Raw genomic sequence first — 205368 nt, 5'->3', positions numbered from 1 at the left:
TACCCAAAACCCCAGCCGCTAACCCGGTTGGGGTTTTTTTATGGGCGAATTTATTGATTAACGACTCTTCTTTGGCCGCTGAATTTGGTAGAGTGCTGCAAGGAATTCCACGAGCCCACGCCCTATGATCGACTACGCCATCAAACCGCTTGCCCCGGGCGCCCATCAGTTTCAGGTTGACGTCACGATCCAGAGTCCCGATCCGGCCGGCCAACTGGTATCGCTGCCCGCCTGGATACCCGGCAGTTACATGATCCGGGACTTTGCCAAAAACATTGTGTCGCTCGGTGCCCGCAGTGGAGAGACGCCCCTGGAACTGGTGAAGTTGGATAAGCAGACCTGGCGGCTGCCAGTCTGTAGCGGTCCGGTGAAGATCAGTTATCAAGTCTATGCCTGGGACTTGTCGGTGCGCGGCGCCCATCTGGATACCACCCATGGTTTCTTCAATGGGACCAGTGTGTTCCTCAGGGTGCATGGCCAGGAGGAGCAGGCGTGCCTGGTGGATATCGCACCGCCGGACGGGGAGGCCTATGCGGACTGGCGCCTGGCCACCACCCTGACCTCCTGCGGTGCGCCACGCCTGGCGTTCGGGCTGTACGGGGCGGGCAACTACGACGAACTCATCGACCACCCGGTGGAGATGGGGCGCTTCAGCCACGCCGCGTTCGAGGTGGCCGGCGTGCCGCACGAGATCGTAATCAGCGGCAAACACTACGCCGACATGGAGCGCATCTGCGCCGACCTGCAGCGGATCTGCACCCAGCATGTGCAACTCTTCGGCGAATTGCCGGAGATGGAGCGTTACCTGTTCCTGGTGATGGCGGTGGGTGAGGGTTATGGCGGCCTGGAGCACCGCAGTTCCACCGCGCTGATCTGCAAGCGCGATGACTTGCCGCAGAAGCGGGTACCCGAGATGAGCGACGGCTATCGCCAGTTTCTCGGGCTCTGCAGCCACGAATATTTTCATCTGTGGAATGTGAAGCGCATCCGCCCGTTAAAACTGATGCGGGCGGATCTGACGCAGGAGGCCTACACCACACTGCTCTGGTTCTTCGAGGGGGTGACCTCCTATTATGATGACCTGGCGCTGGTAAGGTCTGGCTGTATCGACCCGCGCGCCTATCTGGAGTTGCTGGCGAAGACCATCACCCGCGTCTACCGCTCGGGCGGTCGCCGCAAACAGTCGGTCGCGGATTCCAGTTTCGACGCCTGGACCAAGTTTTACAAACAGGATGAAAATGCCCCCAATGCGATCGTCAGCTATTACACCAAAGGGGCCCTGATCGCCCTGCTCCTGGACCAGATCATCCGGCGCGACACGGCCGGCCGGCAATCCCTGGATGACATCATGCGGGTGCTCTGGCAGCGCTATGGGCGACGCGACATCGGGCTGGGCGAGGACGAGGTGGAGCGTGTGACAGCGGAGCTGACCGGCCTGGACCTGAAGGGGTTCTTCGACCGCGCCGTGCGCGGTTGTGAGGAGCTCGAGCTGGCGCCCGCGCTGGATCGGGTGGGTATCGGATTCAGCCTGCGGCCGGCGCGCGGAGCGGCGGATCAGGGTGGCGTGAAGGAGCCCGCGCAGGAGAAGGAGCCGGCCGCCCCGCGCCTGGTGCTGGGCGTGGCGACCAGGAGCGAAGGCCGGGATGTGGTGATAGCCAATGTCTTCGACCAGGGCGCTGCGCAGCTCGCCGGGATATCGGCGGGTGACGTCTTGATCGCGATCGATGGCCTGCGCGTGACGGAAGCCAATATGGATAACCTGATGGCCCGGGCGATCAATGGCACACCGCTGGAGGTCCACGTTTTCCGTCGCGATGAATTGATGCGCTTTGAGGTGACCCCATTACCCGCCGTCGCCGATACCTGTGAGCTCTGGATCAGGGAGCCGGTGGACAAGCCGACCGTTGATTGTCGGCAGGCCTGGTTGTCCGCCGTGCAGGCGTCGGCCTAACAAGTATTGGCGTCGGAGTGAGATGATGAGCAGTCGGCAACAGTTATTACAGCTCCTGGTGGATGGCCGGTGGCATTCGGGGGAGGACCTGGCCCGGCGGCTGGGCCTGAGTCGGACCGCCGTATGGAAACAGCTCGGCCTGTTGCGTGACCAGCTGGGCCTGAATATCCATTCGGTGCGTGGCCGCGGTTACCGGTTGCCGGAGAAACTGGAGCTGCTGGAAGCCGGGCGCATCCGCGATGCCTTGGCGGAATCGACCCATGACTGGATAGGCCACATAGAGATACACGACAACATCGCCTCCACCAACAGCCACCTGATGGAACAGGCCGCCGGCCAGTTGCAGAGCGGCCATGTCTGCCTGGCGGAACGGCAGAGTGACGGCCGCGGCAGACGCGGGCGCCACTGGGTCTCCCCGTTTGGCCGCAACATCTACCTGTCGCTGTTCTGGGAATACGGGCTGGCCCCGGCGGCATTGTCCGGCCTCAGTCTGGTGGCGGGGCTGGCCGTGATACGGGCATTGCGCCAACTCGGGATCGGTGAAATCGGCCTGAAGTGGCCGAATGACATACTCTACGGTAACCGGAAGCTGGCGGGCCTGCTGCTGGAGGTGGTCGGCGAGCAGACCGGCCCCAGCCGCGTCGTGCTGGGCCTGGGTATGAATGTAAGGCTTAGCGAGGCCGAAGGGGAGTCGATCGATCAGCCCTGGGTGAGCCTGTCGCAGCTGCCCGGCGGCGCGGCACTCTCGCGCAACCGGATAGTCGCCGCGCTGCTGGATAACCTGGTCGCCGTATTGTCGCAGTTCGAAGCGCAGGGCCTGGCGGCGATGATTCCGGAGTGGCGTCAGTATGACCTGTATCACGGCCAGCGGGTGATCCTGCAGCTGGGCGCACGGCAGATCGAGGGGATCCACCGGGGGGTGGAGCCGAGCGGGGCGCTGCTGCTGGAGACGGCGGAAGGGATACGCGCCTACCATGGGGGGGAAGTTTCGCTGCGACCGGTCTAAGGTCCAACGAACGGATGCCTGATGAAAAACACCTGCATACTCCTCATCGATATCGGTAACACCAACCTGAAATGGTCACTGCTCGAGGCGGGGCGGCTATCGCCCAGCAAGGCGGAAAAGCATCGCGGCGTCGCGCCCGATCGATTGGCGGCGGCGTGCTGGGGCGACCTCCAAGCGCCCGATGCCATCTACCTTGCCAACGTGGCCGGCGCCGACCTGGAGTCTGGCCTGACAAGCTGGATGCAGGGCGGATGGGGCCGGACCCCGCATCCGGTGCGGCCCGTGGCTCAGGCGCAGGGCGTCAGCAACGGCTATCTGGAGCCCGGCCAACTGGGCGTCGATCGCTGGCTGACCCTGCTGGCGGTACGCCAGCAGGAGGCCGGCGCGGTCTGCATTGTCGACTGCGGTACCGCAATCACCCTGGACCTGATGGACAGTCAAGGCCGTCATCATGGCGGATTGATCCTGCCGGGGCTGGAGCTGATGCGGGAATCTCTCCTGCAGCAGACGCGCATCCCCCGGGTCGACCAGGCGGTGGTGGAATCCCTGTTTGCCCGGGATACCGCCTCCGCGGTGGCCTCGGCGGCGGCCAACGCGGCCGCCGCCCTGATCGAGAGAAGCATGCGCCAGGCGGCGGAGCGTTGCGGTGAACCCGCCAGTCTGATCCTCACCGGCAGTGACGCGGGGCGTATTTCGGTGCAGTTGGATATCCCCTTCCGGATCGATCATGAGCTGGTGATGAAGGGGCTGGTGGCCATCGCGGAGGCGGCAGGGTAAGTGCGATGAGATGGCTGTTCATGCTACTGCTGTCAGCGAACATGGTCATCCTGGGTTGGGGCGTACAACGCAATCCGCAGGCCACGGTGGCCCGGCCGTTGGCGAAAAAACCGGCCATCGGTAACCTGCGGTTGCTCTCGGAAGTGCCCCCATCCGAGGCGGATGCAAAGCCCGCCATGCCGGCGGTCGACGCCGAGGAGTCGGTGGCGGAGTTCGCGGCCCCCACGCCTCCGGAACTAGAGGTCCCGCCGCGGGAGGAGCAATCCCAGCTGCGGCCGGTCGAGCGGCCAGCGGTCGACCAGGAACTGCCGCCGCCCAGTACGGATTTCCAGGACAACGTCCCGGAGGTCGCCGACAGCGAGCCCGCGGCCGAACTCCCCGACGACCAGGAACCCGCCGCGCCGGCCGCCCCCGAGCCGCCGCCTGAACCCAAACCTGTGGTGCTGGTCTGCGGCGCCTTCGGCCCCTTTGAGCGCGGCGCCGAGGCGCGGGCGCTTGCCGAGTCCCTGGCCAGCCAGGGCATGGAAACCTCGCTGCGCCGGGACTCCATGGAGAAGCCGACCGGCTACTGGGTGATGATCCCGCCGCTGCCGAACCGCCAGGCAGCAATAGAGAAGGTCGAACAGCTGCGCGCCAGCGGCATCGAGGACGTGCGCCGTTTTGTTAAGGGTGACCAGGTAAACGGCATCTCCCTGGGGGTATTCTCGACCCATAAAAACGCCCAGAACCGGCAGCGGGCGATAGCGGACAAGGGGCACAGAACCAGCGTGGTGCCGCGGCTGGTCACGGTTCCCGCCCACTGGGTGGATTACCGCGCGGACCAGGCCAGGGTGGCCAAAACCGTGGCCAGGATAAGGGAAAGCCGGGACGCGGTAATAAATGAACAATACCCCTGTCCGCGCGTTGTCACATCCGGTGGGATCTTCTAGAATAGGCCCTCCAAATTTTGGCTGGCGTAGCTCAGTTGGTAGAGCAGCTGATTTGTAATCAGCAGGTCGCGGGTTCGACTCCTGTCGCCAGCTCCATATCCCTTATCCTTCCCGAATAGGCAGATAGTACATTTCAAACAATGGCTTAACGCTGTGATCTGATGCCATCCACATTTTCCATTTTATCGCCGTGGTTTTGGCGAGCGGTACGGTGTTGAAATATCTTTAAAAAAGACGCAGGAAACTTTACCACTAGGCCGGGGTTTCAGGTTAAAATAACCGGCTATTTATGGCTGGGTTGCCTTGGCGCTGCTTTCTGACGGAGGCCGTGGCGGTCCATCTCGTGCTGCCACCAGCATCTGGCACGTTTATCATATTTTGTCGTCTGGTCCGCAGATCGCCCGGACCGGGGGCGCAGATGGGGAGGTCCGGTGGATGGGGGAATCGCCCCGCTATCCCGCCTCCTGGGTAATGTGTGTTGGTGGTCGCCAGATACTTACATTTAATGTCTAACTCTAGAGTACGAACATGACAGATCTAAGCCTTTACCGAAATATCGGTATCTTCGCTCACGTAGATGCTGGTAAAACGACCACCACCGAGCGCATCCTGAAGTTGACAGGAAAGATCCATAAGCTCGGTGAAGTTCACGATGGTGAATCCACCATGGACTTTATGGACCAGGAGTCTGAGCGCGGTATTACCATCCAGTCTGCCGCCACCTCCTGCTTCTGGAAGGAGCACCGGTTCAATGTCATCGACACCCCGGGACACGTGGATTTCACCATCGAGGTGTACCGCTCGCTGAAGGTTTTGGACGGTGGCGTGGGTGTGTTCTGCGGCTCCGGCGGCGTGGAGCCGCAGTCAGAGACTAACTGGCGCTATGCCAATGAGTCCGAAGTGGCCCGACTCATCTTCGTCAATAAACTGGACCGGCTGGGTGCGGATTTCTACCGTGTCGTGAAGCAGATCAAGGATGTACTGGCCGCCAACCCGCTGGTGATGGTGCTGCCAATCGGTACCGAGGATCAGCTCAAGGGCGTGGTCGATCTGCTGACCCGCAAGGCCTGGATCTGGGATGAGAGCGGCGACCCGATGAACTATGAGCTGCAGGGCGTGCCTGCCGACATGGTCGATCAGGTCGAAGAGTATCGCCAGATGCTGGTCGAGACTGCGGTGGAGCAGGATGACGACCTGATGGAGAAGTACCTGGAGGGCGAGGAGCCGTCGATTGATGATTTGAAGCGCTGTATCCGCAGGGGCACCATCAAGCTGGACTTCTTCCCGACCTACTGCGGATCCGCCTTTAAAAACAAGGGGATGCAGCTGATCCTCGACGCCATTATTGACTATCTGCCGAATCCCACCGAGGTTGAGCCTCAGCCAGAGGTTGACCTGGAAGGTAACGAGACCGGTGGCCTGGCGATTGTCGATCCCGCCAAGCCTCTGCGTGCCTTGGCCTTCAAGATCATGGATGACCGGTTTGGTGCGCTGACCTTCGTCCGTATCTATTCCGGGACGATGAACAAGGGCGACACGGTGCTCAACACCTTCACCGGCAAGACCGAGCGTATCGGCCGTATCGTCGAGATGCATGCCGACTCCCGTGAAGAGCTGAGCCGGGCCCAGGCCGGTGACATCGTCGCCGTCGTCGGCATGAAGAATGTCAAGACCGGACACACCCTGTGCGATCCGAAAAATCCCGCCACCCTGGAGCCGATGGTGTTCCCGGCCCCCGTTATCGCCATCGCCATCGCGCCGAAGGACAAGGCGGGCGTCGAGAAGATGGGTATCGCCCTGAACAAGATGGTGCAGGAGGATCCCTCCTTCTATGTCGAGACCGACGAGGACAGCGGCGAGACCATCCTCAAGGGCATGGGCGAGCTGCATCTGGACATCAAGATCGACATCCTGCGCCGTACCCATGGTGTGGATGTGACCGTCGGCAAGCCCCAGGTGGCCTACCGCGAGACCATCACCCAGCGGGTGGAAGACAGCTACACCCACAAGAAACAGTCCGGTGGTTCCGGTCAGTTCGGTAAGATCGACTACATCATCGAGCCGGGCGAACCCGGCAGCGGCTTCCAGTTCGAGTCGGTGGTGGTCGGTGGTAACGTGCCGAAAGAGTACTGGCCGGCCATCCAGAAGGGCTTTGCCACCAGTATGGACAAGGGTGTCCTGGCCGGCTTCCCCTGTCTGGACGTGAAGGTGACGCTGACGGATGGTGGTTTCCATGCGGTTGACTCCTCGGCCATCGCGTTCGAGATCGCGGCCCGCGGCGCCTATCGTCAGACCATTCCCAAGGCGGGTCCGCAGCTGATCGAGCCGATCATGAAAGTGGACGTCTACACCCCGGAAGATCACGTGGGCGATGTGATCGGCGATCTGAACCGTCGCCGTGGCATGATCAAGTCCCAGGATACGGCGGCTACCGGCATCCGTATCAAGGCCGAGGCGCCGCTGAGCGAGATGTTCGGCTATATCGGCGATCTGCGCACCATGACCTCCGGCCGTGGCCAGTTCTCGATGGAGTTCTCCCACTACCTGCCTTGTCCCAGGAACGTCGCTGAAGAGGTGATCAAGGAGACCCTGGAAAGAAAGAAATAAGCGGTACAATCAAGGCCGGGCGACGTTGGTCGCCCGGCCTTTTTTTATTCAGGGACGGAATTATGCCGCGAATGCGGGAGCGGATGTTATTTCGCGATTCCAGCCTCCCCTCTTCCCGCCCGCCCGCCCGGCGACGGCCAGTGGTTACCGGTTTCGACGCCTGTCCACTATCATCAGGCAGTAGCGGTTGCCGGAGGGCGCCCTTCAACACCCCGCCGGGTCCCGGCGTGTCCCGAATCCAGGGGATTTGAGATCCTAAAGTTTTTGCTGCCCAGGAGCGGTGGATTTTGATGCACGCTGGTTTTCGCCTATGATGCCTGGGTCAGGGGAGCTTTGGGGAAGCGCATTTTGTTCTGTACAGCCATCTTATCCGCACGCTCAGTCCGCCGGGCGGCACTGCCGGGAACTCCAGCATGAGTGACGATGCGCGCGGCAATCAAACCATACTGACGATCGATGATGAACCGGCGATCAGGGAGAGCTTCCATCTCTATCTTGAGGATTACGGCTATACGGTGCTGGAGGCGGAGAACGGCAGGATCGGCATAGCACTGTTCGAATCCCTGCATCCGGACCTGGTGCTGGTGGATCTGCGGATGCCGGAGATGGACGGTCTGCAGGTGTTGGCGCATGTGGTCAGCCACGCCCCGGACACGCCGATTATCGTGGTCTCGGGAACCGGCGCCATCGACGATGCCATTGAGGCGCTGCATCTGGGCGCCTGGGACTACATGCTGAAGCCGGTTCAGGATCTTTCGGTGCTGCTGCACGCGGTGAGAAAAAACCTGGAGCGTAGCCGGCTGACCCGGGAGAACCGGGCCTACCAGCAGCATCTGGAGGAACAGGTCAGAAAACGCACCGAACAGCTGCAGCTTGCCAATGAGGAGATGCGTGAGGCGAACCGGCTGCTGAAGCAGAGTGAGGAGAAATACCGCTCGATTTTCGAGAGCCTGACCGATGTCTATTTCCAGGTGGATCTTGACGGCTTTGTTGAAGAGATATCACCCTCCATTGCCCGCAACCTGAACTATCAGCGCGAGCAGATGCTGGGCCGCCGGCTGTGGGATCTGGTTGCCGATCCCGCGCACGGCGACATGCTGCTGGCGCGGCTTGAGCAGGCGGGTATGGTGACCGATTATGAGGTGTCGCTGGTGGACCGTGAGGGCTCGAAACGGCCCTGCGCCATCACCGCCACCCGTGAGCACTCCCCGGCCGGCAATGGGCGCATCTACGGGGTGTTCCGGGATGTGACGGAGCGCAAGCAGGCGGAGGCGAAGATCGAGCATCAGGCCTATCACGACAGCCTGACCCAGCTGCCCAACCGGAACCTGCTGCTGGATCATCTGGAGCTGGCGCTGAATCGGGCCAAACGCCATGGCTACGAAGGCGCGCTGCTGCTGATTGACCTGGATCGTTTCAAGACCATCAATGATTCACTCGGCCACAGCGTGGGCGATCAGCTGCTGTGTGAGGTTTCAGCACGATTGGCCGGGGTGCTGGGCGAAGCGGACACCGTGGCGCGCATCGGTGGCGATGAGTTTGCCGTGCTGTTGTCGGATATTGGCCGTGATACCCAGGCCACGGCGAAACGGGCGCAGGGTATTGCCGAGAAGATCCGCCAGGTGCTTTCCCATCCGCTACGCATCCGGGATCACGAACTCTACATCACCCCGAGTATCGGCATCACCCTGTTTCCGATGCAGCAGGAGGATGCGGATGCGGTGCTGCGGCATGGTGATACCGCCATGTATCAAGCCAAGGCGGCGGGGCGCAATGCCATTCGCTTTTTCCTCCCGGGAATGCAGGTGGAGGCCGACGAACGGCTGGGTCTGGAGAAGGATCTGCGGCTGGCGGTCGCCAACGACCAGCTGAAGCTCTATTTTCAGCCGCAGATCGATGCGACCGGTGCCGTGTGCGGCGCCGAGGGGTTGCTGCGTTGGGAGCATCCGCAACACGGGATGATCACGCCGGACCGATTTATTCCACTCGCCGAGGAGACCGGGCTGATCCTGCCGATCGGCGACTGGGTGTTGCGGACCGCCTGTCGGCTGATCACCCGCTGGAGCGCCAGCGAGCTGGGGGCGTCACTGCGGCATATCGCGGTCAATGTCAGCCCTTGGCAGTTCAGGCAGCCGGACTTCCCGTGGCAGGTGGCGCGCATTCTGGCCGAGACCGGCGCCGACCCCAGTTGGCTGGGGCTGGAGCTGACCGAGGGGGTGGTGATTGACAACGTGGCCGATACCGCGGAAAAGATGGCCTCCTTCAAGTCGCTGGGAGTGAGGATCTCCATCGATGATTTCGGTACCGGCTACTCCTCCCTCGCCTACCTTAAGAAGCTGCCGCTGGATATCCTGAAGATCGACCGGAGTTTTGTCGAAGAGGTGACGGAGGATGAGAGCAACGCGGCAATCGTTGAAACCATCATTGCCATTGCCGATCACCTGGGACTGGAAGTGATCGCCGAAGGTGTCGAGACCCGGGGTCAGCTGGAATTTCTCCAGCAGAAGGGGTGCGGCCGCTATCAGGGCTACTATTTCAGCAGGCCGCTGCCGGTAGAGCAGTTCGAGCGCTACCTGGCGGAGCAGATCAGTAGCAGGGAGGCCTCCGGTGTCAACTGAACCGTTCCGTATTCTCGTCATTGATGATGAGGCGTCCATCCGGGAGAGTCTCTGCGCGTTTCTCGAAGACCACGATTATGCCGTGGAGTCGGCCGAGAGCGCCGAAGAGGCGCTGGAGATGCTGCAGCGGACGCGCTTTGACCTGGCGATCGTGGATATGCGCCTGCCCGGGGAAAGTGGTGATGTGTTTATCGTCAAGGCGGCGCAGCTGCTGCGGGATCTGCGCTTCCTGATACATACCGGCTCGGTTGAGTTCCATCTGACCGAGGCGTTGAAAAAACAGGGTATTACCACCGAGCATGTCTACCTCAAGCCGCTGAATGACCTTACTGTCCTGGTGGAAGGTGTACGGAAGCTGCTGAATGAAAAGCGCTGAGCAACAGAGACACTGCGGCGCATCTCCCCGGCGCGCCTGGCCGCGTTTGACCGGAGCGATCTCCAGCGGAACCGCCCTGTCGAAGGGGATCGGTGTGGCGCGGGGACGGAACAGGGAAACGGGGCATCCCGGGAGTTATCCGAGCCACGCGCGGGTGGTGTGACCATGTACACCATTGCCGTTTTCAACCCCCAGCAGGGGGTCGGAAAAACCTCCGTCACCATCAACCTCGGACATGCCCTGGCCTTGGCCGGCCATCAGGTGATCCTGGTGGATCTGGACCCCGCCGGCGACCTGACAACGGGGCTGGGCCTGTTCCGCCAGCCCACCCAGGGGATAGACCGGGCGTTGCTTGAGGCGGCCGATCTGGAGTCGCTGGCGATCAGTACCCGGGATGAGTTGCGCCTGATCCCCGCCGGTGCCAGACTGGCGGAGCTTGAGCAGGGGGATCAGTCCGGTATGCAGCGCGGGCTGTTGCTGCAGCGGGCACTCTCCCGGGGCATGGCCGGGCAGGAATACATGCTCATTGATTGCCCGTCATCTTCCGGGCTGTTGGTGGCGAACGCGCTGCTGGGGGTCGACATGGCACTGTTGCCGGTGACGGGTGACGACAGTGGCGCCGCCGCCCTGCCGCATCTGCTGGAGACGGTCAGGCGGTTCGGCGCCGCCAGGGGGCGGGGGCTGGAATATACCCTGTTCATGAATCGCATCCCGGTACGGCGGCGTCTGACCGGGGTGGCGGCATCCAGGTTCTCCAGTCTCGCGCCGGGACATTTTTTAAAGTCGGTGATCTGCCAGTCGGATCTGATCAGCGCCGCCAGAGCTATCGGCAGGACCGTGTTTGAGTATCGTCCCAACGGTCGCGCCACCAGCGATTTTCGACAACTGGCCGCCGAGCTGCTGAAGCGCGTCGCCGCTGGCTGAAAGAGCGGTGCCGGTGGTTTCATTAGCGTGTAATATGACCACCTGAACGGTGCGGTCCAGGGTAATCCGGAGAAACGGGATGAGTATTACGGCGGTAGAGTCAGCGGACAAGCGGCAGATCCTGCTCAAGGTGGCGGGGCGGTTCGATTTCTCCAGTCATTATGAGTTCTCGACCGCCTACAAACAGTATCCGAAAGGTACCCGGCAATTCGTGGTCGACCTGGCCGATACCGAGTATATGGACAGCTCCTCCATGGGCATGCTGTTGCAGCTGAAGGAGCATGCCAGCGGTGAAACGCCGGTCTCCCTGATCAATGCCAACGATGCCGTCAGGGAGATCCTGCAGATTGCCAACTTTGACAAGTTGTTTAGCATCACCTGAATCACCGCGCTGGCCCGGGCGCCCGGGATCGTGGGGATTTGCCCGGGCGGCGCCACATTTCTTGCCCACGGCCGGTGAAACAGGCCGCTGCAGGCTAGAAACTGACCGCCAATTACCCTATCCTTGCCCTTTTTCTGTCGGGGCACTCCAGCATGGGTTTTAAATGTGGCATCGTCGGCTTGCCGAACGTGGGCAAATCGACTCTTTTCAATGCGCTGACACGCGCCACCATCGCGGCGGAAAACTACCCCTTCTGTACCATTGATCCCAATGTGGGCGTGGTCCCGGTGGCGGACCCCCGGCAGAACGAGCTGGCCAAAATCGTCAAGCCGCAGAACATCATCCCCACCACCATGCAGTTCGTCGATATCGCCGGGCTGGTGGAGGGCGCCTCACGGGGCGAGGGGCTGGGTAACAAGTTTCTCGCCAATATCCGTGAAACCGACGCCATCTGTCATGTCGTGCGCTGTTTCCATGATGACGACGTGGTCCATGTCGCGGGCAAGATCGATCCCCTGTCGGATATAGAGATCATCAACACCGAACTGGCCCTGGCCGATATGGAGTCGGTGGAGAAGGCGCTGCTCAAGGCGGCCAAGCAGGCCAGGACCGGTGACAAGCAGGTGCTGGCGCAGAAAGAGCTGCTGGAGCTGGTCAAGGCGCACCTGGATACCGGGGAGCCGGTGCGCGCCATGGATCTCAACCGCGAGCAGAAACTGGCCCTGCGCGACCTGCACCTGTTGACCGTCAAGCCGACCCTCTATATCGCCAACGTGGCCGACGACGGGTTTGTCGACAATCCGCTGTTGCAGGCGGTCGAGGCGCTGGCTGAAAGGGAAGGCGCGGGCGTGGTGGCGGTCTGCGCAGCGATCGAGGCGGAACTGGCGGAGCTGGATGACGAGGCGCGCCAGGAGTTTCTTGCCGACATGGGGCTGGAAGAGCCCGGACTGGACCGGGTGGTGCGAGCCGGTTATCGCCTGCTCGGCCTGGAGACCTACTTTACCGCCGGGGTGAAGGAGGTACGCGCCTGGACCATCCCCGTGGGGGCTACGGCACCGCAGGCGGCCGGGGTCATCCACAGCGATTTTGAACGTGGGTTTATCCGCGCCGAGGTGATCGCCTATGCGGATTTCATCGCCTGTAAAGGGGAACAGGGGGCCAAGGAGGCCGGCAAGTTGCGGCTGGAGGGCAAGGACTACGTGGTCCAGGACGGCGATGTGATCCACTTCCGCTTCAACGTCTGAGGAGGCCCGCCGGAAATATTGATATATCGTGACTACTCACCCGATCTGAAAGTGATTGGCCTGCCTTGCCGGCCTCACGCGATGGCTGGATCAAGATCGGCCAACAAGGCAGGCAAATCACCCCGGGAATAGTTACGATATATCAGGCGGATAAGCGGATTGTTCCGGGGTTTTCGCGGTCCACGGCATGTTTTGAATTGACACGCGCAGGCAGCCCCGGTATATTTCCCCGCCTTCCGGCTACGTAGCTCAGTTGGTTAGAGCGACGGACTCATAACCCGTAGGTCGGTGGTTCAATTCCACCCGTAGCCACCAGATGAAAGCCCCAAGGCAGTGCCTTGGGGCTTTTTTTTACCCGGGAAAGATCGTCCCATGCCGAGCGGCTGAAAACAGGGTGAACAGCCGATATAGCGTATTCACCACGGCGCAGGAAAGTCAGCGGGCTGGCTTGAAGCTGAATTTCTGTCCGCCGACCGTTGCCTCATACATCAGGCCGCCCTTGGGCATGGTGAAGATGGCCACCCCGTTGTCATAGTCCGCATCCGCGGATGCGCCCGCGGTCACCGCCACGGCGGATGCCTGGGCGTTGAACTCAAAGTTGCCGCTGGTGAAATCCTCCAGCGCGCGCTTGTCCTTGAAGAAGATGATCTCGGTGTAGGCCTGGCCACCCAGCTGGAAGCCGATAGTGATCTGCGAGAGGCTCGAGGTGCCGATGAAGCGCCCCTGTCGATAGACTTCACCTTCGCCGTAGGCACCCCCCAGTCCTATGCCGGCCTTGCCGACCGTGGGGAAGATGGCATAGCCGTAGGCCTTTTTGAAAAACAGTTTCATACCAGGGTCTTTGGACTTTAACCGGGTTATCGCCTCGTCCACGGCGCGGTTGCCGGTGTTGCTTTTGCTGGCGTCGGTATCCTCTCGCGGGTCCCATCCGGCATTGGCCGGAGGGGTCAAGGGCAGAAAGATGAGTGTGAGCAGGGTAAACAGCGTGGCGAAACTTCTGCGATTCATAAATCATCCTGGGTTGTTTTTTTATTCCTCTCCATTTAAGCACAGAACCGGGGTCGGCAGCTGTACGCAGCCAGCAATACGGGATTCTTCGTCTCGGAGTTGAGCAGTTATATTTCTGCGGGGTGGAAACTTTTCCCGTCATTTCCGGTCTCTATTACTGATGTCGGCAGTTTTCGGTCGGCATGAGCGAATGAAGTGTACTTTTGTTCATTTAGGACTCCCCTTCAGGCATGTAAGTCTGATTTAACGCCGCCCTCTCCCCGGGCGGTTTTTTTTGTCCAGGGATGCGCGGGATCGACGTGGCATTCCGGTGCGCACAAAAACAGTGCGTAAATCGGACATATCCGCCTCTTAACTGTGCATGCTCTGCCTGTTTTAAGTGCGCGTACAAGCTATCATATTGATATCTTTATTATTATTCTATGGGCACGAATTGTGCATGATTTGGCGGCAATCTGTCGGCTGAGGTTGATGGTTTCCGCTTTTTTATGCAATGGCACTGATCGTGGGTGCCGTTTTTTATGCTTGGGAGAATGTAATGAGAAAACCTCTATTGATCGCGTCCCTGTCGGGGCTTCTGCCCGGACTGGTTCAGGCTGAGGAGGCAGCCCTGAACAGTGCCAACACTGCATGGATACTCACAGCGACGGCCCTGGTCCTGTTTATGACGCTGCCTGGCCTGGCGCTGTTTTATGGTGGCCTGGTCAGAACCAAAAATGTGCTCTCCGTGCTGATGCAGTGCTTTGCCATAGCCGGCGCGGCGTCCATTATCTGGCTGGTGTTCGGCTACAGCCTGGCCTTTGGTGAGGGGAATGGCTGGATCGGCGATTTCAGCAAGGTGATGCTGGCGGGGGTTGGTCGTGAATCGCTGGTCGGGGATATCCCCGAGTCGCTGTTCATGCTGTTTCAGATGACCTTTGCCATTATCACCCCGGCACTGATCATCGGCGGTTACGCCGAACGGATGAAATTCTCCGCCATGCTGCTGTTCAGCTGCATCTGGCTGGTGCTGGTGTATGCCCCGATCACGCACTGGGTCTGGGGTGGTGGCTGGCTGCAGCAGTTGGGCCTGTTCGATTTCGCCGGCGGTGTGGTGGTGCATATCACGGCGGGCGTGGCGTCCCTGGTGGCGGCCGTTGTGCTGGGGCCGCGCAACGGGTTTCCCACCACCGCGATGCCGCCACACAACCTGCCCATGACCGTGACCGGTGCCGGCATGCTCTGGGTGGGCTGGTTCGGGTTCAACGGCGGCAGTGCCCTGGCGGCCAATGGGGATGCCGCCATGGCCATGTTGGCCACGCATATTTCGGCGGCGGCGGGCGCCATGACCTGGTCGGTGATCGAGTGGAAACGTTTCGGCAAGCCGAGCGTGCTGGGCGCGGTCACCGGCATGGTGGCGGGCCTGGGCACCATTACCCCGGCCTCGGGCTTTGTCGGCCCCGGCGGGGCGCTGTTGATCGGCCTGCTGGCCGGTGGCGTCTGCTTCACCGCGACTCAGTACATCAAACGGGTGCTCAAGATCGATGACTCGCTGGATGTGTTTCCGGTGCACGGCATTGGCGGCATCATGGGCACCCTGCTGGCGGGTGTCCTCTCCTCGACCGAGCTGGGTGTCTTCAGCGGTTATGGCTTCGCCGACGGCATCGACAGCATGGGGGGGCAGGTCTCGGTCCAGTTGATCGGCGTGGGGGTCGGGGTCCTGTTTACCGCTGTGGGCACCTACCTGATCATGAAGCTGGTTGGCGTGCTGACCGGTGGATTGCGTGTCACTGACGAGCAGGAGGTGGAAGGCCTGGATACCGTCAGCCATGAAGAGTCCGCTTATAACGATTGATCGGCCTGGCCCGGATCGGACTGTATCGGGGCGGTGCCACCGGCACCGCCCCGATGAACCGTCGCTCCGGGTATCTCACGCCACCCCACCGCGGGTCGCTCACTGGAAGAATCGGCGCACCACATGCTTTTCCAACTCCACCAGGAAGAACAGCAGCACGCCCGCGGCAATGATTCGCAGCCAGGACTCGATCGGCAGTGGTGCGGAGTGGAAGAACAGCTGCATCAGCGGTAGATAGGTGTACAGCATCTGGAACAGTGAGACGATGAGGATGGCCAGCAGGACATAGCGGCTACCCAGCAGACCGTCGCGGTTGAGAACCGAGGCAATGATATAGCGGGCGTTGAGCAGATAGAATATCTCCGCCACCACCAGGGTGTTCACCGCCACGGTACGCGCGGTCTCGATACTGGCGCCGGCGTTGTGCTCCCAGATAAACAGCCCGAAGGTGGCCAGCACCATCAGCACGGACACATACAGGATCCTCCAGACCATGAAGGGAGAAAGCAGCGAGTCCCGGGCGTCCCGCGGGCGGCGCTGCATGATATTGGCCTCGGCCGGCTCAAAGGCCAGGGAGAGGGCCAGGGTCACGGCGGTGATCATGTTGACCCAGAGGATCTGGGCCGCCGTCACCGGCAGCAGTTGCCCGAAGGCGATCGCGGCGAGAATGGTCAGCGCCTCGCCGCCGTTGGTCGGCAGGATGAACAGGATGGACTTCTTGATATTGTCATAGACGGTCCTGCCCTCCTCGATCGCCTTGACGATGGAGGCGAAGTTGTCATCGGCCAGCACCATTTCCGCAGATTCCTTGGCGGTTTCACTGCCCTTGATCCCCATGGCGACGCCGATGTCGGCCCGCTTCAGGGCGGGGGCGTCATTCACCCCGTCACCGGTCATGGCCACCACCAGGCCATCCTGCTGCAGCGCCTTGACCAGGCGCAGCTTCTGCTCCGGACTGGTGCGGGCAAAGATATTGCTGTCTCTGACCCGCTCCCTGAGCCGCTCCTCGTCCATCGACTCCAGTTCCGCGCCGGTGAGTGAGGTGTCGGCGTCCCTGATACCCATGCTTTTGGCGATGGCCCGGGCGGTGGTGGCGTGGTCGCCGGTGATCATCTTGACCTGGATGCCGGCCGTGTAGCAGCGCGCGATCGCCTCGATGGCCTCGCTGCGCGGCGGGTCGACTATACCCATCAGCCCCAGCAGGGTCAGGTCGCCCTCGACATCCTGGAAATTCAGCACCCGCTGCTGCGCATCGGTCGGGCGCATGGCGATGGCCAGGGTGCGCTGTCCGCGGGCGGCGATGGTCTCGGTCTGTGCGTCCCAGAACAGTGGATCGATCGGTTGCGGGCCGTCGGCGCTGTACTGGTTGGTGCAGCGGGGCAGGATGGTTTCGCTGGCCCCCTTGATGTAGATACAGCCCCGTCCGCTGTGGTCATGGTGCAGGGTGGCCATGAAGCGGTGCTCCGATTCGAACGGGATCACATCCGTGCGCGGCATCTGCTCGGCCAACTGGCTCGGGTCATAACCGCCCTTCATGCCCAGCACCACGAGGGCGCCTTCCATCGGATCACCATGCAGTTGCCAGCGCCCCTCCTTTTCCGTCATCGTGGCATCGTTACAGAGCACCACGGCACGGCAACAGGTGCTGAGCAGGGGGTGGGCGGGATCCCAGGGGGTCCCCTCCCGGTCGACAAAGCCCCCGCGTGGGTCATAGCCGCTGCCCTCCACATCGAGGGAGGCCTCGGCGAACACCAGCGACTGCACCATCATTTCGTTGCGGGTCAGGGTGCCGGTCTTGTCGGAACAGATCACATTGACCGAACCGAGGGTCTCCACCGCCGGCAGGCGCCGGATAATGGCGTTTCTGCCCGCCATTCGCTGCACCCCGATCGCCAGGGTGATGGTGATAATGGCCGGGAGACCCTCCGGAATCGCCGCTACCGCCAGCCCCACAGCGGCGAGAAACATCTCCTCCAGGGAGTTGTCATGCACCAGGATGCCGAACAGGGCGGCAAACAGGGCGATGGCCAGGATGGCCATGGAGAGCCGGCTGGCAAACTGCGACATCTGTCGGGTCAGGGGGGTGTTCAGTACCTCTACCTGCGCCAGCAGGGTGCTGATTCTGCCGATCTCGCTCTGTTCGCCGGTGGCGACCACCAGGCCGGTGCCCTGTCCGAAGGTGACCAGTGTGCCGGAGTAAGCCATGCAGCCGCGGTCCCCCAGCGGGGCATGCGGTTCCACGGGATCGGTGCTTTTTTCCGCCGCCAGCGATTCGCCGGTGAGCATCGCCTCGTCAATGTGCAGGTTGCGGAGATTGAACAGGCGCAGATCCGCCGGCACCCGGTCCCCGGACTGGATGAACACCAGGTCACCCGGGACGAGTTGCTCGGCCGGCAGGGTGAATCTTTTGCCGTCCCGGACCACCATGGCCTGGGGTGACAGCATATTGCGTACCGCCTCCAGTGCCCGTTCGGCCTTGCCTTCCTGGATGAAGCCGATAATCGCGTTGACGATCACCACACCGAATATCACCCCGGAATCGACCAAATGGCCCATGGCGGTGGTCACCGCGCCCGCCACCAGCAGGACATAGATCAATACGTTGCGGAACTGATCGAAAAAACGCGCCAGGGCGCCGCGGATAGCCGGTGGGTTGAGTCGGTTGGGGCCATGCCGGGCCAGGCGGCGTTCCACCTCCGTCGCGCTCAAGCCCTCCTCGCGAGTGGAAAGGGACTCAAAAACCGCCGCCGCCGCCATGGCGTGCCAGGCACTTGCGGGCGTGTCCGGTCGGTGCTTATTCTGATGGCGTCTGTGGTTGATAGTCATTATCGGACCTGGGGTTGTGGGGGGATGAATAGCGTTTCGACGTATGCACAGCCTAGTTGATTCCTGTTACCGCTGTCGACCGGGCGCCTTGACGCGGGTCAACGGAGTATCCTTGTCGTCGGACGCGAGGCCGCATCCTGGTTATGATTACCGGGAGTGGTTTTGGTTCTGTCGTCAGCGGGAGGTACGGGTGAGTACATTGACATTTTATGGCGCGGCGCAACGGGTGACCGGCTCCTGCTATCTGATCAGCAGCGGGCGGCAGCGGATCCTGCTGGAGTGCGGCCTGCTGCAGGGAGAGAACAACAATAAGAGAGGGGGGCGGCGGGGCGGATCGAACGGCAATGAGGCGGCCGAAGTCCACTTCCCGTTCGCCGTCGGCGACATTGATGCGGTGGTCCTCTCCCACGCCCACCTGGATCACTCGGGCATGCTGCCGCTGTTGGTGAAGCAGGGCTACGGCGGACCGATCTACATGACCCTGCAGACCGAGGCATTGCTGCCGACCATGCACAAGGATGCCGCGTTCCTGCAGCAGAAGGATAGCGAATGGGAGAACAAGCGGCGCGCCCGCGCCGGAAAGAGGGCCATCGAGCCGCTCTATGATATCGACGATGTGGAACGGGAACTGGCGCTGTGCCAGGGGATGACCTACGGCACCGTGGCGGAGATCCTGCCCGGCGTCCGGCTCTGTTTTCGCGAGGCGGGACATATCCTCGGCTCGGCCATCGTCGAGTTGTGGATCGAGGAGAAGGGGGAGACCCGCAAGCTGGTGTTTTCCGGTGACCTGGGCAACAGCCGCGCCCCGCTGATGCGCGATCCGGCCATTATTTCCGAGGCGGACCTGTTGCTGCTGGAGTCGACCTACGGTAACCGGAATCATCAGCCGCTGGAGGAGACCATGGCGGAGTTCAGTGCGGCGCTGGACGCGGCGGCGCAAAGTGGCGGTAATGTGCTGATTCCGTCGTTTGCCGTGGGCCGGACCCAGGATCTGATCTATCACCTGGGACAGCTCTATCAGTCCGGGCAACTGCGCCAGAACAACATCTTCATCGACAGCCCGATGGCCACCAGTATCAGCGAGATCTATGAGCAGAATACCCGGTTGTTCAACAAGGATGATCCCGAGTTCCGCGAGATCATGACCCATGACTGGCAGCAGTGGCTGCCGATCCTGCGTTTTACCCGCAGTGTCGAGGAGTCGATGGCGCTGAACAAGATCAGCGGCGGCGCCATTATCATCGCCGGCAGCGGCATGTGTCACGGCGGGCGCATCAGGCACCATCTGAAATACAACCTCTGGCGCAAGAATACCCACCTGATCATCGCCGGGTTCCAGGCCCGCGGCACCCTGGGCCGACTATTGGTGGATGGGGTGAAGAAGGTGAAAATCCTCGGCAGCGAGATCGCCGTCAAGGCGCAGATCCACACCCTGGGCGGCTTCTCCGCCCATGCCGGCCAGTCGCAGCTGCTGGAGTGGGCGGGACACATGCGCAAGGCCATGCCCCGGCTCTATCTGGTGCACGGCGAACCTGAAAGCATGCTGGCCCTGCAGAAGCGTTTTGTCGAGGAGTACAACTGGGACGCCTCGATCCCGACCCTGGGCGAGGTGATCCATTTCTAGGCGTCCGTCGGGCCTGACCGATCGCACCCGCTGCGCCAACCCGCGCTTCAGTTCGCGAGATACGCCAGGGGACGATGTGGGTTCAAATCTCGGCATGGGATTGATCACGCCGCCCACCGCGCCCATACTTTACTTGGTGCATTGATCGGCAAGGCCGGGTTGAGCGCCATGTTCAGGCCGACCTGGGTGTCCCTGCTGCTGGGCTTTCTGCCGGTGCTGCTGATGACTACCTTTATACCGGAGCGCTCACCCTGGTGGCCCAATCCGGTGCTGGGCCGGTAGTGCAAGGAGGTGTCCGATGCCTTATAGGCATACGCTGGCGAACAGCGTCTACGGGTTTGAATCGTTGAAGCAGTTGCTGGCGAAGGCCAGTCCCGCGCGCTCGGGCGATCAGCTCGCGGGTATCGCGGCGGATTCCGAGCAGGAGCGGGTGGCGGCGCAGATGGCGCTGGCCGAGGTGCCGCTGAAACACTTCTTGAATGAGGCGCTGGTTCCCTACGAGAGCGACGAGGTCACGCGGCTCATCATCGACGACCACGATACCCGGGCCTTCCAGCCGGTGAGCCATCTCAGCGTGGGTGATTTCCGCAACTGGCTGCTCTCCGACCAGGCCGACGAATCGGCCCTGACCGGGCTGGCCCCGGGGCTGGTGCCGGAGATGGTGGCAGCGGTCTCCAAACTGATGCGCATTCAGGATCTGATCCTGGTGGCGCGCAAGTGCCGCGTGGTCACGCGCTTTCGCAACACCATCGGCCTGGAAGGGCGGCTGGCCACCCGCCTGCAGCCGAACCACCCTACGGACGACCCGACCGGGATCGCCGCCAGCATACTGGACGGGCTGCTGTACGGCAGCGGCGATGCGGTGATCGGCATCAATCCCGCCAGCGACAGCCTCACTGCGGTGACCACGCTGATGAAGATGCTGGATGACATTATCAATAAGTACCAGATCCCTACCCAGTCCTGCCTGTTGGCCCATGTCACCACCCATCTGGAAGCGATCCGGCGCGGCGCGCCGGTGGACCTGGTGTTTCAGTCCATCGCCGGTACCGAGCAAGCCAATGCCAGTTTCGGGATCAACCTGGGCCTGCTTGCCGAGGCCCACCAGGCGGCGCTGGCGTTGGGGCGCGGTACCCTGGGCGACAACGTCATGTATTTCGAGACCGGCCAGGGCAGCGCGCTCTCCGCCGATGCCCACCACGATCTCGATCAACAGACCTGCGAGGCGCGCGCCTACGCAGTGGCGCGTAAATTCCGGCCGCTCCTGGTCAATACGGTGGTTGGGTTTATCGGCCCGGAATACCTGTTCGACGGCAAACAGATCATCCGTGCGGGATTGGAGGATCATTTTTGCGGGAAGCTGTTGGGTCTCCCCATGGGGTGCGATGTCTGCTACACCAACCATGCCGAGGCGGACCAGAACGACATGGATATCCTGCTGACCCTGTTGGGTACCGCGGGTTGTAACTTCATCATGGGTATTCCGGGCTCCGACGACGTGATGCTCAACTACCAGACCACCTCGTTCCACGACGCCCTGTACCTGCGGCGCGTGCTGGGCCTGCGCCCGGCGCCCGAGTTCGAGAGCTGGCTGCAGCAGATGGGGATCTTTGAAAACGGCGAGCTCTGCGGGTCTGAACGGGCGCTGCCGCGGCCGTTTCGCCGCGCCCTCGATCGCTTGGACTAGGAGATTCCGCCATGAGTGCCAAACCTACCCCACCGGTCATCGACAACCCGTGGCGGCAGCTGCGCCGTTTTACCGATGCGCGTATTGCCCTGGGGCGGGCCGGGGTCAGTGTGCCCACCCAACCCCACCTGGAATTTCAGCTGGCCCACGCCCAGGCCCGCGATGCGGTACACCTGCCGCTGGATGCGAAAGGTCTGGTGCGGAGACTGACTGCCGGCGGCTATCCATCGCTGCGGTTGCGCAGTTCGGCGCCGGATCGCGCGCACTATCTGCAACGGCCCGACCTGGGGCGCCGGCTCGACCGGCCCTCGCGTGCCCGGCTTGAGCAGGCATTCGCCGATGATTCCGTCACGTTTGACCTGGCCTTCGTCATCGCCGACGGGCTCTCGGCCCTGGCGGTCCATCACCATGCGGTCAGTTTTCTTGACGCCATCACCCCGATGCTGCGGCAGGAGGGCTGGTCCATTGCCCCGCTGGTGCTGGTTGAGCAGGGGCGTGTGGCGATTGGCGATGAGGTGGCCGTGGTCATGCGTGCGGAGATGGTGGCCGTGCTGATCGGTGAACGCCCGGGTCTCAGTTCCCCCGACAGTCTCGGTGTCTACTTTACTTATCATCCGCACCCCGGTTGTAGCGATGCCGAGCGCAACTGCCTCTCCAATATTCGACAGCAGGGGTTGGCCTATGCGGTGGCGGCCCACAAGCTGCATTACCTGATGAGCGCGGCGCGGCGGAGAAAACTCTCCGGGGTGAACCTCAAGGACGAGGCCGAAACGTCGGCGGAGTCACCGGTAATCGGAACCGGGACGGGCAATTTTCTTACCGAAGGCTGAACTTCATGTTGGGTAGCGTGCCGTGCCGCGACGCCTGCCGTATCACTCCGCCTGGTCGAGGATCAGCGCTGCCACCGCCGCCGCGCTGACCGGCCTACTGAACAGGAAGCCCTGTCCCTCCTGGCAGCCGGCCTGTTTGAGGAAATCGGCCTGCGCCTCGGTCTCCACCCCCTCGGCGATCACGGTCAGGCCGAGACTCCGGCCCATGGCGATGATGGCGTCCGCTATGGCCATGTCATTCCGGTCTTCGGGGATGTCGCGCACGAAGGACTGGTCGATCTTGAGTTTGTGGATGGGCAGTTGTTTCAGGTAGCTGAGGGAGGAGTAGCCGGTACCGAAGTCGTCGATGGACAGGGTCAATCCGAGATCGCGCAGCGCCTGCAACTGGGTGATGGCCGATTCCGCCTGCTGCATGATAAAGCCCTCGGTCACCTCCAGCTCCAGGTGGTGGGTGGGCAGTCCGGTCTCCTCCAGCGCCGCGACCACCTCGGCCACCAGGGTGCCGCGCTGCAGTTGCGGGCCGGCGATATTAACCGAGATGCGGCCGAAGTCGATCCCCTTGTCCAGCCACTCTCTGCCCTGGCGACAGGCGGTTCTCAACACCCAGTCGCCGATCGGGTGGATCAGGCCGGACTCTTCCGCCATGGGGATGAACTTGGCGGGTGAAATCATCCCGAGTTCCGGATGCACCCAGCGCACCAGGGCCTCCACGCCGATGATTTTGCCGCTCTGCAGCTCCTTCTGCAGCTGATAATGCAGCACCAGCTGTCCCTGTTCGATCGCCTGGCGCAGGTTGTTCTCCAGCAGTACCCGCTCGAAGGCGTTGCGGGTCAGCTCCTCGGTGTAGAACTGATAGGTATTGCGCCCCTCCTCCTTGGCCCGGTACATGGCGGCGTCGGCATTGCGCAGCAGGGTGGCGGGGTCCTTACCGTCCTGGGGGCAGATACAGATACCGAGGCTGGCGGTGATGCGGATGGCCTGATCTTCGAGCTGGAAGGATTGGGCAAACACCCCCGCCATCTTCTGTGCCGCCAGGCCGGCGTTTTCCGGTTTGCCGATATCCTCCAGCAGCAGCACGAATTCATCGCCGCCGATGCGTGCCACGGTGTCATCCTGGCGCACCGTCTGCACCAGCTTGCGGGCCACCTCCTGCAGCAGCTGATCGCCCACCGGATGGCCCAGGCTGTCGTTGATATGCTTGAAGTTGTCCAGGTCCAGGAAGACCACCGCCAACTGGGTGTTGTGGCGTTCCGCGTGTTTGATCGCCTGCTCCAGGCGCTCGTTCAGCAGCAGGCGGTTGGGCAGGTCGGTGAGGGCGTCGTGATGGCCCATGTGGTCCAGTTGGGCCTTGGAGCGTTTGATATGGGTGATATCGGAGAAGATGCCGACATAGTGGGTCAGGTTGCCCTGGCTGTCGAGCACCTGGTTGATGGTCTGCCATTTCGGGAACACTTCGCCGTTCTTGCGCCGATTCCACAGCTCGCCGCGCCAGTGTCCCGTCTCGGTCAGCGCACGCCATAGATCGCGGTAGAAGCTCTCATCGTGGTGGCCGGACCTGAACATGCGCGGGTTTTTCCCGATCACCTCCTCGCGGGAGTAGCCCTGGATCTCGCTGAAGGCACGGTTGACCTCCAGGATGTTGCCGTCGGGGTCGGTGATGATCACCCCCTCGTCGGTATTTTCGAACACACTGGCGGCGAGCCGCAGCCGCTCCTCCATCTGACGGGCGCGACTCAGGTCGTGCAGGCTCATCAAAATGCCGATGGCGCTGCCTTCGCCGTCGCGCACCAGCTTCAGGCTGATCTCCATGGGTAGGCCGCTGGGGTTGAAGAAGTCCCCCGGCTCCAGGGTGAAGACCGTCTCGGTCCGGGACTCCTGGGCGCGGCAGACCGGGCACGGCTCCTTCTCGCCCTGCGGGTGGATCAGCTCGGCGATGGGCCGGCCGACGCTCTGCTGCTGGGTCAGGCCGACCATCTCATAGAACGCCTTGTTGGCCCGTAGCAGGTGGCGTTGCATGTCCAGCAGATAGATGACGTCGTCGAACTGATCCATGGCCTGGGTCCACTCCTGGGTGGCGCGGGCGATCTTCTGTTCCACCGAAACCCGTTCGGTGATGTCGCGCACCACGCAGATCAGCTCGTCGCGGCGCATGATTCGGGTCAGACGTGCCTCATAATAGTGGGCCGCGTCTCCCCGGGTAAGGCTGTAGTCAAAAACCAGCATCTCTTCGGCGGTCTGTGCCTCCTTCAGTTTGCGAGTGAACAGTTCGCCGGTCGGTTCGGGCAACACCTCCTGCATGCGCTTGCCAAGGAATACCTCGGGGGGGAGGTAGAGATCGGATAGGGATTGCGCCCGGTAGTCCAGGATGCTGCCGTCGGCGGCCAGGTGGAAGAACAGGTCCGGTAGCGCCTGGAACACCGCCTCCAGCTCGGCCTCGCGCTCCTCTGCGCGTGCCAGATTCTCCCTGATCTCCGCCTCGGTCTGTTTTATAAGGGAAATGTCCCGGGCAATGCCGAAGATGCCCTCGATTTGGCCCCCGATCAGCAGCGGACCCTTGGTGGTGAGGTAGGGCAGGGTCCGGTCGCCGGCAATGATCGATTCATGATAGGTCTCGGTCTTGCCGGCCTCCATGATGCGCCGGTCATCCGCGCGTAACTGGTCCGCCAGGGGAGTGGGGAAGAGCGCATGGTCGTCGGCACCGATGATCGTATCCAGTGGCTTGTCCAGCAGTTCCGCCAGCGCCGGGTTGCCCACGATATAGCGTCCCTCCCGATCCTTGATGAAGATCACGTCGGTGGAGTTGTGGGTGATCGAGTTCAGCAACGTCAGGGTGCGCCGCTGCTCCGCCTGCAGTCGTTGTTCGCGCCGCGCCGCCACCGCGATCTGCCCCGCCAGGCGGTTCACCAGCAGGTAGAGCAGCAGTGAGGTGACGGCGACAAAGCCCCACCCCTTGAGGGTGCTGACGACGTTGATGGTGGCCGCGTCCGCGAACAGCCGGCTGACCAGCAGGTCGGAAAACAGGATGTAGAGTGCCGAGAGGCCGGCGTAGATCAGGACAATCCGCAATACACCCCCCGGCGGAGCAAGGGTGTCGTCGCGACTGGTGGAGGCGTTCTCCGAATTCATGCGGCACATCCCTGTGCCACACCCTGACGGGCGGCCTTCGGCCGTGAAAATTGTCTGTCCTGCCAATTTTTCATGCGGCAGTGGGCGGTGGTGGATGATGTGTCGGATTGGACATGATGGTTTGTCGACTGTTCCCCGGATGATGATCGCATTTCGGCCGTGGGCCGTTCCTCGTCAGCACGCCCCTGCGGGGCGGCCTGAAAACGGATGGTGCATCGGGTATAGCGTCACTTCGGGGAAAAGCTTGAACCTGCTTGAGGGTGATTTGCTGGTGCGGCGGGATGCGGCCAGGTCCGGTTCCGTGAACCGGCGTCGCCAGCGGAATTTCGGGCAAACAATAATCCGCCAGGAGAGGCTTTTTGCCTAAGCCCGAAGGGGTGAGGCGCAGGGACGCGCCCAACAAAAAGGCCCGCAAATGCGGGCCTTGATGTGTCTGGTCGGGGTGAGAGGATTCGAACCTCCGGCCCCTGCCTCCCGAAGGCAGTGCTCTACCAGGCTGAGCTACACCCCGAATGCTGTTTCAACTCCTGCGCCTGACGGAAAAATCGGCCAGCGCGGAGAGGGCGTCGCGGAAGGGGGACTCGGGTACGGCGTCCAGCGCCTGCTTGGCCTTGTCGGCTTCCTCCGCGGCAAGGCGCGCAGTGTACTCGATCGCATCGGTGGATTCAATGGCCGCCATGACGGTTTCGATATGTTCCCGGCCACCTTTTTCTATGATCTGCCGCAGGGCGGCCCGCTGCTCGGGGGTGCCCACCTGCATCGCCCGCAGGATCGGCAGGGTCGGCTTGCCCTCCTCCAGGTCATCGCCGATGTTCTTGCCGATCTCTTCGCTGGAGGTGCTGTAGTCGAGGGCATCGTCGATTATCTGGAAGGCGATGCCCAGGTGCAGGCCGTAAGCGGCCATCGCCTGCTCCTGCGCCGGCGTGGCGTTGCCCAGTACCGCACCGAGGCGGGCGCCGGCCTCGAACAGGGTGGCGGTTTTGCGCAGAATCACCTCGCGGTACTTCTCTTCGGTGGTGTCGGGGTCGTTGCAATTGAGCAGCTGCAGGACCTCCCCTTCGGCAATGCGGTTGGTGGCGTGGGAGAGCACCTCCATCACCCGCATCGTGTCCATCTCCACCATCATCTCGAACGAGCGGGAGTAGAGGAAGTCGCCCACCAGGACGCTGGCGGCGTTACCCCAGACCGCGTTGGCGGTATCCCGGTTGCGCCGCATGTCCGATTCGTCCACCACATCGTCGTGCAACAGGGTGGCGGTATGGATGAACTCGATCACCGCCGCCAGGTCCACGTGCCGGTCGCCCGCGTAGTCGAGCGCGCGAGCCGCCAGCAGCACGATCATCGGCCGCAGCCGTTTGCCGCCGCTGTTGACGATGTAGTGTCCCACCTGGTTGATCAGTACCACATCGGACTGCAGCCGTTGCAGGATCAGGGCGTCTACCGCCTTCATGTCTTCCGCAACCAGCTCGCGGATCGTGCTCATTTCCATGGGGTATGTTCTTAACTGCGTTGGTTTCAGGGATTTGGGAGTGAAGCATGCTAGGAGCCTGCCCGGATACTGTCAAGCGTGGGACCCGCCGGAGCCAGGATGACGTCAGCCAACTTAGGGCGGGGCGAGGACCTGCCTGCTTGCTTGCCGGGACGCCATAAACCCATCCCTGGGGGCTTGCCACGGCCATCCATGGCCGCGGACACCCGTCAAGCAAGCAGTCAGATCCTCTCTTTCAAGCATTTGCGCGTTTAGATGACGTGGGCCTGCCGCTGGAGCGGAACCGATGGTGGCGCACGCAGGTGATTTCCGGTTTTTTGTGCGCGGTGATTGACCTGCGGCGCCGCCACGGGTAGAATTCCGCCTCTTTCGTTGGCGCGTTGCATGTCTGCGCGCCGAATTAGCAGATTTTTTGCGGAGATTTGGTATGTATGCCGTAATTCAGACCGGGGGTAAGCAGTACCGGGTTTCCGAGGGCGATACCGTAAGAGTCGAAAAGCTGGGCGCTGAAGAAGGCGCTTCGCTCGACCTTGATAAGGTCCTGATGGTCGCCAACGGCGAAGATATTAAGATTGGAACACCCTATGTGGACGGTGGCAAGGTCACCGCTACGGTCAAATCCCATGGGCGGGCCAAGAAAGTGACGATCCTGAAGTTCAAGCGGCGCAAGCATCACCTGAAGCGCCAGGGACATCGTCAGTGGTACACAGAACTCGAGATTACCGGAATCAGCGCTGGCTGAGGGGCAGGGTTAGGCAATGGCACATAAAAAAGCAGGCGGTAGTACACGTAACGGCCGCGATTCTGAGTCAAAACGTCTGGGCGTGAAGGTCTTCGGCGGTCAGGCCGTCAACGCCGGCGGCATCATCATCCGCCAGCGTGGTACGGCGGTACATAACGGCGTGAATGTCGGTTGCGGCCGGGACCATACGCTGTTCGCCAAGGTTGACGGCGTGGTGAAGTTTGAGATCAAGGGCCCGAAAAATCGTCGCTATGTCAGCGTGATTCCGGCCTGATCGCGCCACCGCTTTACAACAACAAAAGGCCTCGTCTTATGACGGGGCTTTTTACGTTATGACGATCGATTTTAACAGTCACGGGCACGCCCATGAAATTTGTTGATGAAGCGACAATTCGCGTAGAAGCCGGTAAGGGGGGCAACGGTGCCGTCAGTTTCCGGCGCGAGAAATACATCCCCCGGGGTGGTCCGGACGGCGGTGACGGCGGTGACGGTGGCAGTGTCTATCTGGTGGCCGACTCCGGATTGAATACCCTGGTGGATTTCCGGCACCAGCGGCGGCATCGCGCGCAGAGCGGTCAGCAGGGGATGGGGCGGAACTGTACCGGGCGCAGCGCCGAGGACCTCTATATCAAGGTACCGGTAGGGACCCGGGTGACCGACCTGGAGACCGAGGAGCTGATCGGCGAGCTGTTGACCAATGGCCAGCAGCTGCTGGTCGCCAAGGGCGGTTTTCACGGCATCGGCAATGCCCGCTTCAAGAGCAGCACCAACCGCTCGCCACGCCAGTTCACCCCCGGCTCCATGGGTGAGGAGCGGGATGTCCTGCTGGAACTGATCCTGCTGGCGGATGTCGGCCTGCTGGGCATGCCCAACGCCGGCAAGTCGAGTCTGATCAGCAAGGTGTCAAGCGCCACCCCGAAAGTGGCGGACTACCCCTTCACCACCCTGCACCCCAATCTCGGGGTGGTCAGCCTGGGTACCGGCAACAGTTTCGTGATTGCCGACATCCCCGGGGTAATCGAGGGGGCGGCCGAGGGGGCGGGTCTGGGGCTGCAGTTTCTCAAGCACCTGAACCGTACCCGCCTGCTGCTGCACCTGGTGGACATGGCGCCGATGGATGAAGCGGTCTCGCCGGCGGAAGAGGTGCGGCTGATCGCCGCCGAGCTGGAGAAGTACAGCGATGACCTGTACGAGCGGGAGCGCTGGCTGGTGCTGAACAAGCTGGACCTGATGCCCGCCGAAGAGTTCGCGGCAAAGCGTGCGGCGGTGCTGGCCGAGCTGGAGTGGCAGGGACCGGTCTACTCGATCTCGGCGCTGAGCGGCGAGGGCACCCGCGAACTGATGCAGGCACTGATGATGCGCCTGAAGGCGTTGCGCGATCTGGAGGCGCCGGAGGCGGATGTCAGCAAGGAACCAGGGGGCTGGGATCCCCTGCAGGAGTAGTGGGCGGCCGTATGAAGATGTCCCGGGAAAAGTTTACCTCGGCCCATCGCTGGGTGGTCAAGATCGGCAGTGCCCTGTTGACGGCCGACGGCAAGGGCCTGGCGCGGGAGGCGCTCTCAGGCTGGGTGGAGCAGATGGCCAGCTGGGTGCTGGCAGGCAATGAGTTGATCCTGGTCTCGTCGGGGGCCGTGGCCGAAGGCATGAGCCGCATGGGCTGGACCACCCGCCCGACCACCCTGCACGAGCTGCAGGCCGCCGCCGCCATCGGCCAGATGGGGCTGGTGCGCGCCTATGAAACCTGTTTCCAGAAGCACGACCTGCACACCGCCCAGGTGCTGCTGACCCATGACGACCTGACCAATCGGCGCCGCTACCTGAATGCCCGCAGCACCCTGCGCACCCTGCTTTCGCTTGGTGTGGTGCCGGTGGTGAATGAAAACGACACGGTGGCCAATCAGGAGCTGCGCTTCGGCGACAACGATACCCTGGCGGCACTGGTGGCCAATCTGGTGGAGGCGGATCTGCTGGTGCTGCTGACCGATCAGCAGGGGCTCTATGACTGTGACCCGCGCACCAATCCCGATGCGCGGCTGATCAATGAGAGCCGGGTCGACGATCCGATGCTGGATCAGGTGGCCGGTGGCAGTTCCAGCCTGCTCGGACAGGGCGGGATGGTGACCAAGGTGCGCGCCGCCCGGCTGGCCGCACGCTCCGGTACCGCCACCATTATTGCCCCGGGGGGAGGCGAGGATGTGCTGACCCGGATCGCCGCCGGGGAGCCGGTCGGCACCCTGCTGTTGCCTGTGCAGGAGGCCGAGGCGGCGCGCAAGCGCTGGCTGGCCGGACACCTGCAGGTGCGTGGCCGCCTGGTGGTGGACGAGGGTGCGGTGCGGGTGCTCCGTGAATCCGGACGCAGTCTGCTGGCGGTGGGCGTGAAGCAGGTGATCGGGGAGTTTTCCCGCGGCGAGATGGTGGTCTGTGTCGATGAGCAGGGACGGGAGATTGCCCGCGGCCTGGTCAACTACAATTCGGCGGAGAGCGCGCGCATCAAGGGGTTCTCCTCCGGCCGTATCCAGGAGATCCTGGGTTACGTGGATGAGGAGGAGCTGATCCACCGCGATAACCTGGTGCTGGTCTGATTGCCCCAGTCCGGTGGTCGGTACGGGGTCAGGACGGGACGGGACGGTTCATTCCGGGACCGAAGTCGACCGGTCGGAATCGATCAACCGATCCCCCGGACATGCGCGGCTTGACTCCGGCCCGGTGTAATCCTGAGAAATGGTGCAGGGAGGCACCGTTTACGGACCTGAGGATGAATTCAGTAGGTAACTACCTACGGAGTGATTGACCTGCCTTGCCGGCCTCACGTGATGGCTTGTCTCCTCGAATCCGGCCCCTTTTTCAGCGCCTGCCCAAACTCGCTTCGCTCAAACAAGGGCAGGCGTGAATCTGACAAAGTAGAAGTAGCCACATCAGTAGAGGAATTTTACGACTCCTCTGTGCTCTCTGTGTCTCCATGGTGCAGGCAGGGGGGGCAAGTATCTGGCGGGCGAAAAAAAACCGGCTTTTGGCCGGTTTTTCGTGATGCACAGGCGCTACTGTTTACAGCGATTTGATCTGTGCATTCAGGCGGCTTTTATGACGGGCAGCCTTGTTCTTGTGGATAAGGCCGGTGTTTGCCGCACGGTCGATCACCGGTACCGCCTGTTTGTAAGCTTCGGTAGCCTTTTCCTTATCGCCAGTCGCCAACGCCTTCACTACGTTTTTCAGGTAGGTGCGCATGTTGCTGCGCCGCGACGCATTGTTCTGGCGATGCTGTTCGGCCTGACGCGCACGTTTGCGGGCTTGTGGTGAGTTGGCCAAGGTCTGTCTCCAAAAATTCAGTAAATTGAGTATCTCGCTAAAGAGCGCGGTATTCTGGAGGCTGGACTGCGGTTTGTCAACAGCCAATTCTCACTCCGCGGGCGCCGTCGGCGGGCGCGGCCCGCCCTATGGTTCTCGAACATCACCGGCGCAGGATGACGCTGAGTCTCGTGGGAGCTGGTTCCGCCGCGAAAGGGGCTATTTAATAGCGGTTCTTATTGCATTCGTAACTACTCACCTGGTCTGTAAGTGATTGGCCTGCCTTGCCGGCCTCACATGATGGCTTGTTTCCTCGAATCCGGCCCCTTTTTCAGCGCCTGCCCAAACTCGCTTCGCTCAAACAAGGGCAGGCTTGAACCTGAAAAAGAGGCCGGATTCGAGGCGCCATCAAGATCGGCCAACAAGGCAGGCCAATCACCCCGTGAGTAATTACTTGCATTCAGCATTGCCGGATTCTACCCGATACCTCTGAAAAAAGGGTATAAAAAGCCTATAATCCGCCCTTCGGCCGTCGGCGGCCCCCATTTCAGGTAGCACATAGAGGTATGTTCAGATCACTGGCCAAGGTGGGCTCCAATACCCTGCTGTCGCGGATTCTCGGTTTTGTGCGGGATTTGGTGGTGGCGCATACCTTTGGCGCGAATGCCGGAACCGACGCATTTTTTGTCGCCTTCAAGATACCCAATTTTCTGCGCCGCCTGTTTGCCGAGGGCGCCTTCGCCGTGGCCTTTGTCCCGGTACTCACCGAATATAAGGAGCGGCGCAGTTTTGCCGAGCTGCAGCGCTTTGTAGACCATGTGGCCGGCACCCTGGGGGCGGTGCTGCTGGCGGTCACCCTGGCGGGTGTGCTGGGGGCGCCGGTACTGGCGATGCTCTTTGCGCCCGGTTTTATCGGCTCGGAGGGCAAGCTGGATCTGGCCGTGGACATGTTGCGGCTCACCTTCCCCTATCTGCTGTTCATCTCGCTGACCGCCTTTGCCGGGGGTATCCTCAATGCCCACGGCCGCTTCGGCATTCCCGCCTTCACCCCGGTGCTGTTGAATATCTCGCTCATCTCCTGTGCCATCTGGCTGGCGCCGCGGATGGAGCGGCCGATCATGGCGCTGGCCTGGGGGGTGTTGCTGGCCGGCATCCTGCAGTTGCTGTTCCAGTACCCGTTTCTGCGTCAGATCCGGTTGCTGCCGCGGTTTGTCTTTGCCCCGCAGGATGAGGGGGTGCGGCGCATCGGCCGGCTGATGCTGCCGGCGCTGTTCGGGGTATCGGTGACCCAGCTGAATCTGCTGCTGGATACCCTGATTGCCTCGTTTCTGGTCTCCGGCAGTATCTCCTGGCTCTATTACTCCGACCGGCTGATGGAGTTTCCCCTGGGCATACTGGGGGTGGGGCTGGCCACGGTGATCCTGCCCAATCTGTCGAAAAAACATGCCACCGAGTCACCCGAGGGCTTCTCCCAGGTGATCGACTGGGCGTTGCGCTGGGGCCTGCTGCTGGGACTGCCGGCGGCGGTCGGACTGTTTGTGCTGGCCGGCCCGATGATCGCCACCCTGTTCCAGTCGGCGCAGTTTGATGTGACCGACGTGGCCATGTCGCGGCAGAGCCTGATGGCCTATTCCTTGGGCCTGTTGTCCTTCATCCTGATCAAGGTGCTGGCCCCCGGCTATTACTCCCGGCAGGATACCCGGACCCCGGTGCGCATCGCGGTGATCGCCATGTTCACCAATATGGTGCTGAATATTCTGCTGGTATTCCCCCTGGCCCATGCCGGTCTGGCGCTTGCCACTTCGCTCTCCGCCACGCTCAACGCGTTTCTGTTGTTGCGGGGATTGCGCCAGGCCGGTGTCTATCGTCCGGAGGCTGGCTGGCCGCTGCTGATTCTGCGGGCTGTCCTGGCCTCCACCGTCATGGGCGCATTGCTCTACTGGGGGGTGGGTGATCTCGCCTCCTGGTTGGGGATGACCACCGCGGACAAGGTGTGGCGCCTGTCGCTCTGGGGCCTGGCGGGGGTAGGCAGTTACTTCGCTGCGTTGGCCCTGCAGGGCATCGGGCCGCGGCATTTCCGTGCCCATCGCTCCTGAGCGGGCCAGGGGGCGCCGCAGGACCACGTCATCTAAACGCGCAAATGTTTGAATGAGAGGATCTGCCTGCTTGCTTGACGGGTGTCCGCGGCCATGGATGGCCGCGGCAAGCCCCCAGGGATGGGTTTATGGCGTCCCGGCAAGCAAGCAGGCAGATCCTCGCCCCGTCCGAAGTTAGATGACGTCGTCCAGGGGGGGGCACTGCGGAAACGGGGACTTGTGATAAAACTTTGCCTATAATGCAGCGCTTTGGATTCTATTGAACGGGCTAAGATGCAGGTTATCCGCGGTCTCCACAATCTGCGTGCTGAACACCGGGGCTGTGTGGCCACCATTGGTAATTTCGATGGTGTGCATCTCGGTCATCAGGCGGTGTTCCGCCATCTGCGTGAGCGGGCGGCGGCGTTCGGACTGCCGACCACGGTGGTCACCTTTGAGCCGCAGCCGATGGAGTACTTCGCCCCGGATACTGCGCCGGCGCGTCTGACCCGGGTGCGGGAAAAGCTGCAGGCCCTGAAGGATGCCGGAATCGACCGGGTGGTGTTGCTGGAATTCGGCCGGAAGCTCGCCGCCATGTCGGCCCGGCAGTTTGTCCAGGAGCTGCTGGTCGATGGACTGGATGTGCGGTTTCTCTATGTCGGAGACGATTTCCGCTTCGGCCGCGGCCGGGTGGGCGACATCGAGTTGCTGCGCCAAACGGGCGCGGCTCACGGCTTTGAAGTGGCCAACATGAATACCTTCATGGACGGCGAGGCCCGGGTCAGCAGTACCCGCATTCGCGAGGCCCTGGCCCAGGGCGATCTGGCGCTGGCCGAGCGCAACCTGGGGCGCCCCTATAGGATCTGCGGCCGGGTCGCCCATGGCGATGCCCGCGGTCGGACCATCGGTTTTCCCACCGCCAATATCGACCTGCACCGCAAGGTGAGCCCGGTCCATGGGGTGTTCGCGGTGATGGTGTACGGACTGGCCGAGGCCCCGCTGCCCGGGGTGGCCAATATCGGCAATCGGCCGACGGTGACGGGGGACTCCCGCTACCTGCTGGAGGTGCACCTGTTTGATTTTGCGCGCACCATCTATGGCGAGCATGTGCAGGTGGAGTTTCGCAAGCGGCTGCGGGATGAGCGGCGTTTCGAGTCGTTCGAGGCGCTGCGCCGGCAGATCATGCTGGATGCCGCGCAGGCGCGGTCCTTTTTCGGGATCGATAAATAAGTGAATCGGATTTGAATCAGTGGTGTAATTGCCGCAGCATCCCCGCCCCGGAGCGATGCGGCGGCGACCACCGGAAATTTGACCAGACAGATCGCACGGCTGGATTCAGCGGCGACAAGGCAATAGAGCGTGACTGACTATAAAAGTACCCTGAACCTCCCCAAGACCGGATTTCCCATGAAGGCCAACCTGGCCAATCGCGAGCCCGAGATGCTCAAGCGCTGGGAGTCGATGGGTCTGTATCACAAGATCCGCGAGGTCTTCGCCGGCCGGCCCAAGTTCATCCTGCATGACGGTCCGCCCTACGCCAACGGTGAGATCCATATCGGGCATGCTGTCAACAAGGTGCTGAAGGACATCATTGTCAAGAGCCATAGCCTGGATGGCCTCGATTCCCCCTATGTACCGGGCTGGGATTGCCACGGCCTGCCGATCGAGCTGCAGGTGGAGAAGAAGGTCGGCAAGCCGGGGGGCAAGGTGACGGCGGCCCAGTTCCGCGTCGCCTGCCGCGAGTACGCCGGCAAGCAGGTGGACCGGCAACGCACCGATTTCAAACGCCTGGGCGTGGTGGGCGACTGGGAGAATCCCTATCTGACCATGGCCTTCCGCACCGAGGCGGATATCGTGCGGGCGCTCGGGCGCATTGTCGAAAACGGTCATGTGCACAAGGGCTCCAAGCCGGTGCACTGGTGCACCGACTGCCGCTCGGCGCTGGCCGAGGCCGAAGTGGAGTACAAGGACAAGGAGTCGTTCGCCATTGATGTACGCTTCCAGGTGCTCGATCCCGAGACCCTGATGGCCGGCTGCCAGTCGGTGCCCGGCGGCCATGGCGACGGCCCGCTCTCGCTGGTGATCTGGACCACCACCCCCTGGACCCTGCCGGCCAACCAGGCGGTGGCGCTGAATCCGTCGCTCGATTACGCCGTGGTGCAGGCGAACGGCCCGCATGGCCGCGAGCGCCTGGTGGTGGCCGAGGGGATGCTCAAGGACAGCATGCTGCGCTGGGGTATCGAGGATTACAAGGTGATCGCCTACGGCCGCGGCGAGGCCTTTGAAGGATTGAAGCTGAAGCACTGTTTCTACGATCGGGTGGTGCCGGTGATTCTCGGCGAACACGTCACCCTGGATGCCGGTACCGGCGCGGTGCACACCGCGCCCGGGCACGGTCTGGACGACTTTATCGTCGGCCGCCGCTATGGCCTCGAGGTGGACAATCCGGTGGGCGGCGACGGCCGCTTTGTCGAGGGGACCCCGCTGTTTGCCGGTGAGCACGTCTTCACCGCCAATGAAAAGGTGATCGAGGTGCTGAAGGCGCGCGGCGCCCTGGTGCACGAGGAGCGGCTGGTCCACAGCTATCCCCACTGCTGGCGCCACAAGACCCCCATCATCTTCCGTGCCACCCCCCAGTGGTTCATCAGCATGGAACAGCAGGGGTTGCGCAAGACCGCGCTGGCGGAGATCGACAAGGTGACCTTCACCCCGGACTGGGGGCGTGCCCGTATCGAGGGCATGGTGGCGGGCCGGCCCGACTGGTGCATCTCGCGGCAACGCACCTGGGGCGTGCCGATCGCCCTGTTCGTGCACAAGGCCAGCGGTGAGTTGCACCCGGATACCGCGGAGCTGATCGAGGCGGTGGCGCAACGGATCGAGGTCCAGGGCATCGAGGCCTGGTTTGCCCTGGATCCGCACGAGCTGCTGGGTGAGCAGGCGCAGGATTACGACAAGGTCCAGGATACCCTGGATGTCTGGTTCGACTCCGGGGTCACCCACTTTGCCGTGCTGGAGCGGCGCGAGGAGCTGCATTATCCGGCGGACCTCTATCTGGAGGGCTCCGATCAGCACCGCGGCTGGTTCCAGTCCTCGCTGCTCACCTCGGTGGCGATCCACAACCGGGCGCCCTATGCCGGGGTGCTGACCCACGGCTTCACCGTGGATGCCAAGGGGCACAAGATGTCCAAGTCCCTGGGCAATACCGTGAGTCCCCAGGAGGTGATGAAACAGCTGGGGGCCGATGTCATCCGCCTCTGGGTGGCGGCGACCGATTACCGCGGCGAGATGACGGTGTCCGACGAGATCCTGAAGCGGACCGCCGACGCCTATCGGCGCATCCGCAACACCTCGCGCTTCCTGTTGGCCAACCTGAGCGGCTTCGATCCGGTCCGGGACCGGGTGGCGCCGGACGAGATGGTGGAGCTGGACCGCTGGGTGGTGGATCGCGCACTGCAGTTGCAGACCGAGATCATCGAGGCCTACAAGGGCTACCAGTTCCATCTGATCATCCAGAAGATCCACAACTTCTGTGGCCCGGAGATGGGTGGGTTGTACCTGGATATCATCAAGGACCGGCAGTACACCACCCGGGCTGACAGCCGCGCCCGCCGCTCCTGCCAGACCGCCATCTATCACGTGATGGAGGCGATGGTGCGCTGGCTGGCGCCGATCCTCAGCTTCACCGCCGACGAGATCTGGCAGTACATCCCCGGCGAACGCAGCGAGACAGTGTTTGTCGAGACCTGGTACGCGGGGCTGTTCCCGCTGGACCGGGACGCCAGCTTCGACCGTGAGTTCTGGGGCCGGGTGATCGCCATCCGCACCGCAATCGGCAAACAGCTGGAGCAGCTGCGCGCCGGCGGGGTGATCGGTTCCTCCCTGGACGCCGAGCTGGATCTCTACTGCGATGCGCAGGCGCGCGCCGATCTGGACAAGCTGGAGGATGAGCTGCGCTTCGTGCTGATCACCTCCTATGCCCGGGTGCACGGCCTGGAGGAGAAGCCGGCCGAGGCGGTGGCGACCGATCTCCCCGGTGTCCATATGCTGGCGCGCGCCTCCGCGCACGGCAAGTGTGACCGCTGCTGGCATCACCGCGAGGATGTGGGCAGCCATGCGGCCCATCCGACCCTCTGCGGGCGCTGTGTGGAAAACGTGGACGGCGCGGGCGAGGCCAGGCGGATTGCCTGACTCGTGGTGACCCCGTCTCGTTCAACCGACAGCATACAATAGGGATCGGCTCATGCAGCGTTGGCTCTGGTTATCGTTAGTGGTCGTGGTGTTGGACCAGGTCAGCAAGCAGCTGATCGAGTCCAGCCTGCTGGTCTATGAGACCATCCCGATCCTGCCCTTTTTCAATCTGACCCTGGCCTATAACGAGGGCGCCGCGTTCAGTTTCCTCAGCGATCAGGGGGGCTGGCAGCGCTGGTTCTTCGCCCTGGTGGCGGCCGTGGTAGTGCTGATCCTGACCGTCTGGCTGGCGCGGCTGAGGCACGAGCGGTTGCTGGCGGCCTCGCTCAGCCTGGTGGTCGGTGGGGCGCTGGGCAACCTGCTGGACCGGCTGCTGTTCGGCCACGTCATCGATTTCCTCGACTTCTTCTACCAATCCCATCATTGGCCGGCGTTCAACGTGGCGGACATCGCCATCACCCTGGGGGTGGCGCTGATGTTTGTCGATGCCTTTGTCGGGCGCAAGACCGACCCCTAGCGAGTAGGATGGGTGGAGGAGGCACGACGTAACCCATCAACAGGGGTAACTACTCACCCGGCCTGGAAGTGATTGGCCTGCCTTGCCGGCCTCACATGATGGCTTGTATCCTCGAATCCGGCCCCCTTTTCAGCGCCTGCCCAAACTCGCTTCGCTCAAACAAGGGCAGGCTTGATCTGAAAATGGGGCCGGATTCGAGGCGCCATCAAGATCGACCAGCAAGGCAGGCCAATCACGTATATATCGGGTGAGTAGTTACCTTAAAACTTCAAACTTCAAACTTTACCAACAGCCGCCGCAGCCGCGGCCAGTCGAAGGCCGGGCCCGGGTCGGTCTTGCGCCCCGGGGCAATGTCGCCGTGGCCGGTGATCCGCTGGTCGCTGATCGCCGGGTAGTGTCGCTGGATCTCGCGGATCGTCTCGGCCAGCACCCGGTACTGGGCTGCGGTATAGGGTGTATCGTCACTCCCCTCCAGCTCGATGCCGATGGAGTAGTCGTTGCAGCGCTCGCGCCCGGCGTGGCAGGAGTGGCCGGCGTGCCAGGCACGCCGCTGCAGCGGCACGTACTGCACCCGTTCGCCGTCGCGGCGGATCAGCAGGTGGGCAGAGACCCGCAACTGATGGATGTCGGCAAAGTAGGGGTGGGCATCCGGCGGCAGGTCATTGAGAAACAGCCGGTCGATCCAGGGGCCGCCGTACTCATCGGGCGGCAGGCTGATGTTGTGGATCACCAGCAGATCCACCTCGCAGGATTCCGGGCGCTCGTCCTGGTTGGGCGAGGGGCAGTGGCGCGCCGAGTCCAGCCAGCCCGACCATCCCGTCCGGCTCATTTTTTTATACCCTTCACCACCATATCGGAGAAACTCACCACCCCCAGCACCTCGCCCTGGCTGATCACCGGGGCGCGCGACAGGTGCAGGCGGTCGAACAGTCGGGCGCAGTAGCGGATATCCATGTCGGGCTCGACCGAGATCACCGGTTTGGTCATCACCTCATAGATATTGACCCGGGAGGGGGGACGATCCTTGGCCAGCACCTTACGGGCGATATCCGAGAACATGACAATGCCGTAGGCGTCGTTCTCGTCCCGCTTGTTGACCACCAGTACCTTGGTCTCGACATGATCCATCTTGCGCAATGCCGCCTCCACCGTGTCCATACCGTCCACGGTGTCCACATGCGGCTTCATCACATCCCGTACACGGATGATCTCTTTCTTGGTCACAGCTCGTCCTCCACGACGCTGGTGAGCTGGCGAATCTGGTGACTGACCCCGACCGCGTCCTCGACATCGATCTGGAAGGCGATGCCGGTGCCGGGTTTGGCATCGAACTCGCCCTCTTCGGCAATGGTTTCGAGGATGCACCGGCTCAGGTGCTCTTCCACCAGGAACAGTACCATGTCACGCTGCACCTCGAGGCTCAGGCCGAAGAAGGTCTTGCTCTTCTGCAGCCCTTCGCCGCGTGCCTGGTTGATCACGGTGGAGCCGGTGGCGCCGGCATTTCTGGCGGCATCCACCACGGTATTGGTCTTGCTGTCCTCAATGAGGGCAATGATCAGTTTGAAATGCATAGTTAATCCCTCGCTCGGGTCTCTCTTGCCCGTCGGGCAAGCCATTCACTGAGTTGTGCATAGCCCATTACGCTCATAATGGGGAAAAGGCTGGCAAAGGCGATCAGTCCGAATCCGTCCAGCATGGGATTGCGCCCGGGGATGGTGCTGGAGAGGCCCAGTCCCAGCGCCGCCACCAGCGGCACGGTCACCGTGGAGGTGGTGACGCCGCCCGAGTCATAGGCCAGGGCGATAATCGCCTTGGGGCAGTACAGGGTCTGGATCAGCACCACGATGTAGCCGGTGATGATGTAGTAGTGTAGCGGGGTGCCGGTGACAATGCGGTAGGCGCCCAGTGCGATGCCGATCGCCACGCCCAGGGCCACGGCGATGCGCAGTCCCCAGGTGCCGACCGCGCCGCCGGAGACCTGGTTGGCCTTGATCGCTACCGCGATCAGCGAGGGTTCGGCAATGGTGGTGGTGAGGCCGATGGCGAAGGCGAACAGGTAGACCCAGAGGTAGTGCTGCCAATTGTTGCCGAGCTCGTTCGCGGTCTGGCTGATGCCGAGGAACTCCGGCGCCGTGAGTTGTACCGCCATCAGTTTGCCCAGCGGGAAGAGTGCGCCCTCCAGACCCTGCAGAAACAGGGCGAGGCCGAGCAGCACCAGCAGGAAACCGGTCAGGACCTGTTTCAGATGGTGTACCTGCTTGCGCAACACAAACAGCTGAAAGCCGAACAGGATGGCGGCGATCGGCAGCACATCGGTAATGGTCGCGGTGAGGGTGCCGAAGAAATCTGACAGCCAGTTCATTACAGCAGCATGCCATAGCCCATGACGAATATCATCGGGGTGAGTGAGGCGAAGGCGATCAGGCCGAAGCCGTCGGTCATCGGGTTGCGGCCGCGGATACTGCTGGCCAGGCCGACCCCCAGCGCGGTGACCAGCGGCACGGTGATGGTGGAGGTGGTGACCCCGCCGGAATCATAGGCGATGCCGATGATCTCGGCTGGGGCAAAGGCGGTCATGATGACCACGCCGGCATAGCCGCCCATGATCAGATACTGTATCGGCCAGCCCTTGATGATGCGGATCACCCCGATCACGATGGCCAGTCCCACGGATACGGCCACGGTCAGGCGCAGGCCGTTGGCATAGTGGCGTATCGCCGTTTCGTCTGCACTGATCATGCCGCCGATCGCGGCCACCCGGGCGGCCTCATCCGCGATGGCGATCAGCGCCGGCTCGGCGACCGTGGTGCCAAATCCCAGGGCGAAGGCAAACAGGGTGAGCCAGAGTATGCTGCCCTTGGAGGCGAAATCATGGGCCATTGATTCGCCGATCGGGAACAGGCCCATTTTCAGTCCCTGCACAAACAACGTCAGGCCGACCACCACCTCTACGGTTCCCAGCAGCAGCCTTCCCAGATCGGGGATCGGTTGCCGGAAGACCAGCAGTTGGAAGCAGCCAATTACGACTACAATAGGTAGTAGATCGCGGATGCTTTCCGCCAGCGCCTTGCCGAAGTGTTGGATGAGCCTGTTCACGCCGTAACAATACACGACGGACAATTTGAAGTTAACCAGAAGTGTATTCTGTTTCGGACGGATGGGGCGGTCGGTATCGACCCGGTGAAGTGTCTGAAATGTGCGTGACTGCCGTGTTAGCTGGGACCCAGGTCACGCCTTTGCGTGGCAATTATTTGACTTTTGGCTATTTGTGACGCCTCTCACGACAGCTGAAACAAGCGGGGTCCAGACTCCATGCTGTAGAGGTACCCTTGCTCGGGTACCGCCGATTCTGAATGAGACACGCAGCGATTGGAATCCAGTTATGAATGCCGGGAAGATAATTTCATTTGAAGGTAAGCGTTCGGGGGAACAGGGGGTCGTTCTCAGGCCCGGTTACCATGGCACCATCAATGCGTGCCGGCAGTTGCTGGTAAAGTTCCTGCCGCAGCGGATGGACGCGCTGTTCGAGCGGCTGGACGATGTGCTCTATACCCAGGCGGACAAGGCCGGGATCGATCACAATCAGACCGCCTATTTTGAATCGATGCGCGTCCTGCGGCGCGAACGCGAGCAGATTCAAAGCACCTTCAACAAGGGAGTGCTGGGGCGCTTCGATCGCTTCTGGACCCATGGGCCGGCGGCCGTCTCCAGGCATACGCTGGAGGGTTCCTATAACAGCGATGAGCTGGGTCTGGTGGAGAGCGATGAACTGGAAGAGGGGCTGGCCATTACCGGCATGGTCTCCAAGGGCAACAACACCTACTACCGTGATCTCTATGCGCTGGATGAGCGGTTCAGCTACCTGCTGCATGGGGTGTCCATGGGCAAGGAGGGCAATCCGCTCGCCCCGGCCGCCTTGTGCGGCGCCTTCGAGCAGGCCATCACCACCCTGGAGGTGACGCTCGCGGTCAAGCTGGTGATCTATAAGCAGTTTGAAAAAGAGCTGATCGGGCATCTCGGTGCGTTCTATGACCAGGCCAATGCCACCCTGGCCAAGGCGGGAATCCTGCCGGGTATCAAGCCGACCATGCGGCGCAATGCACCCTACCAGACGTCGTCCACGGCGTCATCGGGGTATAGCCCGGCGGCCGACAGCGCGACCTATGCGCCGGGAGAGAATCCCGAGATGCAGGCCGAGGTGTTCGCCACCCTGCAACAGTTGCTGCTGCAGCGGCGCCCGGAATCCCTCGCGGCGCCCACCGGGAATGTGCATTATGTCGAATCGGTGAACCTGCTGTCGGCGCTGTCGGTGCTGCAGCATCAGGGCAACATCGCGGAAGCGGCCAACGCGCCGGTGATGGATGCCCGGAGCATGCGCGCCGCGCTGCTGAAGATGCCGCAGATCGGCCAGGCGGCGTCCGGCAGGATGGCGATTGGTCGGGTGGATGAAGACACCATCGATGTCATCTCCATGCTGTTCGAGTTCATCCTCGACGATCCCGGTCTGAGTGACCCCATGCGTGCCCTGTTGGCCAGGCTGCAGATCCCGATGCTCAAGGTGGCCATCCTGGACAAGAGCTTTTTCAGCCGCAAGGATCATCCGGCGCGCCGCCTGCTCAACGTCATGGCGCAGGCGGCGATCGGCTGGACCGAGGAGTCCGGACGTAGCGGTGACGGCCTGTATGCCCGGATCGAATCGGCGGTGAACCGGATCCTGGCCAAGTTCGATGATGACCTGGCGCTGTTCGATGAGCTGTATGAGCAGTTTGCCGCCTTCCTCGAGCGCGAACAACGCGGCGCCCATGTGGCCGAGGAGCGGGCCACTCAGGTGACCCAGGGCAAGGAGGCGCTGGTCGAGGCCAAGCGCCATGTGGCGGATGAGATCGGCCGCTGTCTGTCCAATTACGGCGACGTGCCCGACGTGGTGCAGAACCTGGTGCGGGATGGCTGGAATGATGTGCTGCTGCTGATCTATCTGCGCAAGGGGCGGGAGAGTGACGAGTGGTCGGATGCGGTGAACCTGATGGAGCGCCTGGTCTGGAGCGTGATGCCCAAACCCAGCCACAGTGAGCGTCAGGAGCTGTTGCGTTCCATTCCGGAACTGCTCAAGGGTTTGCGCGCCGGTCTCTCCGGGATCTCCTACAACCAACACAAGATGAATCGGGCCTTCAAGGGGCTGCAGGCGCGTCATCTGGCCTGTCTGCGCGGCGGACGCGCCCTGGATGAAACCCTTACCCAGCAGGCGGACGAAGAGGAACATATCGATGAGGTCGGTGAAGTCATGGAGGAGATCGTGCTGGAATCGGCGGATGCCCATAGTGCCCCGATAGTGAGCGAGCCCGATGCGTTCGATGCCCAGGCCACGAAGCTGGCGCTGGGTACCTGGCTGGAACTGAACGAAGAGGACGGGGCGGTGATCCGCGCCAAACTCTCCTGGCGCAGCAACATCAGTGGCAGCTGCCTGTTCGTCAATCGCCGGGGGATGAAGGTGGCGGAGGTGACACGGCAGGGGCTGGGCGCCTGGCTGCGCAGTGGTAAAGCGGTACTGCTGCCCGAGATCAGTGTGCCGCTGATGGATCGGGCGTTGAACTCATTGGTGGAGACCCTGAACAGCCCCGGATCGAAAAAGCCGGGTGGTGGGAAGGAGCCGTGAAAGTGAATACGTGAGTGGATTACTGTGCCGTTACAGCCCCCGCCCCGCGGGGGTCTTTTTTGTGTGCCCCGGCTCTGGCTGGTGGTTGAGTTCGCGGGCGGTATACAATAGGAAAATTCATTGGACTAGAGGGCACTGTAATGACCGAAAAGATGACCGACTCCGGCCTCAAATATGATGACCTGGTCGAAGGTGAGGGCGCGGTCGCCGCGGCGGGGCAGCGGGTGGTGGTGCACTACACCGGCTGGCTTACGGACGGCCGCAAGTTTGATTCCAGTCTTGACCGCAACGATCCGTTCTCGTTCGCCCTGGGCGCCGGGCAGGTGATCCGTGGGTGGGATGAGGGCGTGCAGGGGATGAAGATCGGCGGCAAGCGCAAACTGACCATACCGCCCCAATTGGGATATGGTGCACGCGGTGCCGGCGGGGTGATTCCTCCCAATGCGACCCTGGTGTTCGAGGTTGAGCTGCTGGAGATCGGCTGAATTGTCCCTGCCAAGCCCGCAAGATATCCAGGCCCAGGTGAGGCTGGCACTGGCGGAGGACCTGGGCACGGGGGACCGGACGGCGGCGCTGATCCCCGCGGATGCCCGCTCCCGGGTCAGGGTAGTCTGCCGGGAAGCGGCGGTGGTCTGTGGGGTCGCCTGGTTTGCCGAGGTGTTCCGCCAGCTGGATCCGGGGATCGTGATCGACTGGTTTTTCCGGGATGGCGAGCTGATCGACGCCGACCGGCTGGTCTGTGAATTGAACGGCAATACCCGGGCGCTGCTGAGCGGTGAGCGGACGGCGCTGAACTACCTGCAGACCCTCTCCGGCACCGCCACCCTGGCCAGGCAGTATGCGGACGCGGTGGCGGGCACCGGGGTGCGAATCCTGGATACCCGCAAGACCGTGCCGGGCCTGCGGCTGCAGCAGAAATATGCCGTCACCTGTGGCGGTTGCCATAATCACCGGATCGGCCTGTTCGATGCCGTGCTGATCAAGGAGAACCATATCAAGGCGGCCGGGTCGGTGACCGCGGCGGTGAAGCGCGCCCAGGCGCTGGCATCGGATATCGAGATCGAAGTGGAAGTGGAGTCACTGGCGGAGCTGGAGGAGGCGCTGGCGGCGGGTGCGCGGCGGATTCTGCTGGATAACTTCACCCCTGAGCTGTTGCGACGGGCGGTGAAACGGGCCGATGGCCAGGCCCGTCTCGAGGCATCGGGTGGGGTCAGCCTGGAGACGATTCGGGAAATTGCCGAGGCCGGCGTGGATGACATCTCGGTCGGCGCCCTGACCAAGGATGTGCGGGCGATCGATCTCTCGATGCGCTTTATCGATCTTTGACGGACTTCAGGCCTTCACGTCGAGCAGGGAACCTAACAGGGCGTCGGCTGTCTTGAATGCTTTGCCCGAGGCGCTGGCCTGCAGGCTGCTTTGGTGAAGTTCCACCAGGGCGCGGACCGCATCCTTGGTCGGAGTCTTGGCGGTCGGCTGGTTGGCACTGGCAATATCCGCCGCGTTGCGGCGCAACTGGCGCATGCCGCGCTGGATGCCCTGCAGGGCGGTATCCGATAGGGGGCTGATGGCCATGGCGGTTATCCGGATAAAGAGAGCTGTTCCCAGCATAGGGATCAAATCGATTCCTGCCAAGGATAAAATAGTCAATAATGTGACTATTTGCAATTAATTGACGCAATATAGGCGGCCAATTATTAATTTCGGCTATTCCCACCGCGGCACAGGGAGGTCGATCCCGGGTTTGTGCGCTTGGCGGTTACCCAAGTGTTTTATGGAAAGTTCGCCTGAGAACTTGCGGTTTTACCCTACAGGCCCACAGGGCCACTATTAATCACACAAAGGAAATTCAATGTCTGTGTCTATCAAACCAATTATCACCGCGGCGGTTCTGGCGACTGCGGCCCTTTCCGTTCAGGCCGCCGAGCTGACCAGCCTGGAACAACGGTTCAGCTATGCCTTGGGTTACCAGTTCGCGCAGCAGCTGCAACAGCAGGGGGTGAAGGTCGAGGGGGCTGCCTTTGGTGCAGCGCTGGATGATGTGCTTGGTGGCAAGACCACCCAGCTGACCCCACAGCAGATGTCCGAGGCGTTCCAGCAGACCAAGGAGGCGATGGCCAAGGCCCAGGAGCAGAAATCGATCGCCGCCAAACAGGCGGGTGAAGAGTTCCTGGCGGAGAACAGCAAGCAGGAGGGCGTGGTGGTCCTGCCCAGCGGGTTGCAGTACCAGGTGCTGCAGGCAGGCACAGGCGAGAAACCGGCGGCCGGGTCCACCGTCACGGTACACTATCGCGGCACCCTGATTTCCGGTGAGGAGTTCGACAGCTCCTACGCCCGTGGCGAGCCCGCCAGTTTCTCGCTGAACGGCGTGATCCCCGGTTTCCGCGAGGGCATCAGCCAGATGAACCAGGGCGCCAAGTGGAAACTGGTTATCCCCGCCAGCCTGGGTTATGGCGAGACCGGTGCGCCCGGCGCCATCGGCCCCAACGAGACCCTGATCTTCGAGGTGGAACTGCTCTCCTTCGAGGCACCCAACGCCCTGCCTGAGTCCCAGGAAGAGAAGAAGGGCGAATAAGGCAACCGAGCATTCCGACCCGCCCGGCATGGGCGGGTTTGGAGCGGGTTTTTACAGACCGCGCAGCTGCCGGGGGCGCAGCCGTTCGCCATGCGCCAGCGCATGGTCGATCCGGGCCAGCAGGGGTTCCCGGTCGCGGGGCAGGTTGCCGGCCAGGGCCAGGGCATTGGAGGCGTGGTTGGAGCGAAAGATGAGTGGTTGGGGTGGTTGGATACCGGCCACCAGCCGACGCTGTTCCCGCAGGATGGCTTGATCGTCCTGGGGGATAAAGGGTTCACCGAACTTCTCCAGGAAGCGCTGCCGCGCGCCGGTCTCCAGAAACAGCTGCAGGGTCGACAGGTAGCTGACCGGGGCACTGTTCAGCAGTTCGATGGTGCCCTGGATGTGCTCCGGCGAGCGGGACTCCCCGCCCAGGCCGAGGATGACCGTGGCCGAGACCTTGAGCCGGCCGCCATGAGCCTTCTCCAGGGCCGTGCGGATACTGCGCGGAGTGGCCCCCTTGGTGATCTTTTTCAGGATCACCCCCGACCCCGACTCGATACCCACGTAGAGCAGATTCAGCTTGCGTCCCCGCAACCGCTCCAGTTCGTCCTCCTGCTTGCGCAGGATGTCGCTCGGGTTGGCATAGCAGGAGACCCGGCTCAGCCGGGGAAACGCCGCGGCCAGCCGGTCCAGGATCGCCAGCAGGTGATCCGTGGGCAGGGTCAGGGCGTCGCCGTCGGCCAGAAACACCCGCTGGGCCTCCGGCCAGGCCCGGGCGGCCTGCTCGATCTCCTGGAACACCACCTCCAGCGGCCGCACGCTGAAGTGCTTCTGCTTGTACATGGAGCAGAACGAACACTGGTTGAAGTGGCACCCCAGGGTGACCTGGATGATCAGGTTGTTGCCCTCGCTGGGGGGCCTGTAGAGCGGCATGTCGTAGCTGAGCATCGCTCAAGGCTCCTGGGGTGGGAACACCAGCCGGGCGCCGCAGAACAGGTTCCGGTCGCCGGCCGCGGCGTGGTGGCGGAAACTGATGCGGCGGAGTGGTGGCTGGCTGTGCAGGCAGCCGCCGCGCAGCACGTGGTGGTCCGCGCTGAACTGCTGTGCGCCCCCCTCCGGCTCGGGGTCCGGCCGGAACTCGCTGTAGGGCTCGAAGCGGTTGGCGCACCACTCCCAGACCCGGCCAGACGTGGTCAAAACCTGGGTGCGCCTGGCCACCTCCCACTGGTACTCGTGCTGCAGCACGGCGCCGCTCAGATCGCCGCCCAGGGAGGCGGTCCAGCGCGCATACGCCTCGGCCTCGTGCCGGGAGATGCCCATTACCGGATCGCCTGGCGGCAGATCGGCCGGGCCGTTCAGGCTCACCCCGTACCACTCACCCTCGGCGTCGCGGCGCCAGTGGTGGGGGTGGTCGGCGATCTCCTGGCGCCAGCGCCAGCCGTCCCCGCTCCAATAGGTCTCGGTGGCGTAGCCCCCCGCCTCCATGAAGGCGAGCCAGGCGGCGTTGCCGACCGGCTGCCGGTCGATGCGGAAGTTGCTCAGGTTCACCACCTGGGCCGGCTGCTCGTTATCACAGGCGGCGGGGTCGCCCTTGGCGCCGATCCGGTAGTGTCCCTGGGAGACGCCCACCAGATCGGCAACCGGCAACGCGGCGTGCAGCGGTTGGGTCACCCGATAGGCCTCCGACTGCCGCAGCCGGCGTTCCACCAGTAGCTGCAGCATCTGTTCGTAAAGGCCGGCTCGGGCCTGGTTGATCAGCAGGATCAGGCGGCCGTCCGCCAGCAGCGGGTGGTCGGGTAGCCGGTCCAGGTTGGCCAGCCGCATCAGGTTCTCGTCCTGCAGCTCCAGGGCCCAGTTCAGCAGATGGTCCTTCGGCGGCAGGCGTTGCCACTGGATCTCCGGCGCCAGGGTGCCCGGGGTAAAGATCTCGGCCACCCGGTCGGTGATGTCGTGCTCATCCTGGACCCGTTGACGCAGCAGCCGGCACTCCAGAAACACGGCGCGGCCGTAAAGCCAGGCGAGGGGGGGCATCGAGTCGTGGAAACAGCGGCGACATTCGCTGTCGCTCAGGGGCTCGATCAGCTGGGTCATCATCTGTTGCAGGGCGCTGAGCTGACCGAGTGGGGGTATGGATTGCATGGGTGTTCGCCGTTACTGCTGTCGGGTGGGTTATGGTAGCCGGTTTCCGGTGTTCAGTCTGCCGCCACGGTCCGGCCCGCGGCCCACGCCCGCAATTGCGTCATCTTCTCCGCCATCACCACCGAAAGCGGGCGGGTACGCTCCAGCTCCTGCAGCAGGTGCCGGGTATCCAGCCGGCTCTCCTGCGCTTGGGCCGCATACAGGGCGGAGACGATCGCCTGTTCAATCTCCGCGCCGGTGAAACCCTCGCTGGCGCCGGTCAGCAGTTCCAGATCGAAGCCGCTGGGCGCCTGGTTGCGCCGCCGCAGGTGGATGTCGAAGATCTCGCGGCGTACCGCCTCTTGCGGCAGGTCGATAAAGAAGATCTCATCCAGCCGCCCCTTGCGGATCAGCTCGGGTGGCAGGCGCTGGATATCGTTGGCGGTGGCGACAATGAATACCTGGCGGCGGTTTTCCGCCATCCAGGTAAGCAGGGTGCCGAGAATGCGCAGCGATACCCCGTCATCGGCCTGGCCGGGTGAGACCCCCTTCTCGATCTCGTCCATCCACAGCACGCAGGGCGCCATGCTCTCGGCGACCTCCAGGGCGCTGCGCAGGTTCTTCTCGGTTTCGCCGATGTACTTGTTGTAGAGGGCACCGAAATCGATCCGCAGCAGCGGCACGCCGAAGGTGCCGGCGACCGCCTTGGCGGCCAGGCTCTTGCCGGCCCCCTGGACCCCCAGCAGCAGGATGCCCCGGGGCTGGTCCAGGCTGGCGCTGTTACCGGCAAATGAGTTGTGCCGATGGCTCAACCACTCCTTGAGGCGCGTCAGACCGGCCACCTCCGCGAAGCTGGCGGTGTCGTATTCGAAGGCGATGACGCCGTCCTGGTTGATCAGTTCGTACTTGGTCTTCATCAAGCCGGGCAGGTCGTCCTGGCTGATGGCGCCGTCGTTCTCGATGGCCGAGCGAATCAGGCGGCGGGCATCGGTGGTGGTGATGCCGGTAAGATTGGCGGCCAGGCGGTCGATGGCCTTGGCGTCAGTCTGCACCTGGCGACGGTTTTCCGACTGCCAGCGCCGCGCCTCCTCCTTGATAAGCATCTTGATCCCGGCACGGTCCGGCAGGCGCAGATTGAAGCGGGCGGTGAGGTGCCTGATCTCGGCCGGCAGGGGGATGTCGTGGCTGAGGAAGATCAGGGTCTTGGCGAGGCGTCCGTGCTCCTGCGCGATCTCCTTGATCAGGCGCACATGGATCGGGTCGTCCAGGAAGGGGTGGAAGTCCAGCAGCAGATAGTAGCCGGCCTGCGAGACCGCCTTGATATGCTTCAGCACTTCCCGTGGTTCCGCGGTAAATTGCTGGGCGCCAAAGTCCGCCTCCAGTCGCCTGAGCCCTTCGGTGACCGTCCACTGAAACATGGGGTGGTTCAGCCGCAGGCCGAGCCGGGCCAGCATCTGGCTGACCCGCACCTCCTCCAGCGACTCGATCACGATGATCGGCGTGTGCGAGGTCAGGATCAGCTCAAGGTCGTGCAGTTCTTTCATCGGTTGTCCTGTGTTGGGTGTGGCCCGCGCCACTTTATCAGCCTTTCCCGGCAACCGCAGCAGCCGGGCATGCGGTGGCGGCACTTGGGGAGATGCCGGGGGAGACACTGGGGCGCAATTGTTATTGATCAATCCCAATCGGCGCGGAATGGCTTATCATAGCGGGGCGACAAGATGTTGTGCCGGGTGGTGCAAACGAGAAATGGTGGAGCACAATTGGACCTGTCATTACCGCTGGCGTTTACCGTCGGGCTGTTCAGCGCGGTGCACTGCATCGGCATGTGTGGCGGCATCATGGGTGCGCTGAGCTACGGCTTGCCGCCCGAGCTGCGCCAGAACAGCCTGCGGTTTTTGCTTTTTCTGCTGGCCTACAACAGTGGCCGGGTGCTCAGTTACGCCGCCGCCGGGGCCTTGATCGGTCTGTTGGGTGGCACCCTGCTGGAGGCACTCGGCCCGGGGCAGGGGCACCGCTGGCTGCAGTGGATTGCCGCCCTGATTATGGTGCTGATCGGCCTGCATGTGGCCGGCTGGCTGCCGCGGCTGGCCCAGGTGGAGCGGATCGGCGCGCCCTTATGGCGGCGGCTCGAACCGCTGGGCCGGCGACTGATGCCGGTGCAATCGATACCGCAGGCGCTGGCCTATGGAGCGGTGTGGGGCTGGCTGCCCTGCGGGCTGGTGTACACCATGCTGATCTCCACCGCCACCAAGGTGGGGCCGCTGAGCGGTGCGCTCTATATGGCGGCGTTTGGCCTGGGTACACTACCGGCGGTGGTGGCGACCGGTCTGCTGGCCGGGCGGCTCTACCGCTACGCCAATAACCCCTATTTGAAGGTGGTTGTCGGGTTGGTTATCATACTGATCGGCCTGTTGACCCTATGGTTCCCGGAGTTGCTGGATGTCACGTCCTATCAGCAGCCCCAAATTGACAGCGAGTGATACGGTTATGAACAGTGTTGCAGAGAAGATGTACGGCAGCTCACCCGTATTCAGCCGGGCAGTGCATGCCGCGCGCATGGTGGCGGGTACCGATGCTACCGTGCTGATCACCGGCGAGCCGGGGTCTGGCAAGGCGTCGATGGCCCGGGAGATCCACGCGGCGAGCCGTCGCTCCCAGGGCGTCTTTCGAGTAATCGCTTGTGCCGGGATCGAGGAACATCAGTTTGGGACGGAGCTGATGGCCACCACCAGCGGTGCCACCCTGTACCTGGACGAGGTGGCGGATCTGTCGCTGGAGGCACAGGCCAAGCTGCTGCATTTTCTCGAGTCGGTTGAGGCGCGGCATAGCGGGTTCCCCATGGTGCGGGTGCTTGCCTCCACCGGCCGGGATCTGCACGCCTTGCAGCTGGCGGGGCAGTTCCGCGAGGACCTCTACTACCGGCTGCACGTGGTGCCGCTGCCGCTGCCGCCGCTGCGTGAACGGGCCGACGATATCGTGCTGCTGCTGAAACAGTTCACCGCCGATCTGGCCCGCCATCATGGTCGCAAGGCCCCGCGTTACTCGGTCACCGCGCGCCATCTGGTGAAACAGTACCGCTGGCCGGGCAACGTGCGCGAACTGCGCAATTTTTGCGAACGCATGGTGATCCTGATGCCGGGCGCCATCGTGCAGCCGGCCGACATGCCGCTGGAGATGCGGCGCGACAACTCCACGGCCGCCCGGCCGGGGCTGTTCTCCCTGCCCGAGGGCGGGGTCGACCTGTTTGCCCTGGAGGGCGATATTATCCGCCAGGCGATCTGCATGAGCGGTGGCAACCGCAGCAAGGCGGCACGCCTGCTGGGGCTGACCCGCGACACCCTGCTCTATCGCATTCAGAAACACGCCATCGAACTTTGATCGGCGTTTCTGGTGCGGCGGTGAGAAATCCGGGCTGGAGTTCCGCGTGCCCACCGTTTCCCCGGCCCGCCCGGGTAGGCACGGGGGCCTGCCCCTAGGAACGGCTTCACCCCTCAGGTGTTCAACGTCCCCGTAGGGGCAACCCCCCGTGGTTGCCCGAAACCTCCGGCTGCACCCCGACCCAGGGCAGGCACGGGGGCCTGCCCCTACGAACGGCTCGCCCGCTCGGTGTTCAACGTCCCCGTAGGGGCAACCCCCCGTGGTTGCCCGATACCTCCGGGTTGCACCCGACCCGGGCAGGCACGGGGGCCTGCCCCTACGAACGGATCGCCCGCCCGGTGTTCAACGTCCCCGTAGGGGCAACCCCCCGTGGTTGCCCGAAACCTCCGGTTGCACCCCGACCCCGGGCAGGCACGGGGGCCTGCCCCTACGCCTTCCCCTACAACCAGCGCTCGACAATGCGGATGCCGGTGTCCTCCGGCGAGTTGCGGATGGCAAAGCCCAACCGGCGCATCAGCGAGAGCATGCGGTTGTTGTCCGACAATACCTCGCCCTCGATCATGCGGATGCCCCGGGTACGGGCCGCCTCCATCAGCGCCTCCATCAATTTCGAGCCGATCCCCATGCGCCGCTTGGTGTCCAGCACCGCCAGGGCAAACTCGCAGGACTGGCTGTCGGGGTTGACGGTGTAGCGGGCCACCCCCAGTTGGGTGCGTTTGCCGTTCTCGTTGATCACCGCGATCAGCGCCATCTCCCGGTCGTAGTCGGGCTGGGTGAAGCGCGCCAGCATCTCGGGGGTCAGCTCGTCGATGGTCTGCATGAAGCGGAAATACTTCGCCTCTGGTGACATGTTGCGCACGAACTCCTGCTCCGTGTCGGCATCTTCCGGGCGGATCGGGCGGATGGTCAGCTCGGTGCCGTCGGGCAGGTGGAAGCGGTTGACCAGTTGCGAGGGGTAGGGGTGGATGGCCATGTGGGCGTAGGGGATGGGACCGGTGGACGGCCGGGCCACGCGGATGCGTACATCCGCCGCCACCACGCCATGCTCGTCCGCCAGCAGTGGGTTGATATCCATCTCCTTGATATGGGGCAGCTCGCAGACCATGTCCGAGACCCGCAGCAGCACATGCTCGACCTCCTCCGGGTCGACCGCCGACATCTGCCGGAACGGCTCCAGCAGTTTAGCGGCGCGGGTGCGGGCGATCAGCCGCTGCGCCAGCAGGCTGTTCAGCGGCGGCAGCGCCACGGCGCTGTCGCGCAGGATCTCCACCGCGGTGCCGCCGGAACCGAAGGCGATCACCGGGCCGAATACCGGGTCCCGCTTCACCCCCACCATCAGTTCCCGGGTGTTCGGGTTGGAGGACATGGGCTCCACCGTGACGCCGAGTATCTTCACCTCCGGGTGGCGCTTCTGCACCGACTCCACCAGCGACTTGAAGGCGCTGTGCACCTCCGGGGCGTTGTTGATATTCAGCCGCACCCCGCCCACATCCGATTTGTGTGTGATATCGGGGGAGTTGATCTTCAGCACCACCGGGAAGCCGACCGTCTCCGCCGCTACCAGGGCCTGGGTTGGGGTGGCGGCCTCGATGGTCTGGGTGCAGGGGATGTGGAAGGCGCGCAACACCGCCTTGGACTCCAGGTCGGAGAGCAGTTCCCGGCCCTCGGCCAGGGCCGCCTCCATGATCAGCCGCACCCCCTCCACGTCGGGGTCGCGCAGGTCCGAGAGCGGGCCCGGCGTCTGCAACAGCAGTTTCTGGTTCTGGCAGTGGCGGGAGAGGTAGGCAAACGCCTCTACCGCCCGCTCCGGGGTGATGAAGCTGGGCAGGTGGTTGGCCGACAGCCGTTCCCGGGCATTGCGGATGCGGGTCTCGCCCATCCAGCAGGCCAATACCGGCTTGCCCTTCCTCCCCTTGGCCGCCTCGATTACCGCCTGGGCCGAGTCCAGGGGATTACTCATGGGCAGCGGGGTGAACAGGGTGAGTATGCCGTCCACACCCGGGTCCTTGAGGCACGCCTTGACTGCCTCGCCATAGGCCTCCGGTCCGGCATCGCCGGTGATGTCGATGGGGTTGCCGTGGGACCAGTGGACCGGCAGGTGCTTGTCCAGTTCGACCACGGTCTCGGCGCCGAGCTGGGCGATCTCGACCCGCAGATCCTCCGCGCGGTCGGTTGCCAGGATGCCGGGACCACCACCGTTGGTGATAATGGCCAGCCGGTTGCCGTTGACCTTTTTTCCGGCGGAGAGGATCTCGGCGGCGGCGAACAGCTGGCCGAAGGTCATCGCCCGGACCACGCCGGCCCGCTCCAGCGCCGCGTCAAAGACGTCGTCGGAACCGATCATGGCCCCGGTGTGGGTGCTGGCCGCCTGCGATCCCCGGGCATGCCGGCCCACCTTGAGCACGATCACCGGCTTGGAGCGGGCCGCCGTGCGCAGCCCGCTCATGAAGGCCCGGGCATCGTGTATGCCCTCGATGTAGAGCAGGATGGCCGTGGTCTTATAATCCGAGGCGAGGTAATCCAGGACATCGCCAAAATCGATATCGCTGGCATTGCCCAGGGAGACCACGGTGGAGAAACCGAGCTGGTGGGGTTTGGCCCAGTCCAGGATGGCGGTGCAGAGGGCGCCGGACTGGGAGACCAGCGCCAGGCCGCCGGCGGGGGCGGGGGTCTCCAGGAAGGTGGCGTCCAGGCCCACGCTGGGGCGCATCAGCCCCAGGCAGTTGGGGCCGACCAGGCGCAGGTTGTAGTGTTTGGCGGTCTCCAGGATCGACTGCTCGATGCGCGCGCCGGCCGGTCCGGTCTCGCGGAAACCCGAGGTCAGCACCACGGCGGCCCGCACCCCCTGTTCCCCGCATTCGCGGATGATGCCGGGTACGGTTTTGCTGGGCGAGGCGATGACCGCCAGATCCACCGGAAGCTCGATATCGCCGATCGCCTTGAAACAGGCGCGACCCTGGACCGATTTATGTCCGGGATTGATCGGATAGAGTTCCCCCTTGAAACCGGCCTGGAGCAGATTCTTGAACACGCGGGTGCCGACACTGTCGGGTCTTTCACTGGCGCCGAATACAGCGATGCTTTCGGGTGAGAACAGGGAGTCGAGGTGGTGTGGGCCCATGGTCTTTTTGCCTGTTGCGTGGGAAAAGCATAGAGTAGCTAGGTAAAGTGTATTTTACATTTTTTGAGGGTTGAGTTTTGCCTATAGCCTACATTTCCCATCCCGATTGCCTGTTGCATGATGTTGGTCAAGATCATCCGGAGCAGCCGAGACGCCTGCGTGCGATACAGGATCTGCTGATCAGTACCGGTATGGAGCTTGCCCTGAATCAGTATGAGGCCCCGCTGGTAAAACGCGAACAGCTGGAGTTGGCCCACGACCCCGACTACATCAGCATGCTGTTCAGCGACGCGCCCCATGAGGGGATCCTGGAGCTGGATGGCGATACCTTCATGATGCCGAAAACACTGGATGCGGCGTTGCGGGCGGCCGGCGCGGTGGTGCTGGGTGTTGATCTGGTGTTGAGGAAAGAGGTGACCGCGGCGTTCTGCGCGGTGCGGCCGCCGGGCCATCACGCCGAGCGCGATCGCGCCATGGGCTTCTGCTATTTCAACAACGTCGCGGTGGGCGCGGCCTACGCGATCGCCCGGCACGGCCTGGAGCGGGTGGCGATTATCGATTTCGACGTGCATCACGGCAACGGCACCGAACACATCTTCGCCAGCGATCCGCGGGTGCTGTTCTGCTCCAGCTTCCAGCACCCGTTCTACCCCTTCACCGGGCACGAGACCGAGACCGACCATATCGTCAACATCACCCTGCCGGCCGGCTCCAACGGTCAGGAGTTCCGCAAGCAGGTGGAGGCGCACTGGCTACCGGCGCTGCACCACTTCCAGCCGCAACTGGTGATGATCTCGGCCGGCTTCGACGCCCACGTCTCGGACGACATGAGCCACCTGCGGCTGCGCGAGGCGGACTATGACTGGGTCACCACCCGGATCAAGGAGATCGCCGACCGCTATGCCGAGGGGCGCATCGTCTCGACCCTTGAGGGGGGCTATGAGCACGGCTCCCTGGCGCGCAGCGTGCTGGCGCACCTGGATGCGCTGCTGGGACATCGTTAGCCTGGCAGGCGCGGCTCATGTGCCCATCAATCATGATTGATGCGGTTCGTTTCACTCACCGCATCCTACAACAAGCATGCCGAAAGAATCGTAGGATGCCGGTGAGCTTGCGAACCGCATCATCTGCTGACTACAGCAAGGCAAGCGACAACCACGGCCAGTAGGTGATGATCAGCAGCGCCGCCAGCAGGATCAGGAACCAGGGCAGGGTGGCGAGATAGAGTTGCAGCACCGGCTTGTTGAAGCGGTAGCTGGCGATGAACAGGTTCATCCCCACCGGCGGGGTGAAGTAGCCGATCTGCATATTGGCCAGGAAGATGATGCCGAGGTGCACCGGGTCGATGCCGTAACCGATGGCGATCGGCAGCAGCAGCGGCACCATCAGCACCAGGGCGGAGAAGATATCCAGCATCGTGCCGAGGAGCAGCAGGAAGATGTTGAGCAGGATCAGGAAGGTCAGCTTGTTGCTGACCAGCTCGCGGATGGTGTCGAACAGCAGGCGCGGTATGCCGGCGTCGATCAGGTAGTTGGTGGAGGCCAACGACAGACCGAGGATCACCAGGATGCCGCCCACCAGCACCATGGACTCGCGCATCACCCGCGGCAGTTTGCCGAACGGGATCTCCCGCAGGATCAGCACCTCCACCAGCAGCACGTAGCAGGCGGTCACCGCGGCGGCCTCGGAGATGGCGAAGTAGCCGCTGTAGATACCCCCCAGCACAAGGAACGGCAGCGGCAGTTCCCAGATGGCGCCTTTCATGGCCGCCAGCGCCTCGGCGGGCGAGAAGGGGGTCAGGGGCAGGGCGCGGTTGGAGTAGATCGACCAGGCGGCCAGCAGGCTCAGCATCAGCAGGCCGGGCAGGATCCCGGCCAGGAACATGGCATCCACGGTGATGTTGTGGGCGATGCCCAGCTGCTGGGCAATCACCGCATAGAGGATCAGCGGCAGTGCCGGGGCGAACAGCAGGCCGAGACTGCCGGAGGTGGTGACCAGGCCGAGACTGAAGTTGTCCCGGTAACCGGACTGGGTCAGGGCCGGGTAGAGCAGGGCGCCGAGGGCGACGATGGTGACGCCGGAGGCCCCGGTAAAGGCGGTGAACAGGGCGCAGGCGACCAGCGAGACCAGCGCCAGGCCGCCCGGCATCCAGCCCAGCAGCGCCTGGGTCAGGCGCACCAGGCGGCGCGGGGCACCGCTCTCGCTCAGCAGGTAACCGGCGAAGGTGAACAGCGGGATCGCCAGCAGCACCGGCATCTCGGCGATGCGGTAGAACTCGATCGCCACCACCGAGAGATCGATTTCGGAGCGGTAGAAGCCGAGCATGGCGCTGGCGGCGATGATACTGAACAGCGGCGCCCCCAGCAGCGCCAGCAACAGCAGCAACAGGCCGGCCAGGATCATCCTGGATTCCTCAGTTGACCGCTTCGAGCTACATGTAAGCCATTAATATGCAAATAGTTACTCTGCAATCGTCGATCCACCCATCGGGTGAAGGCCGCTACGATCGCCAGTGCAGGCACCGCGCGGCGTCTGGCTGCGTTATAACTCGTTGCAATAGAATGACTATTACGCCTCGTTATGCCTTGCCAGACACCACGCTGCACGCACCCTGGCGGCCGTCCAACTGAGGATTCTAGGATCATCCGTCCCCCCGGCGGTAACCTGACAGGCTGCTGATCAGCAGGCGCAGAGCGATGACGGCGAAGCCGAGCGGCATGATCAGCTGAAACGGCCAGAGGGGTAGGAGGTCGAGAAAGCGGCTGCCCGCCTCATATTCAAACAGTACGAAGCGGGCCGCATGCCAGGCCAGCAGGACGCAGACCAGGGCGCTGAAGCCGTCGGTGAGGCGGCGCACGCGCCTGACGGCGCGCTCCGGCAGGTAGCGGGAGAACAGGTCGATGCGGATGTGGTGGTGGTCGCGGGTGGCGACCATGGCGCCCAGCAGGGTGAGCCAGAGCACCATCAGCCGCAGGCTCGGATCACCCCAGGCGAGGCTGTAGTCCGAGAGGTTGCGCAGCAGGATCTGCCCGGTGGCTAGCAGGATCATGGCGGTCAGCAGCAGGCTCAGCAGCAGATCCTCGAGTCGCCGCAGCAGCACCCCCGCCTGACCCAGTCCGGTCCTCAAACCTCCGCTCCCGGCGTTTGCTCGCTTGCGTGCAGGTGCAGTGCCAGCCAGATGCAGTGTGGAGCGGCGGAGGTGTCCAGCACCCGATGGGGGGTACCGGCCGGTATCAGCAGGCTGTCGCCCCGGCCGAGCCGGATGCGCTCCCCGCGCACCTCCAGGATGCCCTCCCCCTGCAACACCATGACCCACTCGTCCTCCTGCTGCAGAAACGGCTCGGAGCGAAAGTGCGGGGGGCTGATGATACGCAGGAGCCTGGCATGGGGGTTTTCGGCCAGGGTTTCAAACTGCTCTTCCTGTACGTCGTCCGGCAGCTCGGCCAGCAGGTTGCGGGTACGCACGCCTAGCCCCGGGTGTTTCTGAAATCATCCAGCAGCCGTTGCAGCTGTTGGATGAGCGGCGGATCGAGCCGGCGCTCCTCCTGCAGGTTCGCCTCCACCTTGTCGATCAGCTGCTGCCAGCTTTCCCGCGCCCCATCCAGCGGTCGATGAAACTGGATGCCCTGCTGTTGCAACGCCTCACGGGCGCCCAGATTGTCGCTTCGGTTCTGTTGGTTGATCTGTCGAAAGCGGTCTTCCATGACCTCCCGGAGGATCGCCCGGTCGCCAGTGGAGAGTTTGTTCAGCGCCTTTTCGTGGATCACCAGGGTGCCGTAGAGATAGATCAGCGGAATATCGGCGACGTGCCGGATGCGGGTGTGCCACTGCAGGGCAATGGCCCCGACTGGCGAGGCGCCGACGGTATCGATCAGGCCGGTCTGCAGCCCGGTCAGCACGTCGGTCAGGGGCAGCGGCACCGGTGAGACGCCGATACTGCGAAAGGCGCCGAGGCTGATCTGATCCCCTTCGGGGGTCCAGATCTTCTGCTGGCGCAGATGCGCGACGCTGTCCAGGGGCAGTTGCGACATCAGGTAGGCAAAGCCCCCTTCGCTGATGCCATAGCTGGCGAACCCGCGCTGCTTCAGGCCGGCGATCAACAGGGGGTCCATGCGTTCACGCACATAATCGACTTCGGCAAATGAGCGGAACAGAAATGGAAGGCTGTAGAGCTGAATGTCGGGATAGACGGCCGCCAGCCCGCCGGCGGTGAGGGCCCCGCCGTGCAGCTGTCCGATGCGGATTTTCCTGAGCACGCTGCTATCGTTGCCCATCACCCCGCCGGGGTAGAATCGCAGCTTCAGCCGCCCCGCGGTGCGCTGTTCCACCTCCGTGGCACAGGAGCGCAGTTGGTTCATCCAGTTGCTGCCGTCCGGCGCCAAGGTGGCGATCTTCAGGGTGGCGGCGTGGATCGAGGCGCTGGCGATCAGCAGTAACAGCAGTATCAGCAGTATCAGCAGGCGTTTTTGCATGGCGCATCCAGGCGTTGTTGTCGGGTTGAGAGAGTTTCAGCCAAATTCATTCTCGCATGGTAACTACTCACGGGGTGATTGGCCTGCCTTGCCGGCCTCACACGATGGCTTGTCTCCTCGAATCCGGCCCCATTTTCAGCGCCTGCCCAAACTCGCTTCGCTCAAACAAGGGCAGGCTTGAATCTGAAAAAGGGGCCGGATTCGAGGCGCCATCAAGATCGGCCAACAAGGCAGGCCAATCACCTACGAACCGGGTGAGCAGTTACCTCGCATTAAAAGTACTCATCCTGCAGCAACCGCTCCGCCTGCTGTTTTGCCAGGATGTTACTCAGCGTCAGGTCAGGCGCCTCCGCCGGGGCCGCCAGCACTTCATTCAGCAGCCGGTCATGCAACGCCTGATCAAACACCAGGCGGGCATAGCGCCGCGCATACTCCACCTTGGCCATCAGATCGCGGCCCTCGGAGTAGGCGATGGCCAGTTCGAAGTGCGCCCGGCCGATCTCCGGCTTGCCACCCAGGGCCGGTGGCAGTTGCGAGTGCATTACCCCCAGATAGAGTTGGGCACGGCCATGCTCATAAGCGGGCGCCAGGGTGATGATCCGCTCCAGCAGGTATTCCACCTTGGGCAGGTCGGCCAGGGCACCCCAGTCGTCACTGTGCGCCGCGATCCAGCCGGCCCAGCTGGTGGCGTAGACATAGAGCAGTTCCAGCTCTTCCGGTGCCACCCGATCAAGGGTGGTCGAGAACTCGGCAAAGGGGGCGCCGGCCTGTTCACATATCGCCCCATAACGGGAGCAAAACGCCAACCGGGCGTATTCGCGTGAGCGCTGGGTGAGCCGCTTGACCCGGGCCGGTTCCTTGATCAGTCCGGTGGCGAAGGCGCCATAGAGGCGGGCACCGGCCAGCAGCAGGGCCTGGTCACCCGGAGTGTCACGGATCATGCCGTCGAGCAGCAGCAGGTAGGCGGGAGCCCCGGCCCGGACGGTGTCGGGGTCATCCTGGTTCAGCATGGCGCTGGCGAGATTGTCGGCCAGCCGCTCCCTGGCCACGGAGGCACAGCCGGCCAGCAGTGACAGCATCAGCAAGACGATGAGGACCCGATACGGTGGTGCGGGCGTCCCCGTGCTGTCCGGCGTTTCCGCCAGCACTTGGTCAGCGGTGTTTCTTGTTGACCTGTTCAATATGGTGGACCCAGTTGCGGAACGCGGTGCCGAGATTGAATCCCCCGTGGCAGCGTCCCCGGAAGGTGCCGAAACAGCGGTCGGAGGGATGCGCCGCGTCTTCGCGGCGGGTCGAGCCGATATTCAACAGCAGGATGATGAAAAAGACGTCCAGCACCAGCAGCAGTATGACCGCCGGGCCATGCAGCAGGATGCTCTGTCTGGTCCAGCTGAAGATGGCGGCCTGATAATCGATGGCGACCCAGATGGTGGCGAACAGCAGGGCCACCGCGAGGAGGGAGGAGAGGTCGGCCAGCCGCTCATGCGTGCGGCCAAAGCCCTTGATTTGCGAACAGATCGTCATATCCACCCCGCCCGATAGTTATTATGGTCTGCTGAAAGTAAGGAAAAACCCAGGAAAGTGCAAGCGGGACGGGAGGTCGGTGCCGGTCGGGGTGGCGGGTTGAGTGTCCGGCTGTTACCGCGAAAGGGTTATCGCAGCTAATGCAGCTCCTGCAATTCTCTCACTGACCACGACGCGCCTACCCCCGGCAAGGCCTTACTTCGATCCCCCCATGCAGGGGGGGGACTTGGGGAAGCTGCCGCCCCGTGCCTGCCACTCCGCCGGGGTCATGGTGTGCAGCGCCAGGGCGTGCAGGCTGCCTTCGAACAGCGGTCTGACCAGGTTGTTGATGGTGCGGTGGCGTTTGACCAGGGGCAGGCCCTCGAAGCGGTCGCTGACGACGACGATCTTGAAGTGGGATTGGGCGCCCTTGGGTACGTTGTGCATATGGCTCTCATCGATCACTTCGAGATAATCCGGCTCCAGGGCCTCCACGATCAGGCTGGTCAGTTTCTCTTTCATGGCCTCTCTACTCGGTTGATATCGTTGGCTCCCGAGATAATACGCCGGATGGCGGTCACTTATTCAATGCGAATCCTGGGGGATTGGCTCCGGACGATTACCCGGCCAGAAACGCCTCGGTCAGCCGGTATTGCCGCTCGGCCTCGCCCTCCGCTTCGATGGAATCGCTGTCGATCATCAGGCAGTTCTTCGCCATGCGGGAGTGGATAGCGGCCTTCCAGGCGGCGTTGAGGTTGTCCGTGGTCAGGGCGTCGGGGGTCAGCGCGGCGGCACAGGCGGCGGCGATGAAATGTTCCGCCTGCAGGCCCCAGTCGGCGTCGTGGCCACAGGCGGTGTAGGTCTTGGTGGCGATGGATTTGGCCACCTTATAGGCATCCTTCAGCTCCTCGGTGGTGCTTTCCGGCAGCAAGGCCACCTTCAGAGCGTTCATCAGGCGCGGATTGTCCACCAGCGCGCTCACGCTCTGGGTGTAGCGTGCCCCGAGGAGGCGCTGCTGTTCTCTGGAAAGGCCATTCAGTGCGTTTTTCAGCGCCTGGTCATTGCTGATGTTCATGATGGATCTCCCTTGCCTGGGCCGTATGGCTATAAACGCCGGTGCATGACGGTCGATTGCGCCGGCTCAAGAATTGTCCAACAATCGAATCACCTCAAGGTGATGGTTTTTACCTGCCCAGGATCGGGCGGTTTCTCCCGCAAAGTCGGTGATGCCGATGGTCGCGCCACCCTCGATCAGGGCCGCGACGCTCTCCAGATGCCCCTGCTTGGCGGCCCAGATCAGGGCCGTCCAGCCTTTGGTGGACTCCTGCAGGTTCGGATTGGCCCCCTGCGCGAGCAGGGACTTGACCAACTCCGCGTGATTGTTCGACGCCGCCAGCATCAGTGCCGTATAGCCCCCCTTGTCGGCCAGGTCCAGCCCGGCGCCCGCCCTGATCAGCCGGTCCGCTGCCTGGCTGTGGCCATTGAGTGCCGCCTTCATCAGCGGGGTCCACTGGCAGCTGTCGCGGCTGTCCACCGGATCATGCGCCGCTAAGAGGGTCTCTATCCTGAGCGTATCGCCCCGCTCGGCGGCCACAATCAGCTCCGGGGTATCGGTATCCGCCGTTGCCGGTTGCTCGGCCGAGCAGCCGACCAGCAATAACATTGCCGGCAACAGCAACAGATAGACACTCCGCGGGTGTGGCGTCTTCATCAAAATCACCAAACATTATGAATATCTTATACTGCAGGGGGTGTGTGCTTGTCGACAATGATTATTCTCAATCTCTTGCCGGCCGTCATTGCAGGAGGCCCGGGGTAGGGCCGAATTCGCGGCAAAGTGTTGAGGGTGGATAAGCCGGTAGGCGCATCCACCGATGACTTACGGTGGGCGGGGACGGAGTCAGGCTGATTGGTGGATGCGCTGTCGCTTATCCACCCTACATTCGAACATTTTTTATAAGGCGAGGAGTGATGCCGGTGGATGTGCCTCTGGCTTATCCACTGTCGGAATCCTTGTCGGGCCGAAGTTGTAGTTGTAGGGTGGATAAGCCGGTAGGCGCATCCACCATGGCGCTGACGGGTTAACTGTCGGAACCCTTGTCGGGCCGGTAATAGGGGCTGGGGAAGGGGGTGATGTTGGCGTTTGCATCCAGCTCCATGATCTTGCACTGGCCGCGCTTCTCCACCTCGTCCACGCGGATGATGGCATGCATCGGCACCAGGGTGCGGCTCACGCCACTGAACTCGTTCTTCAGTTTCTCTTCCGAGGGGTCGATCACCAGGCCGCTGGCTTCGCCGAATATCAGATTGCGGATCTCGATAAAACCGAACACCTCCGCCTGCTTTACCGATTCGGCATAGAGCTGGTAGATCTTGCCCTGGTTGATGAAGGAAACTCTGAATATATGCATATTGGGGGGCGACCTACCGTTCCTCCGCCAGCTTCCGGCATGCCTTGCAGAGTCCGTACAGGGTCATGTTGTGTTCGGCCAGCCTGAATCCCGCCTTCTCGGCGATCTGGCGCTGGCGCACTTCAATGGTGTCGTCGTTGAACTCCTTCACCAGGCCGCAACGCACGCAGATGATGTGATCGTGGTGGTCGCCCTCGGCGATCTCGAATACCGCCCTCCCACCCTCGAACTGGTGACGCTTCACCAGCCCGGCCTGCTCGCACTGGGTCAGGACGCGATAGATGGTGGCGACACCGATGTCCTCATCCTGGCTCAGCAGTATTTTGTAGATATCCTCGGCGCTGGCGTGTTGCCCCTCGCCCTGACTCAGGATCTCGAGGATCTTGAGTCGTGGCAGGGTGACCTTGAGTCCGGCCTGTTTCAGCTTTGATGTGTATTCGGTCACTGGCCCTGATTCCTGGTGGGGATTACCTGTGTTGAAGTATACCACCCCGTTTCCGCATAAGGCATCCGTCACACCCTCCTCCCCGGGGTACATGATGGCATCGCATCGGTGGTATGATTTCCCTGAGACTAAGTAATGTGATTGGACTGTATGATGAAAAATTGGCAGGAGAGACAATTTTCACGGCCGCAGGCCGCCCGTCAGGGTGCGGCACAGGGATGTGCCTGGCGCATGAAAAATTGGCAGGAGAGACAATTTTCACGGCCGCAGGCCGCCCGTCAGGGTGCGGCACAGGGATGTGCCGTATGAAAGAAAGTGAAAAGTTCAAGCTGGGCGAGGGCTTGCCGCTGCAGCAGGTGCTGGATGGCCTGCCGTATAACAGTGACGGACTGATCCCGGCGATCGCCCAGCAACACGACACCGGCGAGGTGCTGATGATGGCCTGGATGAACCGCGTGTCGCTGGATGAGACCCTGGAAAAGGGGCGGGTCTGCTACTGGTCCCGCTCACGTCAGAAACTGTGGCGTAAGGGTGAATCGTCCGGTCAGGTGCAGATTCTCAAGGATATGCGTTTCGACTGCGACGGCGATACCATTTTACTGCTGGTCGATCAGACCGGTCCGGCCTGCCATACCGGACGGCGCAGCTGTTTCTATAATGCGGTACGCGGCGACCGGGTTGAGGTGGTGAGCGAACCGCTGATCGATCCGGAAACACTCTACGGAAAGTAAGCAACGGAAATTCGGACTATGTTGGAAGTTACCCCCGTCAAGGCATTCAAGGACAACTTTATCTGGATGCTACACAACCCCGGCAGCGAGACGGCGGTCGCCGTGGACCCGGGAGAGAGCGCCCCGGTGCTGGCCTGGCTGGAACAGCGCGGGTTGCGTCTGAGCGCGATCCTGATTACCCACAAGCATATCGATCACACCGGCGGGGTGATGGACCTGCAGTTCGCCTTTCCCGGGATTGCCGTGCTGGGTCCGGCGAATGAGCCCATCCGCGGCATCAAGGTGCGCGTGAAAGAGGGCGAGCACCCAGAGATTCCCGGGCTGCAGGCCGATTTCACCGTGCTGGAGGTGCCTGGCCACACCGAAGGCCATATCGCCTACTTCGGCGAGGGGCTGCTGTTCTGTGGCGATACCCTGTTCTCGGCCGGTTGCGGGGGGATATTCGGCGGCACCCATGAGCAAATGCACGCATCATTGCAACGGATCGCGGCCCTGCCGGCCGATACCCTGGTCTACTGCGCCCACGAGTACACCCTGGCCAACCTGGGGTTCGCCAAATGGGTGGAGCCGGAGAGCGAGGCTATCCTGCGGCGAGAACAGGAGGTAAAGGCGCTGCTGGCGCAGGGGGAGAACACGGTGCCCTCCATCTTGCAGACCGAGTTGGAGACCAATCCGTTCCTGCGGGTGGGCACCCCGGCGGTTCAGGCGGCGGCCGAGCGCTATGTCGGCCACGCCCTGGGCAGTGGGGCCGAGGTGTTCACCGCAATCCGCCGCTGGAAGGACCGGGAGTATGATTAAATCTCCCCTGTCGTTTATGCAACGATAGTTTCGTAGGGTGGATAAGCGACAGCGCATCCACCGCAGCAATGGTGGATGCGCCTACCGGCTTATCCACCCTACGAAAATACTTTATCAAATTGAAGTAGTGCTAGTGTGGCACAGGGGTCGGAGTCAAATTGAGTTAACCGGCCGGGTTTGACCGTAACGCCTCACCCAATTTGACTCCGACCCCGTGGGATCAATTAACTACCGAATCACTAAGAGTAATCTATGGCCGAACAAATCCTGATCAAAAACGCATCCATGGTGAACGACGGGCGGATCCTGGAAGGCGATCTGCTGATCCGCAACGGCCGGATCGAGCAGATATCTCCCGAGATCGCCGCGTCCGGGCAGACCCGGGTGCTGGATGCCGAGGGCCGCACCCTGATCCCCGGCATGATCGACGATCAGGTCCATTTCCGGGAGCCGGGGGCCACCCACAAGGGGGATATGCGCAGCGAGTCCCGGGCGGCGGTGGCCGGCGGTATCACCAGTTTCATGGATATGCCCAATACCAACCCGCAGACCACCACGCGGTCGGCACTGGAAGCGAAATACGCCCTGGCGGCCGACCGGTCGCTGGCCAACCACGCCTTCTACCTCGGCGCCACCAACGACAATCTGGAGGAGCTGGTGGCCCTGGATCCGAAACAGGCGTGCGGGATCAAGGTGTTCATGGGGGCCTCCACCGGCAACATGCTGGTGAACAGTGAATCGGCCCTGGAGGCGATCTTCCGGGATGCGCCCATTCTCATCGCCACCCACTGCGAGGATACCCCGACCATCCAGCGGCTGGAGCAGGCCTACCGGGAGAAGTACGGCGAGGATGTGCCGATCGAGTGCCATCCCAAGATCCGCAGCGCCGAGGCGTGCTACCTCTCCTCATCCATGGCGGTAGAGCTGGCCAAGAAACACGATACCCGGCTGCACGTGCTGCACCTGACCACGGCACGGGAACTGGAGCTGTTCCAGCCCGGACCGCCGGACGGCAAGCGCATCACCGCCGAGGCCTGCGTGCATCACCTCTATTTCGACGACAGGGACTACGCGCGCAAGGGGAGTTTCATCAAGTGCAACCCGGCGGTGAAGGCCAGGTCCGACCGGGACGCCCTGCGCAAGGCGCTGGTGGACGGCCGCATCGACGTGGTGGCCACCGATCATGCCCCTCACACCCTGGACGAAAAACTCGAGAGCTATTTCAAGTCACCGGCCGGTCTGCCGCTGGTGCAGTGGGCGTTGCCGATGATGTTCGAGCTCTACCACGACCGCCTGATCACGCTGGAACAGCTGGTGGAGAAGACCAGCCATGCCCCGGCGCGCCTGTTCAATGTCAGTCAGCGCGGTTACCTGCGCGAGGGCTACTGGGCGGATCTGGCGCTGGTGGAGCTGAACAACCCCACCCGGGTGGAGCGCCGCGACGTGCTCTACAAGTGCGGCTGGTCGCCGATGGAGGGGGAGCGGCTGCGCTCGCGCATTGCCACCACCTTCGTCAACGGGCAGATTGCCTATCACAACGGCCGGGTCAACGATGGGGTATTAGGACAGCGACTGGAATTCGACCGCTGAGGGGATTTGGCACCGCAAAAGCCCCCCCCGGGGCGGCTCTTCCACAGTGGTTTTTTGTGGGATGCGGTGAGTGGAACGAACCGCATCGATCATGAATGATGCGCATCGCCGCGCCCGGCGCCGCCTACGGGCTATGCCCGATGGCCCCCTTGTCCACCCCTTCGAACGCCTCCACCCGGAATGTATCTTCAGGATGTTCCCGTTTCAGTACATCGGCAATATGCTGGGCCAGATTCTCCACCGTTGAATCGCTGTCGATCAGGTAGCAGCGCTGACTCGGGAGTTCCAGCCGGAACAGCCCCTGATTGGCGGTGTAGCCGAAGCGGTAGAAGGCCTGCCCCTGCTGCTGGACGGACTCCTGCAGGTCACTGAGGGTGCCGATATAGATATCCCGCCAGCGCTCTGCCCAGGCGGACTCCAGTGCCTGGTCCCGTTCGCCATTGCGATAGATGGTGATGCGCGAGCGGTGGCCATGGGCGATGCGCTGGCAGTTGCCGGCGTGGTGTTTCAGGCCGTGGCTGTAGCGGTACCAGGCGCCCTCGATCGGTTCTGCGTAGAGCCGCAGGCGCAGCTCCTGGATATTGTCCGGCAGCCGCGGCCGCAGCTGGTCGATGATGGCCCGAATCAGGCTCTCTTCGGTGATTTTCTCGGCCGGAATGAGCGCAATGGCGCTGTTGGGGCCGCTATGCAGCAGGGTCTCCCCGGATGCCAGTTGAAAGTGGATGTCACAGCGGTGCTCCTGCTGTTGTACCCGGCAGTGCGGATAGCGGGCCGGGACCAGCAGGCGATGATCGAACTCTTCGTCTATACAGCGCTTGACCTGCTTTTTCACCTCGCCGAAGTCGAGCACCATGCCTTGATGATCGAGTGACCCGTCCAGTTCGATATCCACCAGCCAGCTCTCTCCCAGCAGGCCCGCCACGGGATCCAGATAGGAGAAGTCCATTACCGTCAGCCGGTTAACAAACAGTGTGGTAGTCATCGTGGTTCCGGTAGTCGCCGTGTCAGGGCGAGCATCTTTGCAGGCTTTGTCGGCACAGGCAAGCCCTGCAAATCCGGCGGTAGAATCCTCCGGGAGCGGCTTTGGGCCTCCATGGGCGTAGGGGCAATCCCCCGTGGTTGCCCGATGTTTCGGGGCACGCGAGAAAAGGGTAGGCACGGGGGCCTACCCCTACGGGACATTCATAACCGGTCAGGTTCCCCCGCGCCGTCAGGCGACCCGTGCTTCCTCCCACTCCGCGGTGTTTGTGGATCGGCCCGGAGCCGTGGGCTGTGGTGAAGCAACTGACTCATCGGAAGTGATCTTGAACTGCTGCACCACCTGCTGCAACTCCGTGGCGAGCTGTCCCAGATGGGCGGTAGTGTTCATGGATTGTTGGGAGAGGGTGGCGGCGCTCTTGCTCTCATGGCTGATGGCGATGATCGAGCGGTTGATCTCCTCGGATACGCTGCTCTGCTGTTCCGAGGCCACGGCGATCTGCCGGTTCATGGCGTTGATGGTCTCGATGGCGGCATTGATCGCTTCCAGGGAGGCGCGGGCGCTGTTGGCCTGCTGCACATTCTCTTCCGCCGTGGCGCAGCCGTTCTGCATCGCCTTCACCGCCTGGTGGGTGTTGTGCTGCAGGTTGCGGATCATCTCCTCGATCTCGCCGGCGGACTCCTGGGTGCGGGTGGCCAGATTGCGCACCTCGTCGGCCACCACGGCGAATCCCCGGCCCTGTTCGCCGGCCCGGGCCGCCTCGATGGCCGCGTTCAATGCCAGCAGATTGGTCTGTTCGGCGATGCCCTTGATGACATCCAGCACACTGCCGATGCCCTCACTGTTCTTCTCCACCTGGCCGATGACATGCGCCGCGTTGGTGATCTCGCGATGCAACGACTGGATCGAGCGGGCGGTCTCCTCGACCGTCTTGTGCCCGGCCGCGGCCTCCCGGGTGGCCGAGCGGGTCGCCTCCGAGGCACTGGCCGCATTGCTGGCCACTTCGCTGATGGTGGCCGACATCTCGTGGATGGCGGTCGCCACCTGCTGGGTCTCCTGCTCCTGCGCCAGCACCATGCGGCTGATGTTGCGGGTGCTCTCGGTGGTCTCGGCGACGGCGCTGATGACCTGTCCGGTGGCGCTGGCGGTGTGCTGAACCAGCGCCTGGATCTTGTCGATAAAGGTATTGAAGGCCAGTGCCAGGTGGCCGATTTCGTCCCGGGTGCGGCTCTCCAGGCGACGCGTCAGATCCCCCTCGCCATGGGCGATGTCGTCCAGCGCCTCCACCACTTCGCCAAGCGGCTTGCAGATCGCCCGGCTGATCAGCCAGGCCATGAACAGACCGATGACCAGGCCGATTCCCATCAGCAGCGAAACGGTCAGGGTGGTCTGGTTGGTCTCATCGACCAGCGTGGTGTTGGTCTCGGTAATGGCGCTGGACTGAAGCGACTCCAGGGCGTTGAGCTTATTGTCGATCTCCTGGAACAGCGGGGTCGCCTCGCTACGCACCAGCCAGGCATCGGTGCGCCACTGATCACCACCGTGGATCTGCATCATCTTGTCGATATTGGCCTGGTAGGTAACCAGTTGACTCTGGAACTGCTGCAGTGAATCGGCCTGATCCAGGGTCAGCTCATCCTCGTGTTCCGCCAGCCGGGAGAGCAGTTGTTCGGTGCGCTCCATATAGAGTTTGAGATCGTTGGTCACAGCCTCGGAACGAAACGCCAGGTAGCCGCGGATGCTGCTCATCACGTTACTCCAGGCGTAACGCAGGTCGGCGAACTGGGTCAGCAGGGCACGGCGTTCCGGGGTGGCCTCCTCTTCCTGCTCCGAGGCGATCATCTGCGAGGTGAGCTGGACCATGACGCGGCTCATGGGATTGAGGTCGGTATTGGCGAAGGCGATGCCCGGGAAGTTCTTTTCATAGCTGGTGGCGGTATCGAGCAGGCGATCCCCCAGGGTGCGGAACCGCGCCAAATCCCCGGCGAGACCCTCCACCAGCGCCATGGACTGGCTGTCGGAGGTGACGGCCCGGAGTTGTTTCAGCTGACTCACCAGTGCCTCTGACTCCTGCTGCCCCTGCAGAAAACCGTTGCGGTGGCTCTCCTCCTTGGTTGACAGGAAAAACCCCAGCGCGCTGGCGGTCTGGTGGACCCGGGCGGAAAGCTCCTTGGAGAGCAGGGCGGTCGGCTGGCGTATCTCCACCATCTCCACCACCGAATGCTTCACATTGTCCAGGCTGTTGAGGGTCTGGATGGAAATGGCGGCGATAATGACCAGCAGCACGGCAAAGCCTGCCCAGATCTTGTGACGGATTTTCATGGTATTGAACACGGGGCTACCTCCATTGGAGAATCTTGATGATCCCTCTATTCGGTCCAACTCGGGGTCGGATCTCTTTATGTGGAATAGATTAACGGCGGTATATTGGGAATCTTTAGTTCCATGGGACGAGCAGGGTTTTTTAACGTGGGGGGGGGGTATTAAGGGGAATGGAGCCACCCGCCGGAATCGAACCGGCGACCTCATCATTACGAGTGACGCGCTCTACCAACTGAGCTAGGGTGGCGTATCCTGAGCCCCTGTTCCATAACACCATGGATCTGCGAACGGAAAAGGGAACGGGAGTATAAAGAAATGTCGCTCCGGGTACAACTGCTAACTGGCTCGGTAAGTGGCTGGAATATAGGGGGTTTCGGAGAAAATCCCTGTGATCATCCGGGGCCGGGTGATTCCGCCTGCCAGTTCGGTACCCACCCTCGACCCGACTCCAACCCTTAGTTCTTGATGCTATTGCTTGGGTCGGAGATGCACAACGACCTCAATGCCGCTGATCTCGGTGTCGGCCGGCGGTTGGGCATTGAGGTTTACACTGACTGACTCCGGATCGATGTCGCAGATCTCCTGGGTCAGTGGGTTATAGAAGTGGTGGTGCGGATGAGTGCTGGAGTCGTAAAAAGCACGCTCCTGATCGACAAACAGCTCTCGAATCAATCCCTTGCGGGCAAACAGCCCCAGTGAATTGTAGACCGTGGCCTTGGAGACCGGACGCCCTGTCTGGTTAGTCAGGGTGAGCACCTGCTCGGCCGACAGGTGCTGCGGGCGCAGCAACATGGTCGAGGCGATCTTCACCCGCTGCACTGTCGGGCTGATACCGTGACTGCGCAGCAGTTGCACGATATTTTTGCGGTGTTCGCTGTTGTGTGGATCGGTTGGGTTCATGGAGTCAGATTATAATCAGATCGCTGTTTGCCCGTCCAATCGGCGTGTTTCAGTATCTTAGTGTCAATTTCAGCGATTAGTAATATCGCCAAAACATCCAGCAATAACAGACCCGCTGACCCTCGCTTTTGGCAAAGTTCAGCGGTCCATTTTACTGGGAGATATCGAGCATCCAAAATCAGTACTTACTCAGTCGATTTCTTCCTTGTACCAGAAGGTGCGGAATCTTTGTCCAAAGGTTGGTGGGGTGGGCTTTAGAACCGAGGTGCCAGTTACTATACCAAGCCGTTTTTCTCCATTCACGTCAACGAGGACGGGTACAGGGGACGGTGGCAGCCCTCCTCCCACAAATTCATCGGACCGGTCGGTAACACCGTTAACTCCATTTACGCCATCTAAATCCATAACTGGATCCCCATTGGCATAATTGACGGCATAAAATCTCGCAATTCCAAGATTACCTGCACAGGTGTTTGGATCAATAGTAGCAGTTGGTGGTTGGCTGGTATTAAAAAAAGTTGCCTCGGATGTAGTAACAGAGCCACTGACAACTTTTTCACCCTCCGATAGGGTAATGAACCATCCGAGTGAAGATGCATCAACGCTTTGCGACATATCGGTTACGTCTACCAGGTCATCGGCCGTCCGGGTCGATGCGGTGTCTTTGATCATGAAGAATCTGTCGACGATTTCGCCGCCAAGCGCGCTGGTTGCCCAGCTTTGAATGTCATAGACTTCGTTAGCATCCAATGGGTGTTCTCTGTCACCCGAGCCGATCAGAATTGCATCAAACCCATCGGCCAGGACGATGTCAGGCGGAAACAGGAATTTTCTCTTGTGTTGGCCCGCTGTGGTTGTGTTTGACAGGTCATTGGTTTCAGCGGTTGTTTTGCCGGCAAGAGAGGCCATTTTTATAATGGACCAGTTATTGGGATCAGAATTGCTCATGTCCAGGCGCCAGACATTTCCGCCAGTGTCCCCAACATAGGCTCTGTCGGCAGTGGAAGGATTACTGGCCGTATTAGTAAGCACCGAGATGTCCGAAGGAATGCTGTAAAGCATGTCCGTTACAGTCACATTATGAGTTGCGCCGGTAGGCGCTGGGCCCGCCTGCCATAACACTTCGCCATTTTCCGCCTTAACAACAAGAATGCCCCGGCCCTGGGTGGCGGTGCCGGCAGGCCAGGCGTCGTCTGCCAAAGGGGCATAGCCAGCACCAAATACCAGTACATCTGTACGTTCCGTATCGCCCGGATTTGGTGAGTTAGTTAATAAATTAATGGGTACTACATTGGGCTTTGACCACGTCTGCCCTAACTCGGCATACCCTGTATCGCAGGTACCCGCGCTATTGCAACCCTTTTGCCACAATAATACAGGGTCATCTGGATCCGTAACGTCCAGGGCATAAATATAACGACCGCCTCGGCGTAAGGAGATGAATAAGTGGACTTTTTCAGCTTCACCGCCCACCGTGTCTTTGTGGTCACCATCGCCGTTTAGATCTGTTGCAAGGACGCCAATGCTCCCGTCGAAGAAATAGGGTTTGTTGTTACTGTCGCCCGGAATGGAGGGAACATTAATGAGCGTGGTGTTATCTCTTATTCGCTTCAAACCGCCTAAAAATTCAGACGGAACGAATGACCAGAGCTCAATCCCTTTTGAATCATCGGTACCCCCTTCTACGGCACGGAAGGTACCGTCATTGCTACCATAGAAGGTTACGAAGCGTTCGGATACTACAGTGTTTACACCCGCAATTTGATTCACTCGGGAGAAATTGACGACTGCGGGTGTGGAGTGTATGACATCACCGTGTATGGAAGGGCGTACTTCGCCTGCCGTGCGTTCTGCTGGTGTTGTATTGTCTGTGCCCAAAATCCAGTTGATGATTGCGTCTCTTTCCGTGTCGTCAGCGGCACCCAGCGCAGCAGTGCTGACGTTGGTATTGTTAAACGGTTTACTATCTAGTTGGCAGGGCGCTATGCAGGACGTGAATGCCGTACGTGTGGTGCCCGCTATGTAGGTGTCGCGTTGGCGCTGCGATACGCCGCCTTTCTCAACAATAGGCCCATCCGGGCTGTCGCTCTCCGTATATTCGGAGTGATACGCCCAGTAAGTCGAGGCGTGAGTCCAGAAGCTGACGGCATCATCAACCAGGAAGCCTGTTGTTGGGCTTTGGGCCTTTTGTCCGTTTTTGTCGGCCAAGAATAGTTGGGTGTCGAAACCCAGTTGAAATAGTTTTAAATTTCCATACCAAAGCGGTTTTGCATTTTCATCAGGTCTGAAAACCCCCATATATACTTGGTTTTCATTGGTGCCCCTGACGTTGACACTAACCGGCAGTGCGCTGGATGCAAAGACGCTATTGGTTGCCTGAATATCTTTAATGATGCTGCTAATCGCACTGACCAGCCCGCTAAGTGTGTCGGTCCCGGTAAATTCACATGCACCTACACCTGCGGATCCCACCGCGAAACAGCGTCCCTTTCCCTGTGAAGCCATACTCGCCAGCAGGGTGCTGTTGTCATCGCCTTGGCCGGTAGTGGTCGGGTGGACATCGATGGTGTAAGTAACTATATCCTGCGTGGCATTCATGAAACGTGCATATTCATCCGACCAGATTGTTTGTCTGCGAGCATAAGGTGACAGGTCAATAGGGTCCGTCGCCTGTTTGCCATTCAAAATATCGAGTAAATCCGAAGCGTCATTGTTTTCTCCATTATCCGGGCCGCCATTACTTATAAAAATAATATAGTTGTTGGCGCAAATCTGGCCGGTGTTTGGGTCGATATAGTTATTGGTTTTTGTTCCCCCGACAAATGCAGCCGGGTCTGCCTTGTCTTTCGTGCCTGAATAGGGGCTGCCCCCGGTAAAATACAAGTATGCTTCATTCATGGCTGTGGCCCAACGGGCACTGTCGCCTTTATCATTATTTCGGTCAAGACTGTCTAACAACTCAATGAGGTCCATCGTGCCGTTGCTATTAGCATCGTCACTTGCCAAATCATTTGTTGTAATTGCCTTTCTGACATAGGCGCCTTTGGTATTCGTAAGAGTGTCGCCACCCTCGGCAAAAAACATTAGGCCAATGTTGACGGTGCCGTCAGTCAAACTGTCTATGACTTGCTTTAGCGCAGTAATTTCAGGTGCAAAAATGGCATCACCGTCCACACTTCTTGACCAGTTGGCAGTGTTGTCGATGACGAATAATACATTGGGCAGGGCATTTGATGATGCCCCCGGGTTCATGAAAATGTCGATATCATCCGATATGGCTGGGCTCGTCATCAGCAGCAAGGCCGAAAATGATAGAATCTTACGCAATTTTGTTTTCATTAATATCTCCATCACTGGAAAGCTCAGGGGCAACTGCCAGCTACCATTAACAGTCTGACGCCCTGATGTAAGGTTGTCCGTGCTCCGGTGACACTGTCAGTGGCGGTGGCGGAGACTTCCCACTCTGTCTTCTGTGGGGCGATGGACCAGAGTGCAGAGAAGCCAGGAGCAGGTTTTTCTCCGAGGCAAACAGGCTGGGCGACGGTGACAGACTGTCCGCTATAGGTGTCGGTGTCACTGGCCGGGGTTTCAAATGAGGCGGAACTGCTGATCATCTCCTCAATTCCCTGCTGCACTGCCTCCTCCACCCTCATCTGGGCCTGCATGTTGCCGACGATTTTTAGGTCGATCGTGGTGTCATTTATGGCGGTGACGGCTAAGAGTGTCAGTACGGTGAGCATTACCAAGCCAACCACCAATACGAAACCGCGTTCATTAGTTGGATGATTAATCACTGTCTAGGTGCCTCCCTCTCTGCGACTTCCTGTATTAATGACCCGTGTTACTGAATTAAATGCATGTCGCTTGAACTTTGCATCGCTACCACTCGGGTCATATGAAGCACCTTGTGCCTGGCCTTGGCGGTATGTCTTACTGTCGGTGTATCCGGCGGATAGTTTGAGATTGCGGGATATGAGATTTATTCCAACGGCGATTGTATTCTCCCATTGATTCTTAGCATTTGTATAATTGGTCGCGATGGGCAACACCGCCCATTCATGGGTGGAGGTGTCTTGCTCATCGAGATCGCCATCGCCGCTTGTATCTAAACCAATATCCAGCTGGAAATCTTCAATACCATCTACTAGGACAACATTCTGCATGGCGGCGTCGACTCCTGAGAGCTCGAGTCGTCGCAAAGTAGGGATGCCGTCACCAGCACCGCAATCACGGCAACTGGCTATGTAGTACGCGTGCACAATATACTTTCGGATGTTGGCCGGGGTTGTGCCGTCTTTTTTCACAAGGTCAAAGTTGGTTTCGTTTGTTGCGTCATCTGCTGCAGACTCGGCAAATTTTAGCGATGATCCTCGGGTCTGCAGGTAGGCGTTACCTGGGTCAGTATCCAGGTCGCCTCTGTCTATAGTGGCTGTTGCTGCGCGTCGGATGATGAGTATATCGGTTCCGGCTTTGCGATTAGAAAAGCAGTCCCAAGCTACAGGTAACACCTCACTATCATCAAATGCTTGGACAGGGACGGGTAGCGCATCTTCCAGATTGCTAAGGCTGGTACTACAAGGATTGGGTGCGGCAAGTGGAAGTGACGGCAATTCGTACGCCTCACCGTAGAAACCTGCATGACGTAAATCTTCATTTACTATCGTCATGGCATAGCGGCCGTTTTCTAGCTGTCGGCTGCTTTTCATAAGCTCGACAAATCCGTTATTCATCTGGCTGAATACTTGAATTATCGCAGCAGTCAGAATCAGCGCCAGAAGCATGGCGATCATCAATTCGATCAAAGATAACCCTGACTGTGAGTCTTTTGATTTATGCATATCGTGTTGTTCCAGTGTTCAGTGTCACCGTCTAGTTCAAGGTCGCAAAGCGAATCACTTGGCTAACGACACGTCGTTGTGCGTCGTTACCATACTTGTTTTGGGCGCAGGTATTGGCAGGCGCCGAGGTTTCAGAGAGACCTTGCCAAGCAACACTGATGGTGTAGACATTGTTGTTGCCTACGATACAGCCCCGAGCGCCAACCAGGCCCCCGACATTGGTTCCTGAGAGGTTTTCCGCCGCCCCCTCGAGCATGTCATCCCATTCACTTAGGTCGCGATCCGCAACAGTATGGCATCCAGAACTGGGATCACTATCCACCCCAATTTCAGCGGCCTGATCGGGATAACAATCCCTTGCTGCACGGTTGTTATTCATGCGGCTGACCATGCTGTTTACTAGGAGTAGGGCCTGGGCGCGCTGCAATGATTCCAGCTCGGCCTTTTGTGCCTTGACCTGTAGCGACGCAAGTCCCAGTAATCCTACGGCAAATAACAGAACAGTGATTAAGACTTCGAGAAGTCCGAACCCCTTGCTGGATTGTTTTCGTATGCAATTATTCATGTTGAGCAATCACCATCGATTTCGTTTTCAGCTCTTCCCGAAGAATCGAGCGTGACAGTTCGTTTTTTTACTTGTTGGCTTTTATCGGTATTGCATACCTCGAAAGTGAGGTTGGCGGCCCTTCCATTGCTGGTAAAAGTGATGGCTGCGTTCGGGCCGCTGATATCCAGGCCATCCAGGGCATTCATGATCCGGAGTGTATCGCCGCCCGACGTGATCGACCAGCCTTCTTCCCAGTTGGGCGCATTATTGGCGGTAATGGTAACGCTGGTGTTGCGTTTAATTGCCTCGCTGCGCGTATAGGCAAGGGCGGCCATTACCTCGTGGGCGCCACGCTTTGCATTCTGATTCCGAATGAAATCGGTGAAGGATGGTATCCCGATTGTTGCCAGTATCACCAGTATCACCAAGGTGATGAGAAGTTCTATTAGGGTGAATCCAACTGTACGTAATGCCATTGTTATTGCCACTTGTCTGCAGGAGTTTTTGTACCATCGCTCAAGAGGGATATATCGCCGTCACTCACTTGTCCGCCAATGGCTGTGCCAGTAATGGTGTAGGTTGGAGGGGTTGCTGCGTTATCAGCTGCTACTGTTACCGTATAATTCTCGGCGACCTCCGAGGGTACGGAGAGGCCAAGTTGTGCTAATGTTCCGTATTGTCTGGTATCCAGTATGTATTGTTCTTCCGCATTGGCAATTTCCAGCATAAATTGCTGCGTTTCAGAGCGATTTACCCGTAGGACATAATTTGTGTAGGAGGGGTAGGCTATGGCGGCTAGAATGCCAACTATAGCTACAACTATCATTAACTCAATTAGAGTGAATCCCCTGTTTCTCATAATAATCCCTAAAGGAGTGAAAATTTACTTCATCGATGCTTTTGCATCCACCGTGATGATGAATAGCAGACAAGCTTTAACTTGAATAGCGTTACTAGAACAGGCGGTATGTATTTTCGGATTTTTGGTATGAATCTGTAAGTGATATTGGATCCGAAACGCCGGTCAGCCTAATTTCTGGGGGGCGGTCGTTCAAAGGGCGTTATAATTTGCCGGCTCTTGGACAGCGAAAAGGTCACATTCTCCTCGCGCCCGCTCAGGGTCCGGGCCGAAGTGGCGCCGCGTTCCTTGAGTTTTTCGATCACCTCGTTGACCGGCAGGCCGGGGGCGGAAGCGCCGGCGGTGAGGCCGACCATCCGGATGCCGTCCAGCCGGGTGGTGTCGATGTCTTCCGCCCGGTCGATCAGGTAGGCGGGGGTGTCGGACTGCAGGCCAGTTCCCGCAGTCGGTTGGAGTTGTTGGGTGAGCCGACCACCAGCACCAGGTCGCACTGCCGGCCTGGCCAGCTCCTTGACCGCGTCCTGGCGGTTATACTGGGTGGACAAAAGGAGACAGCCGACCTAAAACGGTGAAGTGTCGGGTTTTTACGGGTGCGTGAGGAATCAGGCTGCCACCGTCAGTAAGAAACCGGCTTGCTCTCCGACTCTATTGGTCTCTGCTGCTTTTTCCTGCGCTGACCCCTACCTCCCTATATGCTTGGGCAGATCCATGCTGTCGTGGAGAACGCGCAAGACATCAATCACCAGGGGTTCATGGCTACGATATACCAGAAAGTGTCGCCCCTTGCGTCCATGGCGGGCAATATGAAGGAGGCGGATGCCGGAGGAAATATCATCACGAATCTTACTGCCGGGGAGATCCGGGCCGGCCAAGAGCGCTGCTAACGCCAGATGGATCGTTTCCGTGTAGGTATCAGCCTGTGCCGAGCCGAATTGTTCATCCGTCCAAGCCAGAATACTCGCAATATCACGATCAGCCTGTTCTGACAGGCGTAACGACCAATCCACCATTAGGTGCGCTGACGCAAATTGGCCAAATAAGAACTAATATCCTCATTGGAGCCCAGCGTGACGTACCGCCCACTGTCAATATCGTTCACACCCAATGCAACGGCATCCTTCAGTGCCTGCAACCGGATCTGATCTTCCTGATCGCGCTGCTCAAGCAGACGCAAGCCCTCTCGCAAGACTTCACTGGCGTTCTGGTAACGTCCGGAGGCCACCAGCCGTTCCAGCAGCACAGCCTGATGATCGGTCAACACAACGTTTCGGGTAGGCATCTCCACCTCCAATCTCTAATATTGGCAGTTTATGCCAATGTCCATGTGTTGAGCAAGTGAGATCACGCGAGCCCTTAGCTTGTCAAGTAGATGCAGGGTTGTAAGTCGGTAGATCGCCCCTCAGGTCGAAAGATCATGATCTCCAGGTCATCGACATGACGATAGTGCTTATCATTGGCCGTCAGCAGAGGGATACCAATCGACAATGCGGTAGAGGCTATCAACGCATCAGCCATCTGCATGCCATGACTCAATGAGTAACTCTCCACCAGATACATGGCGCGAGCAGAAATGTCGGTATCAATCGACTGGATTTTAGCCCCCCAGAAACGTATTGCCCGCCGCAATGCCAGTAATTCGCTCTTGTTTCTTACACCCTGCACCAGTTCCATGTAGGTGACCGCTGAAATCGTAAATCCATCCGCTCCATCCAGCATGTCCGCGGCATACGCATTGCCCCGGAGATTCCAGATCAGAACGTCCGTATCAACTAACATCATTCAAAGCGCCTGGGCGTTCTCAACTGCCGCGCCTGCTCGTCGACGGATAAATCATCCTTCCGGTCAGACCAGATGCCGAAGGCGGGATTATGTTCACCACGTGCCTCAGCTCCTTCCGCGACAAAAGGCACGAGCTTGGCACGAGGCTTGCCCCGATAGGTTATGATGACCTGCTCGCCCCTGTCTGTAGCTGAAATAAGTTCCCGAGTATGCAGGCGGAGATCCTTTGTGGTCGCTTCCATCGTTTAGCCCTTGGTCTTGGTTACACTAGCAAGTGTAACTTATCGGGGCGTGCAGCTACAAGGCTTGCGCCTCATTAGATATACAGATGAAGGAATAACATTCTCAACCCGCCTCTCACTCGACCAGGTGATTCAGCGGTGCCATTCGGGCATATCGATATTCGTTGTGTTGCTGGGTTAGGCAGGCCGCTGCAACGCTCGCGGCAAAGAAAACGTCACATGCTCTTCCTGCCCGCTCAGGGTCCGGACCGAGGTCGCGCCGCGTTCCTGGAGTTTCTCGATCACCTCGTTGACCAGCAGGTCGGGAGCGGAAGCGCCGGCGGTGAGGCCGACCATGCTGACGCCGTCCAGCCAGGCCGGGTCGATGTCATCGGCCCGGTCGATCAGGTAGGCGGGGGTGTCGGACTGCAGGGCCAGTTCCCGTAGCCGGTTGGAGTTGGAGCTGTTGGGTGAGCCGACCACCAGCACCAGGTCGCACTGCTTGGCCAGCTCCTTGACCGCGTCCTGGCGGTTCTGGGTGGCATAGCAGATGTCGTTCTGTTTTGGTCCCTGGATCCTCGGGAAACGCGCCTTCAGGGCCTCGATCACCTTGGCGGTGTCGTCCATGGAGAGGGTGGTCTGGGTGACGAAGGCGAGGTTGTTGGGGTTCTTGATCCGCAGCTCCGCCACGTCATCGGCGGTGACCACCAGGTAGATGCCGCCCCGGTCACCCTGGGTGCTGTACTGTCCCATGGTGCCCTCCACTTCCGGGTGACCGCGGTGGCCGATCAGGACCACCTCGTGGCCGTTGCGGCTGTGCCGGGCCACCTCGAGGTGCACCTTGGTGACCAGCGGGCAGGTGGCGTCGAACACCTGCAGCTGGCGCCGCTCCGCCTCTTCCCTGACCGCCTGGGCGACGCCGTGGGCGCTGAAGATCACGGTGCTGTCCTCGGGAATCTCGTCCAGCTCATCGACGAAGATGGCGCCGGCGCGTTTCAGGCTGTCCACCACGTAGCGGTTGTGCACCACTTCATGGCGCACGTAGATCGGGGCACCGAAAATCTGCAGGGCCCGTTCCACGATCTCGATGGCGCGGTCGACCCCGGCGCAGAAACCACGGGGATTGGCGAGCAGTATTTCCATGCGGTTGTCCGGCAGGGCCTTTACGGGTGGTTGACGCTGATGATCTCGACGGTAAAGACGATGTCGTGACCGGCCAGCGGATGGTTGAAATCGACCTTTACCTGCGCCTCGTCCAGCTCCTGGACGATACCGGCCAGTTCATCACCGGCGGGTGTGGCGAAGCTGATGACCAGTTCCGGCTCCAGTTCCATCTCCGGCGGGAAGGAGCTGCGCGGCATGAAGTAGGCCTTTGCCTCGTCGCGCGGTCCAAAGGCGTTATCCGCCTCCAGGATCAGCGACTGCTTCTCCCCCGGCTTCAGGCCGTAGAGGGTCTTTTCGAGGTTTTCCGTCAGGTCGCCGCTGCCCAGGGTGAGGGTGACCGGCTCGCCTTCGAAGGTGGTGGTGATCACGGTGCCGTCGCAGAGGGCAATGGCGAAGTGCAGGGTCACTTCGCCGCTATGGGTGATTTCCCTGGGGGTGATTTCCCGGATTTGGTCAGACAAGGTGGTGATTCCGTTTTGGTTGGCGTGTCATTGAGTGCATCGGTCGGTCAGGGTTAGGGTCAGGGTCAGTGGCGCGGCCCTAAACCCCCTTGCGCCAGTATACCTCTTCCCCGCCATTCTGCCTTGCCAGGACGCGGGCGATGACGAACAGCAGGTCCGACAGGCGGTTGAGGTACTTGAGGCTGGTGCGGTTGACCTGTTCATTGTCGTCCCGGGCGAGCTGGGTCAGGCGCCGTTCGCCACGCCGGCAGACCGCCCGGGCGTGGTGGCAGCTGGCCGCCAGCGGGTTGCCGGCGGGGAGGATGAACTCCTGCAATGGCGGGAGCTCCGCGTTCAGTCGGTCCAGGTGCTGTTCGAGATCGGTGACCGACGGGTCGCCCAATACGCTGTAACCGGGCATGGCCAGCTCACCGCCCAGGTCGAACAGGCGATGCTGGATTCCGGTCAGCAGCTGGGCAATCTCCTCCGGCGGGTTTTGGGTAATCAGGATGCCGATCAGGCAGTTCAGCTCGTCAATGGTGCCGATCGCCTCGATACGGGCACTGTCCTTGTCCACCCGGCGGCCATCGCCCAGCCCGGTGGTGCCCTTGTCGCCGGTGCGGGTGTAAATCTTGGAGAGTCTGTAGCCCATAACGCGAGTCTGCCGTGGGAAAAGGCCAGATTATAGCAAGAGAGTGGCGGGGCGTCTTTGGATCGCGGATTCGCTAAATAGGTTGTGTTCGCGACGCGCAGGATTTAAGCTATTGCCAAACCCTGAATATGGTTTATACTATAGTTCGTCCAATAACTCATAATAATGTGATAATGCGATGTTTTTAAAAGAAAACAGCAGTATCGACCATCTCCCTCTCTACGAGGTCAAGGAGTTAAGCGTGGAAGAGGCGCTCCTGGTACTGGCGGCGGAAAAGGAGACTTTGCTGCAGCGGGTGCATGAGACCGCCCTCGTCCAGCCCCGTCGAGCGCTGTGGTTCAGCGCCCCCGGACCCATGCCGGCCGCTGTATAACGCGAAAAAGCGGGAGGCCGCGCTCGGTGCGCTCAGGAGAGCAGTTCCTGGGTGACGAAGAGATAGCCGAGAACGCCGAGCAGGACCGCGATACTGGCGTATTGAAGGATGATACAGATGCCCGGAAGGCTGTTACACGCTTTACTGAAACCACACAACTTGCAATTTTTCAATCGGTATACCTCGTCAACTGCCTAGGCGCCGGGCCCCGTTTTGTGGTGGCATCAGGCTCGCCGTGGCGAAATATCCTCTCATACATTGTGGGGAGAATTACCCGCATAATAACTTATTTATCGATAAGTTATATTTATCAATCCAAGTGTCGGAGTTCATTTCACAACCTGATTAGAAAGAAAGGTCAGCCAAGTTCCGTCATTCCCGCGGAAGCGGGAATCCAGCCGCAACCCGAGGTGCCCGCAAACCCTGGATTCCCGCCTTCGCGGGAATGACGGAGGCAGCGGGAATGACGGGTGCTGATGGTCCGCTCAGACACGCGTAGCTGAAGTTCATTGATAATCAGGTTTCACAAAGCCCGAATAGCTGAGTTTGTAGGGTGGATAAGCCACAGCGCATCCACCGCAGCAATGGTGGATGCGCCTACCGGCTTATCCACCCTACAAAACTGGTTTATATGCGGCATTCTTCCCCCACGGCCGTTGCATAGTCCAATGGTGCCGGGCCTTGGAAAAACACCAACTGCAACTCCGTACTCCCCGAAAGGCTATTATCAGCGGCCTGATGGGGTAGAATTGTCCGCCAACCGCCGCTGAACAGCCGGGCGGAGCAGAACCGAATCGCAGCGAGGAGCAAAAGATGCTGATCGAAGGGCCAATGAATATCACTATTTCCGATCCGGCGGACGGTCAGGGCAAGGTGCTGGTGATCCTGTTTACCCCGGAGTTCCAGGCGCTGACCCTGGACGAGCAGGGGCGACAGTTTCGGGACTATATGCAGCTGCTGTCCCGGCATATCGAGTCGGAGGATGCCGTCGATGAGCGGAACCGGGCCGGCATGGCAATCATCTATCAGTTTGCCGACCAGCTGCTGCCCCATATCGTCAGTGGCGATCTGGCCCTGGAGGAGCGCATCGTGCTGCAGATCCGCCAGGAGTCCCAGGCGGTCGCCCTGACCGACCTGCTGGCCCCGAAACTCAACTGATTGCCATGAACAGCCCGTCACCCCAAATCGGTTTTGTCAGCCTCGGCTGCCCCAAGAATCTGGTCGACTCCGAGCGTATCCTGACCCAGCTCCGGGCCGAGGGGTACGCCATCGCCTACAACTACGAGGGGGCCGATCTGGTGGTGGTCAACACCTGCGGCTTTATCGACGCGGCGGTGGAAGAGTCGTTGGAGACTATCGGCGAGGCGCTGAGCGAGAATGGCCGGGTGATCGTCACCGGCTGTCTCGGGGTCAAGGAGGACGCGGTGCGCGCGGTACACCCGGGTGTGCTGGCGGTGACCGGTCCGCACGCCTACGAGGCGGTGATGGCGGCGGTGCATGCCCACCTGCCAGCGCCCCATGATCCCTACGTCAGCCTGGTTCCGCCCCAGGGGGTCAAGCTGACACCGCGTCACTATGCCTACCTGAAGATCTCCGAGGGCTGCAATCACCGCTGCAGCTTCTGCATCATTCCGCAGTTGCGCGGCGACCTGGTGAGCCGGCCGGTGGGGGAGGTGATCAGCGAGGCGGAGAATCTGGTCACTGCCGGGGTGCGCGAACTGCTGGTGGTGTCACAGGACACCAGCGCCTACGGGGTGGATCTCAAATACCGTAGCGATCTGGTCGGCGGCAAGGTGCTGAAGACGCGGCTGAAGGAGCTGGCGACGGCCCTGGGGGATCTGCCGGCCTGGACCCGCCTGCACTATGTCTACCCCTACCCCAGCGTGGACGACCTGATCCCGCTGATGGCGGAGGGCCTCATCCTGCCCTATCTGGATATGCCGCTGCAGCACGCCAATCGCGCTATCCTCAAGGCCATGCAACGCCCGGCGGCCAGTGAGAAGGTGCTGGAGCGAATCCACCGCTGGCGCCAGATCTGTCCCGACCTGACCCTGCGCAGCACCTTTATCGTCGGGTTCCCTGGGGAGACCGAGGCATCATTCGATGAGCTGCTGGGGTTTCTGCAGGAGGCGCGGTTGGACCGGGTCGGCTGCTTTACCTATTCCCCCGTGGAGGGTGCCACGGCCAACGCCCTGCCGGACCCGGTGCCGGAGTCGCTGAAGCAGGAGCGCCTGGAGCGGTTCATGGCGGTACAGGAGCAGATCAGCCGCGACCGTCTGGCCGAGAAGGTCGGCCGGCAGATGATCGTGCTGGTGGATGGAGTGACCGAGGAGGCGGTGATCGCCCGCAGTTCGGCGGATGCCCCGGAGATCGACGGCAATGTGCTGATCGGCGGGGGCTGGGACCTGGAGCCGGGTGACTTTGTCGAGGTGAAGATCACCGGCTCGGATGCCCACGATCTGTACGCCGAGCCGGTGCTGTAAGTCCGGAGTGGCCACCTGGAAGCGCCGGGTGGCCGAAGCCCGGCAATCAGGCGTTTTTTACCCCCAGCAGCTTGAGGATGCTGGCTAACGGGCAGAACCCGGTGAAGGCCGACTGAAACAGGTTCAACCCGACGAAGGCGGTAAACCAGTGCCAGTGGGTGTTGTGGAAGATCGGGCTCCGTTCCCAGCCGAGTGCCAGGCTGAGCAGGATGAAAAAGCCGGCGAAGGCGAGAATCATACGGTCGATGGTCATGCTATACCTCATACTGTTGGATCGAAGGGCGATCATTACCCTAAAAACTACAGTACATTAGCATATACTAATATTATGTCAATTCAGAAATGGATACGAGGTGCTTGAGCCCATCCGGAGAGCGTCATGCACGGCTGATCGAGCGGTTGCGGCAACCGGCATGCTGGCCTGACGGCGTCGGGCCAGACCGGGTGATCGAGACCCATATCTCCAGCGTGCTGCTGGTGGGTGAACACGCCTACAAGATCAAGAAGCCGCTGGATCTCGGTTTTCTCGACTTCTCCACCCTGGAGCGGCGGCGGCATTTCTGTGCGGAGGAGATCCGCCTCAACGGCCGCCTAGCGCCGGATGTCTACCTCGATGTGATCCCGATCGGCGGCTCGCCGGACGCCCCCCGACCCTTCGACGCGGGCCCGGCCATCGAGTATGCCGTGCGCATGCGCCGCTTCGACTCGGAGGGTCTGCTGTCCGAACACTTGGAACTGGTCTCGCCATCGCGGGTGGATGATCTGGCCGAGCGCCTGGCGGCGTTCCATGCCGGGATCGCGGTGGCGGACGGCTCGGCGCCATTCGGTGGTCCCGAGGTGGTGATCCTTCCCATGCGCGAGAATTTCGCCCAGATTCGTCCGCTGGTCGCTGCCCCCCGGGTATCGCCCCTGCTGGATCGGATCGCCCGCTGGACCGAGGCGCAGGCCGTGCGGCTGCAGCCGCTGTTGCGACAGCGCAAGGCCGACGGGTTTATCCGCGAGTGCCACGGGGATCTGCACCTGGGCAACATCGCCCTGGATGGCGCTGAGCTGTTGATCTTCGACGGCATCGAGTTCAATCCGGCGCTGCGCTGGATCGACGTGATCAGCGAGTTGGCGTTCCTGCTGATGGATCTGGATGAAAAGGGGCTGGACGGGTACGCGCGACGGCTGCTTAACCGCTACCTGGAGCTGAGCGGGGACTATGCCGCGCTGCCGCTGCTGCGCTTCTACCAGGTCTACCGCGCCATGGTGCGGGCCAAGGTGACGGCGATCCGCCTGGCCCAGGCGGACATCACGAGCGATGAACAGGGGCGGCTGGCAGCCTGGTTCAACAGCTACCTGCAGCTGGCTCTGCGCTACACCGCGCCCGCACACCCGGGCCTGATCATCACCCACGGGCTCTCCGGCTCCGGCAAGAGCACCCAGACCCTGGCCTGCGTCGAACAGTTCCCGGCGGTCCGGCTCCGCTCGGATCTGGAGCGCCGTCGGCTGGCGGGTATCGCGGCCGTCGGGTCGAGCGGTTCAGCGCTGGGTGGCGGGATCTACACGGCGGATCTGTCGACGCGCACCTACCAGCGGCTGCGGAAGCTGGCTGGTGTGATCATAGCGGCGGGACTGGTGGCGATAGTGGATGCCACCTTCCTGCGCCGGACGGATCGGCAACACTTCAGGCGGCAGGCCGAGGAGCTGGGCATCCCCTTTCTGATGCTCGACTTTCGGCTACCGGAGGCGCTGCTGCGCCAGCGCATTGAGCAACGCCGACAGCACGGTGGCGACCCCTCGGAGGCGACCCTTGTGGTGCTGGAACGGCAACTCGCCACGGCGGAACCCCTGACGGCGGATGAGCTGAAATCCGTGGTGGCGGTGGAGAGTGACCACTTACCCATGGATGAGATACTGGCACGGCTGAAGTGGCCTGACGCTTCGTAAAGGCACAGGCCGTCTACAGCAGTTCGGTGTCCTCGTGCCGGTAGGGCGGCGCGCAGCAGCAGAGGATCAGCAGTTCGGCCTCCCCGCTGTTGCGGATGGCGTGCGGTGTACCGGGCGGGATCAGGATGCTGTCCCCGGGCTGGACCGGGAACTCCTCCGCGCCCAGGCGCATCACCCCGCTGCCCTGGGTGATGTGGTAGATCTCTTCCGATAACCGGTGCCGGTGCAGGTGAGTGGTCACTCCGGGCGGAACGCCGGCCTCCGCCAGGCTCTGGTTTCTCGCCGCGTGATGGTCCGGGTGCAGCAGCTCGCGAATCCAGGAGCCGTCCTTCGTTTGATAGGGCGGAATACGCTGTTTTGCGCTTTTCAGCATGCCGGCACCCGGCGCGCCGCTTCCCTAATCACCTCGGGGGTGGCGCCGTCCCGGTGGGCGTTCTCACTGATGTGCCGACGCCAGGCCCGAGCCCGTGGCTGGCCCTGGAACAGCCCCAGGATATGCCGACTGATGCGGTTGACCGGCGCCCCCTCGGCATGGACCTGCTCGGCGAACGGCATCAGCCGCTCGATGATCTCATGGCGACTGGGGACCGGGTGGTCGTCGCCGTAGAGCCGGCGATCGGCCTCGGCCAAGATCCAGGGGTTCTGGTAGGCCTCGCGCCCGATCATCACCCCATCCACCTGTTGCAGTTGCGCCGCGGCCTGATCCAGGCCGGCGATGCCGCCGTTGATGATGATCTCCAGGTGGGGGAAGTCGTGCTTGATCCGGTGCACCACGTCATAGCGCAGCGGCGGGATCTCTCGATTCTCTTTCGGGCTGAGGCCGTTCAGCCACGCCTTGCGGGCGTGAATGATGAAGGTCTCGCAGCCGGCCTCGGCCACGGTGGCCACGAAGTCGACCAGCAGCTCATAGCTGTCCAGCTCATCGATGCCGATGCGGTGCTTGACCGTGACCGGCAGGGAGGTGGCGGCGCGCATCGCGGCGACCCCGTCGGCGACCACCCCGGGGGTGGCCATCAGACAGGCGCCGAAGCGGCCCGACTGCACCCGGTCGGAGGGGCAGCCGACGTTCAGGTTGACCTCGTCATAACCCCAATGTTCGGCCAGGCGGGCACAGGCCGCCAGCTCGTGCGGATCGCTGCCGCCCAGTTGCAGTGCCACCGGGTGTTCGGCGGGATCGAAATCGAGATGGCGCGGCTGGTTGCCGTGCAGCAGGGCACCGGTGGTCACCATTTCGGTATAGAGTAGGGCGTGGCGGGTGATCAGACGCAGGAAGTAGCGACAGTAACGGTCGGTCCAGTCCAGCATCGGGGCAATGCAGAGGCGGCGGTCAATCATCGGCGGTGGTCAACGGCTGGTAAAAAACCGGATTGTATCCGGTTGCGCCGGCGATACCAATCCGCGCCGGGCGGTCCCGGTGTGTGACTTTTCGCTACAGTGGGCGGGGGCTGTGCCTGGCTGATTGGTGGATGCGCTGTCGCTTATCCCCCCTACATTCGAGCATCTTGTGGCATTCGTAGGGTGGATAAGCCGGTAGGCGCATCCACCGTTGCCGCGGTATTGAAGTAGACTAGATATCCTGGGCGCCGATCCAGACCGAACCGTCTTCTTCAAATTCCTCGTTTTCGATCAGCTTACGCGCTGCCGCCTGGATGGTCAGTCGGTGTTTGGTGACGGAGCGCATGGGCTCTTCCAGTGACGCCCCGAATCGGTCGCGCAACAAATCCAGCGGAATCCGGCACAACACCCGTTTTTTGTTTACATCCGCGGCGACAGTCGCCACTTTTGTGTGTGCATTCCAACATTCAAGCTTGGGGAACGAGATCACGGTATCTCCTGTTACGGGTGTTTGATGACGGGTCAGTAGCATGTTGACTCCTGATGGCTGATGTCATGTGCTCCGTTAATTGCCGGCAGCGCATGCTGAGAATTGCCCATACCGGGGCGGAAAGACCGCGCATATAAAATCAACGCGCCCGCTCATGGCTCAAAAAAGGCTGGACCTCTTTTTTGGATTTCTTCGCGGCACGCTTCTCTTGCAGTGTCAAAGTCGGTTTTTTCTTTGCTTCCTTGTTGCTGTGTTGGCCCTTGCTCATGGTGATATCTTCCTGGTGGAGTGGCTGTGGCGCCTGATGGATGATAATGCGTGAGCCGGAGGTGTTATCGGCTTCCTTCATCCAGGCAGGAGTGCGGATTGCATGGGGCGGTGGAGCGGGTGTGCCGTTGACCTCCTTGCATCTGCGCATCGGTCATGGCGTATGGACGATACGGAATTTATTGATCAGGCGAGCGGGATGGGATCGCGATTTACGCGATCAGACTTCTCTGCAGCGGACGATGTCAGAAGGTAAATCCTTTACCCGATCATGCCGGCCGACGGACCATTATTCAAAAAAGGGACTGCCCACTTGCTTAATATAGTCCAATTCGCGTCTGATTGTGGGTTTATTTATCACACCAGCCCCGGCTTGATCATCCGGCCGAGGTCGCAGCCGGCAAAGATATGCAGGTGATAATGCGCCACCTCCTGGTGGGCATCGGCGCCGGTATTGGCCAGGATGCGGTAGCCGTCCGCCTGCAGCCCCAGGAGCTCCGTTACCTGCCGGGCGGCACGGTAGAAACCGGCCATGGCCTCGACCGGGGCGGTGCGGGAGAAGTCATCGAACGAGATGTACTCGCCCTTGGGGATCACCAGTACATGCACCGGTGCCTGGGGGGCGATGTCGTGGAAGGCCAGGGCGTATTCGTCTTCGTATACTTTGTTGCACGGGATTTCGCCGCGCAGAATCCGGGCAAAGATGTTGTTGGGATCATAGGACATGGCTGGCCTCCAGGGTCAATGCGGTGGTGCGGAGCGCCTGCTCCGCTATTTGCTGCGCAGTTTAGCCCATCGCTACCCTGGATGCGAAGGCGATGTGGGGCAGGCAGCAATTCTATGTATGGCTTTCAATAGCCGTTTAGTTATCCCAGCGCGGTGAGTAAGGAACCACGAATGGACACAGATTCACACAGACAGGAGATCAGAATCTTGAATCCGTGTTTATCTGTGTGAATCCGTGGTTCACCCGGGTCCCGCCCATTTTGAACTTGTCCGTTGTGCCTTACCTCTCTGGCGTCCACCAACGCACCGGAGGTGATTGCAATCATAGGGCGCCCCGTGGGCACCGACGGCGGGCGCTGATGTTCCGGTCCGATGGGCAATGCCGGGACGGGCGTAGGGGCAACCCCCCGTGGTTGCCCGGATCGACGGGCCGCCCATCGGCCAGGGCAGGCACAGGGGCCTGCCCCTACGACTGGCCATTCAGTATTCCGGCGGCCTACCAGCCACGTTTGGTGCGCACGGTATAGGCGCTCTGCTTGTTGCCGGTATAGACCTGGCGTTTCTGTTCATACCAGTGGGCGATCCAGCCGGGCAGTCGGCCGATGGCGAAGATGACCGTAAACATGTTGGTCGGGATGCCGATGGCGCGCAGGATGATGCCGCTGTAGAAATCCACGTTCGGATAGAGTTTGCGCTCGATGAAATAGCTGTCCTTGAGGGCGATCTCCTCCAGCTTGCGGGCGATGCTCAACAGCGGATCCTTCCGGCCCATCCGCTCCAGCAGCTTTTCGCTTACTTCACGCAGGATGGTGGCGCGCGGGTCGAAGTTTCGATAGACCCGGTGGCCAAAGCCCATCAGCCGCACCGGGCTATCCTTGTCCTTGGCCAGCGCCACATACTCCTCCGTGGTCATGTTGCCGTTATGGATCGCCTCCAGCATCTCGATCACCGCCATGTTGGCGCCGCCGTGCAGCGGTCCCCAGAGGGCGCTGACCCCGGCCGCGCAGGAGGCGAACAGGTTGGCGCCGCTGGAGCCGACCATGCGCACCGTGGAGGTGCTGCAGTTCTGTTCATGATCGGCGTGCAGGATCAGCACCATGTTCAGGGCCGCCAGCACTTCATCGTCGATGCTGTACTGCCGATAGGGCTCGGAGAACATCATGTGCAGGAAGTTGGACACATAGGGCAGCGACGGGTCGGGGTAGTTGTAGGGGAGGCCGAGCGAGCGCCGATAGGCATAGGCGGCCAGGGTGCGCACCTTGCTGATCAGCCGCGCCGCCACCCGCTCCACCTGGGTGGCGTCTTCCAGCTCCAGGAATTCGGGGTGGAAACAGGAGAGGGTGGAGATCATGGCGGAGAGCACGGCCATAGGTGGTGCCGAGCGGGGAAAGCCGGCAAAGTGGTGCTTCATGTCCTCATCCAGGTTGGCATTGTTGGTGAGGCTGGTGCTGAAGCGTTCGTATTGCGCCTTGCTGGGCAGTTCGCCAAAGATCAGCATCAGGGCGACCTCGACAAAGTTGGGGTGGTGCTCCAGTGCATCCAGGGAGATGCCGCGATAGCGGAGGATGCCCTTTTCGCCGTCGATAAAGGTCACTTCGCTCTGGCAACTGCCGGTGTTCCCCAGGCCGGGATCGAAGGTGATCAGGCCGCTCTGGTTGCGCAGGTTGCGGATATCGATGGCGTCATCGCCCTCGGTACCGTAGATCAGCGGCAGCTCGTACTCCGCCCCTTTGTAGATCAGTTTTGCAGTGTCAGACATGGGTAGCTCCCGGGGAATAGGGGTAAATCGGGTTGGCGCCGGCCGCGCTGGAACGCGCTGCCGTCATCGGCCTATGTTGAGGCCACAGCGGGCTGTCAGGAAGCGTTTCACAACAAAACTTTTTCACCGGCGCGACAAAAAAAATTTGTTTCTCAAGCGTCAGGGATTGGTTTAAATCTCTGCGCCGCGGATGCCCGCGGGGCATCATTGACCGGACAGGAGATCGCTGTTGTGAGCAGAAGGGTGCGGAAGGGGTTCGTCGATGAGTTCGATGAGCCGGGGTATCGGTCGTTTCAGCGCAATCGTGACGGCCGGAATCGTGACCGGTTGGCCGAGGAGGAACGGCCGCGCAGCCACAACCGAAACCGTACCCGACCGGCACGGCGCGGTCACGACGACGATTGATGATCACCCGGCAAGGGGGTTCCCCTGCCGGTCATCGTGCTCGCCCGGGGTTTCTTTGGGACTCTGCCGAAAACCTGCCCCCGACCGCGTTGGCCGGGCGCGGGATATGTTCCTTGCCACAGCCGCCCCGGTGCACTCTAATAAACAGCGGGGGCAGTGTTGAACCGGCTCCGGGCGGTGTGACATTCCAGGATAAAGAAAAACCATGACTGATGCCGGCGGGGCGCCCCTAGCCGCAACAGCCAAGAATCGTACTGACCGGGACCGCCTCATGCTGCAATCCATCACCACAGTGCGTTCACTTCTGGTCGGGCAGGGGATCGAGCTGCGCCGCCTCCACCAGGTTAAGATCCTGTCGCGCGATCCCACCACCATCGAGGTGGAGGAGGGCGGCTACGCCGTGCTGTTCCGCTTTGGCGTGGTGGTGCTGTTCAACGTGGCGGCCCTGGCCGAAGCCTCCTTCCTGCAACGGCTGCGCGATTTTGTGATCGAGCCCTACGACAGCCTGACGGTGGAATCCCTGGATATCGAGGTGGTGCCCGATGCCGCCGAACGGCTGGAGGAGGGGCGGCTGATCCTGCCGGAGGCCGATCTTCCGCTGCTCCAGGTGGTGGCGGACATCCTGGCCAAGAGCCTGGTGCTGGATGATTACGAGAAGCGAGCCGCCGGGGCGTTCGATCGTATCGAACCGCTGGCGGAACGCATGCAGTCCGGCGGCCGTCTGCCCCGCCAGGTGAATGAGCTGCTGCGCCACGTAGGCGAGATCCTGCAGATCCAGCACCGCATGGTGGGACGTGCCCAGGTCGGCGAGAAGCCCGATATCCTGTGGGACCATCCGGAGCTGGAGCGGATCTGGAAACGACTGGAGAACGAGTACGAGATCGGCGAGCGGCAGATCGCCCTGGAGCGCAAGCTGGACCTGATCAGCAATACCGCCGAGACCCTGCTCGGGCTGTTGCAGGACCGCCGCACCCTGCGGGTGGAGTGGTATATCGTCATCCTGATCGTGGTGGAAATCGTCCTCACCCTGTATGAGCTGTTTTTCAGGCATGCCGAATGAACCAGGCAACCCCAATCGGCGGTGTGCGGATACGCAAGGCGCTGCCCGAAGACCTGGCCGCCCTGGTGGCGCTGGAGCAGCGCTGTTTCGACAGCGACCGCATCTCGCAACGCCAGTTCCGTTACCTCCTGACCAAGGGCAACGCCTCGATCCTGGTGGCCGAAGCGAACGGCCGGTTGCAGGGCGACGTGGTGCTGCTGTACTCGCGCGCCACCTCGGTGGCCCGGCTCTACTCGATCGCGGTGATCGCCGAGGCGCGCGGCAAGGGGCTCGGGCGCAGCCTGATGAAGGCGGCGGAAAACGCCGCCTGGGAACATCACCGGGCCTATCTGCGGCTGGAGGTGCGCAAGGATAACCGGGACGCGGTGCGCCTCTACGAGTCGCTGGGTTATCGCCGCCTGGGCGAGTTCCCCGACTACTACCAGGACCACATGGATGCCTGGCGCCTGGAGAAATCGCTGGCGCCGGACCTGCATCCGGACCTGGCCCAAGTCCCCTTCTATGAACAGAGCCTGGAATTCACCTGCGGCGCCGCTTCATTGATGATGGCGATGAAGGCGTTGACCCCGCCGCTGGAATTTTCCCGCACCCTGGAGCTGCGTCTGTGGCGCGAGGCGACCACTATCTTCATGACATCGGGGCATGGCGGCTGTGGCCCCTATGGCCTGGCGCTGGCTGCGGTCAAGCGTGGTTACGGGATCGATGTCTACGTCAGCGACGAGGGTACCCATCTGGGCGACTCGGTACGCAGCGAACACAAGCGCGAGGTGATGCGCCTGGTGCAGGAGGATATGTACCAGCAGCTGCAGTCACTGGGGGTGCCGATCAACTGTACCGGGGTCACCGTGGAGACCATCGAGGAGTGTCTGGGGCGTGGCGGTATACCCCTGGTGCTGATCAGCTCCTGGCAGATCTACAAGGCGCGGGTGCCGCACTGGGTGGTGGTGACCGGCTCGGATGAAAATTTCATCTATGTGAACGACCCGTTTGTCGATCGCGAAGAGGGGGAGACCCTGATCGACTCCATACACATGCCCATCCTCAAGGACAAATTTGCCAGCATGGCCCGCTATGGGCGGGTCGGCCTGCAGGCGATGGTGGTGCTCTATCATGACTGACTTGACTTCGGAGCGGTAACGACACATGGCTGAACATCTCATCCTGGTGGAAAGGCGCAGTCACTGGAAGGAGCCGATCGAGGGCTGCCCGGTGGTGACCGCCGCGGAGTACCTGACCGACCCGCTGTGGCAGCAGAAGAAGGGGTTGCGCATTGTCAACCTGTGCCGATCCCAGCGCTATCTCGGCGAGGGCTACTACTGTTCGTTGCTGGCCGAGGCGCGTGGTCACAAGGTGATCCCCTCGGTGCGAACGCTGCGTGACCTGAGCCGCAAGTCGCTTTACTCGCTGGAGACGGAGGACCTGGACAAGCAGGTACAGCGCATCCTGGGACGCCGTCACAGGGGGGTGGAGACCACCTCCTTCAGTGTCACCATGATGTTCGGCAACTCGCCGCTGCGCGATTTCCAGGCCCTGGGGCGCGAGCTGTTCGAGCTGTTCCGTGCGCCGCTGATGCGGGTGGCGTTCGAAAAGAAGGGGGAGTGGCACATTACCGGTATCCGCGCGCTGGGCATCCAGGATCTCAGTGATGAACAGGATGAGGCGTTCGGCGAGGCGCTTACGGGCTACCTCAGCAAGCGCTGGCAGGCACCGCGCCAGCGACGCCAGGGCCGCTACGACCTGGCCATCCTGCACAATCCCCGGGAGGCGATGCCGCCATCCGACCCGAAGGCGCTGAAGAAGTTTGTCCGCGCGGCAAAAAAGTACGGCCTGGACGCGGAGCTGATCTCGCCCCGGGATTTCAGTCGTCTCAGTGAATTCGACGCCCTGTTCATCCGTGAGACCACGGCCATCGACCACCATACCTACCGCTTCGCCCGCAAGGCCGCCTCGGAGGGGCTGGTGGTGATCGACGATCCCGATTCCATCCTGCGCTGTACCAACAAGATCTATCTGGCGGAACTGTTGAAATCCAATCGCATCTCCACCCCCGAGACCGTGGTGGTGCGCGCCGGCGGTCTGGATGAACTGGAGCAGCGGCTGGACTATCCGATCGTGCTCAAGGTGCCGGACGGCTCGTTCTCCCTGGGGGTGTACAAGGTGGAGAACCGGCAGCAGCTGGAGCAGGTCGCGCGGCGCCTGTTCAAGGACTCGGACCTGCTGCTGGGCCAGGCCTACACCTACACCCCGTTCGACTGGCGGGTCGGCATCCTCAATCGCAAGCCGCTCTATGTCTGTCAGTACTTCATGTCCAAGGATCATTGGCAGATCTATGACCATGCGAGCCAGGAGAAGGAGGGGGATTTCCGCACCTTTGCGGTGAGCGAGGCGCCGAAAAAGGTGGTGGCGACCGCGCTCAAGGCGGCCAACCTGGTCGGCAACGGCCTCTACGGCGTGGATCTGAAGGAGACCAGCGAGGGGGTGGTGGTGATCGAGGTGAATGACAACCCGAGCATCGAGGCCGGGGTCGAGGACCAGGTGCTGGGTGATACCCTGTATGACGAGATCATGGCGGAGTTCCTGGCGCGTATCGAGGTGGGCAAGAGTCCGGCTACCGGTGGCCGTGGCTGATCCGTGCCGGGTATCCGCCCTGTTCTGCCCGATTACCCATCTAACTCAGTCGTGCTCATGAAGAATATAAGCCGCGAATAAACGCGAATAAACGCGAATAAACGCGAATAAACGCGAATAAACGCGAATAAACGCGAATAAACGCGAATAAACGCGAATATGGCTACAGTCTCGTGGGGTGGGTTATGGCGCGCACGGTGCAATGTAACCGGCCACCCCCATGCAAGGCGCCTCCTAACCCACCCGCCCATAGCCCTGCTAATGCCCCCGGTCCACCGGGCTCATCTTTCTTAAGAAATGCTTAAGAAATAAAGCTTACTATCAGTGTGTTAATCGGTCTCAGGGCCTGTGGTTCGATTTTGGCGGGACTCATGCTCATGCCGCTTTATCGATTGTGGGGCGGGAAGGGCGTTTGTTTTTTTTAGAATTGTCACCCATACTAACTTTGCTAAAAAGTAGTTATATCTCTCTGTCTTCTGGATTAAGAATAAAAATTCACCTAAATAAGGAATTCGCCATGAACAAACATAGGATTTTTTCACCGTCCATGCTGAAATTTTGTATCTCTGTCGTCGCTGCCGGGGGACTCCTGGTCGGGACCATGGCCACTGCCCTGGCAGACGAGGCGTCCATCGCCCGCGGCGGTCGTCTTTATGACAAGTGGTGGAACGAAAATGGGGCCGAGAAACCGGCCGACACTCATCCGGCCTATCCCGGGAAAAATTACAAGGGTGATGCCACCTGGCGCTGCAAGGAGTGCCACGGCTGGGACATGCAGGGCAAGGACGGTGCCTACAGCAAGGGGAAGCATGCGACCGGCATCAAGGGAGTGAATGGGGCTGCCGGGAAGGATCCGGCAGCTATCGCTGCCATTATTCGTGATGATACCCATCGTTATACCCCTGCCATGCTGACCGATGCCGATGTCGCGGATCTAGCGAACTTTGTTGCCAATGGGCAAATCGACATGACTCAGTATATTGAATATCCCTCGCTCAAATCCAAGGGTGACGCAGCCAAGGGCAAGGTCTACTTCGATACCATCTGCGCCGGTTGCCACGGTATTGATGGCAAGAAGGTTGCCGACGCCGACCCTATCGGCACTGTAGCCGGCAATGGCGTGGAGATGATGATGAAGGTGCTCAATGGACAGCCCAAGGAGCCGATGCCTGCGTTGCGCGCCCTCGACCACCAGATTGTGACCGATATCGTCGCTCACCTGCAGACGCTACCCCGCTGATCGATCCCGGGATCGACGTCCGCCGCGCGGATATTATGCCGTGCGGCGGGGTCCTGTTCTGCCTTGACCAAGGAGAGTTTGAATGACGTCAAATGAAAGCGGGCGATCCGGCCTGGGGCGCATATGGCGTGCGCTCTGGAAGCCCTCGAAGCGCTTCTCCATCGCAGGGTTGGCTATTTTTGGGGCTGTGTTTGGCATCCTCTTGTGGGGTGGTTTCAACTGGGGTATGGAAAAAACCAATACCCTGGAGTTCTGCATCTCTTGCCATGAAATGGAGCAGACCGTCTACCAGGAATATATCCAATCAACACATTATAAAAATCCCTCCGGTGTGCGCGCCATCTGCTCGGATTGCCATGTGCCGAAAGCGTGGGGCGCCAAGGTGTGGCGCAAGATAAAGGCGAGCGGTGAGATCTACCATAAGCTCGTGGGTACCATTGATACCCCGGAAAAATTCGAGGAGCATCGCGCCGAACTCGCCGAGCGGGTGTGGGCGAGTATGCGCGAAACCGGTTCTCGTGAGTGTCGCAACTGCCATGACTTCGACACCATGCAGATAACGGATCAGCGGCCACGGGCCCAGCAACGCCATCCCGAGGCTATTCAGGAAGGCAAAACCTGTATCGACTGCCATCGTGGGCTTACCCATCAATTACCGCCGCGTGATGATTGATCAAGCACCGTTATCGGAATCAAGGAGATTGGTATGAACAGGTGGTTCATTGTCCTGCTGGTGAGTATCACCGGAATCCTGTTTTTTGGGGTGACGACTACCGCTACCGCCCAGGCCGACGCTAATGCGGTAGTCCGGGGCGGCAGACTTTATGATAACTGGTACCGGGAGCTGCATCTGCAGCCGCCCCGGAGTCCGCATCCGCTGCTGGCGAAACGCCCTGATGCCGCCAGTGATATTGCTGAACCCTGGCGCTGCACCTCTTGCCATGGCTGGGACTACCGGGGTATCAACGGGATGCCCGGAATCGAACGCTACCAAGGTGCCGATCCCGAGGTCGTTGTCACTATACTGACCTCGGCCGGACATGCTTATGGGGATATTTTGCGTCCCGAGGAGCTGCTCGCCCTTGGCCACTTCGTCAGTGCCGGTCAGGTGGATATGGCTGCACTGATTCAATCCGGGACGGCCGATACAGCACCGGGTGTGGCCTCCCATGAAGATCGCTTCGCCACCATCTGCGCGGGTTGCCATGGGCATAGCGGCAAGCGGGTACGTGAGGTGCCACCACTGGGGGAGGTGGCGAGGGATCGGCCACGCGAGGCGTTGCACATGATCCTCAATGGCCATCCCGGGGGCAATATGCCACCACTGCGGGTACTGGGTACCACCAATGCTGCCGGCATGCTGGCCTATCTTCGGCAACTCCCCGCCCAGAATCTGGCCGCATCCATTGTTCGGGGCGGCCGCCTCTACGACAACTGGCAGCAGGAGTTGCAGGCGCTACCGCCGCCCGTCCCACACCCTGCCTACCCCACCGATGCCGGCTATGCCGAGGATGCCCCCAGAACCTGGCGCTGCAAGGAGTGCCACGGCTGGGATTACCGTGGACGGGACGGCAGTTATGGCAGTGGCCCGCATGCCACCGGGATAACGGGCATACAAGTGTATGCGGGCTCCAGGCCGGAAGTGATTATCGAACTGCTGCGAAACCCGACTCATCGTTACGGGGCAGTACTGAAGTACGGAGATCTTGTTGACCTGGCCCGTTTCATCAGCATGGGGCAGCTGGATATGGATACGATGATTGAACGCGAAACCCGGCGCGTCCAGGGTGATGCGGCGCGTGCCACGGATTACTTTGGTACGATCTGTGCCACTTGTCATGGTCGCGATGGGCGTGGAATCATGAATACTGTCCCATTGGGACGTCTTGCAAAGGAGAGTCCGTGGGAGGCTTTGCACAAAATCCGCAATGGGCACCCTAATGAACCGATGCCGGCACTGCAGGTGCTTGATGATCAGCTTCTAGTGGATATACTCGCCTATCTGCAGACGCTGCCGGAGGGCCGTTGATATCAGCCAGCCCCTTCCACCTTTTTAGATGGATGATAAAAGGCGGGATAAAACCGATGTAACTCAAGTTTCGGAGTTCATTTCACAAAGCCCGAATCGCTGAATTCGTAGGGTGGATAAGCGTCAGCGCATGCCATCCTCAGGTCCGTAAACGGTACATCCATGTACCACTCCTCACCATGAATCGGATGGCGGTGGATGCGCAAGCTTATCCACCCTACAAGTACTGCGAATTCCGAAACGTGAGTTGTAAAAGGTGACGCCCATAAGCCGGCTCCGGTCAATAGCACGATAAACAATCTGGCGTCTTGCGCCATAAGTTAATCCTCGTGCATAGGGTCGCTTAATGTGCACCCCGATTTTCTACAGTCGATGTCGCCATAAACCGAGGCGCATCAGTCACCCATCAGGTTCACGGCAGTCCCGGATGGACTTTCACAAGCAGTCGCGCCGGGCCTGGGAGAAAATGGAACAGGGGCTGCGGGATGGCAAAACCTGTATCGATTGTCACAAGGGTATCGCGCACAAAAAACCGTGCGAGGACGATTAGCACACTGCCGATGTTGGGTGCGACAGCCACCGTCATGGCCGGCGTGTGAACCCGCATGGCAGTGGCCGCGGCCGGGGTGAACGTATTGATGGGCTTAATCCTCCCAGCGGCCAAAGCCGGGAATCCTGACATCATGTTCATCATACAGCCCTTGTTTGGCGCTCTGGTGACAGCTGTCGCAGTTGCTGAACGATCCGACCTCGGGATTGTCCCGGACCATCGCCGGTTGCAGCTCGCTGTGTTCATAGGTGAAGTAGCGCATTTCGGTGATGCGCAGCGGCAGCGAGCGGTCGCCCTGGGCCGCCATGATCTTGTTCGGCAGGCCATAGTTGGCGCGGCCGGCGGCGTTGTTGAGCAGGAAGTTACGGATGGCATCGCGGTTACTCTCGGTCAACTCCGCATTCTCCCCGAAATGGTCATCCAGGCGGCCCATGATCTGTTCCCAGGAGTTGGCGGGCAGCAGGCCGGGCTGATAGGGAAAATGGCAGCCGCCGCACTCATCGGTATAGAGTTGGGTCGTCTTTGGGTCGATCCCCGGGTTGGTGTTGGTAAACCAGGAGAGCAGCGATTTATGGCGGTTATCACCATCGCTCAACGCCACGCCGGCCGTGGTCAAAAGCGGCACCGCCAGCACGCCGGCGATCAGCCAATATTTTTTTTTCATGTTGTTACCTCTCATGTTGTCTTCCCGGTGCAATCCCTACTTGCCCGGTTGTTGAATAAAAAGGATCAGGTCACCCTTTTCCTGCGCCGTGCACTCCCTGTCGAAGGTCCACTTGCAGTTACGCAGGAACCACTTCTCGATCTTTTCACTGTCCGCCAGGCGTTGTGGAGTAACCGCCGGATTCATCGGCTCGATCACCTTGCCGGTGCGGATATGTTTGCCGGGGAGTGCCAGGTTCTGTCCGTGACAATCGCTGCAGCTCCGTTCGTTGCCACCGGTATCCGGCCGGTTACTGCTGAGCCAGAGCCTTCGGCCGGCCTGTGCATCGAACGGCCCGGCTCCCAGGCTCCGGTAGTCGTTGAGTGACTGTTCCGCCGCCGCGAAGAGCTGGGTGGTAGCCGTCAGCAGTAGCAGGCCGGTAAAAGTTTTAAAGCGCATCGTTGTGTCTCCTGTGTGTATCAGCGCGGCGCCTGCTTGCGCCCATTAATCATCGAGCGGACCAGGTTCTCGCCGTGCTGCAGGCTCGCCACAAGAACCCCGGCCAGGTGCAGCAGCACCAGCAGCAGGGTGACGTTGGCGAAGAACTCGTGGACCTCCTCGGCGGCCTTGCCGATATAGGCTGGCAGGTCGTTCATCACCCCGGCCAGCGGACCGGCCGCTTGCTCGGCGCCATAGGTGACCAGGCCCGAGACGATGGTCAGGATCAGGGCGATCAGCAGGGCGAACACCATGGCGCCGCCGGCCGGATTATGGCCGAGGTAGCGCTCCGCGCGGAAGCGGATCACCTGTTTCAGGTAGGCCAGCACGCTCCCGGGTGGATGGGCGAAGTCGCTGAAGCGGGCATGGCGCGGGCCGACGACTCCCCACACCAGCCGGAACAGGATCAGGCCGATAATCGTATAGCCGGCCAGGGTGTGCAGGGCGATGAAATCGTCCTCGGTGAGGTAGGCGATCATGAAGCTGCCGGCGAGTGTCCAGTGGAAAACGCGGGTCGGCAGATCCCAGACCTTGATCTCGTTGTCGGGAAGTGATGTGTTCATCGGGTCTCTCCATCATTGAGTTGCGGGAAGCCTAACAGCGGAAGCTGAAACCAAACTTAAAACATGAGCTGAAAACGGCGGTGTTATCTTCCGTACTGCGATCCGTCAGTGAGCGGAAATCACCGGTTTCGGCGCTGTTTCTGCGCCACCTCGCGTATCAGCGCGTTCACCATCTCCTGTTCGGATATACGCCCGTCCGTGTCGCTGTCCACGCTTTCGAACGCCCAGATGTCCGGACTGGCCGAGCGTTTGCGCCGGGCCTGCGCGAACGGTTCGAACTCGTCCCTGTCCAGGTAACCGTCCCGGTTGGCGTCATAACCCGAGTAGGTCCCGCCGCCATCGGCGGCGACCGGTTGGATGGATGCCAGCGACAGCGCGATGCTGCCCGCCAGGAGGATGGATTTCAGCAGCTGGGAGTAAGGTTTCAAAATCATGGCAATGCTCCTGTCTGTGGGTCGGTCAGTCATCATGCTCACGGCTTCGGTTCTGCCAGGGTTGCCATCCGCCGTTTTCCGGCTGGCGCAATCCGCTCCTGTAGCCTCCGGATCGCCAGATCCGCTTGGCCTCGTCCTCGTCGCCGCTGCGATGGCACTCGGTGCAGTTCTCGTAGTCCCGGATACCCTCCTCGAAATGCTCCTCGCGGATCTTCGAACGGGAGTGCTCGTGACAGCCGTAGCAGGTGTATTTGGCATAGTCGTCGTTGACGTGGCAGGTGGCGCACTCGGTGTCATGGTGTCGATCGAATCGGAAATACTCTCGATGATCAAAGGTGGCCGGCCGCCAGGCGTCGTTGCTGTGGCACTGAGCACAACCGCCCTTGATCTTCCGGTGCAGGGCGTCTCCGGGGTTGCTGTGGCAACTGTCGCACCGCTCCTGCACCGATGCCCGCAGCAGTTCATGGGAGAATCGGCCGATGGGCCGGAACGGCTGCACCCCCTTGTGTTCGCTGTGGCAAGCCATGCAATCATCTTCGACCAGCTCCTGATGGAAGGCGACGTTCTTCTGCTCCTTGTCGATAGCGATCCCCCGGGTGGTCTTCAGTCCGATCTCCGCGACCTGGTGGCAGGTGATGCACCGCTGTGGGCGGCTACCAATGAAGGGGACATGACAGGCAAAGCAGTCGTTTGTAAGCTCACCGTGGGCTGCGATCGGTTTGCCCGGGCTGATCATCCATTGCGGCGCGAAGATCGCCAGCAGGACTAGGACAAACAGATTCGCCGCGACGATGCGGGTGATCAGTTTTTTGTTCATCGCCATTGCCAGAAAAGGAAGATGCCGAGGATGTGCGTACTTGCCAGCACGGCGAAGGCCAGGGTGATCGGCAGGTGGACCGTGCGCCACTGTTTCATCAGGTCGTAGGTGGTGGCGTCCCAGAACAGCCGCTTCTCAACCTCTGCCTCGGTCAGCCCCTCCTGCAGATACAGCTCTTTTTTCCGCGCCAGGAAGCTGCGCGAGCGATCCAGGAGGTACTTGCCGGTCATGCCGCTGATGATGTTGATCAACATGGCGATCAGGGCGAGCCAGGGCAGAATGGCATACACGTGAATGCCGGCGTGCACCAGGACAAACAGGGCACCCACCCAGGTCAGGGTTTCGTGCAGGACGAGCAGCGTCTTGGGTTTGCCGAAATGGATCTTTTTTCGCTTGCGCAGCGAGTAGAGGAAGGATGACAGGATCAGCAATGTACCGGGTATGCCGAGCCAGCGACCGATCCAGGCCAGTCCGAACAGGTGCAGCAGGGCATCGGCGATGATGGTGGCCAGGATCAGTGAGCCGAACATCAGCAGGAAGGGGAGCACTTCTTTGCGTACCAGGGAGCGTTGCATGGCGATTCTCTAGGCGGCCAGGGTCAGGTCGTTTTTCGGCCGGGTGATACACAGCAGGCAGTGGCCGGGCTCCACCTCGGCGACGGCCGGCTGGTCGTACACCACGTCACCCGATTCAATGGGGGTCTGGCAGCCGCCGCAACTGCCGGCACGACAGCCCGCGTCCACCTCGATACCCTGGGCCTCGGCGAACTCCAGCAGGGAGCCGGCCTGCCGGTCCCAGGCGATCTGCCTGCCGGATCGGCCGAAGGTGACGCTGATCTCCGCGGCGGCCGTCTCTGATTGCCTCTCCGTCGCACCAGGCCGGGCGAGCGTGGCGGGCCCGAAGGATTCGTAGAAGATGTCGCCAATACCCAGTTCTTCCAGGCCGGGCGCCAGGCTCTCCATCATGGCCGGGGGGCCGCACAGGTAGAACTGGTAGTACGCCGGTTTCAGGGTGGCACGCAGCAACGGCACATCCACCCGGCCGCGATGTTGAAAATCGAGCCCCGCGGCTTCACCGTCGGTCGGAGCGCTGTAGCAGCAGTACAGGTGGAAGTTGGCGTGCTGTTCGGCCAGGGATCGGAGGTGATCCCCCATGATCTCCTCGCGGCCGTTGCGTATGCCGTAGAAGAGCCAGATCTCGCGCGGGCTGCCGCTCTCCAGCAGCCGGTTGAGCATGCTCAGCATCGGCGTGATGCCGATGCCGCCGCCGATCAGTACTACCGGCGACTGATCCTGCTCCTGCAGATGGAAATGGCCGGCGGGGGCGCGGACCTCTAGACGCGAGCCCTCCGTCACCCGGTCATGGAAAAAGTTGGAAGCGACCCCCGATGGCAGCGCCGGCTGTCCGGGCGGTGCCGGTACCCGTTTGATCGTGACCCGGTAATAGTCCGGATGGGGGGCGTCGGACAGGGAGTAGCAGCGGATCACGGATCCGTTTCGGCTGCCGGCCGGGTCGTCCACGGGCAGCCGGAAGGTCAGGAACTGGCCCGGCTTGAATGGGGGGAGCGGCCGGCCGTCCACCGGGCGCAGATAGAAGGAGCAGATGGTGCCCTGCGCATCCTCGGTGACACGGCGCTGTACCACAAACTCCCGAAAGCCTTTCCAGGCGGTCGCGTCGGTGGCGGTCGGTACGGCCGTGGCCGCACAAAACCGGGCGCGCCGACGATTCAGCGCGTTCAGGGCGAATAGGCCGACCTGCAGGCCGAGCGCAGCCAGGATGATTAATGCGAGGGTGCCGGTTGTCATCTGTTATCCGTCCATCAGGCGACTGGGTGGTTAATTCTTGAGAGGGATTCTGGCACGGCCGCATGAATTGAAGCTGAAAATGGCGCCGGCTCCCCGCCCCGGCCCTTTAGGCCCGGGAACATTTGCCGCTATAGCATGGTGAACGCCCATCAAATCTGGCAAAGGGGGGCTGATGCATATCGTACAGAATCGCTGGCAACCGGAGCACGGCTGGCTGCGGCCGCTGGGAGAGCGCAACAGAAGTCAGCTGTTGTTGGTCTTTTCGGCCAGGCGCCTGCTAGCCGTTAATCTGCTGCGAGAAGTACGGCGCGCCTATCCGTCCGCCCTGATCATCGGCTGCTCCACCGCCGGCGAGATCATGGGGCTGCACGTCTATGACGACACCCTCTGCCTGACCGCGGTAGAGTTCGAGAAGACCCGGGTCAAGGGAGCTCGGGTGCGGGTGGAGCATGCCGCCGAGAGCCACACCGCGGGCCGGGAGCTGGCCCGCCAGCTGGCGGCGGACGACCTGAAACACCTGTTCGTGCTCTCCGATGGCCTGAATATCAACGGTAGTGAACTGGTCCGGGGGGTTACCGAACACCTCCCGGCGGGGGTCACGGTCACCGGTGGCCTGTCGGGTGATGGCGACCGCTTCGAACAGACCCTGGTGGTCTGGGACGAGGAGATCCGGGAGCGGCAGATTTCGGCCATCGGGCTGTATGGTGAACATATCTCGGTGGGCTGCGGATCGCTGGGCGGCTGGGACAGCTTCGGGCCGGAGCGGCTGATCACCCGCGCCAGCGGCAATGTGCTCTACGAACTGGATGGGCAGTCGGCCCTGAATCTGTACAAGACCTACCTGGGCGAACACGCCGTGGGGCTGCCCGCCACCGGCCTGATGTTCCCCCTCAGCCTGCGCCTGCCGGAGAACGAGAAGCCGATCGTGCGCTCCATACTGGCGGTGGACGAGAAGGAACAGAGCATGACCTTTGCCGGGGACATTCCGCAGGGCTGTTATGTGCGGCTGATGAAGGCTAATTTCGACCGCCTGGTGGATGGCGCGCTCGGGGCGGCGGAGACCGCCGGCCACGGCTTGCGCCAGGGTGCCCCGGAACTGGCCATCCTGATCAGCTGTGTCGGCAGAAAACTGATCCTGAAACAGCGGGTCGAGGAGGAGGTGGAGGCGGTGCACGAGGTGCTGGGTGACCAGGCCGTGTACACCGGGTTTTACTCCTACGGCGAGATCTCCCCCTTCACCCCGGATGCGCGCTGTGAACTGCACAACCAGACCATGACCATTACCGCCCTGTCGGAGCGCTGATGCACAAACTGTTGACCAGACAGCTGCGCCGACACCTCCCGCCGGAGTGGCTGGAAAAGCCTGAGTTACGCGGACTGCTGGAGGCGATCGACATAGCCTACGCGCAGCATGACCAGGACCGCACCCTGCTGGAGCGGGCCATGGATCTCAGTTCGGGGGAACTGACCAGCGCCAACAAGAGCCTGAAGCTGATCCTGGATTCGATCCCGGATGACATCTATGAATTCAGTGCCGACAAGCGGGTCAGGCACCGTACCATCAACAACCATCCGCCCTTCATGCTCTGCCACAGCGCGAGCTGCAGTGGGCTGTATGAGGTGTTCGTCCAGGATGTGGCCGAGCAGTACGACAGTGCCCTGATCGAGGTCCTGCGCAGCCGGCAACCGGTGGAGTTTGAGTTCAGCTTTCCGGACGGTGACACAAATCTCTACTACGAGGCGAGGCTGGTGCCGGTGCAGAATGACCGGGTGCTGGCCCTCACCCGCGACATCACCAAGCGCAAGCTGTCGGAGGAGCAGATCGCCTGGCTGGCCTACCACGATAGCCTCACCGGGCTGCCCAACAAGCGGCTGTTCGGCGAGCGGGTCGATCAGGCCATCATCAACGCCCGGCGCCATGACCGGAAGGTGGCGGTGCTGGTTCTCGACCTGGACGGCTTCAAGTTGATCAACGACACCATGGGGCACCCGATCGGCGATCTGCTGCTGAAGGAGATTGCCGGACGGCTGCTGGAGTGTCTGCGCTCCAGCGACCTGACGGAGGCGCAGCATGTGGCCCGGCTGGGCGGTGACGAGTTCACCATCCTGTTCGATGACGTGGAACAGGTGTCTCACATCACCCGCATCCTGCCGCGCATCACCTCGACCATAGCCCAACCGCTGCTGCTGGGCGATCAGGAGCTGGTGATCTCCTCCAGCATGGGCATTGCGGTCTATCCGCAGGATGGCGAGGACGCCGACCAGCTGATCAAGAACGCGGACGCGGCAATGTACCACGCCAAGGATCTGGGCAAGAACAACTTCCAGTTCTTCACCGAGCAGTTGAACAAGGTCTCCATGGAGCGGCTGTTGCTGGAGACCGGCCTGCGCCGGGCGCTGGAAAAGGGCGAGTTCGAACTCTATTACCAGCCACAGATCGACCTGGCCAGCGAGCGCCTGGTCGGCTTGGAGGCGTTGCTGCGTTGGCGGCATCCGGAACTGGGGGGCGTGCCGCCAGATATTTTCATTCCCATTGCCGAGGAGAGCGGTCAGATCATTCGCATCGGCGAGTGGGTGATCAGCCGCGCCATTGAGCAGTCACTGGCGTGGCAGCGCCAGGGCTATGAGCCGGTACGGATCTCCGTCAACCTCTCCGGCAAGCATCTGCAGAACCATGAATTCACCGACTATCTGGTGGAGCTGCTGGAGACGACCGGAATCGATACCGATCTGCTGGGGATCGAGATCACCGAGTCCTCGTTGCTGTTCAACCGCGAGCAGACCCTGCTCACCCTGGGCGATATCAAGGCGATGAATATCAAGCTGAGCATGGATGACTTCGGCACCGGCTACTCCTCCCTGGGCTATCTGAAACAGTTTCCGATCGACGTGTTGAAGATCGACCGGAGTTTCATCCAGGATATCCAGGTGCGCGATGCCGAGACCGGCCTGGTGAAGACCATCATCGACATGGGGCACGTGCTGGGTATGGAGGTGGTCGCGGAAGGGGTGGAGACCCGGGAGCAGCTGGAGTACCTGAAAAAGCACGGTTGCGATACCGTGCAGGGCTTCTTCTTCAGCCGGCCGCTACCGGCCGGGGAGATCGTCAACCTGCTGCGCAAGGCCTGACCGCCTGGGGGCCAGGACGACGTCAGCTAACTCCGGGCGGGCGAGGATCTGACTGCTTGCTTGGCGGGTGTCCGCGGCCATGGATGGCCGCGGCAAGCCCCCAGGGATGGGTTTACGGCGTCCCGGCAAGCAAGCAGGCAGATCCTAACTTTCAAGTATTTACGCGTTTAGATGACGTGGCCCTGACCTGGGGGCCGGTTGGGGTCAGCGCCAGATGCGGAAAAACAGCCGGTGACGGGGCGACCGCACCCGGCCGAAGTCCCCCGGCAACCGGCCACCCCGGACATCGTCCGGGAGTATCGGGTAGTTCGGCATCTCCGGGTCGTCCCGCAGTTCCAGCAGCCGCCACACCCGCTCGGCGGTTTCCGGGTGGGTGCGCAGCAGCGAGGGCTCCGGGTCGCGGTAGCCCGGCAGCAGGATACGCCGCCACAGGCTGGTTTGCCGGTACTCGATCTTGCCCAGGGCCGAGGCCAGCCCCACCGGATCACCGGTGATGTGCGCCGCACTCAGGTCGGCCTGGAACTCTCGCACCCGGGAGAGGCCGAGCTGCAGCAGGGCGCTCAGGGTGGGCGCGGCGATCAGCAGCAACAGGCCGAGCAGCGGCAGCGGGGCCATGCCCAGCAACACCAGCGGCAGCGAGATCAACGCCAGCAGGATGCCCGTCAGCGACAGCATGTGGGTGAGGCGGCTGATCACGTCCGCCAGATTCATCAGGCGCATGTCGTGATTGGCGATGTGGCTGGTCTCATGGGCCAGCACCCCGGCCAGCTCCCGCGGGCTCAGCAACTGCAGCAGGCCGTCGGTCAGGGCGATGGCCGCCTCGTCGCGGCTGCCGACGGAGAAGGCGTTGATGGCGCTGCTGGGTATCCAGTAGAGAGCCGGGGTCGGAGTGACGCCGGCACGGTGGCCGATCTGCTCCATCAGGCGGGTCAGGTCCGGGGCCTGTTGGGGGTGGAGCCGACGTGCGTGGTAGAGCCGCAACAGCCAGTGGGGTGAGATATCGGGCAGGGTGCTCATGGCGAGGATCACCCCGACAAACACCCAGGGCCAGACCCCCTTGCCGAACAGCACTCCGCTGATCAGCGCCAGCAACAGCGCCATGCCCCCGATCAACAACAGGGTATGGAGCAGATTGCGCAGCCTGTGTTCAGCGGTCAGCGATTGGTTCATCCGGATTTACCGAGAGTCTGTCCCTAAGGATGAGGGTTGTGCAAACGGGGATGCTTTGCAAGTTTCGACACTGCGGGTCCGTTGTTCGTTCGACCGTGTCTCAGGGCAGCCCGCCGGGCGATGGGAAATCGGCTGGCGGATCCGCCACCAGCGGTCCGCCGCCGTTGCGGCGGTCGCTAGTGCAGTGGCAGCGGCCCCGGTTGGCGAACCGCTGGTGGTTGAGGCCAGCAGCCTGTCGGACTTAACGCTGATCTACTGCGGAAAAGCCGGATTTGGCCATATTTTCCGATCTTTCTCGTTTAATAGGTCCACTATTGGCCTCGAAAGATCGAAAAATCTGTCTCAAATCGGCTTTCCCTCGCTACGATCGGTCAAGCCCGACAGGCTGCTAGCGCACTGCGATGGGTCGCCGACGGCGGGAAAGACCAGGGGTTGGTTGCTGAATTTGGGGAAATCGTCCGGCACGTGCAGGTGACAGGTCGCCGTTTCCGCATGGCCGTTGCTGCCGGTTATCAGGCCCAGCGTAGCGACGCACAGCAGCAACGGGACAACGGATCGCTTCATTCGTAGGGGGTTATCTCTTCCGCCTCTATCTGGTAGCCGGCGGTGGCCAGATCGCTGGTGATGGGCTTGGCGCTCATGACGCCGGTCACCCAGACGGTGTCGAAGGCGTTGCGTATCTGCGCATCGGCCTTGGGGACCTTTACATACACCGTCTGGTTGGCGGGCGGGGGTGGCACATGGATGCAGGCGCCGTAGTAGGGCACCAGGAGGAATTCGCTGAGGTTTTTCCCGTCGCCCTCCAGGGGGACCACAAACCCGGGTAGCTTGATTCGCTTGCCGTCCAACGATTCCACCACCGGTGCCTCGCTCCAGGCCGCCTCCAGCTCCTTCAACACCTGCTGTGCCCGGGGGTCGTCGTCTTCCAGCTCCTGGATATCGCCGAACTGGCTCATGATCTTGTCCGGGCGGTAGTCGTCCGGAATCATGTTGTCCCACTCAAGCTCCAGCGGCGGCTCCAGCGCCCCCACCCCGGCGGGGATGGCGGTGACAAGCAGGGCGACAAGCAATAACCAGTTTTTCATCGGACGGTAACCTAGATGCGGATGTTCATGCCATCGGCCAGCGAGTAACGATAGGCGCGATAACCCGGGATCAGGCCGATCAGCACCCCGGAGGCGTTGACCAGACCCAGCATAATATACTCGCGAAGGGAGGGCAGATCGATCGAAAGATGAAGGCCGAAGCGGGCTTCGATCACGGGTCGGACCAGCAGCAGGGTGGCATAGAGCAGGAACAGGCCGAGGCCCGATCCCAGCAGGCTCAATGCCAGGCTCTCACCGGTGATCAGGGTCAGGATATGCAGCGGACGGGCGCCGACGGAGCGGAGGATGGCCATCTCCCGGCGCCGCTCGTTGAGTCCCGCCAGCATCACCGTGAGCATCCCGGCCAAGCCGACCGCCACCACCAGTCCACTGATGATCAGCAGGGCGTTCTCGGCCACCGACATCAGGTCCCAGAGCTGCTGCAACGCTACCCCGGGGAGTATGGCCTGCAGGGGTTCGCGGCGGTAATCATTGATCTCGCGCTGCACCCGGAAGGTGGCGATCTTGCTCTTCAGGCCGACCAGGAAGGCGGTGATCGCCTTCGGCGTGAGATCTTTCTCCAGCGCCGCCTCGGCGTCGATGCGCACGCCCGGCACCTGCCGGCCCTGCACCCAGTCGACGTGGATCGCCTCGATCCCGGCCAGTGGGATATGCACCGTGCGGTCCACCGGGGTACCGGTCGGTTTGAGGATGCCGCTGACGGTGAACGGTTTGTCGTCATGGCGGTTGAAGCTGGTCTTGCCGGCGCCGTGGGCGACGACGATTTCTTGCCCCAGCCGATAGCCCAGTTTGTCCGCCACCTCCGCGCCCAGCACCGCCTCATAGACCTGCTCGAACGCCTGGCCCTGGCGGAACGCCAGGGGGCGGGTGCCGGCATAGCGGTAATGGCGGAAATAATCGCCGCTGGTACCCATCACCCGATAGCCGCGGTGGGAATCGCCGAGGGAGATGGGGATGGTCCACTCCACCAGCCGGTGCGCGGCGAACGCCTGGTAACTCTTCCAGGAGATGTTGTTGGTGGCGTCACCGATGCGGAACACCGAATAGAGCAGCAGATTGATGGCGCCGCTGCGCGCCCCCACCACCAGGTCGGTGCCGGAGATGGTATTGGCGAAGCTGCTGCGCGATTCGGTGCGCAGGCGTTCCACGCCCAGCAGCAGGGCCACGCTCAGGGCGATGCTGATCAGCATCAGGCCCACGGTGAAGCGGCGGTTGAGCAGGCTTTTCAGGGCCAGTGAGAGAATCGGCATCAGCCCCCCCGCCCTGTCCGGTTGAGCTCGTCCATGGCAACGTGGTGCCCGAACAGCCCCTCCAGCTGCCGGTCGTGGCTGACGAACAGCAGGGTGGAGCCGGTCGCCGCGCACTCCTGGAACAGCAGCCGGATAAAGTTTTCCCGCAGGTCGCTGTCGAGCGCCGAGGTGGGTTCATCGGCGATCAGGATCTCCGGGGCGCCGATCAGCGCCCGGGCCGTGGCGACCCGCTGCTGCTGGCCGACGCTCAGCTCCGTGACCCGGCGGTGGATCAGCTCGTCCGAGTTCATCTCCAGGTGCGCCAGCAGACGCCGCGCCTCGCTATCCAGGGAGTGGCCCGCGGCGGTCGCGCGGCGGGTGCGCAGTTTCGAGAAGCGACAGGGCAGGGTGACATTCTCCAGCACCGACAGGTAGGGGATCAGATTGAACAGCTGGAAGACGAAGCCGATATGGTCGGCGCGAAAATGATCCCGTTGCACCCCGGAGAGCCGGTGGAGCGGCTGGTCCAGTACCCTTATCTCCCCGGCGGAGGGCGCATTGACCCCGGCCAGCAGGCTCAGCAGGGTGCTTTTGCCGCTGCCGCTGGCACCGCGGATAAACAGGTGCTCGCCCCGTGCGACCTGGAACCGAGGGATGGCGAGCACTTCGGCCAGGCCCGGGCGCCAGCGGAAACGCAGGTCGCGGATCTGGATGGCCGCCGGGGTGTCGCCTGCCGGCATCTCGCGCCTAGAGTTCAAGCGTGTTCCGCTGTTTGGTCAGCTCCAGCTGGCGCTGTCCGCCGGGGGAGATCACCTGGGCCTCCACCGCTTCGGTTGCCGGAAACAGGTTGAACAGATTGAGGGTGATCTGTTTCAGCTGCGCCGCCGTTGCGCAGCGGTAGCGGTAGTGGGCCTCGATATCCTGATGCGCCTCGTCCGGGGGATCCTCCCCGGCATCGCCCGCCGCCGGCGTTTCCGACTGGGGGAAATGGAGCTCCACAACTTCCACAACACAGCCTGCCGACGCGGGCAGGGTGAACAGCCGGTCGGGTTGTCGCAGCTGCGCGGCGGCCTGCTGGATGATCTTTTCCTGCCCGGGGTCTCTGGGATTGTGCTCAAAGCCGACGATGTTCATGGCCGGGCTGTCCAGTTCGATCTCCAGCAGGTCCCCCTCCAGGGCCACCAGGAGGTGCGCCTCGCCATGCATATGGGCGGCGTATTGTTCATGTTCCTGTTCCGCCGCAGCCAGATTGCCGGTGGTCTGGAGCATCGCCAGCGCGGCGATCGTCAGGGCGATTCCCTGTATTGGTATGGGGGGTATTGGCATGGCAGGCTTCCGGGTGCGTCTGTGATGTCAATTTGACGTGATGTTATAACATAACATCTTCACGCGGGGCAATGCGGTTTCCCGGCGACCCTCCCGCCGCTGTCGATGGCCACCGGTCAGCCGAATTCAAACATCGACATGCCGAGGTTGCCGTAGCTGTAGCTGTGGTGGAAGCGGCGGCCGGGACGGTGGCGATCGCCCGCCGCCCAGGCGGTCAGCAGTGGGGCGAAGTGCTCGCTGGTCGGATGGGCGGCGGGAAACAGTGGGCTGGACTGTTCGGCGCTCAGCAACTCCTCGAAGCGGTTGCCTTCCACGGTCTCCCGCAGCCATTGCTCAAAGCCGCTGGCCCAGGCGTCGGTCCGCTCCTCGCGGTTCATGGCGCGTAGATTGTGCACCGAGCCGCCGGAGCCGATGATCAGTACCTCCTCATCGCGCAGCGGCCCCAGCGCCTCACCCAGGCCGGCGCACTCCGGCAGATCCGCGGACGGCAGCGAGACCTGGATCACCGGGACCCGCGCCTGTGGATGGCTCAGCAGCAGCGGTATCCAGGCGCCGTGATCGAGTCCCCGGTCCGGAATCAGTTCACTCTCGATGCCATGGGCGCTCAGCTGGTCGGCAATGTTTGCCGCCAGTCCCGGGTCGCCTTTCGCCGGATAGGTCAGTTGGTACAGCGCCTCGGCAAAGCCGCTGAAGTCGTGGATGGTGCCGTGGGCCTCGCCCGCGGTGACGCCGATCGGCCGGCGGATCCAGTGGGCGGAGACGACGACAATTGCCCGCGGCTGCGGGTAGCGCTCGCCCAGTTGGCGCAGCGCCGTGACCGCCGCCTGCTCCGTGAGGATGAAATCGGGGGCTCCGTGGGAGATGAACAGGGCGGGGTAGCGGGACGGCATGGGTGACTCCTTGGCTGAAATAAACCTATGACTGAACAGACCCCCGGCGGGGCGGATGGTTGCCTCCCCGGGCCGTGGCCCTGATCAAATCAGGATCAGATCAGGAACAGCGTCGCCAGGCCGAGGAAGCTGAGAAAACCGATGACGTCGGTGACCGTGGTCAGGATCACCGCGCCCGACAGCGCCGGATCGATACCCCAGCGGTGCAGCAGCAGCGGGATGGCGATACCGGAGAGGGCCGCCGCCAGCAGGTTGAGCACCAGCGCCGCGCCGATGATCAGCGCGATACCCGGGTCGCCGAACCAGAGGTAGGTAACCAGGGAGACCACCAGGGCCCAGACCAGGCCGTTGACCGCCCCCACCAGCAGCTCCTTGATGGTGAGCCAGCGCACGTTGGCGCTGGCGATCTGGTTCAGGGCCAGGCTGCGGATGGTCAGGGTCAGGGTCTGGCTGCCGGCGATGCCGCCCATGCTGGCGACGATCGGCATCAGCACCGCCAGGGCGACGATCTGGTCCAGCGCCTGCTCGAAGCGGCCGATCACCCAGGCGGCGGCAAACACGGTGATGAGATTGATCCCCAGCCAGACGCCGCGGCGCCGGGCGCTGGGCAGCACCGGGGCGAACATGTCCTCCTCGTCATTCAGGCCGGCACTGCGCAGCAGGGTGCGGTCGGACTCCTCACGGATGACGTCGACGATGTCGTCGATGGTGATGCGCCCGAGCAGCTTGCCGGCCGCGTCCAGCACGGCTACCGAGATCAGGTCGCGGCGCTCGAACAGGGCGGCCACGTCATGCTCGCTGAGGTCGGCGCGCACCGTGGCGGCCTCCGGCTGCATCACCGCCTCCACCCGGGTGGAGGGATTGCTGGTGAGCAAGTCGGCGACATCCAGCTTGCCGAGATAGCCGCCATCGTCATCGATCACCATCAGGCTGTCGGTATGGAGCGGCAGCGACTCGTGGCGGCGCAGCCAGCGCATCACCACCGCGATGCAGACGTCCGGACGCACACTGATGACGTCGGTGCTCATGAGCCGCCCGGCGCTCCCCTCCTCGTAGTTGAGCACGCTGTTCAGGCGTTTGCGGTGGTCTGCATCCAGTGCCAGCAGCAGTGCGGCGGTCAGATCCTCCGGCAGCTCATCGATGAACTCGGCCAGGTCCTCCGGGGCCATCGAGCCGGCGGCGGCCACCAGTTCGCCCTGATCCATCTCGTCGACGATGCTGGTACGCGCCTCGTCGTGCAGAAACGAGAGTACCTCGCTCTCCTGCGCCACCGGCACCGCTTCCCACAGGTCGCTGCGCTGTTCCGGCGGCAGGGATTCGAGCAGGCTGGCGACCTCGGCCGGGTGGGTGGCGAGCAGGGTGCGGGTCAGCGCCTCCTGGCTGCCGCTCTCCAGGTCGGCAATCACCTGATCCAGTAACTGGGTCTGGGATGGTGTGGTTTCGAGTTCGCTGCTCATGATTCGCGCTTCTTTGCCGGTCGGTCGACAGGGGTTGGGTTGATCGCGGCGCCTGCCGGGCAGGCGGTTGCTCTTTTCGAGTGTAGAGGGGCGGTGCGCCGCCCTCCCAGCCCGGCGGGGTGTCAGGCGGGGTGTCAGGCGGGGCTCAGGGGGGAGACTCGTTCACAGGCCCTTGATGAAGACTTTGGAGTTGCGCTGGTAGTTGTACAGCTGCTGCCTGGCCAGCGGCAGGGTGTTGACCTGGGTCGGGACGAAGCCCCGCTCCCTGAACCAGTGGGCGGTCTGGGTGGTGAGCACGAACAGGCGCTCGATACCGGCAGTCAGTGCCCGCTTCTCCATGTGGGCGAGCAGGGCATCGCCGCGCCCGCTGTTGCGGTAGTCCGGGTGCACGGCGACCCCGGCCAGCTCGCCGATCCGTTCCTCGGGATAGGGGTGCAGGGAGGCGCAGCCGATGATCGTGCCGTCCAGCTCCACCACGGTGAAGCGTTCGATCTCGGTCTCCAGCAGGTCGCGTGAGCGCCGCACCAGGGTGCCGTTGGCCTCCAGCGGTCCGAGCAGCTCCAGGATGCCGCCGATGTCGTCGATGCGCGCGCCGCGGATCTCCTCGTAGGGTTCGGCGGTCAACAGGGTGCCGACACCGTCGCGGGTGAACAGCTCCTTGAGCAGGGCGCCATCCATCTGGCGGTCGACCAGGTGGGTCCGTTTCACGCCCCCCCGGCACGCCTTCACCGCGTGGTTCAGTTGCTGCACCAGCTCCTCCGGCAGGCTTCTGCGTCGCTGCAGGATCGACTCCACCTCGCGCGGTATCACGTTGGTCCGCACCTTGCCCCGGGTGTCGGTGAGGCCTTTACCTTCGACCAGCATGATCAGCTTGTCGGCGCCGAGGGCGATGGCCACGGCACTGGCCACGTCGGCCGCGCCGAGGTTGAATACCTCGCCGGTGGGCGAGTAGCCGAGCGAGGGTACCAGGGCAATCGCCCCGGCATCCACCACGCGCTGGATTGCCTGTGCGTCGATACGCCGCACCATGCCGGTGTGGCCGTAGTCGATACCGTCGCGGATACCGATCGGCTGGGCGGTGACGAAGTTGCCGGAGACCACGCGGATATGCACCCCGGCCATGGGCGAGTTGGCCAGCCCCATGGAGAGGCGTGCCTCGATCTCCACCCGCACCGCGCCGGTGGCGTCCTTGACACAGCCCAGCGCCGCCTCATCGGTCACCCGCAGGCCGTTGATATACTGCATTTCGGTCTGGTGCAGGCCGAGCCGCTCCTCGATCTGCGGACGCGCCCCGTGCACCAGCACCAGCTTGATGCCGAGCCCGTGCAACAGGGAGATGTCGTGGATCAGGTCGGCAAAGCTCTCCTCGGCCACCGCCTCGCCGCCGAACAGGATAACCACCGTCTTGCCGCGGTGGGCATGGATATAGGGGGAGGAGTTGCGAAACCAATCGACGAAAGGGTCATGTTTGTTTTTGCTGTTTTTTGCCACGCGTACTGTTTCCGTTGGGCCGACATCCAGGGTAAAGCTCCAGGCCCGGCCTGGAGTGCCCTAATGTAAACCGCATTACGGAATAATTCGAGTGCTAACCGGAGATAATGGCGCGTCTGGCCGGCCGCTGCCGGGAGTGCCTTGCGCTACGGTCCTGTGGCTAACCGTCGTAGGGTGAGATCCGGTCGAGCAACTCCCGCCCGATCCGCCCCAGGTAGGCGTAGCTGCGTACCGCGAGCAGCCCCAGGAACAGCAGCCACCAGTTCCACAACGCGAAGCCGGCGGCAATCAGCGCGAGGGCGGCGATAAAGGATCCGATGAGCGCCCAAAAGTAGAGGATCATGCCGAATCCATCGTAACCTTTGAACAGCGCCAGCAGACGCTCCTCGACAGTATGGGCCGGGTGCGGGGTGGTGAGCGGGGGGGATTTGCGGGACATGGTTGGTTACTCCTTTCTGTGTCGCTGTTGAGTATTGCCGTTAACGACGGCGCCTCTATTCTCCCCTTGGTTGGTCGCTGTTTGCTGCGCTGGCGGCATCGCTGCACCACTCGTGCTCAGGCACCACCGACTCCAGCAGCGGAAAGATGGTCTGTTCCTCGATCGCCATCTGCTCGCGGAACGCGCTGACAAAATCATCGGCGAGCCTCTGCAGCCGTTCCACTGGGAGTCGGGCGCCCGCTTGGGCGGCACGCACCCCGCTTTCCAGGGCCATCCCCTTGTCAACCACCGCCCGATGGAGCGTCTCCATCCGCTTCACTGTCCCGTGTTGGGGGCCGGCGTATTGTGAAAGTCTCTGCCACAGCGCCAACTCTTCCGCCTGGTGGCTGCCCTTCAAGGCGGGCTTGAGGTAGGTGATCAGCTCGATGAACTCCGCGTAATCCGGTTCCTCGTCACGCTCTAAACCCTCAAAAATGCCTACCAGGTAGTTTAGCAGTGCCGTAAAACGCAGGTGATCCCACTTCAGTAATTCGAGCAGATGCTTCATTAGAGTCGTACCCCGCTGCGTGATCTGACCGGGAGAGGTGAAGGAGGGGCGATCCACCGAACGGGACGCTGGTCTTCCTTCCCGTGAATTTTGCAACTTAATTCACCCTAGCTCAGCGCCTTTGATTACACAAACGATAAATAATCACTGTTCATATTACCTATTGTAATATTATTGGCGCGGCACACAGGCTCTGGGGGCACCATGAATATCGAATTTGCACGTACCTTTTTGAAAGTGGTGGATACCGGCAGTTTTATCCGCGCCGCCCGGGCGCTGCATGTCACCCAGGCGGCGGTAAGCCGGCGGATCCGTACCCTGGAGGAGTACCTCGGCTGCGAGCTGTTTGTCCGCAACAAGGCCGGCGCCGTCCTGACCCCCAGCGGCCGGCGCTTCCTGCGCTATGCCGCCAATATGGTGCAGACCCTGGAGCGCGCCCGGCACGAGATCGGCGTGGCGCGCGAATTCAACGGCTCATTGACCATCGGTGGCCGCTTCGGCCTGTGGGACGGGCTGCTGCTGCGGCTGCTGGAGCGCATGCGCGCGGAGCGGTCCGATATCCAGATACGTGCCCAGATCGGTTTCGAGGAGGGGTTGATGCAGGCCCTGGTGGATGGCAGCCTGGATATCGGCATCATGTACACACCCCAGAACCGCCCGGCACTGCAGGTCGAGCGGTTGCTGGAAGAGGAGCTGGTGCTGGTGAGCAGCCACCGGCAGGGGCGGCAGCTGCCCGATCCGGACAGCTATGTGCATGTGGACTGGGGGCCGGAGTTCCTGGCCCAGTTGAGCGGCAGCCTGCCGGAGCTGAGCAGCCCCCGGGTAATCGTGGGCATCAGCTGGCTGGGGCTGCAGCTGATCCTCACGGACGGCGGGGCGGGCTATTTTCCGTACCGCCTGGTGCGGGAGCTGATCCGGCAGGAGCGGTTATACCGGGTGGCCGGGGCACCGAGTTTCCAGTTGCCGGCCTACGTGGTCTATCCCGGGGCGGGCAACAATCCGCTGATCGCCCCGACCGTGGCGCGCCTGCATCGGGTGGCCGCTGAGGTCATGGAGGAGACGGTCGCCGAATGATTGTTTTCGCCCGCCGGCAGGGACTAGAATCGTCTTCAGCCGGATATCGACCATCGAAAACGAAGCTGCTGAATTGAGACCGACCCTGCGACATACCACACTGCTGCTATTCACCCTCCTGCTGACGGGTTGCCTGGAGTCCCGCCAGGTGTCGCTGCTGGTGGACAATATCAACGCCCGGGTAGAGGTGGCGGCCTCTCCCAAAGCACGTCAACGTGGCCTGATGTATCGCGAATCCATGGGCAAGGACGAGGGGCTGCTGATGATCTTCCCCGAACCCCAGGAGGTGAGCCTGTGGATGCTCAATACCCGGATACCTCTGGATGTGGGCTTTTTTGATGATCAAGGGGTGCTGCGCGCGGTGGTGAGCATGCAGCCGGACGGGGGCAAGCAGCTCTACCACTCGCCGCCGGACACCCGCTACGCCCTGGAGATGAACCGCGGCTGGTTCGCCCGCTACGCCCTGGCCCCGGGGGCGCGCCTCAAGTTGCCCTATGCCATGACCGGCGAGTGAGCGGCGGCCAGCCAGACGCATCGCAGCATACAGCTGGTGGGGTGGCAGAATTTTCGTGCCCGACGAAACCGCCTGCCCCTATCCACGCCAGAGAGACACCGAGATCAGGCGATGCCACTTTTCGGACGTAGGGTGCCGGTGAGCTTGCGAACCGCACCAACCGTCGCTGGAAACGGCGCAAGCGCCCTGATGCGGTTCGTCTTACTCACCGCATCCTACGAGTTGAATGTCAATGTTGAAGCCAATCACTCACGGGGTGATTGGTCCGCCTGGTGCCTGAAACTGAACTCCGAGCGCTGGCATCAAAGACAGAAGTGGCGGATCAGCCCCTGCAGCAGGTTGAGCATCGGCTGGATGCGCTCCAGGCCGATAAACTCGTTCGGCTGGTGCGCCTGGTCGATATCCCCCGGTCCCAGGATCAGGGTCTCCATGCCGAGCTGTTGCAGATAGGGGCCCTCGGTGCCGAAGGCGACCGAACCGGCGCTGTGGCCGGTGAGCCGTTCGGCGGTGCGCACGATCTCGCTGTCGGCGGCGGTCTCTAGCGACGGGATGCCGGGAAACGGGGTGATGATCTCCAGGTGCAGGCCGCTGCCCTCCATCAACCGCTCCAGCCGCCGCGCCAGTTCGTCGTGCAAATCCTGCAGCACCATGCCCGGCAGCGGCCGCAGGTCGATCTGCAGTTCGCAACTGGCGCAGATGCGGTTGGGATTGTCGCCGCCGTGGATGTGCCCCAGGTTGAGGGTCGGCACCTCCACCTCGAACAGCGGGTTTTTATGGCGCGCCTGCAGCTCATCGCGCCAGGCCAGGATGGCGCCGATCACCCGGTACATCCCCTCCAGCGCGCTCACCCCGAGGGCCGGGTTGCTGGAGTGGCCGGAACGCCCGTGCAGGCGGATCACCTCCATGCCGATCCCCTTGTGCATGCGCACCGGGCGGAGTCCGGTGGGCTCGCCGATCACCGCGTAGCGGCCGAGCCGGCGGTGGGTCTCCAGCAGCGCCTGGGCGCCGCACATGTTGCTCTCCTCATCGGCCGTGGCGAGCAGGGTGAGGGGGTGCTTCAGCCGGTTCAGGTCTATTTCCCGTACCGCCTCCAGCACCAGGGCGAAGAACGCCTTCATGTCCGAGGTGCCGAGGCCGTAGAGCCGGTTGTCCCGCTCGACCAGGCGGAACGGGTCGCTCTGCCAGCGCTGCTCATCATAGGGGACGGTGTCGGTGTGGCCGGAGAGGACCAGTCCGCCCGGTCCGCTGCCGGCACTGGCCACCAGGTTGAACTTGCTGGTGTGGCCGGGGATCGGCAGCACCTCCACGCGGAAGCCGGCGGCGCGGCACCAGTCGGCCAGGTGTTGGATCACCTGCTCGTTGGACTGGTCCCACTGCGGGCTGATACTGCTCACCGAGGGGGCGGCGATCAGTTGTTCGATCATCGGGATCAGGGCGGGTGTGGACATAGGTTCTCTTAATCGGGTCTGCTAATGGAAGTAAGGGATGCCGGAGCGGGGTGGATATGCGCACTCGAATTTCGTACAGGGGTCGGAGTCAAATGGCACTGGATGCCGGGTCCGAGCTGGCGGGGCCTAAACCCATTTGACTCCGACCTGTTGGAGAATCAGGCGCTTTCACAAGCTTCAGGCGTAGCGGTCGAGGTTCTCCAGCCAGCGGTTGATCTCCTTGGTGCCGCGTTCGAGAAATCCGGGATCCTGATAGACCTGGGCGATGACGATGATCCCCTGGCCCCGGGCCAGCAGCTCCAGGGAGAGCTCCCGCGCCTCTTCCGGATAGCCCATCTGGGCGAACTGTTTCGCCAGCCACTGCTGGAACAGGTCGAACAGCTGCTTGGCGTCGCTCTTCAGCTCCGGCTGGTCCTTGGCCAGCTCCACATTCAGCGAGCCCATGGGGCAGCCGGAACGGAGCAGCGCCGGGGTGCTGTCGTACATGATCTGCACGAACCGCTCCAGCCGGTCGAGCGGGGTCTTGATGCTCTTCTCCCACTCCGACAGCATCAGGGTGGTGGTCTCCATGCGGTGCTTGATCACCGCTTTCAGCATCTCTTCCTTGGTCTTGAAATAGTAGTAGATATTCCCCCGCGGCACCTCCGCCTCGTCCACCACATCGGTGAAGGAGGTGCGGTTGTAGCCCTTGCGGTAGAACAGCTGGTTGGCGGCATCGATGATGCGTTGCTGGGTGCGTTCGCTTTTGGTGGCCATAGTGGGGACCGTGCTCCAATCGTGGTTTGGATTATAGTCCTAAATTTTTGCCGGAAATGGAATCGACTATGCTAATTAATTATTGCTGACTACGGGAGCGGCTTATGCGACGGATGGCTTTGGGGTTGATGCTGCTGCTGTGTGGCGGGGGAGTGGCGGCGCTGGAGTTGGGAGAGATCCGCTTGCCGGACGGGTTCCGGATCGAGGTGGCGGTCGCCGACGTGACGGATGCCCGCTCCCTGGCGCTGGGGGAGCGGGGCACCCTGTTCATCGCCACCCGCCGCGGCGGGCGGGTCTACGCGGTGACCGACCGCGACGGCGATGGCCGTTTCGACCCGCCGCGCGTCCTGCTCGATGGGCTGCGCATGCCCAACGGCATCGCCATCCATGAGGGGGCGCTCTACGTGGCGGAGAACCACCGCATCGTGCGTTACGACGGCATAGAACAGCGCCTGCAATCACCCCCCGAGCCGGTGCTGCTGGCGCGTCTGCCCACCGAGACGCACCACGGCTGGCGCTACCTGGCATTCGGCCCCGACGGCCGGCTCTACGTGGCCATCGGCGCCCCCTGCAACATCTGCGACGAGCCGGGCTTTGCCACCATTGTGCGCATGCGCGCGGATGGCAGCGAGCGCGAGGTGATGGCCGCCGGGGTGCGCAACTCGGTCGGCTTCGACTGGCAGCCGGAAACCGGGGAGCTCTGGTTCAGCGACAACGGCCGCGACTGGCTCGGCGACGACCGGCCGCCGGACGAGCTGAACCGGGCGCCGCAACCGGGGCTGCACTTCGGCTATCCCTTCTGTCACGGCGGCGAGATCCCCGATCCGCTGTATGGTCGTGCGCGCCGCTGCGAGGAGTTCGCCCCGCCGGCGCTGAATCTGGGTGCCCACGTGGCCGCACTGGGGGTGCGCTTCTATACCGGGAAACAGTTTCCCGAAGCGTACCGGGGCCAGCTGTTTATCGCCGAACACGGTTCCTGGAACCGCAGCGAGCCGGTGGGCTACCGCCTCGGCCTGGCGCGCATCGAGGAGGGCCGGGTGGTCTCCTACTCCCCCTTTGCCGAGGGCTGGCTGGGTGCCGAGGGGGTGAGCGGCCGCCCGGTGGACCTGCTGGTGGCGCCGGACGGTTCGCTGCTGGTGTCGGACGACCATGCCGGGGTGGTTTACCGGATATCCTATAACCCTTAGTCCTGAGGGGTGCCGGAACGGGCCAAATGGTGGATAATTGATACAGATATGAATGACACTTACTTATGCCAAGAACTACCGTCATCCCGGCGCAGGCCGGAGGAGTGGTGCAGGGATGCACCGTTTACGGACCTAAGGATGGCATCCAGCTTGCTTGATGGTGGAGGTATTCCTGGATTATTCGCTTCGCTCACCCTTCGGGCCGACTTTCAGTCGTTCAATGCGCTTCGCGCTTTTGTCCGGCCTGCGCCGGAGAAGTGGTGCATGGATGCACCGGTTACGGACCTAAGGATGGAATGACGAAAATCCTGCAATTCGCCTTGACTTAAGTGCCATTCGGTACAGATATTTACCGATTCATCTGGAGAAGCACATGCCCCAATACCGTTCCCGTACCACTACTCATGGCCGCAACATGGCCGGCGCCCGCGCCCTGTGGCGCGCCACAGGCATGACCGACGGGGATTTCGACAAGCCGATCATCGCCGTGGTCAACTCCTTTACCCAGTTCGTGCCGGGGCATGTCCACCTCAAGGACATGGGCCAACTGGTGGCCCGCGAGATCGAAAAGGCCGGCGGGGTGGCCAAGGAGTTCAACACCATCGCCGTGGATGACGGTATCGCCATGGGCCACGGCGGCATGCTCTACTCGCTGCCGTCGCGGGAGATCATCGCCGACTCGGTGGAGTACATGGTCAACGCCCACTGTGCCGATGCCATGGTCTGCATCTCCAACTGCGACAAGATCACCCCGGGGATGCTGATGGCCGCCCTGCGCCTCAATATCCCGGCGGTGTTCGTCTCCGGCGGCCCGATGGAGTCGGGCAAGACCCGGCTGCACGGCAAGGATCTGAAGCTGGACCTGGTGGACGCCATGGTGATGGCGGTGGATGACAAGGAGTCGGACGAGGACGTGGATGCCATCGAGCGCTCCGCCTGCCCCACCTGCGGCTCCTGCTCCGGCATGTTCACCGCCAACTCCATGAACTGCCTGACCGAGGCGCTGGGGCTGAGCCTGCCGGGCAACGGCTCGCTGCTGGCCACCCACGCCGACCGCCGCGAGCTGTTCCTGGAGGCGGGCCGCCTGGTGGTGGATATCGCTCGCCGCTATTACGAGCAGGACGAGGCGGCGGTGCTGCCCCGCTCCATCGCCAGTTTCGATGCGTTCGAGAACGCCATGTGCCTGGATATCGCCATGGGCGGCTCCACCAACACCGTACTGCACCTGCTGGCGGCGGCCCACGAGGCCGGCGTGGACTTCACCATGGCCGACATCGACCGGCTGTCGCGCCGGGTGCCGCACCTGAGCAAGGTGGCCCCTTCCACCCCGCTCTACCACATGGAGGATGTGCATCGCGCCGGCGGCGTGATCAGCATCCTGGGCGAGTTGGCCAAGGGCGGACTGATTCATACGGACGCGGGTAGCGTGCACAGTGGCACCCTGGGCCAGGCGATCGAAAAATGGGATATCGGCCGCAGCAGCGACGAGACCGCCCGCACCCGCTACCTGGCGGGACCCGCCGGGATTCCCACCCAGACCGCGTTCAGCCAGGCGACCCGCTGGCCGGATCTGGACCTGGACCGGGCGGGGGGCTGTATCCGCGATATCGAACACGCCTACAGCCGCGATGGCGGCCTGGCGGTGCTCTACGGCAACCTGGCCGAGGCCGGCTGTATCGTCAAGACCGCCGGGGTGGACGAGTCGATCCTCCAGTTCAGCGGTCCGGCGCGCATTTTCGAGAGCCAGGAGGCGGCGGTGGAGGCGATCCTGCATGACCGGATTCAGGCCGGTGACGTGGTGCTGATCCGCTACGAGGGGCCCAAGGGCGGCCCCGGCATGCAGGAGATGCTCTATCCCACCAGCTACCTGAAATCCAAGGGGTTGGGCAAGGCGTGTGCCCTGATCACCGACGGCCGCTTCTCCGGTGGCACCTCGGGGCTCTCCATCGGCCACTGTTCACCGGAGGCGGCCGAGGGCGGCGCCATCGGCCTGGTGGAAGAGGGCGACCGGATCGAGATCGATATCCCCGGCCGCACCATCCAGCTGGCGGTCCCGGAAGCGGAGTTGGCAACACGCCGCGCGGCGATGGAGGCGAAGGGGGAGCAGGCCTGGCAGCCGGTTAACCGTGAACGGGTGGTCTCCCAGGCGCTGCAGGCCTATGCCGCCCTGACCACCAGTGCCGCCCGTGGGGCGGTGCGCGACGTCAGCCAGTTGAAGCGCTGATGCCGTTCCACGCCTGAGCCGTTAAGTTGTCGTAGGGGCAGGCCCCCGTGCCTGCCCTTTTCCCAATAGAACGCCGCCCACGAAAGCAAGGTGTCGGAGTCAGGCCGTAGTGTGCTGTTGTCCTTTTTGAAAACTTGGGCGACCTGACTCCGACACCTGATTCTTGAATACCGTACCTTAGAGCGATCCCCAGGAGCTCTTGCGCCTGCGTACCCGCAGACTCGGCAGGATCAGTCCCAGGATGATGCCGCCGACCACCACGCCGCCGCCGATCAGGAACCAGCGCTGGGCGCTGTCGTTACCCAGCTCGCGATTGGTCTGCTTCAGCTCCTCGGCTTCCCGGGTCAGGGTGGCGACCTGTTTGCGCAGCTCGTTGCGCTCGTCGGCGATGCGCACCGCGTTGGCGGCGGTACGCTTGATCGACTGCAGCTCGTCATCCAGGGCCTGTTTCTGCTGCTGCAGCTGGTCGCGCTGGCCGGTGAGGGTCTGGTATTCGTCCTGCAGCTTGCTCAGCTTGGCGCTCAGCAGTTCCGGTGCCTCCTGCAGCTCGGCCAATTTGGCTTCCGCCGACACCAGGCGGTCCCGGGCGCTCGGGGTCGCCATCAGCTGCCGGGTGAGGACATAGCCGGTGGTGCCATCACGGGTCCTTACCTGGGAGTAGCCGTTTTCGCTGTTGGAGTTGATTATTTCGACCTGATCACCGCTGGGGAGCATGCTGATAATCTTGTGTGATGTGCTCTCTCCGGAACGCAGGGTGATCTTGAACTGGTCGGTGACGTAACGGGACTCGGCATGCAGACCGGACATCGCCGTCAGCAGTACCAGGGGGATCAGGTATCTTTTCACGCTCGCCTCTGTGTGGGTGGAAATTTTCGCGCATTCTTTCAGATAGGCTGCCGCCTGTCCAAGCCGGAGATCACAAATCCCTCGTTGTCCGGGCCTGCCGGCGCCTGTTATGCACATCGATTTGTCTCTCCCTAACGCAGTTGGAATATGCTGTCAACAGCCCTGCCGTATTTTCTGCTTTATTTGTAACGCATTGATTATAAAGAAAATAAATAACTGTATGAAAAATTATCAATTTAACCCAAATACACTGTTGTTGCGGCCTCGCGCCGGTTACCCAGAATTTGTCCACAAAGTTATCCACAGGTTCTGTGAGTAACCGGCAAACAGCTTCTGTGACAGGCGGATGTCACTTTTGTTGCATGCTGTTCCTTATGAAGTGTACCTAACCTACTGACTCTGCGCGTGAAGCCCAGAAATATGACCTCATACAGAGGATAGATGAGCCAGCCATCCTGAAGTTGTATATAATGCGCCGCCTTTAATCTACCTTGGTTCGCGGTCCCGCACATGAAACAGTTACGTAATATCGCCATCATCGCCCACGTCGATCATGGCAAAACCACCCTGGTCGACAAGCTGCTGCAGCAGTCCGGCACCCTCGGCGATCGCTTCGGACCACTGGAACGGCTGATGGACTCCAATGATCTGGAGAAGGAGCGGGGCATCACCATCCTCTCCAAGAACACCTCGATCACTTGGAATGACTACCGGATCAACATCGTCGACACCCCGGGCCACGCCGATTTCGGTGGCGAGGTGGAGCGGGTGCTCTCCATGGTGGACTCGGTGCTGCTGCTGGTGGATGCGGTGGAGGGGCCGATGCCCCAGACCCGCTTCGTCACCCAGAAGGCGTTCCAGCACGGCCTGAAACCGATCGTGGTGGTGAACAAGATCGACCGTGAAGGGGCGCGTCCTGACTGGGTGATCGATCAGACCTTCGAGCTGTTCGACCGCCTCGGTGCCACCGACGAGCAGCTCGACTTCCCCATTATCTACGCCTCCGCCATCAATGGCTATGCCAGTGAAAGCAGTGACGCGCGTGAAGGGGATATGACCCCGCTGTTCGAGGCCATCGTCAAAAACTGCAGGGCCCCGGACGTGGACCCTGACAGCCCGTTCCAGATGCAGGTCTCGACCCTGGCCTACAACAGCTATGTGGGGGCCATCGCGGTGGGCCGCATCACCCGCGGCACGGTACGGCGCAACATGCCGATCACCCTCATTACCCGGGACGGCGACCAGCGCCGGGAGAAGATCGGCAAGGTATTCGGTTTCCTGGGCCTGGATCGGGTGGAGGTGGAGAGCGCCTCGGCCGGCGATATCATCGCCCTGTCGGGTATCGCCGCGCCCAATGTTTCCGATACCCTGTGTGATCCCGAGCATCCACAGATCATGTCCCCACTGACCGTGGACGAACCGACGGTGAGCATGACCTTCCAGGTCAACACCTCGCCGTTCGCCGGCAAGGAGGGCAAGTACCTGACCTCCCGGCAGTTGAAGGAGCGGCTGGAGAGGGAGCTGATCCACAACGTGGCGCTGCGGGTGGAAGAGGGCACCGATCCGGAAAAATTCCGCGTCTCCGGGCGTGGCGAACTGCACCTCTCGATCCTGCTGGAGACCATGCGCCGCGAGGGCTACGAGCTGGCCGTCTCGCGCCCAGAGGTGATCTTCCGCGAGGTGGACGGTGAAGTGTGCGAGCCCTACGAACAGCTCACCGTGGATGTCGAAGAAGACGACCAGGGCGGTATCATGGAGGCCCTCGGTAGCCGCAAGGGCGATCTGCAGGATATGGTGCCGGACGGCAAGGGGCGGGTGCGCCTGGATTACATCATCCCGTCGCGTGGCCTGATCGGTTTCCAGACCGAATTCATGACCCTCACCTCCGGTTCCGGGCTGATCTACCATGTATTTGACCATTACGGTCCGGCCCAGCACGGCGGCATTGCGCCGCGCAACAACGGCGTGCTGATCGCCAACTCCACCGGCAAGGCGCTGGGCTATGCCCTGTTCAATCTGCAGGAGCGGGGACGCCTGTTCATCGAGCATGGTATGGCGGTCTACGAGGGGCAGGTGATCGGTATCCACTCGCGGGCCAATGACCTGACGGTGAACCCGCTGAAGGGCAAGCAGCTGACCAATATCCGCGCCGCCGGCAGCGATGAGAACATCATTCTTACCCCGCCGGTCCGCTTCTCCCTAGAGCAGGCGCTGGAGTTTATTGAGGATGATGAGCTGGTGGAGGTGACGCCGAGCGCGATCCGCATCCGCAAACGTCATCTGAAGGAGCATGAGCGGAAGCGGGCCTCACGGGTGACCAGTTCGGACTGAGATTGCGCGGGCAATAAAAAACCCCGGCAGCCTTCCCTGCTGTCGGGGCATGTCGCCGGGCTTGGTTGGCAAAGGGTTCCAGTCCGTGGAATCATCCGTGATGTGTGTTGCCGATCCGTTGGCAGTCCGTTGTTTTGGCGACAGCTATAGGTTGCCACCGTAGCCGGGGTTTTGTTGTGCGCTGAATCCCCGGCCCGTGTAGGATAAATCTGAAGCACGGGTAGTTTGTGTGTCATCGGCGTTACGGCAAGGCCTGCGGAGCGGCGGGATATGACGGGGAGTGGACGTGATCGGTCTGTTACAACGAGTCTCAACGGCCCATGTGGCAATTGCCGGCCGGCGTGTCGCGCAGATAGATCGTGGCCTGTTGGTGCTGGTGGGGGTCGAGCCCGAGGACGGCGAGCGACAGGCGGACCGGCTGCTGGAGCGGCTGCTTGGTTACCGGGTGTTTCCCGATGCCGAGGGGCGTATGAACCGGAGCCTGCGGGAGATCGGCGGCGGACTGTTGCTGGTGCCCCAGTTCACCCTGGCGGCCGACACCCGTAAGGGGACCCGTCCCGGTTTCTCCACTGCCGCCGATCCGGAAAGCGGGGCGCGCCTGTTCGACTATCTGTGCGGCCAGGCGGCGGCCAGCTATGCGCCGGTCGGCTGTGGTCAATTTGGTGCCGACATGCAGGTGAGCCTGACCAACGACGGCCCGGTCACCTTCTGGCTGCAGGTGTGAGATTGGGCTGTGCTGCTCACCATCGATGCCGTAGGATGTGGTGAGCGGTGCGAACCGCATCGATCTGAGTGCGGTTGGTGCGGTTCGCAAGCTCACCGGCACCCTACATGCTGTGGTTGGTGTGGGCCGGATCTCAAATATTGCCGCTCCCGGCTCTCCTGATTGTCGTCGTAGGGGCAGGCCCCCGTGCCTGCCCGAATCGCAGATGCCCGGAGAGCGCGGGCAACCACGGGGGGTTGCCCCTACTCCATCCCTGGCCTTCGCGGCATAAGTCCATCCTTGGACAAATCAGGCATTTCCCATAGAATGCGCTATTGACCGTGGTGATGCGGTCCCCTGCCGGGTCCGGAGTAGTCGGAACCGGCAGCGCAAATCCAACCACGGACGCGATTTGAACCCGCTGGAGTCGACCCATGCAGCGTCAAGCTGAGATCGAACGCAATACCCTGGAGACCCGCATCCGGGTCAAGCTGAACCTGGACGGCACGGGCGCATCGAGCCTGGAAACCGGCATGCCATTCCTCGAACACATGCTGGACCAGGTGGCGCGGCACGGCCTGATCGATCTTGAGGTCAGTGCCCAGGGTGATCTGCACATCGATGGACACCACTCGGCCGAGGATATCGGTATTACCATCGGTCAGGCGGTGGCCCAGGCGGTCGGTGACAAGAAGGGGATCCGCCGCTACGGTCACGCCTATGTGCCGTTGGACGAGGCGCTGAGCCGGGTAGTGCTCGATTTCTCCGGCCGCCCCGGTCTGGAGTTCGACGTGGCCTTTCCGCGCGCCATGATCGGTGCCTTCGATACCGACCTGTTCTACGAGTTCTTCCAGGGCTTCGTCAATCACGCCGGGGTGACCCTGCACGTGGACAATCTGCGCGGCCGCAACAGCCACCACATCGCCGAGACCGTGTTCAAGGCGTTTGGCCGGGCATTGCGCATGGCCCTGGAAGCCGATCCGCGGATGGCGGGGGTGATCCCCTCCACCAAGGGCAGCCTTTAATCCTCTACACGCTGGCAGTCTGAAGCTATGTCGAAAACCATCGCAGTCATTGATTATGGCATGGGCAACCTGCGCTCGGTCTCCAAGGCGATCGAGCATGTGGCGGCGGCGGATGACCGGATCCATGTGACCGATGATCCCGAGCTGATCCTGCAGGCCGACCGGGTGGTGTTTCCGGGGCAGGGCGCGGCCCGCGACTGCATGGCCGCGATCTCCAACCACCACCTCAACCGGGCCGTGCTGGAGGCCGCCAGCAGCAAGCCGTTTCTCGGTATCTGTATGGGCATGCAGGTACTGATGAGCTTCAGCGAGGAGAACCAGGGCACCCAACTGATGGGGCTGTTTCCCGGCCAGGTGAGACACTTTTCCGAGTCCCGGGACGCCCAGGGGGTGCGCCTGAAGATCCCCCAGATGGGCTGGAACCGGGTCAGCCAGACCCGTCCCCACCCGCTGTGGGAGGGGATCGAGGACCAGACCCGGTTCTATTTCGTGCACAGCTATTATGTCGATCCGGAACAGCCGGAACTGGTGGCGGGCACCACCGACTACGGCATACGGTTCACCAGCGTGATCGCCCGGGACAACCTGTTCGCCACTCAGTTCCACCCGGAGAAGAGCGCTGATGCCGGCCTGCGGCTGCTGCGTAACTTCGTAAACTGGCAGCCCTGACGGCACCCGAACCTGCCATTGACTTTATATAGGTACCGAACGTGTTACTGATACCCGCAATTGATCTGAAGGATGGCCGCTGCGTGCGGCTGCGCCAGGGCCGCATGGAGGATGAGACCATCTTCTCCGACGATCCGGTCGAGGTGGCCGGGCGCTGGGTCGAGGCGGGCGCCCGCCGCCTGCATCTGGTGGACCTGAACGGCGCCTTCGCCGGCGAGCCGGTCAACGGCGGGGTGATCCGGGCGATCGCTGCCGCCTATCCCGAGCTGCCGATCCAGGTGGGCGGCGGCATCCGCGACGAGCGCACCATCCAGGCCTACCTGGATGCCGGCGTGAACTTTGTCATTATCGGCACCCAGGCGGTCAAGGAGCCGGCCTTTGTCGGCCGCGCCTGCTCCGCCTTTCCGGGCCATGTGATCGTCGGCCTGGACGCCAAGGAGGGGATGGTGGCGATCGACGGCTGGGCCACCGTGACCGACCAGGAGGTGACCGAACTGTCGCGCCGCTTCGAGCAGGACGGCGTCTCCGCCATCGTCTACACCGACATCGGCCGCGACGGTATGCTCAGCGGACCCAATGTACAGGCCACCGCCGCACTGGCCAATGCGGTCAGCATCCCCATCGTGGCCTCCGGCGGCATCACCGATATCGGCGATATCGAAGCGCTCTGCAAGGCGGACACCGACAACATCATGGGCGCCATCACCGGCCGCGCCATCTATGAGGGCACCCTGGACTTTGCCGCGGGCCAGGCCCTGGCCGATCGCCTGAGCGGCTGAATTCCGCGGGACCCCAACCAGAGATGAATGGCACTAAGTTAAGCCCCGAGCCCCGTCATCCCGGCGCAGGCCGGGATCCAGAATCCGCATCCGCGGTGAGTTTATGGATTCCATCCTTAGGTCCGTAAACGGTGCATCCCTGCACCACTCCTCCGGCCTGCGCCGGAATGACGAAAAAATGGACTCCTGCCTTAACTTAGTGCCATTCCAACCAGAGATCAGAAACCATGCTGGCCAAGAGAATCATACCCTGCCTGGATGTGGACGCCGGACGCGTCGTCAAGGGCGTCAAGTTTGTCGATATCCGCGACGCCGGCGATCCGGTGGAGGTGGCGCGGCGCTACAACAGCGAGGGGGCCGACGAGATCACCTTCCTGGATATCACCGCCAGCTCGGATGACCGGGAGACCATCGTGCACGTGGTGGAACAGGTGGCCGGCGAGGTGTTCATCCCGCTCACCGTGGGCGGCGGCATCCGCACCAGCGAGGATGTGCGGCGCATGCTCAATGCCGGTGCCGACAAGGTGGCGATCAACACCGCGGCGGTGTTCAATCCCGAGTTCGTCCGCGAGGCCACCAGCCGCTTCGGCTCCCAGTGCATCGTGGTGGCGATCGACGCGAAACGGACCAGTGGTGAGGGCGAGCCGGCCAAGTGGGAGATCTTCACCCACGGCGGGCGCAAGCCGACCGGGCTGGACGCCATCGAGTGGGCGCGCAAGATGGTGGAGTACGGTGCCGGCGAGATCCTGCTCACCAGCATGGACCGGGACGGCACCAAGATCGGTTTCGACCTGGAACTGACCCGGGCCATCAGCGACGCGGTGACGGTGCCGGTGATCGCCTCCGGCGGGGTGGGCAATCTGCAGCACCTGGTGGACGGCGTGGTGCAGGGCGGCGCCGACGCGGTGCTGGCCGCCAGCATCTTCCACTTCGCTGAATACAGCATCGAGGAGGCCAAGCGGTTCATGGCCGCGCAGGGCGTGGAGGTGCGGCTGTGAGCGATCTGCTGGCACGCCTGGCCGAGGTGCTGGAGGCGCGCAAGGGGGCCGATCCCGATTCCTCCTATGTGGCCCGGCTTTACGACAAGGGGCTGGACGCCATCCTGAAAAAAATCGGCGAAGAGGCCACCGAAACGGTGATGGCCGCCAAGGACGGGGAACGGGAAAAGCTGGTCTACGAGATTGCCGATCTGTGGTTTCACAGCCTGGTCCTGCTGGCTCACCAGGGGTTGAAACCCCAGGACGTGCTGGATGAACTGGATCGCCGTTTCGGCCTCTCCGGTCTGGAGGAGAAGGCCCGGCGTGGGAAGTAACCGGGGCTGTTAAAAACCCTGCGTCCCGGGTTATTTTCAGTTATTATCGAACTCTTATGGCGGATCCCCTTCCGCCGGTGAGGCGATTGTTTCGTAGGCCTTTTGAGTTTAAGGGCCGTTGTTTCGAGTGGAGAAGAGTATGGGTTTTGGCGGAATCAGTATCTGGCAGTTGTTGATCGTTCTGGTAATTGTGCTGCTGCTGTTTGGAACCAAACGGCTCAAGAACATCGGTTCTGATCTGGGTAACGCGGTGAAGGGCTTCAAGGGTGCCATGAAGGACGAAAAGAAGGGTGACGACAGCGCCCGTCTGGAACAGGCCGATGAAGAGAAGATTATTGAAGGTGAGGTGACCAACAAGGAAGAGCCCTCCAGCTCCAAGAAATCCTGATCTGCCGGCCCGTGTTGACTGCATGCCAGGTTGTTTGAACTATGTTTGATATCGGCTTCTGGGAGTTGGCAATCATCGCCCTGGTGGCGCTGCTGGTAGTCGGACCGGAGCGTCTTCCGAAACTGGCCTATACCGCCGGCAAGTGGCTGGGCAAGGGCCGCAAGATGCTGCAGCAGGTGAAAAACGAGATCGACAAGGAGATGAAGGCGGAGGAGTTGAAAGAGATCCTCGAAGAGCAGAAAAAACAGCTCAACCCCCTGGAAGAGATCGTCGAAGAGACCAGTGAAACCCTGCGCGATTTTACCCAGGAAGCCAACAAGTCGGTCCGCGAGCTGGAACAGCAGCCCACTACCGGGGAACCTTCGCAGGACCGCTCCGATGATACCCCGAAATAGCCGCAACGAAACCCCATGACCACAGAGAATGACGGGGTGGACGCCCTGACAGAACAACCCTTTGTAACCCATCTGCTGGAGCTGCGTGATCGGCTGTTGCGGGCGGTGATCGTCGTGGGTGTCATCTTCGCCTCCCTGTTCTACTTCAGCAATGACATCTACCAGATGGTGGCCGGGCCGCTGATGGCCCATCTGCCGGCAGGCTCGTCGATGATCGCCACCGAGGTGGCCTCGCCCTTCCTGACCCCGTTCAAGCTGACCCTGATGTCGTCGATCTTTATCGGCATGCCGTTCATTCTCTACCAGCTCTGGGCCTTTATCGCGCCGGGGCTGTACAAGCACGAGAAGCGGCTGATGATACCGCTGGTGGCCTCCAGCGCGCTGCTGTTCTACGTCGGGGTGCTGTTCGCCTATTTCGTTGTCTTCCCGCTGGTGTTCGCCTTCATGGCCAGCACCACCCCCGAGGGCGTGGTGATGGCGACCGACATCGCCAAATATCTCGATTTCGTCCTCAGCCTGTTTTTCGCCTTCGGCATCGCCTTCGAGGTGCCGATCGCCACCATCATCCTGGTCGCCATGGGCATGACCACACCGGATAGCCTGACCGAGAAGCGGCCCTACATCATCGTCGGCGCCTTCGCTGCCGGTATGCTGCTGACCCCGCCCGACGTGATCTCCCAGACCCTGCTGGCCTTGCCGATGTGGATACTGTTCGAGATCGGCGTCTTCTTCTCGCGCATGGTCTTGCGCGAGAAGGAGCGGCGTGAACGCGAGGCCGAAGCGCAGGATGATGCAGACACCGATGGTCAGCCGGATGGCGCTACCGACGCGGCGCCGAAGCAGCCGGGGCCAACGGCGGGCGCGCCGGCGTTTGTCACCGACCCCGCCTTTGAGGTGGATGACACGACGCTGGACCCGGAGCGCTTCAAGCCGCTGACCGAGGCCGAGCTGGAGGCCGAACTGAACGCCATCGAGGCCGAGGAAGAGGCGGGTGACCTGGGCGAGTCCGACGATGCCGGGATGTATGACGAGGTGATCGAGGAGAAGCTGCGGCGGGTCCAGGAGCTGCGCGATCAGAACGAGGAGGTCAAGGCCCGGGGACTGCTGTACGAGATCCTGGGTGAGGCCGGCCCCGAACAAGCCAAGGTGGCCCGCAACATCCTCAATCAGCTGGACGAGGATTATTGAGCGCCCACCGCGCACGCCCGTTCAGAATCAATCGACATAGGGCGTAACCCTGCCTGAACATACCATGTGCATCAACCGTGTCCGATGCGGTTGGTTTCACGCACCACATCTAGGTCACCGACAAAACACTGCTCAGCACCGTAGCCTGGATGGAGCCGCTAACCCCCCAAACAGGGGATCCGTATGCGCCAGCAGTGGCGGAATCCGGGGAACAAACTTCGACCGACACCATCCCGGATTTCGCCCGTCCGGGGCTGTGCGCCCGTTAAGCTCCCATGAAGTGGGCTCCATCCAGGCTACAAGCTACGATGTCCAGAGTAGAATGCCGGGGGCTGCCGGTGAGGCACCGCAGTGCTCAGCGGTAGCGCATGCGTGTGCCGTGCACCAGGGAGAGGGTGATCTCCTCGGCCGACAGCTGGCTGGGAAACAGGGTGCCGGAAATCTTGGCGCCGCTGATGCTGGCCCCGTCGAGGTTGGTCTCGGAGAGGTCCAGGCCGCGCAGATCCGCCTGGCGCAGGTAGCAGTCCCCCAGGTCGAGATGCTTTACCTCCAGCTTGCGCAGGTCCAGGGCGCGCAGATCCGCCCTCCTCAGGTCGCAGGGGGTCCCGGACTGGCGGTGCTGATTGAACTGCTCGACGTGACCCTCGCGGAGCATCTGGTAGAGCGGGTCGTCTTTGATGGTGGGTGTGGTCATACTGTTTATCGTTCTGTGGTTGCTGTTGAGAAGCGCCGACGCCACACGAAATAGGGGTAGGCTTGTGTCGCAGAACATTATAGTAGAGAGTTTAGTCATTGCGAACCGTATTCATTGTGTTTAATATGCTTCAAAATACTAAAGGGAAATGGCTTCATGAAGATATTCATCCCCCGGGTACCGCCGGTGACCAGCAGCCGTGAACTGCGGCGGCTGATTGAGCGGCTGTTGGAACAGAAGTTCCATTTTCCGTTCACCCGGCGGCCCACCATCGGCAGTTGTGAGCTGCTGCGCTTTCGCGATGACCGCGGGGTGGTGGAGTACCACGGGCTGGTCTCCGTCTACCCGGATGCGGCGGGGGCCTGGCTGATCGCCCATTTCAAGGAGCAGCGGCTGCATGGAAAGCTGTTGTTCGCCCGAGAGTTCATGGAGCGTAAACGCCAGGTCGAGGGATTTCGCCCGGAACATGACAAGCGCCGCGACAACCTCGAGATCAACAAGGTGAGTTCGGTCAATCCCAAGGTCGATGCCCAGGACCAGTTCCGCCGCGAGTATGGCACCTCCTAGGAGCCTGTTGGTCAAGCCGACAGACCCCTGACCCGCCGCCCTCGAAAATTCCCCGCTTCAATCCGGTTCCACCCACACCGCCAAAAATAGGACTCGCATGTCAGGTATCCATGCCGGGCAGGTAGCTATTCAGTAGCTGCAGGTAATTGGCCCGGGCATAGGCCGAGGCGTCGCCGGCATGGCGTTGGCTGAGCACGCCCTTGAGCTGCTCCACGGATTCGTAGGGGCTCTCTTCCAGCCACGCCTCCATATCCCGCAGTATCTGTGTCAATCGCTGCGGTCCGTGCAGCAGCAGGGTGCTGCACAGGTGGACCACGTCGGCCCCGGCAAGGAGCATCTTCAGTGCGCCCGTATGGTCGTGGATGCCGCCGGTGGCGGCCAGGCTCAGTTTCACCCGGCCGTGGAGCATGGCGATCCAGCGCATCGCCAGCAGGGATTCCGCCGGGCTGGAGAGGCGCAGTTGCGGCATCACCCGCAGGCTGTCGATATCGATATCCGGCTGGTAGAAGCGGTTGAACAGGCTGACGCCGGCGGCCCCGACCCGCTCCAGGTGGCCGACCAGGTTGGCAATGGAGCTGAACTGGGGCGACAGCTTCATGGCAATGGGCAGGCTGACGTGCTGACGCAGTTCATGGAGCAGGTCGATATAGCGGCGCTCCACCTCGGCGCCGCTCACCGTCATGTCGCCGGCAATGTAATAGACGTTCAGCTCCAACGCGTCGGCCCCAGCCTGCTGCAACGCCTTGCCATGCTCCACCCAGCCGCCCGGGGTGACGCCGTTGAGACTGGCGATGACGGGGATCTCCAGCGCCTGTTTCAGGCGTTGTAACTGCTCCAGATAAGACGCTTGCCGGGAGCGCATGCTGTCGTGCAGCGGTAGAAAGCTGGTCGCTTCGGCATGGCCCAGGGCCTGGTTGTGCAGGTAGTCGTCCATCACCTCCTGATCATGCTGCAGCTCCTCCTCGAACAGCGAGTACATCACCAGGGCGGCGGCCCCCGCGTCCTCCAGTTGTTTCGCCGTGTCAAGGCTGCGGGAGAGCGGCGAGGCGGACGGCACCAGTGGGTTTTTCAGGGTCAGGCCGAGATAGGTGGTACGCAGGTCCATGATCACTCCTTCGCCTGGCCGGGCTTCTCCGCGCCCGGGGTGGCGTAGCTCAGGTCCGCCAGCTGGCGGTAATGGCGGTAGTTGTCGAGGGCGTGTTGCTGGGCCACGCCAAGGTAGCGCTCGGCGGCCTCCGGATCGCTGCGCCACAGCATGCTGAAGCGGGTCTCCTGGCTGACAAAATCACGGTAGGCGATCGACGGCTCCCTGGAGTCCAGCTGCAACGGGTTTTCCTGGCTTGCGGCGCGGCGCGGGTCATAGCGGAACAGCGGCCAGTGACCGCTGCGCACGGCGCGGTCCTGCATGGCGTGATTGTTCGCCATGTCGGTGCCCCAGGCGGTGCAGGGGCTGTAGGCGATGATCAGGGAGACCCCGGGCCAGGACTCGGCCTCCATGAAGGCCTTGAGGGTCTGCACATCCTTGGCGCCGTAGGCCACCTGCGCCACGTAGACGTCACCGTAGGCCATGGCGATCATCGCCAGGTCCTTTTTCGCCGTCGGCTTGCCGCCGGCGGAGAATTTGGCCACCGCCCCGCGCGGTGTCGCCTTCGAGGTCTGGCCGCCGGTGTTGGAGTAAACCTCGGTGTCCAGCACCAGGATGTTGACATCGCGGCCGCAGGAGAGCACATGGTCGAGACCGCCGAAGCCGATGTCATAGGCCCAGCCGTCGCCGCCGACGATCCAGACGCTGCGCTTCACCAGACTGTCGGCCAGGCTCTCCAGCTGGCGGGCTTCGGGGAGGTCCAGCGGTTGCAGCGCTTCACGCAGCCTGGCGACGCGTTCGCGCTGTTCGTGGATGCCGGCCTCGTCCCCCTGCCCGGCGTCGAGCAACCCCCGCAACAGCGCCGCGTCGACATGGGATGCGAGCCGGTCGAGCAGTTCGATGGCCTGCTCCCGCTGCTTGTCGACGGCGATGCGCATGCCGAGGCCGAACTCGGCATTGTCCTCGAACAGTGAGTTGTTCCAGGCCGGTCCGCGGCCCTGGCTGTCCTGCGCCCAGGGCGTCGTGGGCAGATTGCCGCCGTAGATGGAGGAGCAGCCGGTGGCGTTGGCCACCAGCATGCGGTCGCCGAACAGCTGCGAGGCGAGGCGCAGATAGGGCGTTTCGCCGCAACCGGGGCAGGCACTGGAGAACTCGAACAGCGGCTGCAGCAGCATGGCGCTTTTCATCACCGTGTTGCGCACCTCGCGCCGGTCGAATTCGGGCAGGGCGAGGAAGTACTCGAAATTGACCCGCTCCTGTTCGCGCAGCGGCGGCTGGGGCGCCATGTTGAGGGCGCGCCGGCCCGGGTTCTCCTTGTCCTTGGCCGGGCAGATGTCCACGCACAGGCCGCAGCCGGTGCAGTCCTCCGCTGCTACCTGGTAGACGATATGCGCACCCTCGGGGAACTCCTTGCCCTTGACCGGCATGTGCCGGAAGGTGGGCGGCAGGTCGCTGACCCGGGCGGGATCGAACAGCTTGCTGCGGATCGCCGTGTGCGGGCAGACGAAGGGGCACTTGCCGCAGGCGATGCAGAGGTTCTCGTCCCAGACCGGGATCTCCAGGGCGATGTTGCGTTTCTCCCAGCGCGTGGTGGCGGTGGGCCAGGTGCCGTCGGCGGGCATGGCGCTGACCGGCAGCCGGTCGCCCTGTCCGGCGATCAGGCGCGCGGTCACCTGCTGCACGAAGGGCGGGGCGTTGGCCGCCACCGCCGGCGGACGCTCGAAAGTCGAGGTTACCCGGTCCGGGATATTGACCTCATGCAGGTTGGCCAGGGCGTCGTCGATGGCACGGAAGTTGAGTTCCACGATCCGGTCGCCCTTGCCGCCGTAGCTCTTCTCCACCGCGTCCTTGATGGCCTGGATTGACTGATCGCGCGGTAACAGCCCGGAGATGGCGAAGTGGCAGGTCTGCATGATGGTGTTGATGCGCCGCTGCATCCCGCTCTCCTGCGCCACCCGGTAGGCATCGATGACGAAGAAACGCAGCTGCTTGTCGATGATCTGCTGCTGCATGCGTCGCGGCAGGGTGTCCCAGGCCGTTTCCGGCGTGGCGGTGGTGTTGAGCAGGAACACCGCGCCCGCTGCGGCCTTGTCCAGCAGGTCGTAGCGTTCCAGGAATATGGTCTGGTGGCAGCCGATGAACTGGGCCTGGTCGTCGCCGATCAGGTAGCTGGAGCGGATCGGTTGCTTACCAAAGCGCAGATGGGAGATGGTGACGGCACCGGCCTTCCTGGAATCGTATTCGAAATAGCCCTGGGCCTGCAGGTCGGTGGTCTCGCCGATGATCCGGATGCTGTTCTTGTTGGCGCTGACGGTGCCGTCGGAGCCGAGACCGTAGAACAGGGCGCAGTTGACCTCCCCTGCCGCATCGCTACGAAAGCCGGCATCCCAATCCAGGCTGGTGTGGGTGACATCGTCGTGGATGCCGATGGTGAATCCGTTTTTCGGCCGCTCCCGGTCCAGCTCGTCGAACACCGCCTTGACCATGCCCGGGGTGAACTCCTTGGAGGAGAGGCCGTAGCGTCCGCCGATCACCAGCGGCAGTTGACCGAGGGGCGACTCTCCGGCGGCGAAGGCATAGGCGACCGCGCCGAGCACGTCCTTGTACAGCGGTTCGCCGTCGGCGCCCGGCTCCTTGGTGCGGTCGAGCACGGCAATGCGGCGTACCGTGGCGGGCAGGGCGGCGAGCAGGGCAGCGGCATCGAACGGGCGATACAGACGCACCTTGAGCAGCCCCACCTTTTCACCCCGGGCCAGCAGGTGGTCGACGGTCTCGTGCGCCGTCTCGGCGCCGGAGCCCATCAGCACCAGCACCTGTTCGGCATCAGCGGCGCCTACATAATCGAACAGCCGGTACTGGCGGCCGGTGAGCGCCGCGAAGCGATCCATCACCCCCTGTACGATAGCGGGCATCTTCAGGTACCAGGAGTTGACGCTCTCGCGCCCCTGGAAATAGACATCGGGGTTCTGCGAGCTGCCGCGCAGCACCGGACGCTCCGGGTTGAGGGCGCGGGCGCGGTGTGCCTGCACCAGCTCGTCGCGGATCAGCTCCCGCACCACCTCGGTGCCGATGGTCTCGATCTTGGCCACCTCGTGGGAGGTGCGGAAGCCGTCGAAGAAATGGATGATCGGTACCCGGGCCTCCAGGGTCGCCGCCTGGGCGATCAGCGCCAGGTCGTGGACCTCCTGGACCGAGTTGGCGCACAGCATGGCGAACCCGGTGCCGCGCGCCGCCATCACGTCGGCGTGGTCGCAAAAGATGGAGAGGGCCTGGGCCGCCAGGGAGCGCGATGCCACGTGCAGCACCATCGGTGTCAGTTCGGCGGCGATCTTGTACAGGTTGGGGATCATCAGCAGCAGGCCCTGGGAGGCGGTGAAGCTGGTGCACAGCGCCCCGCCCTGCAGGGCGCCGTGCAGGGCGCCGGCGGCGCCGCCCTCGCTCTGCATCTCGATAATGCCGGGCACCGTGCCCCACAGGTTGCGGCGCCCCTGCGCCGACCACGCGTCGGCGTGCTCGCCCATGGGCGAGGCAGGGGTGATGGGGTAGATGGCGATGACTTCGTTGGTCAGGTGGGCGATGATGGCGGCGGCTTCGTTGCCGTCGATGGTGGCCTGGTGCTGCATGTGTTTCTCCCGTTACTGAGCGGGGCGTTGTCTCCGTCCCTGAATGGAAGCATAGCCTAGACCCAGGGGGTCATCGGTTACCGATGACCCCGGTCTTTTCGCTGTTAGACAAGCACCCATTCACGCCATGTTCATTTGCACATAAAATGCTATTATAATGACAAATACACAATCGGAGACGGATATGGCCCACAGCAGGCGACAAGACGCTTTAGACGAGTCCGCCGTACTCGGCGAGGCCGTAATCAACGCTGGCAGGAAGCTCGGCTTTAGCGGTGACGAAGTCGGCAACATCATCGGCCGGAGCCGTACCACGATCACCCGCAATGGGGTTGATCCACACTCCAAGAGCGGCGAAATCGCCCTCATGGTGGTGCGGGTGTATCGCTCGCTGTATGCCTTGATCGGCCGTGACGAAACGCACTTGCGGGAGTGGATGCGCTCCCCTATTCGTTCATTGCAGGCCGTTCCGGCCGACATGATGCACCGTATCGACGGGCTGGTGACGCTAACCCGCTATCTGGATGCGATGCGGGGTCGTGTTTGAGCGATATCTGGTCGGATGGCGGCCGGAAGTGTGTGCGGCCCATTGCCGGACGTGGCTATCGGATCGTAGAAACACAAGAACAGGCCGCCACCACGGAGATCGTCTCATCGCTGGATGCCCAGGATCTGCTTGAGAGCCTGCTGGATGACTCCAAGCCCCGAAAGCGTCCCGGAAGCGGGGCCCTGCACTACCTGCTGCAGTCACCCTTCCGTTATCCCCCGCTCGAGTGGGGAAGCCGTTTTGGCTCAACCCGGGAGCCCGGCTACCTCTACGGCGCGCTTGCCATCCAGACCGCGATGGAGGAATTTGCTTTCTATCGGCACTTCCTGTTTCAGGACGCCGTCGATCTGGCACCTGGGCGTGTCTGGACTACGCAGCACACCCAGTTTGGCTTCGACTACCGCACTGATTGTGGCATCCAGCTTCAGTTGGAGCCGTTCGCGCTGCATAGCGAAATTTTGAGGCATCCGGAAGACTACTCGACAACCCAGGCGCTGGGGATGGCCATGCGCGCGGACGGTGTGCTGGCGTTTGAGTACATCTCCGCGAGGGACCCGGATCAGGGGCTCAATGTTGCACTCTCCTCTCCCGAGGCGCTGGCCAACCCCTTGGTCCACCAAGTGGAGCAGGGCATCTGCTCGGTCGATGCCCATATGGTCACTTACAGGGCGATGGGCCTCGGTCACCACTTCCCACTCGAAAGATACCTGATCGCCGGGAAGCTTCCCCGGCCCGCAGGAAGTCGGTCAGAGTTAATCTAACAAAGTAGAAGTAAGGGTTTGTGCATCCGTTAACATCGCCTCCAGCATCGATTGCGGCAGCTCCGGCGCTTGGGCCAAGGCCAGGGCCCGTATCAGGATCGCGGCCTGCCCCTCTTCCAGCAACCCCCTGGGAAGTGCTTCACCGTAGAGCCACACCGCGGCCTGCTGGGCCGTGGGCGCGCTGGTCTCGCCGGCCAGGTCCGCGGCGGCGGCCAGCATGGCGGACAGCAGCAGTTCCACCGCGGGGCCTCGGCTCCCCTGTTCCAGCAACAGGCGTGCGGCCTCCAGGCGCTCCTCGGCCTGGCGGCGCAGCAGGGAGGGGCCTTGCGGCTGCGGCTGGGCGGCGGCGTCATAGTGCACCTGGCCCACGGCGAAGGGGAAGGCGTCGCCCAGGCGTTGCAGGCCGGTCAGCGTGAGGGGGTCCACCAGGGCTACGGGGATGTGTTGCGACAGTGTCTCGGCGAGACGTGAGGCCGCTTCGTCCACCCGGTCGATCACCACCAGCAGGCGTCCGCCGATGCCGAGGATGCGTTCGATGCGTGGGCCCAGTTCCCGTTGCAGGGCCTCGATGCAGTGGGCCAGTAACGGGGGCTCTTCCGACGCTTCCCCGTTTCCGTGCGCCGCGGGTACGGGGGTTGTCGGTCCCTCTGTTTCGGGCACGGGTGCTTCAGAATCCTGGCTGTCGGCCTGCGGGGGCTGCCCCGCCAGCTCTTCCGCCAGTGCTTCCAACAGGCGCTTGGAGACGCCTACCGTGTCCGCGGTTGCCTCCGGGTCCACCACGTTGTCAAACAGGTCGCGCTTTCCGGCCACCAGCCGCATCACCCGCTCCTCGTAGGAGTCGGGAGCCACCATCAGGATCACTTGGACCTTTTCCTTTTGTCCCAGGCGGTGCACCCGGGCGATGCGCTGGTCCAGTATCGCCGGGTTCCAGGGCACATCCAGGTTGACCAGCACCGAGGCGCTCTGCAGGTTCAGGCCGGAGCCGCCGGCATCGGTGGAGATGAACACCTGCACCGCGTCGTCATCGCGGAAACGGTCCGTCAGATCGCCCCGCTTGGCGGTCGGCACGCCGCCGTGCAGGCGCACGCAGCCCAGGCCGAGCCCGCGCAGCCGCTCCTCCACCATGGCGGTCATGCGCTCCCACTGGGAGAACACCACCGCCTTGAGACCGCCTTGCAGGCAGAGCTCGTCCAGCAGCTGGGCCAGTTCGTCGATCTTGGGCGAACCCTCGGTCACCTTGTCCACCAGGCCGGCGGCGTTGCAGGCCATGCGCGCGGCCTGCATGGCGGCCATCATGCGGTTCTGCTCGCTGGGGGTCAGGGGACGGCGTTGGGCGATCATGGCCAGGCGTCCGGCGTTGGCTGCCGCGTCGTCGTGCAGCGCCCACTGTGTGGGCGTCATCTCCACGTCCAGGCGCTGTTCGATGCGCGCCGGCAGTTGATCGGCGACCAGGCGCCGATCGCGGCGCAGCATGGCCGGGGCCAGGCGGCGGCGCAGCTCGCTGAGGTTGCGGTAGCCCAGCACCTTGCCGCGCTCGTCGGTGACGTGGAAGTCGGCCAGGTAGCGCCACAGCGGGCCGAGCAGGCGCTGATCCACCACCTGCATCAGGCTGTAGAGGTCCTCCAGCCGGTTCTCCAGCGGGGTGCCTGTCAGCACGAAGGCGTAGCGGGACGGGATGCGCTTCACCGCGGTGGCGATCTTGGTGCGCCAATTCTTGATCCGTTGGGCCTCGTCGAGGATCAGCAGGTCCGGGCAGAGGATCTCGTTGATTTCCGACAGGTCGCGCAGCGCCAGCTCGTAGTTCAGCACGGTGAAGCACTCCAGCTTGCGGTACTGGGCCCGGCGCTGGGCCGCCGGGCCCTGCACGATTTGCACCGGCAGGCTGGTGAAGCGCTCGATCTCCCGCGCCCACTGGTGCTTGAGGGAGGCGGGGCAGATCACCAGGGTGCGTTCCACCCCCTCGTGGCGGTGCAGCCAGCTGGCGGCGGCGATGGCTTGTAGGGTCTTGCCCAGGCCCATGTCATCCGCCAGCAGGGCGCGACCGTTGGCGGCCAGGAAGGCCACCCCCTCCATCTGGTAGGGGTAGAGGGTGGCCCTGATCCCCGGCAGACGGCCGCCGGTCTCGGCGATGCGCTCGCGGATTTCCGCCGCCCGCACCCGACGGGCCGCCTGCTCGGCCAGGCGTTGGGCATGCGCCTGGGCGTCGTCGCCGAGATCAATGTCGGCGCGCCCCGCCAGTGCTTCGCTCAGGCGGAAGAAGTCCTCCGGCAGACGGCCGCTGAACAGGCCCTCGGCGTCGAACCAGGCGGCCAGCAGTACCTGCAGCTTCTTACCCTTGACCGCGCCGCGGAACAGGCGGATGCGCGGTGCCTCGGGGGTATTCCAGTCCAGGTAGATATAGGGGTGTGGTGCTGTCTGGTCGGCCAGCCGTCGGTAGTCCCTGCGCTTGCTGATGCGGTGCAGGGCCGCTTCGATGTGTTTACAGGTGCCGAGTTGGTTGACCGCGAAGTCGGGGCAGGTGCAGTAGTTGGTCGGCTCGTGCAGCGAGCGGATATGCACCTGGTAGCTGCGGCCGAAGCGTGGGTCCGCGTCCACCGAACGGGCGCGCCAGGTGCCGAACCAGGGCTCGCCCCCCAGGTGTCTCACCCGCACCTCGGAACGGCCCGCCTTGCGTCGCTCGGCCAGAGCGCCTTCGCGGGCGCTGAGGAACGCCAGATCGGTGCCATCGGTGTTGGCGGCATGGGCGCACAACAGGGCTACCGCGTGGGCGCAGGGTGCGTCCTCGGCCGGCTCGCACAGACACTCCACCTGCAGGTTGCCGCTGTCGTTGTAGCTCAGGTCGACGGAGAGGGGTTCTTCGCACTCCGGGTCCTCCACCTGCCCCCACAGGGCGTTGCCGTCCGTGGCCAGATCGGTCACGCGGTTCTCCTTGAACCAGCGCAGCCCCCGTTCCACCAGTGGCGCGCCGGTCAGGGCATGGAGTTGTTCGGCATCAAAGAGGAAGGGGTCTGGTGCGGTCTCTGACATGGCGGCGCTCTGGTGGTATTTTGGGGTCGTATTTGGGATTATATGGGAAGAAACGTGGGGGGAATGATATCAGTTCTCCGCGCACTTCGCGCTGTACCGGCTTGCTGGTAGCCGGCATCAGGTGCGATACCATTCTGATCCGCATGGTTCACCTAAGGGCTCGCGCAAGAATAATTTCGCAGTACCGAGGGGGTAACTGGGCCACGCTGGCAAGGCACGCTTTGCAGGCAATGGCCGTTCCCTTGGCAAAAAGCGTAACGCCGCCAGCGGGGTCCAGTTGCGACCGAATACCGAAACTTATTTTTGCGCGAGCCCTAAGATAAGCACCAAGTAACGCACCCGCGAACGTGGTTATCTTGGCGCCTGCCATCAGCGGGGGATGAAGTTGATGGGTGCCTGATCAACGGCGGTGCGGTATTCTCCCGGGTTCCTTGTGCTTCCTTCCGTCAGGGGATTTGGGTTTGTCTCCGACCCGGAACCCGGCATCCACGGCCTGCAGGTAGCGATTGACCAATGCCGGGGCCTGGGCCGCGATCGCTGGCTCCGCTTGCCCGGCCAGAACGGCGCCTACCCGGTCCGACAGGGTTGTGCGGGCCTCGTACAGGAACCGGCTGGCGATGCAGCGGTAGGGCGGGGGCACTTGGCTCTCCTGTGTCTGCTCGTATCGCTCCAGCCCCGGGTCTGGCGGGTGCAGCAGGCAGAGCCGTTCCTTGGCCCGGGTGCAGCCCACGTAGAACAGCCGCCGTTCGTCTTCCACCGGGCCGGCCTGGTCCGGTGAGATGTAGTAGGGAAAGCGGCCCTCGGTCAGGCCGGGCAGGATCACCAGGGGCCACTCCAGCCCCTTGGCCCGGTGGATGGAAGTGATGAGCAGCCGCTCGCCCTGCCCGTCCCGGTGCCGGGCCTGCAACTCTGCGATCAGCTCGAGGAAGTCGCTCACACGCCGGCCGCTCTCCCGGGCGAAGTCGAGGAATGATTCGCAGGTCTGCTGCCGCTCCTGCGCCTGCATCGGGGTGGGGCTGGACCAGCGGAAGAACTCGTACAGCTCCGCCTCCTCGATAATCTGCCGCAGCAGCTCCCAGGCCGGGGCGCCTGGGCCGCGCCGCTGCAGCTGCCGCCACAGGGCGGCACGGGCCAACACCCGGTTGCGCTGGTAGCCGCTCATCTCATCGTTGACCAGGCCACGCAGCAGCTGATCCGGATGTTTCGGCTGTTTTACCAGGGCCTGGGCGATGCGCGCCAGCTCCGCCTTCCTGAACCCCAGTTGAGGCACCCTCAGCATGGTTTCCACCGTCGCCAGGGAGTCATCGCTGTCGAACAGGGTGCCGGCGGCGAGCCGCAGGTGGCCCAGCAGGGAGCGAATCTCAGGGCACTTGAACAGGCTGTCGTGGCCCTCCAGCCGGTAGGGGATGCCTTGGCGCAACAGCGCCAGCTCCAGGGGGACGCTCATGCTGTAGAGGCGTACCAGCACCGCGGCCTCGCTCAGGGAACGCCCGCCGTTGAGCCAATCGTCCAGGATGGCCGGCAACGGATGGGGCTGCGCCGTCTCCGCGCGACGTTCGATGCGGGTGTCCGGGGTGCCGGCGGCGGAGAGGCAGAGGTGGTCGTCGCGCCCCCGGTTGTGCGCAATGGCGTGGTCCGCCAGCAGGGAGAGGCGGTGGCCGAAACGAAAAGTCCGGGTCAAGCCGTAGCGGACGGCCCCGGGAAAGTCCCTGAAGAATCGCTCCACCATGAACTCCGGCCGCGCCCCGCGCCACTCGTAGACGCACTGGTCCACATCACCCACCGCCATCACCTGGGCGCGGCACCCGGCCACCGCCTTCACCAGTTGCTGTTGTGCCTCGTTGATATCCTGATACTCGTCCAGGATGACATGTTCCATGTGGCCGCCGAGCCAGGCGGTGATCCCGGGGTCCCGGTGCAGAGCCATCACCGGTTCGTGGATCAGGTCGCTGTAATAGCGCACCCCCTCTTTCTGCCGAATCGCCTCGAAGCGTTCGTAGGCGGCAACGAAATACGCCAGATCCTGGTCTAGGCACATACGGTCGAATAGCTCTTCAGGCCCCACCACATCCGCCTTGACCAGGCCGATGAAGTTGGCGAAGGACTCCACCCGCTCCTTGGACAGCAGCTCCTCCCGGTCGCGATTGCGGGTGGCCCCAAGTGTCTGCTCCAGAGCGGCCCGGGCGGCGTCGAAGGCCTGCCAGTCCTGGGTGACGAGTCGATGGCTGGGCAGCAGGCCGCGCCGCTCGCAGGACTGGGTGATGCGCAGCCCCAGGGCGTGGAAGGTGCGCGCGTCGGGCAGGGTCGGGTAGCGGCCGGCGGCGGCTCGCTGCAGACGTTCGGCGAAGTCCCGGCGGGCCGAGGCATTGAACATCAGCGCCAGGATGCGTCGCGGGTCCGCCCCTTGATCCAGCAGATGGAGCACCCGGGCCACCAGCGTTGCAGTCTTGCCGGAACCGGCCACCGCACTTACCCGCGCATGGCCATCGCCGTGGTGCACCACGGCCAGCTGCTCATCGGTCAAGGGGGGAAGGTGTGCCATGGCGCGTTATTGTCGCAGAGCTGATGCAGCAGGCAAAGGGGAGGGATGTTGGGCTAGAGATACAACAAGACCCTCCCGCGGATTCGATCCTCAGATCCATAAGTGGTGCATTGCATCCTCGGCTCCGTTATCGGTACATCCCTTTACCACTCTCCTCCGGGATCGAGGGGAGGTGAGTGCAATGGCGGCTCCAATAATCCGCCACGCTACGTTGTTCAGCTTACCTCTGTGTCCTCAGTGCCTCCGTGGTGTACTGGAGGGCCTTAATGGACACCTCGGGTGAGTAGTTGCGGCATTTGTTCCTCGTTCAGTGTGGTCATTCACGCTCCCTGTTTTCATTAAACGGGTTCAAGCAGACGCATATGCCACTCCCTGCTTATCGGCCAACATATGCAATCGTTTGTCTCGGGTCCACAGACGCGCTCCGCCATCCAGTGCCACTGCTGCCATCAGGTGAGCATCCACATAGCCAATTCCACGACCCATCAATTCGTGCCGCTCGATATAAAACAGCACTTCCTCTTCTCGAGCCACAGCGGCCTGAGGCAGGTTCTTTAGTAACGACAATAGCTCTGTCCGTTGGCGCAGATTGCCGCAGGCCAATTCACCCAGGACGAAGGGATGCATCAACACCTGGCCACTATTGAGCAGGGTTGCCAGTCCGTCGTCCCCGGAGCGAAGGTGATCGACCCAAACTGAGGTATCGACCAGAATCATCGGCTACCCGAATGTCGGCGGGGGGTGGGCTCCAGTTGCGGCTCACTGCCACCTAGCCGCGCCAGCCGGCGAGCACTTTCGCGCTCAATCAGCGCGCGCAACCCCTCGCGGACCAGCGCCGCTTTTTCGGTCACTCCACAGATGCGCTGGGCCTCTGCCAGCAACTGGTCGTCTATGTTTAGTGTTGTACGCATGGCACACCTCACAAAGGTTAGTGATGCACTTAATAATACATCAAACGATGATTATTGTCGTGCCTTTGCTTGCCTGCGAGCTAGGCTTCGAGGCCGCTTATAAGCTGCTGGCGCACGATCAACAAAGAACCACGGAGCGCTCTATATCCGGATCCAGTAGCGCGTCGCTCAGGCCTTAGCTCCGGTTCGGTGAGTGTGGTTTTTAACAAATTCGAAAATATTGAACGTGTAAAAATAAATCCGTCCCGAATGCACTTACTTAGGCAGTCTATTCCCGTGAAAGTAAGTGGATCGTCATTCCATCCTTAGGTCCGTAATCGGTGCATCCCTGCACCACTTCTCCGGCGCAGGCCGGAATCCAGGAATACCGCCACCATTAAGCAGTCTGGATCCCGGCCTGCGCCGGGATGACGGTGGTTCTTTGCTTAAGTAAGTGCCATTCAATCCGTCCCCTTTTTCTCTTACCCCGAATTGTGATCAACCGGCTGGTTGGACCACTTGTTTCATTTATTGCGAATTGCGTTTATTTCGATTAGGCTATTCTAAAGGAGACAGAAGGAACGCGACGATGAATACCTCACGAAACATGACATCACTGCCGAACACCGAGGACGCCAGCCTGGCTCGCGCCAGCGCACAAGAGTTGAGTTCCCTGCTGGCAAAGATGCCCCAAGCGGATCGGGCACAGGTCAGATTGGATGGGCACGACCTCATTCTGCCCCGGCAGGCCCTTGCCCTGCTGCGGGATGTGCTCTCTCAAATGGCACAGGGCAATGCCGTAACCATTGTCCCTACCCATGCCGAACTGACCACCCAAGAGGCCGCGAACATCCTGAATGTCTCCCGGCCCTACCTGATCAAGCTGCTTGACGAGGGCAAGATCCCGCATCACAAGGTCAACAAGCACCGCCGTATCCGCTTTGAGGCGCTGATGGAATACAAATGCCAGCAGGATACCGAGAGTGCTGCCGCGCTGGATGAGTTGGCCAGGCAGGCGCAAGAGCTGGATATGGGGTACTGATGGCATTCGTTGTCCTGCTCGATGCCAATGTCCTGTATCCGGCACCCCTGCGCGATTTTCTTATTACCCTGGCCACAAGCGGGCTTTATAGCGCCAAGTGGACTGAGGACTAATTGGGGTCAGCAGCGGCTTGGCAATGCCGCACATTCTAGCGGGTGAGACTCCCGCCCGGGTAAGCGCTAGCCACGTGCCCGGTATCGAGCCTTGCAGCCGTAGCGGTAACGGTACGGTTGATGCGTAGGTACGAAAGCAGGCGAGGTGCAAAGGTAACGGGTTGAGCCGACCCTGAAGGCGCAAAGCCCCGAAAAAATCAAATGGAGAGTGCCGACGGGTTTGACCCTCTGGCAGGCAACAACCCACCGGGCGGTACGGCGAGTCTGGTGGGTACTCCCCGGTGCGCAGACGTGAACGCTCTGCCTTGTTGCTCTTCTTCCGGGCGGTGAATTCGGTCTCGTAGCGGTCCAGGAGCTTGCCGAGGGTAGGCAGCTGGACCTGCGCCGTCTGGTAATCACCTGTCTCGATGGCTACCTCGGTGCGTTGCGCCCAGGTCTTGGCGGCCGTCTTTGTGGTGAAGGTCTTGCTGGTGTAGACGCCATCCTTGCGGACCTGAGCGCGCCATTTGCCGGACTTGAGCTTGGTGAACGATGCCATTGGATCTCCCCTTCAGAGTGCACACAGATTGCACACGGGATTCTGAATGGTCGATGTTGGCGGGGCGGTTGTAAGCCCCTGATCCGTGTGAACTATGTGTGCACTCTATCGTATTACTCTGTATATGTCTGTGCTAAGTAGTTGTTTATAGTGCACGCGTGGATTTTTTATCGCCCAACAAAAAAGGCTACACGATGTGTGTAACCTTTTGATTTTACTATCTTAAATTGGTGGGCCCACCAGGACTCGAACCTGGGACCAATGGATTATGAGTCCACTGCTCTAACCAACTGAGCTATAGGCCCTTTGACTCGTTGTGTTACAGGTCGCCGTCGAGGAAGCTGCGCAGGTTCTCTGAGCGCGAGGGGTGGCGCAGTTTGCGTAGCGCCTTGGCCTCGATCTGGCGGATGCGCTCGCGGGTGACGTCGAACTGCTTGCCGACCTCTTCCAGGGTGTGGTCGGTGTTCATGTCGATACCGAAGCGCATGCGCAGCACCTTGGCCTCGCGCGAGGTGAGGCCGCAGAGCATGTTTTGGGTCGCTTCGCGCAGCCCTTCGCCGGTGGCGGAGTCGATCGGCGAGATGACGCCGGAGTCCTCGATGAAGTCACCCAGGTGGGAATCTTCATCGTCACCGATCGGGGTCTCCATGGAGATCGGCTCCTTGGCGATCTTCAGCACCTTGCGCACCTTGTCCTCGGGCATGTCCATGCGCTCGGCCAGCTCTTCCGGGGTCGCCTCGCGGCCCATCTCCTGCACCATCTGGCGCGAGATGCGGTTGAGCTTGTTGATGGTCTCGATCATGTGCACCGGGATACGGATGGTGCGCGCCTGGTCGGCGATCGAGCGGGTAATGGCCTGCCTGATCCACCAGGTGGCGTAGGTGGAGAACTTGTAGCCGCGCCGGTATTCGAACTTGTCCACCGCCTTCATCAGGCCGATGTTGCCCTCCTGGATCAGGTCCAGGAACTGCAGGCCGCGGTTGGTGTATTTTTTCGCAATGGAGATCACCAGGCGCAGGTTGGCCTCCACCATCTCTTTCTTGGCCCGGCGTGCCTTGGCCTCGCCGATGGACATCTGCCGGTTGATCTCCTTGATCTCGGCGATGGTGAGCTTGCAGCGCTGTTCCAGGTCGAGCAGCTTCTTCTGGGCGCGCAGCACCTCATCCCTGGTCGTCGCCAGGGCACCGGCATAGTCCGCGCCCTTCTCGATCTGGCGGTCGATCCAGGCGAGATCGGTCTCGTTGTCCGGGAAGGAGGTGATGAACTCCTTGCGCGGCATGTGCGCGGTGTTGACGCACAGGTCCATGATGGCGCGCTCCTGGCTGCGTACAAAGGCGATGGCCTCGCGCAGGTTCTCCACCAGGGTGTTGAACACCTTGGGGCTGTAGCGGAACTCCATGAAGGCGGCGGTCAGCTCTTCGCTGGCGGCGATGGTCTTCTTGTGCTCGCGGCCGTGCTTCTCCAGGAGTGACGTCTGGGACTTGCAGGCCTGTTTCAGCAGCTCGGCCTTGCGCGCGGCCTCTTCGGGGTCGGGGCCGCGATTGGGATCTTCCTCATCCGCGTCATCGGCCTCCTCGTCCTTGTCTTCATCATCGATGTCTTTGCCTGCGGTGCTCGCGTCGCTGCTTTTGGGGGCAGGGGCGGGCGCGGCGATGGTCTCCGCTTCCTCTTCCGGTTGGGCAAAGCCGACAATGACATCGGTCAGGCGGATCTCTTCCGCGTCGACCTTGGCCAGCAGATCAAGAATGGTGTTGATGGTGTCCGGGTAAGTGGAGAGCGCGGTCAGGACCTGGTTTTGTCCCTCTTCGATACGCTTGGCGATCTTCAGCTCGCCCTCGCGGGTGAGCAGTTCCACCGTGCCCATTTCACGCATGTACATGCGTACCGGATCCGTGGTGCGGCCAAAATCGCTGTCGACACTGGCCAGGGCGGCCGCCGCTTCTTCCGCCGCGTCGTCATCGGTGGAGACCGCGGAGTCGCTCATCACCTGGTCATCGGCATCCGGCGCGCTCTCATGCACCTGGATACCCATGTCATTGATCATCCGGATGATGTCTTCAATCTGCTCGGGTTCTACAATGCCGTCGGGTAGGTGGTCGTTTACTTCGGCGTAGGTCAGAAAACCTTGTTCTTTACCTTTCGCGATCAGTTGCTTAAGCTGGGATTGCTGCTGTACCTTATCCATTTCCTACCTTAAATTCTAAGGGGCGTGCGCGAATGTCAAGCGGCGAAGTATAGCCTTTATTTCGCGGATTTTCTACACGCGCACGTTAAAAATGTCCCGTCTCAAGGCGCCGCGGCGTAGCTTCCGCCGGTCACCTCAATCCGAACGTTTATGCAAGTCAGCGATTTTCTGTTTTTCAGAAAGTAGCTGGCCCAGGCGCTGCTTCTCCTGTTCGGAAGCATCTCCCGTGCTGACTCTCTCCAGCAGTTGAGTGGTTTCCTGTTCGCGCTGTTGTTCCACGAGCCGTTGCAGGGCTCCACGGAACTCCATTTCCATGCCGTCTTCGGGGGTAGGCAGCTCGGTGGCTGTGCTCCAGATCTTTTCCAGGTGTGGGTACTCCGGCTTGTCGCGCCAGCGCTCAATGATCTGTGCTGTCCTAAGGTTAGGTTGATTCTGCGCGATTTCAAGGAGTTGGCTTAATAAACTGATACCTGGTGCGCGAAACGCCCGCCATTCGTAGGGCAAATCCGTAATCCGCGCCAGTTCCGGCCGCAACAGCAGCAGGGTAATGGCGCGACGGGCGGGCGACAGCATTTGCCGTGCGCCCGAGCTGTTCCGCACGGGCGGGCGGGGCCTGGGGGATTCCACCGCCGCGCGGTTGCCCAGCTGCCCCGGTTCCAGGCCGACCCGCTGCGCCAGCCGCTGGTGCATCATCTCCCGGAACAGGCCGGACGGCAGTTTGCCGAGCAGTGGCTTGGCCTGCTCCGCCAGGCGTGCCCGCCCGCCGAGGGAGGCCATGTCGACCTCAGATTCCAGCTTGTCGAACAGGAAGCTGGAGAGCGGGGTGGAGTCAATGATGCGCTGCTCGAAGCGCTCCCGCCCCTCCTTGCGGATCAGCGTGTCGGGGTCCTCCCCGTCGGGCAGGAACAGGAAGCGCGCCTCGCGGCCGTCGCGCATCTGCGGCAGGCTGGTCTCCAGCGCCTTCCAGCCGGCGTCGCGCCCGGCCCGGTCGCCATCAAAACAGAACACGATTTCGGCGCAGCTGCGGAACAGCCGCTCCAGGTGTTCCGTCGTGGTGGCGGTGCCCAGGGTCGCCACGGCATAGCGGATGCCGAACTGGGCCAGGGCCACCACGTCCATGTAACCCTCGACCACCAGCAGGCGCTCGATCTTGCGCAGCGCTTTGCGCGCCTCGTAGAGGCCGTACAGCTCCCGGCCCTTGTGGAACACCGGGGTCTCGGGCGAGTTGAGGTATTTGGGCTTGCCGTCGCCGAGAATCCGCCCGCCAAAGGCGATGGTCTGACCGCGGTGGTTGCGGATGGGGAACATGATGCGGTCGCGGAAGCGGTCGTAGCACTTGTCCACCTCCGGTTCGGAGATCATGCCGGTGCCGCGCAGCAGTTCCAGCTCCTGGTCGCTCCGGCCCATCTGCCGGATCAGGTTGTCCCAGCCCGGGGGCGCGTAGCCGATAGCGAAATCCGCACTGATCTGGCCGGTCAGGCCCCGCTGCTTGAGGTAGCCGACCGCCTTGCCGGCGTCCGGGTGTTTGCGCAACTGCCACTGGTAGAAGCGGGCGGCCTGATCCAGGGTGTCGTAGAGCGGCCGGTAGTCGGGCCCGCTGTCGTCGCGCCCCTCGCGCGGGACCTCGAGTCCGGCCTTGCCGGCCAGCTCCTCTATCGAGTCGACAAATCCCAGGTTGTCGTACTCCATGAGAAAGCCGATGGCGGTGCCGTGGGCGCCGCAGCCGAAGCAGTGGTAGAACTGTTTCTCCCGGCTGACGGTGAAAGAGGGGGTCTTTTCGTTGTGGAAGGGGCAGCAGGCCTGGTAATCCTTGCCCGCCTTCTTCAGCGGCACGCGGCTGTTGATCAGATCGACAATGTCGACCCGGTTCAGCAGTTCGTCGATGAAGTGTGCGGGGATCTTTCCGGCCATGCTGCAATAGTACCCGATCCAGTCTGCCGCGCGGGTACAAAAAAGCCCCGGTCATGCAATATGCCAGAGCCTTGCGCGGGGTGCCGTTAGGATTGGGTCGGCGGTCGGGTCAGCTGCCGAGTAGCTGCTTGATCAGGGCGCTGACGGCGCCCATGTCGGCACGGCCCTGCATCTTCGGCTTGAGTTGCCCCATCACCTTGCCCATGTCGCGCACCGATTCCGCACCGGTGGCCTGGATCGCTTCGCGGATCATGGCGGCGATCTCCGCCTCGCTCAGGGCTTCCGGCAGATACCCCTGGAGGACGGTGATCTCGAACGCCTCCTGTTCGGCCAGCTCCGGCCGTCCGGCCTGTTCATACTGGTTAATGGAGTCGCGTCGCTGCTTCACCATCTTGTCCAGCACGGCCAGTATCTGGGCGTCGTCCAGTTCGATGCGCTCGTCCACTTCCCGCTGCTTGATGGCGGCCATCAACAGGCGAATCACGCCGAGACGGGGTTTGTCACCCCCCTTCATGGCGGATTTCATGTCATCCTGGATGCGCTGTTTTAGCATGGGAATAGAACCGGGGCAGGGTCAGATCAGAACTGACGGTCCCACTTGCGGTTTTCACGCGAGATTTTCTTCAGGTGACGCTTTACCGCGGCGGCGGCCTTGCGTTTGCGCTCGGTCGTCGGCTTCTCGTAATGCTCGCGGCGACGTACCTCGGCCAGGACGCCGGCTTTCTCGCAACCGCGCTTAAAGCGGCGCATTGCGACTTCAAACGGCTCGTTTTCTTTGACTCGTACGTTGGGCATTTCCCACCTCAAAAATCGTACCAACGGGATGCTGGAAACTTAAGAGCGCGAATTCTACGCACTGTCGTGGCGTTTTGCAAAAAATTTTGGATTCTCTCCGGGATGTGGTGGAATTGCAGACCCTTCCCGGAGGGGTGGGCTCGTCCGGGACCTGGCGGGCAGGGTAGCCTGGTTCGGTGGCGGATGCGCTGTCGCTTATTCGCCCACTCATATAGAGTCTGCGTTAAGCGTGATTTTTTTCATATTCTTCGGAGACGGGTGCTGTCTCCGGGACAGCAACGGTTCGAGAGGCAAATGCGGGTACTGGGTATAGAGACCTCCTGTGACGAGACGGGGTTGGCTATTTACGACAGCGGCGAGGGCCTGCTGGGGCATAAGCTGCACAGCCAGGTCGATCTGCACGCGGTCTATGGCGGCGTGGTGCCGGAGCTGGCCTCGCGGGACCATGTGCGCAAGACCCTGCCGCTGCTTGCCAGTCTGCTGGCGGAGACCGGCCTGGCCAAGACGGATATCGACGGCGTGGCCTATACCGCCGGTCCTGGCCTGGTCGGGGCCTTGCTGGTGGGGGCCGCGATCGGCCGCACCCTGGCCTGGGCCTGGCAGGTGCCGGCGGTGGGTGTGCATCATATGGAGGGGCATCTGCTGGCCCCGATGCTGGAGGTGGAACGCCCGGCGTTTCCGTTCGTCGCCCTGCTGGTCTCCGGCGGGCATACCCAACTGGTGGAGGTGAAGGCGATCGGCCGCTACCGGCTGCTGGGCGAGTCGCTGGATGACGCCGCGGGCGAGGCGTTCGACAAGACCGCCAAGATGATGGGACTGCCCTATCCGGGCGGGCCGGAGCTGGCGGCTTTGGCCCGTAAGGGGGATCCCCGGCGTTTCCACTTTCCCCGTCCCATGACCGACCGGCCCGGGCTCGATTTCAGTTTCAGCGGTCTCAAGACCTTCGCCCTCAATACCCTGCAGCGGGAGATCGGCACCCAGGAGAGTGAAGAGGCTGTCTGGCGCACCAAGGCGGATATCGCCCGCGCCTTCGAGGAGGCGGTGGTGGACACCCTGGTGATCAAGTGTCGTCGGGCGGTGCGCGAGTGCGGTGCCGGCACCCTGGTGCTGGCCGGCGGCGTGAGCGCCAACCGGCACCTGCGCGAGAAGATGCAGGCGGCGATGCACAAGGAGGGGGCGCGGGTGTTCTATCCCCGCACCGAATTCTGTACCGACAACGGTGCCATGATCGCCTACGCCGGCTGGCAGCGCCTGCGCGCCGGTGCCAGCGAGCCGTTGGGCTTCGGTGCCCGCGCCCGCTGGCCGATGGACTCTCTGCCCCCCCTCGCCGGCTGACCGGCCCCGCTCAGGGTCCGGCGTCGGGTCCCTGTTCGTCGCTGATCTTTCCCTCCGCACCGCTCAGCAGGTTGCGGATATTGCTGCGGTGGCGCCAGAACAGGATCAGGCTCATCACCACCTGCATCAGGATCAGCTCCGGCGCCGGCCAGATGTACCAGACCACCAGCGGCGCCAGTGCCATCGACACCAGCGCGGCCAGCGAGGAGATGTTGAGCCCTTTCGCCATCAGCAGCCAGATCAGCGCCACCAGCCCGCCGATCTGCCAGTGGATGCCGAACTGGGTGCCCAGGGCGGTGGCCACCCCCTTGCCGCCCTGAAAGCGGAAGAACAGCGGATAGAGGTGTCCCAGAAAGGCCGCCAGGGCGACCGCCGCCAGTACCAGTGGCGAGACGCCGATCAGCTTGGCGGCCAGAACCGGAATAAAGCCCTTCAGGGTGTCGCCGAACAGGGTGATGGCCGCCGCCTTCTTGCCGCCCAGGCGCAGCACGTTGGTGGCGCCGGGATTGTTCGAACCCTGGGTGCGCGGATCGGGCAGCCCCATCAGGCGGCAGACGATGATGGCGCTGGAGAGCGATCCCAGCAGATAGGCGGTGATTATCAGTGAAGCGTTCAGCATGATTATGGTGTCCTCGACGGGGCCGTGCCCCTTGGGCTGTGCGGGATTCTCCCGGCTGCGGGGTGCCAAGGTCAAGGGCAACTACTCGCGGGGTGAGTCGTTACGGTCAAGGTTACGTCGGGGTATTTGTTATCCGCGCCGGCTGATTTACCATGAGCCGATTCAAATGCAGGCAGACGGGATACCCATGGATATAGTTTTTTTACGTGATCTCCGGATCGAAACGGTGATCGGCATCTACGACTGGGAGCGGGAGATCAAGCAGACCGTGGTGCTGGATATCGACATGAGCACCGATGTGCAGCGTGCCGCCGCCAGCGAGGATATCGCCGACGCGGTGGATTACAAGGCAGTCTCGAAACGGCTGATCGACTTTGTCGAGCAGAGCCAGTTCCAGCTGGTGGAGACCCTGGCGGAGCGTTGCACCGAGATCATCCGCGAGGAGTTCGCGGTGCGCTGGGTGCGCCTTACCGTGAACAAGATCGGCGCCGTGAGCGCCGCCACCGATGTGGGCGTGATCATCGAACGCGGCGAGCGTTTCTGACATGCCCAGGATCTGGCTCAGTCTCGGCAGCAATATCGACCGCGAAAACAACATCCGCGCGGCGCTACATGACCTGCAGGCCGAATTCGGTCGCTTGCTGGTCTCCCGGGTCTACGAGAGCGAGGCGGTCGGTTTTTCCGGCGATGCCTTCTACAACCTGGTGGTGGGGATCGATACCGAGCGGCCGGTGACGGAGCTGATCGGCCGGTTTCGCGCCATCGAGTCGGCCCACGGCCGCACCCGGGAGGGGGGCGGTTTCGCTGCGCGCACCCTGGATATCGATCTGCTGACCTACGGCGACCGGGTTGTGGATCTGAACGGGCTGCACCTGCCGCGGGACGAGATCACCCGCTATGCCTTTGTCCTGTTGCCGCTGACCGAGCTGGCCGGCGACGACCGCCATCCGGAACTGGGCCGCACCTACAATGAGCTCTGGCAGCGCTTTGACCAGGCATCCCAGCGCCTCTGGCCGGTGCCGTTCGAGACCGGCCTGCCGCCGGCGCCCTGAAGCCGGTCACTGCTGCACGCTGCGGCCCCCGTCCACGGCGATGATCTGGCCGGTGATGTAGGGGGCGTCCAGCGCCAGGAAGCGCACGGTGCCGGCAATCTCCTCCGGGGTACCGGAGCGTCCCAGCGAAGTGCGCGATAGGATCTCGTTTTTCACCTGCTCGCTCGGCTCCTGTTCCGGCCAGAGAATGGCCCCCGGAGCCACACCGTTGACCCGGATCTCCGGCCCCAGTTCCCGCGCCAGTGATTTCACCATCATGGCGTTGCCCGCCTTGGCCATGCTGTAGACCGGGTGATGCTTCAACGGCCGTTCGGCATGGATATCCACCAGGTTGATGATCGCCCCCCGGGTTGCCCTGAGCAGGGGGGCGGCGGCGGCGGCGAGAAAAAACGGCGCCTTGAGATTGGTGCCCATCAGGTCGTCCCATTGCTCAACGCTCAGCTGCTCCAGCGGTGTCGGGTAGAAGCTGGAGGCGTTGTTGACCAGCAGATCAAGCCGGCCGCGCCACTGGCGGATCTGCTGAATCATCTCCGTGAGCTGTTCCAAGGCGTTGAGATCGGCCTGGATCAGCCGCACCGAATCGGCCCGCCGGCCCTCCAGTTCGTCTTGCAGCGCCTCGGCGGCGGCTTGCGAACGGTGGTAGTGCAGGGCGATATCCAGCCCCTCCTTGTGCAGGCGACGGGTGATCGCGGCGCCGATGCGGTGGGCGGCCCCGGTGATCAGGGCGACGGGTGGGTTTTCTACTGCCACGGCTGGTTCTCCCTCGATTTTTGCTCTACCCTCTGTCCTGCTAGACTAGGCCAGTTTCGTAGGGTGGATAAGCGACAGCGCATCCACCCTACAAAAGTACATTATCAAATTGAACTAGCACCAGTATTGCGGCGCTGGCCATGATAACGGTTCAATACCCGCCACTTTATACCGAACAGACGAGTTTGCGAAATTCATGATTGAGCGCACCAACCCCCGGGCGGCCGAGGCCGTCGTGGCGCAGCTGCCGGCACCGGATGCGGACGCCCGCCAGCACAGCCTGCAACTGGTGTCGCTGATCCGTGACGAGATCGCCGCCGCCGGGGGCCGGATACCCTTTGACCGCTATATGGAGCTGGCCCTCTATGCCCCGGGGCTCGGCTACTACGCGGCCGGGGCGCGCAAGTTCGGCGCGGCGGGGGATTTTGTCACCGCCCCGGAGATCTCGCCACTGTTTGCCCGCTGCCTGGCGCGCCAGTGCCGGGAAGTGCTCGACGGACTTCCCGGCGGCACGATCCTGGAGGTGGGGGCCGGTTCCGGCATCCTCGCCGCCGATTTGTTGCTGGAGCTGGAGCGGCTCGACTGCCTGCCGGCACGGTATCTGATCCTGGACCTGAGTCCGGAGCTGCAGCAGCGCCAGCGCCAGACCCTGAGTCAACATGCCCCCCATCTGCTCGAGCGGGTCGAGTGGCTGACGGCGTTTCCAGAGAGCGCCTTTTGCGGCCTGGTGATCGCCAACGAACTGCTGGACGCCATGCCGGTACACCGCTTCCGGCTCTCCGCCGGCACCCTGTTGGAGCAGTTTGTCGGCTGCAACGGGGAGCGTTTCGAACTGATCTGGGCGGCGCCGGAATCGCCCGCTTTTGCCCAACACCTGGCCGCCGCGTTGGGTCAACTGGGGGCAAACGATGATTATGAGTCGGAGGTCAACCTGCGGGCCGGGCCCTGGCTCGTTTCCCTGGCGCACTGCCTGGAGCGTGGTGCGGTGCTGCTGATCGATTACGGCCACAGCCGCGCCGAGTACTACCACCCGGCCCGCAGCCGCGGCACCCTGATGTGCCACTACCGGCACCGCGCCCACCCCGACCCGCTGGTCTACCCGGGGTTGCAGGATATTACCGCCCATGTGGATTTCACCGCCATTGCCGAGGCGGCGTTGGCGGCGGGGTTCCGGGTGGCGGGGTACACCACCCAGGCGTTCTTCCTGATGGGCAGCGGACTGGACCGTTTGGTAGCCGAATCCGATCCGGACGAGGCGGCGGCCCATCTGGCGCTGGTACAAGGGGTGCGGCGCCTGACCCTGCCGACCGAGATGGGCGAGCGCTTCAAGGTGCTGGGGCTGACCAAGGGCTGGGAGTCGCCGCTGAGCGGTTTCGCCATGAGGGATCTGCGTGACCGGCTCTAGCCGGCTGGTGCTGGCGGCAGTGTTGCTGGCGCTGGTCGGCTGCAACAGCACGCCGGATCGAGACTCGCCGATCAAGACTCGCCAGTTCCGCATGGATGACATCGCCAGGAGCGATGTGGATATGGTGGCGGAGATCCAGATCCGGTTCTCCATGGAGCATCTGCGGGAGCTGATGGAGAAGCTCTATCGGCGCAATCCCCGCGAGTGGCGCAAGGGTGGTGCCGCCAGCCTGGAGCAGGCCGTGGAGCGGGTGTTCGGCGCGGCTCGGAGCGGACGGTTTGCGGAGTTGCGGCAGCAGCACGGCAGCGATGCCATCATGCTGACCTTCGATGAGCAGTACCGGGGCGACCGGGTGCTCGCCTTCGTCGAGGGGCTGCGGGGGATGATCCTGGCGGCGCACAACGGCAAGCAGACCTTCTATCTGACCGACGAATTGGATCCGCAGAAACTCTACAATGCCGCGCGCAATATCGAGATCGCCGCCTGGAAGCTGGGGCATACCCGGGACAGCGCGGGGCGGCTGTTCCTGGTCAGTAACGAGACCGCGGGGCCGGTGATCAATCTCAGCTATGAGCGTCTGTTGGGCAAGCTGATTGCGCTACAGGACGGGATGGCCCGGATCGTCGCCCAGAGCGGTAACCGGCGCATCAAGACCATTATCCAGTCGGTCGCCTCGGCGGTCTTCATGCCCATCTGAATGCACTTCTGATTTCCGCCGAATGGTTGCAAACGATACGATTTTGTGGGTAGATGGTGGCGTATTCTAAAACCTTCATCTGTGAGTCAAGTTATGTCTGCCTACCAATGCGACTTTCAACCCGGCGATATTCTGGAGCTGTTTGGCGAAACCTATCAGGTGCTGGAGAATGACGGCGTCACCGGCCAGCTGATCCCCTTTCCCTCGGAAGAAGTCCCCGCCCATCGCGTGGTATGGGCGGAGGAGGCGGGGGAGTATGGCCGTATCGGTCATGCCGAACTGCCGGGACCCTCGCCCTGTGCCGGTGGCACCTGCCCGAGCAAGGGACGGGGTTCGCCCCTGTAACACCGGCGACCCATCGCCCTGACAGCGGATGCAAGAAGCGCTTTGCACGCCGCAGCGTGAACAACTTAAAATACCGGTTTTCCCAGCCAGTCCGGCTGGGTTTTTTGCTGCACAGGAACCGCCAGCCCCATGATCGCCGTCTTCAACGCACTGATCCCGGTCATTGCCATTATCCTGCTCGGGATGCTGCTGCGACGGACCCCGCTGTTCACCGACGAGAGCTGGCTCGGCTTCGAAAACCTCTGCTATTTCGTGCTCTTTCCGGCACTGCTGATCAAGACCCTGGCCACCGCCAAGATCGCCTCCACCGAGCTGCTGCTGTTCTCGGCCATGGTGCTGTTCGCCATCTTCGGCATGAGCCTGCTATTGCTGCTGTTCCAGCCGCTGATGCGGCGCTGGCTGGGGATCGGCGGCGCTTCGTTCACCAGCCTGTTCCAGGGGGCGACCCGCTGGCACGGCTTCATCGCCCTCTCCATCGTCGGCCTGCTCTTCGGTGATGAAGGGGTGGCCTACATGGCGATCATCATGGCGGTGATCATCCCGCCGCTCAACGTCATCAATGTCTCGGTGCTGGCGCGCTTTACCGATGGCGACAGCGGCCTGAGGGATGTGTTGCGCAAGCTGCTGAAAAATCCCTTCATCATCGCCTGCGGGATCGGCGCCACGCTCAACCTCAGCGGCCTCGGACTGCCGCCGCAGATCTTCTCCCTGTTCGATATCCTCGGCGGCGGGGCGCTGGGGCTGGGCCTGCTGACGGTGGGTGCCGGGCTGCACTTCTCCCTGGTGCTGGATCACCGGCTGCTGGTCTCGTTCGGCGCCGCCATCCGCCTGTTGGGGATGCCGCTGTTGATGTTCACCGGCGCCTGGCTGTTCGGCATCGAGGGGGTGCCGCGCACCGTGGCGGTGATCGCCGCCGCCGTGCCCACCGCCTCCACCTCCTACATCCTGGCGCGGCAGATGGGCGGTGATGCGCCCTTGATGGCCAACCTGATCACGGTGCAGGTGGTGGCCGCTGCATTGACCCTGCCGGTGATGATCTGGCTGGCGGGCTTCTGATTCAGCCGCTAGAGTTGGGTTTTACCTGGGAACTAGTCAGGGGTCGGAGTCAGTTTCGTAGGGTGGATAAGCGACAGCGCATCCACCATTTCCGCGGTGGATGCGCCTACCGGCTTATCCACCCTACGAAAGCAATTTATCAAATTGAAGTAGTACTAGAGTTGGGTTTTACCTGGGAACTTGTCCGGGGTCGGAGTCAGGCCATTCGGGACAGTAGCGCGCCGCCTTGTGGTGGAATGGCCTGACTCCGACCCCGGACGAATCATAAATATCGGTACAAGGAGGCGATCATGGCCCGGTTCAACGGTTTTCCCGAAGCCACCCTGATGTTTCTCGGTGAACTCAAGGCGAACAACAACAAGACCTGGTTCAACGACAACAAGCCCCGTTACGAGGCGCTGGTCCGGGAGCCGGCGCTGGCCCTCATCGAATCCATGGCCGGCGGACTGGCGGAGATCTCGCCCCATTTCCGCGCCATACCGAAGAAGGTGGGCGGCTCGCTGATGCGGGTCTACCGCGATACCCGCTTCGCCAGCGACAAGACCCCCTACAAGACCAACATCGGCATCCAGTTCCGCCATGCGCTGGGCAAGGATATCCACGCCCCCGGCTTCTATCTGCACATCGAACCGGAGGGTTGTTTTGTCGGCGCCGGCATTTGGCACCCGGAGTCAAAGACCCTGGGCCAGATCCGCGGTTTCATGGACGACAACCCGGCGGCCTGGAGGAAGGCGCTGCAGGCGCCCGCCTTCGCCCGCGAGTTCAACCTGGAGGGCGACAGCCTGAAGCGGCCGCCACGCGGCTTCGCTGCCGATCACCCGCTGATCGAGGATCTGAAAAGAAAGGACTTCATCGCCATCAAGCCGATCGAACCGGCGGCGATCCACTCGCCCCGGTTCCCCCAGTCGGTGCTGAAGGATTTTCACCGCACCGACCCCTTCATGCGCTATCTCTGTACCGCGATCAACGTCAACTACTGATCCGCCGTCACCCAGGCGACCGCCCGGCTCCGGGCGGCAGGTTCCTGCCTGTATCCTCTTGCACGCGGCGGAAAAAAGGCTATGTCTGAGTTAGTTGTTGGTGTTATCAGGCTTGGTGAATCACCCCGTAGTAGGGCCTCTGGCGCGAAGGTTTTCGTGGCAAAGCCACTCCTACAAAAGCACTGCCCCTCATGCAACACCTAACTGGTATATAACTGAATGGCACTAAGTTAAGCCCAGAGCTTCCGTCATCCCGGCGAATGCCGGGATCCAGAACCCGCATCCGCAGTGAATTCATGGATGATTCGCTTCGCTCACCCTTCGGGCCGACTTTCAGTCGTTCAACGCGCTTCGCGCTTTTGTCCGGCCTGCGCCGGAGAAGTGGTGCATGGATGCACCGGTTACGGACCAAAGGATGGAATGACGAAAAAATGGATTCCTGCCTTAACTTAGTGCCATTCGTATATAACTGGAAATAAACCATTGGCGAATAGCATGACTTGCTTATCTTGCCTGTTGCTCTATGATGCCTGTGAATATGTTGAAAAGTTAGTTATTTCAATAACTTATAACCATATAAACAGAATATTGCTACCGAGGTGAAGGCCATGCAGTCAGGTCCGCGCGAGATCGAAACCCCGTTCCGTCCGATACCCCTGGAGGTGCCGGAGGGGATGATGCCGAACGAGTTCTTCAACAGCACCGAGAACCTCAATGACCTGGTGCACAACAACGGCCTGCTGGTGAATCCGGAGAACCTGCTGCTCTATCGCAAGGCGCTGGGCCACAGCAACGATTTCGACGCCTCGATCATCTACAACACCTCCAACTGTATCCTCGATCCACTGGGTCGGCCGGTGCGCCGCACCCAGGTGCCGGACCAGGTGAAGCATGTCTGGAATCGCATGAACCAGGTGCTGATCGAGTACATGCTGGAGCAGTTTCCCGATCCCGACGAGGCGCTGATCCTGGCGGGCGAGGCGAGCCTGGATGCCACTTGGCCGCTCACCTCCGCCGGCGTGCCGAGCATCCGCATGCTGCACAACCATTTCATCGTTTTCGACAAGCGGCAGCTGCGTGAAGCCCGGTTGGCCGATGCGGATAATCCAAATCTCACCGATGGCGGCCAGCACAGCCTGTTTCAGGCCTACATGCACGATGTCTATCACCAATTCTTCTCCCAGCTGGATCTGCAGATCCTGCGTCCGGTCACCGACGGCACCTGCCGGCTCGAACTCACCGGTTATCCCCAGGGCCTGCCGAGCTGGGAGGTGCAGGGCGGCGTGGAGGTGCTGAAGAACATCCGCTTCTGGCGTGAGTACGACGCCATCCTGATGGGCTTCATCGACTTCTATCGCACCTTCTTCACCCAGGTCTCCACTCGCAATGCGCCGATCCCCCGGGACGCCTATTTCCCCGAGCAGATCGAGAACACCCTGATCTACAATAACGATTTCCTCAAGACCGCCAAGAAGGTGCGGGATCAGTGCATCCACGATGCCAAGTACGCCAACGCCATCCGTTGGCAGCCGGCGTTCAAGCAGCTGCTCTACCGTGACGACAGCGGACGGCTGATCATCACCATCAGCCAGAACTCCATCGGCAATGCGATTACCGAACTGTTGGGGGTGGTGGTGAAGCGGACCCCCGATGCCGATGCCTATGAGGCGAAGGAGCCGCGGCTGATCGAACGGCTGCTGGAGGTGCGGCGGCGTCTGGTGGAGGCGGATCTGGGTGAGCCGATCGGCACCCGGTATTGGGGCGTGGAATAGCGGGAGGGGTTTGTCGGCTTATGCTCCGCCAATTGACTCGCAGGGCTAAATTTTCTCGCAGAGACGCAAAGAGAGCCAAGAAGAAAAATGGCAATATTTCCGCAGATAGCGCTTCGCTTCGATTGATCACGCTTTGCTTTGCGCCTTGGCGAGAGATAAAGATTATGGGGGTCAGGAAGCGGATGGCATTTAGGACAAAGAGAGCGAGAATCGCGGTCGGGCCGGGTGAATTGATTCCGGCTCAGATGCGAATGGCACTTACTTAAGCCAAGAACCACCGTCATCCTGGCGCAGGCCGGGATCCAGACTGCTTAATGGTGGCGGTATTCCTGGATTCCGGCCTGCGCCGGAATGACGAAAATCCTGCAATTCGCCTTAAGTAAGTGCCATTCGGCTCAAATGCTTATTTGCTGCGTTTGTCACGGACAACAAGGATTTTTGAATTCGTAGTACCGACCTGTCGTGCTTCCATATCAAAAAGTGCTGTTGCTGCAATCAGTTCGCCTAACTTTGCATAACCGTAGTTGCGGGGGTCGAAATCAGGAGACTGCTTGGCGATGTTGCTGCCGACAGGCCCCAGATGTGCCCAGCCGCTGTCATCGGAAGCGATAGTGACAGCGTTGCGCAGCAGTCTGATAAGTTTTGTGTCTTGTTTTAATTCGCCGCTGCTCTTCTTGGCAATGGCGGCACCTTCGTCACTCTTGGCACGCAGCACCTCGGTGTAGATGAACTTGTCACAGGCCGAGACAAAGGGCGAGGGGGTCTTTTTCTCGCCGAAGCCGTACACCAGCAGGCCCGACTCCCGGATCCTGGAGGCCAGCTTGGTAAAATCGCTGTCGCTGGAGACGATACAGAAGCCGTTGAAGTTGTTGGTGTAGAGCAGGTCCATGGCGTCGATAATCATGGCGCTGTCGGTGGCGTTCTTGCCCTTGGTGTAGGCGAACTGCTGCATCGGCTGGATCGAGTGCTCCAGTAGCACCTCTTTCCACCCCTTCAGACTGGGCGAGGTCCAATCGCCGTAGATGCGCTTGACGCTGGCCGTGCCATAGTTGGCGATCTCGGACAGCAGGCCGTCGACAATGCTCGGTTGCGCATTGTCCGCGTCGATAAGCACCGCTAATTTGTCGGTATTTTCCATGGTTCTGTTCTTATTTTGTCCATCTACAAGACCCATCTGCCGGGTCGCACGGCAGCACCTGGCACAGCCTAGCAGACTCCACCGTGCGGCGGAACCGTTCCCATACTGCCGCGGTGCGCTGGACCGGCGTTGAGGCATTGCCGGATTGCGGGCGGAAATCGTCCTATAATCAAGTGCGTAGTGGTGCTGACGGCGCTGCGGACGATTGAGCGAGATCATGATTTTGACGGGTAAGGGTTTTACTCTCGCGGCGGATTGATACTATGTCGGCCTACGGGGGCGTACGGGTAGCGCGATACAATGGATTATCTACGTAAGGTCTACCAATTGAATATCAGCCTGCTGGGGGTGATCCCGGAGGTGTGGCGCCAGCTGCGGGTGGCCGACAGCGATACCCTGGCGGATCTGCACGATACCCTGCAGATTGCCATGGGCTGGACCGATATCCATATGCACATGTTTATCCGCGAGGGTGAAAAGTACGGTATTCCCGACGACCAGTTTCCGGATGATACCCGCAATGAGCAGCAGACCCGTCTGCGCCAGCTGCTGAAGAAACCGGGGGACGGACTGCTCTATATCTACGACTTCGGCGATGCCTGGGAGCATCGGGTGGTGCTGGAGGAGATCCTGCCCTACGATTTGTCGCAAACCCTGCCGATCTGCTGCTACGGTGAACGCGCCTGCCCGCCCGAGGATGTGGGGGGGCCTCCCGGCTATGATGAGTTTCTTGAGGCGACTGCCGATCCCTCGCACCCCGAACACGACTACATGACCCGCTGGATCGGCGGTGAGTTCTCCCCCGAACGGTTCGATCTCGACCTGACCAACGACCTGTTGCGGGACAAGCACCTTCGCTTGGGCTGATGCTCGTGATGCCTGCATCAGTGGATGGTCGGCGTCCGCTTCAGTGGCTCGATCAGGCCCTCCAGCCCGTTGATCTTGATCTCCAGGGCCAGTGCCATCAACTCTCCCAGCCGGCCTTCCGGAAAGCCCTGATTGGCGAACCAGATAAGGTACGCCTCCGGCAGGTCGATCAGCACCCGTCCCTGATACTTGCCGAACGGCATCTCCATCTTGGCGAGTCTGATCAGATCCTTCTTATCGAACATGTTGTATCACCGAGCCCTTAGCCGGGTGTGGCCGGTTTTTCGCTCTTTCGGGTGAGCGGTTTATGGCCCGCCTCGCGCGGAGCATTGGTCGATGCAGCATCGCTCGGCTTACGTCGCTTGCCGATATTCTTTCTGTCGCGCAGCCGCTGCTTGGGTTTTTTCGCTTCGATCTTGTCATCCTGGGCAGTCGCTTTTTTGTTTTTGCCGCCGGCGGCCTTGCCGGAGCTTTTCAGCTTCCTGGGGCCGCGGTACTTGCCCGCGATCTCCTTGATGGTGCGGCGCTCGAATTCATGTTTCAGATAACGCTCGATGCCGCTCATCAGGTTCCACTCCTGATGGGTGATCAGGGAGATGGCCAGACCCTGTTTGCCGGCGCGTCCGGTACGGCCGATGCGGTGCACGTAATCCTTGCCGCTGCGCGCCATGTCGAAGTTGATCACCAGATCCACACCCTTGATATCCAGCCCGCGCGCGGCCACATCGGTGGCCACCAGGATCTTGATGGTGCCCTGACGCAGAAAGGCCATGACCTGGTTACGTTCATCCTGGGTCATGTCGCCATGCAGCACGCCGACCCGCAGACCCTGCTTACGCAGCTCGGGACCCAGGGCGTCGGCCTGCAGCCTGGTGTTGGTAAACACCAGGGCCTTGTCGTACTCCTCATGTTGCAGCAGCCAGGTGAGCTGGGCTTTTTTATGGATCTTGTCATCGGCCGGGATGATCTGCTGGGTGATGTTGCCGTGGCGGTCACGCACCGTGCTGAGGGTGACGACCGCCGGGTCACGCAGCAGCGTGTCGATCATCTCTTTCAGTCCCCGGTGGCTCAGGGTGGCGGAGAACAGCAGGGTCTGGCGGGCACTGCTGCACTGCCCGGTGATTTTCAGGACATCCTCGCTGAAGCCCATGTCCAGCATCCGGTCGGCCTCGTCCAGGATCAGCACTTCCAGCTCTTTGAAGTCGGGTGTCCCCTGTTCCAGGTGTTCCAGCAGCCGGCCCGGAGTGGCCACGATGATTTCCGGATTTTTCCGGAACAGGGCGCGCTGGTACTTGAAGGATTCACCACCGGTGATCAGGCCGATCTGCAGGCGGGTGCCGCCGATCAGCTTCTCGCCCTGCTTGAGTATCTGGTGGGCCAGTTCCCGGGTCGGCACCAGGATCAGCACCCGGGTGCCGCTCTCGGGCGCCGAATTGTTGAGCAGGTGATCCAGGGTCGGCAGCAGGAAGGCGAAGGTCTTGCCGCTGCCGGTCTCCGCGCTGGCGATCAGGTCGCGTCGTTCCAGCACCAGCGGAATTGCCTGCCGCTGGATGGGCGTGGCCTCACTCAGTCCCAGGGCGTCTAGCATCTGGAGCAGGCTGGGGTGGAGCGGGAAGCTGGATAACAACGGAATCACCTTGAGCGCAATGGAAACGGAATTGCCGGCTATTGTAATCCATTGTGGCGGAGTGTTGGGATAAATCCAACCGCGCCGAGGCGGGCCTTTCTGTGGGATAATGGGCGCCAACCGAGTAGTAACCGACAGCGCGTCGCGTGGGCGCCAGCGCCTGAGCCCTATCGCCATCCGGGACCAAGCAGTGAATCAGTATGATGTGATCATAATCGGCGCCGGTGCCGCCGGTCTCATGTGCGCGGCCACGGCGGCACGGCGCGGCCGTCGGGTGTTGCTGCTGGACAACAGCCGCAAGGTGGGCAAGAAAATCCTCATGTCCGGCGGCGGGCGCTGCAATTTTACCAATCGCCATGTGCAGCCGGGCAACTTTGTCTCCGCCAATCCCCACTTCTGCAAATCGGCACTGAAACGCTATACCCAGTGGGATTTTATCGCCCTGGTCGAGCGTTACGGCATCGCCTATCACGAGCGGGAGCATGGGCAGCTGTTCTGTGACGGCTCCGCCCGGGAGATCCTCGACATGCTGCTGGCGGAGTGCGATCAGCCCGGGGTGACCCTGCTGACCGGGTGTGAGATCCGGGAAATAGGTTATGCACAACGCTACCGGCTGCAAACCAGCCTGGGGGAATTCAGTGCCGACTCCCTGGTGGTGGCGACCGGCGGTCTGTCGATCCCGAGCATGGGATCGAGCGGTTTCGGTTACACGATCGCCCGCCAGTTCGGCCTGCGGGTATTGCCGCAGCGCGCCGGCCTGGTGCCTTTTACCTTCAGCGACCGGATGAAGGAGGTGTGCACGCGGCTGGCCGGTATCTCGCTGCCGGTGCGCATGCATACCGACAATCACAGCTTCACCGAACAGCTGCTGTTCACCCATCGGGGATTGAGCGGTCCGGTGGTGCTGCAGCTCTCCAACTACTGGCGTGCGGGCGAGCCGGTGGTGGTGGATCTGCTGCCGGATACCGCGGCGGAAGCGCTGCTGTTGACGCTGAAAGCCACCCATCCCAGGGGGCTGCTGAAGAATCTCCTGGCACAACAGTTGCCCAGGAAACTAATTAACCAGCTGATGGCGCTGTACTGGGCGGAGTGGTCGGAACGGCCGGTTTCGGACATGCCGGATCAGCTGCTCCGCCGGATCGCCGGGCAGTTGAACGGCTGGACCCTGAAGCCGGCGGGCACCGAAGGCTACCGGACCGCCGAGGTGACCCTGGGGGGCGTGGATACCGATGAGCTCTCGTCGAAGACTATGGAGAGCCGGCGTCAGCCGGGCCTTTTCTTCATTGGCGAGGTGATGGATGTCACCGGGCACCTCGGCGGCTTCAATTTCCAGTGGGCCTGGTCGTCCGGGTACGCCGCCGGGCAGTTTGTCTGATCACACGCTTTCGGCTGTGAAAATTTAGAAGCATATTGTGATGTGCTTATCTGCCTCGCCAGGCGATATTTCAATTTAAGTTTCAACTGTAATCGTCGCTACCCGTTACATGACCGCTGAAGATATGACGGCATGCCGTGGGACGGTCGTTGGTTGCGCTATCCGCTGGCTCCCACACCGATAACTACCTGACGAATACTCCGGATTTCCGGTTGGGAACATTTTAATCATGAAGATCAAGACAAAACTGACAGTAGGTGCCAGTCTGCTGATGCTCATACCCGTGGTGGTGGTGAGTGCGGTGCTGGGATGGATTGCCGTTGACAATGGCCGCAAGGCCCTGGAGACCAAGGCCCACCATCACGTGATGGCACTCAAGAACAGTTCCCAGGAGGCGATTGAAAGTTATTTTGCGATAGTGCGGGCGCAGATCGTCACCCTGTCCGATAACCGGATGATTGTCGATGCACTGAACTCCCTACCCAACGCCTATCGTCTCTACCAGGACAGCGTCGAGGCGTCGGGCGAGGCGGGAGCGGCCAAGCTGGAAAAGATGCGCCGGGAGCTGCAGGCCCACTACAACGGAGCGTTCCTGGACGAGTACCGAAAACAGAACGGTGGCGCCACTATTGAGGCGGGCCGCTGGCTGGATAAATTGAGTGGCGCCGGCATCACCCTGCAACACGCCTACATCGCCGCCAACCCCAATCCGCTGGACGAGAAGAGCAAACTGATCACCCCGGAGGACGGCTCGCTGTACGAGGTGATGCATAAAAGATTTCATGAATCGCTGAAGGATTACCAGGAGCGGTTCGGCTATGCGGATATCTTCCTGGTGGATGGCAAGAGCGGCGAGGTGATCTACTCGGTGGCCAAGCAGGCGGAGTTCGCCACCTCGCTGATCGACGGCCCCTTCGCCGGGACCGGTCTGGGCAAGGTGTTCAAAGAGGCCAACGAGTCGGATGACCCCGGCTTCATCGCCATGACCGATTTTGCGGCCTATGCCCCCGCCTATGACAATCAGGCGGCCTTTGTCGCCTCTCCCGTGTTCACCCGGGGCAAGCGCATCGGTGTGCTGGTGTTCCGGTTTTCCACTGAGCGCATCTCTTCCATCATGACCCATGAGCACAAATGGGCCAAGGTCGGTCAGGGTGAATCCGGGGAGAGTTTTATTGTCGGACCGGACTACTCATTGCGTAGCGACAGTCGTTTCCAGATCGAGGATGAGGCCGGCTACCTGGCGCACCTGGGCAAGACCGGCCTGTCGGCGCAGCAGCTGGCCAGGGTCCGGGCCAAACATTCGGGTATCGGGGTCCAGCAGTTGAAATCAGCGGCGGCCGAGGCCGCCCTGGCGGGCGAGTCGGGGGTGAAACTGTATACCGATTCTCGGGGGATCGATGTGCTGGCGGCCTATTCGCCGCTGAATATCCCCGGCTACCGGTGGGCGGTGATCGCCAAGATGAATACCGAGGAGGCGTTCCGCTCGGTGGAGGAGTTGAAGAGCACCATCGCCGGCGTGGCGGTCGGGCTTTCCATCGTGGTGTTTGTCGTGGGGGCGCTGATCGGCTGGCTCTTCACCGGCCTGATCGTGCGACCGATCCAGCAGACGGTGGATGCGGTCAGGGATATCGCCGAGGGTGAGGGTGACCTGACCCGCCGACTGGATGCCCGGAGCAAGGATGAACTGGGCGAATTGGCCGGCTGGTTCAACCGCTTCCTGGACAAGATGCAGGGCGTGGTCGGGGAACTGAACGGGGTGACCCAGAATCTGTCGGTGTCGGCGGAACAGCTCTCCCGGGTATCGGAAGAGACGCGGCTTGGGATCAGTAACCAGCAGGGGCAGACCGAGCAGGCGGCGACCGCCACCAACCAGATGGCCGCCACGGTGCAGGAGGTGGCGAAGAATGCCGAGTCCGCCGCCAATTCGGCCATGCAGGCCAGGAATGAAGCGACCCAGGGTAAGGGCACGGTGGATGAGAGCATCGCCACCATCCATGACCTCTCCGCCAGCGTGGAGCAGGCGGCCGGGGTAATCGGCCGGCTGGAGCAGGATAGCATCGAGATCGGCGGGGTGCTGGATGTGATCCGCAACATTGCCGAACAGACCAACCTGCTGGCCCTGAACGCGGCCATCGAGGCGGCGCGGGCCGGCGAGCAGGGGCGCGGTTTTGCCGTGGTGGCGGATGAGGTACGCACCCTGGCCTCGCGTACCCAGCAGTCCACCAGGGAGATCCAGGGCATGATCGAGCGCCTGCAGGCGGCCTCCAAGGAGGCGGTGCAGGCGATGGACGAGACCAATGCCCAGGCCAGGAAGGGCACCGATATCGCCGTCAGGACCGGCGAGGTGCTGGAGTCCATCACCCATGCGATCAACCAGATCAGCGATATGAATAACCAGATCGCCAGCGCCGCCGAGGAGCAGAGCGTGGTGGCCGAGGAGATCAACCGCAACGTCGTGGGGATCAACGAGATCGGCGAGCACACGGCCAACGGCGCACAGCAGACGGCATCGGCCAGCGAGGGGCTGAACAATCTCGCCGGTCAGTTGCAGCGGATCGTCGGGCAGTTCAAGATTTAGGAGTCTGTCGGATTTAACACTGACCCCTCGGGTACACACGAATCAGCGGTTCGAATCCGGGTTCAGACGGTCGAATACGTCCTCGGTCGAAGGCGCGGCGGCCGGCCGGTTGAGCCGGTTGGTCAGGCGGATGAGGCGTTCATGCCGGGGGCGGATCGCCAGCCCCTGGGAGAGATGGCGGCGGGCCCGCAGGGTGCGGCCCCGGTCGATCTCGCGCTGCGCCAGCTCGGCGTAGCGATCGGCGATCCTGTCCAGACCACGGTTTGCCACCGGATGCTCCGGATCCTGCTTGAGTGCTTCGCTGTAATAGTAACGGGCGCTGTCGTCCGCCGGGTAACTGAGGTGATCCGTTGCCAGCTGTTCCTGCGCCTTCTCCAGCAGCGCGGCGAGCGTTGGTTCGGTGGCCCCGGTTTGCGGCGGCGGACCGGCGGTTGCCGGTGGCGTTTCCGTTGCCGCCGGCGCCGTGCGCTCCTCCATGGCGGCGGGTTGGGACATCGCCCCGGCGGGTGCGACGACGGCCAGCTCTTCAGCCGCTAGCGCACGATCACCCTCCGCGCCGGCCGGTGGGGCGGTTCCACCGCCAATCGTCAACTGCCGGAGGCCGAACCCACCCAGCAGCAGTAGCAGACCCAGGCCGGCATAGAGCGAGCGGCGGTAATGCGGCCGCGGCGTGGGCGTGGCGGCCGTCAGCGCACGGGTTTCCGGGGATGGCCCGGGTGTGGCAACCGCGTCCTCCGCCGGCAGGCTCCCCAGCCTTACCCGGCTGCGCAGCGCCTGCAGGGTCAGCAACAGTTCGGCGCCGCTCTGAAAGCGCTCTTCCGGTTGTTTCGCCAGCAGCTTGTCCAGCAGCGGCTGCAGCGCGGCAAACGCATCCGGCAGTTGCGGCAGGGGCCGCTGGATATGAGCCATCAGGGTGGCGGCGAAACTGTCCGCGGTATAGGGTTTTCTACCGGTGAGCATCTCATACAGAATGATGCCCAGGCTGTAGAGATCGGAACGCCCATCCACCCGGCGGATGCCCTGGGCCAGTTCCGGGCTGAGATAGTGGGGGCTGCCCATCACCGTGCCGGTGACGGTCAGGTCGTTATCCGTCTGGATCAGCTTGGCGATACCGAAATCGGTCAACACCGGGGTGCCGTCGTTGCGAAACAGAATGTTCGACGGCTTGATATCCCGGTGCACCACCCCTTCGTCATGCACATAGGCGAGACAGCCTGCCAGACGGCCGAGGAGCTTCAGCGCCTGGACCGGTTTGATGCCCTGGACGATGCGCGACTTCAGGTCACCGCCCGGCAGGTACTCCATGGCGATATAGTAGAAACCCTCCCCTTGTCCGATGTCGAAGATGGCGACCAGGTTGCTGTGGTTGAGGCGGGCGATGCAACGCCCCTCATTGAAAAAACGTTCGAAGAACTGGGGCGTCTCGGGGTCGTGCAGTACCTTGAGTGCCACCGGCCTGCCCAGCGACATCTGGGTGGCCAGGTAGACCGTCGCCATGCCGCCCTTGCCGAGGACGCGTTCGATACGATAACCGGGGACGTTGATCTGCAGGCTCAGGCCATGGTTCATTTCCGGTCCCGTGTGGATCAAAACTGGCGGGGCCGGTCTGTCCCGACGCCCATAAGAAAAGTGGAAGAAAAGTGGATGTCGCTAAGTGTGTCGTCCGGCGCCCCTGAATATTGAGCACTGTTTCACGTAATAGTTAAAGTCTCCTGCTCCTCCCAGCGTTTTTTCACTGCCGCGATGGCCCGGCTCCGGGCCTGGAAGATGATATCCGGGATCATTTTTTGCTCGCTGGCGCCCTTCGCCAGCCGGCGGGTGTCCACCGCGGCGGCGGCCTGCCGCGCCGCCCGGACAAAGTCGGCCTGGGGATAGGGTTGCCGTTCGAATCCCTGGCGTCCCCGGGAGTCGGCTTCGCAGGCCAGCAGAAACTGATCCAGCCGGGTGGTGCGGCGCAAGGCGTTCAGCTGCTGCAGGGTGCGCAGCAGGGTGGCCGGTTTCAGCTCGAATGCCCGGTGGCAGTGGCTGTGGTATTCGGCCACCAGGCGACACAGCTCACGATAGCGGTTGGGGGCGCGCAGGCGTTCACACACCCGCTCCGCCAGCCGCGCGCCCCGCTGCTCATGTCCGTGATGACTGGGCCAGTCGGTGCGCGGTGTGGTGCCCTTGCCGAGGTCATGCAGCAGCGCGGCCAGCCGGACTTCCGGTTCCCGGCTGAGGTTGCACGCCTGGAACAGCACCATCAAGCTGTGCACCCCGGTATCGATCTCCGGATGGTGCCGTTCCGGCTGCGGGACGCCGAACAGCCGGTCCAGTTCCGGCAGGATGACCCGCAGCGCCCCCAGTTCGCGCAGGGTTTCGAAAAAGGTCACCGGGTCGGTGCCCTGCAGCGCCCGCATGATCTCGGACCAGACCCGCTCGGCCACCAGATGGTCCAGTTCGCCGGCCTGGATCATCTGCCGGACCAGCTGCCGGGTCGGCTGCGCCACCCGGAACCCGAGCGGGCCGAGGCGGGCGGCGAAACGCGCCAGCCGCAGTACCCGGATCGGATCGTTCCTGAACGTAGGGGTGTGGCGCAGCCGCCGCTCCCGCAGGTCCCGACGGCCGTCCAGCGGGTCGACATAGCTGCCGTCCGCCGCCAGGGCAATGGCGTTGATGGTGAGGTCCCGCTGGATCAGGTCATTACACACCAGCGCCTGTTCGCTGCCGTCGCCGGGTTCGCCGCGCGGCAGGGCGTGCTCCTCGGCACTCTTCGGGTGGAGAAACACCGGGAAATCCCGTCCCACCCTGCGATAACCCTGGGCCAGCAGCTGCTCCGCGGTGACCCCGGTGACCAGCCAGTCACGGTCGCCGATCGGCAGGCCGAGCAGTTGATCGCGCACGGCGCCGCCGACCAGGTAAATGTGCATGCTAGAATCGCTCATGATGACTATGCTGAAACCTTGCTCCGCACTATGATCGCCCGGTCCCGCCGGCGCTATCGCCTGATGCTCCCTTTAATCCGGGCTTTAATCCTGGCTTCAATCCTGGGGTTCCTGCAGGGCTGCAGTACACTGAGCTATTATAGCCATTCCATCGGTGGACATCTGCAACTGATGGGACAGCGGCAACCCATTCCCGAGCTGCTGCGCGACCCGCAAACCCCCGAACCGCTGCAGCGGAAGTTACGCCAGGTCGGCGAGATACGCCACTTCGCCAGCGCGGCGTTGGCGCTACCGGACAACGGCAGCTACCGCAGCTATGCGGCGCTGGATCGGGAGGCGGTGGTGTGGAGTGTGGTGGCGGCCGGGCGGTTTTCCCTGCAGCCCAGGCAGTGGTGCTATCCGTTCGTCGGCTGTGCCAGCTATCGTGGCTATTTCTCCCAAGAGCGTGCCTGGGCGTACGCCGGCGAATTACAGGCCCAGGGGCTGGATGTGGCGGTGGAGCCGGTACCGGCCTACTCGACCCTGGGCTGGTTTGACGATCCCCTGCCCAGTACCGTCATCGACTGGCCGGAGGCGCGAATTGCCGGTCTGATCTTCCATGAACTGGCCCACCAGCAGCTCTACGTGAAGCATGACAGCGCCTTCAACGAGGCGTTCGCCAGCCTGGTGGCGGAGGTGGGCATCGAACGCTGGGTTGCCAACCGGAATGGCCTGAGCTTCGCGCAATGGCAGGTGACACGGCAACGGGAACAGCAGTTTGTCGATCTGCTGCTCGCGGTGCGCGAGGAGCTGGAGACGCTCTACCGCCAACCGCTGGATGAGGCGCGCATGGGACAGCGCAAGGCGGCGCTGTTCCGGCAGCTGCGGGAGCGCTATGCGCGGCTGAAACGGCGGTGGGGCGGATACGCCGGTTTCGACGGCTGGTTCGATCGTGACCTGAACAATGCCCACCTGGTCTCCATCGCCACCTACGAGGCCTGGGTGCCGGCGTTCCGGCGGCTGCTGGTGCAGTCGGGTGGGGGTCTGCCCGCCTTCTATGCGGCCAGCCGCGAGTTGGGGCAGCTGCCCGCCAACGAACGTGAACAGCGGATGCGGCAGTTACTCCAGCCCGCCGCGGAGTGAATGGAACTACCAGCCGATCCGGATATAGCGCAACAGGTTGCCAGCCGGATCACGCAGTAGCAGGCGTCCATCCGATTCGGCGAATTCATAGGGCCGCACCTGGCCGCTCTCCAGGTCCTGCAGGAGGATCCGCCGGGGTTCCACCTGGGTCAGGCGGCCATCGCGAAAATTGTCCCGTTGCAGATAGATCCTGAACAGACCGTCCTGGATCACCAGTATCTCACCGCTTTCGCCCTGCCAGCTGCCGTTGAGCATCACCCCCTGGGGTGGCCGGGCCGGCGCGCGGTATGGATAGGGGACGCCCGGATAGGGCGCGTAGCCGGGGATGCCGCCCGGATAGCCGGCAGAGTCCCGCGCCCGCTCGTGCAGCCGTCGCTGATAGGCCGAGGAGAAGGCGTCCATCATGTCGAACAGGGTCTCGGCCATGCTGTTATAGCGGTTGGGATAGTCGAGCGCGGTCGTTGTCTGCGGCAGCAGCGCCAGCAAAATCAGCAGCCGGAATAGCCGGTTTTTGCGCACTTCGGTCCCCCTCTCAACATCCCCTGGGCACCGCCCAGTCTATCAGAAAATCCTCCCCGGATTATCCAGGCTTGCCTGTTGCGTGAAATGGTGTTTATCTTAAGCAGACTTTTGACATAAACAGACCACAAAGGCCGGAAAATGGTGGCAACACAATATGATGGCGGACACGAGCGGCGCATCCGAACCAAGGATATGGTGGAGAAGTGGCTGGATGAACGCCAGCAGATGCTGGTGCTCTATTGCAAGCTGGCGGGTATCGACTCCTTCAGTCCGGACAAGCCGGAAAAGCAGTTGTTACGGGACTTCTGCCAGCTGTTGATCGATTATGTTGCGTTCGGTCACTTCGAGGTGTTCGATCGCATCACCTCCGGTGAGGAGCGGCGCGGCGAGGTGGTCAAGGTGGCGGACACGGCCTATGCGAAAATCGCCGAGGTGACGGAGCTGGTGGTGGCGTTCAATGACAAGTACGACCTGAGCGATCACCGGCAGCCCCTGGACAACCTGACCAAGGACCTCTCCATTCTGGGTGAGGACCTGGCCAGCCGGATCGAACTCGAAGACAGACTGGTCAAGGCCCTGCTGCGATGACCTGGCTGCCGCGGCGGGGCTGAGGAGGCGGCGTGATCAGTCTGTTCGACAGCCTGTTGCACTGGCGTCCGGATGCGGAAGAGTTTACCACCCCGCTGCAGTTGAAGAAGCCGTTCAAGCTGCTGTTTGACCGCCTGCCGACCGGCATCGACAACAGCCGGATCGATGTCGCCCTGAGTCAGGAGTTCATGGACCGCTGCCGGCTGTTGGTGCGTCGCTCCATGATGCACGACGTGACCGAAAACTACTGGGGTGAACCGCCGCCACCGCCGGATAACAAGGATCTCCAGGCCCTGCGCGAGGGCTACGCCGGCCTGATGGAACTGACGGTCGACCGGGCCAGGAAACACAACCGCCTGGAGATGGTACAGCTGCTGCAGTTCAGCGTGGTGAAGTTCCTGCTCGGCCTGGTGGGGCAGGAGTATGACCGCCTGCGCAGCCAGGTGCAGCGCGCCAAGGGGCTGGACAGCCATCAGTCCAGCGGCCGTTCGGTGCAGCTGCATGACCGGTTGGTGGTGCTGGCCAGGAACGAGCCGGCGATTCGCTACCGGATCACCCGCCGGCTGTTTCGTGAGCTGCTGAAGATGGAGAACATGCGCCTCGGCAAGCTGCGCAAATCGGTGCTGGGCCTCTCCTGGCCGATACCCAAGCCGCTGCTGTTCAACCCGATGCTGCAACTCCCCTCGTTGTGGGCCGACGAACAGCTGATGGGCCACTACCCCCTGGTCTGCACGGACCGGGATGACCCGGATGCCTTCGACCGGGTCAACCGTCTGGTCACCGGCTTGTTTGCCGATTTCCTGCCCTCCTGGTGCTGGGGTACGGAGCCGCTGGACTCGTTCGATACCACCTGCAGCGATATCCAGACCAGCGCCCGGCGCAGCCAGGGGGAGCAGGACGGGCTGGTGGGTTATAGCGAAACCCTGATGCTGCTGAAACGATCGCTGCAGTCGGCGGAATACGAGAGCGGCAACTGCTCCTGGCTGGATATTCCGGAGAATATCGACCGCATCGTCTATTCGGCCAGACACAGCGGTGTCATCCGCACCGACCATGATGTCCCCCTGCCGCAAACAACCTGGCCCAACGACAAGTGGCCCGGGTTCCACCATCGGCTAATGAAACGGATATTGAAGGCGTTTCGCGGCAGCCGCATCGAGCGTGATCTGCTGGCCTGCCACGCGGCACCCGCCGTGTATCAGGAGCTGAACCGACAGGTGCCGGTACGCCTGATCTGCCAGTACCTGGCCGGGCGCATGACCAAGCGGGAGTTGCAGCGCAAGCTGAACAACCTGCAGAACAAGGCGGTGCCGGCTCAGGTGGTGAAGGTGCTGGAGCGGATGCTGCTGATCATCAAGAGCATGCCGGGACCGCGCCGCCGCCGCCGGGTGTTCAGTTTTCTGCGCCACTTTGCGCTGTTTCGGCGTGACCTGAAACAGGCCTACCAGGCGCACGTCGCCATGCGCCGCATCCATCTGCTGGTGCGTCCGGAGGACATCGAGCTGTCGCGGCGCAACGGCAGTCTGCTGGAGTTCCCGCTGCGCAAGGAGCTGAAGCCGGAACAGCACCGTATCCGCAATCACGTCATCCTCAAGGCGGACGTGCGTGGCTCAACCGCCATCACCAGCGAACTGCGCAACCGCAACCTCAATCCCGCCTCCCACTTCAGCCTCAATTTCTTTGAGCCGATCAACAAGCTGCTGGATAGCTTCGGGGCGAAAAAGGTGTTTATCGAGGGGGATGCGGTGATCCTGAGTATTTTTGAATACGAAGATACCCCCTATCAGTGGCTCTGCGTCTCCCACGCCTGCGGCCTGGCGCACAAGATCCTCCAGGTGGTGGATAAACAGAATGTCAAGAATCGCCAGAACGACCTGCCGGAGCTGGAGCTGGGCCTGGGTATCGCCTTCAGCGAGGAGGCCCCCGCCTTCCTGTACGACGAGGGGCACGAAATCATGATCTCGCCGGCCATCAACCGGGCGGACCAGCTCTCCTCCTGCTCGGCGGCGGTGCGACGCTCCGCATACGGCGGGCGCCTGGGGTGCGGGGTGAGGGTGATGGCGCCGGCGGCCAGCGAGACGGTCAACAAGGAGAGTTCCGACAAGCTGATCCGCTACAACGTGAACGGCATCGAGCTGGACGAGCCGGCCTACTACAAGCTGAAGTCGGAGCTGTCGTTCCACCGCATCGAGCTGGAGGCGGGCCGGCGGGCGCTAAACGACCATCTGCTGGTGGCCCGCTACCCGGATCTGGAAGGGAATATGCACGCCCTGGTGATCCGCGAGGCGGTGGTCACCGTCTGGGACGGCGAGCAGGCGGGGCTGGAGGCGGTGGATGGCGGTATTTACTATGAGGTGATCAGCGATGCGGAGCTGATCGCTTACGCCATCGAGCACACCAGTCGGCGGCGCCGTCCGCTCCCTGACACCCCCGCCACCGCTGAAGAGGATCCGCCAAGGCCCGGCCTGTTCCACTGAGCGAGCGCCGCTCAGTGTGGGAAAACCGCTCCGACTGGCACCTAGGATCCCCCGCCGCCCGGCGGATTGTTGGCTACCAGCTGGGCCTTCGGCCGCACCGGTGACATCCGCGCCGAGAGCCTCTGCAGCGGCTGCTGCAGGCGCTGGTCGTAGATTGCCGCATAACTCAGCACCCGCTCGGTGTAGCGCCGGGTCTCATTGAAGGGGATCAGCTCCACCCAGATGTCGGCGGGCAGGGTGGTGTCCGGCAGCCAGCGCAGCACATTGCGCGGGCCGGCGTTGTAGGCGGCCGTGGCCAGCACCTGATGTTCCCCCAGGCGCCGATAGACATGGCTGAGATAGGCGGTGCCCAGGGTGATGTTCACTTCCGGCTGCAGCAACTGTCCCAGTCCGGGTTTTTTCAGCTTCTCCTTGCGGGCGATAAAGCGGGCGGTCGCCGGCATCAGCTGCATCAGTCCGCGGGCTCCGGCGGGTGACTGGGCATCACTGGAGAAGGCGCTCTCCTGTCGGATCACGGCAAAGATCCAGGACTTGTCCAGATCGGTTGCCACGGATTTTTCCGTCACCAGGGTCTGATGCTCCAGGGGAAAGCGCAGCTCCAGGTCGTCCCAGTAACCGGTGCGGGCCAGGGTGAAGATCGCCTGGTCGTGCCAGCCCCAGGACTGGGCCAGTTTGGCGACCCGCTGCAGGTCGAGAGGTTTCATGCCGCGCACACTGGCATACCATTCGCGCCGGGCATCGAGGAAGCGGCCCAGCTGAAACAGCTCGCGGGCGCGCAACAGTGCCGGCTGCCGTGCCAGCCGAACGATGGCCGACTGCTGCAACTCCAGCGGGGTCGGGTCGTAGCGGTAGGGTTGGCCCAGGCGATCCGCGGCGAGAAAACCGTGATAGCTGCGCTCCTTGGCCAGCGCGGCAAAGCGGGCGTCGGCCTCGGCGGTATTGGCGGTTTCCGCCAACGCCCGCGCCTGCCAGTAGCGCCAGCGGTCGGAGTGCCTGAGTTCGTCGGGCAGTTCGCCAATCCAGCTCAGCATTTGCGGCCAGGCGCGCCGTTTCAGGGCGTAGCGGAGGCGCGTTTCACGCAGCTGGTTGTCTTCGGCCGACGGGGTGAAGGCCCGCAGTCCGGTCAGGGTATCGGGATGGTCGTCGCGTATCATCCCCAGCAACAGCGCGCGTTGGCCGCTGTGGCGAGCCGCTGCGCTGAAGGGGATCTGCTCCTGCAGGCGCGGCCAGATCCGGATGGCACTGTCGATGTCCCGGCCCACCAGGCGCTTGAATCCGTCCAGCAGGATAAGGTTGCGGGCGGGGCTTTCCGCCAGTTGGGGGACGGCAGTGGCGAGCTGCCGCGGATCCCGCTGCAGCTTCCGCCAGGTCCGCAGCCAGGCCTGCTGTTGCGGGTTGAGGTAGCGCTGCAGATAGCGGCTGAATCGCCCTTCGGAGGCCAGCATGGCGAGTTCGACCCGCTGCCAGGCCAGCGCCGGGGTGAGCTTGCCGGCATCGATCCAGGTCTGCAGAATCCGGTCACAGGCCTCCGGGCGGGAACGGGGCGAGAGCCAGATCGCCTCCGCCTGATCCAGTGCCTGTTTCCGCTTGCCGGTCTCCAGCAGGGCGGTCAGGTAGTGGCACTGGTTGATCGTCCCCAGCCCGGGCCGATAGAACGCCAGGTAGGTCCACCACTGCTTGCGCCCGGCCAGCTCCTTGAGCCAGAGGCTGCGCATGCGCGGCGCCAGCGGGGTGTCGGCATACCGGGTGATGAACGCCTCCACCCGGGGACTGTCGAGGCTGGCGAGTTGCCGTTGCAGTGCCTGGTACTCCAGGTAGGGGAACAGCGGGTAGCTCCGCAGGGTGGAGCGGATGGCGGTGTACTGCTGCAGATCCCCCGCTGCGAGCAGGCGTTCCGCGGCAAGGAATCCACCACGCTGCCGCTCCAGTTCCGGGGCTGACAGCTCCGCGGCCGACAGGCACAGGGTCGGCAGCAGGGCGAACAGCCATGCCAGGCGGCGGATGAGACTGGTGTTAGGTGACCGCGCCACTTCCTTGTGACTCAATGGCTTGTGACTCCATGGTTTGCGTTATCGGGGGCATGGGGAAAGCTTAGGAGGGGGCGGTGCCGGGCGCAAGAGGGAAAACCCTCTGAATTGCGCGGGCGCAGCGGATTGCCCGGTAGCCGCTATTACGGGATGATAGAAAAATGACCACACCATCCGTAAATGCCTCCGCATGGCCCGACAGCCAGCAGCTGCAGCATCTCCTGATCGATATCGCCGAGACCGAGGTGCTCTCGCGCTATCGTAATCCGGACGTCTCCCGCAAGAGCGATGGCACCCTGGTGACCGATGCCGATCTGGCGGTACAGAATCGACTGATCGAACAGCTGGCTGTCAGCTGGCCGGAGATCCCGCTGATGGGGGAGGAGATGACGCCGGAGCAGCAGCAGGCGTTGGTGGCGCGGGACTGCTACTGGTGCGTGGATCCGCTGGACGGCACCACCAACTACTCTGCCGGGCTGCCCTATTTCGCCCTCTCCCTGGCCCTGGTTGTGCAGGGACGGGCGGTGCTGGGGATCGTCTACGATCCGCTGCGCCACGAGTGCTACCGCGCCGAGCTGGGGCGGGGCGCCTGGCTCAATGATGAACCGTTACGCTTGCATCGGGGCCCGGGCACCCTGAAGGAGTGCATCGCCATTGTCGATTTCAAGCGGCTCACGCCGGGGCTGGCGATCCAGCTGTCGAAGCAGCCGCCTTACCGTTCGCAGCGCTGTTTCGGCGCCATCGCGCTGGAGTGGTGCTGGCTCGCGGCAGGGCGTGCCCATCTCAACCTGCATGGCGGCCAGAAGCTGTGGGATTACGCCGCCGGTCGGCTGATCTTTGCCGAGGCGGGTGGCCTCTTCAACCAGGGGGATAGCCAACCGGAGCGTCTGGGGCTGGCGGTACAACCGGCCCTGGGGGCGGTGGATGCGCACCTGTTTCGCCTCTGGCGGGAGTGGCTGCGGCAGGCGGGGTTTCCGCTGGAAGGGAGTGGTTAACCAGCAGCCCTATTTGAAGCTATAGAACAACTATCGACCCAGCCGTTGCGCGCGGCGGAAGTCGGAATCAACCGGAGGTAACACATGAGCAGTAATGATCAACAACTGGATATGGAACTGGGCAGCGGCATCGCCGCCTTTGAGTCGAAGCATTTCGCCAGTGCCACCAAATTGCTGTCCGGCCTGGCCGAAGACGGCAATCCCGAGGCCCAGTATCGGATGGCCATCATGGCCCAGAACGGGCTGGGTATGGTGGTCAATCAGCTGATGGCCTTCAAGTACATGAAGGCGGCGGCCGAGAGTGGCCTGGCGCTGGCCCAGCATGGCCTGGGATTCATGTACATGGAGGGCGAGTGCGTGGAGAAGAACGGCGCCAAGGCGGTGGAGTGGTTCAAGCGCGCGGCCGAGCAGGGGCTGGTCGGCTCCCAGACCACCCTGGCGATGATGTATGAAACGGGCGAAGGGGTGGCGCAGGACCCGCAAGAGGCCCGGCGCTGGTACCACGCCGCCGGTTTCGACGAGAAATAGCCGGCGGCGGTCCGCGGTGCCCGGCCGTCAGACCGGCGCCGCGACCCGGGTTCCGACCTGGGATGCCCTCAGCCGTGCGCGCGGCGCTGGCGTACCGCCTCGGCCAGGGTGCGCAGCAGCGGCTCGGTGTCCTCCCAGCTGATGCAGGCGTCGGTGATGCTCTGGCCGTAGACCAGTTCCTCGTCGGGGCGCCAGTCCTGGCGTCCGGCCTCCAGGAAGCTCTCGATCATGACGCCGTTGATGCGCCGGTCGCCGCGGGCGATCTGGCCGGCCACGTCGCGTCCCACATCGATCTGTTTCTGGTGCCGCTTGCGCGAGTTGGCGTGGCTGAAATCGATCATCACGCGCGGCTTGAAGCCGGACTGTTCCATCTCCTCGGCGGCGATGTTGATGCTTTCGGTGTCGTAATTGGGACGGGCACCGCCGCGCAGTATCACGTGGCAATCCTCGTTGCCCCGGGTGGTGAAGATGGCGGAGTGGCGCTCCTTGGTCACCGACAGGAAACAGTGTGGCTGGGAGGCGGCGCGGATCGCGTCGAGGGCGATGCGCAGGGTGCCGTTGGTGCCGTTCTTGAAACCGACCGGACAGGAGAGGCCGGAGGCCAGCTCCCGGTGTCCCTGGCTCTCGGTGGTGCGGGCGCCGATGGCGCCCCAGCTCACTAGGTCGGCGATGTACTGGGGGCTGATCAGGTCGAGGAACTCGGTCCCGGCGGGCAGCCCCATGCTGTTGACATCCAGCAGCAGCTGGCGGGCCAGGCGCAGCCCCTTGTTGATATGGAAGGTGCCGTCCAGGTCCGGATCGTTGATCAGCCCCTTCCAGCCGACGGTGGTGCGGGGCTTCTCGAAATAGACCCGCATCACGATCAGCAGGTCATCCGCCAGCTCCTCGCGCAGCTTGTTCAGCCGCGCCGCGTAGTCACGGGCCGCCACCGGATCATGCACCGAGCAGGGGCCGACGATGGCCAGCAGCCGGTCATCCTCGTCGTGGAGGATTCGGTGGATCTGCCGGCGCGCGTTAAACACCGTGTCGGCGATCACATCGGTAACGGGGAATTCGGCCAGCAGTTCAGCCGGGGCTACCAGCTCTTTGATGGCTTCGATGCGAAGGTCGTCGGTTTCGTGGCGCATGATCTCTACTCTTGTCAAAAATAACGGTAAATGGGTAATTGTATAGTGTATTCCACCCGGGAAACAGCTGTCCCCGGGACATCGCCCGGCGACTCGACTATGCTGTCTGCACTACCCTATCGACTGAACGAGGCAGCTCATGGCAGAACTGACACTGGTGATCGGCAATCAGAACTACTCCTCCTGGTCCCTGCGGCCCTGGTTTTTCCTCGCCCATCACGGCATCCCCTTCCAGACCAGGAAGGTCAGGCTGTTCAGCGATAGCATGGAGCGGGACCTGGCGATGCACTTCTCCGACAACAAGGTGCCGGTGCTGATCGATGACGATCTGGAGGTGTGGGACTCGCTGGCCATCCTGGAGTACCTGGCGGAGCGCTTCCCCGAGGCCCGGGGCTGGCCGCATGAGCCGTCGGCCCGGGCGGTGGCCCGTTCGGTGTGTGCCGAGATGCACTCCAGCTTCTTCGCCCTGCGTGACGAGTTGCCGATGAACTGTCGGCGGCGCTTTCCCGGGTTCCAGCCGGGTCCGGAGGCGCAGCGGGATATCGACCGGGTGATGGGGCTGTGGAACTTCTGCCGCGAGCGTTACGGCAGCGCCGGCCCCTGGCTGTTCGGCCGCTTCGGTATCGCCGACTGCATGTATGCGCCGGTGGTGATGCGGCTGTTGAGCTACGAGATCCCGCTGGACCCGGTCGCCACGCTGTATGCCCGTGCGCTGTACGACGACCCGGCAATGCGGCGCTGGGTGAAGGACGCCGCCGAAGAGGAGGAGGTGATCGAGGAGGATGAGGCGGACTGGCCGAGCGTGCCGTTCTGAACGGCGAAGCCGGGCGCCTGGGATATCCCGTATATCCATCAGTTTTCACCGGTATTTATGCCACCGCCGCCCTGCTATATTGCTGGTACTCTGTCAGGGTGATATTGACGTATTCAGTTGGCCTGTCCGCGTTCCTGGCAAGGCGCGGCTCGCAGCGAATGGCCCGGTCCTTTGCAAGAGCCGCAACACGGCCAGGGGCGCGGACAGGCCAACCCGAAGGGCGCCCCTGTGGTGTCCCGCCGCCGCGTTGCGCCGTTTGACAAGGACCGGGCCATTGCCTGCACGACGCGCCTTGCGGCAAGGAGTGGTGCAGGGATGCACCGTTTACGGACCTGAGGATGGAAACACCACAGGGGCGCTGAACTAGTCAATATCACCCTGACAGAGTACTGATATCAGGCAGCAAAGTTGGAAGTGGTCAGGTTGCAGATAGCGATTCACAGCAGCATGAGTGAAATCCCCGCCGGCGAGTGGAACGGGCTGGTGCGGGACAACAATCCGCTGATCCGGCATGAGTTCCTCGACGCCATGGAGCGGCACGGCTGTGTCGGCGAACGCTTCGGCTGGCTGCCCCGGCACATCGCCGTCTATCGTGACGGCGTCCTGGTGGCCGCCATGCCGCTGTATGAAAAATACAACTCCTACGGCGAGTTCGTGTTCGACAATGCCTGGGCAGACGCCTATCACCGGGCCGGACTGGCCTACTTCCCCAAGCTGGTCTCGGCGGTTCCCTACACCCCCGCCTCGGGACAGCGCCTGCTGGCGCTACCCGGAGAGGAGGCACAACTCTACCCGGTGTTGCTGGAGACGGCACTGCAGCTGGCCGACCGCATGGGTGCGAGTAGTTTTCACTGCCTGTTTCCGAGCGCGGAGGGGTTCGAGTTTCTGGCCGGCAAGGGGCTGCTCACCCGGCACGATGTGCAGTTCCACTGGCACAACTGCCGCTATCGGGATTTCGACCAGTTTCTCGCCACCCTGGTGGCGAAGAAGCGCAAGAACATCCGTCAGGAGCGCAAGCGGGTGGTGGACGCCGGGGTCAAGCTGCGGCGCTTGAACGGCCGCACCGCCAGTGACCGGGACTGGCGGCAGTTCACCCATTTCTACAACAAGACCTTCAGCGAGAAGTGGGGCACGGCCACTTTCAACTACGGCTTCTTCCGTGAGGTCGCCGACCGGTTGCCGGAGCGGGTGCTGCTGGTTTTGGCCGACCGGGCGGGGGAGTGCATCGCCGGTTCGCTCATGTACCAGAGCGATACCACCTTGTATGGCCGCCACTGGGGCAGCGACCGCCGGCTGGACGGACTCCATTTCGAGGCCTGCTATTATCAGGGTATCGAGCACTGCATTGAGCAGGGGCTGGCCTGTTTCGAGCCGGGCGCCCAGGGGGAACACAAGCTCTCGCGGGGGTTCGTCCCCACCCTGACCCGCTCCAGTCACTGGATCCGGGACGACGGGTTTCGCGGACCGATCGCCAGCTATACCGAACATGAACAGGCGGCGATCGCCAATTATCTGGAGCAGTTGCAGCCATCGATACCCTACCGCGAGGCGGTGCCGGGATGACCATGACCACCAAGCCCTATGCCGAATCCTGCGACCAGAACCGCGAGCCGATCCTGTCAGTGATCCGGCCGCTGTTCGACGATCGCCAGCGGGTCCTGGAGATCGGCAGCGGCACCGGTCAGCATGCCGTCTACTTCGCCGCCGCCCTGCCGCACCTCACCTGGTACACCAGTGACTGTGCCGAATATCACGATGGCATCCGCCTCTGGCTGGAGGAGGCGGCGCTGCCCAATGTGCGCGCCCCGCTGCCGCTGGATGTGGCGCGCTCGGAGTGGCCGGCGCTGGATGTGGACGCGGTGTTTTCCGCCAATACCGCGCATATCATGCACTGGCCCGAGGTGGAGGCGATGTTTGCCGGGGTCGGCCGGCTGCTCCAGGCCGGAGGCCTGTTTGTGCTCTATGGACCGTTCAACTACCAGGGACGCTTCACCAGCGACAGCAACGCCCGCTTCGACGGCTGGCTGAAGGGGCGGGATCCCGGGATGGGGGTGCGGGACTTCGAGGCGCTGCAGCGTCTGGCCGTCGCGGCCGGCATGGCACTGCAGGACGATTTCCCGATGCCGGCCAACAACCGTATCCTCTGCTGGCGGCGGCGATAGGGCTGCGGGGTCGAGGGTCAGGCCTTCTCCGCTCGACCGGCGCGCCGTTTCGCCAGTTCCCGGGTCTGTTCCACCCACTGCTCCCGTTCGATGCGGCCGGGGAAGTGCAGGTGGTTGTTCAGCCAGAGGATATTTTCCCGGCTCAGGCCGGCGATCTGGTCATAATGGAAGATGCCCAGATCGTTCAGGGTCAGCTCGATCTTCGGGCCTATGCCGCGTACCTTCTTGAGGTCGTCCGCCTGCCCCTTCGGCGCCGACAGGGGGGGCGGCCGCCACTCATCGGAGATCTCCCGTTTCGGTTTTTCATCGCCGGGCCGGGCTGTTTCGGTGGCCGATTCCAGGGCACGCAGCCGTCTCTTATAGTCATTCAGTTCCGAGCGGAGCAGTGCCACCATGATATGGTCGTCGCCCCGCCCGATGGTGTCGTCATCACCTTTTTCATCGTCCTGAAAGGCGTGGGTGAAACCGCGCAACAGCCAGCCGACGATACCGCCCAGGCCGAACGCCAGCAGTATCCATATGAGAATCTGAAAAAAAAGGTAACCCATCTCTCTGTTCCTTGGTCTTGCCGGGTGGTGTTGCCGCCTGTCCCGATTCTACCCCATCCCGGCATCAACGTTCTTTGATGGTGGAGGACCAGGGGTCGCCGCTGGCCGGTTTGTCCGCGGGGGCGTCCGTGGTGGACAGGATGGCGAACTCATCAATTACCCGGTTGACGCCGTCCAGCGCTTGCATCAACTGCAATGCCTGGTCGGCCTCCTGCTCCGAAGGCGCCTCACCGCGCAGCCACAGGTTGCGCCCCTCGGCCTCCAGGCTGACCCACGACAGCTGCTTCTCCGATAAAACGGCTTCCCCGCGTTGCGTCAGGTCCCGTTCAATCTTCCCGCTACCGTGATAGACGGCCAGCGCAAGTATCACCGCAAACCCGACCGCTCCCAGTAAAAGGGTTATACTTCTATTCATGCCACTGTTTTACCCCATATGCCGGTACTACGGATAGTGAACAGACTCGCAATTTCATATCTACGCTGATTCACTGGTCCCGGCAATAGTCGGTTCTGCGAACTGCTCTATACTCAGACAGTTGATTATTCCCTATGCTACTGCGATTTTACCTTGCGCGGGCCCAAAGACGGCAGGGATGACAGGGAGTTCCTTTGAATGCGCTGCACCATTCAGACAAGCGACCACTCAGTTGTGGAAATGAGCCAATGTGATGACGGACGTTGAGTCGATGGCCTCCGCCCCTGTCTCAACGGCGGAGCGGCGTACTTCCACCGGGTCGCTCTATCACGGGTCGCTCTATCACTGGTCGCTGATCGGTTTCCTGTTGGTGACCCTGCCGCTGGTGATGGCGCTGATTTCGGGACTGTTGTCGATGAGTAAGTATACGGAGCAGAGCCAGCAGGTGCTGTTCCAGACGGTCAGGGCCAATGAGGGCGGCCGCACGCTGCTGGAGCGTCTGGTCTCCATGGAGCGCAGCATCCGTCAATACCAGGTACTCAAGGACCCGGAGCTGCTGTCGGTCTATCGGCAGCATCACCATGCCTTTATTTCGGTAGCCCAGGGGTTGCGGTTCTATCGCCTGGCGGATGCTCTGCGCATCCCGCTGGAGGGGGTGGCGGCTGCCGAAGAGCAGTTGTATAAGCACATTCAGAGCCGACTCGATCGCGGTGACGTCGGCCTGACCGAGGAGGATCTGCAGGGTTATGTGACCCTGACGCTGCAGGCTCGCGCGCTGTTGCAGATCGGTGGCAGGCAGGTCGGAGTCGAGGCGGAGGCGCTGGCCCGGGAGGCGGACCGGGTGCGCCGTGCCATGCTGTTGTGGGCGGCGTTGGCAGTGCCGCTGGCGCTGATTCTGGGCCTGCTGTTCGTCTATCTGCTGACCCGTCCGATCCAGCGTATCGAACGGGTGATCAGCGAACTGGGTGCCGGGCGGTTCGACCGCCCCATCGTAATCCAGGGGCCGCGTGATCTGGTAGACCTGGGGCGTCACCTGGACTGGATGCGCCAGCGGTTGATGGCGCTCGAAGGAGAAAAGCAGCGGTTTATCCGCAATATTTCCCATGAACTGAAGACCCCGCTGGCCACCCTGCGCGAGGGTGCCGACCTGCTGGCGGATCAGGTGGTGGGCGAGCTGAACCAGGAGCAGCGGGAAATCGTCCAACTGATGACCATCAGCGCGCTGCAGCTGAATGGCCTGGTGGAAAACCTGTTGGAGTATCAGCGCCTGGCTACCCGACGCACCCTGGCGGAATTGAGTGAGTTCGATCTGGCGCTGCTGCTCAGGAAGGTACTGGCGGATTACCGTCTGCTGGTCAGAAGCAAGCGCTTGGTGATAATGGATGAATTGGTCTCCCTCTCCATACAGGGCGACCGGGAGGCGATCAGGATGATGTTGGGTAATCTATTGAGCAATGCAATCAAGTTTTCCCCGGATGGCGGGCGGATCCGCCTCTCCCTGTCGGTGCAGCAGGGATTCGCCTGCCTGCTGATAGAAGATCAGGGAGAAGGGATATCAGCGGAAGATCAGCCCCATGTTTTTCAGGAGTTTTATCAGGGAAAAGGCAGCAGCCGATCCGGCGTCAAGGGTTCCGGCCTCGGCCTGGCGCTGGTGAATGATACCATCCAGCGGCATCACGGCAGGATCTCCCTGTTACCGGTGGCGGGTGAATACACCGGAGCCCGCATCAGGCTGGAGTTGCCGCTGGACCAGGAGCAGCTTCCGGAGGTGACCCAATGAAGCGTAGCGTATGGGTCTGTCTACTGGTGCTGCTGTCCGGTTGCCAGCAGCCACCGAGTCGCGGTGATGACCTTTCGCTGGAGCCGCGTGCGGTGGTGGTGGCCCCGGCGGGCGAGGGGCTGCAGGGTCTGTTCGATTTCTCCTCCCGTTTCCAGGCCCATGCGCCCCGGGACCAACTGGCGCTCTGTGAGGAGTTGCGGCAGGCACTGGAGCCGGATGGAGACATCTGGCCCGGCTGGTACCTGGCCACCGCCATCACCCAGGTCGAGGGGTGCGGAGAACCTGAAGAGGCGATCGCCCTGATCAACCGGGTGCTGGGCCAGCGCAACATCTCCCACGAAGAGGGCTGGCTGGCCTATTATCAGATCAGCCTGTTACGGCGCCAGCAACAGCAGCGGCAACAGCTGCAGGAGGCGATAGCGGAACAGCGCAAGCTTAAGGGCAGGATCGTGCAGCTGACCGAGTCCCGGCGCCTGCTGGAGAACCAGCTACGCGACCTGAAACGTATCGAGACCAGTATCAATAAGCGGCTTGATGAAAAAAAGTAATGCACGAAACGTCTGGTCGCAGAACCAGCGGGTACTGTTGGTCGACGATGACCCGAGTCTGTTGCGACTGCTCTCCCTGCGCCTGACGGCGATCGGGCTGTCGGTTGAGTCCGCGGACAGTGGCGAGCAGGCGGTCGCACTGGTGTCCCGGTTCAAGCCCCACCTGGTGGTGACGGATCTGCGCATGGGGGAGATGGACGGTCTCGCCCTGTTCCGTTATCTGCAGCAGCAGTATCCCCTGTTACCGGTGATCATACTCACCGCCCACGGCACCATCGCCGAGGCGGTGGCCGCCACCCGTCAGGGGGTGTTCGGCTTTATCACCAAGCCTTTCGACAGCAAGGAGCTGATTGCCCAGGTGGAGCAGGCGCTGCGCCTGGGCGGCTGCCCGCAGGGTGATGCCGAAGGGGCGGAAGAAGAGGATTGGCGGGCCGAAATCATCACCCGCAGCCAGGCCATGGAGCAGCTGTTGCTGGAGGTGCAGCGGGTTGCCCAGGGGGATGCCAGTCTGTTTATTCATGGTGAGAGCGGCACCGGCAAGGAGCTGATCGCCCGTGCCGTGCATCGTGTCAGCCCACGCCAGGCGGCGCCCTTCGTGGCGGTCAACTGCAGCGCCATCCCCGGGGAGCTGCTGGAATCGGAACTGTTCGGGCATGTGCGGGGCGCCTTCAGTGGCGCCGTCTCGTCCCGCGATGGCCTGTTTCGCAGTGCCGATAGCGGTACCCTGTTTCTGGATGAGATCGGCGACATGCCGCCGATGTTCCAGGTGAAATTGCTGCGCGCCCTGCAGGAACAGCGTATCCGGCCGGTGGGCGCGAATCAGGATATCCCGGTGGACGTGCGCATCATCTCGGCCAGCCACCATGACCTGGAGGCGCTGGTGGAGGCGGGTAAGTTTCGCCAGGACCTCTATTACCGGCTCAATGTGGTGACCCTGCGTCTGCCCTCCCTGAGTGAACGGCGCGAGGATATCCCGTTGCTGGCCAACCACTTTCTGACCCGCCTCAGTCCCCGTTACGCCAGCCGGGTCAAGGGGTTTTCGGCCGAGGCCCTGGATGCCCTGGTACAGTATGACTGGCCGGGCAATGTGCGCCAGCTACAGAATGTGGTGGAACAGCTGACCGCGCTCTCCACCACCCCGATCATAACGGTGATGCAGGTGGAGAAGGCGCTCCGGGAGAAGACGTCGCTGATGCCGGGCTTCCAGGAGGCGCGCGAGCAGTTTGAGCGGGATTACCTGGTGGAACTGCTGCAGCGGGTCAATGGCAATGTCAGCCAGGCGGCGCGGCTGGCCAAGCGCAACCGCACCGAGTTCTACAAGCTGCTCAAGCGCCATCACCTGGAGCCGGCGCAGTTCAAGCCGGATTCGGCGGCCGATTAGCGTCTTCCAATTTAATATTGCCGGGTGAAACTGCTTCGGTTTCGTAGGGTGGATAAGCGACAGCGCATCCACCCTACAACTGTCACGCCCCCCTGCCTGTCATTTCCCCCGCCGTAGGAGCGGCGCCTCGCCGCGATATCGGCCCGGGGCGGGCCTCCTACAGGTGGTGGATTCCACCGTTTAGAGCCAGTAGGTGATACGCGTTTTTTATGCCTATGTGGATACGGCAACAAGGCATGGCGACCGACATTCGGCCGTACGCCGAAATCCCCCTGTTGCCAATCGGCAACAGCGACCATCGAGGCTAATCAAGCACTTAACTCCCGACTCCTCCAGCCCTGTCTCCGATTCACGACAGCCCCCTGAGTCAGGCTTTCTGTTGTACCCAATGGTTCTCAATAACATGTTGTTTTGTATCGAAATATTAAATATGGCACCGGGTTTGCAAAGGGCTGCCCAGCTGAATGCAACAAGCAGTCAGCGGAACCTTACAATCATTATTCGAACGGAGTTTCTATGACTAAGAAGATTATGACTGTCCTGTTTGCCGCCCTGGCTGCCGCTGCCGTGATTGCTGCAGAGAGCCAGACCGATGTTGCCCTGGATACCGATAACAACGGTACCCTGAGCAAGGAAGAGGCGAAGGCCATCCCGGGTCTGATCGAGCAGTGGGCTACGCTGGATCTGAATAGTGACGGCCAGCTCGATGCGGCGGAATTCGCCAGCTTCGTGGCGGTTGAGACCAAGGCCCCGGCTAACTGATCCATTCCGGATGCGCAGCACAGGGCAGTACTCCCTCCTGTGGTGACGGTTACGCCGTAAGCCGGACCCCGCTCGGGTAGCTCCCGTCGAGGTCCGGTTTTTTTATTGTTCCAAGAGGTAACTACTCATGCGGTGATTGGCCTGCCTTGTCGGCCTCACGCGATGGCTTGTCTCCTCGAATCCGGCCCCTTTTTCAGCGCCTGCCCACATCCAGGTGTCGGAGTCAAACCGACCCCGGTCGTGGAATCGGTCCTCCCGGGAGTGCACGGTTTGACTCCGACACCTACGCAACACATCCCGGTACGGTGGCTCAGCGGGTCAGGGAGAGGAACAGCTCCGGCAGCTTGGACGGCAACTTCTCCACCCGGTCGATGACGCTGTACTGCTTGCCGAAGATGTCGCTCACATAATCGTCGGCCTGGGGATCGAGATTGATGCAGTAGGTGTAGATGTTCTCCCGGTCCAGCTCCTGCACTGCCTTGCGGGCATCCTCGATCAGCAGCCGTTCATCCGCAACGTCGATATCGGACGGTTCCCCGTCGGTGAGGATCAGCAGCAGTTTTTTCTCCGCGGTACGCTTCCCCAGGTAGTGGCCGGCGTGGCGCATGGCCGCTCCCATACGGGTCGAGTAGCCGGCCTCCATGGCCGCCAGCCGCGCCTTCACCTCGTCGTTCCAGCCCTCGCTGTAGCCCTTGATATGCTGGTAGCGCACCTCGTGCCGGGTGTTGGAGGAGAACCCGGCGATGGCGAAGCTGTCACCCAGCCGGTCGATGGCCCAGGCCAGCAGCGCCACCGCCTCACGGCTCAGTTCCAGGATGCTCTGTTCGCACCCGGCCGGCACCTGGTGCAGCGACTGGGAGAGATCCAGCAGCAGCATCACCGCGATGTCACGACCGTCGTGGCGGTGGCTCATGTTGATGCGGGTGTCCGGGGTGGCCCCACCCTTGAAATCGACCAGGGAACGGATCGCCACATCCAGGTCCAGTTCGCTGCCCTCTTCCTGGTAGCGCACACGCACGTAGCGCTGCGGCTTCAGCAGGTCGAGCATCCGCTCCAGCTGTTTGGCCAGGGCGCTGTGTTTGGTCAGCAGCGCATCGATCAACTTGGGATCACCCGGCGGGTGCAGCGACTCATACAGGCTGACCCAGTCGGGCCGGTAGGTCTGGGTCTGATAGTCCCACTCGGGATAGTGGCGCGGCGGCAGGGCGTGCAGCGGCTCCTGCTCGATCTTCTTGCGCTGCACCTCGAACTGCTCCTCCTCGTCCCCCTCCTCGATGAACTTCCACAAGTGGCGGTTATCGTCGCGGTATTCCACCACGGTGTTCTTGAAGTAGACGTTGGGTGCCTGGTCGTTCTGTATCCGGGTGCGGGCGATATACGAGATCGCCAGCGGCACGATGGCCTGGGTCGTGGTATCGCCGGCCTGCATCAGTTCATGGAACTGCTCTACCGCCTGCAGGATGTCCGCATTGCGATAGCCGTGCCGTGGATTGAGGATGGCGTAGGAGAGCATGGCCAGGCGGTGGCGGATGCAGGACTCCTTCCCGGGATCGCACTCGCCCTCCACCGGGACCGGGTGCAGCGCCAGCCACAGGCGGCGCAGGCCGGGGTACTGCTGTATCGCCAGGTACTCCACCCGCGAGTCCTCCAGCAGCTCGATGGCGATGCGCTGGAACGGACTGAAGTTGTCGGCGAAGATGAAGTGGCTCCAGCGCCGGTGGGCGGCGATGTGGGCCAGCACCGCGCGGTAGCGGTCGATACCGCGGACACCGTCCGCGGTGTCGTCGAACACGTCCGGCAGGCGGATGCCGAGGGAGTCATAATAGGGGATCGGCTTGCGCAGCTCGTCGAAGGCGGTGGAGTAGGGAACCAGATGGTCCTGGTCCCGCCACAGGGCGCGCAGGTAGAGATCGAGCTGACGCTCATGGTCGGCGAACAGGGTGCCGTGGCGCTCGCGCTGCAGCATGGCACGGCTGTCGGCCGACTGCAGGCTGAAGAAGTCCTTCTGCCGCTCGGGATGGTTCGAATAGTTGCGGATGCCGTACTCGGTCCAGCGGCGCATCCCCTCCAGCGACAGCTGGTTCAGCAGGTAAGGCATCCGCTCCAGGTACTCCTTGGCAGCGGGGCTGGGGATGGTGGCCTGCCGGCCGTGGATGGAGCCGCTGGTACGCTCCAGCATCTCCAGCAGGATATCGATATAGCGCACCAGTTGCGCCTCGCTACCGAGCCGGCGCGCCGCCTCCGGCAGGCTCTGCAGAAACGGCAGGATGCTGGCCCCGTTGGGGGTGCGGGAGAGTTTCCAGACGCTCTGGGAGACCAGCCCCAGCACCGGCTCGCCCAGCCGCGCCGCCACCTGCGGCATCTCCTCCAGGTAGACCAGCACCGGCTCGAAGCCACGGCCGATCATGCACACCAGGGAGGCCCCCTCCAGGTAGCTCTTGATGCCGGCCTCGCTCAGGCTGGCCGCGGCCTCCTCCATGCAGTCGGGGAACACCAGGTCCAACTGCTGGAAGTTGCAGGTCAGCTGTTCGCGATAGGCCTGCAGGGCGGATGCCTCAATGCTCACGGCGCGCCTCCCGCTGGATGGTGCACATGCCCGGCCGGCCGTCAGGCAAACAGGGCATCGATGGCGTGATCCAGGGTGGCCCGGATATCGGCATCGTCGGTAATCGGGCGTACCAGCGCCATGCGGCAGGCGGCGCCCGGCGCAATCCCCTGATTGATCAGCTCGGCGCCGTACACCAGCAGGCGGGTGGAGATACCCTCGTCCAGCCCGTGGCCCTTGAGGTGGCGCGCGGTGTGGCCGACCCTGACCAGCTTGCCGGCGGTGTCGCTGTCGATGCCGGTCTCCCGGCAGATGATTTCAACCTCCAGGGTTTCCGGTGCGTAGTCGAAGTCGAGCGCGGCAAAGCGCTGCTTGGTGGACTGCTTCAGGTCCTTCATCAGGCTCTGGTAGCCGGGGTTGTAGGAGATTACCAGCTGAAAATCGGGGTGGGCGGCGACCACCTCGCCCTTCTTGTCCAGCGGCAGGGTGCGGCGATGGTCGGTCAGGGGGTGGATCACCACGGTGGTGTCCTGGCGCGCTTCCACCACCTCGTCCAGGTAGCAGATGGCGCCGATGCGCGCCGCCACGGTGAGCGGGCCGTCCAGCCAGCGGGTACCGTCGGCATCCAGCAGATAGCGCCCCACCAGGTCGGAGGCGGTCATGTCCTCGTTGCAGGCCACGGTGATCAGCGGCCGCTGCAGCCGCCACGCCATGTGTTCGACGAAGCGCGACTTGCCGCAGCCGGTCGGTCCCTTGATCATCACCGGCAAGCGAGCCTGGTAGGCGGCCTGATAGAGGGCGATCTCATCGCCCTGTGGCTGGTAAAACGGCTCCTGTTCTATCCGGTACTGTTCGCTGTGCGTTGTCATGCGGGCCCCGTCAGGCTTCCAAGATTACCTGGCAGGGTAGTAGGTATTCAGGCGCAGTAGAAATAGTTTTTGCTGATCAGCTCCATAAAACAATATTTATGAGTCGCTTGCTTGGCATTAGGATTAATGATGATCCATGGGCTATTTCCTACTCCCGCTGGCTCGGCCTACTCCACCAGCCGATAGCGGGTGCCGCAGTAAGGGCAGTTGATTTCGTCACCGACCCGTTCCAACGGGATGTAGACCCGTGGATGCAGACCGGCGGTCGGCTGGTCCCTGGGCGGACAGCTGACGGGCAGATCACGTCGGGTCACCTTGATGACGGGGGGCGATAGCGCATCCATTGGCGTTTCCGGCTGGGTCATTTTTTCTCCATTAACTTTGTTGGGTTCCGAAAACCGTGCTCCCGTCAGCGCGCTGCCATGCGTCCGGGAAGCTCAAGGTAACTCAAGTTTCGGGGTTCAGTTCCAGACACCGGGCGGCCCGCCTTGAATACCTTTTGAACTCCGAAGCTTGAGAAGGTAACTGCTGCCCCCGAACAAATCAAGATCATGGCGCCGCTGCCATCCCGCCCGGCGGCGCTGGTGCCGCCCAACGCCAAAATGAACTAAAGTCATGATTCGTGACCCCAGGCACAACGGGCGGGATCCCCAGGGGGCACACTTCTTCGCGAAACAGATCTGTTTTTCCCGCTATCACGGATGTTGTGGGTTTTCCCGCTGTCTGCGATCAGAAGGAGGGCATTGATCGCTGACGTGGGTCTGTTCATTTCGTCAGCGCAGAGACGGCGTCAACACAGGACTCCCAACGTGTGGTCGGTCACAGGGCGGCGCCGGGTGCGGGTCGGAAGTCGGTCTCATTCGGTGCTGTTGAGTCGCAGCGGCATTTTCTCAGTGAGGAAATGTATATGAAGATTCTGACGACCAACAGTGTGACCGTACTGGATACAAGACACCGGGGTCAGGTGGTGGTGGCCGGCTCCCACGGCGGCCGCATCGCCGGCGTGCTGGCGGCACAGGCCGGCGTGCATGCGGTGATCCTGAACGATGCCGGGGTGGGCAAGGATAATGCCGGCATCGCCTCACTCCCCCTGCTGGAGGGTATCGGTATGGCGGCCGCCACGGTGGCCCGTGCATCGGTGGCCATGGGGCAGGGCGAGCAGAGCCTGGCCCGGGGGGTCATCTCCTATGTGAACCGCCAGGCGGAGGCGGCCGGAGTGCGGCCGGGCGATCCCTGCCGGCTGGCGGCGGAAAAGCTGTGTGGCGCCGCTCCGGCACATGAGGTGCTGCCCCATTGCAGTGAGCGGCGACTGCGCCTGGGTTCACCGGATCAGCGGCCGGCCGTCATCGGCTGTGATTCGGTCTGCCTGGTCCGTCCCGAGGATGCGGGCGCCGTACTGGTGGTCGGTTCCCATGCCGCGATGCATGCGCCGGAACCCTGGACGGCCCTGGGTGCGGCGGCCCGCGCGGCACTCTTTCATGACGCCGGTTGCCAGGGTGAGCCCGAGGGGATCAGTCGCCTGCCGGTGCTCGACCGGTACGCTATCGCGGCCGCGGCGGTGGACTATCGCAGTGCCCGGATCGGGGATGCCGCCTCGCTCTGGGAGAGCGGCAGGCTCTCCTTCCTGAACCGGACGGCATGCCTGGCGGGCTGGCGGCGCGGCATGACCGTCCAGGCGGCGGTGGCGCTGATCCAAAGCGTTGCCGGCCACGACCGGACGCGGCCGGCCACGGTGGGGAGGTGGTCATGATCGGCCAGGTTTTGCTGACCGTGGTGCCGGTGATTGTGGTGGCGTTGGTGGGGTATTTCTATGCCCGCAGGGTCGGCACGGAGGTCACCGCCATCAACCGGGTCAATACCGACATCTTTCTGCCGGCGCTGATCTTTTCCGCGCTGGCCAGCCGGCAGTTTGACGCCCGGCTGGATGGCTGGCTGATCCTGGCGACCGCGATCATCGTGATCGGTTCGGGCCTTGTCGCCCTGCCGCTGGCGCGTTGGCTGGTGGTGGATGCCAAGACCTTCTGTCCGCCGATGATGTTCAGCAACAGCGGTACCCTGGGTCTGCCCCTGGCGTTGCTGGCATTCGGTGAGTCGGAGTTCGCCAATGCCATGCTGCTGTTCGTCACCACCAACCTGCTGTTCTTTACCCTCGGGGCCTATCTGATCGGGCGCGATGTGCCGTGGCGGCGGATCCTCTGGTCACCGGTGGTGCTGGCGACCTTTCTCGGCATGGGGTGCGGCGTGCTGGCGCTGCCCGTGCCGGAGCTGGTGATGTTGCCGGCGCGACTGCTGGGGGATGTGGCCCTGCCGCTGATGCTGTTCACCCTGGGGGTACGCATGACCGGGGGGCGGCGCGCCGATCTGCGGGTCGGGCTGGCCGGTGCCCTGATCTGTCCGCTCTCCGGGCTGGTGGTCGCCGGACTGCTCATCCCCTGGATACCGGTGACGGCGAACCATCAGGCCCTGTTGTTACTGTTTGCCGTATTGCCGCCGGCGGTGGTGCATCATCTGCTGGGGGAAACGTATCGGCGCGACCCGGAGCAGGTGGCGGCGATCGTGGTGGTGGGGCATCTGCTCAGCCTGCTGTTCGTGCCGCTGGGTCTGTCCCTGGGTCTGGCCGGGGCTGCCGCCTAGTCGTAATGGCCGGTCCCCTCCGTTGCGCGGAGGGGCCGGCGGGCGGCGGGCTGATCAGTGGTGCCGGGTCTTGGTGTCCAGCAGGCCCATGGCCACGGCCGAGGCGACGAAGGTGAGATGGATGATTACATACCAGAGCAGCTTGTTGTCCGCGATATTGACCGCGTTCATGAAGATCTTCAGCAGGTGGATGGAGGAGATCGCCACGATCGAGGCGGCCACCTTGTTCTTCAGGCTGCTGGTGTCGAGCTTGCCCAGCCAGGAGAGTTTTTCGGTATTCTCCGAAACATCCAGCTGCGAGACGAAATTCTCGTAACCGGAGAACATCACCATCACGATCAGGCCGCCCACCAGCGCCATGTCGATCAGGGAGAGCACCACCAGCACCAGGTCGGTCTCGGTCACCGAGAAGATAATCGGCACCAGGTGCAGCACCTCCTGGAAAAATTTCACGCCGAGGGCCACCAGCGCCAGGCTCAGGCCCAGGTAGATCGGGGCCAGTACCCAGCGCATCGCATACATCGACCGTTCGAGGCTCTTTTCAATCATGGATCATCCTTCAGTTTGAATGAATTTGGAATTTAAAGATTATTTGTAACCGCGAAACGCGCGAAACGCGCGAAATACACGAAAAAACGGTCAATAACTGGATGACAACATTTCGCGATTAAATGATTCTTTGTGGTCACTCGGCTCGCCCCAACATGGGGGCGGCGGGTTTTTTTTAAAGGTCATACATCATCATCAGCATGCTCAGCAGCCCCAGCCACATGATCAGGGTGAGGGGGATGCCGGCGCGGAGAAAGTCGCTGAACTTGTAGCCGCCGGCGCTGAAGATCAGCAGGTTGGTCTTGTAACCTATGGGGGTGGCATAGCTCATGTTGGCGCCGAACAACACCGCCAGCACGACGGGTTCCGCCGGCAGCCCCAACTGGGTGGCGATGCTGATGGCGATGGGGGTGCCGATCACCGCCGCCGCGTTGTTGGATACTATGTTGGTGAGTACCGCGATCAGCAGCATCAGGCCGCCCAGCACCGCGCTGACCGGCAGTCCGGCGGCGAGCGTCACGTAGAGGCCCGCCAGGTACTCGGCGCCGCCGGTGCGCATCAGCGCCAGGCCCAGCGCCAGGCTAACCACCACGATCAGGATCACCCGGGTACTCAGGGCGTTGGCGGCATCCTCCCAGTCCAGGCAGCGGGTCAGCAGCATCACCCCGACACCACACAGGGCGCTGGTGGCGATCGGCAGCACGCCGGTGGCGGCCAGGGCCACCACCGCCGCCATGATCAGCAGCGCCAGCGGCGCGCGACGGGTCTCGGGCAGGTAGACCGTGGCGTCCAGCACCAGCAGTTTGCCGCTGCTTTTCAGCGCGTTGATATGTTCCGCCGCGCCCTGCATCAGCAGCACATCACCGTTCTCCAGGCGGACATCCCGCATCTCGCTCTTGATGACCTGCCGGCCCTGGGCGTGGGACCGGTGAATCGCCAGGATCACCACGTTATTGTGCTCGGCGAAGCGCAGCTCCTTGAGCGTGCGGTGATGCAACGGTGAGCCCTCCGTGACCACCACCTCGGCCAGCAGCTGTCCTTCGGAGGAGAGCGGATGCGCCTCATCGATCGGGTTCTCGATATCGGTGGTGTTGTACAGGGTGGCCCCCAGCAACTGCTCGTACTCCTTCAACGCTTCCGGTGTGTCGCTTACCAGCAGCCGATCCCCCTCGCGCAGTTCCGCGGTCGGCAGGCGGGTGACGTTGAGCCCTATGCCGCGATGAATCTTGTCCACCTTCATGCGTCGGTCGGTCTTCTCCAGTATCTCGGCCAGGGTCTTGCCGTTGGCGAAACTCTCCTGGTTGACGTAGAGGAGGGCGTCGAACACCCGGGGCGAGGTATCGGAGAGCAGCGCCTGACGCGGGGGCAGCAGGCGCGGCGCCAGCAGCCAGAGATAGAGCAGGCCAAAACTGCCGGCCACCACCACCGGCAGGGCAAAATCGAACATGCCGAATTTGCGCAGGCCCAGATCTGCGGCAATCCCCACTACCAGCAGATTGGTGGAGGTGCCGATGGTGGTGGCCATGCCCCCCACCAGGGTGGCCAGGCCCATCGGCAGCAATATCCCCGAGGAGGGGTGTTTGTTGCGGATCGAGACGCCGATCAGGATGGGCAGCAGCATCACCACGATCGGGGTGTTGTTGAGGAAGGCGCTGAGGATGGCCGCGCACAGCAGGGTGAGCAGAAACGAGAGCAGGGGCCGGGTGGCCCAGAGTTTGGAAAGCAGAAGGGCCAGCGGACGCAGCGCCCCGGTGGTCTCCAACCCCTTGCCGACAATCATCAGGGCGCAGATGGCCACCAGCGCCTGATTGCCGAACCCGCTGAAAAAATCGCCCGGCTGCAGGGTGATGCCGTCGCGGGTGTAGGGAAAGGCCTCGAAGCCGACGATCAGGGTGACCAGGATCAGCAGGGACGAGGTCTCCAGGGGGATGTTGTCCCGGGTGAACAGGTAGAGGGCGATGACAATCAGTAGCAGAACGGCAATGGCGTGCAGGTCGGGTAGCGGTGGCAGCATGGGCAGAAAATATCACTGTGTCCGTGGGTACGCGCCGCTGGTGCAGGCACAAGAGCTAACAGTATAACGATAAACCGTCGACCTGCTGAACGCTACGGGGAACAGTCGGCGGTGACCGACGATATCAACCAGCATATTCTCGCCATCCAGGTGGTGGTGGAGCAGACCGTCAAGGGCGCGGGGGAGATGAGCGGCGACGCCGCCCGGGTGAGTCAGCTGGCGCTGTGGCTGAACGAGATCACCACCCACTCCTGGGTGTAGCCCGGTGTGGGTCTCCTGTCCTGGATCCTGTTGGATTTGATCGCCGGGGGGCATCCGGCAGCCCCCGCCTGCCCGTGCAACGCAGGCGGTGGGTCGTGGAGTGGGCCGCCCGTTGTCAGTCGATACTGCGGATGGCGTCGGTCTCGCTGGAGAGTGGCAGCGGCACCAGCTGCAGTCTGAAGCGCGTTTTTTTCGGTTCGTCGGGTTGAATATAGGGGCACTCGTCCATGGGGCGCCAGTCGCAGGCCACGCCGGTGACCAGTTCGTGTGGACAGCGGTGGCAGATATTTATATCCAGTTTCGTCAACATTGCGTAGCCTCCTTGTTGGTATAAGTTAAAAGTAACGCAATATCATGCTATTGCAAGATATTTGTAATAATTATTTTAAGTGTGGTTTTTGACTGGCGATGATCCGGTCTTCCGGGTTCCCGAGGGCGGCGCGGATCAGCCGAGGCGGGCGGTTCCCGCGGTTGACGATGGAGGGCGCGGCTGACTATGGGAACGCCGTCCGGTTAGCGGTATGATCTGCGGCTTGGATACTCCGTCAATACCACCTTGACAGAGCAGGTATATCAACACGCGATGGCATCAGGTCTGTTATGAATCGTTACTGGAGTCCGGTTGTTCACACCCTCACCCCCTATGTCCCGGGTGAGCAGCCCAAACAGACCGACCTGGTCAAGCTCAACACCAACGAGAACCCCTATCCACCCTCGCCCCGGGCACTGCAGGCGATGGCGGCGGAGGCGGCGGAGAGCCTGCGGCTCTATCCCGATCCAAACGCCGGGCGGCTGAAACAGGCGATTGCCGATTTTCACGGTGTTGCCGCGGCCCAGGTGTTCGTCGGCAACGGTTCCGACGAGGTGCTGGCGCACTGCTTCCAGGCACTGCTGAAGCACGAGCGGCCGTTGCTGTTTCCGGATATCTCCTACAGCTTCTATCCGGTCTATTGCGGCCTCTACGGGATCGACTTCACCCTGGTGCCGCTGCGCGAGGATTTCACCATCGACCCGGCCGATTACCGGATCGCCAACGGCGGCATCATCTTCCCCAATCCGAACGCCCCCACCGGCCGGCTGCTGCCGCTGACGGCCATCCGCGCGATCCTCGACGACAACCCCGATTCGGTGGTGGTGGTGGATGAGGCCTATATCGATTTCGGCGGCGCGTCGGCCATCCCCCTGGTGGATGACTACCCCAACCTGCTGGTGATCCAGACCCTCTCCAAGTCGCGCTCCCTGGCCGGCCTGCGGGTCGGTTTCGCGGTCGGACATGCGGAGTTGATCGAGGCCCTGGAGCGGGTCAAGGACAGCTTCAACTCCTACCCGCTGGACCGTTTCGCCATCAGCGGCGCGGTCGCCGCGATTCAGGACAGGGACTATTTTAATGCCACCTGCCAACGGGTGATCGCCACCCGCGAGCAACTGGCGGGGCGCCTGACGGAGCTGGGTTTCGAGGTGCTGCCTTCGGCCGCCAATTTCCTGTTTGTGCGTCACCCCGGGCGAGATGCCGGGGAGCTGGCGGCCCGGCTACGGGAACGCTCCATCATCGTGCGTCACTTCAACCAGCCGCGGATCGAGCAGTTCCTGCGTATCACCATCGGTACGGATCAACAGACCCTCCGCCTGTGTGAGGCCCTGAACGCCATTCTTGCATAAGTCGCGACCGGATACTGGCGCTCCGTCCTACAACCCCGCCACCGCCAGGGACAAGCACCGCGATAGTGCAAGTCTGCACCAGGGTGGATGGCTTCGCCGCCCCGTTCAGGTGACGTGATGTCCGCGGGTGGCGCTGGCGGCGCATATTTTTATCCCTGGCACACTCCTTGCTGACTGCGTTTTATCAGCAGGAGGTTTGTCCCATGTCATTGGTTGGTCTGTTCATCGCTGAATCCGTTTATCCTGTCCTCCAGGGGGGCGCGTGCCCCGCTGTCCACGGGAGCTGACGCCGATGCCCCGGGAAGTCAGGACCACCTGTCCCTATTGCGGCGTCGGCTGCGGCGTCATCGCCAGTCGCGACGCGGCGGGCGAAGTGACTATTGCCGGTGATCCGGAGCACCCCTCCAATTTCGGCCGGCTCTGCTCCAAGGGGAGCGCCCTGGGCGAAACCCTGGGCGAGGCGGGCCGCTTGCTGAAACCGGTGGTGAACGGCCGGGAGTGTGACTGGGACAGTGCCCTGGAACAGGTCGCCGACGGCCTGCAGAGGGCGATCCGCGAGCACGGGCCGGATTCGGTCGCCTTCTATGTCTCCGGGCAGTTACTGACGGAAGACTACTACGTGGCCAACAAGCTGATGAAGGGCTTTATCGGCTCGGCCAATATCGATACCAACTCGCGTCTATGCATGTCCTCCGCCGTGGTGGCGCACAAGCGCGCCTTCGGCGCGGATGCCGTACCCTGCGGCTACGAGGATCTGGAACGGGCCCAGTTGATCGTGCTGGCCGGTTCCAACGCCGCCTGGTGCCACCCGGTGCTCTACCAGCGCATCATGGCCAGCAAGCAGCAGAACCCGGATCTGCAGATCGTCACCATCGATCCGCGCGCCACGCCCACCGCCGAGACCTCCGACCTGCACCTGGCGATTCGTCCCGGCAGCGATGCCCTGCTGTTCAATGGTCTGCTGGTCTATCTGGACCGCCAGGGGGAGCGCAACGAGCTGTTCGTCAAGCAGGCGACCCGGGAGAGCGAGACGGCCCTGGCGGTGGCGGCGGTGGATGCCCCGGATATCGAGCGCGTCGCCAGTGGCTGCGGGCTGGCAGCGGAGGCGGTGGAGCGCTTCTATCGCCTGTTTGCCCGTACCGAGCGGGTGGTCACGGTCTACTCCCAGGGGATCAACCAGTCCAGCAGCGGCGTGGACAAGATCAATGCAATCATCAATTGTCACCTGCTGACCGGCCGCATCGGCCGTCCCGGCATGGGCCCCTTCTCCCTCACCGGACAGCCCAACGCCATGGGCGGGCGCGAGGTGGGCGGACTGGCCAATCAGTTGGCGGCCCACATGACGCTCGACTCCGAGGCCGACCGGGAGCGGGTGAAGCGCTTCTGGGAGGCGCCGGCCATGCCCCGACAGGAGGGGCTGAAGGCGGTCGATCTGTTTGATGCCATCGAGGCGGGCCGGATCCGGGTGCTCTGGGTGATGGCCACCAATCCGGCGGTGAGCCTGCCGGATTCCGATCGCATACGCCGGGCCCTGAAACAATGCGAGCTGGTCATCGTCTCCGACTGCATGGCCGCCACCGATACCATGGAGTTGGCGCACATCCGTCTGCCGGCCACCACCTGGGGCGAGCGCAGCGGCACCGTCACCAGTTCCGAACGGCGTATCTCGCGCCAGCGCGCCTTTCTCGAAGTGCCGGGGGAGGCGCGGCCGGACTGGTGGATCATCAGCCAGGTGGCACACCGCCTGGGCCACGCCAGGCAGTTCCCCTACCAGCATCCCGGCGAGATCTTCCGTGAACACGCGGCCCTCTCGGGGCTGGAGAATGGCGGCCGCCGCGCCTTCGATATCAGTCTTTACGCGGATCTGAGTGACGCCGCCTACGAGGAACTGACCCCGCGTCAGTGGCCCCTCACCGCGGCCACGCCGACCGGTACCCCGCGCCTGTTCGGCGACGGGGAATTTTTCACCACGGACGGCCGGGCGCGCTTCGTGCCGGTCAGCCCCGCCGCGCCGCGCCATCTGCCGGATCGGGACTACCCGCTGACGCTCAACAGCGGCCGGGTGCGGGATCATTGGCACACCATGACCCGCACCGGCCTCTCGCCCCGGCTGGCCAGCCACACCATCGAACCCTATGTGGAGCTCCATCCCGAGGACGCGGCGCGCTACGCCGTGACCGAGGGGGCGCTGGTGTGCATCGAGAGCCCCACCGGCAGCGCCACGGTGCGCGCCCGGGTGACGCCCGCGCAGCGACCGGGCAGCCTGTTCATGCCGATGCACTGGAACGGCCAGTTTGCCGCCACCGGGCGGGTGAATGCGCTGCTGCCGGGGGTCACCGACCCGCTCTCCGGCCAGCCCGAGTTCAAGCAGGGCCGGGCACGCGTCGCCGAGCGCCGCTTTGCCTGGCACGGTTTCCTGTTCTCGCGCCGCCAGCTGCAGCCCGGCGGCGCCGACTACTGGGCGCGCTCCCGCGGGGCGGGCTTCTGGCGCTATGAGATGGCCGGCGACCAGATCCCGGAGGACTGGGCCGGCATGGCCCGCTCCTATCTCTGCAGCGAGGGCCGCGAGGTTGGCTGGATGGAGTATTCCGACCGCGCCGCCAACCGCTACCGCGCCGCCCGCTTTGTCGACCATACCCTGGAGAGCTGCCTGTTCATCGGCCCGGACCTGCAGCTGCCGCCGCGTGACTGGATCGAGGCGCTGTTCGCCAAGGCCTCCCTGGATGCGGCGGAGCGGGCCAGTCTGCTTTCCGGGCGTGCCCCGGACAAGAGCGCGGACGTGGGTCGGATCGTCTGCGCCTGTCACAGCATCGGCGAGAAGCGTATCCAGGAAGGCATCCGGGTCCAGGGGCTGAACAGTGTCGAGGCGATTGCGGAAGTGCTGAGGGCGGGCAGCGGATGTGGCTCCTGCGTGCCGGAGATCCGGGCCATGCTGGCGGGTGGGTGAGAATCGCAGCCGGCCAGGGAAACAGGTTGAATTGGTGCGAGGGTAGGGGCAGGCCCCCATACGACCCCATAAGCT

At 62.4% G+C, this 205368-nt stretch carries 194 protein-coding genes, 5 tRNA genes and 1 pseudogene; 95 read left to right on the top strand and 105 right to left on the bottom strand.

Annotated elements, in window-relative coordinates; all coding sequences use genetic code 11:
- Positions 1 to 124 precede the first annotated feature (124 nt).
- The 12 genes from O9K64_RS02320 to O9K64_RS02265 all read left to right on the top strand — a co-directional run bounded on the left by O9K64_RS02320 (position 125) and on the right by O9K64_RS02265 (position 13129).
- The gene (locus tag O9K64_RS02320; protein WP_275096456.1) at positions 125 to 1951 is read left to right on the top strand and encodes a M61 family metallopeptidase; all 1827 of its coding nucleotides are present in this window, start codon (positions 125 to 127) and stop codon (positions 1949 to 1951) included.
- Positions 1952 to 1976: 25 nt separating this feature from the next.
- Positions 1977 to 2957, top strand: coding sequence for a bifunctional biotin--[acetyl-CoA-carboxylase] ligase/biotin operon repressor BirA (birA, locus tag O9K64_RS02315; protein WP_275096455.1), 981 nt, complete (start codon positions 1977 to 1979; stop codon positions 2955 to 2957).
- Between the two features lie 21 nt (positions 2958 to 2978).
- Positions 2979 to 3734, top strand: coding sequence for a type III pantothenate kinase (locus O9K64_RS02310; RefSeq protein WP_275096454.1), 756 nt, complete (start codon positions 2979 to 2981; stop codon positions 3732 to 3734).
- Positions 3735 to 3739: 5 nt separating this feature from the next.
- The gene (locus O9K64_RS02305; RefSeq protein ID WP_275096453.1) at positions 3740 to 4663 is read left to right on the top strand and encodes an SPOR domain-containing protein; all 924 of its coding nucleotides are present in this window, start codon (positions 3740 to 3742) and stop codon (positions 4661 to 4663) included.
- 20 nt (positions 4664 to 4683) lie between these two features.
- Positions 4684 to 4759 (top strand) — tRNA-Thr (locus O9K64_RS02300).
- Positions 4760 to 5191: 432 nt separating this feature from the next.
- Positions 5192 to 7270 (top strand): elongation factor G, encoded by a 2079-nt coding sequence (gene fusA, locus O9K64_RS02295; RefSeq protein ID WP_275096452.1) that lies wholly within the window; start codon positions 5192 to 5194, stop codon positions 7268 to 7270.
- 413 nt (positions 7271 to 7683) lie between these two features.
- Complete coding sequence (locus O9K64_RS02290) at positions 7684 to 9888, top strand: EAL domain-containing protein (protein WP_275096451.1); 2205 nt, start codon at positions 7684 to 7686, stop codon at positions 9886 to 9888.
- Positions 9878 to 10264, top strand: coding sequence for a response regulator (locus O9K64_RS02285; RefSeq protein WP_260293323.1), 387 nt, complete (start codon positions 9878 to 9880; stop codon positions 10262 to 10264). Before O9K64_RS02290 ends, O9K64_RS02285 begins: the two co-directional genes overlap by 11 nt.
- A gap of 165 nt (positions 10265 to 10429) precedes the next feature.
- Positions 10430 to 11188: a ParA family protein gene (locus O9K64_RS02280; protein ID WP_275096450.1), complete on the top strand. Its 759-nt coding sequence runs from the start codon at positions 10430 to 10432 to the stop codon at positions 11186 to 11188.
- 79 nt (positions 11189 to 11267) lie between these two features.
- A complete protein-coding gene (locus O9K64_RS02275; protein ID WP_275096449.1) occupies positions 11268 to 11570 on the top strand; it encodes an STAS domain-containing protein in 303 nt (100 codons plus the stop codon).
- A 152-nt stretch (positions 11571 to 11722) separates the two neighbouring features.
- A complete protein-coding gene (gene ychF / locus O9K64_RS02270; protein ID WP_275096448.1) occupies positions 11723 to 12814 on the top strand; it encodes a redox-regulated ATPase YchF in 1092 nt (363 codons plus the stop codon).
- A 238-nt stretch (positions 12815 to 13052) separates the two neighbouring features.
- A tRNA-Met gene (locus O9K64_RS02265) sits at positions 13053 to 13129 on the top strand.
- A gap of 120 nt (positions 13130 to 13249) precedes the next feature.
- On the opposite strand, the gene O9K64_RS02260 is transcribed toward O9K64_RS02265, so the two are convergent.
- Positions 13250 to 13822: a lipid-binding SYLF domain-containing protein gene (locus O9K64_RS02260; RefSeq protein WP_275096447.1), complete on the bottom strand. Its 573-nt coding sequence runs from the start codon at positions 13820 to 13822 to the stop codon at positions 13250 to 13252.
- A 538-nt stretch (positions 13823 to 14360) separates the two neighbouring features.
- Between O9K64_RS02260 and O9K64_RS02255 the strand changes: the two genes are divergently transcribed.
- A complete protein-coding gene (locus O9K64_RS02255) occupies positions 14361 to 15656 on the top strand; it encodes an ammonium transporter (RefSeq protein ID WP_275096446.1) in 1296 nt (431 codons plus the stop codon).
- A gap of 99 nt (positions 15657 to 15755) precedes the next feature.
- Here O9K64_RS02255 and O9K64_RS02250 read toward each other — a convergent pair whose 3' ends face one another.
- Positions 15756 to 18482, bottom strand: coding sequence for a cation-transporting P-type ATPase (locus tag O9K64_RS02250; protein ID WP_275096445.1), 2727 nt, complete (start codon positions 18480 to 18482; stop codon positions 15756 to 15758).
- Positions 18483 to 18672: 190 nt separating this feature from the next.
- Here O9K64_RS02250 and O9K64_RS02245 point away from each other — a divergent pair, with 190 nt between their 5' ends.
- The 3 genes from O9K64_RS02245 (at position 18673) to eutC (ending at position 22623) form a co-directional block, all read left to right on the top strand.
- Complete coding sequence (locus O9K64_RS02245) at positions 18673 to 20106, top strand: MBL fold metallo-hydrolase RNA specificity domain-containing protein (RefSeq protein WP_275096444.1); 1434 nt, start codon at positions 18673 to 18675, stop codon at positions 20104 to 20106.
- A 298-nt stretch (positions 20107 to 20404) separates the two neighbouring features.
- Positions 20405 to 21793: an ethanolamine ammonia-lyase subunit EutB gene (locus O9K64_RS02240; protein WP_275096443.1), complete on the top strand. Its 1389-nt coding sequence runs from the start codon at positions 20405 to 20407 to the stop codon at positions 21791 to 21793.
- Between the two features lie 11 nt (positions 21794 to 21804).
- The gene (gene eutC / locus O9K64_RS02235) at positions 21805 to 22623 is read left to right on the top strand and encodes an ethanolamine ammonia-lyase subunit EutC (protein ID WP_275096442.1); all 819 of its coding nucleotides are present in this window, start codon (positions 21805 to 21807) and stop codon (positions 22621 to 22623) included.
- A gap of 42 nt (positions 22624 to 22665) precedes the next feature.
- Here the strand turns inward: eutC and O9K64_RS02230 are convergent, their stop codons facing one another.
- The 3 genes from O9K64_RS02230 to ispB all read right to left on the bottom strand — a co-directional run bounded on the left by O9K64_RS02230 (position 22666) and on the right by ispB (position 27238).
- Positions 22666 to 25749: an EAL and GGDEF domain-containing protein gene (locus O9K64_RS02230; RefSeq protein ID WP_275096441.1), complete on the bottom strand. Its 3084-nt coding sequence runs from the start codon at positions 25747 to 25749 to the stop codon at positions 22666 to 22668.
- Positions 25750 to 26183: 434 nt separating this feature from the next.
- Positions 26184 to 26260, bottom strand: a tRNA-Pro gene (locus O9K64_RS02225).
- Between the two features lie 9 nt (positions 26261 to 26269).
- Entirely contained in the window at positions 26270 to 27238 is a 969-nt protein-coding gene (gene ispB / locus O9K64_RS02220) for an octaprenyl diphosphate synthase (RefSeq protein WP_275096440.1), read from the bottom strand.
- A gap of 427 nt (positions 27239 to 27665) precedes the next feature.
- Here ispB and rplU point away from each other — a divergent pair, with 427 nt between their 5' ends.
- From rplU to proB, 4 genes are all read left to right on the top strand, one after another.
- Complete coding sequence (rplU, locus tag O9K64_RS02215; RefSeq protein WP_275096439.1) at positions 27666 to 27980, top strand: 50S ribosomal protein L21; 315 nt, start codon at positions 27666 to 27668, stop codon at positions 27978 to 27980.
- Between the two features lie 16 nt (positions 27981 to 27996).
- Positions 27997 to 28254, top strand: a complete 258-nt coding sequence (rpmA, locus tag O9K64_RS02210) for a 50S ribosomal protein L27 (RefSeq protein WP_275096438.1) — start codon at positions 27997 to 27999, stop codon at positions 28252 to 28254.
- Between the two features lie 92 nt (positions 28255 to 28346).
- A complete protein-coding gene (gene cgtA, locus O9K64_RS02205; RefSeq protein ID WP_275096437.1) occupies positions 28347 to 29423 on the top strand; it encodes an Obg family GTPase CgtA in 1077 nt (358 codons plus the stop codon).
- Between the two features lie 11 nt (positions 29424 to 29434).
- Positions 29435 to 30562 (top strand): glutamate 5-kinase, encoded by a 1128-nt coding sequence (proB, locus tag O9K64_RS02200; protein ID WP_335342216.1) that lies wholly within the window; start codon positions 29435 to 29437, stop codon positions 30560 to 30562.
- Between the two features lie 463 nt (positions 30563 to 31025).
- Here the strand turns inward: proB and rpsT are convergent, their stop codons facing one another.
- Together rpsT and O9K64_RS02190 are read right to left on the bottom strand one after the other, a co-directional pair.
- Complete coding sequence (gene rpsT / locus O9K64_RS02195; protein ID WP_260293365.1) at positions 31026 to 31286, bottom strand: 30S ribosomal protein S20; 261 nt, start codon at positions 31284 to 31286, stop codon at positions 31026 to 31028.
- A gap of 272 nt (positions 31287 to 31558) precedes the next feature.
- Positions 31559 to 31732 carry a hypothetical protein gene (locus tag O9K64_RS02190; protein ID WP_275096436.1) on the bottom strand — a complete coding sequence of 58 codons (174 nt, stop codon included), beginning with the start codon at positions 31730 to 31732 and terminating at the stop codon, positions 31559 to 31561.
- A 99-nt stretch (positions 31733 to 31831) separates the two neighbouring features.
- Between O9K64_RS02190 and murJ the strand changes: the two genes are divergently transcribed.
- From murJ to lspA, 4 genes are all read left to right on the top strand, one after another.
- Positions 31832 to 33361 carry a murein biosynthesis integral membrane protein MurJ gene (murJ, locus tag O9K64_RS02185; protein ID WP_275096435.1) on the top strand — a complete coding sequence of 510 codons (1530 nt, stop codon included), beginning with the start codon at positions 31832 to 31834 and terminating at the stop codon, positions 33359 to 33361.
- A gap of 273 nt (positions 33362 to 33634) precedes the next feature.
- Complete coding sequence (gene ribF, locus O9K64_RS02180) at positions 33635 to 34570, top strand: bifunctional riboflavin kinase/FAD synthetase (RefSeq protein WP_275096434.1); 936 nt, start codon at positions 33635 to 33637, stop codon at positions 34568 to 34570.
- 129 nt (positions 34571 to 34699) lie between these two features.
- Positions 34700 to 37528 (top strand): isoleucine--tRNA ligase, encoded by a 2829-nt coding sequence (gene ileS, locus O9K64_RS02175; RefSeq protein ID WP_275096433.1) that lies wholly within the window; start codon positions 34700 to 34702, stop codon positions 37526 to 37528.
- A 52-nt stretch (positions 37529 to 37580) separates the two neighbouring features.
- On the top strand, positions 37581 to 38045 hold the full coding sequence (gene lspA, locus O9K64_RS02170; RefSeq protein WP_275096432.1) for a signal peptidase II: 465 nt from the start codon (positions 37581 to 37583) through the stop codon (positions 38043 to 38045).
- Positions 38046 to 38313: 268 nt separating this feature from the next.
- Here the strand turns inward: lspA and ampD are convergent, their stop codons facing one another.
- From ampD to O9K64_RS23745, 4 genes and pseudogenes are all read right to left on the bottom strand, one after another.
- Positions 38314 to 38874: a 1,6-anhydro-N-acetylmuramyl-L-alanine amidase AmpD gene (gene ampD, locus O9K64_RS02165; protein WP_275096431.1), complete on the bottom strand. Its 561-nt coding sequence runs from the start codon at positions 38872 to 38874 to the stop codon at positions 38314 to 38316.
- The gene (locus O9K64_RS02160) at positions 38871 to 39269 is read right to left on the bottom strand and encodes a CBS domain-containing protein (RefSeq protein ID WP_275096430.1); all 399 of its coding nucleotides are present in this window, start codon (positions 39267 to 39269) and stop codon (positions 38871 to 38873) included. The genes ampD and O9K64_RS02160 overlap by 4 nt, the downstream gene beginning before the upstream one ends.
- Entirely contained in the window at positions 39266 to 39616 is a 351-nt protein-coding gene (locus tag O9K64_RS02155; protein ID WP_275096429.1) for a P-II family nitrogen regulator, read from the bottom strand. Before O9K64_RS02155 ends, O9K64_RS02160 begins: the two co-directional genes overlap by 4 nt.
- Positions 39617 to 39618: 2 nt before the next feature.
- A pseudogene (locus O9K64_RS23745) lies at positions 39619 to 41141 on the bottom strand (DUF1538 domain-containing protein).
- 286 nt (positions 41142 to 41427) lie between these two features.
- Between O9K64_RS23745 and O9K64_RS02140 the strand changes: the two are divergent.
- The 3 genes from O9K64_RS02140 (at position 41428) to nadC (ending at position 45024) form a co-directional block, all read left to right on the top strand.
- A complete protein-coding gene (locus O9K64_RS02140; protein WP_275096426.1) occupies positions 41428 to 43698 on the top strand; it encodes a DUF1631 domain-containing protein in 2271 nt (756 codons plus the stop codon).
- A 140-nt stretch (positions 43699 to 43838) separates the two neighbouring features.
- A complete protein-coding gene (locus O9K64_RS02135; protein WP_275096425.1) occupies positions 43839 to 44183 on the top strand; it encodes an FKBP-type peptidyl-prolyl cis-trans isomerase in 345 nt (114 codons plus the stop codon).
- Positions 44140 to 45024: a carboxylating nicotinate-nucleotide diphosphorylase gene (gene nadC, locus O9K64_RS02130; RefSeq protein ID WP_275096424.1), complete on the top strand. Its 885-nt coding sequence runs from the start codon at positions 44140 to 44142 to the stop codon at positions 45022 to 45024. Before O9K64_RS02135 ends, nadC begins: the two co-directional genes overlap by 44 nt.
- Positions 45025 to 45030: 6 nt before the next feature.
- Here nadC and O9K64_RS02125 read toward each other — a convergent pair whose 3' ends face one another.
- Entirely contained in the window at positions 45031 to 45270 is a 240-nt protein-coding gene (locus tag O9K64_RS02125; RefSeq protein WP_275096423.1) for a hypothetical protein, read from the bottom strand.
- A gap of 277 nt (positions 45271 to 45547) precedes the next feature.
- On the opposite strand from O9K64_RS02125, the gene O9K64_RS02120 reads away from it, so the two are divergent.
- Positions 45548 to 46270, top strand: coding sequence for an FKBP-type peptidyl-prolyl cis-trans isomerase (locus O9K64_RS02120; protein WP_275096422.1), 723 nt, complete (start codon positions 45548 to 45550; stop codon positions 46268 to 46270).
- A 51-nt stretch (positions 46271 to 46321) separates the two neighbouring features.
- Here the strand turns inward: O9K64_RS02120 and O9K64_RS02115 are convergent, their stop codons facing one another.
- The 3 genes from O9K64_RS02115 to O9K64_RS02105 are packed head-to-tail and all read right to left on the bottom strand — an operon-like array spanning position 46322 to position 49914.
- On the bottom strand, positions 46322 to 47200 hold the full coding sequence (locus O9K64_RS02115) for a radical SAM protein (RefSeq protein ID WP_275096421.1): 879 nt from the start codon (positions 47198 to 47200) through the stop codon (positions 46322 to 46324).
- Positions 47201 to 47203: 3 nt separating this feature from the next.
- On the bottom strand, positions 47204 to 48391 hold the full coding sequence (locus O9K64_RS02110; protein ID WP_275096420.1) for an SUMF1/EgtB/PvdO family nonheme iron enzyme: 1188 nt from the start codon (positions 48389 to 48391) through the stop codon (positions 47204 to 47206).
- A 53-nt stretch (positions 48392 to 48444) separates the two neighbouring features.
- On the bottom strand, positions 48445 to 49914 hold the full coding sequence (locus O9K64_RS02105) for an AAA family ATPase (RefSeq protein WP_275096419.1): 1470 nt from the start codon (positions 49912 to 49914) through the stop codon (positions 48445 to 48447).
- 216 nt (positions 49915 to 50130) lie between these two features.
- Here O9K64_RS02105 and O9K64_RS02100 point away from each other — a divergent pair, with 216 nt between their 5' ends.
- Together O9K64_RS02100 and O9K64_RS02095 are read left to right on the top strand one after the other, a co-directional pair.
- A complete protein-coding gene (locus tag O9K64_RS02100; protein ID WP_275096418.1) occupies positions 50131 to 50850 on the top strand; it encodes a sulfite exporter TauE/SafE family protein in 720 nt (239 codons plus the stop codon).
- A gap of 7 nt (positions 50851 to 50857) precedes the next feature.
- Entirely contained in the window at positions 50858 to 51748 is an 891-nt protein-coding gene (locus O9K64_RS02095) for a sigma 54-interacting transcriptional regulator (protein WP_275096416.1), read from the top strand.
- 439 nt (positions 51749 to 52187) lie between these two features.
- On the opposite strand, the gene O9K64_RS02090 is transcribed toward O9K64_RS02095, so the two are convergent.
- Positions 52188 to 54869: a bifunctional acetate--CoA ligase family protein/GNAT family N-acetyltransferase gene (locus O9K64_RS02090; protein WP_275096415.1), complete on the bottom strand. Its 2682-nt coding sequence runs from the start codon at positions 54867 to 54869 to the stop codon at positions 52188 to 52190.
- Positions 54870 to 54982: 113 nt separating this feature from the next.
- On the opposite strand from O9K64_RS02090, the gene O9K64_RS02085 reads away from it, so the two are divergent.
- On the top strand, positions 54983 to 55873 hold the full coding sequence (locus O9K64_RS02085) for a histone deacetylase family protein (RefSeq protein WP_335342215.1): 891 nt from the start codon (positions 54983 to 54985) through the stop codon (positions 55871 to 55873).
- 130 nt (positions 55874 to 56003) lie between these two features.
- Here O9K64_RS02085 and O9K64_RS02080 read toward each other — a convergent pair whose 3' ends face one another.
- From O9K64_RS02080 to fur, 11 genes are all read right to left on the bottom strand, one after another.
- The gene (locus tag O9K64_RS02080) at positions 56004 to 57272 is read right to left on the bottom strand and encodes a TRAP transporter large permease (RefSeq protein WP_275096413.1); all 1269 of its coding nucleotides are present in this window, start codon (positions 57270 to 57272) and stop codon (positions 56004 to 56006) included.
- Between the two features lie 238 nt (positions 57273 to 57510).
- The gene (locus O9K64_RS02075; RefSeq protein ID WP_275096412.1) at positions 57511 to 57996 is read right to left on the bottom strand and encodes a TRAP transporter small permease; all 486 of its coding nucleotides are present in this window, start codon (positions 57994 to 57996) and stop codon (positions 57511 to 57513) included.
- Positions 57993 to 58334, bottom strand: coding sequence for a cupin domain-containing protein (locus O9K64_RS02070; RefSeq protein WP_275096411.1), 342 nt, complete (start codon positions 58332 to 58334; stop codon positions 57993 to 57995). Before O9K64_RS02070 ends, O9K64_RS02075 begins: the two co-directional genes overlap by 4 nt.
- Before the next feature lie 2 nt (positions 58335 to 58336).
- On the bottom strand, positions 58337 to 59341 hold the full coding sequence (dctP, locus tag O9K64_RS02065; protein WP_275096410.1) for a TRAP transporter substrate-binding protein DctP: 1005 nt from the start codon (positions 59339 to 59341) through the stop codon (positions 58337 to 58339).
- Positions 59342 to 59613: 272 nt separating this feature from the next.
- Positions 59614 to 60522 carry a TRAP transporter TatT component family protein gene (locus O9K64_RS02060; protein ID WP_275096409.1) on the bottom strand — a complete coding sequence of 303 codons (909 nt, stop codon included), beginning with the start codon at positions 60520 to 60522 and terminating at the stop codon, positions 59614 to 59616.
- The gene (locus tag O9K64_RS02055; RefSeq protein ID WP_275096408.1) at positions 60494 to 60865 is read right to left on the bottom strand and encodes a cell division protein BolA; all 372 of its coding nucleotides are present in this window, start codon (positions 60863 to 60865) and stop codon (positions 60494 to 60496) included. The genes O9K64_RS02060 and O9K64_RS02055 overlap by 29 nt, the downstream gene beginning before the upstream one ends.
- A gap of 195 nt (positions 60866 to 61060) precedes the next feature.
- Positions 61061 to 61366, bottom strand: coding sequence for a BolA family protein (locus O9K64_RS02050; RefSeq protein ID WP_275096407.1), 306 nt, complete (start codon positions 61364 to 61366; stop codon positions 61061 to 61063).
- A gap of 97 nt (positions 61367 to 61463) precedes the next feature.
- Positions 61464 to 61919: a hypothetical protein gene (locus tag O9K64_RS02045; RefSeq protein ID WP_275096406.1), complete on the bottom strand. Its 456-nt coding sequence runs from the start codon at positions 61917 to 61919 to the stop codon at positions 61464 to 61466.
- Positions 61920 to 61985: 66 nt separating this feature from the next.
- Positions 61986 to 62555, bottom strand: coding sequence for an ankyrin repeat domain-containing protein (locus tag O9K64_RS02040; RefSeq protein ID WP_275096405.1), 570 nt, complete (start codon positions 62553 to 62555; stop codon positions 61986 to 61988).
- A 370-nt stretch (positions 62556 to 62925) separates the two neighbouring features.
- On the bottom strand, positions 62926 to 63255 hold the full coding sequence (locus O9K64_RS02035; RefSeq protein ID WP_275096404.1) for a DUF1820 family protein: 330 nt from the start codon (positions 63253 to 63255) through the stop codon (positions 62926 to 62928).
- A gap of 13 nt (positions 63256 to 63268) precedes the next feature.
- A complete protein-coding gene (fur, locus tag O9K64_RS02030) occupies positions 63269 to 63700 on the bottom strand; it encodes a ferric iron uptake transcriptional regulator (protein WP_275096403.1) in 432 nt (143 codons plus the stop codon).
- Positions 63701 to 64005: 305 nt separating this feature from the next.
- On the opposite strand from fur, the gene hisI reads away from it, so the two are divergent.
- The 3 genes from hisI (at position 64006) to O9K64_RS02015 (ending at position 66819) form a co-directional block, all read left to right on the top strand.
- Entirely contained in the window at positions 64006 to 64431 is a 426-nt protein-coding gene (gene hisI / locus O9K64_RS02025; RefSeq protein WP_275096402.1) for a phosphoribosyl-AMP cyclohydrolase, read from the top strand.
- 18 nt (positions 64432 to 64449) lie between these two features.
- Positions 64450 to 65229, top strand: coding sequence for a hydroxyacylglutathione hydrolase (gene gloB / locus O9K64_RS02020; RefSeq protein ID WP_275096401.1), 780 nt, complete (start codon positions 64450 to 64452; stop codon positions 65227 to 65229).
- 252 nt (positions 65230 to 65481) lie between these two features.
- A complete protein-coding gene (locus O9K64_RS02015) occupies positions 65482 to 66819 on the top strand; it encodes a dihydroorotase (protein ID WP_275096400.1) in 1338 nt (445 codons plus the stop codon).
- A 124-nt stretch (positions 66820 to 66943) separates the two neighbouring features.
- On the opposite strand, the gene O9K64_RS02010 is transcribed toward O9K64_RS02015, so the two are convergent.
- From O9K64_RS02010 to O9K64_RS01925, 18 genes are all read right to left on the bottom strand, one after another.
- Positions 66944 to 67801, bottom strand: coding sequence for a 6-pyruvoyl trahydropterin synthase family protein (locus O9K64_RS02010; protein WP_275096399.1), 858 nt, complete (start codon positions 67799 to 67801; stop codon positions 66944 to 66946).
- A gap of 228 nt (positions 67802 to 68029) precedes the next feature.
- Positions 68030 to 70120, bottom strand: a complete 2091-nt coding sequence (locus O9K64_RS02005; protein WP_275096398.1) for a HAMP domain-containing methyl-accepting chemotaxis protein — start codon at positions 70118 to 70120, stop codon at positions 68030 to 68032.
- Positions 70121 to 70291: 171 nt separating this feature from the next.
- A tRNA-Thr gene (locus tag O9K64_RS02000) sits at positions 70292 to 70367 on the bottom strand.
- Positions 70368 to 70588: 221 nt separating this feature from the next.
- Positions 70589 to 71020, bottom strand: coding sequence for a Fur family transcriptional regulator (locus O9K64_RS01995; RefSeq protein WP_275096397.1), 432 nt, complete (start codon positions 71018 to 71020; stop codon positions 70589 to 70591).
- Positions 71021 to 71209: 189 nt separating this feature from the next.
- Positions 71210 to 74359, bottom strand: coding sequence for a pilus assembly protein (locus O9K64_RS01990; RefSeq protein WP_275096396.1), 3150 nt, complete (start codon positions 74357 to 74359; stop codon positions 71210 to 71212).
- 23 nt (positions 74360 to 74382) lie between these two features.
- Positions 74383 to 74814 carry a PilX N-terminal domain-containing pilus assembly protein gene (locus O9K64_RS01985; RefSeq protein ID WP_275096395.1) on the bottom strand — a complete coding sequence of 144 codons (432 nt, stop codon included), beginning with the start codon at positions 74812 to 74814 and terminating at the stop codon, positions 74383 to 74385.
- Positions 74815 to 74817: 3 nt separating this feature from the next.
- On the bottom strand, positions 74818 to 75858 hold the full coding sequence (locus tag O9K64_RS01980; protein ID WP_275096394.1) for a PilW family protein: 1041 nt from the start codon (positions 75856 to 75858) through the stop codon (positions 74818 to 74820).
- A gap of 31 nt (positions 75859 to 75889) precedes the next feature.
- Positions 75890 to 76423 carry a type IV pilus modification protein PilV gene (gene pilV / locus O9K64_RS01975; protein WP_275096393.1) on the bottom strand — a complete coding sequence of 178 codons (534 nt, stop codon included), beginning with the start codon at positions 76421 to 76423 and terminating at the stop codon, positions 75890 to 75892.
- Entirely contained in the window at positions 76420 to 76881 is a 462-nt protein-coding gene (locus tag O9K64_RS01970; RefSeq protein ID WP_275096392.1) for a GspH/FimT family pseudopilin, read from the bottom strand. The genes pilV and O9K64_RS01970 overlap by 4 nt, the downstream gene beginning before the upstream one ends.
- A 2-nt stretch (positions 76882 to 76883) precedes the next feature.
- Complete coding sequence (locus O9K64_RS01965) at positions 76884 to 77132, bottom strand: type IV pilin protein (RefSeq protein ID WP_420493146.1); 249 nt, start codon at positions 77130 to 77132, stop codon at positions 76884 to 76886.
- A 302-nt stretch (positions 77133 to 77434) separates the two neighbouring features.
- On the bottom strand, positions 77435 to 77809 hold the full coding sequence (locus O9K64_RS01960) for a hypothetical protein (protein ID WP_275096390.1): 375 nt from the start codon (positions 77807 to 77809) through the stop codon (positions 77435 to 77437).
- Positions 77810 to 77944: 135 nt separating this feature from the next.
- Positions 77945 to 78274, bottom strand: a complete 330-nt coding sequence (locus O9K64_RS01955; RefSeq protein WP_275096389.1) for a type II toxin-antitoxin system RelE/ParE family toxin — start codon at positions 78272 to 78274, stop codon at positions 77945 to 77947.
- On the bottom strand, positions 78274 to 78543 hold the full coding sequence (locus O9K64_RS01950; protein ID WP_275096387.1) for a type II toxin-antitoxin system ParD family antitoxin: 270 nt from the start codon (positions 78541 to 78543) through the stop codon (positions 78274 to 78276). Before O9K64_RS01950 ends, O9K64_RS01955 begins: the two co-directional genes overlap by 1 nt.
- Positions 78544 to 78617: 74 nt before the next feature.
- Positions 78618 to 79040, bottom strand: coding sequence for a type II toxin-antitoxin system VapC family toxin (locus O9K64_RS01945; protein ID WP_275096464.1), 423 nt, complete (start codon positions 79038 to 79040; stop codon positions 78618 to 78620).
- Complete coding sequence (locus O9K64_RS01940; protein ID WP_275096386.1) at positions 79040 to 79285, bottom strand: type II toxin-antitoxin system Phd/YefM family antitoxin; 246 nt, start codon at positions 79283 to 79285, stop codon at positions 79040 to 79042. The genes O9K64_RS01945 and O9K64_RS01940 overlap by 1 nt, the downstream gene beginning before the upstream one ends.
- A 177-nt stretch (positions 79286 to 79462) precedes the next feature.
- On the bottom strand, positions 79463 to 80407 hold the full coding sequence (ispH, locus tag O9K64_RS01935) for a 4-hydroxy-3-methylbut-2-enyl diphosphate reductase (RefSeq protein WP_275096385.1): 945 nt from the start codon (positions 80405 to 80407) through the stop codon (positions 79463 to 79465).
- Positions 80408 to 80427: 20 nt separating this feature from the next.
- Positions 80428 to 80889: an FKBP-type peptidyl-prolyl cis-trans isomerase gene (locus tag O9K64_RS01930; protein WP_275096384.1), complete on the bottom strand. Its 462-nt coding sequence runs from the start codon at positions 80887 to 80889 to the stop codon at positions 80428 to 80430.
- Positions 80890 to 80968: 79 nt separating this feature from the next.
- Positions 80969 to 81520 (bottom strand): cob(I)yrinic acid a,c-diamide adenosyltransferase, encoded by a 552-nt coding sequence (locus O9K64_RS01925; RefSeq protein WP_275096383.1) that lies wholly within the window; start codon positions 81518 to 81520, stop codon positions 80969 to 80971.
- A gap of 178 nt (positions 81521 to 81698) precedes the next feature.
- On the opposite strand from O9K64_RS01925, the gene O9K64_RS01920 reads away from it, so the two are divergent.
- Positions 81699 to 81893: a hypothetical protein gene (locus tag O9K64_RS01920; protein ID WP_275096382.1), complete on the top strand. Its 195-nt coding sequence runs from the start codon at positions 81699 to 81701 to the stop codon at positions 81891 to 81893.
- Positions 81894 to 81925: 32 nt separating this feature from the next.
- On the opposite strand, the gene O9K64_RS01915 is transcribed toward O9K64_RS01920, so the two are convergent.
- Positions 81926 to 82066 carry a hypothetical protein gene (locus tag O9K64_RS01915; RefSeq protein ID WP_275096381.1) on the bottom strand — a complete coding sequence of 47 codons (141 nt, stop codon included), beginning with the start codon at positions 82064 to 82066 and terminating at the stop codon, positions 81926 to 81928.
- A gap of 640 nt (positions 82067 to 82706) precedes the next feature.
- Here O9K64_RS01915 and O9K64_RS01910 point away from each other — a divergent pair.
- A complete protein-coding gene (locus O9K64_RS01910) occupies positions 82707 to 83051 on the top strand; it encodes a transcriptional regulator (RefSeq protein WP_275096380.1) in 345 nt (114 codons plus the stop codon).
- Between the two features lie 5 nt (positions 83052 to 83056).
- Positions 83057 to 84376 carry a 30S ribosomal protein S12 methylthiotransferase RimO gene (rimO, locus tag O9K64_RS01905; RefSeq protein WP_275096379.1) on the top strand — a complete coding sequence of 440 codons (1320 nt, stop codon included), beginning with the start codon at positions 83057 to 83059 and terminating at the stop codon, positions 84374 to 84376.
- A 46-nt stretch (positions 84377 to 84422) separates the two neighbouring features.
- Here the strand turns inward: rimO and O9K64_RS01900 are convergent, their stop codons facing one another.
- A complete protein-coding gene (locus tag O9K64_RS01900) occupies positions 84423 to 84629 on the bottom strand; it encodes a YgaP family membrane protein (RefSeq protein ID WP_275096378.1) in 207 nt (68 codons plus the stop codon).
- A 104-nt stretch (positions 84630 to 84733) separates the two neighbouring features.
- Between O9K64_RS01900 and O9K64_RS01895 the strand changes: the two genes are divergently transcribed.
- The gene (locus O9K64_RS01895; protein ID WP_275096377.1) at positions 84734 to 86308 is read left to right on the top strand and encodes an AAA family ATPase; all 1575 of its coding nucleotides are present in this window, start codon (positions 84734 to 84736) and stop codon (positions 86306 to 86308) included.
- 13 nt (positions 86309 to 86321) lie between these two features.
- Here the strand turns inward: O9K64_RS01895 and O9K64_RS01890 are convergent, their stop codons facing one another.
- The 6 genes from O9K64_RS01890 to O9K64_RS01865 all read right to left on the bottom strand — a co-directional run bounded on the left by O9K64_RS01890 (position 86322) and on the right by O9K64_RS01865 (position 90885).
- Positions 86322 to 86681: a cupin domain-containing protein gene (locus tag O9K64_RS01890; protein ID WP_275096376.1), complete on the bottom strand. Its 360-nt coding sequence runs from the start codon at positions 86679 to 86681 to the stop codon at positions 86322 to 86324.
- Positions 86675 to 87643, bottom strand: a complete 969-nt coding sequence (dusA, locus tag O9K64_RS01885) for a tRNA dihydrouridine(20/20a) synthase DusA (protein WP_275096375.1) — start codon at positions 87641 to 87643, stop codon at positions 86675 to 86677. Before dusA ends, O9K64_RS01890 begins: the two co-directional genes overlap by 7 nt.
- Positions 87644 to 87875: 232 nt before the next feature.
- Positions 87876 to 88175, bottom strand: coding sequence for a DUF1488 domain-containing protein (locus tag O9K64_RS01880; RefSeq protein WP_260291840.1), 300 nt, complete (start codon positions 88173 to 88175; stop codon positions 87876 to 87878).
- Positions 88176 to 88272: 97 nt separating this feature from the next.
- Positions 88273 to 88482 (bottom strand): hypothetical protein, encoded by a 210-nt coding sequence (locus O9K64_RS01875; RefSeq protein ID WP_275096467.1) that lies wholly within the window; start codon positions 88480 to 88482, stop codon positions 88273 to 88275.
- Between the two features lie 275 nt (positions 88483 to 88757).
- Positions 88758 to 89126, bottom strand: a complete 369-nt coding sequence (locus O9K64_RS01870; protein WP_275096374.1) for a histidine triad nucleotide-binding protein — start codon at positions 89124 to 89126, stop codon at positions 88758 to 88760.
- 496 nt (positions 89127 to 89622) lie between these two features.
- Positions 89623 to 90885, bottom strand: a complete 1263-nt coding sequence (locus tag O9K64_RS01865) for a citrate synthase (protein WP_275096373.1) — start codon at positions 90883 to 90885, stop codon at positions 89623 to 89625.
- A gap of 231 nt (positions 90886 to 91116) precedes the next feature.
- On the opposite strand from O9K64_RS01865, the gene O9K64_RS01860 reads away from it, so the two are divergent.
- The 8 genes from O9K64_RS01860 to O9K64_RS23740 all read left to right on the top strand — a co-directional run bounded on the left by O9K64_RS01860 (position 91117) and on the right by O9K64_RS23740 (position 98797).
- Positions 91117 to 91290, top strand: coding sequence for a hypothetical protein (locus O9K64_RS01860; protein ID WP_275096372.1), 174 nt, complete (start codon positions 91117 to 91119; stop codon positions 91288 to 91290).
- Positions 91291 to 91561: 271 nt separating this feature from the next.
- Entirely contained in the window at positions 91562 to 92350 is a 789-nt protein-coding gene (locus O9K64_RS01855; RefSeq protein WP_275096371.1) for an RMD1 family protein, read from the top strand.
- Positions 92347 to 93468 carry a GNAT family N-acetyltransferase/peptidase C39 family protein gene (locus O9K64_RS01850; protein WP_275096370.1) on the top strand — a complete coding sequence of 374 codons (1122 nt, stop codon included), beginning with the start codon at positions 92347 to 92349 and terminating at the stop codon, positions 93466 to 93468. Before O9K64_RS01855 ends, O9K64_RS01850 begins: the two co-directional genes overlap by 4 nt.
- 25 nt (positions 93469 to 93493) lie before the next feature.
- Positions 93494 to 94978 (top strand): RimK family protein, encoded by a 1485-nt coding sequence (locus tag O9K64_RS01845; RefSeq protein WP_275096369.1) that lies wholly within the window; start codon positions 93494 to 93496, stop codon positions 94976 to 94978.
- Positions 94979 to 95495: 517 nt separating this feature from the next.
- Complete coding sequence (locus O9K64_RS01840) at positions 95496 to 96218, top strand: c-type cytochrome (protein WP_275096368.1); 723 nt, start codon at positions 95496 to 95498, stop codon at positions 96216 to 96218.
- 82 nt (positions 96219 to 96300) lie between these two features.
- Positions 96301 to 96891, top strand: coding sequence for a NapC/NirT family cytochrome c (locus tag O9K64_RS01835; protein ID WP_275096367.1), 591 nt, complete (start codon positions 96301 to 96303; stop codon positions 96889 to 96891).
- A 33-nt stretch (positions 96892 to 96924) separates the two neighbouring features.
- On the top strand, positions 96925 to 98247 hold the full coding sequence (locus O9K64_RS01830; protein WP_275096366.1) for a c-type cytochrome: 1323 nt from the start codon (positions 96925 to 96927) through the stop codon (positions 98245 to 98247).
- A 346-nt stretch (positions 98248 to 98593) separates the two neighbouring features.
- On the top strand, positions 98594 to 98797 hold the full coding sequence (locus tag O9K64_RS23740; RefSeq protein WP_420493145.1) for a NapC/NirT family cytochrome c: 204 nt from the start codon (positions 98594 to 98596) through the stop codon (positions 98795 to 98797).
- A gap of 94 nt (positions 98798 to 98891) precedes the next feature.
- On the opposite strand, the gene O9K64_RS01820 is transcribed toward O9K64_RS23740, so the two are convergent.
- From O9K64_RS01820 to O9K64_RS01790, 7 genes are all read right to left on the bottom strand, one after another.
- Positions 98892 to 99461 (bottom strand): cytochrome C, encoded by a 570-nt coding sequence (locus O9K64_RS01820; RefSeq protein ID WP_275096364.1) that lies wholly within the window; start codon positions 99459 to 99461, stop codon positions 98892 to 98894.
- 36 nt (positions 99462 to 99497) lie between these two features.
- On the bottom strand, positions 99498 to 99899 hold the full coding sequence (locus O9K64_RS01815) for a DUF1924 domain-containing protein (RefSeq protein ID WP_275096363.1): 402 nt from the start codon (positions 99897 to 99899) through the stop codon (positions 99498 to 99500).
- Positions 99900 to 99919: 20 nt separating this feature from the next.
- A complete protein-coding gene (locus O9K64_RS01810) occupies positions 99920 to 100501 on the bottom strand; it encodes a cytochrome b/b6 domain-containing protein (RefSeq protein ID WP_275096362.1) in 582 nt (193 codons plus the stop codon).
- Between the two features lie 119 nt (positions 100502 to 100620).
- The gene (locus O9K64_RS01805; RefSeq protein ID WP_275096361.1) at positions 100621 to 100935 is read right to left on the bottom strand and encodes an EF-hand domain-containing protein; all 315 of its coding nucleotides are present in this window, start codon (positions 100933 to 100935) and stop codon (positions 100621 to 100623) included.
- 25 nt (positions 100936 to 100960) lie between these two features.
- Complete coding sequence (locus tag O9K64_RS01800; RefSeq protein WP_275096360.1) at positions 100961 to 101752, bottom strand: cytochrome c3 family protein; 792 nt, start codon at positions 101750 to 101752, stop codon at positions 100961 to 100963.
- Positions 101749 to 102327 carry a hypothetical protein gene (locus O9K64_RS01795; RefSeq protein WP_275096359.1) on the bottom strand — a complete coding sequence of 193 codons (579 nt, stop codon included), beginning with the start codon at positions 102325 to 102327 and terminating at the stop codon, positions 101749 to 101751. The genes O9K64_RS01800 and O9K64_RS01795 overlap by 4 nt, the downstream gene beginning before the upstream one ends.
- Positions 102328 to 102336: 9 nt before the next feature.
- Positions 102337 to 103557, bottom strand: a complete 1221-nt coding sequence (locus O9K64_RS01790) for a 2Fe-2S iron-sulfur cluster-binding protein (RefSeq protein ID WP_275096358.1) — start codon at positions 103555 to 103557, stop codon at positions 102337 to 102339.
- Between the two features lie 172 nt (positions 103558 to 103729).
- Between O9K64_RS01790 and O9K64_RS01785 the strand changes: the two genes are divergently transcribed.
- Both O9K64_RS01785 and O9K64_RS01780 read left to right on the top strand, forming a co-directional pair.
- Positions 103730 to 104860: an FIST signal transduction protein gene (locus O9K64_RS01785; RefSeq protein ID WP_275096357.1), complete on the top strand. Its 1131-nt coding sequence runs from the start codon at positions 103730 to 103732 to the stop codon at positions 104858 to 104860.
- A complete protein-coding gene (locus O9K64_RS01780) occupies positions 104860 to 106686 on the top strand; it encodes a putative bifunctional diguanylate cyclase/phosphodiesterase (protein WP_275096356.1) in 1827 nt (608 codons plus the stop codon). Before O9K64_RS01785 ends, O9K64_RS01780 begins: the two co-directional genes overlap by 1 nt.
- Before the next feature lie 204 nt (positions 106687 to 106890).
- Here the strand turns inward: O9K64_RS01780 and O9K64_RS01775 are convergent, their stop codons facing one another.
- The 11 genes from O9K64_RS01775 to O9K64_RS01725 form a co-directional block, all read right to left on the bottom strand.
- The gene (locus O9K64_RS01775) at positions 106891 to 107856 is read right to left on the bottom strand and encodes a zinc metalloprotease HtpX (protein WP_275096355.1); all 966 of its coding nucleotides are present in this window, start codon (positions 107854 to 107856) and stop codon (positions 106891 to 106893) included.
- 342 nt (positions 107857 to 108198) lie between these two features.
- Positions 108199 to 108420, bottom strand: coding sequence for a hypothetical protein (locus O9K64_RS01770; protein WP_275096354.1), 222 nt, complete (start codon positions 108418 to 108420; stop codon positions 108199 to 108201).
- Positions 108417 to 108941 carry a DUF3299 domain-containing protein gene (locus O9K64_RS01765; protein WP_275096353.1) on the bottom strand — a complete coding sequence of 175 codons (525 nt, stop codon included), beginning with the start codon at positions 108939 to 108941 and terminating at the stop codon, positions 108417 to 108419. Before O9K64_RS01765 ends, O9K64_RS01770 begins: the two co-directional genes overlap by 4 nt.
- 11 nt (positions 108942 to 108952) lie before the next feature.
- Positions 108953 to 110212 (bottom strand): FtsX-like permease family protein, encoded by a 1260-nt coding sequence (locus tag O9K64_RS01760; protein WP_305792995.1) that lies wholly within the window; start codon positions 110210 to 110212, stop codon positions 108953 to 108955.
- Complete coding sequence (locus O9K64_RS01755) at positions 110212 to 110949, bottom strand: ABC transporter ATP-binding protein (protein ID WP_335342214.1); 738 nt, start codon at positions 110947 to 110949, stop codon at positions 110212 to 110214. Before O9K64_RS01755 ends, O9K64_RS01760 begins: the two co-directional genes overlap by 1 nt.
- Entirely contained in the window at positions 110939 to 111517 is a 579-nt protein-coding gene (locus O9K64_RS01750) for a DUF2796 domain-containing protein (RefSeq protein ID WP_275096352.1), read from the bottom strand. The genes O9K64_RS01755 and O9K64_RS01750 overlap by 11 nt, the downstream gene beginning before the upstream one ends.
- A gap of 116 nt (positions 111518 to 111633) precedes the next feature.
- Positions 111634 to 112407, bottom strand: a complete 774-nt coding sequence (locus O9K64_RS01745; RefSeq protein WP_275096351.1) for a DODA-type extradiol aromatic ring-opening family dioxygenase — start codon at positions 112405 to 112407, stop codon at positions 111634 to 111636.
- Positions 112408 to 112502: 95 nt separating this feature from the next.
- Positions 112503 to 113864, bottom strand: coding sequence for a magnesium transporter (gene mgtE / locus O9K64_RS01740; protein ID WP_275096350.1), 1362 nt, complete (start codon positions 113862 to 113864; stop codon positions 112503 to 112505).
- Between the two features lie 162 nt (positions 113865 to 114026).
- A complete protein-coding gene (gene argA, locus O9K64_RS01735; protein ID WP_275096349.1) occupies positions 114027 to 115355 on the bottom strand; it encodes an amino-acid N-acetyltransferase in 1329 nt (442 codons plus the stop codon).
- 160 nt (positions 115356 to 115515) lie between these two features.
- A complete protein-coding gene (locus tag O9K64_RS01730; RefSeq protein ID WP_275096348.1) occupies positions 115516 to 115794 on the bottom strand; it encodes a hypothetical protein in 279 nt (92 codons plus the stop codon).
- A 55-nt stretch (positions 115795 to 115849) separates the two neighbouring features.
- Positions 115850 to 116341: a hemerythrin domain-containing protein gene (locus tag O9K64_RS01725; protein ID WP_275096347.1), complete on the bottom strand. Its 492-nt coding sequence runs from the start codon at positions 116339 to 116341 to the stop codon at positions 115850 to 115852.
- Between the two features lie 204 nt (positions 116342 to 116545).
- Here O9K64_RS01725 and O9K64_RS01720 point away from each other — a divergent pair, with 204 nt between their 5' ends.
- On the top strand, positions 116546 to 117415 hold the full coding sequence (locus tag O9K64_RS01720; RefSeq protein WP_275096346.1) for a LysR family transcriptional regulator: 870 nt from the start codon (positions 116546 to 116548) through the stop codon (positions 117413 to 117415).
- A 73-nt stretch (positions 117416 to 117488) separates the two neighbouring features.
- On the top strand, positions 117489 to 117929 hold the full coding sequence (locus O9K64_RS01715) for a DUF192 domain-containing protein (protein WP_275096345.1): 441 nt from the start codon (positions 117489 to 117491) through the stop codon (positions 117927 to 117929).
- A gap of 302 nt (positions 117930 to 118231) precedes the next feature.
- Here the strand turns inward: O9K64_RS01715 and argE are convergent, their stop codons facing one another.
- Complete coding sequence (gene argE, locus O9K64_RS01710) at positions 118232 to 119377, bottom strand: acetylornithine deacetylase (RefSeq protein ID WP_275096344.1); 1146 nt, start codon at positions 119375 to 119377, stop codon at positions 118232 to 118234.
- A 177-nt stretch (positions 119378 to 119554) separates the two neighbouring features.
- Positions 119555 to 120133 (bottom strand): TetR/AcrR family transcriptional regulator, encoded by a 579-nt coding sequence (locus O9K64_RS01705; RefSeq protein ID WP_275096343.1) that lies wholly within the window; start codon positions 120131 to 120133, stop codon positions 119555 to 119557.
- 104 nt (positions 120134 to 120237) lie between these two features.
- On the opposite strand from O9K64_RS01705, the gene O9K64_RS01700 reads away from it, so the two are divergent.
- On the top strand, positions 120238 to 121320 hold the full coding sequence (locus O9K64_RS01700) for a PQQ-dependent sugar dehydrogenase (protein ID WP_335342213.1): 1083 nt from the start codon (positions 120238 to 120240) through the stop codon (positions 121318 to 121320).
- 373 nt (positions 121321 to 121693) lie between these two features.
- Entirely contained in the window at positions 121694 to 123544 is a 1851-nt protein-coding gene (ilvD, locus tag O9K64_RS01695; RefSeq protein ID WP_275096342.1) for a dihydroxy-acid dehydratase, read from the top strand.
- A 177-nt stretch (positions 123545 to 123721) separates the two neighbouring features.
- Here the strand turns inward: ilvD and O9K64_RS01690 are convergent, their stop codons facing one another.
- Positions 123722 to 124390, bottom strand: coding sequence for a TIGR04211 family SH3 domain-containing protein (locus O9K64_RS01690; RefSeq protein WP_275096341.1), 669 nt, complete (start codon positions 124388 to 124390; stop codon positions 123722 to 123724).
- Positions 124391 to 124900: 510 nt separating this feature from the next.
- Here O9K64_RS01690 and typA point away from each other — a divergent pair.
- The 10 genes from typA to tatC all read left to right on the top strand — a co-directional run bounded on the left by typA (position 124901) and on the right by tatC (position 133180).
- Entirely contained in the window at positions 124901 to 126721 is a 1821-nt protein-coding gene (gene typA, locus O9K64_RS01685; RefSeq protein ID WP_275096340.1) for a translational GTPase TypA, read from the top strand.
- 286 nt (positions 126722 to 127007) lie between these two features.
- Positions 127008 to 127445 (top strand): D-aminoacyl-tRNA deacylase, encoded by a 438-nt coding sequence (gene dtd / locus O9K64_RS01680; RefSeq protein ID WP_275096339.1) that lies wholly within the window; start codon positions 127008 to 127010, stop codon positions 127443 to 127445.
- Between the two features lie 413 nt (positions 127446 to 127858).
- Positions 127859 to 128449: an imidazoleglycerol-phosphate dehydratase HisB gene (hisB, locus tag O9K64_RS01675; protein WP_275096338.1), complete on the top strand. Its 591-nt coding sequence runs from the start codon at positions 127859 to 127861 to the stop codon at positions 128447 to 128449.
- A 27-nt stretch (positions 128450 to 128476) separates the two neighbouring features.
- Positions 128477 to 129118, top strand: a complete 642-nt coding sequence (gene hisH / locus O9K64_RS01670; RefSeq protein WP_275096337.1) for an imidazole glycerol phosphate synthase subunit HisH — start codon at positions 128477 to 128479, stop codon at positions 129116 to 129118.
- Between the two features lie 41 nt (positions 129119 to 129159).
- A complete protein-coding gene (hisA, locus tag O9K64_RS01665) occupies positions 129160 to 129897 on the top strand; it encodes a 1-(5-phosphoribosyl)-5-[(5-phosphoribosylamino)methylideneamino]imidazole-4-carboxamide isomerase (RefSeq protein ID WP_275096336.1) in 738 nt (245 codons plus the stop codon).
- 227 nt (positions 129898 to 130124) lie between these two features.
- On the top strand, positions 130125 to 130895 hold the full coding sequence (gene hisF / locus O9K64_RS01660) for an imidazole glycerol phosphate synthase subunit HisF (RefSeq protein ID WP_275096335.1): 771 nt from the start codon (positions 130125 to 130127) through the stop codon (positions 130893 to 130895).
- A complete protein-coding gene (locus O9K64_RS01655) occupies positions 130892 to 131209 on the top strand; it encodes a phosphoribosyl-ATP diphosphatase (protein ID WP_275096334.1) in 318 nt (105 codons plus the stop codon). The genes hisF and O9K64_RS01655 overlap by 4 nt, the downstream gene beginning before the upstream one ends.
- 139 nt (positions 131210 to 131348) lie before the next feature.
- A complete protein-coding gene (tatA, locus tag O9K64_RS01650) occupies positions 131349 to 131597 on the top strand; it encodes a Sec-independent protein translocase subunit TatA (RefSeq protein ID WP_275096333.1) in 249 nt (82 codons plus the stop codon).
- A 41-nt stretch (positions 131598 to 131638) separates the two neighbouring features.
- Positions 131639 to 131992, top strand: coding sequence for a Sec-independent protein translocase protein TatB (gene tatB, locus O9K64_RS01645; RefSeq protein ID WP_275096332.1), 354 nt, complete (start codon positions 131639 to 131641; stop codon positions 131990 to 131992).
- Between the two features lie 15 nt (positions 131993 to 132007).
- Complete coding sequence (tatC, locus tag O9K64_RS01640; RefSeq protein ID WP_275096331.1) at positions 132008 to 133180, top strand: twin-arginine translocase subunit TatC; 1173 nt, start codon at positions 132008 to 132010, stop codon at positions 133178 to 133180.
- Positions 133181 to 133535: 355 nt separating this feature from the next.
- On the opposite strand, the gene O9K64_RS01635 is transcribed toward tatC, so the two are convergent.
- Positions 133536 to 133874: a pentapeptide repeat-containing protein gene (locus O9K64_RS01635; RefSeq protein ID WP_275096330.1), complete on the bottom strand. Its 339-nt coding sequence runs from the start codon at positions 133872 to 133874 to the stop codon at positions 133536 to 133538.
- 156 nt (positions 133875 to 134030) lie between these two features.
- On the opposite strand from O9K64_RS01635, the gene O9K64_RS01630 reads away from it, so the two are divergent.
- The gene (locus O9K64_RS01630) at positions 134031 to 134441 is read left to right on the top strand and encodes a hypothetical protein (RefSeq protein WP_275096329.1); all 411 of its coding nucleotides are present in this window, start codon (positions 134031 to 134033) and stop codon (positions 134439 to 134441) included.
- 100 nt (positions 134442 to 134541) lie between these two features.
- On the opposite strand, the gene O9K64_RS01625 is transcribed toward O9K64_RS01630, so the two are convergent.
- Positions 134542 to 135546, bottom strand: a complete 1005-nt coding sequence (locus tag O9K64_RS01625) for a dihydroorotate dehydrogenase-like protein (RefSeq protein WP_275096328.1) — start codon at positions 135544 to 135546, stop codon at positions 134542 to 134544.
- A gap of 2 nt (positions 135547 to 135548) precedes the next feature.
- Positions 135549 to 139148, bottom strand: coding sequence for a pyruvate:ferredoxin (flavodoxin) oxidoreductase (gene nifJ / locus O9K64_RS01620; RefSeq protein WP_275096326.1), 3600 nt, complete (start codon positions 139146 to 139148; stop codon positions 135549 to 135551).
- 184 nt (positions 139149 to 139332) lie between these two features.
- On the opposite strand from nifJ, the gene O9K64_RS01615 reads away from it, so the two are divergent.
- Positions 139333 to 139695: an MbcA/ParS/Xre antitoxin family protein gene (locus O9K64_RS01615; RefSeq protein ID WP_275096325.1), complete on the top strand. Its 363-nt coding sequence runs from the start codon at positions 139333 to 139335 to the stop codon at positions 139693 to 139695.
- Positions 139692 to 140456 carry an RES family NAD+ phosphorylase gene (locus O9K64_RS01610; RefSeq protein WP_275096324.1) on the top strand — a complete coding sequence of 255 codons (765 nt, stop codon included), beginning with the start codon at positions 139692 to 139694 and terminating at the stop codon, positions 140454 to 140456. The genes O9K64_RS01615 and O9K64_RS01610 overlap by 4 nt, the downstream gene beginning before the upstream one ends.
- On the opposite strand, the gene O9K64_RS01605 is transcribed toward O9K64_RS01610, so the two are convergent.
- The 4 genes from O9K64_RS01605 to O9K64_RS01590 all read right to left on the bottom strand — a co-directional run bounded on the left by O9K64_RS01605 (position 140448) and on the right by O9K64_RS01590 (position 146936).
- Entirely contained in the window at positions 140448 to 143483 is a 3036-nt protein-coding gene (locus O9K64_RS01605) for a DEAD/DEAH box helicase (protein WP_275096323.1), read from the bottom strand. The two genes, O9K64_RS01610 and O9K64_RS01605, sit on opposite strands and share 9 nt — an antisense overlap.
- Before the next feature lie 400 nt (positions 143484 to 143883).
- The gene (locus O9K64_RS01600; protein ID WP_275096322.1) at positions 143884 to 146025 is read right to left on the bottom strand and encodes an ATP-dependent helicase; all 2142 of its coding nucleotides are present in this window, start codon (positions 146023 to 146025) and stop codon (positions 143884 to 143886) included.
- Between the two features lie 348 nt (positions 146026 to 146373).
- On the bottom strand, positions 146374 to 146742 hold the full coding sequence (locus O9K64_RS01595) for a type II toxin-antitoxin system VapC family toxin (protein ID WP_275096321.1): 369 nt from the start codon (positions 146740 to 146742) through the stop codon (positions 146374 to 146376).
- On the bottom strand, positions 146739 to 146936 hold the full coding sequence (locus O9K64_RS01590) for a type II toxin-antitoxin system VapB family antitoxin (protein ID WP_275096320.1): 198 nt from the start codon (positions 146934 to 146936) through the stop codon (positions 146739 to 146741). Before O9K64_RS01590 ends, O9K64_RS01595 begins: the two co-directional genes overlap by 4 nt.
- Before the next feature lie 568 nt (positions 146937 to 147504).
- Between O9K64_RS01590 and O9K64_RS01585 the strand changes: the two genes are divergently transcribed.
- On the top strand, positions 147505 to 147957 hold the full coding sequence (locus tag O9K64_RS01585) for a helix-turn-helix domain-containing protein (protein ID WP_275096319.1): 453 nt from the start codon (positions 147505 to 147507) through the stop codon (positions 147955 to 147957).
- A gap of 63 nt (positions 147958 to 148020) precedes the next feature.
- Here the strand turns inward: O9K64_RS01585 and O9K64_RS01580 are convergent, their stop codons facing one another.
- The 6 genes from O9K64_RS01580 to rpsU form a co-directional block, all read right to left on the bottom strand.
- Positions 148021 to 148608, bottom strand: a complete 588-nt coding sequence (locus tag O9K64_RS01580) for a hypothetical protein (protein ID WP_275096466.1) — start codon at positions 148606 to 148608, stop codon at positions 148021 to 148023.
- Positions 148609 to 148836: 228 nt separating this feature from the next.
- A tRNA-Ile gene (locus O9K64_RS01575) sits at positions 148837 to 148913 on the bottom strand.
- A 14-nt stretch (positions 148914 to 148927) separates the two neighbouring features.
- Positions 148928 to 150793, bottom strand: a complete 1866-nt coding sequence (gene rpoD, locus O9K64_RS01570; RefSeq protein ID WP_275096318.1) for an RNA polymerase sigma factor RpoD — start codon at positions 150791 to 150793, stop codon at positions 148928 to 148930.
- Positions 150794 to 150928: 135 nt separating this feature from the next.
- The gene (dnaG, locus tag O9K64_RS01565) at positions 150929 to 152704 is read right to left on the bottom strand and encodes a DNA primase (RefSeq protein ID WP_275096317.1); all 1776 of its coding nucleotides are present in this window, start codon (positions 152702 to 152704) and stop codon (positions 150929 to 150931) included.
- 109 nt (positions 152705 to 152813) lie between these two features.
- The gene (locus O9K64_RS01560) at positions 152814 to 153257 is read right to left on the bottom strand and encodes a GatB/YqeY domain-containing protein (protein WP_275096316.1); all 444 of its coding nucleotides are present in this window, start codon (positions 153255 to 153257) and stop codon (positions 152814 to 152816) included.
- 26 nt (positions 153258 to 153283) lie between these two features.
- Positions 153284 to 153499: a 30S ribosomal protein S21 gene (gene rpsU, locus O9K64_RS01555; protein WP_275096315.1), complete on the bottom strand. Its 216-nt coding sequence runs from the start codon at positions 153497 to 153499 to the stop codon at positions 153284 to 153286.
- A 294-nt stretch (positions 153500 to 153793) separates the two neighbouring features.
- On the opposite strand from rpsU, the gene tsaD reads away from it, so the two are divergent.
- Positions 153794 to 154834, top strand: coding sequence for a tRNA (adenosine(37)-N6)-threonylcarbamoyltransferase complex transferase subunit TsaD (tsaD, locus tag O9K64_RS01550; RefSeq protein ID WP_275096314.1), 1041 nt, complete (start codon positions 153794 to 153796; stop codon positions 154832 to 154834).
- 10 nt (positions 154835 to 154844) lie between these two features.
- Here the strand turns inward: tsaD and plsY are convergent, their stop codons facing one another.
- Positions 154845 to 155453, bottom strand: a complete 609-nt coding sequence (plsY, locus tag O9K64_RS01545; RefSeq protein WP_275096313.1) for a glycerol-3-phosphate 1-O-acyltransferase PlsY — start codon at positions 155451 to 155453, stop codon at positions 154845 to 154847.
- Positions 155454 to 155640: 187 nt separating this feature from the next.
- Between plsY and folB the strand changes: the two genes are divergently transcribed.
- Both folB and folK read left to right on the top strand, forming a co-directional pair.
- Positions 155641 to 155997: a dihydroneopterin aldolase gene (folB, locus tag O9K64_RS01540; protein ID WP_275096312.1), complete on the top strand. Its 357-nt coding sequence runs from the start codon at positions 155641 to 155643 to the stop codon at positions 155995 to 155997.
- Between the two features lies 1 nt (position 155998).
- The gene (gene folK / locus O9K64_RS01535) at positions 155999 to 156505 is read left to right on the top strand and encodes a 2-amino-4-hydroxy-6-hydroxymethyldihydropteridine diphosphokinase (protein ID WP_275096311.1); all 507 of its coding nucleotides are present in this window, start codon (positions 155999 to 156001) and stop codon (positions 156503 to 156505) included.
- Between the two features lie 6 nt (positions 156506 to 156511).
- On the opposite strand, the gene O9K64_RS01530 is transcribed toward folK, so the two are convergent.
- Complete coding sequence (locus O9K64_RS01530; protein ID WP_275096310.1) at positions 156512 to 157255, bottom strand: pteridine reductase; 744 nt, start codon at positions 157253 to 157255, stop codon at positions 156512 to 156514.
- A gap of 196 nt (positions 157256 to 157451) precedes the next feature.
- Between O9K64_RS01530 and O9K64_RS01525 the strand changes: the two genes are divergently transcribed.
- The 6 genes from O9K64_RS01525 to O9K64_RS01500 all read left to right on the top strand — a co-directional run bounded on the left by O9K64_RS01525 (position 157452) and on the right by O9K64_RS01500 (position 163510).
- A complete protein-coding gene (locus tag O9K64_RS01525; protein ID WP_275096309.1) occupies positions 157452 to 158660 on the top strand; it encodes a class I SAM-dependent methyltransferase in 1209 nt (402 codons plus the stop codon).
- On the top strand, positions 158647 to 159357 hold the full coding sequence (locus tag O9K64_RS01520; RefSeq protein ID WP_275096308.1) for a hypothetical protein: 711 nt from the start codon (positions 158647 to 158649) through the stop codon (positions 159355 to 159357). The genes O9K64_RS01525 and O9K64_RS01520 overlap by 14 nt, the downstream gene beginning before the upstream one ends.
- Before the next feature lie 93 nt (positions 159358 to 159450).
- Positions 159451 to 159702, top strand: a complete 252-nt coding sequence (locus tag O9K64_RS01515) for a hypothetical protein (RefSeq protein WP_275096307.1) — start codon at positions 159451 to 159453, stop codon at positions 159700 to 159702.
- Between the two features lie 129 nt (positions 159703 to 159831).
- Positions 159832 to 160758: an AEC family transporter gene (locus O9K64_RS01510; RefSeq protein WP_275096306.1), complete on the top strand. Its 927-nt coding sequence runs from the start codon at positions 159832 to 159834 to the stop codon at positions 160756 to 160758.
- Between the two features lie 290 nt (positions 160759 to 161048).
- Entirely contained in the window at positions 161049 to 161738 is a 690-nt protein-coding gene (locus O9K64_RS01505; RefSeq protein ID WP_275096305.1) for a DUF2461 domain-containing protein, read from the top strand.
- A 608-nt stretch (positions 161739 to 162346) separates the two neighbouring features.
- On the top strand, positions 162347 to 163510 hold the full coding sequence (locus tag O9K64_RS01500) for a hypothetical protein (RefSeq protein ID WP_275096304.1): 1164 nt from the start codon (positions 162347 to 162349) through the stop codon (positions 163508 to 163510).
- Positions 163511 to 163913: 403 nt separating this feature from the next.
- On the opposite strand, the gene O9K64_RS01495 is transcribed toward O9K64_RS01500, so the two are convergent.
- Entirely contained in the window at positions 163914 to 164648 is a 735-nt protein-coding gene (locus O9K64_RS01495; protein ID WP_275096303.1) for an NYN domain-containing protein, read from the bottom strand.
- 300 nt (positions 164649 to 164948) lie between these two features.
- Between O9K64_RS01495 and O9K64_RS01490 the strand changes: the two genes are divergently transcribed.
- Positions 164949 to 165515, top strand: coding sequence for a plasmid pRiA4b ORF-3 family protein (locus O9K64_RS01490; RefSeq protein ID WP_275096302.1), 567 nt, complete (start codon positions 164949 to 164951; stop codon positions 165513 to 165515).
- 17 nt (positions 165516 to 165532) lie between these two features.
- Here the strand turns inward: O9K64_RS01490 and O9K64_RS01485 are convergent, their stop codons facing one another.
- A complete protein-coding gene (locus O9K64_RS01485) occupies positions 165533 to 165760 on the bottom strand; it encodes a DUF3820 family protein (protein ID WP_275096301.1) in 228 nt (75 codons plus the stop codon).
- 17 nt (positions 165761 to 165777) lie between these two features.
- Complete coding sequence (locus O9K64_RS01480) at positions 165778 to 167142, bottom strand: DEAD/DEAH box helicase (RefSeq protein ID WP_275096300.1); 1365 nt, start codon at positions 167140 to 167142, stop codon at positions 165778 to 165780.
- A 190-nt stretch (positions 167143 to 167332) separates the two neighbouring features.
- On the opposite strand from O9K64_RS01480, the gene O9K64_RS01475 reads away from it, so the two are divergent.
- On the top strand, positions 167333 to 168517 hold the full coding sequence (locus O9K64_RS01475; protein WP_275096299.1) for an NAD(P)/FAD-dependent oxidoreductase: 1185 nt from the start codon (positions 167333 to 167335) through the stop codon (positions 168515 to 168517).
- Between the two features lie 229 nt (positions 168518 to 168746).
- Complete coding sequence (locus O9K64_RS01470; RefSeq protein ID WP_275096298.1) at positions 168747 to 171095, top strand: methyl-accepting chemotaxis protein; 2349 nt, start codon at positions 168747 to 168749, stop codon at positions 171093 to 171095.
- Between the two features lie 42 nt (positions 171096 to 171137).
- Here the strand turns inward: O9K64_RS01470 and O9K64_RS01465 are convergent, their stop codons facing one another.
- Positions 171138 to 172664, bottom strand: a complete 1527-nt coding sequence (locus O9K64_RS01465) for a serine/threonine-protein kinase (RefSeq protein WP_275096297.1) — start codon at positions 172662 to 172664, stop codon at positions 171138 to 171140.
- 122 nt (positions 172665 to 172786) lie between these two features.
- Positions 172787 to 174004 (bottom strand): multifunctional CCA addition/repair protein, encoded by a 1218-nt coding sequence (locus tag O9K64_RS01460; RefSeq protein WP_275096460.1) that lies wholly within the window; start codon positions 174002 to 174004, stop codon positions 172787 to 172789.
- A gap of 45 nt (positions 174005 to 174049) precedes the next feature.
- On the opposite strand from O9K64_RS01460, the gene O9K64_RS01455 reads away from it, so the two are divergent.
- Entirely contained in the window at positions 174050 to 175141 is a 1092-nt protein-coding gene (locus tag O9K64_RS01455; RefSeq protein ID WP_335342212.1) for an aminopeptidase, read from the top strand.
- 6 nt (positions 175142 to 175147) lie between these two features.
- Here O9K64_RS01455 and O9K64_RS01450 read toward each other — a convergent pair whose 3' ends face one another.
- Complete coding sequence (locus O9K64_RS01450) at positions 175148 to 175660, bottom strand: hypothetical protein (protein ID WP_275096295.1); 513 nt, start codon at positions 175658 to 175660, stop codon at positions 175148 to 175150.
- 144 nt (positions 175661 to 175804) lie between these two features.
- Between O9K64_RS01450 and O9K64_RS01445 the strand changes: the two genes are divergently transcribed.
- Positions 175805 to 176251 (top strand): sigma D regulator, encoded by a 447-nt coding sequence (locus O9K64_RS01445; protein ID WP_275096294.1) that lies wholly within the window; start codon positions 175805 to 175807, stop codon positions 176249 to 176251.
- A 32-nt stretch (positions 176252 to 176283) separates the two neighbouring features.
- Entirely contained in the window at positions 176284 to 178728 is a 2445-nt protein-coding gene (locus tag O9K64_RS01440; RefSeq protein WP_275096293.1) for a hypothetical protein, read from the top strand.
- Positions 178729 to 178769: 41 nt separating this feature from the next.
- On the opposite strand, the gene O9K64_RS01435 is transcribed toward O9K64_RS01440, so the two are convergent.
- The gene (locus O9K64_RS01435; protein ID WP_275096292.1) at positions 178770 to 180773 is read right to left on the bottom strand and encodes a transglycosylase SLT domain-containing protein; all 2004 of its coding nucleotides are present in this window, start codon (positions 180771 to 180773) and stop codon (positions 178770 to 178772) included.
- Positions 180774 to 180916: 143 nt separating this feature from the next.
- Here O9K64_RS01435 and O9K64_RS01430 point away from each other — a divergent pair, with 143 nt between their 5' ends.
- Positions 180917 to 181750 (top strand): inositol monophosphatase family protein, encoded by an 834-nt coding sequence (locus O9K64_RS01430; protein ID WP_275096291.1) that lies wholly within the window; start codon positions 180917 to 180919, stop codon positions 181748 to 181750.
- 84 nt (positions 181751 to 181834) lie between these two features.
- Positions 181835 to 182278, top strand: a complete 444-nt coding sequence (locus tag O9K64_RS01425) for a tetratricopeptide repeat protein (protein ID WP_275096290.1) — start codon at positions 181835 to 181837, stop codon at positions 182276 to 182278.
- 68 nt (positions 182279 to 182346) lie between these two features.
- Here O9K64_RS01425 and aroG read toward each other — a convergent pair whose 3' ends face one another.
- The gene (aroG, locus tag O9K64_RS01420; protein WP_275096289.1) at positions 182347 to 183405 is read right to left on the bottom strand and encodes a 3-deoxy-7-phosphoheptulonate synthase AroG; all 1059 of its coding nucleotides are present in this window, start codon (positions 183403 to 183405) and stop codon (positions 182347 to 182349) included.
- Between the two features lie 139 nt (positions 183406 to 183544).
- Between aroG and O9K64_RS01415 the strand changes: the two genes are divergently transcribed.
- The 3 genes from O9K64_RS01415 (at position 183545) to O9K64_RS01405 (ending at position 186381) form a co-directional block, all read left to right on the top strand.
- A complete protein-coding gene (locus O9K64_RS01415; protein WP_275096288.1) occupies positions 183545 to 184219 on the top strand; it encodes a glutathione S-transferase family protein in 675 nt (224 codons plus the stop codon).
- 447 nt (positions 184220 to 184666) lie between these two features.
- The gene (locus tag O9K64_RS01410) at positions 184667 to 185782 is read left to right on the top strand and encodes a GNAT family N-acetyltransferase (RefSeq protein ID WP_275096287.1); all 1116 of its coding nucleotides are present in this window, start codon (positions 184667 to 184669) and stop codon (positions 185780 to 185782) included.
- Positions 185779 to 186381, top strand: coding sequence for a DUF938 domain-containing protein (locus tag O9K64_RS01405; protein WP_335342211.1), 603 nt, complete (start codon positions 185779 to 185781; stop codon positions 186379 to 186381). The genes O9K64_RS01410 and O9K64_RS01405 overlap by 4 nt, the downstream gene beginning before the upstream one ends.
- 17 nt (positions 186382 to 186398) lie before the next feature.
- On the opposite strand, the gene O9K64_RS01400 is transcribed toward O9K64_RS01405, so the two are convergent.
- A complete protein-coding gene (locus O9K64_RS01400; protein WP_275096286.1) occupies positions 186399 to 186929 on the bottom strand; it encodes a hypothetical protein in 531 nt (176 codons plus the stop codon).
- A 64-nt stretch (positions 186930 to 186993) separates the two neighbouring features.
- Positions 186994 to 187344, bottom strand: a complete 351-nt coding sequence (locus O9K64_RS01395) for a BON domain-containing protein (RefSeq protein ID WP_275096285.1) — start codon at positions 187342 to 187344, stop codon at positions 186994 to 186996.
- Positions 187345 to 187597: 253 nt separating this feature from the next.
- On the opposite strand from O9K64_RS01395, the gene O9K64_RS01390 reads away from it, so the two are divergent.
- The 4 genes from O9K64_RS01390 to O9K64_RS01375 all read left to right on the top strand — a co-directional run bounded on the left by O9K64_RS01390 (position 187598) and on the right by O9K64_RS01375 (position 191815).
- Entirely contained in the window at positions 187598 to 189124 is a 1527-nt protein-coding gene (locus O9K64_RS01390; protein WP_275096284.1) for a HAMP domain-containing sensor histidine kinase, read from the top strand.
- A complete protein-coding gene (locus O9K64_RS01385; protein WP_275096282.1) occupies positions 189121 to 189672 on the top strand; it encodes a hypothetical protein in 552 nt (183 codons plus the stop codon). Before O9K64_RS01390 ends, O9K64_RS01385 begins: the two co-directional genes overlap by 4 nt.
- Positions 189659 to 191053, top strand: coding sequence for a sigma 54-interacting transcriptional regulator (locus O9K64_RS01380; protein WP_275096281.1), 1395 nt, complete (start codon positions 189659 to 189661; stop codon positions 191051 to 191053). Before O9K64_RS01385 ends, O9K64_RS01380 begins: the two co-directional genes overlap by 14 nt.
- Before the next feature lie 516 nt (positions 191054 to 191569).
- The gene (locus O9K64_RS01375; protein WP_275096280.1) at positions 191570 to 191815 is read left to right on the top strand and encodes an EF-hand domain-containing protein; all 246 of its coding nucleotides are present in this window, start codon (positions 191570 to 191572) and stop codon (positions 191813 to 191815) included.
- A gap of 310 nt (positions 191816 to 192125) precedes the next feature.
- On the opposite strand, the gene O9K64_RS01370 is transcribed toward O9K64_RS01375, so the two are convergent.
- The 3 genes from O9K64_RS01370 to O9K64_RS01360 all read right to left on the bottom strand — a co-directional run bounded on the left by O9K64_RS01370 (position 192126) and on the right by O9K64_RS01360 (position 195594).
- The gene (locus O9K64_RS01370; RefSeq protein WP_275096279.1) at positions 192126 to 194381 is read right to left on the bottom strand and encodes a nitric oxide reductase activation protein NorD; all 2256 of its coding nucleotides are present in this window, start codon (positions 194379 to 194381) and stop codon (positions 192126 to 192128) included.
- A 41-nt stretch (positions 194382 to 194422) separates the two neighbouring features.
- On the bottom strand, positions 194423 to 195229 hold the full coding sequence (locus tag O9K64_RS01365; protein WP_275096278.1) for a CbbQ/NirQ/NorQ/GpvN family protein: 807 nt from the start codon (positions 195227 to 195229) through the stop codon (positions 194423 to 194425).
- 167 nt (positions 195230 to 195396) lie between these two features.
- Positions 195397 to 195594 (bottom strand): zinc-finger domain-containing protein, encoded by a 198-nt coding sequence (locus tag O9K64_RS01360; RefSeq protein ID WP_275096277.1) that lies wholly within the window; start codon positions 195592 to 195594, stop codon positions 195397 to 195399.
- Positions 195595 to 196136: 542 nt separating this feature from the next.
- Here O9K64_RS01360 and O9K64_RS01355 point away from each other — a divergent pair.
- Complete coding sequence (locus tag O9K64_RS01355; RefSeq protein ID WP_275096276.1) at positions 196137 to 196979, top strand: hypothetical protein; 843 nt, start codon at positions 196137 to 196139, stop codon at positions 196977 to 196979.
- Positions 196976 to 197863 carry an AEC family transporter gene (locus tag O9K64_RS01350; protein WP_275096275.1) on the top strand — a complete coding sequence of 296 codons (888 nt, stop codon included), beginning with the start codon at positions 196976 to 196978 and terminating at the stop codon, positions 197861 to 197863. Before O9K64_RS01355 ends, O9K64_RS01350 begins: the two co-directional genes overlap by 4 nt.
- 54 nt (positions 197864 to 197917) lie before the next feature.
- On the opposite strand, the gene O9K64_RS01345 is transcribed toward O9K64_RS01350, so the two are convergent.
- Positions 197918 to 198412, bottom strand: coding sequence for a TIGR00645 family protein (locus O9K64_RS01345; protein ID WP_305792993.1), 495 nt, complete (start codon positions 198410 to 198412; stop codon positions 197918 to 197920).
- A gap of 175 nt (positions 198413 to 198587) precedes the next feature.
- The gene (locus O9K64_RS01340; RefSeq protein WP_275096274.1) at positions 198588 to 200426 is read right to left on the bottom strand and encodes an SLC13 family permease; all 1839 of its coding nucleotides are present in this window, start codon (positions 200424 to 200426) and stop codon (positions 198588 to 198590) included.
- A 111-nt stretch (positions 200427 to 200537) separates the two neighbouring features.
- Between O9K64_RS01340 and O9K64_RS01335 the strand changes: the two genes are divergently transcribed.
- Positions 200538 to 200687, top strand: coding sequence for a hypothetical protein (locus O9K64_RS01335; protein WP_275096273.1), 150 nt, complete (start codon positions 200538 to 200540; stop codon positions 200685 to 200687).
- 115 nt (positions 200688 to 200802) lie between these two features.
- On the opposite strand, the gene O9K64_RS01330 is transcribed toward O9K64_RS01335, so the two are convergent.
- Positions 200803 to 200997 (bottom strand): hypothetical protein, encoded by a 195-nt coding sequence (locus tag O9K64_RS01330; RefSeq protein ID WP_275096272.1) that lies wholly within the window; start codon positions 200995 to 200997, stop codon positions 200803 to 200805.
- A 290-nt stretch (positions 200998 to 201287) separates the two neighbouring features.
- Between O9K64_RS01330 and hisC the strand changes: the two genes are divergently transcribed.
- A complete protein-coding gene (hisC, locus tag O9K64_RS01325) occupies positions 201288 to 202346 on the top strand; it encodes a histidinol-phosphate transaminase (protein ID WP_275096271.1) in 1059 nt (352 codons plus the stop codon).
- A gap of 292 nt (positions 202347 to 202638) precedes the next feature.
- Positions 202639 to 205293 carry a nitrate reductase gene (locus tag O9K64_RS01320; protein ID WP_275096457.1) on the top strand — a complete coding sequence of 885 codons (2655 nt, stop codon included), beginning with the start codon at positions 202639 to 202641 and terminating at the stop codon, positions 205291 to 205293.
- Positions 205294 to 205368 lie beyond the last annotated feature (75 nt).

The organism is Sedimenticola hydrogenitrophicus (assembly GCF_029017505.1).
In the GTDB taxonomy this organism is placed as follows: domain Bacteria; phylum Pseudomonadota; class Gammaproteobacteria; order Chromatiales; family Chromatiaceae; genus Sedimenticola; species Sedimenticola hydrogenitrophicus_A.
The sequence above is the reverse complement of the archived record's forward strand: the minus strand, read 5'-3'. Positions and strand labels throughout refer to the sequence as shown.

Bases quoted from the DNA above. Each gene is read 5' to 3' on its own strand.
- O9K64_RS02320 (WP_275096456.1), top strand. From the start codon at position 125: ATGATCGACTACGCCATCAAACCGCTTGCCCCGGGCGCCCATCAGTTT.
- birA (WP_275096455.1), top strand. From the start codon at position 1,977: ATGAGCAGTCGGCAACAGTTATTACAGCTCCTGGTGGATGGCCGGTGG.
- O9K64_RS02310 (WP_275096454.1), top strand. From the start codon at position 2,979: ATGAAAAACACCTGCATACTCCTCATCGATATCGGTAACACCAACCTG.
- O9K64_RS02305 (WP_275096453.1), top strand. From the start codon at position 3,740: ATGAGATGGCTGTTCATGCTACTGCTGTCAGCGAACATGGTCATCCTG.
- fusA (WP_275096452.1), top strand. From the start codon at position 5,192: ATGACAGATCTAAGCCTTTACCGAAATATCGGTATCTTCGCTCACGTA.
- O9K64_RS02290 (WP_275096451.1), top strand. From the start codon at position 7,684: ATGAGTGACGATGCGCGCGGCAATCAAACCATACTGACGATCGATGAT.
- O9K64_RS02280 (WP_275096450.1), top strand. From the start codon at position 10,430: ATGTACACCATTGCCGTTTTCAACCCCCAGCAGGGGGTCGGAAAAACC.
- O9K64_RS02275 (WP_275096449.1), top strand. From the start codon at position 11,268: ATGAGTATTACGGCGGTAGAGTCAGCGGACAAGCGGCAGATCCTGCTC.
- ychF (WP_275096448.1), top strand. From the start codon at position 11,723: ATGGGTTTTAAATGTGGCATCGTCGGCTTGCCGAACGTGGGCAAATCG.
- O9K64_RS02260 (WP_275096447.1), bottom strand. From the start codon at position 13,822: ATGAATCGCAGAAGTTTCGCCACGCTGTTTACCCTGCTCACACTCATC.
- O9K64_RS02255 (WP_275096446.1), top strand. From the start codon at position 14,361: ATGAGAAAACCTCTATTGATCGCGTCCCTGTCGGGGCTTCTGCCCGGA.
- O9K64_RS02250 (WP_275096445.1), bottom strand. From the start codon at position 18,482: ATGACTATCAACCACAGACGCCATCAGAATAAGCACCGACCGGACACG.
- O9K64_RS02240 (WP_275096443.1), top strand. From the start codon at position 20,405: ATGCCTTATAGGCATACGCTGGCGAACAGCGTCTACGGGTTTGAATCG.
- eutC (WP_275096442.1), top strand. From the start codon at position 21,805: ATGAGTGCCAAACCTACCCCACCGGTCATCGACAACCCGTGGCGGCAG.
- O9K64_RS02230 (WP_275096441.1), bottom strand. From the start codon at position 25,749: ATGAATTCGGAGAACGCCTCCACCAGTCGCGACGACACCCTTGCTCCG.
- ispB (WP_275096440.1), bottom strand. From the start codon at position 27,238: ATGGAAATGAGCACGATCCGCGAGCTGGTTGCGGAAGACATGAAGGCG.
- rplU (WP_275096439.1), top strand. From the start codon at position 27,666: ATGTATGCCGTAATTCAGACCGGGGGTAAGCAGTACCGGGTTTCCGAG.
- rpmA (WP_275096438.1), top strand. From the start codon at position 27,997: ATGGCACATAAAAAAGCAGGCGGTAGTACACGTAACGGCCGCGATTCT.
- cgtA (WP_275096437.1), top strand. From the start codon at position 28,347: ATGAAATTTGTTGATGAAGCGACAATTCGCGTAGAAGCCGGTAAGGGG.
- proB (WP_335342216.1), top strand. From the start codon at position 29,435: ATGAAGATGTCCCGGGAAAAGTTTACCTCGGCCCATCGCTGGGTGGTC.
- O9K64_RS02190 (WP_275096436.1), bottom strand. From the start codon at position 31,732: ATGCTGAATGCAAGTAATTACTCACGGGGTGATTGGCCTGCCTTGTTG.
- murJ (WP_275096435.1), top strand. From the start codon at position 31,832: ATGTTCAGATCACTGGCCAAGGTGGGCTCCAATACCCTGCTGTCGCGG.
- ribF (WP_275096434.1), top strand. From the start codon at position 33,635: ATGCAGGTTATCCGCGGTCTCCACAATCTGCGTGCTGAACACCGGGGC.
- lspA (WP_275096432.1), top strand. From the start codon at position 37,581: ATGCAGCGTTGGCTCTGGTTATCGTTAGTGGTCGTGGTGTTGGACCAG.
- ampD (WP_275096431.1), bottom strand. From the start codon at position 38,874: ATGAGCCGGACGGGATGGTCGGGCTGGCTGGACTCGGCGCGCCACTGC.
- O9K64_RS02155 (WP_275096429.1), bottom strand. From the start codon at position 39,616: ATGCATTTCAAACTGATCATTGCCCTCATTGAGGACAGCAAGACCAAT.
- O9K64_RS02140 (WP_275096426.1), top strand. From the start codon at position 41,428: ATGAATGCCGGGAAGATAATTTCATTTGAAGGTAAGCGTTCGGGGGAA.
- O9K64_RS02135 (WP_275096425.1), top strand. From the start codon at position 43,839: ATGACCGAAAAGATGACCGACTCCGGCCTCAAATATGATGACCTGGTC.
- nadC (WP_275096424.1), top strand. From the start codon at position 44,140: ATGCGACCCTGGTGTTCGAGGTTGAGCTGCTGGAGATCGGCTGAATTG.
- O9K64_RS02125 (WP_275096423.1), bottom strand. From the start codon at position 45,270: ATGGCCATCAGCCCCCTATCGGATACCGCCCTGCAGGGCATCCAGCGC.
- O9K64_RS02120 (WP_275096422.1), top strand. From the start codon at position 45,548: ATGTCTGTGTCTATCAAACCAATTATCACCGCGGCGGTTCTGGCGACT.
- O9K64_RS02115 (WP_275096421.1), bottom strand. From the start codon at position 47,200: ATGCTCAGCTACGACATGCCGCTCTACAGGCCCCCCAGCGAGGGCAAC.
- O9K64_RS02110 (WP_275096420.1), bottom strand. From the start codon at position 48,391: ATGCAATCCATACCCCCACTCGGTCAGCTCAGCGCCCTGCAACAGATG.
- O9K64_RS02105 (WP_275096419.1), bottom strand. From the start codon at position 49,914: ATGAAAGAACTGCACGACCTTGAGCTGATCCTGACCTCGCACACGCCG.
- O9K64_RS02095 (WP_275096416.1), top strand. From the start codon at position 50,858: ATGAACAGTGTTGCAGAGAAGATGTACGGCAGCTCACCCGTATTCAGC.
- O9K64_RS02090 (WP_275096415.1), bottom strand. From the start codon at position 54,869: ATGGGCCCACACCACCTCGACTCCCTGTTCTCACCCGAAAGCATCGCT.
- O9K64_RS02080 (WP_275096413.1), bottom strand. From the start codon at position 57,272: ATGATCCTGGCCGGCCTGTTGCTGCTGTTGCTGGCGCTGCTGGGGGCG.
- dctP (WP_275096410.1), bottom strand. From the start codon at position 59,341: ATGCAAAAACGCCTGCTGATACTGCTGATACTGCTGTTACTGCTGATC.
- O9K64_RS02055 (WP_275096408.1), bottom strand. From the start codon at position 60,865: ATGACGATCTGTTCGCAAATCAAGGGCTTTGGCCGCACGCATGAGCGG.
- O9K64_RS02050 (WP_275096407.1), bottom strand. From the start codon at position 61,366: ATGAAAGAGAAACTGACCAGCCTGATCGTGGAGGCCCTGGAGCCGGAT.
- O9K64_RS02045 (WP_275096406.1), bottom strand. From the start codon at position 61,919: ATGAACATCAGCAATGACCAGGCGCTGAAAAACGCACTGAATGGCCTT.
- O9K64_RS02040 (WP_275096405.1), bottom strand. From the start codon at position 62,555: ATGAAGACGCCACACCCGCGGAGTGTCTATCTGTTGCTGTTGCCGGCA.
- O9K64_RS02035 (WP_275096404.1), bottom strand. From the start codon at position 63,255: ATGCATATATTCAGAGTTTCCTTCATCAACCAGGGCAAGATCTACCAG.
- hisI (WP_275096402.1), top strand. From the start codon at position 64,006: ATGAAAGAAAGTGAAAAGTTCAAGCTGGGCGAGGGCTTGCCGCTGCAG.
- gloB (WP_275096401.1), top strand. From the start codon at position 64,450: ATGTTGGAAGTTACCCCCGTCAAGGCATTCAAGGACAACTTTATCTGG.
- O9K64_RS02015 (WP_275096400.1), top strand. From the start codon at position 65,482: ATGGCCGAACAAATCCTGATCAAAAACGCATCCATGGTGAACGACGGG.
- O9K64_RS02010 (WP_275096399.1), bottom strand. From the start codon at position 67,801: ATGACTACCACACTGTTTGTTAACCGGCTGACGGTAATGGACTTCTCC.
- O9K64_RS02005 (WP_275096398.1), bottom strand. From the start codon at position 70,120: ATGAAAATCCGTCACAAGATCTGGGCAGGCTTTGCCGTGCTGCTGGTC.
- O9K64_RS01995 (WP_275096397.1), bottom strand. From the start codon at position 71,020: ATGAACCCAACCGATCCACACAACAGCGAACACCGCAAAAATATCGTG.
- O9K64_RS01990 (WP_275096396.1), bottom strand. From the start codon at position 74,359: ATGAAAACAAAATTGCGTAAGATTCTATCATTTTCGGCCTTGCTGCTG.
- O9K64_RS01980 (WP_275096394.1), bottom strand. From the start codon at position 75,858: ATGCATAAATCAAAAGACTCACAGTCAGGGTTATCTTTGATCGAATTG.
- pilV (WP_275096393.1), bottom strand. From the start codon at position 76,423: ATGAATAATTGCATACGAAAACAATCCAGCAAGGGGTTCGGACTTCTC.
- O9K64_RS01970 (WP_275096392.1), bottom strand. From the start codon at position 76,881: ATGGCATTACGTACAGTTGGATTCACCCTAATAGAACTTCTCATCACC.
- O9K64_RS01965 (WP_420493146.1), bottom strand. From the start codon at position 77,132: ATGCTGGAAATTGCCAATGCGGAAGAACAATACATACTGGATACCAGA.
- O9K64_RS01955 (WP_275096389.1), bottom strand. From the start codon at position 78,274: ATGGTGGATTGGTCGTTACGCCTGTCAGAACAGGCTGATCGTGATATT.
- O9K64_RS01950 (WP_275096387.1), bottom strand. From the start codon at position 78,543: ATGCCTACCCGAAACGTTGTGTTGACCGATCATCAGGCTGTGCTGCTG.
- O9K64_RS01945 (WP_275096464.1), bottom strand. From the start codon at position 79,040: ATGTTAGTTGATACGGACGTTCTGATCTGGAATCTCCGGGGCAATGCG.
- O9K64_RS01940 (WP_275096386.1), bottom strand. From the start codon at position 79,285: ATGGAAGCGACCACAAAGGATCTCCGCCTGCATACTCGGGAACTTATT.
- ispH (WP_275096385.1), bottom strand. From the start codon at position 80,407: ATGGAAATACTGCTCGCCAATCCCCGTGGTTTCTGCGCCGGGGTCGAC.
- O9K64_RS01925 (WP_275096383.1), bottom strand. From the start codon at position 81,520: ATGGGCTACAGACTCTCCAAGATTTACACCCGCACCGGCGACAAGGGC.
- O9K64_RS01920 (WP_275096382.1), top strand. From the start codon at position 81,699: ATGTTTTTAAAAGAAAACAGCAGTATCGACCATCTCCCTCTCTACGAG.
- O9K64_RS01910 (WP_275096380.1), top strand. From the start codon at position 82,707: ATGCTGATCGAAGGGCCAATGAATATCACTATTTCCGATCCGGCGGAC.
- rimO (WP_275096379.1), top strand. From the start codon at position 83,057: ATGAACAGCCCGTCACCCCAAATCGGTTTTGTCAGCCTCGGCTGCCCC.
- O9K64_RS01900 (WP_275096378.1), bottom strand. From the start codon at position 84,629: ATGACCATCGACCGTATGATTCTCGCCTTCGCCGGCTTTTTCATCCTG.
- O9K64_RS01890 (WP_275096376.1), bottom strand. From the start codon at position 86,681: ATGCTGAAAAGCGCAAAACAGCGTATTCCGCCCTATCAAACGAAGGAC.
- dusA (WP_275096375.1), bottom strand. From the start codon at position 87,643: ATGATTGACCGCCGCCTCTGCATTGCCCCGATGCTGGACTGGACCGAC.
- O9K64_RS01880 (WP_260291840.1), bottom strand. From the start codon at position 88,175: ATGCTACTGACCCGTCATCAAACACCCGTAACAGGAGATACCGTGATC.
- O9K64_RS01875 (WP_275096467.1), bottom strand. From the start codon at position 88,482: ATGAAGGAAGCCGATAACACCTCCGGCTCACGCATTATCATCCATCAG.
- O9K64_RS01870 (WP_275096374.1), bottom strand. From the start codon at position 89,126: ATGTCCTATGATCCCAACAACATCTTTGCCCGGATTCTGCGCGGCGAA.
- O9K64_RS01865 (WP_275096373.1), bottom strand. From the start codon at position 90,885: ATGTCTGACACTGCAAAACTGATCTACAAAGGGGCGGAGTACGAGCTG.
- O9K64_RS01855 (WP_275096371.1), top strand. From the start codon at position 91,562: ATGCTGCAATCCATCACCACAGTGCGTTCACTTCTGGTCGGGCAGGGG.
- O9K64_RS01850 (WP_275096370.1), top strand. From the start codon at position 92,347: ATGAACCAGGCAACCCCAATCGGCGGTGTGCGGATACGCAAGGCGCTG.
- O9K64_RS01845 (WP_275096369.1), top strand. From the start codon at position 93,494: ATGGCTGAACATCTCATCCTGGTGGAAAGGCGCAGTCACTGGAAGGAG.
- O9K64_RS01840 (WP_275096368.1), top strand. From the start codon at position 95,496: ATGAACAAACATAGGATTTTTTCACCGTCCATGCTGAAATTTTGTATC.
- O9K64_RS01835 (WP_275096367.1), top strand. From the start codon at position 96,301: ATGACGTCAAATGAAAGCGGGCGATCCGGCCTGGGGCGCATATGGCGT.
- O9K64_RS01830 (WP_275096366.1), top strand. From the start codon at position 96,925: ATGAACAGGTGGTTCATTGTCCTGCTGGTGAGTATCACCGGAATCCTG.
- O9K64_RS23740 (WP_420493145.1), top strand. From the start codon at position 98,594: ATGTGCACCCCGATTTTCTACAGTCGATGTCGCCATAAACCGAGGCGC.
- O9K64_RS01820 (WP_275096364.1), bottom strand. From the start codon at position 99,461: ATGAAAAAAAAATATTGGCTGATCGCCGGCGTGCTGGCGGTGCCGCTT.
- O9K64_RS01815 (WP_275096363.1), bottom strand. From the start codon at position 99,899: ATGCGCTTTAAAACTTTTACCGGCCTGCTACTGCTGACGGCTACCACC.
- O9K64_RS01810 (WP_275096362.1), bottom strand. From the start codon at position 100,501: ATGAACACATCACTTCCCGACAACGAGATCAAGGTCTGGGATCTGCCG.
- O9K64_RS01805 (WP_275096361.1), bottom strand. From the start codon at position 100,935: ATGATTTTGAAACCTTACTCCCAGCTGCTGAAATCCATCCTCCTGGCG.
- O9K64_RS01800 (WP_275096360.1), bottom strand. From the start codon at position 101,752: ATGAACAAAAAACTGATCACCCGCATCGTCGCGGCGAATCTGTTTGTC.
- O9K64_RS01795 (WP_275096359.1), bottom strand. From the start codon at position 102,327: ATGCAACGCTCCCTGGTACGCAAAGAAGTGCTCCCCTTCCTGCTGATG.
- O9K64_RS01790 (WP_275096358.1), bottom strand. From the start codon at position 103,557: ATGACAACCGGCACCCTCGCATTAATCATCCTGGCTGCGCTCGGCCTG.
- O9K64_RS01785 (WP_275096357.1), top strand. From the start codon at position 103,730: ATGCATATCGTACAGAATCGCTGGCAACCGGAGCACGGCTGGCTGCGG.
- O9K64_RS01780 (WP_275096356.1), top strand. From the start codon at position 104,860: ATGCACAAACTGTTGACCAGACAGCTGCGCCGACACCTCCCGCCGGAG.
- O9K64_RS01775 (WP_275096355.1), bottom strand. From the start codon at position 107,856: ATGAACCAATCGCTGACCGCTGAACACAGGCTGCGCAATCTGCTCCAT.
- O9K64_RS01770 (WP_275096354.1), bottom strand. From the start codon at position 108,420: ATGAAGCGATCCGTTGTCCCGTTGCTGCTGTGCGTCGCTACGCTGGGC.
- O9K64_RS01765 (WP_275096353.1), bottom strand. From the start codon at position 108,941: ATGAAAAACTGGTTATTGCTTGTCGCCCTGCTTGTCACCGCCATCCCC.
- O9K64_RS01760 (WP_305792995.1), bottom strand. From the start codon at position 110,212: ATGCCGATTCTCTCACTGGCCCTGAAAAGCCTGCTCAACCGCCGCTTC.
- O9K64_RS01750 (WP_275096352.1), bottom strand. From the start codon at position 111,517: ATGCCAATACCCCCCATACCAATACAGGGAATCGCCCTGACGATCGCC.
- O9K64_RS01745 (WP_275096351.1), bottom strand. From the start codon at position 112,407: ATGCCGTCCCGCTACCCCGCCCTGTTCATCTCCCACGGAGCCCCCGAT.
- mgtE (WP_275096350.1), bottom strand. From the start codon at position 113,864: ATGAGCAGCGAACTCGAAACCACACCATCCCAGACCCAGTTACTGGAT.
- O9K64_RS01730 (WP_275096348.1), bottom strand. From the start codon at position 115,794: ATGTCCCGCAAATCCCCCCCGCTCACCACCCCGCACCCGGCCCATACT.
- O9K64_RS01725 (WP_275096347.1), bottom strand. From the start codon at position 116,341: ATGAAGCATCTGCTCGAATTACTGAAGTGGGATCACCTGCGTTTTACG.
- O9K64_RS01720 (WP_275096346.1), top strand. From the start codon at position 116,546: ATGAATATCGAATTTGCACGTACCTTTTTGAAAGTGGTGGATACCGGC.
- argE (WP_275096344.1), bottom strand. From the start codon at position 119,377: ATGTCCACACCCGCCCTGATCCCGATGATCGAACAACTGATCGCCGCC.
- O9K64_RS01705 (WP_275096343.1), bottom strand. From the start codon at position 120,133: ATGGCCACCAAAAGCGAACGCACCCAGCAACGCATCATCGATGCCGCC.
- O9K64_RS01700 (WP_335342213.1), top strand. From the start codon at position 120,238: ATGCGACGGATGGCTTTGGGGTTGATGCTGCTGCTGTGTGGCGGGGGA.
- ilvD (WP_275096342.1), top strand. From the start codon at position 121,694: ATGCCCCAATACCGTTCCCGTACCACTACTCATGGCCGCAACATGGCC.
- typA (WP_275096340.1), top strand. From the start codon at position 124,901: ATGAAACAGTTACGTAATATCGCCATCATCGCCCACGTCGATCATGGC.
- hisB (WP_275096338.1), top strand. From the start codon at position 127,859: ATGCAGCGTCAAGCTGAGATCGAACGCAATACCCTGGAGACCCGCATC.
- hisH (WP_275096337.1), top strand. From the start codon at position 128,477: ATGTCGAAAACCATCGCAGTCATTGATTATGGCATGGGCAACCTGCGC.
- hisF (WP_275096335.1), top strand. From the start codon at position 130,125: ATGCTGGCCAAGAGAATCATACCCTGCCTGGATGTGGACGCCGGACGC.
- tatA (WP_275096333.1), top strand. From the start codon at position 131,349: ATGGGTTTTGGCGGAATCAGTATCTGGCAGTTGTTGATCGTTCTGGTA.
- tatB (WP_275096332.1), top strand. From the start codon at position 131,639: ATGTTTGATATCGGCTTCTGGGAGTTGGCAATCATCGCCCTGGTGGCG.
- tatC (WP_275096331.1), top strand. From the start codon at position 132,008: ATGACCACAGAGAATGACGGGGTGGACGCCCTGACAGAACAACCCTTT.
- O9K64_RS01635 (WP_275096330.1), bottom strand. From the start codon at position 133,874: ATGACCACACCCACCATCAAAGACGACCCGCTCTACCAGATGCTCCGC.
- O9K64_RS01630 (WP_275096329.1), top strand. From the start codon at position 134,031: ATGAAGATATTCATCCCCCGGGTACCGCCGGTGACCAGCAGCCGTGAA.
- O9K64_RS01625 (WP_275096328.1), bottom strand. From the start codon at position 135,546: ATGGACCTGCGTACCACCTATCTCGGCCTGACCCTGAAAAACCCACTG.
- nifJ (WP_275096326.1), bottom strand. From the start codon at position 139,148: ATGCAGCACCAGGCCACCATCGACGGCAACGAAGCCGCCGCCATCATC.
- O9K64_RS01615 (WP_275096325.1), top strand. From the start codon at position 139,333: ATGGCCCACAGCAGGCGACAAGACGCTTTAGACGAGTCCGCCGTACTC.
- O9K64_RS01605 (WP_275096323.1), bottom strand. From the start codon at position 143,483: ATGTCAGAGACCGCACCAGACCCCTTCCTCTTTGATGCCGAACAACTC.
- O9K64_RS01600 (WP_275096322.1), bottom strand. From the start codon at position 146,025: ATGGCACACCTTCCCCCCTTGACCGATGAGCAGCTGGCCGTGGTGCAC.
- O9K64_RS01595 (WP_275096321.1), bottom strand. From the start codon at position 146,742: ATGATTCTGGTCGATACCTCAGTTTGGGTCGATCACCTTCGCTCCGGG.
- O9K64_RS01590 (WP_275096320.1), bottom strand. From the start codon at position 146,936: ATGCGTACAACACTAAACATAGACGACCAGTTGCTGGCAGAGGCCCAG.
- O9K64_RS01585 (WP_275096319.1), top strand. From the start codon at position 147,505: ATGAATACCTCACGAAACATGACATCACTGCCGAACACCGAGGACGCC.
- O9K64_RS01580 (WP_275096466.1), bottom strand. From the start codon at position 148,608: ATGGCATCGTTCACCAAGCTCAAGTCCGGCAAATGGCGCGCTCAGGTC.
- rpoD (WP_275096318.1), bottom strand. From the start codon at position 150,793: ATGGATAAGGTACAGCAGCAATCCCAGCTTAAGCAACTGATCGCGAAA.
- dnaG (WP_275096317.1), bottom strand. From the start codon at position 152,704: ATGGCCGGAAAGATCCCCGCACACTTCATCGACGAACTGCTGAACCGG.
- O9K64_RS01560 (WP_275096316.1), bottom strand. From the start codon at position 153,257: ATGCTAAAACAGCGCATCCAGGATGACATGAAATCCGCCATGAAGGGG.
- rpsU (WP_275096315.1), bottom strand. From the start codon at position 153,499: ATGCCCAACGTACGAGTCAAAGAAAACGAGCCGTTTGAAGTCGCAATG.
- tsaD (WP_275096314.1), top strand. From the start codon at position 153,794: ATGCGGGTACTGGGTATAGAGACCTCCTGTGACGAGACGGGGTTGGCT.
- plsY (WP_275096313.1), bottom strand. From the start codon at position 155,453: ATGCTGAACGCTTCACTGATAATCACCGCCTATCTGCTGGGATCGCTC.
- folB (WP_275096312.1), top strand. From the start codon at position 155,641: ATGGATATAGTTTTTTTACGTGATCTCCGGATCGAAACGGTGATCGGC.
- folK (WP_275096311.1), top strand. From the start codon at position 155,999: ATGCCCAGGATCTGGCTCAGTCTCGGCAGCAATATCGACCGCGAAAAC.
- O9K64_RS01525 (WP_275096309.1), top strand. From the start codon at position 157,452: ATGATTGAGCGCACCAACCCCCGGGCGGCCGAGGCCGTCGTGGCGCAG.
- O9K64_RS01515 (WP_275096307.1), top strand. From the start codon at position 159,451: ATGTCTGCCTACCAATGCGACTTTCAACCCGGCGATATTCTGGAGCTG.
- O9K64_RS01510 (WP_275096306.1), top strand. From the start codon at position 159,832: ATGATCGCCGTCTTCAACGCACTGATCCCGGTCATTGCCATTATCCTG.
- O9K64_RS01505 (WP_275096305.1), top strand. From the start codon at position 161,049: ATGGCCCGGTTCAACGGTTTTCCCGAAGCCACCCTGATGTTTCTCGGT.
- O9K64_RS01500 (WP_275096304.1), top strand. From the start codon at position 162,347: ATGCAGTCAGGTCCGCGCGAGATCGAAACCCCGTTCCGTCCGATACCC.
- O9K64_RS01495 (WP_275096303.1), bottom strand. From the start codon at position 164,648: ATGGAAAATACCGACAAATTAGCGGTGCTTATCGACGCGGACAATGCG.
- O9K64_RS01490 (WP_275096302.1), top strand. From the start codon at position 164,949: ATGGATTATCTACGTAAGGTCTACCAATTGAATATCAGCCTGCTGGGG.
- O9K64_RS01485 (WP_275096301.1), bottom strand. From the start codon at position 165,760: ATGTTCGATAAGAAGGATCTGATCAGACTCGCCAAGATGGAGATGCCG.
- O9K64_RS01470 (WP_275096298.1), top strand. From the start codon at position 168,747: ATGAAGATCAAGACAAAACTGACAGTAGGTGCCAGTCTGCTGATGCTC.
- O9K64_RS01465 (WP_275096297.1), bottom strand. From the start codon at position 172,664: ATGAACCATGGCCTGAGCCTGCAGATCAACGTCCCCGGTTATCGTATC.
- O9K64_RS01460 (WP_275096460.1), bottom strand. From the start codon at position 174,004: ATGCACATTTACCTGGTCGGCGGCGCCGTGCGCGATCAACTGCTCGGC.
- O9K64_RS01455 (WP_335342212.1), top strand. From the start codon at position 174,050: ATGATCGCCCGGTCCCGCCGGCGCTATCGCCTGATGCTCCCTTTAATC.
- O9K64_RS01430 (WP_275096291.1), top strand. From the start codon at position 180,917: ATGACCACACCATCCGTAAATGCCTCCGCATGGCCCGACAGCCAGCAG.
- O9K64_RS01425 (WP_275096290.1), top strand. From the start codon at position 181,835: ATGAGCAGTAATGATCAACAACTGGATATGGAACTGGGCAGCGGCATC.
- aroG (WP_275096289.1), bottom strand. From the start codon at position 183,405: ATGCGCCACGAAACCGACGACCTTCGCATCGAAGCCATCAAAGAGCTG.
- O9K64_RS01415 (WP_275096288.1), top strand. From the start codon at position 183,545: ATGGCAGAACTGACACTGGTGATCGGCAATCAGAACTACTCCTCCTGG.
- O9K64_RS01410 (WP_275096287.1), top strand. From the start codon at position 184,667: ATGAGTGAAATCCCCGCCGGCGAGTGGAACGGGCTGGTGCGGGACAAC.
- O9K64_RS01405 (WP_335342211.1), top strand. From the start codon at position 185,779: ATGACCATGACCACCAAGCCCTATGCCGAATCCTGCGACCAGAACCGC.
- O9K64_RS01400 (WP_275096286.1), bottom strand. From the start codon at position 186,929: ATGGGTTACCTTTTTTTTCAGATTCTCATATGGATACTGCTGGCGTTC.
- O9K64_RS01395 (WP_275096285.1), bottom strand. From the start codon at position 187,344: ATGAATAGAAGTATAACCCTTTTACTGGGAGCGGTCGGGTTTGCGGTG.
- O9K64_RS01390 (WP_275096284.1), top strand. From the start codon at position 187,598: ATGACGGACGTTGAGTCGATGGCCTCCGCCCCTGTCTCAACGGCGGAG.
- O9K64_RS01385 (WP_275096282.1), top strand. From the start codon at position 189,121: ATGAAGCGTAGCGTATGGGTCTGTCTACTGGTGCTGCTGTCCGGTTGC.
- O9K64_RS01380 (WP_275096281.1), top strand. From the start codon at position 189,659: ATGAAAAAAAGTAATGCACGAAACGTCTGGTCGCAGAACCAGCGGGTA.
- O9K64_RS01375 (WP_275096280.1), top strand. From the start codon at position 191,570: ATGACTAAGAAGATTATGACTGTCCTGTTTGCCGCCCTGGCTGCCGCT.
- O9K64_RS01365 (WP_275096278.1), bottom strand. From the start codon at position 195,229: ATGACAACGCACAGCGAACAGTACCGGATAGAACAGGAGCCGTTTTAC.
- O9K64_RS01360 (WP_275096277.1), bottom strand. From the start codon at position 195,594: ATGACCCAGCCGGAAACGCCAATGGATGCGCTATCGCCCCCCGTCATC.
- O9K64_RS01355 (WP_275096276.1), top strand. From the start codon at position 196,137: ATGAAGATTCTGACGACCAACAGTGTGACCGTACTGGATACAAGACAC.
- O9K64_RS01350 (WP_275096275.1), top strand. From the start codon at position 196,976: ATGATCGGCCAGGTTTTGCTGACCGTGGTGCCGGTGATTGTGGTGGCG.
- O9K64_RS01345 (WP_305792993.1), bottom strand. From the start codon at position 198,412: ATGATTGAAAAGAGCCTCGAACGGTCGATGTATGCGATGCGCTGGGTA.
- O9K64_RS01340 (WP_275096274.1), bottom strand. From the start codon at position 200,426: ATGCTGCCACCGCTACCCGACCTGCACGCCATTGCCGTTCTGCTACTG.
- O9K64_RS01330 (WP_275096272.1), bottom strand. From the start codon at position 200,997: ATGTTGACGAAACTGGATATAAATATCTGCCACCGCTGTCCACACGAA.
- hisC (WP_275096271.1), top strand. From the start codon at position 201,288: ATGAATCGTTACTGGAGTCCGGTTGTTCACACCCTCACCCCCTATGTC.
- O9K64_RS01320 (WP_275096457.1), top strand. From the start codon at position 202,639: ATGCCCCGGGAAGTCAGGACCACCTGTCCCTATTGCGGCGTCGGCTGC.